This is a genomic window from Clostridium sp. LBM24168, from assembly GCF_052953915.1.
The window spans coordinates 461,371-692,056 of sequence record NZ_CP196861.1 but is presented as its reverse complement, the minus strand read 5'-3'; the positions used below and the strand labels follow the sequence as shown (position 1 = coordinate 692,056).

Here is a 230,686-nt window from a genome sequence, read left to right as displayed (position 1 = left end):
CTACTCGTAGTTGCTCCCACAAATTTTAATTTTTCTTCATCACTTACATCGATTTTAAGTTTTTCAAACATTTTATTATTTATTCTTAAATGAGCTGGTTCACTGTCAATTATAACCCCATCCATATCAAAAATAACTGCTTTTACATACACCATATTCTCACTCCCAAAACTTATCATAAATACTAAGTGCAAAAAATCAGGGTTAAAAACACCCCGATTTAAAATAATTTAATCTTCATATAAATAATTTCTTGTAATAGGAATCTCATTATTCAATCCTTTAGTAAATACAAACTGGTGTATATCCACTACTCCATAGTGAAAAGAAGCTGCGCAGGCATTTAAATACAAATCCCACATTCTTATAAATCTATCATCTTTAATTTTTCTAATTTCATCCAGATTGTTTTCAAAATTCTCTGACCAACATTTGAGTGTCATATAATAATGAAGTCTCAAACTTTCAACGTCTATAAGATGCAAATTATTATCTCCCATTAAACTTACAAGTTCTCTTATAGACGGTATGTATCCGCCAGGGAAAATATATTTTTTTATCCACTGATTTGCTTCCGACTCCGTCTGAGCCGTGATACAATGCAAAAGCGAAACTCCACCTTCTACGAGCATAGACTTCACTGCCTCCATATAGGAAGGCAAAATTTTTCTGCCAACATGCTCAATCATACCTACGCTGACTATCCTGTCAAATTTATCTGTTTTTCCTACAAGTTCTCTATAATCAGCAAGCTTAACATCTACTATTCCTTCAAGATTGTTTTCTTTTATCCTTTCCTTTACTTTTACATACTGTCCTTCACTTAAAGTTATCCCGAGAGCTTTAACACCATATTGTTTTGCAGCAGCCAATATGAGCTCTCCCCATCCACATCCTATATCTAAAAGTCTTTGACCTTTTTCCAAATTCAATTTTTTCAGTATATGCTGAACTTTGTTAAGTTGTGCCTGATATAAAGAATCATTTTTATCTTTAAAATAAGCACAAGAATACGTCATTGTTTTATCAAGCCATAGGCTATAAAAATCATTTCCTACATCATAATGGTATTGTACATCTTCTTTACTCCTCTTAAGAGTATTTGGAATTACCTTATATAATTTTGAAAATGCTCCTGCATTATTTAGAAAGCTGTCTTTACTTTTATAGATTGATTCAAGTATTTCTCTAATACTACCCTTAAAATCAATTTTCTTGTCCATATATGCTTCCCCAAAAGTCATAAAAGGATCACTTAAGATATCCTTTTTAGGAATCTTTTCATTAAATATTATTTCAAATTTTTCCTGTCCTTCACCAAAATTGTCTTCAGTTCCATCCCAATATTTCACCTTGATTGGATCTGAAAACAAGCCTTTCAGAAATTTTGAAAAAAACATTTTATCTAAATCCATAAATTCACCTTTCCCTTTCATTATGATTTTCACATCAAGAATTCAATAATGTCTTTTATAATAAATAAAGAATTAGACTTAGATCTAATCCTAAACGAATAAAAAATAAATGTCGAATATAACTAATGGTGCAGGTGAAGGGAGTCGAACCCCCACGCCATAGGCGCTAGATCCTAAGTCTAGTGCGTCTGCCAATTCCGCCACACCTGCATATCATAATAAAGCAACAAATACTTGGTGGCTCACCGGGGAATCGAACCCCGGACAACATGATTAAAAGTCATGTGCTCTACCAACTGAGCTAGTGAACCAACTGGCTGGGATGACAGGATTTGAACCTACGAATGATGGAGTCAAAGTCCATTGCCTTACCACTTGGCTACATCCCAAAAAAATTTTTTCATATGTTACACATTTATAGATTTTACTCCAGAGAATTGATAAAGTCAATACTTTTCTTGGTAGTGAACAGCTTAATCAAACTGTTCACCAAATTCCACATGGTAATAAATATTAACGAATAAAATTCATGAATATCTTATCTTCCCTTTTTGGTTCTTCGATTTTTCCTTTTCCATTTTCAACCAATTTCATAAGCCATGCCATGTTCTTGCCAAGAACTCTCATAATCTGTCTTCCCTCTTTATCTTTCAATGCTTCTCCTGGTGCAGTTCCACTAATAACATTCCAGTAATTTGATGATGGCATAAGCATTTCAGCATAATTAATATAATTGTTCAACTGATTGAATGCTGGAATACCTCCTGCACGCCTTACAGCAACAACAGAAGCCCCAACTTTGTGTCTCAGTAATCCACCATTTGCATCTGCTACATAAAAAAATCTATCTAAAAATGATTTCATAGAACCTGCGATTGCAGAATAATATACTGGAGAGCCTAATATTATTCCATCTACATTTTTTACTTTTTGAATACATTCATTTACTATACTATCATGTATTATACATTTTTCATTTCTGTTTTCCACACACTTGTTACAGGCAATACATCCCCTTATTTCTTTGTTGCCTACATGAATAATTTCTGTTTCTATTTCCTCCTTTTTGAGTTCCTCAGCTACTATCTTTATTGCTTCATAAGTATTTCCTTCTTTATTTGGACTTCCATTAAAAGCTATGACCTTCATACATTTTCCTCCTTAATTTTTATCTAAATTATACACTAATTTACCGTAAGGTCTCAAGAAAATGTCCAAAATCTATTTAATATATAATTAAGCAGCCCTGTAATAATAGTAGATATAAGCTGAGCCACTGTTTTATTTAAATAGAGGTTACTGACTAAAATAAATAACAATATACTACTAAATATAAGCGATAAAATATTTACACTTATAAATTTTATAAACAAAGTACCTATTTTCCCATTAGATTTAAATACCCACCTTCTATTTAATACAAATCCATTTATAACTCCTAGAAAATATCCAACAATATTTGCAACTATATAATAAGTTCCAAAATTAATAAGTATGTTGTATACTAATAATGTTACAATTGTATTTATAATTCCGGAAATAACATACTTTATAAATTGCATTCTTTTAAGAAATATATCTACAAACATTTTTATCACCCTAACATTATTTATATTATTAACTCTAATAATTCTTTCTTAATAAAGCCTTAAAATTTTTGGTAGATTTTTTTCCAGATATGCTGTTATTTAAATATTCCTAGTATTATAAGGAGGAATTCAAATGATTCGCTACAACATTATAACAAAAAAGAATAAAAGAGAAATTGTACTTTTGAAATCATCTCCCTGCATATGGGGCCGATGTTCTTTTTGTGATTACATAGACGACAATAGTCCAGATCTTGCAAATGATATATTGATAAATAGAAACGTCTTAAAAATGGTTACCGGAAAATATGGCATCCTTGAAGTAATAAATTCCGGAAGCTGTTTTGAATTGCCAAAAGACACCTTAAATGATATAAAATCAGTAGTAGTTTCTAAAAAAATAAAGAAACTATTCTTTGAAAGCCACTGGCTTTATAGGTATAAGCTCCATGAGATGGAAGACTTCTTTAATATTCCAATTATATTTAAATGTGGAATTGAAACATTTGACGATTACTTTAGAAATAAAGTTTTGAACAAAGGAGTTATATTTTCTGGCCCCGATGAAGTTTCTAATTATTTTAAATCAGTATGTCTTCTAATAGGAATAAAAGGTCAAACCAAATCCATGATAAAAAAAGATATAGAATACCTATTAAATTTTTTTGAATATGGATGTGTAAATATATTTGTTGAAAATTCTACAAATATAAAAAGAGATACTGAACTTATAAGTTGGTTCCACAAAGAATTTTCATTTCTTGAAGGCGAAAAAAATATAGAGGTACTTTGGAGTAATTCAGATTTTGGAGTAGGAGGTTCCAATTAAATTCTTTAAAATAAAAACTATTCGCCTAAGTTTCAAAACCATATATATTTATAAAACCTAGGCTTTTATACGTCATCTTAGATGACTTTTTTCCTTCAACATATGATCTATATCTTCTTCGGGCATTGGTTTCCCAAAATAATAGCCTTGAATTTTATTGCATTTTTTCATTTTCAGGTATGTAAACTGTTCTTTAAACTCTACTCCTTCGGCCACAACATCCAATTTCATTTTATGGGCAAGGTTTATTATCTGTTCTGTTATTATATTTTCATATGAACATTTACATATTCCATCTATAAAAGTTTTATCAATTTTAATAGTATTTATAGGTATGCTTTTTAAATAATTTAAAGAAGAATACCCACTTCCGAAATCATCCAGTGCAACTCTAATATTCATGCTTTTTAGCCTGTTAATTACTTTAATATTTTTTTCCATGGACTCCATTGCCACACTCTCCGTTATTTCAACTTCAATTGATTTAGGATCTGCTCCAGTTTCTTTCAAGGTTTTCTTTACCATATCAATGAAATCACCATTTTTAAGCTGAACCGCTGAAACATTTATGGATATAAAATCAAAATCATATCCTTTTTCTTTCCACAGTACAGCCTGAATACAGGCTTCTCTAAAAACCCACTCTCCTATAGGTACTATAAGTCCAGTTTCTTCTGCCAATCCTATAAATTCATCAGGTCTTATCCATCCTAATTTAGGACTGTTCCATCTAATCAATGCTTCAAAACTAGCAACTCTATTATTTTTTATATCCACCTGTGGTTGATAATATAATATAAACTCACTAGTTTTTATTGCCTTTCTAATTTCTTTTTCTAATTCGCTTTTCTTTAAAATTTCATCATACATAGATTTTTTAAATATTTTATAAGAATTTTTTCCACTCGACTTAGCCTTGTTCAGTGCTATATCTGCACTCCTTATTAATCCAATTACACAATTGCTGTCATATGGATATATACTTATTCCGATACTAACCGATGTCAGTACTTCAGTTCCATCCAGATTCCAAACACCACTCAAGGTATCCAGTAATTCCTGAACTTCCCTGTCAAGATTCTCTAAATTGACTTCTGGTCTAAAAACTAGGAACTCATTGCCGCATCTCCTGGCAACTACTGCATCTTGATTATATATTTTTTTTATAATATCGCCTGTTTTTCTTAATAATCTATCACCATATTTGTATCCAAATATATCATTTATATTCTTAAAATTATTTAAATCTATATAGAATAACGCAAATTTATTGTCAGGATTTAAAGCTATATACTTTTCAATCCTCTCTTTTAAGTAATTCCAATTCGGCAAATTAGTAAGTTCATCATAATATGCTTTTTTCATCACACTATTATATTGTTCCAGTAATTTTTCTTTATTTTCATGCGGTACATCATAAAATTTAGTCAACTGAAGATTATTGCCATAGTCATTTGTATTTGAATAGTATACTCCCTGTACAATATTTACTACATTACAAAGGAACTTCACAATTTCATCAATCTTCTCACCTGAAAAAATAGGTATGCATTGTATGCAGCTCAGGGCCTCCTTCTTTTCTAATTTAGAAACAACTATTTCATAATTAAGATATTTCATATCAGGCCTTTTATAAAACACCGGTGTAGTAAATACAAAACATTTGAATCCACCTTTAATGTATACTGGTATACCTATATACATAAGACCACTTTTACTCTTAAATATTCCATACTTATTGTTTCTCTTAATTTGATCAATTATATTTTTATCATAATCATTAAATCTGAAATTGATAAGTGAATTTTTCTTCGAAAATACGCTAAAATTTCTTCCATTATATTTTATCAAACACATTATTCCTGTTAACTTATAAAAACTTTTGATAAGAGATTTAAGCTCAGACAAACCTACAACTTTTGAAAATCCTAATTTCATATTTTACACCAACTATCATCTATATAATTTATTCCTCTAAATCTTTCCTCTTCATAGAATTTTATTCAAATTCCTTGTAGGATTTATATCCCATCACCGAATCTGTACTCTTTATAGCTTTCAGCACAGCATTTTCAACAACTTCCGCTGCAAGAAAACCAACTACATTTATATCTGCCTCTACATTTCCCGTAGACATTGTAAAAATAGTATCTCCATCAAACATAGAATGAGCAGGCCTCATAGTTCTAGCATATCCATCATGAGCCATGGATGCAATTTTATTCATTTCTGATTTTGTAAATTTCCCATTGGTGACAACAACACCTATAGTTGTATTCCCACTGAATAAATTTTTCTTTTCAGAATATCTTTCAAGCATAATTTTCTCACTATTTGCAAAAGATTTACCATCTTTTTTCAATGCTCCTGCTATTATACTTCCCGTATGTGGATCTACTATATCACCAAGACAATTAACCGCAATGGCTGCACCAATTTTTAAATTTCCTACTTGAACAGCAAATACTCCCAATCCTCCTTTCATGGAATATTCTGTCCCCAATATTTTGCCTACAGTGGCACCAGTTCCAGCTCCTATATTTCCACTTTGACACATCTTTAATTCAGAATTTTTACAAGCTTCATATCCCATATTTTTATCGGGCCTTATCTTATAATCTCCTATATTTAAATCAAATAATACTGCACCACACACTATAGGTACCTTTGTAACTTTCACATCAAATCCTACATTTTTCTCTTCAAGATACTGCATTACACCACTTGCTGCATCAAGTCCAAAAGCACTTCCCCCTGAAAGAATTACTGCATGAATTTTATCAACAAAATTGACAGGATTTAAGAGATCAGTCTCACGTGTGCCAGGCGATCCCCCTCTCACATCTACACCTGCCGTCGCACCATTTTCGCAAATTATGACAGTACAACCAGTTTGGCCCCTCAAATTTTGGGCATTTCCTATCTTAATTTCATCTATACTATTAAAAGAAATTTCTTTCATTACTACACACCTCTTGACTAATTCGAATTCAAAAGCCCCAAGCATATACTCAGGGCTCAAATTTACATTATTTATGTCTCATTTTATTAACAGCACCTACAACAGCTACTGTAATAACAACAGATAAAGCAGCTTCTGGAATTCCATTTATTAATCCCACTGTAAGTATCCCTTTTTTCGCAGCCGATATACTTAAATTCAGTGCCTTGGCATAAGGAACCAAATATATGATAGAAATAGTCCCCAAAACTCCAACAGTGTTAACAAGAGATCCTGTTAAAGCTGCAATTGCTGTTGGAACAAATTTATTATTGACCTTTATAGCAGAGTATACATAATAAGATATTATTCCTATTAATATTCTTGGTAATACTGATACCACAGGATTAATAAATGCAAATGAAACTACTGTTGGAGTTGTAATAGACTGTATAATGCTGAAAATACCAAATATAAGTCCTACAAATCCTCCAACCAACGGTCCCTCTAAAATTGCTCCTATTATAACAGGTATATGCATTATAGTAGCATTTACAGGTGGAATAGGTATAAATCCAAGTCTGGTTACACCAAGTACAATTGAAATTGCCGATAACATTCCTATTATAGCCAACTGCCTCACACTGATCTTTGACCAAGTTTTTATTTGTCTTTCCATGTTTTTTCTCCGCTGTTATTCTCATAAGGATATAAATGCGGAATCCTCCTTTTAAAAATTTAGTTCAGTTTTACTATTAAATACTGACAACTTTATTTTATCATATAATATTATATTTTCAATATAATACTGTTTTGAAATTAGCAACATATTACCTTTTTATAGGGAATCCTTCTTTGAAATATTTTTTTGGATATAATAAATCTATTATATTATCCCTGCTACAATTACCATTTTCCATAAACACATCAGGTATGCCTTTTAAAGATACCCTTATATTTTCAATGTCAAATATATCACATATACTCTTTATACATCTTGCAGTAGAAGTACTGCCTTTTTTATTTATATAATCTATTAATTTATCTCCTTCCAGCCAATTGTTATTTCCATTATATTCCGAATCATAATTTATCACCGTACATTTTAATTTTTTCTTGTCATTCCCTGATATAGAGGACATAAAAAATGTTTTTACCATTATATCATCTAAAGGAAGACTGTACCCTGCAAATATTATATGTTTTGCGTTTTTCATAAGCAAACCCATTTCCGTCTTGATTTCACACAGTGATGCCACACTATTTTCACCAGCTAATGTTTGCATTATAATTGGCATATCATAAGGATAAGTTATCTGACCACAATAAGGACATTCTATTGCCCCTCTTTTATATATTCTTTCTTTTTCTGTCCTATAATTCCAATCTATCTGAAGGTCGCCCACAAGTGAAGGTCCAAAAACTTCCGTTGATAATCTATTGATATTATCCGAAAAGTTTACTATTGATTTACCACATTCCGGACAAATCCTTGAGCCAAACATTCCATGTGGAAACAATATCTTTCCTATGCGAAGTACTCTTGAAGGATATTTATAGTCATTAACTATTCTACACTTGGATTCATCTGTAGTATAGCATATTTCAGAATCATTATGATTTTTCCCCGCAGAAGCTATTTGTATACCGAAATCACTTGACAACTTCAAAATTAGATTATCATGTAACTTTATTTTTTTTCTGTTCTTTTCTCTTTGTGCATTATATAAATTCCAAAGCAGTGTAGGATCCCAATTAAAAGATATTATACCATAGGAATACATATAAAATCTTCTTGTATCCCTTTTATATCCTCTTCTGTCAAATTCTTTTCCTTCTTCTATCATAAGTTCGGACAGTACTTTTGAAAATTCATAATATGGATCAATCTTATTCTTATCAAAATATCCAGGTTCATTCTGTACACTAATTCTCTCAAGTTCCTCAATAAGTAATATAAGACATCTTTTTGCAGACTTTATTCTTTCAACCCTCAAAAACTCTGTTCTATTATTAACAAATGCATTGAATCCTCTATTATTTTCTATGAGTTGATCAATCATTGTAAAAAGTTCATTCATATTAAATCCAGGATTTGTATTCAATATAATTGATAGCGCTTTCAAATCGTATATATGTGAAAGTTTTTTATTTTCTACAAGCTCCTCGGTTATTAATTTTTTAAAAGCCCCAGACAATCTTTTATCTATACCATTTAAAAAAGAAAAATCATTTCTTATAATCTTAAATATTATTTCTATTAATCCCTTAGTAGTATGAAGTCCCAAGTATTTCGTAGCTCCTGCACCCCATAATATTATGGTTTCCGGCCAATATTTTTCTGGCATTTGTTATTTTTCACTTCCAATCCAGCTTTATTCAAAGAAAAACTGGATGACATTACAGCCATCCAGTTTTTAAATTCAGCATTACTTTAAAGTATTTTCATATGATTCTATCATCTTTTTAACCATCTGTCCGCCTATAGATCCGGCCTCTCGAGATGTTATATCCCCATTATATCCATCTTTTAAAGTAACACCAACTTCTCTTGCTGCCTCAGTTTTAAATCTGTCCAGACCTGCTTTTGCTTCTGGAACTAACACTCTGTTTCCTGTTCTTGCCATAATTAATTCCTCCTTTAATTTGACAGATTTTAAATTAAGTTTTATTAATTGTGTATATAAAGTTTGTGCACTTTTTAAATTTATAAACTATAAAATTATATGAATTTAAGTAAATTATTAGATTTATAATCATATTTTAATAATTATACCTGCTTTATGGCACCTCTTTTAACGGCCACATTTATAATATTAAACAAACATACTGCCACTATAGTATTTACAAGTGCAGCTGGTAAAACTACTGATAGGAAAAACATAGCAAAACTTCCATTAAGTCCTATCGTAAATAAAATAACTGTCAAAAACACGGAACCACTTACTATTGTTCCTATAGCTGTAATAAACACAACCTTTATCTGATCATTTATCCTGTCTCTAAGCGGCTTTAAGATAGCAAACATTATATTTACCGTTATAAATTTATCTATTATATTGGCAAATTGTCCACCTGGGAATGTAGTAGTTGCAGCAGCCAAGAGTCCTGCAACAATACCTGCTGCCAGACATGTTTTATATTCTCTGTTAAATATAATTATTATAAAAAGCATTGCAAGGGAAATATCAGGTTTCATTCCAAATAAAATTGGTGGTACAACCTGATGCAATATGGCACCTATAGCAAGTAATATAGAATTTATAATCATTTTTTTCAAATTCATAACGACACCCTCCCTAAATTATAATTTTCACTAAATTAAAAATATACTAATTATTATGAATATTCATATTTCTGTACTTTCATAACATAATGAACATCACCCACACTTATAATCATCATTCATAAATTTTTGCAATTAAAAAACCGTCCTAAAAATAGGACGGATTATCCGCGGTACCACCTAAGTTATGCTTTCTTTAAAAGCATCTCTCAATTCAGACACTAACATGTCTTCGCCATTATAACGTACGGTTTACGGTAACTACTACTCTCTCAAAGATTTCGTTTTACTCCTCTAGGGTCCATTCACTATATACTATCGTATTTAGATTCCACCATTCTAAACTCTCTTGAACTAAGTTATATACCTACTCTTCCCTGTCAAAGGATTTTTTAAATTATTTACATGATATCACTTAAATTATATATTGTCAATATATAATTACCTGTTTGTAGCTAGAATTTTTTCATTGATATTAAACATCTCTTTATAACAATAGTTTATTATATCACTTCTCTTTATAATTCCTATAAATATCTCATTATCATCTAATACAGGAACAAAATTTTGATTTACCGCAAGCGATATCAGATCCTTCATGTCTGAATTTATGTGAACCGGTCTGTTATTCATATTCCTTGCTATATCTTTTAATAACACTTTATCAGTATTTTTAAATGTAAGATCTGGCGTATTTTTCAATTTCCAAAGAAGATCACCTTCTGTAATCGTTCCCCTGTATTTGCCTAATTTATCAACCAAGGGGATAGCTGTATATCTATGAGTCTCCATCTTCTCCAATATATGCATCATTGTAGAATCCGGGCTTTCATAAATCGTATCTTTCTTAGGTGTAAGAAAAAATGCTATATTCATCGTATCATTCTCCTCATTTTATATTTTAACTGTCATTGGCACTTGTAGGAACTACAAGAATAAAAAGTAAATTTGAATACAGCCTCTAAATTAGGGAAGTACGTACTTCCCTAATTTAGAGTTCTAGACCTAATATTATAACATAAAATTTTTATTATCTAGAACATTCAGCCTCAACTTGCAATAACTTCTTTAATACATCCTCTATATTGCTTTCCAGTTTATCATCTATTTCCGTATCACCCTGTGATACAGAATTAACTGCAATTTTCAATCCCTTCGTAATATTGCTTATCTCTTCCAATGTCAGTAACATGAGTATGTTCTCTTTCATAATTAACAGCCCCCTTTACCTAACCTAATAAATTTTTAATAAAAGATATTAATTTGCAATAAATGACAAGTGTTTAGTCTGCCTCACTTGTCATTTATATCACTTACCATAAATTAATATTATATTTTCAAAATGTCATTAAAGCTTTGCTATAAAATCATAGTATTCTTCAAGCATATATTTTGTATACTTTTTTCTTCCCATAAGTCTAAATATTACGTCTGAACTCTTATAACCCTCTTTATATAATTTATATTCTTTTAGAAGTTTTTTTAGCATACCTTTATTTATCCCAAGCAATTTTACCAATTCATCTAGAGTATAAAACCCCTTACATAATATTATCTCAAGTTTATCTTGCAGTTCAAGCTTGTACTCTAAATCAACTCTTCTATTTTTGTGAGGGCCATTCTTTCCCCTATGATGTTCTGAACAAAGGTACTTGAAATTTAATGGAAAATCAACTCCACCTTGACTTCTATAAACTATATGATGTTTATCAGCTAGTTTACCACAAATCTCGCATTTCAGCAATAGGTCGCCTCCTAATTTTTTAAATTATATAGAGATACTTTATTCTAAAATACAATTATTGATTTATTACATTATAACACAGGTTCAGCTTAATTTCACTTATAATTATTACATTTTTAGTCTACAATATATATGTTTTACAAAATATTAATTGTTGCTCAGATATATATTGGATTTTTATACAATATCTTTAATTTTATTTTATTATATCCATTCTAAGTTTATGAAAAAATGGTATAATAAATACTCTACAATATAAACTAAATTTTAAATGGTAGGTGATCTACGTGAAATATGCTATATCGGCAATTATCTTAATAAACATGCTAGTATCAATTATAATAATAATACTTGAAAGAAAAAATCCAGAGAAAACTATCGCCTGGTTAGCAGTTCTCATAGTTCTACCTCCTATTGGTTTAATAGCATACATATTTTTGGGAAGAAACTGGAAAAGGCACAAACTACATGACGAGACTAATATAAATATAGAAGAACTTATAGATGAAGCAATTAAGCATGTAAAAGACTTAACTTACAAACCTCTAATCGAATTACTTTCACGGAATAGCGAATCCCCCTTGTTTGTAAATAACAATATAAAGATATTAAAGAATGGAATTGAAAAATTTGAATATTTAGAGGAGGAACTTCTAAAGGCCAAACACCATATACACATGGAATATTATATTATTAAAGATGACACTATAGGCAACGATATAAAAAACATTTTAATAAAAAAGAGTTCTGAAGGTGTAAATATACGACTGATACTTGATAGGGTAGGATGTATAAAATTAGGTAAGAAGTATATAAACGATCTAAAACATGCAGGAGTGGATATAGTTCAATATTCCTATTTTTTAGCCCCTATTCTAAAGAGTATAAATACTCAGATAAATTATAGAAATCACAGAAAAATTGTAGTCATTGATGGATATATAGGTTTCGTTGGAGGTATCAACATAGGTGATGAATATCTTGGGAAAAGTAAATTTGGATACTGGAGAGATACTCATATCATGGTAAAAGGAGATTTTGCCTATGGTCTTCAAGCAGTGTTTATAGACGATTTTGCAACCATAAAAGCAGCAAATAAGGAATATTTTTTTTATGATGGTAATTTTGAAGAATTTTTTCCACCTATAAAAAATCAGAATGGTAAACTTATGCAGCTTGTAAAAAGCGGCCCCGATTCTGAATTTCCCGCTATTGAACAAGCAGTACTCAAAATGATAAGTATGGCTGAAAATCACATCTATATAACAACACCATATTTCGTACCTACAGAAAGTATAATAAACGCTATAAAAGTTGCTTCATTAAGCGGTATAGATGTACGCATAGTGTTTCCAGGAAGATATGACCATATATTTGTTTATTACGCTTCTAGAACATATCTTGAAGATTTAATTAAAAATGGAGTAAAAATCTATTTCTATAATAGCAATTCCTTTATTCATGCTAAAACCACCTGTATAGACGGAAAGCTATGTACTGTAGGTACTGCAAATATGGATATACGGAGTTATGAACTAAATTACGAGATAAATGCTGTAATTTATGATGAAGAATCTACAGAAGAATTAGAAAATCTTTTTTTTCAGGATATCACGAATAGTAAAAGAGTGACAGAAGAATATTTCGATACCCTGCCACCTCTTTTAAAAGGATTCGAAGCCCTGTGCAAAATTTTTTCATCTTTACTTTAATACAATACCAATTTATTTTTTGCGTTCTTCAATATATCCTTTTCTATATGCAATTAACAAACTTTCCAAGTCCAAAACCTGTTTTTTGAGCTCTGCACCTATATCTGTATCTGCAACCCTTTTTCTATTCACAACATGTTCAAGTATTATAGTCGATGATATTATATCCTTGTCATTTTCCACTGCATCCTTAATTGACGTAAATGGTTCATGTGAGGTCAAAAGAAATCCATATGAATTATAGATCAGAGTATAACCTGCTATTCCCGTTTCAGGCTGATATGCCTTGCAAAACCCTCCATCAATTACAAGAAGTTTTCCATTTGCCTTAATTGGACTTTCACCATCCTTCATCTTCACAGGTATATGTCCATTTATAATATGAGAATCTTCAGGGTAAAGTTCAAATTCTTTAAGAATATTTTTACAAACATTCTCATTGTTTCTATACTTATAATAGAAAATTTTTTCCTCATGATGAGTAGCTTTATCATCTATGAAGTACCTTTCAAAAGTAGTCATCTTATCCTTTCCAAAAAGTGGCGAATCTTCTCCACACCACATATACCACAGCATATCCATACTATATCTTTTCTTTTTTAAATTACTTTCTTCAAAGTATGCATTTCTTATAATTTTATCACACTTGTCCAAAAAGTTTTTCCCACTATAGATAAATTCGCCTATTTTAACCTTTTTAAAGCTTCCATCCCTATTTAAAGGTATACATCCATGATATAATACATTTGAGTTATACACTAGATACATACTTCCCTTTTTATATAAAAATTTTATATGTCTTTGCAATTTTTCACTATTTATAAATGACCTGGTAAGCTTTTTTATTAGACATACCTCTCTATAGGTTAATTTATAAGGATCTTGCCAATCTACTGTAGGAAAATTAGTATCATTTATATTATATATTTTACCATCTATTTTTATCTGTTCATTTTTTAAGTCTATTTTGTCGAGTAGTAGTCTATTTTCCATTCTAAACTCTGGATGATTTTTTATTATATTACCCTCTAATTTGAATTGTATAATTGCTATTGCCTTGTGCATTTTAGCAAACAAACTCAAGTCCTTACTGTTTATACTCTTATCAAGTGTCTTAGGTATGAAATCCTTACATAAATCATCATTATAAAACTCCATAGCAAATGTAGCAAGCGGCAACATATTTATTCCATACCCTTCTTCAACCGTATTCAGATTCGCATATCTTAGTGATATTCTAAGTACATTGGCCACACAAGCTTCACATCCACAAGCAGCTCCCATCCAAAGTATATCGTGATTTCCCCATTGAATGTCCACAGAATGATGCTCCATAAGTGCATCCATTATTATCTCTGCTCCAGGTCCCCTGTCATATATATCACCTATGATATGAAGTCTATCAACTACCAAATCCTGTATTACTTTTGAAATGGCTACAATAAATTGATCTGCCCTTCCTATATTTACGATTGTTCTTATTATTTCCCTATAATAGGCCTTTTTATCTATCTTATCCCCTTGCTCATGCAGAAGTTCCTCTATTATATATGCAAAATCTACCGGAAGTGCTTTTCTAACCTTTGAACGTGTATACTTGGAACATACATTTTTGCACACCTGTATAAGTTTATATAATATTTCAGAATACCATTCATCCGATTTTTCACCTTTGTTTTCAATAATGCGCAGTTTTTCCTCTGGGTAATATATAATAGTTGCCAGCTCGGACTTTTGTGCAGCTGTAAGAGTGTCTAAAAACACATCATCTATTTTCCTCTTTATTACTCCTGAAGCATTTCTGAGTACATGCGTAAAAGATTCATATTCACCATGTATGTCACTTATAAAGTGTTCTGTAGCTTTTGGTAAATTCAATATCGCCTGAAGATTTATAATTTCAGTACTTGCACTGGATATTGTAGGATATTCTTTAGAAAGGAGTTTCAAATATCTCAAATCCTTTTCAACTAAACCACTATTCAAACTATTAATCATCATGCTATTTCTCCCAACATAATTGATTTAATATTAACTTATTTAATAATAATGTTATACTAAATTAATTATAATATATTATCATACTATTGTATACTATATTTTTATATTTAGTATATCACAATATTCCTATTAATATAATGTAAATGGTAATATGCAAAAAAATATACCTATTGAATAATAAAATCAACAGGCATAGTCATATATTTAATTATAAGATTGTGGGCTATTAAATTCTCTAAACCTATTATACATTATTTTTATACCTGTATCAATATATTTTTTGTTTGCTTTTAGCGGTTTTATATTACAAATGATACAGGATTAAATACTGTATTATTTTATTGAATTGTTTTCAAAGTAATATAAACCTTAAACAAATCAGCTTCTTTTTCAACTTTTATATTTCCTCCATAAAGTTCCACTATGGCTCTTGCCATTATTAATCCCATAGATGAACCTTCACTATTACATTTTTCAAATATCTCCCGAATACTAAAATCCATTTCAATCAGTGAAACATTTTTAATAGAAATTTGTACAATATTTTCACTCTTCCTTATTATATCAATATAAACTCTTGTATTTTCAAGAGAATATTTAATTGAATTTAATACTAATATTGTCATTAATTTTGAAATTTTTTCACCATCTGCACTCAAATACACTTCTTCTTTAAATGTATTTACTATAAACTTAATATTTTTTTCAGTATGATAAGAACACAATTCTCCTATTACCTGATAAATCAAATCTACAATATTTATTTTTTTATCAGTTAGTTCTATTTTACCACTGCTTATTTTTGAAAACTCAAATATGTCTTCTATCATATACTTCATCTTTTCAGTTTTAGTATTTATTATATCAATATAATATTTCTTTTTCTCTTCAGAAATACCCTGCTGTTTGTATAGCTTTATATATTTCTCCAACGAATATAATGGGAATCTCAAATTACCGGAAAAATTTTTTATGATTTCAACTTTCAATTTTTCATCCTTTATATGTTCTTCAAATACACTTTCATATTTTTTATTTATTAAGTTTATATTATGGGCAAGCTCCAGCAGATCCTTGTCTCCTTTTTCCTCTAATTTTATATAAAAGTTGCCTTTTGATATTGCTTCTGTATTTTTTACAATATAGTCAAAATATCTGACTTTTATCAATACATATAAAAGTAGAAGCAATATGTATATAAAGAAAATACATGATATAAAATTCAAATTATAAAGAACAATTACAATTACAAATTTCAATACATATTCTAATTTTCTTCTACTTGTCAATTTTATATCCAATTCCCCACACCACCTTTATATATTTAGGTTCCTTGGGATTTATTTCTATTTTCTCACGTATTCTTCTTATATGAACTGCTACTGTATTCTGACTATTATAAAAGGGCTCTCCCCATACATTTTCATATATCTGTTTTATAGAAAAAACTTTTCCGCAGTTTTTTGCAAGGAGCAGTAATATCTTGAACTCAATAGGTGTTAAGTTAATATTTTCTCCATCTACAGTCAATGTTTTTTCATCACTGTTTATAACAAGTTCCTTTATACGTATTTCATTCTTTTTTATTTCTCCCTCTCCAAGTACAAGATATCTTCTAAGCTGAGATTTGACTCTCGCAACGAGTTCAAGTGGATTAAAGGGTTTTGTAATATAATCGTCAGCTCCTACGTTAAGTCCTATTATCTTGTCCGTATCTTCACTTTTTGCAGAAAGCATTATTATTGGTATATTTTTACTTTCACGTATTTTAAGACATGTCCTGATTCCATCTATTTTCGGCATCATCACATCAAGTATTATTAATTGTATATCTTCATTTTTCAATATCTTAAGAGCCTCAATTCCGTCCTCAGCCTTAAAAATTTCCACATTCAACTCTTTAAGATATATATCTATTGCATCTCTTATATCCTTTTCATCATCTACGATTAAAATTTTTTGTCTCATCAATCTATCTGTCCTTCCCCTTGAAAACTTTCATCAGCAGGTAAAATAAGATATATTTTAAACAAGTCCCCCTCCCTATCTATATACATGCTGCCACTATGAAGCTCTGCTATACTCTTTGCTATAGCAAGTCCAAGTCCTGAGCCTTCAATCTGTGAATTTCTGGATACATCTCCTCTCTTAAATCTTTGAAATATTTCTTCAGAATTAAATTTCATTTCATATTGAGAAATGTTCTTGAAAGATATTACTACTTTATCCTGCCTGTTTTCTAGCTCGATATAAACCTTTGTATTTGGGAGAGAATATTTCAATGCATTTGATACTAGATTTCCAATAAGCCTAGATATTTTTTTACTGTCAATATTCAGAGTTATTTGCTCCTTGAAGCTTTTGACCTCAAACTTTATATTTTTTTCTTCATAATATCCCGACCATTCTCCTATAACCTGATAAATCAATTCCACAATATTGACTTTTTCTCTATTGAGACTGACCTTGCCATTAAATAGCATTGAAACTTCAAGCAGACTATCTACAAAAGCTTTCAAGCCATCTACTTTCCTATCTATAATATTTATATATTCTTCCCTTTCATTCTCCTTAAGTCCATCCCTCTTCAGCAAATCAGCATATGTTACCATGGATGTAAGAGGAGTCTTCAAATCATGTGATACATTTGTTATAAGTTCAATTCTCAATTTTTCATTTTCGATTTTTTCCGTCAAAGCTTTATCATAGCTATTTTTTATGAGATTTATGTATTCTGCCAATTTGCTTAAATAATAATAGTTTCCAAGAATCAATTGGACTTCTATATTATCTTGTGCTATTTTAGATGTATAATTTAATATATATTTAAAATATGTAAGTTTTTTCATACTAAAATAAAAAATTATGCATATAATTATTAAAAAAACTGCAGCTAGAGGATATTCAAAATACAGTATTTTTTTGATAAAATAAATAAAATCTCTGCCACCATTCACGCTAACATAATAATCAATTAAATAAACTACTATGGACAACACTAATATGATTTTCGACTTTTTATATATCCCGTGAATGGAAAATACATTTGTTAGTGAACGCATCCCTGATTTTATTATTTCTATATCACATTTAATATCTTCAACAACTTTTTTTAATCCATTATTCTTTATATATACAGTTTTTGAAATCAAAAATTCCCCTAGAATTACAAGCCATGATACTATAAGTATAAACTGTGTTCGTGCTGTATTTACTTTATTATATACATCTTCTGCAAAACCCATGGAAATATTATCTCTTTTATCGATCCATGCATATAATGTAACATCTTCAACAACAACACTATTTTCAGTATAATTGCCAGGCTTTTGAATTTCAAATCCTGAATTTGGAATTTTCTGATATACAGCTGAATTCTTTCTTACATATTCTTCAACATTTTTTACTCTATAGCTATCTCCATCATATATTTTTATATTCTGCAATGTCCAATAATTCCAATAAGTTTTTTTATTTCTATTATCCACTAATACAAACTGAACTAATGGAGTATTTTCATCAGTTTTAAAATCATGGTTCTCAAAGTCTTTTTTATTTATTTTGTTTTCAGAAATGCTATGATAATAATTTGTATATTTCACCAGTTTGTTTTCCAGACTACCCACTATAGGATAAAATTCTTTTTGCAGCATGGTATTTTTCCTGTGTAAATATTTTAAATTGTTATTTACGTAAAAATTATAGGCTGTATTAATTCCTATAACAGATAAAATTATAACAAGTAAAATCTGAAATAACCCCAATAAGCATTTCAATCTATTTTCCAATACTTTTCACCCTCATTTTCTGCCAGACTGTCATTGGAAATTTATAGTTTAATATTTTAAATCCAGAAATTTTGATACCTGTAATATAGCATGAATATGGTATATAATTTATAATTTTAACAAATAGCACCGAAATTACACACACTATAATCCAGGTTGAAATTCCTAGCAAAAGGTAATCTTTTATATTAAAATAAATTCTGATATATTGAACTACGTTTCCAATAAGTATAACATGAATCATATATGCACAAAAAGAATACCGGCCAAAGAAATTCATAAACTTATAAAATTTCAACTTGTTTGATAATAATATTGACACTATATAAAATACCAAAATAGAAGAGACATAATACGCTATAGATATTCCCCTTACAAAGTGAAATTTTTCAGGATATATTTCGTTCATATATTCATATACAAACATACAAATATATATTAAAAATACAGCAATTTTATATTTTAACAACTTTTCCTTGATGTATTTATAATTCAGCCCAACATAAATACCAATTACAAAATATAAATACCAGAAAATAATAGATACATTTACAATCCTTCTCTGGAGAATACTGGCATTGCCAAATATAAGCTGAATTATAAATTCACTTATTATGTTGTTATATTTATTTACATCATAATACACAATTATAGAAATTATAAAAATAAATATCCTTGACATCAAATTTGTTCCATGTATCTTTTTAGCAGCTAAAAATATTAATGGGAATACAATGTACAGCCTCAAAATCATACCCATATACCATAAGTGGTACCCTCCGTTACCTGCAATAATCTCCATAAAAAAATCATTTAAACGTTGTCTATTATTGAGAAAATACATATTTAAAGCCGACCAGAATGCATAAGGTATAAATATATATTTAAATTTCTTTATGTAAAACTGTTTTACTTTAATTTTATCTGATTTTTTATAAAAAAGTAATACCGCACTAATAAATAAAAATAAAGGTACAGCTGTTTTCGCTATTGTATATAAAAACTTTAAAATTGCATAATCAAAAAATCCTATTCCCGGTTCATTAGAAAAGCCTCCTATGGTATGTTGTGCAACAACAGACATAAAAGCAAAACCTCTTATAATATCAATTTCCTTAATTCTATTATCTTTGCATTCCAAGACGCCCACACCCTAATAACCATAATTTTCTATAATTAAATTCTAACAATAAAAAATTACAACTTTGTCTATAAGATTATTAAGATTTTCTTAAGGAAATTCCATATCCTGTTCAGCACAAAAAATTCAGGCATCCCAACAGCATAAGGGAATACCCGAAAACATCCTCAACTATTAAACTACAACTTTCATGGCCCTCATAGAGTTCATCACTGCTATAAGTGCAACTCCTACATCACCAAAAACCGCCATCCACATATTTGCTATGCCCAGAGCTCCTAAAACTAAAATTACGGCTTTTACACCAAGTGCAAATACAATATTCTGTGATACTATATTTTTAGTTCTTCTTGCTATTTTAATAGCCGTAGTTATTTTTGACGGCTCATCTGTCATGATAACTACATCTGCAGCCTCAATTGCAGCATCTGAGCCTATGCCTCCCATTGCAATTCCCACATCTGACCTTGCAAGTACCGGTGCATCATTTATTCCATCTCCAACATAGGCAAGTTTTTTGTTGCTTTCTTTTTGATGATCTATATACTCCAATTTTTCAACCTTTTGATCAGGCAATAATTCAGTGTAAACTTCATCAATTCCCAACTTATTTGCTATTTTCTCTCCTATTATTTTATTATCACCAGTAAGCATTATTGTCTTTTTTATTCCGATGTTCTTCAAAGATCTGACTGCCGATTTTGAGTCCTCCTTTATCTCATCGGATATTAATATAAAACCTATATAAACTTTGTCAACAGCTATATGAACAGCAGTCCCAACATTTTCTGCCTCATTGTATCGTATTTTTTCATCATCCATAAGTCCTGAATTGCCGGCAAGTATTTCTTTTCCATCTATGATTGACCTGATTCCTTTTCCTGATATTTCAGTATAACTTTCAATTATATTCTTATCTACAGTCTTGTTATATTCCTTCAATATTGATACGGCTATAGGATGATTTGAATAGACTTCCGCAAAAGCTGCATATTTTAGAACATCTTGATTTTCATATCCGTTAAATGATTTGATATCCGTAACTTTAAATATTCCCTTAGTAAGAGTGCCTGTCTTATCAAATACTACTGTGTCCACATTGCTCAAGGCCTCCAGATAGTTTCCACCCTTTACAAGAATTCCATTTTTTGAAGCTCCTCCTATCCCTCCAAAAAATCCAAGTGGTACTGATATAACAAGTGCACAAGGACAAGATACTACCAGAAATACAAGTGCCCTATAAAGCCATTTCGAAAAACTTTCATCCTGCATAAACATAGGTGGAATCACTGCTAGGGCTACTGCAAAAGCAACTACTATAGGAGTATAATATCTTGCAAACTTTGTAATGAAATTTTCTGTTGGAGACTTCTTGCTGCTGGCATTTTGTACCAGATCAAGTATTTTAGCAACCGTAGATTGTCCAAAATTCTTGTTTACTCTTAGAGTTAAAACTCCATTTTTATTTATATATCCTCCAAGTACTATATCTCCACAAGTTACTTCTCTTGGAACTGATTCACCTGTCAGTGCCGAAGTATCAATCATGGAATTTCCCTCTACTATCTCACCATCCAGCGGGATTTTTTCTCCAGGCTTTACTATAATAAAATCTCCTATATTTACAGAATCAGGATCAACTTTTTTTATACCCTGGTCAGTTTTTAAATTTGCAAAATCGGGTTTTATGTCCATAAGATCAGCTATGGATTCCCTGGATTTATCTACTGCCCTGTCCTGAAAATATTCCCCTATTCTATAAAAAAGCATAACTGCTACAGCTTCCGGAAACTGTCCAATTGCAAAAGCTCCAATACTAGCAATACACATTAAAAAATTCTCATCAAATACTTGTCCATTTAAAATATTTTTACCAGCCTTTATCAATACTTCCTTTCCTATTATAATATAGCTTGCAAGATAAAAACTAAACTCAATCCAGTATTGCAACTTAAATATTGTACAAACAATATAAATTAAAATTCCTATTGAAAAAATTATATTTTCAAAATTTACATTTTTCATTTCCTGAATTTTAGGCTCTTTTAATTTAGCTTCTGTTTCATATATAATTTTTACATTCGGTTCTATTTTATTGACTATTGATTTTATATTCTCTATAATTCTATCAATTTTGCTTTCGTCATAAATTTCAAATTTAAGTTTTTTTGATATAAAATCTAAAGAGACTTCTTTTATCTCAGGCATATTATGGATCTTACCCTCTATCTTTGCTGCACAATGTGCACATTCAAGTCCCTCTAATATAAACTCTCGTATGTTAAGCTTTTCTCCAGGATTTTGAGCATTTTTCAAACTAACTTTAACTGCATCATTCACATCGATCCCTCCATGTCAATTTTTTATACTTATAATATAAACATATGAATACATGAATATATGAACATATATTTATATTATAAGTATAATTCATCATATTCCTCCTGTCAATAATCAGTCAAAATAATAATGGAGCTGTTTTAAAACAACTCCATCACTCTGTACTGCCTATTCTATGCTTGACACTTCATATCCGGCATTCTTAACAGCTTCTTTTACAACATTGTCATCTATTTCACTTGAAGATTTTACAACAGCAGTCTTGCTATTCAAATCAACCTTTGCACTTGAAACTCCATCTATGGACTCCAATGCTTCCTTAACATGCTGCACACAATGTTGACAAGTCATACCTTCTACATGTACTGTCCTCTTTACCTTATTTTTAAAAAACATACTATTACTCCTCCTATTTTTTATATATAATTTATATGCATATACAATTTATTGCCCCATTAATATTTCAGGTTTGTATCTTTTTAACCTGAGTGCATTTAAGAGTACTGAAACTGAGCTGAAACTCATAGCCAGAGCTGCTATCATTGGATTAAGCAGAGGTCCTCCGAATAAGAACAGTATTCCCATAGCAACTGGTATTCCCAAGGTATTGTATCCAAATGCCCAGAAAAGATTCTCTTTTATATTCTTTATAGTTTTCTTGCTCAAATCTATCGCGGTAACTACATCCATAAGGTCACTCTTAATGAGTACAATATCCGCCGATTCAATGGCAACATCAGTACCTGATCCTATTGCCATACCTATATCTGCCTGTGCAAGTGCAGGAGCATCATTTATTCCATCTCCAACCATTGCTACTTTTCTGTTCCCACTTTGAAGCTTTTTTACTTCATTTGCCTTATCATGTGGAAGTACTTCTGCGAGTGTCCTATCTACACCAATCTGTCTTGCTATTGCTTCTGCTGTATTTTTATTGTCACCTGTTATCATTGCAACTTCAATTCCCATAGAGTGAAGTTTTTCTATAGCCCTTTTGCTGTTTTTCTTAACTGTATCTGCAACTGCTATTATTCCTAAAAGCTCATCGTCTGAAGCAACATACATTGGAGTTTTGCCTTGTGATGCTAATGTATGTGATTCATTTTCCATATCTCCCAAAGATACATTATTTTCAGACATAAATTTTTTATTTCCTAAAATAATATTTTTACCATCAATAACAGATGTAATTCCATGTCCTGGTACAGCATTAAAGGAATCCACTTCTGAAAGTTCAATCTTCCTGAGCTTGGCTTCTTTCACAATGGCCTCACCCAATGGATGCTCTGATGCCTTTTCACAGGAAGCTGCAATTTTAAGAAGATAATCCTCATCAACATTTTCAGTTGTACTTATGTCAGTAACTTTTGGCTTTCCATCAGTTATCGTACCTGTTTTATCTAAAACTACCGTCTGAATCTTATGAGCAGATTCTAATGCAACTCCACTTTTTATAAGTACACCATACTCTGCTCCCTTACCTGTACCTACCATAATAGCTGTAGGAGTAGCCAACCCAAGTGCACAAGGGCATGCAATAACAAGTACCGATATGAATATAGTTACTGCAAATACAAATGATTCACCATATAGGAGCCATAACGCAGAAGATACAACTGCAAGCACTATAACTGTAGGTACAAAATAACCGGCTATTACATCTGCCATCTTTTCTATAGGTGCTTTAGATTCCTGAGCTTCCTCAACAAGTTTTATTATTTGTGCCAGCACAGTATCCTTCCCTATCTTAGTCGCTTCATATTTTATGAAACCATTTTTATTCATACTGGCCCCAATTACTTTATTCCCGGCTACTTTCTCAACGGGAATACTCTCTCCTGTAATCATCGATTCATCAATAGAAGTTGTCCCTTCAACTACTCTTCCATCTACAGGAACCTTTTCTCCAGGTCTAACTGTCACTATATCTCCAACTTTTACTTCACTAATTGCTATCTCGACTTCTCTACCATATCTAACTACCTTGGCAGTCTTTGGGGCAAGCTCCATGAGTTTCTTTATTGCTTCGGAGGTTTTTCCCTTTGCTACAGATTCAAAATATTTTCCCAAAGTTATCAATGTGAGTATGACTCCAGCAGACTCGAAATACATATGATACTGAATTCCAGATACAAGTGTCTTTACTACTGAAACAGTACTATACAAAAATGCTGCCGAAGTTCCTATTGCTATTAGAGAATCCATATTCGGCGTTCGTCTTAACAGTGATTTAAAGCCTATCGAAAAATATCTGTGTCCAATTACCATCACAGGTATAACAAGTGCAAACTGTATAATTCCATAAATTCTTGCGTGATTCATAGGGTCTACTGAAGGAGGAAGCATACCTCCCATTCTTTCAATTATCATAGGTACCATAGCTATAACAAGAAGTGGTATTGCAAATACTGCAGATATTATAAATCTGTTTTTAAGCTCATTTATTTCCTTTTCTTTTCTTTCCCTGTCATTATTCATTTTTTCAGATTCCTCAAGTGCTCTGTAACCTGATTTCTGGATGGATTTTTTTACATCCGAAATTTTTGCCTTCTCAGGATCAAATTTTAATTTTAATTTTTCGGTGGCAATATTTACATTTGCCTCGTTCACTCCTTCAACCTTCAATGCCGCTTTTTCTACTGCCTTTGCACATGCCGCACAAGTCATGCCCTCTATTGCTAAAGTTTTATCCTCCAATTTTTATACCTCCTTTTTATAAAATTATTCAGTCCAAAAGTTTTTTCAGCAAATTCATTATTTCATCTACTTTTTCTTCTCCCTTGTTGTTTAAAAAGGCATCTTTTACACAATTATCAAGATGCTGTCTCAATATCATCAAGTTTGCTCTTTTTAAAAGAGCTTGGGCCGCTATTATCTGATTTGATATGTCTATACAGTATCTCCCTTCTTCTATCATTTTAATTATTCCATCAATCTGGCCCTTCGATGTTTTTAATGCTTGAAGCGCTCTTTTTTTGTCTTCATTCATACAACAATCCATATAACCTCCCCACCCCTGCGGGGTGATTTTTATTTAAAATATAAAATTCAAACATATCAACATGTTGTTTGAATTAACAATTACAATCATTACTATACTACTTGTGTATAGTATACTACTTATTTTAAATTTTTCATAGCATTTCATACAATTATTTTATTTATATATATATACCGCGGTATTCAATTTTACATATTCCTTTACTATTTCAATATCTTTGTCAGACATTGCAATACATCCATAAGTCCAGTCCGACTGAGTACCTCCTCCGTGAATTCCTATTTCTCCTCCAAGAGGTGTATGCCATGGCGGCGTTTTACCTTCATCAATCGCCCTTTTAATTTTATTATAAGTAATTTCATCTATAATATTCTTATTCATTCCATTTTGGGCATCTTTTATATTTGGATAGCTTATTCCAAAAAAGTATCTGTATTTACTGTTTGCATTTATATAGCATACATAGTAGCTTCCCTCAGGCGTCCTATTATCCCCTTCTCGTTCTTTAGCTCCACTATTCTGCCTTCCAATACTTATTTTAAATCTTCCAATTAATTTGTTGTCTCCATACAGTTCTAAAATTCTTTTTTTCTTGAATATTTTTACAGAAGTATTTTTAGGATCATTGCCGGGTCTAGTAAAAAATATTTTATTATCACTTTTATTATTTGAATTTACAGAGGCTTTATTCCTATTTTTGCTGTTTTTAACATAGCTTCCTATTGACAGTCCTGAAATCAGTGTAATCAATGCTATTCCAAATATCAAAAATAAAAATGGAGAAAATACATGCCTCTTTTTCACTTTATCACCCGTTTTCTATTTAATAAAATATTTAATCCAGTTTATGATACCCTTACTACTTTCATATCTATTATGGTTCTCATAATATTCATTGACTTTTTTATTGTAGATTTGTAATTTCTCATTGCGCTGCTTCAATTTATTGTTATATTCAATAACTTTATCATTCCATTTATCTCTGTCACTTGAAGAGTTCCTAATATCTTTTTTCAAAGTAGAGATCTGTTTGTTCATTTCTATTATGTTATTTCCAAGTTCATATATTTGTTTTCTATTTTGAATTATTACGGATTCCATGTCTTGTATATTTTTCAGGCGCTGCGATGAATCCTTTATCTGAACATCCACCAAATCAGCAACAGTAACAATAGAAAATATGACAATCATAACTGCCAATTCAATTATAATACTTTTTATTCTTTTCATAAACAACCTTCCATAAAATATACAAGGGCTTTGTTGTTATTTTAGCATTTTAACCAGTAATTGTCTAATATCAACTCCATTACACCTAGTTTTCTAAATTATTATGCAACAATTGAATTATTTTGCGGATATCCTCTATATAGATCTGCCCCGGTGCAGAAACCTCTCTTACAGCTGCAAATGTAACATCAGATCCAAAAATTTCGCCTGACAGTCTGGTTATAACACCTTTTCCACCCATTGACATAGTAATAACAGGACACCTGGCATATTTTTCTTTTATTATGCGTGAAGCATCCAATAAAGTAATTATATCTTCAGTACAATTTGGCATTACTGCAATCTTAAGAATATCCCCACCCAGATTTTGTTCCCTACATAGGCGTGATATTATATCTTCTCTCGATGGAGTCCCTTTAAAATCATGGTTAGAAATAATAACAAATGTAGAATTTATATGAGCTATATCGATCAGTTTTCTTATATTGTTCTCATTATTAAACAATTCAATATCAATAATGTCTACAAGCCCTGTTTGAAGAATCCTTTCATTTAATTCCATATAAAATTCTTTACTTACTTCTGTTTGTCCGCCTTCCTCCACACTTCTAAACGTAAAAATCATGGGTATATCAGTTAATATACTTCTGATTTTCTGAAGTACTTTCTCCACTTTACTTATTTTTTTTACATGTTCAAAAAAATCTACACGCCACTCTACAATATCAAAATCAATATTTCTTAACAAATTCGCTTCATCCATCAGCTCATTCAGACTTTTTCCTACCATTGGTACACATATTTTAGGTATTCCTTCTCCTATTATTGTATTCCTGATATTAATAACTTTATTCATTAATATCACCTACCTTTTTAAAAATCATAGCCATTTCTTCAACTACTTTATCAATACTTCCTGTATTGTCAACTTTAAAATTACAGCAACTTTTATAAATATCATATCTTTCTCTGTAAATTTTTTTTACTGTCTCAACTCCATCTTTTAAAAGAGGTCTACTTTCTATACTCACATCACTTATTATATTTTCAATAGGCCTGTCTATAAAAACTATTACTCCATTTTTTTTTAAATTAGTTATATTGTCATACCTTTTTATAATGCCTCCACCTGTAGATATTATACTGTTATTTTCACTGCTGAGCTCTTCCACCGCCCTAGATTCCAATAATCTAAAATAGGCCTCTCCTTTTTCAAAAATTTTAGTGATTTTACACCCTGTCTTGTTTTCAATATACTCATCCAAATCTATAAACTTTTTATTAAACTTACGTGATATTTTTCTACCAATTGTAGTTTTTCCGCTTCCCGGCATACCTATGAGTATTATATTTTTATTAGTTTTGCCCATAAGACATCCTCCTATATATCCAATTTTACAAATTCATCATATACTTGCTCTACAACCTCCAGGGATATATCCATACCATGCCATATTCTCTGGGATGCCACATTTTGTGCTATAAGCATATATAGACCATTAACAGTCTTTAATCCCATTTCCTTTCCTCTTTTTAAAAGCAAGGTATTTTTAGGATTATATATCAAATCAACAGCTGCACTAAATTTATGCAATATTTCTCTGTCCACAGGACAATTATCTATATTAGGATACATTCCACATGGCGTACAATTTATTATAATATCACTATTTTCTATATTCTTAAGTTCATCATAGGATATAACTTCAAATCCAGGTTTTAAAGTCTTTTTTGGATTCCTGCTTACATACAGTATCTTCCCTACACCATTGTCTAAAATATATCTTTCTACAGCCATGGAGGCTCCACCAGTTCCAAGTATAACCACACTCTTACCCATTATATCTATCCCATGCTTTTTCAAAGTCATTCCAAATCCATAATAATCAGTGTTATGTCCCTTTAGTACATCACCACTGAATTTTATAGTATTTATTGCACCTATGCTTCTCGCTTCTTCTGATATTTCATCCAAATACTTCATAACTTCAACTTTATAAGGTATAGTCACGTTAGTTCCCTTACATCCTAAAACCTTCAGTGCCTCTACAGCTTTTCCTAAATTACCATTTTCAACTTCAAACAAATTGTAATTTCCTGTCAATCCTATTTTCTTCAATACCATACTATTTATCATAGGTGAAAAACTATGTACTAACTTTTTTCCTATTAACCCATAAAAATCATCCATAATTAAAACTCCTCTTTTGAATTTAGTATTTATTTATATGTTACTCCAAAACCTTCTAAGTATATATTTAAGCTGTTTTCTGGAATTTACAATACTATTCCTATTCCATTCTCCCGGGAATAAACTCCTATATTCCCTTGTTAAAAACCTATTATCTAATAAAAATATAACACCCTTATCCTCTTCAGTTCTTATTACTCTTCCCGCCGCCTGAAGCACTTTATTCATGCCTGGATACATATAAGCATACTCATATCCCAGTCCATTTTTGGTGTTAAAATACTCCATAATTATATTTCTTTCAAAACATATTTTAGGAATTCCAACTCCTACAATTATAACTCCAATAAGTCTATCTTTTTTTAGATCTATTCCCTCTGAAAATATTCCACCAAGTACCGCAAAAGCAATAAATGAATTCTCGACCTTTTCTTTAAAATTCAATAAAAATTCTTCCTTTTCACACTCCTTCATATTAGATTTCTGAATTTTAGTGCGAACATCCGGATATTTTTTTGTAAATAGCTCATATACCTCTTCCATATAACGATAGGAAGGAAAAAACACCATGTAGTTACCCTTTTTCTGCAGCATAGTATCATATATATATTCTACAATTGGCAGATAACTTTTTTCCCTACGCCTATAAATTGTACTAATATTATTTGCTATTAAAATTATTCTATTTTTAGTAGCAAAGGGTGAAGAAATAGTCATATTATAATCATCGTCTCTTCCACCAAGTATCTCTTTAAAATATCTAATGGGGGACAGCGTGGCTGAAAAAAGTACAGCAGAGTGAATTGTTTCCATTTTCTCATTTAAAGCTGCAGATGGGTCAAGGCAATATACCTTTATTTTGATATCATCATTTGAATTCTCCATATATGTAACAAAATTAGAATTATAAATTTCTCCTATTCTTATAAAAGAATTTACATTAAAATAAAGTTTCAAAACTTGTTCATATCCTTCATTACCAGAATTTTCAACTATCCATTTTTCAATTTGAAACGAGAAAATCCTCAATATAGAATAGAGTTCAACAATTTTACTTTTTTGGATATGTATATTTTTAAAACTCTTTTTAAATTTAAGCATTTCGGAATTTACTTTATTTAATGTCTTTAAAGCCTTAGAATCATTTTTAACAACCTTTTTTATATTTAGAAAAGGTTGTTTATAGATTTCTGCAGAGAACATCTCCCTCGATCTATCCACCAAATTATGTGCCTCATCAATTAAAAACAAACATTCTCCTGCCTTGTCATCAAAAAATCTTCTAAGATAGACTTCGGGATCAAAAGCATAATTATAATCACATATTATGCAGTCACAAAGTAAAGTTAGATCTAAAGAAAATTCAAATGGGCAAACGCTAAAATTTTCGGAATATTCCAGTATTTTATCCCTTGTTATCAAATCTTCCCTGCTTATAATATCAAATATAGCTTCATTTACTCTATCATAATGTCCTTTAGCAAATTCACATTTTTCTGGATTACAATCCACTTTCTCTTTAAAACACAGCTTTTCCTTTGCAGTCAGTGTTAGAGTTTTCAATTTCAATCCATTCTCAATTAATATTTTTACAGTATCTTCTACTGCAGTTCTCGTAATAGTTTTGGCAGTTAAATAGAATATTTTGGATATAATTCCCTTCTCCAGAGCTTTTATGGACGGAAAAATTACAGAAATCGTCTTTCCTATACCGGTAGGTGCTTGGACAAACAGTTTCTTGCCATCTCTTATAGTTCCATAAACTGCAACAGCCATCTCTCTCTGTCCTTTTCTGTATTTCTTAAATGGAAACTTCAATTTCCCAATTGAAATATTCCTTATATTCTCCCACTCATCCTTAAATTTTGCCCATTTATAATATCTATCCAGAGCTTCAAGAAAAAATTTTTTTAATTCATCTATACAAAACTTTTTTTTCACAAATTTAATTCTGTTATCATTTATATTGTAATAAGTCAATTGAATATATACATCTCTTAAACTATTTTGAACCGAATATATGTATCCATAACATTTAGCCTGTGCAAAATGCACTGGATTGTAATTCTCATCTATAATGTCAAGAGGTTTGGCAACTGTTTTTATTTCATCTATTATAGTACAATTGTCCTGTACAATTATTCCATCTGCACGACCTTCTACTAAAAATCTGAACTCTTTGTATTCTATTTCACATTTCAATGATACTTCAGAATTGTACTGCTGTATACCATCTTTCTCTTTAATTCTACTTTTATATTGTTTTTGCAGTTTTTGATGTATTTTTGTGCCTTCAACAGCTCTCGCATTGCTTGTAAATCTATTATCTAAATCCCCGTATCTGAATACAAATTCTACTAGATTCCTTACAGATATCTTTATATCTTTTTTACTACAATCCATAAAACCAACTCTTTCAAAGTACATTTATCTATTATTTTACTATATACTTTAGGAAATATCCAAACAAGAAAAAAATATAAAAAATTTTTCAGAAGCTATTGACTTTTTTTTGATACTATATAATAATTAATACATAGAGATAATGATTATTATTTTCATTTAAATAGAATAAACAAAATATTAATTTCAAATTTTAGGAGGTAGTTAGTATGTCATTAATTGGAACTGAAGTAAAGCCTTTCAAGGCAACTGCTTATCAAAATGGAAAATTTACAGATATTACCGAGGCAAATTTCAAAGGGAAATGGAGTGTAGTTCTTTTCTATCCAGCTGATTTCAGCTTTGTATGTCCAACGGAACTTGAAGATTTGCAAAATAATTATGAAACATTGAAAGAACTTGGTGCTGAAGTATATTCTGTTTCAACAGATACTCATTATACACACAAGGCATGGCACGACAGCTCAGAAACTATAAATAAAATCACTTACACCATGATCGGTGATCCTTCCCAGATACTGTCAAGAAACTTTGATGTACTCATTGAAGATCAAGGGCTTGCCAATCGTGGTACTTTTATCATTGATCCGGACGGTATAATTCAGGCTATAGAAATTAATGCCAGCAATATAGGAAGAGACTCCAACACTATTGTCAATAAATTAAAAGCAGCACAATATGTTAGAAACAATCCAGGTGAGGTTTGCCCTGCTAAGTGGAAAGAAGGATCTTCAGCCCTTAAGCCAAGTCTTGATCTTGTAGGGAAAATTTAAGGGGTGCTATAAATGATTTTGGATGAAGATATAAAATCACAATTATCACAATATCTTAAATTGATGGAGGGTGATGTTCTTCTTAAAGTTAGTGCTGGATCAGATAGTGTATCTAAGGACATGCTGGCTCTCATAAATGAACTCACTAATATGTCACTTAGGATCAAGGTAAAAAAAAACAAGCTTCAGAGAACTCCAAGTTTTAGTGTTGACCGTCCTAATGAAGATACTGGAATAGTTTTTGCAGGTGTACCTTTAGGTCATGAATTTACTTCACTAGTACTGTCACTCCTACAAGTTAGCGGAAGAGCTCCAAAAATTGATAATGAAACAATTGAGCAAATTAAAGATATAAAGGGCACTTATAATTTTGAAACCTACGTCAGCTTAAGTTGCAACAATTGTCCAGAGGTTGTACAGTCACTTAATCTTATGAGTATCCTGAATCCCAATATTAAGCATACTATGATTGATGGTGCAGTTTTCAAAAAAGAAATAGAGAGCAAAAACATTATGGCTGTACCATCCATTTATCTAAATGGTACTCACTTTGGCACAGGACGTATGACGCTTACGGATATTCTTTCAAAAATTGGCAGTACCAAAACATCAAAGATTATCAATAAAAACCCCTATGATGTTCTCATTGTGGGAGGTGGGCCAGCTGGTGCAAGTGCAGCAATATATGCAGCAAGAAAAGGCATCCGCACTGGAATTATCGCCGAACGTTTTGGTGGCCAGGTTATGGATACTGTTGGCATTGAAAATCTTATAGGTACAAAATACATTGAAGGTTCAAAACTGTCTGCAAACCTTGAAGAACATGTTAAAGAATACAATGTAGATATAATTACATCTCAGCGTGCCGTAAGTTTAAAAAAGAATGAACTAATAGAAGTCCAGCTTGAAAATGGACCCGTACTAAAAAGTAAAACTGCAATTATTTCAACAGGTGCCCGATGGCGTGATATTGGTGTACCTGGTGAAAAAGAACTAAAAAATAAGGGTGTAACCTATTGTCCCCATTGTGATGGTCCTTTATTTAAGGGGAAAAATGTAGCTGTTATCGGTGGTGGCAATTCCGGAGTCGAGGCAGCCATTGATCTGGCTGGAATTGTAAATCATGTAACTATTATTGAATATATGCCTGAACTGAAATCTGATGTTGTACTAAAAAACCGTCTTGGCAGTTTGCCTAACGTAACTGTCATAAATAATGCTGAGACAAAAGAAATTACTGGTAGTGACAAGGTAGATGGCATTACCTATATTGATCGCTCTACAGGAGGAAAACATCATATTGAAATACAGGGTGTATTTGTTCAAATTGGCCTTGTTCCAAATACTAGTTGGATTGATAAAATCATAACACGTAATCCACATGGTGAAATTGTTACAGATAACCATGCCGCAACAAACCTACCCGGGGTATTTGCCGCAGGAGACTGTACAAATAGTCCATACAAACAAATAATAATCTCTATGGGATCAGGTGCAACTGCAGCTTTAAGCGCATTTGATTACCTAATCCGAAACTAATTTAAAAAGCTGCCATATCACATTATGTGATATGGCAACTTTCTTCTTGTCCTAATATGATTTTATTACTTATTTATTTTTCAAAGAAAAGTTCTATGTCATCCTCTACAGAGCCTATACCTGAAATTCCAAAATTCTCAACCAGTACCTTTACTACATTTGCAGAAAGAAATGCAGGCAGTGTAGGCCCAAGGTGAATATTTTTTACGCCAAGATAAAGCAATGCCAATAAAACTATAACAGCCTTTTGCTCATACCATGCAATATTGTATACAATAGGAAGTTTGTTGATATCATCAAGTCCAAAAACTTCTTTCAATTTCAATGCAATTACTGCAAGAGAATAGGAGTCATTACACTGACCTGCATCAAGCACGCGCGGTATTCCTCCAATATCACCAAGGTCAAGCTTGTTGTACTTATATTTTGCACATCCTGCAGTAAGGATTACCGTATCCTTTGGAAGAGCTTTTGCAAAATCGGTATAGTAATTTCTCGATTTGGCTCTTCCATCACATCCTGCCATGACCACAAATTTCTTTATGGCACCTGATTTAACTGCCTCCACAACTTTATCTGCCAGTGCAAGAACCTGATTATGTGCAAACCCACCTACAATTTTCCCTTTTTCTATTTCAGTAGGAGGAGCACATTTTTTAGCATATTCGATAATTTCTGAGAAGTCCTTTTCTTCACCTATTTCACCTGGAATATGTTTGCATCCCGGAAATCCCGCAGCACCAGTAGTATATAGCCTGTCCTTATAGCTGTCTTTGGGAGGGACTATACAATTTGTCGTCATGAGAATAGGTCCGTTGAAACTTTCAAACTCTTCTTTTTGTTTCCACCATGCATTCCCATAGTTTCCTGCAAAATGAGAATACTTCTTGAATGCTGGATAATAATGAGCTGGAAGCATTTCAGAATGAGTATATACATCCACACCTGTCCCTTCTGTCTGTTTTAAAAGCATCTCCATATCCCTAAGATCATGACCTGAAATAAGTATACCTGGATTATTTCTAACTCCTATATTCACTTTTGTGATTTCAGGATTTCCATAAGCAGATGTATTTGCCTTGTCTAAAAGTGCCATGCCGTTTACACCGTATTTACCTGTTTCCAGTGTCAGTGCTACAAGATCATTTACAGTCAAAGTATCATCCAGTGTTTTCGCCAATGCTTTTTGTATGAATGCATCAACTTCTTCATCATCTTGAAGCAGAACATTTGCATGCTTGGTATATGCAGAAAGTCCTTTTACTCCATAAGTAATCAATTCACGCAAACTTCTTATATCTTCATCTTTAGTAGAAAGAACTCCAACTTCATCTCCAGCTGATTTTTTTGCAAATCCATTCCTATCCAGGCTATCCCAAGTTGCAGCCTCTGGAAGGTCATCCTTATTATCCAGCTGTTCCAGCAATTCTCTCTTCTTCTCTAAAGTTTCAACAATTCTCGAAGCTATTGCATCTTCATCAAAATTTGCATTTGTTATTGTTGTAAAAAGATTAAATGTTATCAAATGATTTACTTTCCTGTCTACTTTCTTTCCCTCATCACGGAGTGCTGTAGTAACTGCAGATATTCCTTTTGTTACATATACAAGCAAATCCTGCATAGCTGCTACTTCAGGTTTTTTACCACATACTCCTACTTTAGTACAACCTGTGCATCCTGCTGTTTCCTGACATTGATAGCAAAACATCTTATTTTCCATAATTATGCTCCTCCCTATTTCTTTTTATGAGTCTATATTAACAGGGTTTTAAATAATTTTCCGTAACATATGTTACAAGAATTATTTATTTTTATAAATATATAAATAAGATATCTTTCAATATAGATATTTTACGGCTATTATCTTGGGAATCTAAAATGTCCTGTTATTTTTGGCATCCATTGCATAATTTCATTACCCTCTCTGGCATAAGGCGATGTACTATGAATTATATATGGAATACCATCTTCTGTCCTTTTATCGGAAACTATAGCTATATGTTCGCTGTGATCAAAGGTTAAAATATCTCCCGGCTGCCATTGTTTTAAATTATCTATATTATTAGGTTTAAGCTCGGTAGTAATACTAGATGCATATTTTTTTAAATAAACATAGAGGTTTGGCACTCTTCTAAAATCTATATTTGGGTCCGATTTACCCTGAATTTTTTTATAGTCTCCAGGATTATTCCTTATATCCTCATCTAACCATACCCTTTAAATCATATCCTGCATTTCTAAAAGCTCTCCACACCAGATCAGTGCATACCCCTTCGTTTTCCGGAGGATATCCTCCTATATAATAACCACTTTTATATTTTACTTTTTTATGTGCTTCTTTTCTCGCCCCAAGTAGTATATCCTCTTGATCCTTTATTCCATCTTTGTCTTTATCCGAATTCTTCAGTACTATTACTTTTTTCAACTTTTCATCAATTGTTTCATTGTTTTTATTGTCAGTCATATTCTTATTTTTTATCCTTGCTGCATTTTTACTATAAAACATATTTTTATGTGTAAAAAACTCAAGTCCTACAATAGCTAAACAAATAAATACTAAAAATACTATAAAAAACTTTTTTCTCATCTACTGACCTCTTGCTTCTTAATTTTTTCCTTATAAATGCCAATTTTTTGCTTCAAATGTAATATGTTATCCTCTATGTTGTTTTTCTGAATATGCAGCCTATCCATTTGTTTTTCCAATAGTTTTAAACGTTCTTTCAAAGTGCTATCTCCCATATATCTAAGCTTAGAATAATATTGGATTTGTTTAATGGGCATATTTGTAGCTTTTAATCTAGATATAAAATTAAGCCAGGATATATCTTTTTCACAATATATCCGTCTATTGATATCATCTCTTTCAGGATGGATCAAATCAATTCTTTCATAATAGCGCAATGTATCAATACTCAATCCAACTTTTTTAGAAAATTCTCCAATATGATAATTCAAATACCTTCACCTACCTCTTGACATGGAGTTAACTCCAGCATGTAACATAATATTATCAAACACAGGGAGGTAATTCAATCATGAAAAGTCGTTATGAATTGGGAGTAAATAAATTAAAAGAAGTTGATGGAACAGGAGGTACAGAGGTAGTAGAATCACTTAAAGATATTGCCCCGGATCTAGGAAAATATATTATTGAATTTGCTTTTGGCGATATCTATACCAGGCCATCATTGGACTTAAAACAGAGAGAGCTGGTTACCTTATCTACGCTTGCAGCACTGGGCGGATGTGAAAAACAATTAAATGTCCATATTAATGGAGCATTAAATGTGGGAATATCAAAGGAAAAAATAATTGAAGTTTTTATACAGTGCATACCATATTTAGGCTTTCCAAAAGTATTAAATGCCGTTTCAGTTGCAAAGGATGTTTTCCTAAGTAGAAGTCTATAAAATGATCACTGAGCACCGTACTATTAATACTCAAATTTTACAGTGCTCTTTTTTTAGGTAATTCAGTATACCAAATTCTTATTTATTTCCTCATATATCTATTCAAATCCTGCAATAGTTAGGCAAATCAATCCCAGAAACACTATAAAAAACTTTTTTCTCATCTATTGACCTCTTGCTTCTTAATTTTTACTTATTTACAGTATGAACTCTGATTAGATAAACAACAGCAGGCTTACAGCCATAACTATCATGCCAAATATCAATCCATATATAGACAAATGGTGTTCACCATATTTTTCAGCAGCTGGCAATAATTCATCTATGGATATGAATACCATTATGCCGGCTACTGCTGCAAAGAGTATGCCAAATGTGGAATCACTCATGAAAGGCAATAATACTAAATATCCAATAAATGCACCTAAAGGTTCCGATAGCCCAGATAAAAATGAATATATAAATGCCTTTTTTCTGTTCCCTGTGGCAAAATATAAAGGAACCGATACTGCTATTCTTTCAGGAAAATTATGAATAGCTATAGCCAATACGGTAAATGTTCCCATCCTCATTAAGTTGTCATCAACACCACTTTTAACTTCATCCATATCTTCTATTTCATGAAATTCATGTGGATTCTCATAACTTGGAATAATTTTATCGATTAACGCAATTAAAAACATCCCACCAAAAATGCAATTACAGTAATCCATGACCCCATCTTTATTCCGAATTCAGATACAAGGGAACCTTTAGCTTTAAAAAATATTTCAATCATTGAAACATAAATCATTACACCTGCAGAAAATCCAAGACTTACTGCTAAAAACTTGGTATTGGTCTTTTTAGTAAAAAAAGCCAAAGTACTTCCAATTCCCGTAGACAAACCGGCAAAAATGGTTAATGCAAATGCTACAAACAAGTTATTCATGTTAAACCTCCGCTATATCAATAATAAAGTAATTATAGCATATACAATTTCTCATTTTATCGGTTTTTATCCTATACTAAGTCTGTTTCAGCATCTTCCTGATTTTTCTTCTTAGGTTTAATTGTTTTATAAATGGCTCCAAGAAATATAAACCAAACCGGTGTCACAAATAGGGCTACACGCGTTTCCTTATTGAGTGCTAATACAACTATTACAAAAGCAATAAACGCTAAAATTGCATAGTTGGCAATTGGGTAAAATGGCATTTTGAACTTACTCCTAGCGGCAAGTTCAGGATTAGCTCTTCGATACTTTAAGTGACAGACAACTATAATTGCCCAAATGAAGATAAAACAAAATGTTGATATACTTGTAATGAGTACAAACACACCTTCAGGCATAATATAGCTTAGAATAACCGATATCAAAATAACAGCAGCAGAGAAAAGTAGAGCATTAGAAGGTACCCTGTGAGAAGTTAATTTCTCCATTGACCTAGGTGCATTATTTTCTTTAGCGAGAGAGTAAACCATACGGCTTGTGCTAAAAATACCGCTGTTGCAAGCAGACGCAGCTGATGTCAGCACAACAAAATTTATAACGCTAGCTGCTGCTGCTACCCCCACTGCAGCAAATACCTGTACAAATGGACTTTTAGCTGGATCGATTGAATTCCAAGGGTATATGCTCATAATAACAGTAAGTGCTCCAATATAGAAAATAATAATCCTGATTGGAATATTGTTAATAGCTTTTGGAATAACATATTCAGGATTTTCAGTTTCACCAGCTGTTAAACCAACTAATTCAATCCCCGTAAAGGCAAATACAACCATCTGAAAAGAAAGTATAAAACCATTTATTCCATTTGGAAACCAGCCACCATATTTCCAGAGATTTGCAAAGCTGGATATACCAGCATTTGTACAAAATCCTTTAATAATCATAAATGTACCAACTACAATTAGCGCTAAAATAGCAACAATTTTAATCAAAGCAAACCAAAATTCCATTTCACCAAACAACCTTACTGTAGTAAGATTCATAATTAACAGAATTATAAGAGCTATAAGACTTGGAACCCATTGAGCCACATTCGGGAACCAGTATTGTATATAAAGTCCGGAAGCCGTTAAATCTGCCATGGCAAGTGAAATCCAGCAAAACCAGTAAGTCCACCCAGTAATGAATGCTGCTCCATCTCCCAGGTAATCATGTACAAATTCTACAAAAGAATGATAATTTAAGTTAGAAAGCAGTAATTCACCAAGTGCACGCATAATAAGAAAACAAATTACCCCTGTTATAGTATATGCAAATAAAATGGATGGGCCGGCTAAGTGAATGGACCTTCCTGAACCAAGAAATAACCCGGTACCAATTGCGCCTCCAATTGCAAGTAATTGAACGTGACGATTTTTCAATCCTCTAGATAAATTTTGATTTTCCGACATATATATTCCGCCTTTCCAGTATTACTATAATTAAGTTTACACTTTCTTGTTTTGTCATTTAAGTAATAATAGACATGCGGTAAAACAAACTCCAGCTTCAATTGATAATGATGAAAATGTCCTTCTGAATAATATAAAATCCATTTTATCCCTCCGTTTTAGTAAAAAGGTACATGATAAAAATACCTTTCCATATATAAATATTCTGTGATTAGAGATATAAATGGGAATAGATAAGATATAAATTAAGATATGTTACCTTTCCCCTGTCCTTTTACCTGAGAGTTTTACCCTGCGGCTTTCTCCTTCGGTGCTCATTTAGAGTCTCTCCAAGGATTCATCCAATAGCGGTCATCTCTAATTAAATAGGTACCTGAAAGATTTACTTCTTCGGTGAATGGCTATAGCCATAACTCTCCCACTATCTTCATTTGAATTATTGTTTTTACTGTTATATACTAATACATATTCGATAAAATTACAATAATTTCTTCATTTTAAATGAAAATTGGACATCATCATTTCATAATTGTTATAATCATGAAATAATAAAATGAATATAATATATTAAAAAACAGCAAATAAAAAGAAAAATATTCTTTTAAAAATACTTTTTTATGTACCTCAATTTTATTTTAACATTTTTTAACTATGTCATATTTCCCACGTAAATGATAGCCATTATCAACTAATTATTAAAAATGTATTCATATTATAACTTTGATTCAGATTTAATCAGCTCCAAAGCTTCTTATATTTTCCATTACCCCTAAATTTTATTAATCCTAAATCTCTCAATTCCTGAAGATTTCTCCTGATACTTGCTCTTATAGTATTATTATTTGGATAAGCATTCGAAAATACATATTTATAATTACATATATCATCAAGTGAAAACTCACATTTTTCAACTAAATTAATAACATCAAGTACAAGTTTCTGCCAATTATTCAGATTTGCTTTTAATATATCTACATCTATATCTAGAAGGCTATCAATTTCAGTATCCTTGTGATTTTCTAAATCAATATCTTTATATTCTGGAAAACTTCTCAGCATATTTTCAATATCCATTATTTTCTTTGAATTAATTTTACCTGTATTCTCATCATTACAGATATTTCTAAAATCCTTAACCGTTCTATTGACCAAATTAGTATCACTTATAAAAACTCCATATTCAAGATTCTTTTTAAATCCTGATAGAGTCAAATTCGATGAAGTTATAATTGAACATTCCTCATCAAAAATATAAATTTTTGCGTGAAGTGTTTGACAATTATATATTTTGTCCTGATGTTCTATTGCAATTTTAAACGCTTCTATATCAGAAGATCTCTTATAAAAGTTGGGCATACTAAAATTTGAAATAAATTCTATTTTAACATTATTTCCCTTAATATTATCATATATATTATTCACTATATTTTTTTTAACATAAGGTGCGCATAATTTTATTGTTGATTTGCTGTTCGAAACCAAATTATAAAATCTATCGTTTATTGGCTTATTTATAATTTCAATCAAAATCACATTTCTCCTTTTCAGATACCTGGATCTTTAACTCATATAAAATAAATTTTTCATTTTACATCCAGTTCATCAATATCAATCTTATTCAGCAAATCTCTTAACTTTAATATTTCCTCTCTATCCAAAGTTATTCCCTTTCCCATTTTCTCATGTTTTCCATCCCAGTCTCTAATATCTACCTTAGCCTTTCTGCCATTCCAGCGCATAACATTTACCTCTTTTTCCCACCCTCTTAAACCTTGGGAAATACTATACAAAAAACGATCCTTTCTATTATGAATATTATATCGTATATTCATTCCAATTTCTTTATACGACAACCAAAGTATCAATCCGTGCTAAATTATAATGTAGTGTTTTACAATATACTCCATTTTTTAATGGCTACCAAAATTCGGGGCTTCTTTTTTAATTAGTTGTTTAAATATATTAGATCACTTTTAAAACTGCTGGTATTCGTCATCATTTTGTCACCAATGTTAAAAAGCTCCAGCTAAAATCAAGCTGGAGTTTGTCACTTTAATATTTATTTTAATTGAAATTGAGCTTTAGTATCTACTACGCCATTGCTAAATGTAACATTCATATTAGATCCATCCACATTGAACCATAAATATACTTCCGATTTAGTACCTAATAAACTCGTTTGTGAAGTAAGTTGCCTTCTCCAATAACCTTTTTAACCTGGTCATAAGTAGCAACCATTTCATTTTTTAAAAATTTGTCATAGTTATATTTTTTATCTTCTGCCTTTTGTTTAGATGTATCTGTAGTTTTAGCAGAATTACTACTTGCCGGAGTTATAGTAGTATCATTACCGCCAGAACTTGCTGTGTTTTAAAGCTCCTTCCCAGTTAAATTTCTTTACCTGCTGTTCCTAGATTAATCTTTTCTTAGAATCAATAAATCTTTTAACATAGCACATAACTATACCAACTATTGTTATAGCCCTCCTTATATATCCATAACAGGTTATACCCTATCATGGTAGAATCTTAAAGGAAGACAGTGAGCAGATATTATATTTTAGATGAGCATTAATCTTGCCAAATTATAAATTAGGTTATAATTATTTAACCATAAAGAACACTCAATTCAAACAGATGCCGAATGCTTTTATTAAATTACTGCTATTTTTTTATTTTTGTATAAATTAAGATTGCATCTCTTAAAAACTTTGCTGTTCCAGGTTGACTTCTATCATAATATGCATTAAACCTGCTATCATCCACATACATTTGTGCGAGGGATGCATGAGCTTCTTTATTATAATTTCCCCAATAAAAGCTTATCCACTTAGCATGCAAGTCAGCCGCCTTTTGAGCCAATTCTCCTGAAACATCACCCGTTTTATAAGCTCTATTCAAAGTCTCAAAGATTTGATTTTCAAGATTGCTAACTTGTTTATATTCCTCCTGGGTCATATTTTTTAACCTGTTATTCGACCTATCCACTATATTATTTCCGTATTGCTTTCTGATTTCTCTCCCATACTTTTTTTCATTATCATAAATGAATTTTTCTTTAAAGCCTTCAAATTTCTCACTGTCATACATTTTAATTTTCCCCTCCATAAATTCAATTGTTTTCTCCACATTTGAAATCAATAAATCCAGATGCCTTTTCTTTTCAAGAAGTTTATTATGATGCTTTTTAAGTGCCTTTGCCCTATCAAAATAGGGAGAATCTATAATGCTTTTAATATCATCCAATTTTATTCCAAATTCTCTATAGAAAAGTATTTGCTGGAGCCTATCTACTTCTTTTTCCCCGTATATACGATAGCCTGATGAATTGATCCTAGCAGGCTTTAAAATTCCAATTTCATCATAATACCTAAGCGTCCGTGCACTTACACCTGACATAAAAGCCAATTTCTGCACCGTATATTCCATAAATACACCTCCCGATAATCAACTATAAACTTATACGCAACGTTAATGTCAATAGATATCATTATATATATTAACCCTTATCATCTTTACCAAAAATAATTAAAGCACATATTATAAGAGGTATTACTATTGACAATATGCTTAATAGACTTTTTATTATGCCCGAATCTTCTAGACTAACCAATTCTAATAAACCACCTTTACATGTAATCTATAATTCTTTATTTTGCATCTTGTAATTAATTTTATGTGTAATCATGTTTGTTAATTATATACTTCATTTTTTCATAAAAATATTCACAAATTATGCACATATTATCAACAACATATTGTGTATAACTTTATATAAACAAAGAGGAGGCTTACACCTACTCTTTTTGTCACCTGTTTATTTAATTTTTAATTTTTTCTAATGTAATCACTTCTGGATTTAATAACTATCTTTCCCATTAATTAAATCACACAGGCAAAGAAACATTCTAAAAAATATTAATTTTACACATAAAACAAACTTCCTACATAGTGGATACTCATTTCACATTATAATTTTGAAGGGAGATCCATTAAAAACTGTATTAAGATCTAAAATGGCTGGTTTATTTTTGATTACCTTTCCTAGTGTTTTCTAAATTTGCACTGTTTTCACCAAACCCAGCGTTCATGGTATCTTGTAACTTAAACTTATAATACAGCAATGTAAATTAAAACAACAACAAATTATGAAATAATTCAACACAGACATTGTCATAAGAAGAATCATCTTAATTAAAAAAATAGATTACCTAATGAGTATGTATCTAGAAGATATTTTTCAAGACCACAATTTGTATATTAAATTCCAAGGTCACTAAGTTTTTCTAAAACTTATACTTACATTAATTTGTTTTAGTTTATGGTATACTTTTATTTCCCTATACATCTCATGTTAAGGTTCAACAAACCAAGACATGCGGCTTTAGAATTAAATATAACATTTAAATACATCTCATGTTAAGGTTCAACCCTATGCTTAATCTAGGACTATAATATCGCCTACTAATTTAAATACATCTCATGTTAAGGTTCAACACGGAAGGAGAGTGTATCCCAAATCCAGTCTTAAATATTTAAATACATCTCATGTTAAGGTTCAACATTATAGGGGTAGCTGGAAAGGAGATTTTAAGAAATTTAAATACATCTCATGTTAAGGTTCAACGGCAGATGGAAGCATGAAGGATATTACAATAAAGAATTTAAATACATCTCATGTTAAGGTTCAACCGATTCTTGTCCACACTTGTCGCATTTAATTATTTCATTTAAATACATCTCATGTTAAGGTTCAACATGGATTGAGGAGTTACATTATTCCTTAGTAAGAGTATTTAAATACATCTCATGTTAAGGTTCAACTAATCTCTCCGTTTTGGTTTCAATTTCTCCAGTATTATTTAAATACATCTCATGTTAAGGTTCAACAGCCTGTTTTCTCATGTCGCTTGCATATCCTTGCACATTTAAATACATCTCATGTTAAGGTTCAACTAATAATCCTCTTGGCTTGTCATACTTTGGCATTAAATTTAAATACATCTCATGTTAAGGTTCAACAATTGATAGTTTAGCTAATCCAGTAAATGGTTTATAATTTAAATACATCTCATGTTAAGGTTCAACTACTAGGGTAGAAACTAAGATAGATTATATAGGGGGATTTAAATACATCTCATGTTAAGGTTCAACGAATTAGAAAATAAATTAAATGGAGGAATGTAAAAAATTTAAATACATCTCATGTTAAGGTTCAACGGTATAGCTGTAGTATATTTATATGTTTTAGAAAAAATTTAAATACATCTCATGTTAAGGTTCAACTACTTAATATAGATTTATACTATGTATGTCAAAAAATTTAAATACATCTCATGTTAAGGTTCAACTGTATAGTAGAAAGCTTGCCCTGTAGAGTAGATACCATTTAAATACATCTCATGTTAAGGTTCAACAGTGCTTATGAACTGCTTATTAAAATCTTGCCAAAGATTTAAATACATCTCATGTTAAGGTTCAACCACCTATTCTCTTTACCACTCTCGTCTTTATATCTATTTAAATACATCTCATGTTAAGGTTCAACGTATATTTTTATATCTATCACTTATTTCATATAATTATTTAAATACATCTCATGTTAAGGTTCAACTATACAGCAGAGGGAAAAGACAGATAGAGGAAATACATTTAAATACATCTCATGTTAAGGTTCAACACAACATTTTCACTACCTCTAGCCACATCATGTAATTTAAATACATCTCATGTTAAGGTTCAACACATCTTCATCAACACTGCCCTCAACAATCAGGTGAATTTAAATACATCTCATGTTAAGGTTCAACTTTATAATAAGTTCATCAATCCCGTTATCATCCACCATTTAAATACATCTCATGTTAAGGTTCAACTTTATAATAAGTTCATCAATCCCGTTATCATCCACCATTTAAATACATCTCATGTTAAGGTTCAACTTTATAATAAGTTCATCAATCCCGTTATCATCCACCATTTAAATACATCTCATGTTAAGGTTCAACGCGTTATTGCAGCAGCTACAGGAATGCGTGATGGATTTAAATACATCTCATGTTAAGGTTCAACTTTCATCTGCAAAAGGTTCTTCATTGCTAGGCTTCATTTAAATACATCTCATGTTAAGGTTCAACTTAAAAAAGCAAAAAAACAACCATTAGGAGTAGAATTTAAATACATCTCATGTTAAGGTTCAACGCTGTTTTAAATAAATAAAAAAGAAGGAGTATTTAATTTAAATACATCTCATGTTAAGGTTCAACCGGAATTAAAGTAAAAGGAGTTACAAGCTATAACCTATTTAAATACATCTCATGTTAAGGTTCAACTTCCATATGCACTACATTAACATTTGATAGTGTACTATTTAAATACATCTCATGTTAAGGTTCAACGCATTTATTAAATCGAATTGACCTATTTTAAGTTTATTTAAATACATCTCATGTTAAGGTTCAACATCATTCTTATACCTGCAGGGTCTATTACATAAATATTTAAATACATCTCATGTTAAGGTTCAACCAAACAGTAATTCAGAGTACATTAAAAAAAGGACAATTTAAATACATCTCATGTTAAGGTTCAACTCCATTAGACCCAACCAAGATGGAAATATGGGTTGAATTTAAATACATCTCATGTTAAGGTTCAACCAAGTTAGAAAAAGGACATACCTTTATAACCGAAACATTTAAATACATCTCATGTTAAGGTTCAACTTGTTCTTTTATATATTTATTCAATTATATGTTCTTTATTTAAATACATCTCATGTTAAGGTTCAACAAATACAGACGCTATATTTACGGGTGATCAATTGTATTTAAATACATCTCATGTTAAGGTTCAACTGTAGGGGGATTTACAGTCAGGGAAGTCGGTATCTTATTTAAATACATCTCATGTTAAGGTTCAACCCGGCAGAGCAGAGGAAACCAACAGCAGTAAAAGCATTTAAATACATCTCATGTTAAGGTTCAACCAAGAGTTGTGGAAGCCTTATAGATTTGGTTTGGAAATTTAAATACATCTCATGTTAAGGTTCAACTATTGTAATTTCGACGAATCTTTTATTGAAATCAATTTAAATACATCTCATGTTAAGGTTCAACGGATATAGCTAACAGAGAAATAGCAAAAATATTGGGATTTAAATACATCTCATGTTAAGGTTCAACAGATGAGTTTATGATAGCATCTACTTCTACATTTGTATTTAAATACATCTCATGTTAAGGTTCAACAAGATGTAGTTGAGCTGAAAGGAGATGTTAAAGAATTTAAATACATCTCATGTTAAGGTTCAACAAAGCTAGGCACTGGGAAGATATGTACAATCACCTATTTAAATACATCTCATGTTAAGGTTCAACGCTTAGAACAGAAAAAATGCCCGTAACACTTATCAAATTTAAATACATCTCATGTTAAGGTTCAACGATTGTAATTGGAAGGAAGACTTAATTGTAATAGAATTTAAATACATCTCATGTTAAGGTTCAACGAAGGTAAATGGTATATAAAGGAAGATGAAGAATAAATTTAAATACATCTCATGTTAAGGTTCAACTAAGTGGAGGTAGAAAATGGCTAAAAGAAACGTAGAATTTAAATACATCTCATGTTAAGGTTCAACATACAGTAGAAAAAGCAGATACAGGGCTTTCATTTAATTTAAATACATCTCATGTTAAGGTTCAACGGGTAATATAGTTAAAGTTGTTAAAGACACAGAGAAATTTAAATACATCTCATGTTAAGGTTCAACGAATTAACAGGCTCAAAAAAAGCCGATCCGAAATAATTTAAATACATCTCATGTTAAGGTTCAACATGTATCCTTCAAATGTGCCCGAAGCCATATATAAATTTAAATACATCTCATGTTAAGGTTCAACGTATCTCCAGACGTGGAGGAAAAACAACAATGGAAAATTTAAATACATCTCATGTTAAGGTTCAACCAGTTGCAACAGCACAATATCAATTGAATAGAGTTAATTTAAATACATCTCATGTTAAGGTTCAACTATTATTTCCCTACAACTGAATATGACAGCAGAGTATTTAAATACATCTCATGTTAAGGTTCAACTAAAAGTATAATTAAATCTTGGCTTAGGCTAGACTGATTTAAATACATCTCATGTTAAGGTTCAACCATAAACTCATCCATTCTTTTTTGAAGTCCTTCAATATTTAAATACATCTCATGTTAAGGTTCAACAACGAGATTCCCACGATGGTTTTGGCAAGACATATCATTTAAATACATCTCATGTTAAGGTTCAACTGAATTCATTCGTAGCAGATGAAAATAATTTATATCATTTAAATACATCTCATGTTAAGGTTCAACATCTCTAATTTTCTCTGCCCATTCAATTTGCTTTTTATTTAAATACATCTCATGTTAAGGTTCAACGTATGAAGCAAGGCAGAAGGAAAGATACAAAGAATAATTTAAATACATCTCATGTTAAGGTTCAACGGATTTTCCAAGTCCTTAAGAAATCTCTGGCAACCTATTTAAATACATCTCATGTTAAGGTTCAACCTTAGTTCTGCCTCTTTGTCTGCGTCGTCTTCATCCATTTAAATACATCTCATGTTAAGGTTCAACGTCCTTCCATTCAAGGCCACCCAATTCTCCACGTCATTTAAATACATCTCATGTTAAGGTTCAACGTAAACTCATTGAAGGGAGAAATAAAATCTATTGAATTTAAATACATCTCATGTTAAGGTTCAACCCAAATAATCTTTTGCCTTCATAGATACACAAATATCATTTAAATACATCTCATGTTAAGGTTCAACCATTAGGATTAATTTTTATACTACCCCAGAGTCCAATTTAAATACATCTCATGTTAAGGTTCAACTTATATCACTTTTAGTGTCTTATTTAAACACTTTAGGATTTAAATACATCTCATGTTAAGGTTCAACTTAGCCTTGTTTCTACCTAGAACTAAAGTTGTATCAATTTAAATACATCTCATGTTAAGGTTCAACAATAAATCCACCAACTTTATATCCTTCTAACTCTATCATTTAAATACATCTCATGTTAAGGTTCAACCTCAGCTTGCTTATCAAGTTTTTCTTGCTCTTTTACATTTAAATACATCTCATGTTAAGGTTCAACTATATTGTTCAGGAACCGCATCCTCATTCAATACATATTTAAATACATCTCATGTTAAGGTTCAACCTATCTTTAAAAAGCTTATCTAGAATAAGTGGAATATTTAAATACATCTCATGTTAAGGTTCAACCCTACCACTCTATTCTCATATATCCGTCTCCACCTTTATTTAAATACATCTCATGTTAAGGTTCAACTTCTGCTTTTAACCTTATTTCCTTCATGCCTTTTAAATTTAAATACATCTCATGTTAAGGTTCAACAAAGCACCGAGCCGTAAGCCCAGTGTTTTCAATGGATTTAAATACATCTCATGTTAAGGTTCAACAAACAATATGTCATTGGCGGTGCTGGTGGAAAATATTTAAATACATCTCATGTTAAGGTTCAACATCTTTTTCTAGTAATTCTGCTATTGTAGATTTACCATTTAAATACATCTCATGTTAAGGTTCAACGCAATATCATTTGTAAATCAATTTAAGAGTTATAATTTAAATACATCTCATGTTAAGGTTCAACCCCTCTATTAAGCTCCTGTTTCAGCTGCACCTTTTTATTTAAATACATCTCATGTTAAGGTTCAACTATCATTTTGCCATTCGTCAAAGCAAATAGTGTTTAATTTAAATACATCTCATGTTAAGGTTCAACGAAAGCTAATAGATGCAGGACAAAGATATTGTAAATTTAAATACATCTCATGTTAAGGTTCAACTGGGGAACTTAATTCGATAGGGCTTAATTTAGCATATTTAAATACATCTCATGTTAAGGTTCAACTTTGAATTAAAATAACTTGATTTGGCATTTTCCAAAATTTAAATACATCTCATGTTAAGGTTCAACGTCCCCTTAGTAAAGGTTGCATGTAGGTTTAATCCAATTTAAATACATCTCATGTTAAGGTTCAACTTAATTTCACGTAGCTCATAATAACTTAGTTGCTCTATTTAAATACATCTCATGTTAAGGTTCAACATGGATAAAATGTGTGAGGATCTAGCAAATTTGTAATTTAAATACATCTCATGTTAAGGTTCAACTTAACTACTTTGAAGAAATTATCATCCATATAGTATTTAAATACATCTCATGTTAAGGTTCAACCTTATTTTCCATATTGAAAGGCTTGCAGGATGGATTATTTAAATACATCTCATGTTAAGGTTCAACTTCCAATATGGTATCCAAGGGAAAACAGGCTGCCAGATTTAAATACATCTCATGTTAAGGTTCAACAGGGTTAAAGCCAATAACTGAAAGATTGGATAAAATATTTAAATACATCTCATGTTAAGGTTCAACGTAAGCGTCAAGTAAGAAAGTGGATGGAAAATGTTCAAAGAATGTGAGATAATCTTCTAAAATAAGTTTTAAAGTTTTTCAAGTTAGCTTTAAAAACTTTAAAAAGGAAGGTTTTATATGGATGTACAAGAAGCAACTCAAAAATATAGAATGAATGAGTGGATTAAAATTATACGTGAATGCCGCAGCAGTGGCCAGACTGTGAAATCATGGTGTACGGAAAATGGCATCAGGACCAACAGGTATTATTATTGGTTGAGAAAAATACGTGCTGCTGCCTGTGAAGCTCTCCCTTCCAAAAATCCAAAGGAACAGATAGTTCCCATAAATACTTCCAAATTATCAGGTGTCATTTCCACAGATGCAGCCTATGTTTCTCCAGAAACATATCAGGCTGATATTATTATCCGTTTTGGTCGTGCAGTTCTTGAAATTCACAACGGTGCCTCGGCCAGTTTAATTGAAAATGTTATGAAGGTGCTGCAAAATGCTGGGTGATATTTCAAAGGCAGAGAAAATATATATTGCAACCGGACATACAGATATGAGGAAATCAATTGACGGGCTGGCTGCCATCGTACAGAAGAATTTTGAACTGAATCCATTTCAGAACAGTCTGTTTCTCTTCTGCGGACGGAAGAGAGACAGATTGAAAGCACTATATTGGGAAGGTGATGGATTTGTGCTTCTATACAAGAGGTTGGAAAATGGATGTTTTAAGTGGCCTAAAGATGCAGAAGCAGTAAAATGTATAACACCCCGGGAATTCAGGTGGCTTATGGAAGGCCTGTCCCTGAATCAGCCAAAGGCTGTAAAGAAAGTAGATATACAAACTGCCCTCTAGTGTCAGAGAAATCTGAAATCATGCGGTTTTATAGAAATTTATGGTATAATAACAGATATAAAAAACGAGTGAAGGAACTGTCTCAATTATGTATACCAAAAATGAAGTTATAGAACTTAAAAATCGCATAGCACAGCTGGAGAAGGAGAATAAAACTCTCCATGAGACAGTTGAATTTCTGACACATAAATTATTTGGCAGGAGCAGTGAGAAGACTTCTGTAATTGCAGGACAGATAAATCTTTTCAATGAGGCAGAAGTTTATAGAAACCCTTCGGCACCGGAACCGAATTTACAGGAGGTATCAAACTACAGGCGTAAAAAATTTGATGGTCAAAGAGCAGAACTGCTTAAAGATATTCCACATCATACAGTAATCTGTGGCCTTGAAGAGGATGAACGTTTCTGTGAAAAATGCGGGACACCTTTGAAAAGCATAGGGAAAGAATTTATCCGTACAGAAATAGAATTCATTCCGGCAAAGGTACGTGTTATAGACTACTACCGTGAAACTTATGAATGCAGGAAATGCCGCAAAGAAGGACTTTCTTACATAGAAAAATCCCCGATGCCATATCCGGTAATTCAGCATTCCATGGCTTCGCCATCTACAATTGCCCATATCATGTATGAGAAGTATGTCAATGCATTTCCATTATACCGTCAGGAAAGGGAATGGAAGTCACTGGGGGTAAAGCTCAGCCGTGCGACTATGAGCAACTGGATTATAGCTGCGTCCAGAAATTGGCTGATGCCACTTACAAATCTGATGCACAAGAAACTCACGGCCGAGAAATATTTACATGCAGATGAGACGCCTGTACAGGTACTTAAAGAACCCGGCAGGAAAAATACATCAGAATCCTATATGTGGCTGTACAGTACATATGCAGGCAGTAAGACACCAATAAGGTTGTTTGATTACAAACCTTCAAGAAGTGGGAACTGCCCGCAGAAATTTCTAAAAGGCTTTAGAGGATATCTCCATACGGACTGTTATAAAGGTTATAACAAAGTTCCGGGAATAACAAGATGTCTGTGCTGGACACATCTCAGGAGATATTTTGTTGAAGCACTTCCAAAGGACATAAAAAGCCCTGAAGCTACACTTCCGGCAGCAGGAATTGATTTCTGCAACAAACTCTTTGCAGAGGAAAGATCAATGAAAGATCTTATGCCGGATGAACGAAAGAAAAAGCGTCTTGAAACGGAAAAACCGATTCTTGAGGCCTTTTGGGGGTGGCTTGATTCCGTAAAAAACAGCTGCCTTCCCAAATCAAAGCTTGGAAAAGCTTTAGCTTATGCTGTAAATAATAAAGAAGGATTTATGAATTATCTTCTAGATGGCAACTGTGCTATTTCAAACAATCTGTCTGAAAACAGTATAAGGCCTTTCACTTTAGGGAGAAAAAACTGGCTCTTTAGTGGAAGCCCCAGAGGAGCTGAAGCCAGTGCAGCAGTCTACAGTATAATTGAAACAGCCAAAGCCAATGGATTGGAACCTTATAATTATCTTGAATTTCTATTTAAAAATCTACCTGGTGTACAATTCGAATCACACCCTGAATTTTTGGAAGAATACCTGCCCTGGGATCCATGGGTTCAGTCTTCCTGTAAAAAGAACAAATAGCAAAAATAAGACCACTCTAAATGAATGGTCTTTGTTTTTGTAAACACACACCGGATAATTTACCGCTTACGGTTCAACTAATAAAGGTGGAGGAATAGTTTCTGGTGGGCCTTAATTTAAATACATCTCATGTTAAGGTTCAACGAGCCAATTAATAAAAGCAATTCTATAAGATGCCAGGATTTAAATACATCTCATGTTAAGGTTCAACTTTGTAATAAAATTTACAAAGAATTTTATAAGATATATTTAAATACATCTCATGTTAAGGTTCAACTATTAATACTTGATTGAGTACTATCTTGTGTAATGGATTTAAATACATCTCATGTTAAGGTTCAACTTGATACATTTTAATATATGCAAGATTTAAATTTATTTAAATACATCTCATGTTAAGGTTCAACTTGGTCTTCATAGATAACACTTTCAACTACAGAATCGATTTAAATACATCTCATGTTAAGGTTCAACTAGAATTTACATTACCATCACCCATCAACGCTCTTATTTAAATACATCTCATGTTAAGGTTCAACGTCTTACTTTCGATATATCTTTATTTTCTAGATATATTTAAATACATCTCATGTTAAGGTTCAACCTAGTGGTTTAACTTTGGATAATTTTAAAACTAAGGTATTTAAATACATCTCATGTTAAGGTTCAACCAGAGAGATCTAATAATAAAGTGGCCTGTAATTTTAATTTAAATACATCTCATGTTAAGGTTCAACCCATAAAATCCTTTTATAGATATCGAGGTTGGACTATTTAAATACATCTCATGTTAAGGTTCAACTAGAATAGATAGAATAGTATTGCAATATATTACAGCATTTAAATACATCTCATGTTAAGGTTCAACGAGAAAAATGATTGCTAGTTATTTGAAAGTAGATGGATTTAAATACATCTCATGTTAAGGTTCAACTCTGCTCTTTTGTTTCCACTTTCCATTTACTTTATAATTTAAATACATCTCATGTTAAGGTTCAACCATAAATGGAGGGGATTATATTGGAGAATAAGAACTATTTAAATACATCTCATGTTAAGGTTCAACAGTTAGATACCAACTTTCTAAAAAGTACAGAGGATATTTAAATACATCTCATGTTAAGGTTCAACTATAGCAAATTCTTTTTGTATATCGTATGTGGATGCATTTAAATACATCTCATGTTAAGGTTCAACAATCCAAAAGATATAAAAATTATATGTCGCATTTACATTTAAATACATCTCATGTTAAGGTTCAACTCAATCAATTCTTTTTCATGTCCATTTAACAGTTCATTTAAATACATCTCATGTTAAGGTTCAACCTTGCCTTAAATACTTGGACAGGAGGCTAGAGATGAAATTTAAATACATCTCATGTTAAGGTTCAACTATGATAAGGATGGAAATCTAATGATGAGACATATGATTTAAATACATCTCATGTTAAGGTTCAACTTTCCGTACCCTTGTGGCCTATTTTTATATAGCCAAATTTAAATACATCTCATGTTAAGGTTCAACAATATCTCAAGTGCTTGAGGAATATCCGGAAAACTAATTTAAATACATCTCATGTTAAGGTTCAACGGCATTACAATGATTTAAAAATCTCGCTTGAAACTTATTTAAATACATCTCATGTTAAGGTTCAACTAATGAAAAATAGCCATTTCTTATTTCTATTATAGGACTTAAATCCGCATAAATAAAGGATTTTTCTGAAAATTTTCCAGACGCTTTTACTTTTTTTAAATCGGAATAAAAAAAGTACCTCAATCCATTTCAATTTAAGGAATTGAAACATTTTTGAAATTCAATTTGGTTGGAAAAATAAAAGTATCAGATCTTCGTGTTATTTGTATTTACTTCCAACACTTCTTCATAAAAACAACTATCATTTATAAATTTCATTATCGTTATAAAACCCTCTTCTTCCACAATCTTGTTCAATCCACTTTTCAATTGCTACACTTGAGTTCGGGTATATTTATAGAGTTGGGTGGAATATCAATACTGCTTCACTTATTGCTAATGTTACTTTAACCCGCGTCTTATTGATTGTTAGTGTATTGTATATAAAGAAAATATTTCATTTCATCAAATTTTAGTAATGGTTTTGTGTACAATTGATCTATTGCTAGCTACAAAATAACCCGAACCAGCAAATGCCTATCCATTCAATAAATTCTTACATATTTATTAATACGTTTTTCCTAATGGGAATTATAATAAGTCTAACATCATCTTTTTTTACCCCCAAATGCTTTTTGCCAGCTTTTGACGACAACATTACTACAATACCATCAACTCTCTGAATCTTAAAACGCAAATTGCTTCTTTTCTATGCTTGAGGTAACATGTTTTAATTTCATATGCTTTAATCACTTTTATCTATAATATTTAATTTTCAATGGTGAAGAATGCGTTTCCTTATTTCTGGTCTCAATACAATATGATTATAACTTCTTTTTTAATTTTAAATATAAAAATAGGCTTTTATTTCTGAACGTCTAAATATAAGGAAAGTAATAATTTTCTTAATATCCATTACATATAAATTTTATTTTTCTCTTTAATTTCAGTTTTTATAACTATCTTATGTCATATTCTTATTCTCCCAAGAATTTATTAATACTATTATTTATTGTTACTTCCGAAAATGCTATAATAGTTTCTGTCATTGTATATGAAGATATATCATTTATAAATTCTTCTATATCATTTAAAGATTTAACTGATAATTTAACTAAAAAACATCCATTACCAGCAATTCTATAACACCATTCACTTTGTTTATACTCCTTAATGAATATCTTGAATTTTTCATATTGTCCATTTTTCATAGTTACCTTAATTATACAATCAATAGACAATCCAAGTTTCTTTTTATTTATTTTGATTGTATACCCTTCAATAACCCCATCATCTTCAAGTCTTCTTACTCTTTCAGTAACAGATGGCGGCGAAAGATTTATACGTTTAGATAATTCTCTTATAGATAACCTACTATCTTTTTGTAACTCTTGCAGAATTAATAAATCTATTTCATCTAATTTCATTTGTAACTTCTCCTCTTAAATTATTATTGTAATTGATATACTTATTATTATATTATATGTCAATTACAATACAATATTAATATTATAATTTGTATAATATTAATTGTTAACAAAATATATTCATAGAGGAGAGATACTATGGCAAGAATAACTTTTTCACAAGAGGGACTTACACCATTTCAACAATTATTAGGTCACAATAAATATATAATGGAAAAATGGACTTCTTTAGAGGAATGCTTTTTTAATAGTAATACATTTACACCTGAACTAAAAGAAGAGGTAAGACGTACCCTTGCTTTTAACAATGGATGCCAATATTGTATGTCTAAAGGTAAGCCATCTAATAAAATAACTGATTCAAAAATTTTAATTGCCACCAAAACTGCAGATATTATTTCTAAAAATCAACCTATTGATAATGAATATTTTAATAGATTAAAAAATGAGTTTAATGATAATGAAATTTCTGAACTTTTAGCCTTGATATGCTTTATAACAGCTTGCCAAAAATTCGGAGCATTGCTTGATTTACAGCCAAGTTGCTCAATTTAACTTGGCAACACAATATATACTATTTTCTTCAAGCATAATTTATACACTTAAAAACCATATAATATAAAGAAATCAAGGCTTTACATTAGATAAAGCTATGTTTAATATGTATGCATGGCTATATGAAATGGAACTCCGAAAATCTTTTACAGATTCTCGGAGTCATTCATTTATTCTCCAGCAATAGCCTCACATAGCGCGAGAGGATAGTATTGATACTTGAGAACTATAAGTATATCAATAATATATCAACTGATTTTTCTTTAATCCCTCAATTGCTCCTTATGTCGGTTAATGTTGATAATTCACGGCTTTGTTTCTTACTCTTTATCTCCATCAGCTTTATCCTCACTTATATATGGCATGGCATCCGCAACCTGAATTCCAACGATAGGCATTGGAAGTAAAATTGCGCTTTTAATTTCATCTCTTGTTGCCCCATGCTGCTTCGCCTGCTCTATATGGAACGGCAATCCCCTATACATCCTAGCAGTCACTAATGCAGAAATATATGCAAGTTCATGAATCTTTTTATCTAAAGAACTTACTTCTGCCATCTTCATAATGGTACTCATAAAAGCAGGGCCAACACCATCTGTTTCATTAATAAACTTCTCAAATCCTTTGGTAACATTTTTCATTTCTTCATCCTTCTTTCTTTATAATATGTTTCTTTATAATAAGACGTATGAAGGAATTAAAAGTCACGCATCCTCTAAATTTTTTTCTAAAATATTAAGTACTTTTATGTACCATTCATCAGAAGGTTTTTTATCTGGCATGTTTCTGTATAAATAATAAACTTTTTCCCTGACTGCTACGTTAAAAATATATTGTTCCTTTGAAAAATCCAATTTTCCAATCAGTTTCTTTGTACTTTTTTGCAAATTGCTTCTTTGACTGCTAAACCTTATCCATGCCATACAACTGCATGGGTTCTTCTCATTAATCAAATCACAATGATTTGCAAAAAAAGAATCGATATTCATTCTAGCTCTATACAATAGTCCCTTCGCCGCCGACGGAGATATCATCAAAATATTTGATACGTCCTCTATTTTCATACCATACATATCAACGAGTGAAAAGGTTATTCTTTGATTCAGTGTCAACTTTCTAACCATTGCAAAAAAACATCCATTTTGTAAATCCCTAATTTCTTCTGAAACAATTACTTCATCTTCCGGTTTAACTTCGACTGATTTTAATAATCTACCATCTTTCTCTAATTGTTCCCAATCATCAATTTCAACCAGATATTTATTTCTTCTTGTCTGATCAATAAACTGATGAAAGCATATAGTTCGCAGCCACCCTGTAATGTCACTTTTAAGCGAATCCAGTTTCGTTAATGCAATCAGAAAAGTCTCTTGTGTTATGTCATATGCATCTTCCGGATGACAGCTTAGATGTAATGCATAATTATATATGTATTGATAATAACCTTTATATATTTCAAGAATATCCATTTCATTCCTCTTTTATTTTCCTATGAACAACAGTGCGGCCTTTAATGCATGAATCCTAGTTGTACCAAAAAAGGCAGATCAGTATCCTGCTGCTGAATCAAAAGTATCAAAATTAATTTGGCAGTAATCCAAGCCGATATGGAAACTCCAAAGAGAGATATTATCCTGCAAGAAATAGTACCTCTTCTTTTTCTCTACTATAAGTTTCGTCCTCTACTATCAGTGTAAATATTTCTTACGCCAAGCACCACCAGTCCTATCATCAGCAGGATACCAATTAGCGCAGCGCCAGGAGCATCATCGGTTTCTCCAATATAAATACCGGCAATGCCAATCAATACACCGATGGCAAAAAGGCAGACAGCTATACACCAAGCCTTACGCCTAACTTTCTTCAAAAAATCCACCTCTCTCTATCCATTGTTGTCGGCAGCAGTATATTAACAAAGGATTTCATCTTTTCATAGTTCAAGCGGCAGTCATTACATTCCTTCAAATGCTGTTTTACCTCTGCTGTCGTTTCTTCGCCGAGAAATCCGTCAACACAACTCGGTAATAAGTCTTTGACTATATTATAGCATTTCAGCATAACAGCGCCTCCATTATTTTTTGTTTTGCCCTATAAAAAGTTGTTCGCAACCAATTTTCGCTTTTGCCAAAGGCTTCCTCAATTTCCGAAAAGGAGAATTCAGCAGAAAGCTTCGTAGGAAAAATTTATTTTGAACAAAAGCGGAGAGAATATCTCTTCCTCCCAAAACTTAGCTCTTTATAAAATTTTAATTTGCCAGTTAATATGTTGTCTCAAACATAAACAAATGTTCACAAGCGTCGCAACTTTCCTTTTATCAGAAATACTTCAAGCCTCAGAAACCCTTTAATTCAAACCTATTCAGCCTTCCTTACCTCTCCACACTCGTAATCCAATATCAAATACTGCCGTCTCAGCAGTAAACTGCTTACGTCGTACTTTCAATCCTAGTAAGCAACACTATAGTCTCCACATGCTAGTAGACAAATCTTTTATACAATACTCAAAAATATTTGCTTTTGAGATGTACCCCATTTTATTAAAGAACTTTTCTAAGATATACACTTCTGTAATAATATATAGTAAGCAGCAATTATCTTTTTAGTTATTACGATGTCAATAATTTTTACCTTTAATACTTTAATATTTCCATAATTTTAGAACTTTTTAGGTTTAGTAACTTTAATTCCTAGCCACTTAAAAATAACTTCAGAAATATTTTCCAATTCTTTGACTACTTGCTTTTTGAGTTCATAATAAGTCATACCATCAAAACAACTTTCTACAAGACCAAATAAAGGAATATTAGCATCTTCATATTCCGGCAAAATTAAGCAAACATTTTCCTTATTAAGCATATCATAGTGCATCATACAACTTCTAAAATCAAAATTAAAAATATCATTATCTTCTAAATTAAGAACATTATAAAATCTATTAATTCGATCATTCATTAATTGTAGTTGATTTAAATGGTTTTTTATATCTTTTAATCGCTTAACTGTATAGTAATATGTAATATAGTACATTCTTAACCACCATCCATAATCATCTTCTTCAAAAGCACTAAACAATTTGAGAGTAGAATTAACAAATGACAAAATATGCAATAAATATAAAGTTAATGCCTTGCCATCTTCATCTTGATAAAAAGCACTGAAATGCTTGTTAGTATTATAGTCCTGATAAAACAAATCATATTTTATATTTTTACATCGTATTAATTTAACAGGATAAGTTTTAGAAAATTGAGACAACAACATACCTACAATTTGTCCACAATAATATCCATAATCATAGCATTCTTTTGGAATAACTTCATAATTTATTATTTTTTTACTTTTTGCTTCAGATATACATTTTTTCAATAATCGATTGTCTTGATAAATATAATAACCGTATTGAGAATTCCCAACTATATTATCTTCTCTATCAGTAAAAATACCTAAATTATAATGGACATTCCAATCTTGCATAAATCTAAAACGTAGTTTATGTTTAAAAATATAGTCTTGTAAATAATCACAATTTAAAATCATTTTTTTAGCTTTAGAATATTTATCTTCAAATAATTTCGTCTTAAGACGAATATCTTCTACTGAAAAACTTTTATTTTTAGGAATATTTAGTGAAATTTTATATTTTTTTAAATATTTTAAAGCCTCAGAACAGAATAATGATAAAAAAGGAATAAATTCTGCAGCAATAATTGGACTTTTTTGTAATCCAATTGCTAAACTAAATAATGTCTGACAATCATAATTAATTTGTAATAATGAATACTTTTTCTTCTTCATAATAATTTTTAACCTTCTTTAATAATTTATTATATTTTAGGATAAATATAATTATTATCTTCCATTCCACCCTCGCCCTTTTAATTGCCACATACGTATAACTATTACTTGCTGAATATAATCCACAATGTTCCATTTAGGATACCTATTTAACGCGTGTATTCTCCTAATTGCACTAGGATGTGCTTCATTTTCTATATATCTTTTATAAAATTGATAAACATAATTTGTATTATTAATTCTTTCAAACTCATTTTTTTCTTTCTTAATTTTTCCTGATTTTTTCCAAAATATTTTAAATGTTTCTATTGAGCTATTACTAACAGCTATCCCTTTCCTATCAGCTCTTAATTCATTCATTTGCATCCAATATCTTTTATCTGTAATAATTCTTCCAAAGAATACTTCTATGAAAAATAATATAACTGCCGGGATTATCATCCATCTACTTATATTACATAGATAAATTATTATGAACATCACAATATATATACTTATATAAATTAAATTTCCTAAGAGAACTTGATTGTTAACATTTATAGGATCTTTGTAATATATGTGAATTAACTCATGTCCAATTGTGAACTTAAATATTTCATCAAATAAAATATTTTCATTATAATACTTACCTAAATATAAGAGAAAGCCCGTTAGTATTGTTATCTTAGGTCTTTTATTTTTCTCTACATATGCATATGCATTTATTTCTTCTGATTCTTCTACATAAAAACTTATATCTTTAATCCCTAATGTACTGCACATATTTCTAAGTTCATTATCCCATCTCATAAGATATAAATTCCGATCATATATTTCAATTTTCTGTTCTGAATTTTCATATCTTCTTTTTTTATAAATTCTGCCTTTTAAATTCATAAATAAAAATATTATAAAAAATATTAATGAAATTACACTAATAAAAGAATTATTTTTACCTGTCCATTTAATTAATTGTACTATAAAATATCCTAATAGTAATGCCATAGCTAGAATAATTACAAAAACAAAACTTTTTCCCTTATTCCAACTAAAACTTTTTTCTTTAATAATATGCTTATCATATTCATCCAAGCTTTCTTCAAAAAAATTAATAATTTGTTCACTTTCATTTATAGTTTTTATTGCTTCTTTGGTATAAATCAATAATTTTTTAACAAAAATATAAATAAGTGCTATACCAACTACACATTTTATCATATAATTCTCTTTATCATTAATCATTACTACTATAATAAGTGGTAATATTAAAAAATTTCCAAATAATATTATTACTTGAAATACTAGTTTATCAAAAGTTTTTTTAATTCTGCTTTTAATTTTTTTTATTTCATTACTATCATCATAAATAATTAAATTAAATTTACTTTTAATAATTAATTTTATATTGTCACTGCAAACCTTCAATCCTCTCAACAATATATTTTTACTTTTTATCTCCTGTTTTAAAATACCATGATACCATAATAAAATAATAAATATTTCAATTAAAATACCATATAGCCAAAACAACATAAACTACACCCCATATTATTTTTTAACCATATTTTATAGAATCATTAAAATTTTAGTATAAATTCTTAGTAAATTCTGTGATATCTGTAAAAAATATGTTCTTATTAAATAATTCTTCTACATAATCACAGTATTGTTTTATAGGTTCTTTAATAGCATCTGGCTGTTTATCTGCATAAATTCTCATATATTCTACATATGCTTTAATATTACTTACAGTTGCCTCCATAGATTCTCACCTCCTCTTTATTTAAAATAAATTCCTTCACTTATTAGCCAACGAGGAGGTGTGTTTGGTAACCAAATTTATAAAAAATATTTTTTAAGCTTGCTTAACACTTTTTTATGTCTTTTAATAATTGTTACATAGGAAACGTTTTCTTTCTGTGCTGCTTGTCTCACTGTAAGCCTATTATAATACATATCTTCTATTAGTTTCTGTTCTTCATTATTTAATTCTGACATTGCTTTCCGTAAGATAAAAAGCATTGCTCTATCACAAACAATATCTTCTACAGCTTGGTCATCTGCAAAATCTGATCCCTGATCCATTAATCCTTCAATAGAATCTTCCTTGCTGGGTTGATACTTAACCTCTCCTGTTGTTGGATCAATTTTACTGACGCCCACTTTTACATCTCTTTCAAGATATCTAGCATGGATGTAAAATTTGCCTGCCATTCCATCCAGTCATTATCTGTTTCAAGTGTCCTTTTTGATGAATATTTTTTAAAATTTCTTTTTAAGCATTTTATTGATTTTGCTTCTTTATTATTTATCATATCAAAAATATTAAGTTGATTTTCATCTGACTTAAACATATCTCTATGAAGTATCCAATGTCCACATTCATGACCGCAAGTGAACCTGAATCTTCCCTCTTGATCTCCTGAAACAAGTGTATTGTCTATAATTACAGTTCCTCTTGCAACCAGTATATCTCTATATCTGTTATTTTCTAAATCGTATATAGTAAGATTTCCACTATCAAAAGTCGTTAATCCAAGAACACTTCCATCTGGTGTTATATCTGCATAATCCGGATCAAGGTTCAGATAATTTTCCAAAAATTCTTCTATTGGCATTGGTACAGGTTCCTCTAATATTTTTGAATTGAAATCCTCTAAGTACAGTTTTGCAATTTGTTCAATATCATTTTTACAAAGCAACGGCAGACCATTATCTTTTTTTCGTGGAATATCAATATACACTAATCTTTGTCCCCCTTGTTATCTAACTTTTTAACAAATTCTTCCCAATCCTCCTCTGTCGCAACTTCTCTAGCTTTTCTTAGTGCCACTCTTACTTTTTTAGATGACATTATATAATCTGGAAGATCAGGTGCTATTGTATTTTTACCTTCTCCCGCCAAATCAAACATTGTATGTTTCTCATCCTCAGTTAATTTTAAGATTTCAACCATTTGTTTAAGTTTATCCATATCCGGTGGATATCTTCTGCCCTTCTCAATGTCACTGAGATATGCGGGAGCAATTCCTAGTTCAGAAGCCATTCCTCTTAATGTCATTCCAAGTGATTTTCTTTTATCCGTTATAAATTTTCCAAAACCCAACATATCATTCATTTTAATCCCCTTCTACACAAAATAGCGTGTTCGCATATTTGTTAATATTATTGTATAGGAAACAGTTTCCATTGTCAAGAGAACCTATTAAAATTTCTTAGTGGAAAATATAATTTTTGAACTTTCCTTCTTTTATCTGTTTTAACGCTTTCCTATATAAATTTTGCATTTTGTCCATTCTAACGCTAAAAATATAGGTATCTTCAATTAAAAATGGATCTTTAAAATCTATATAATTTTTTATAATATGTTTCATTAATTTTATATCTATTTTAGAAATAAGCTCCTCATCTTTAAAGCTTGAAACAGCTAATTCATAAATAAGATTCTCTCTATTGTCTTTAATTGAATCATAATATTCTTTATCCATAGTTATATCTACATCCTCAATAATCAAAGCTAAAGCCTGATAATTAGGCTCCACCCTCAACTCTATATCGTCACTCATCTATAAAAGATCTTTTCTCTGTAACTCCTTTACCAATCTAATAGTATCTCTTAAATTTTTATTCATCAACAACACCTCCACATAGTATATATGCAGATATTTCTTAAAGTGGCAAAATAATATAAGATTTAAAATAAAGCAATTTCCCAAATTTATTACAAAATAAAAACTCAAGATATTAAAATTAAAAAATTAGAATTGCTTATTTACTTTTTATGGTTAATCTAGGATATGAATTTTCATAAATAATATCTCGTAATCTTGACATACTTATATTACTATTTTTATAATTAAATTTTATAATGACCATTCGTTCTTTTTCTAAAATTATAAGTTCATCATTAGTTAAAGTCAACATTTGGATTTTCAAAGGCTTATCTAGGCTTCTTTTATCAAAACACAACATCTGTTGCTTCAATTTAAAATAATTTTCCTTTATGTAAAATTCTATTCTACTTAAATAATCATCCTCTCTAACTGCTTCAACAGAATTTCCATCACTTGCATAACTTCCACCTATCAGGCCAAATACTTTATTTTTCTCAATTTCAATAAAAATGCTTATCTCTGCTTTTCATCACATTCATTTAAAATTATATAACTCTACCAACAATTTTTATTCAGCTATGCTGTCCTCTTAAATTCATCTAACATTCTTTTTAAGACTTGGACATTCCAATATTGCTTTTTAAACACTTCCATCCTATATCCTTCTATTTGAGGAAAATGTGGAAGCCATATGTTTTCTGAAAATCGTTCCTTGTTTGCCCAATTTTTTAAAACATATTTCTTAAAGGCTTCCTTTTCATTTTCTGATTCAAAAACCAGTATACATTCCTCAAACTTATTATGAGAAATGGTTTCATCATCTCCATCTGATTCATAATAAAATTGGTGAACCACATAATGTAATGTATCTTTAATAAAATATTTGAACGCTATGTCCCAGTTGTGAAACTTTCCTAGAGAAATTCCATCTGTTAATGGTGTAGGTGTAAAATATCTACCACCATCTAAACAAATACCTTCTAGAGTTTCCAGTAACGTTTGGTGATAAAATATCCTTATTTTTCTCCAATGTGGCCTTATATCTGTTTGGTTAAACAAATAATATTGGTATGCATCCCCATCATCTTCTAAGGTATATTCCATTGTAAACTCTGGCAAATACTTGTAATATTTTCTTGACGTTTCCCAATCCGTAGGAGAATCCAACCACTCATGTGGTTTTTCTAAATAATATTTTATCCGCTCCAGTGGTGTAGATATTAATCTAAATCTTTTCTTCCATAAATATTCCACATGATGGATGTCTGCTGATTTCTCTTTTGGTGTATTGGTATCCATTACTCTAGTATATATATTATTAGCAAAAACACCTTGATACTTTTCAGTTAAATAAAAAGGGGTATTGTAATTATTTTTAATTACTATTATATCAACTTCTCCCTCAGCAAGCACAAATGTTTGTACAAAAACAGTTGGTCGTATTCCTCCTGCAAACTTTTTATTTTTCAAGAAGTCAACAAGCATCTGAGTATTTTTTCTATTAGCATCATCAGTAACACTTTTTACTTCATAATTACTTTCTTCATCTACTCCTATGATAATATAAGCATCTTTGTTTTCTAAATTATTAGCCATGCATATAATATCATGTAATAAATCTGCTTTCTTCTCTTGAGAGTACCATTCTCGCTTAAAATCCCAATATGCCCCTTCTTGTTTCAAATCAATTAAATCTTGCATTTGCTGTATTTGCATTTTAAATCCACCTCACAATACATCAATCCATTAAATTTCTTCTACCATAAGAAGATACCACATTTCTTAGCTAATTCACATTCATAAATATACAACTAATTATTAATATTTGTATTACAAGCCCTTCACTATTTCTATGAATCTATCATAGGAATAAGCACCTGGGTAATTTGGTTGTTTTGATTGGAACACCATAAAATATCGGAACTGTCTATCTGTTATAGAATCCCATTTTGCACCGATATTTGCTTTTTCTTTGGACTCATCGTTATCCAAGTGGTCACCTTTAGTCTCTATTAAAAGGAGTCTTCCACTTTTAGTCATCACTATAATATCAGGATATGCGTGTATATAGCCATTGATTTGGAAACCACGTCTTGAGATATTACGATGCCACCATTTAATATTTTCTAGAGAAGATAGTTCCCAAATTACCTTTCTCTCATAATCATTCATATTCTCTTCAGCTGTATAAAGAGATTTAGGAATTGTTGTAATAAACGAAACTGGCGATACAATTGAAGGTAGCTTATAGCTTGGCTTACAAGTGATAACATCCTGCTCCAACCACTTATCAAACACCCGTGCTGAATGTTTTGCAAGCAATGATTTTACCTTTTCTTGTATTTTTAAAATATAAGGATATGGAGATTGTTCCATGTCAGATAATTGGTCTTCTGTCAAGGTATCAATAATTCTATCAACATATTCTCTTAATTCTTTATCATTTACAAAATTAAAAGAAGATAACTTCCCACAAATCAATTGTTTGCAATATGAAAATCTCTTTTCGGATGGTTGTGAATTAAACCACTCTTTAAAATAGAGGCTATCAGCTCCAGTAATTTTCCATGCTCTTGGCTTTGCATCTTTTGAATCATCAACATCAACTCTCGCTAATTCTGCAGGTGCTGTAGAAAAGTCAATTTGAACATCTTTATCCTTTAGAGTAAAATCTTTTGACAGATTATCTATTTCTAACAAGCTATATTCTTTATTAGAAAATAAACTTGCTCCCGTTACAAGCATAAATTGAGGAAATAGTAATACAGAGGCTTCTTTTTCAAATTTTTCATTCATTCGAAAACAATTCATTTTATCTCTCACTTCCTGTGACACTTCTGTAAATGGAGTTTCTTCTAAACTTTCTATTTCAGCAGTGTATTCCTTACTTTGTGAAACTGCCCCGCTTAGCAAATCATCAGAATTGATACTTTCCATTGGAGTTGTAATTTCTATCTCCTGCATTGTTGTTTGAATTTTTCCTTTCAATAACTCAATATCTACTTCTGGAATATTATCTTCTTCTGTTGATAACTCAGGAATTTCGATTTGCTTCATAGTATCAGTATATTGTTTTGGTTCTTCTAAATCCATATCTTTTACACGATAATCTTTGCTGCTAAATCCAGCGTTGTTTAATCCTACCACAATTTTATCTAGTGTTCCATAAAAATCAGAAGAGGAGGTTATCACGTAAGAAAGGTTTAGAACTTCACTATCATTTGTCTTCGTATATGGTAGCCGTAATACACGTCCCAGAATTTGCTCAACGTCCACCGCTGAAGAGCGGTTAGCCACCGTTGCAAGCACATAAGCGAAAGGACAATCCCACCCCTCTTTTAGGGCATTTACAGTAATTATACATCGAATTGAACAATCTGGTGATATAAGTTCCACATTTTTCAATTCGTCTTTATCTCCTGTCTTAATGGCAATTTGATTTTCTGGTACTCCAATATCTACAAGGGTTTTCTTAATTTTTTCATAGGTTGTACTGTCAGAATTATTCTTCGGCTGTGCTTGAAATAAAACAATAGGACGAATATACCTCCCACTTTTAGCTTGCTCCTGCTTAGCTTGAGCCTCTAACTTTGCACGGATGCTAATTGCATCTGAATATACATCACTTTGGCCTTTACGATTATAAACTATGACCGGTAACTTCACCATTTGCTCTTTCTTTAACTGTTTTGCATCTACAAAAGATATAATATTACTTCCTTTTTTAGGTGTAGCCGTTAAGTCAAGGACAAAAGATGGATTGAAATCATTTAGCATTTTTACACTTAGGTCTGAGGTCGCATGATGACTCTCGTCCACAATAATAACAGGATTAAGTGAGCGAACCACCTGTATTAACGCCGTTTCGTCTGTATCATCAAGCAAAATATCGGCATTATTCATTGTTTTTGCAAAACACGCAAGATTCCCATTTTCTTGATAAGCCTTACGTCCCTCTTTTTTACTTGTACGAAAAGAGTCATAGCTAAGGACAAAAACAGAAAGTTGCTCTATCACAGCAGTTGGATTAAAGTTCTGCCCATTTAAAAGTTGTGCTTTTGAATATACCTCCACACGATTACCAAAATCCACATCAATTTTTTGACGATATGGGTGTGCTGAATTTGTAAGTGCCTTATATGTCTGCGTTAATATAGTATCAGATGGTACAAGCCATACCACCGCTTTTGCTCTCATATTAGGAAGTGAGTCAAATATCGGCTTGATTGCATTTGCTGCTATAAAAGTCTTTCCTCCACCTGTTGGTACTTTTAAACACACATGAGGAACACCCGGAATAACTGAGTTGTATGGTGGCATAACATCCCTTCTCACCATTACATTCTTTTCTTCCCAAAGAGTACGATATGCCATGGGAATATTTTGATTCTCTGTTAGAAGAGCGAGAAATCTTCGAAGATCTCCTATAATATTTTTTTGATAAGTTTTCATTTCCATTTATTTCACGCTCCTTTACAATCTCGCTATATCTCGAGGAATTTTTTTGAAGGTAATGTTGTATTGTTTCAATTTGCTCTCAGAAAGCGTACAAAGATCGGCATAGATAATATACCCATCTGCCTTTTCTCCCACTGTAGAAAGAAATACATGGTCAAGCGTTGTAGCTTCATCTTTCTCATAATAAAAATAGTAGACAGTATCTTTATTTCTTCCAAGATAGTATTTATTGTCAATATTTTCGCAAATCTGTAGAGATTCTTTAGTTTCCATGTAATATACATATTCACGAATTTTATGTACCTCAACATTTTCATTTAAATTGCCATCCGGTAACAATAACTGCTCTCCAAGTTCATAGTAACTAAAATCTCCACCAAGCCCCTTAAACTTCTTTGTTCCAGAAATAACTCGTTTAACTCTTTCTGCAGTAATATTTTCTGCATAATCCATCATTTCCACTAGAATAAATTTACGCTTTTCATTAGTTTCATTATTCTTTTGTAATACTGCTTGTGCGGTTGTTCCACTCCCCGAAAAACTGTCTAAAATAATATCTCCTGGCTTTGAAGCAATTTGTATTATTCTCTTAATAGTCCCCACAGGCTTGGGGTTCGGAAAATCTTGTTTATTAAATCCTAAGAATTTAATAAACATTTCTGTCCCTCTCTCACTATTAACATCTTTAAAATTCCAATTTGTAGTTGGGGTGACAGGTTCCCTATTATCTAAATAATCCATTTCAAAGATGCCCCACTGTTTTTTTTGTGGCATGTAGCGAACACTCAATGCACTTATGTTATTCTTTGATGTATCCCATCCCCAACGCCATCTACCTTTAACTGTTTTCGACTTCATAGGTAATATTCTAATAAACCCTTCTGGTGTATTTTCTTCATTTTTTCCAACCTTGATTTCACCAGTTTCTTCGTTAAAAAAAAATGGATAATACATATCTGGACGATCTTGTCTAAGATCTTCATCACCAGTTTTCCTTAGATCTATTTCCCTATATTTCCTTCCAGTTAAATCTATTTTATTATATCTTTTAGTTATTTTTTCTTCAGGTTCAAAACCCCCTATTTCAAATTTACACGATTTTCTATACACTACAATACTTTCATGTGCTGTAGCAAAATATTTATCGTCAGAACGACCTTTGGGATTATTTATACAAGCAATTTCAGTTATATAATTAGATACTCCAAATATCTCATTACAAATCATTTTAAGATTTGCCTGTTCTCTATAATCTATACTAATAAATATAGCTCCATCTTTAGAAAGAAGTTTATACAATAATTTTAAGCGTGGATACATCATGCATAACCATTTATCATGGCGACTTAAATCCTCACCTTCTTTTCCCACAACTTCTCCTAACCATTTCTTAATTTTTGGATCATTGACATTGTCATTATAGCACCAACCCTCATTACCCGTATTATATGGTGGATCAATATATATACATTTAATCTTACTCTCATACTGAGGCAGAAGAGCTTTTAATGCTTCTAAATTATCTCCATGAATAATCTTATTTTCACTATCGTTATCCTCATCATGTATACCATTTTGGTCATAACTATATTTCCGTTCTAATACACGAAATGGCACTTGTTGATGATAATTAATCACTTTATCTTTTCCAATCCATTCAAGTGTAGGCATTATACTACCTCCTATCATTTGTGCTATCTAGCACAAATTCTAATATATCATCTACACCGCAGCTGAGAACACCACAAATTTTTTCGATGCTGTCAAGTGAAACATATTTGTCCCTCTTAAGACGTGTGATAATATTTGCACTAAAACCTGCCTTTTCAGCGAGTTCTGCATTTGTCATTTTTTTATCTATCAATAATTTAAAAAGTTTGTTATAGCAAACAGCCATTACATAACCTCCCAAAGCGGCTATTTTGTTTAATATTGTATCACGAATGTGTGAATAATTCAATATTTTAATGAGGACTCTTTAATCTATAATAAAAAAATCGACTCTTCCAGACACCAATACATAGTGTAGAAATAGCCGCATTGTATAGTATTTCTCAGTATCATAAAATTTCTATAAACACCAAATGTTTTCAATAAGCATATAAAGCCCCTGATTTTTCGGAACCTTTTCTCTATGCTTTTATACAATTTCTAAATAATTATGCAAAACCTCGTAGTTATGCGTATTTATATACCCCCAGGGGTCGTTAACCTGCTTATCATCCCAGTCTGTGGGAACATAAAACACACGAGAAAAAAAAGGCATAATGCCCAAAGCCTTTGATATCAGGCTATTCTCGTACTATCTTCACCACACACTCCACATGCCAGTAGACAAGCTGTAGATAAAATTATTCAAAAATATTAGCTTTTGCGTAAAGATGTACCCCTGTATATACGAAAGACATGGAATTTTCAGACTTACTTTTTTAATGTTTTCACCATTTTCTCAATATGACTAACAAAGCTTGGATTAGTGTTTATCTTAAAAGCTCTTTGTCAAGTATATCAAACATTTCTTCTTTATGTTTATCTGAAATCTCCTTATTCCACACACCGCCATTTATGCTGATCATTTCTTTCATGATTTTCAATTTAAGACTCTGCTCAATAATGCTTGGATATGATTTTACTTTTCCTTCTGGCGGTAAGTTAGAGAATTTAGAATTTCCAGATACAGTTATCAAAGCTAAATTTCCAAAACCATTCAAGTCATCAGAGTGCCATTTAATAGATGGTTCTATATCTACCGGATGCTGTGGGTAAAAATGCTCTATTGAATTTCTAAATTGAAACTGCCAATCATCTTTTAAAGGCAAGATTATTTGTTTCCCTCGGTATGAATAACCATCTCTATATAGAATATAGTCAAGATAAGTAAAAACAATACGCTCTAAATCAAATCCTCTGGCAATTTTGTAATTAGATTCGTTTACTTTATCCTTGCAATACCCTTCTAAAACCTCTAAAATGTTGCTATTCTCATCATTCATCAGATTCTTTAATACCAGTGAAATCCAATGCATTGTCTTAGGTGATGTATAAGTAATACGCAAGCAAGATTGAAGTGTCCTTAACTGCTTGTTCTTATTATCATCGTCTCCACCAAAAGTTCCTAAATATTTCGGTTTCAAGTATCCTCTTTTCTCATCTTTGTAAGATTCTAAACACTGCAGCGACCATTTCCCCGTTTCCTTATAATCTCTTGCGAATTCTCTTTTCAAAATGTATTTATCAAACAAAACTCTACATTTTAATAGATTATATAGAAAGGCCTTGGATGTTTCCTCGTTTCTCCAATTTATCTCTATATTTTTTAAGAAATTCTTATCATCGAGCATTGACTCCTTTTCATCAGATTCTGATATTGCCTCATTCACTTGTAAGATAAAATTAGGGAAAGAAATAATCGATTCAAATCTTTCATTCTCTTCAATGATATTTGAATTATCAGTTTTGATAGGCTTTGTGTCTTTTAAAATTTCAAACAACGTTTTGGTATCATTAGTTAAATTATCAACGTTTTTTCTAATAATTTTTTCTTTAACTTTATCAAAATCATTCACTTCTGTATTTAGTCCAGACCAATTCTTAGAAAAAAGTTCATCTCTGGTTTCTAAATCAAAATTCATTTGTATATACGTGCCCATGTTAGAACAAGCTTCCCAAATAAGAGAACCTGCCTTTTTGTCCTCATTTGTTGACAGTTTGCTTAACAGTTTAGCTTTTGCGATTTCGTGGAATTCTAGTTGCTCACCACGTGTATTCATAATCTCAAAATAGTGGTTTAAATCTATGTTTTGTGGCACTTGGATACGAATTAATTGCACATTGTTTAATTTTTCTATAAAACTCGTACAATTAAGTCTTTCGCTTTGGAAATATCCTTTAATAATCTTATAACCACGGTTAAGTTCTTCAGATTGCAGTTCATCTAAAAGGTTATTTGTTTCTTCTGTTCCGATAATCGAAAGTGTGCGATTTGATTTCTCTCTAGCCTCAAAATATAATGAGCCTCTAAGAACATCCATCTTTAAATATTTTTCTAGCAGATACAAGGTAGTAAGACGTTGTTGCCCATCAATTACTTCATAAACATCAGCTTCTTTTTGATTAACAATTAAATTTCCTAAAAAATATGTGCCATTCGAAGTATAAATATCGTCAATTAATTGTTGGATTTGCTTTTCTTCCCAAGCATAATTTCTTTGATATATGGGTATTTTATACTTTACATTAGTAAATAATCTTGATACTTGTAATATTTCAGGTCTTTTATTCATTTTTTACCACCTGTTTTCCTTACACAAAAATTTCCACACCTTTGGATATTTATTTAAATTGTTTTTTGTTTGTGTTTCATCTATTTTCTCAAAAACAATAAGATTCAATTCTTCAGGTTCATTCATCTCATTAATCTTAGTGAAAAGGTCCAATCCTTCATTAATTCTCTCATGCTTTCCACTGGCATATTTATTAATAGTCTGTGGATACACTGCTGTCATCATCAATCTAAGAGAATAACTCCAAGTATATAATTGTTTCATCACTGAATCAGTAATTGAATCAAAACCAAATCTATCTGCAAAAAATAACAATATACTTTCATAAAGTTGCTTTATATAGATATCTCCAGATCGCTTACTAGGTATTTCATCAACATCCTTGTGGAAATCATTAATCTTCTTTTGAATCTTCTCAAGCAAATCAGCATAATGAATCGTATATGCAAAAAATCTCTTTCCAGCAATTACTGGCTGAGTTAATTGAAATTGATTCAAAGTTTTAGCAGTTAATATTTCCACACTGCCATTATTATTCAGTTGTTCTACAAAAAGATTTGCAGCCTTTTGATAAATGGCATAATTATAAATATTATTGATTTTAATCCCTTTAAACGTTCCAATTTTTTCACTTGAGTAACCTAACCCATTTTTCCCTTTGTACCACTGAGTCAATGGAAATAGGTAAATCTTAAACAATGCTTCTAGTTCCTGCTGGTTCTTATTTTCCCACTTGTTAATGATCTTGGTTTTAATATTTTCTTCTTCATTATTCATCTCTCTTAAATGATAAGATTTTAACAGATCATGTGGAACTAATTCCTTGCCTCGTGAATTTTGGGAGTCAAAAAATTGAAATGCTTCTTGTTCTTCATCAGTTACTATTTTTACGACAGTACAATTCTCTAATAAGTATGACCTATAAAGTTCTGCCTTTTTGAGTTCAGATACTTTCTTTTTTAATATTTCACGATTATTTATTATGGCATTTACCGAAAGAGAGCTATACTGTTCATTTAGTAAACCTTTATCTCTATCTCCAAGGCAATAAAGTAAAATGGACAATGTAGTGATACGCTGCTGTCCATCTACAATATTATAATTTTGATCTTTCTTATGCAGAATAATAGAACCAAGCCTATATTCACTAAGCCCTTGCTTATATGCATCATAAGTATCCATAAACAAGGTATTTGTTGAGGCAATATTCCAACTATATGGCCTCTGATATTCCGGGATGGCTAAATTCAATTCAAATAGCTCTTTAACTGCAACAATTGATAATTCGCTTTCAATTAGTCCCATCTTATCACCCTTTCGCTAAGTGCTTTTCATTCATAATTTTAGCATATAAAAAGCTTCTTTATAACCTTCTTCAACTGCTGCATTGTATTATTTCATAACAAAGTCTCCAAATAAGGCCGTTATCTTTTCTCAGTTCTAAGAATGAGTCCTCGCATATACAGATAGTTTCAATAGAATTCTCTCTATTCAGACATGTCCAAATTAAATATAATTACTCTTTACCTATGACCCCTTTTTGCTCTTTTTGAACTGAATTTAAATTTTCAAGAATCTCACTCTTCTTTATTGGAGAGTAATAACTTTTTCAACCATTTTGGTACATGCTCAACTTTTTTATTCTCTGAAATATTTTTTAAGATTTCAGCAGCATCTTCTTTTCTCCAGAACCTGTCCCTTATATAGCAGTCATGACTGCAATATTTACGATTTTTATTTGTAAAAGATTTATATTCTTTCTCGCAATACTCACAATGAAGATTATAGGTTTTATGATGAGTCTTTTCCCATTTTCTTTTACATTCTATACTGCAGTATTTTTTTCTACGTCCTCTATTGTTCTGTTCTAATTTTTTACCACAATAAAGGCAGAATTTATAAGTAAATTCATCTGTCACTTTTGCATCACTCCTTGAAAAATATTCATCACTCTAAAAGTTATACTTGTCAAGGCGTAATTTATAAATCTATAATTTTAATATATTTTATCAGTTTGCAATATATATTTTTTAATAAAACCTATTTTTTGTCTTGGATCTTTTTATTTTCAAATGTTTGTAATAGGAAGGTAGCAAGGGTACCTGCAGCATTTACAGTTAACATTGCATGTCTTTCGTAAGGACTTATTCTATCTATACCCTGTCCATGTGCATCACTTATTTTGTTTCTTAATGCTCCTATACCTTGCACAATACTAAAACATCCTCCTAATATCTGTTTTATAATATCATCAGTATGTTGAGCGGGTGATAAATTTAATTGTTTTGAAGTAATATTATACAATACTGGTAGATCTACACTATCTTTATATTTTATTTTTTGTTCATCAAGTATATATTTACAAGTTGTTTCCAATAAAGTTCTTGCTATAGTTATTGCTCCCTTAGGATCTGTATTTCTTCGTAGTAATGCCTTATTCCATTCCTCTGTAATATAACCTTGTCCTAAATTTTCTATTGTTATTGACATAACATTATCTGCTGGAGAGACCTCACTAGTCTCTAAAAAATTTATTAATGGTCTAAATTGTTCATAAATAAAAACTCTCCTTTGTTGATAATGAGCAAATTTAGCTTTTATAAAAGGCCAAAACTCTCCTCTGCTTCTATATTTTTTTAATATTTTAGGTATAAGCTTAGTCAGTGCTACCTCATTAATAATATCAATTCTATATTTTTCATACTTTTCATTCTCATAGTCATCATTTGTAGCAAATGATATCATTGCATTCTGGAGATATTCAACTTTTTCTAATATTGCATCATAATCCATGTCCTCACCTTTATTTTCAAAACTTATTCTTATTTATTATAAAATCAATATTGCCATATTCACTATTTAATCATGTTTTAGATATGGTAAAGTTTTATTTAAATATTCTTCCCAATAACCATCATCATCTCCTTCCAGGCTATGGAGCCAATAATACATCATCAAAATTTCAAATTCCTGCTTTCTTCCTTTAGTATATGCTTTTTTAGGCATTTTTCTATATAGAGAATCAAGATTAAAAAGGTTACTTTTTTGCTTTACATCATAATCATAGTTTCTAAAATTATAAATACTCTTTTTCCTATATGTAATAGGCCATAAATCCTCATTATCACAGAAATATTCCGTCCACTGATATACAAATGCCCATATATTAACTTGATATCTTTCCCATGTATGCTCAATCCATTCTTGTATTTCATCTGAAATATATTGCTCTTTAAACTCATCACCCGGCTGACTCATTACTCTATGATAATCTTTAATAAACAAAAACAGCATCTCAGTCTGATCTTTTATAAAGGGAAGTTTTTTTATTAATTTGGAATAACAATCATATGATAAATTTCTAAATTCTTTATCAGAATTATAGAGGAAAAAGAATTTATCACCCTTTAAAATATTCCCAATATTTCTATTTATCTTCTTTCCATATTCTGAACAGATTCCCACAAGCCATTCTCTTACTTCTTGATCATAGTCTCTTAATTGTTTACGATATTTATCCAATTTTTCATCTTTCAAAGCAGTTTTCTCTTCAGCCTCAGTAATGTTTAAATAATTATTGAAATACTCAAAAATATAATTAACACAACATTTTATATTCTCATTTCTTTCATCAACATTAAACTCATCAAGTTTATCTTCTTTTTTTCTTCTTGCAATATATTCTTCAATAGTAAGCATTTTGACACCCCATACTTATATTCTGACAGCTGTTTACATTATAATCCAATTATAGCACAATTATTATTAATTTATATATTCAAAAAATAAAAAAAGCCAATTAAAATGATACTTCATCTTAACTGGCTCTTAAAATCTTTTATTCAATTACTACTTCTATCTCCGTCCCATCAAGCAAACTTACAATAATCTTCTCTCCATCAAACAATGTCATCTTTTCTACTATTCTAAAAAATAAATCCTCATCGAACTCTTTTATCAACTTTGCATTTTTTAAAATACCAATGAATTGTTTTGCCTTATACCTCACTAAAGCATTCCCGCTTTTCAAATGCTCTTTCCACTTCTGTATGAAGTAATCCCTGTTTTCAATCATGGCATTAAAGGTGTTTATAAAAGCCTGATACAAAACCTTTTCATATATATGTTTGTTGTCACACCCCTTTTTACCTTTTATTCTATATCTACTGCTGCATATCCAGACCTTTACTCTAGGTGTTTCCTTAGTGGAACGCCAGGTCTTTCTTCCAAAGTAACTACCACATTTTCCACATATAATCTTGGCTGCAAAGGGATTATCCGTTGTCGCATAATTAGATTTTTTCAGATTATATTTTTCAGCAAATGCTCTCCTTCTCTCTATTTCAAGCTGTACTGCCTCCCACATCTCCTTGTCTATTATTGCAGGATGGTTTTCTTCCACATAGTACTTTGGAACCTGCCCTTTATTCTCTGCTCTTTTCTTTGTGAGAAAATCAACTGTGTAAGTTTTCTGAAGAAGTGCATCTCCTTTATACTTTTCATTGCCTAACATTTTTCTTATGGTGCTTTCATACCATTTGAAAGTTCCGTTCCATTTAGGAACCTTATCCTTCTCAAGATCCCTAGCTATACTGTTTATCCCTTTTCCGTCAAGAAATTCTCTGTATATTCTTCTTACAGTTTCAGCCTGTTTTTCATTTATTATAAGATTTCCATTTTTATCTTTGTCATAGCCTAAAAACTTTTTATGATTTATATGAAGTTTCCCCTGCTCAAACCTTCGTCTTATTCCCCAGGTGCTGTTTTCTGAAATATTTCTTGACTCATCCTGGGCAAGTGAACTTAATATGGTAAGCAGCACTTCTCCTTTTGAATCCAGAGTGTTTATATTTTCCTTTTCAAATATGACTCCTATTCCAAGGTCTTTAAGCTGTCTTACATAATTCAGTGTATCCAGAGTATTTCGTGCAAATCTTGATATGGATTTTGTAATTATCATATCTATTTTACCGGTTCTGCAGTCCTCAATCATTTTATTAAACTGTTCTCTCTTTTTAGTATTAGTTCCCGTAATTCCCTCATCAGCATAAATACCGGCAAGTTCATAGTCAGGATGGCCGTTTATAAACACAGTATAATAATTAACCTGTGCTTCATAGCTTGATAACTGTTCTAATTGGTCTGTAGACACTCTGCAGTAAGCTGCCATTTTCTTTTTCTGGGACTTTGTATTCTGCGAGGGATTGCTTCTGCTTGTTCTTGCAGGAATAACTGTAATGTTTCTTGCCATCTATAAATTCCTCCCTAACAATGATTTCTTCTTTTATATTAAGCCTGCCTGCTGTTTCATCATCAATTACAGTGCCCTGGCAGGCACTCTTTCCATTTTCAATATAATTACTGCACTGCCATACTATTTTTCTGTAGCTAAATTTGCTGTTCCAGGTTCTTCTCCTTAAAACAGCCCCGCATTTACTGCAGTACAGCTTTCCTGTCAGAGGATATCTTCTTTTATATTTGTCTCCTTTAAAATTACCCTTGGCTTCAGCTCTTATTCTTATTTCCTTCTGAACTCTCTCCCACACATCTCTTGAAATTATGGGAGAATGGTTATCTTCAATGTAGTAACTGTCAACTTCTCCGTTATTTCTTATTTTTTTCTTTTTCAGATGGTCCAGGATGCAGTATTTCTGCAATATGGCATCTCCCTTATATTTTTCATTTTTCAATATTTCACGTACGGTGCTGCTGTGCCATTTTTTATTTCCTATGGTACATATTTCATCTCGATTTAGTTCTTTTGCTATAGTAAAACTTCCCTTACCGCTTAAGTACTCACTGAAAATCCTCTTTACTATTTCTGCCTCTCCCAAATTTATAACTAACTCTCCATACTCATTTTTATCGTATCCCATGAACCTTGCTGTATTTATAATAAGTTCTCCCTGCTGAAACTTTTTCCTGACTCTCCATTTTAAATTGTCACTTATATTTTTGCTCTCCTCCTGGGCAAAAGAAGAGAGGATGGCAAGCTTCAGCTCTCCATCCCCTGATAAAGTATTTATATTTTCTTTTTCAAACCTAATTTCAACATCCATGTTTTTTAACTCTCTCGCTACCTGCAGTGTTATCACCGTATTTCGTGCAAATCTCGAAATGGATTTTGTTATGATCAAATCAATTTTTCCTTCCCTGCAGAGTTCCATCATTTTCTGAAACTCCGGTCTTTTATCAACAGTTCCCGTAATGCCCCTGTCAGCAAATATACCTGCATACTCATAATTCGGATTATCTGATATAAGTTTTTTATAGTAAGTTATCTGGTTTTCCAAGGATTCACCTTGTTTTTCACTTCCTGTTGACACCCTTGCATAGGCACAAACCCGTTTCTTTTTATCTGCTTCCTTCACAGGCTGTATAATCCTGACTCTCACAGGCTTCCACTCCTTTCTGTCAAATTTGTATTACTATACATCACTCTGAACCTGATAGAAGTCAAGTCATATAGATAAAGTCTCAAAAAAGATAGCATAATAAAAGACACTCCAAAAATGAAGTATCTTTCAACTTTATTTTATTGATGCTAACAATTCTTTCAAGACACAAACTATGTCCTCAAATGAAATATCTTTTGCATAGTTGTAATTTTTCTTATATTTATCCCATAGATTCTTCAAATCTTTACTATTTTCTATAATTGATACTCTTTTTTTAATATTCTCAAAGATGTGTGTTGTTCCTCTATGCTTTGATGTTTTCAAAATTGCTTTATTAAACAAATTTTTATTAAAAGCTTGTGTTTTTGTTAAAATATATATATCATAAAAATCCCTTGGTCTTGTGTTGAACTCTCCACGCCTTAATATGGTTTCATATTTTTCTGCTAGAACTGTTTCTATATTATATGCCCAGATATTAATAGTATTATCATCAAAAATCATTTTAAAGCTATATAGTATTTCTCCCGGAGTTATTGCATCTCCTGTTGTAATATCAATTTGCATCGGAGTTATGATAGTGTCATAAACAGATTGTATACTTGCTCTGTAGCCACCATAGTCATCATCTTTTCTAATGGATTCAACCTTAATAAAAGAAAACATTACGCCATCATCTATATCAACAGAACAAATATCACTTATAGCTTTCAATAATGAATTTTCATTTAATGGGTAATCTTTTAAAGTTGCATCCATATCCATTGTTGCACGATTATCTATGCCAACAATGGCAGCTATCAACATACCGCCCTTTAATATAAATTTATTCTTATATTCAGATTTAGATAAACGTTCTAAAAATCTCTCAAACATATAATTTTGCAAAACAACTTGTGCAGACATATCTTTAGCTTTAGCAAGTTTTTTAATTTTTGCCTTTAAACTCATAGCTTTACCGCTCATAGAAGAACCTCCATATATTTTTTCATTATTTTATCAATATGAATTTTTTTTGCATATTCTCCCAGCAAGGTAAAATCTGCAGATTTCAATTTAATATATCGCTTTAAAGCTTCATTTAAGATTTGAATATCTACCCTATTCCTGCTCCTCACAATATCGCAGATTGTCCTTTCCACATTATACAATCTAATATTATTTCTAAAAGAAGTTTTTGCTGTAGTAACACCTAAAGAGTGCAATTCATTTTTTATATAATAAATCTTATTGTTCTCAGAAATACTCTTTACAACCTTGTAACTGCTTGGTACAGTTACCGAATATTCAAAAGGTGTTCTATCAGATAAGCCATGTATAAATAGAGCTGTTTCATGTGAATAAATTAACTTTGGATATTTAATCTGCATATAATACATTTCATCTTCAATTTCACCAGACAAAATATATACACCTCTGCTGACCCGTTCTAATTTCCCCATACTCACAAGCTTAGATAAATAAGTTCGTGGAATATTGAGATGTACTAAATCTGATGTAAATACTGTACCATTACGTTGTTTAATTAAATTTTCTAATTTTTTCAAGTAATTCATTTACATCGCCTCTTTACAAATATACTGATATTATACTTTTAATCAGTATATTTGTAAACATTTTTGTAAAATAAATTTAAAAAAATAAAAATTAAGCACCATCATTTCCTGCCTAAACTTTTATATATTCATGATATTTGTATTATGAATTAATACTTGAATACCATAATCACAGCATCAAAACCGGCGGTCTTTAACTTTTTCAGTTGAACTTCAGCATTTTGTCTTGATGAAAAAGAACCTGCCATAACTCTGTAAACAGCTTTTTCAGTGGATATCTGCTTTGGCGGTATTGGAGTCTTTGCGGTTATTTTTTCTGTATAACTGATCCCTAACTGGGATAATACAGCTTTGGCTATCGCCCTTATTATTTCATTTCTCTTTGCATCAAACAGATTATTATCCGCACTGTTGTCAATAAAGCCCATCTCAATTAAAACAGCAGGTGCTTTGGTTTCCCTGAGAACATGAAAGTTCGCAGTTTTAACTCCCCTGTTTATAAAACCTAAAGCTACAAGGGAGGTCTGTATGCTTTGTGCCAGTGCTTTAGCCTTTGTTCCTGTGTTTAGATAGGTATAAGTTTCCACTCCTCTGGCTTTTTCAGGCTGGTATGCATTCCTGTGAAAAGATATGAAATAATCATAAGTGCCTCTGTTTTCAAAACTGCTCCTCGCTCCAAGACTTACCGTGACATCTGAAGTTCTTGTTTCATCGACAGTTACTCCATATTTTCTGACTTCTGCCGCTGTAGCTTTTCCTATACTCAATACATCAGCACTTTCTTTTCTGCCTTTATAGCAGGCACCGCTGTCTAATCCACCGTGTCCATAATCAAAGCATAATCTTGCCATTATTTATCTCTCCTCTCATTTATCTGTTCTAAAATATTCTTCAGTTTTTCAGGTACAGGAACTCCAACCTTAGCTGAGTTTTCCATTATACTGATACCTTCATTAGAGATATAAAAAAATACAACAGCAGTGCGTACTGCACTGCCGTTTTTAAGCAAATGGACATCTATTATGTTTCCTATTCCCACAAGCACGAATATCAGCACTTTTTTAAATATTCCCCTGAAGCCAATTTCACTTGAAAGCTTTTTCTCAAGAACTGCTGCCATAAGTCCTGTAATGTAATCAACTGCCACAAAAGTAACCAGTGCATACAAAAAGCCATCGAAGCCTCCCAAAAACCACCCGGTATATGCTCCATCTGTTCTAAAATATTCTTCAGTTTTTCAGGTACAGGAACTCCAACCTTAGCTGAGTTTTCCATTATACTGATACCTTCATTAGAGATATAAAAAAATACAACAGCAGTGCGTACTGCACTGCCGTTTTTAAGCAAATGGACATCTATTATGTTTCCTATTCCCACAAGCACGAATATCAGCACTTTTTTAAATATTCCCCTGAAGCCAATTTCACTTGAAAGCTTTTTCTCAAGAACTGCTGCCATAAGTCCTGTAATGTAATCAACTGCCACAAAAGTAACCAGTGCATACAAAAAGCCATCGAAGCCTCCCAAAAACCACCCGGTATATGCTCCAATGGCCGTAAATATTAATTGAAAACTGTTAATTAAATTTTTCATTTTATCTCCTCCATATCTTATATTAATGCTGCGGCATATCCAGCGGATATACATAGTCACAGGTGAAATCATATTGTATTTTCATAGTATTTGTGGGGGTTTTAGTTACTGCCTCCGGAAGTAGTGTATGTGCTGAAGCTGGGACAATATACTGCTGTTTTAACTCTCCATAATTATTATCGCCGGCTGTAAACAAGGTTGATGTATCTTCATCCCAGATAATACTGTGATAATCAGTAGAACTAAAATCTGATATTCCGTAAATACTCATATCATTATTAAGCTGCAAACAGGTACCATAATTTATCATTACCCACAATTTATTATTGGGCATTTTAGTTAAAATAATATTACCTAAACTTCCTGTGTATATTTCAGCTTTGCTTGAAAAAGTACCGTCTTTATTATATTTTGCTATGCAGCTTTTATATTTGGAACTTGAACCTGAGGAATCCGTGCAGCCATTGTACGTTATATACACATTGGCAGCATTTACTGCTATATCATAATAATGCACACCTGATACAAGTTCACCTGGAATTGCAGCACTTTTAGGATATGATTCTACTACAATAAAATTTTTATCCAGCTTTTTAAAAGAACCGTCACTTATAAGTATCCAGAAATTTGTACCGTCATACGCTATAGCTTTAGCGGCTGCAGGAAGAGTTATATCACTTTTCTTGTCACCTGTAATCTTGTCGTATACATGCAGTGTTTCTGAATTAATTTCCAGGGCATAAAGATTTGTTTCATCTGTACATAAGTTATAATCAGGCAGATAATTTCCACTGCTGCCTGCTTCTAAAGTTTTCCTGGTATACAGCGGATTTATCTTGGGAACTTGAGCACTGCTTCCGACTCCTGCACCGCCTGTCCAGTATATGCTTTTAAAAGTTCCATTGGCTGCATTTGTCGGAAAATCCATAACATAATGTTTTGTATCTCCATTTCTTGTCGTTTCAGAACTATTTACATTGCCCTTCAAACTGTCACTGCTGCTGTACTTATATAGGCTGTCAGCATAACCTACAATACTTCCCCAGGTAAAATAGTCATAAGGATCTTCTGGAATATCTCCTGTGGTAAGAACCATCATCCTGAACGGATAAGTTGTATATATTCGAGTGAGCAGATTATCCTGATCATTATCCAGCATAGGATAGTAGAAACCGTCAAGATAAGCTATGTTGCCAAATACAGCAGATATCCTGTTTTCACTTTCAGCTTCATATGTCTGTTTTCCTGTAAGTGAATCATATAGCTTTACTGTAGCTGTGCCTGTGAAAGGCATTATCAGTTTTTTCTTCAATACTTCTATTTTAGTTCCTTTTATTAGATCTTTGCTATAGGATAAACTTTGTTTGTAAGGCATTGCTTTCCTCCCCCCTGATATTTTAAATATAAAAAAGCCTATACCATTAGATATAGACTTTAGTCGTTTAAATAGAGTATTGTTCAATTAGACAAATTTGGAATTTGTCAGCTTCGTGTTATGCTCATAACACGTTATTTAGGCAAAAGATCAAATAGCATTTATTTTCTTAATATTTTCTGCATTGTTTTACCTTTAGCTAACTCATCAATTAATTTGTCTAAATATCGGATTTGCCGCATTAATTCATCTTCTATTTCTTCCACCCGATATCCACAAATTACTCCTTTAATGAGTGAAGCATTAGGATTAATATGAGGTGCTTGTTTAAAGAACGTTTCCATATCCACTTCATTAATTATTTGTCGCTGTAATGAATGTTCAGCATAACCGGTAAGCCAAAAAATGATTTCATTTACTTCTTTTTTTGTTTTTCCTTTTTTCTCTGCTTTTTGTATATAGAGCGGATAGATACTTGAAAAAGGCATTCTAAAAACTCGTGTTTTCTCCATTTTGAAATTCTCCTTTGCTTTTTATAAAAAACAATTGCCACATTTTATGAATAATCAACAGTTCGAAAATATAGCACAAATTTACTATTTATGTTACAATCATGCCTTATTTTCTTGAGTGCAAAGGCAAAAATGGTGTCCTGCAGGATCTATCATAGTGACCCATTCACTTCCGCCGAATTGCAATATCGCCTTCTTGGCACCGAGGGATTTAGCATATTCAACTGCTGCTGCAACATTTGGAACTTGAAAATCAAAGTGCATTTGTTTCTGCTGCTTGTCTTCTTCTTCTGGCCATATAGGCGGAATATAATCTTCTTCCTCGATAAACAAAAATACAATTCCATTTTTATTGCTCAATGCGGGACGACCAAACATTTTGCTTTTTTCACATCCGAGTAGTTTGTGGTAGAACTCACACAGCTTTTGTTCATCATCGCAGTCCACCATTATATTTCCCAAACTTATTCCATTAACCATTGAAGCTACCTCTTTCGATAAATTACTATTTACAATACTTAATCTAAATTTGGAATTTGACCTAAGACACTTTCAAGAAGTCCAAATTTTTTCAGACAGGAAATATACTCTGCAACACAAAAATAATTCCGAATGTCATTTTCGTCCAAGCCTCGAAATACATATAGTTCATCCCAAAGTAGACTACTACCTTCAACGCAGAAAAATCCTGATTCTAGCTCAACTCCAACAAAGATATTGTTTCCCTTAAAAACCTCGTCTTGATTTTCATAAAGAAATTTTCCATTACCTTGATTTTCTACTATAAATGTAATTGCAGACAATTCTGCTCCCATAGGTAATTTATCAGCATATGGTTTGTTATAAAGTACATTATTAATTACTACCTGTTTTGCATTATCATGTAGTTCCTCTAGAACATACTTATTTTTTAAATATTTCACAACTTCTTTGCCAGACTTCCGACTTGGGAGTAATTTATCTTTATATTCGTTCCAGACTTCTTTCCACCTCTCAACCATTTCTGGGGTAGCTTTTTGCATCAACATATTTATCACCTCTACAATTTACTATTTACCTGAAAATCTATAAACAATCTTCACTTCACATTTAATTACAATTCCGTCATAACTAATTCTAGCATATCATGAAATTTAATGGCATTAAATTATTTAAACATTTTTCAACATAAATCACATAATTATTACTTTTCTATATTACATTATAATTAATCCTCAATTCTTTTAATTTCAAAACATCTGTACTTGCTGCAACTTCCATATACCACCCAAATCTCATCTTTTTATTTGAAAGACCAAGGGACGTCCATTGTGCTTCAGTAATTCCTTGAAGTACTGAAACACTCATTCCTTTAGTTTTCACATCCTCCATATTTGTTATATCCACCAGTATCCATGAACTGCCATTCCAGGCTTTCCACGAAACTCCGCTGTCTGTGCTTACTATAAAAGTTATGATTCCACTGCCTGTGCTGTCCATGGTCAATACAACATTTGTGATATTCTGTATATAGATTTCACTAAATGAAACATCCTCCAGCATTCTTACTATTATAGGTTTAGAAACAATTATCTGGGTTATTTTTGGTGCAGGCAGTTCTTCTGAAGGTGACCATATTTTTAAAATTGGAGATGAAGATACAAGTCCTGTTCTTTCTTTATGGCAGATATCATCACCATAGGTTTGAAATTTTTCTGCTGTCAGCGGCGGTTCTGAAATTTTGACATAGCTTTCGCTTACAGTATCCCAGTGTTTGATATCACTTCCGTCAACTATAAGATATTTTATATCGGTCTGAATATAGGAACCTTCCTTGACAGTATAAGCTTTTCCCTGTTCCTGCCCGGGGATAAAAGCATAGGATTTACTGTTTTCAAGAGTTAGGGCAGTAGTTCCAAGCACAGGATTTGTAAAGGAGTTCGTACCTGTATTAGGTATTTTATCAATTACAAGCACCATCACACTGTCATTAAACAGTATAAGTTCCCATACCAGATCAAGAATACCCCAGTTGCTATAGCTTTGATGTCCTTCCCATCTGATTCTGAATGTTGGTCTGCCACTTACTGTCTCTCTGGCATAATAGATACTATCTGCTCCTGTATCTCTCCTGTTTATCTTAAGCTGTTCAGCTGCACCGGTGAAACCAACCCAGGAATTTCCGCTTACGCTGATTACAGTTCTGCAGTTTGTTCCATTATAGAAAAAATCAAAACCAATATCTGGGAAATTAATTGTGCTGTCATCATTATGGGAACTTAACAAAGTCATGCCGCTGTTTCCCTTTGGAGAAATCACAGCTTCAGTGTATATACCCAATTATTCCACCTCCAGTTTTTCAATGCCTGCAAATTTACTGCTGTCCAGAAGTTCAAAGCTGTACATTTTACCTGAATCTATTGTTTCATCAGCTGGCACTCCTTCATAAACTGTTCTGAAATAAAGTCCATCACTGTCCAGTATTAATACATTTTCATCTATTGAATATCTGTACTTGTACTGTGGAGTAAAATACAGAATATCCCCATACTTTTTAATTGAAATGTCATGATTTGTACTCATCTGCTTTCCACTTATAATTGCTGATATATCTGCTGTTTCATGAATTCCGAGTGTCTGGGTAAGAGGATTCTGAAATTCCGTTCCTATATAGTTACTTTTTACTTTGCTTAAATACAAGCTGTTTATATTCACAAGTTTCTGACTCTCAAGACATTCTGCATGTGGGTGCTGGGCACTTAATCCACCCTGTAGATTTCTTCCGTCAATCATACACTGAAGATTAAACATCGGTATATTTATCGTACCTGTATCCACCTTTAAAAACACAGCTATATAATGTGCTCCCTGCTGAACCTGAGGTATTCCAAGAGGCATACCTATAACATTATCCCCCTGCTGCAATTTCTGCCTGGGTGTAAATACAATATCCACATTATCCAGCTGAATCTGAATTGTTATTGTACATGAGTTTTCTGCTGTGCAGTACATACTGAAATTCATCGACAGGTTTGTATCTGCCACTGCCGTTATTCCGAGATAAACCGGCTCAACAGGTGATGTACCTACAGTCAGCGGCACAGGATTGGCATAATAAAGCATTGAGCTGAAAGATTCAGCTACCTTATTTCCCAGTTCATCCAGGGTTGTTTTAATATTTGCCGTATCAAGCTTATTCAATATGCTGTCCTTTGGCTGTCCGAGTTCAACTTTAGCATTTACACCTGTTAGAATATCCTTCTTTATTTTAATTACAGGTACTTTTACATCAATGCCAAAGTCTTTATGTCTTACTATAACCAAATCTCCTACATTTACTGTCTGAAGATGTCTATAGTTTTCATACTCCTTTGTCCTGCTGAGTTCAACAAAATCCACATCAATGTTTATCCTGCTTAAGCCTGTTACCTCTGCTGCCTCCTGGGCCAGCAGTCTTAATGCGACTTCATCTTCTGCATCCTTGAATTCCACCTTTTTTATTATGGGAAAAGGCGGATAAGCGTCACTGTTCCAGTTTGGTACATTTATATATTTTTCAGTAAGCTTTACACCATTTTTACCTACGGGATAGAGTTTTGTCACAACACTTGTAGTGTCTGTATTGAACTTCAAGCCTGTTATATTCTTACCCCGGGCAATGAGAACTCCTGCATCATTACCCACAGCTTTTAATATCTTGATATCAAAGTTGTCTCTTTTAAGTTCCCCGCAGCCCCATATATCAATTATTGAAAATATGGCTTCCACAGGATTTTTCTCTGCAACGCTTATGGAGTTTGAAGTTATAATATCGCTGTCTGCAGAATATATGGTTATCAAATCTCCTACAAGGGACTTCTGTAGAGCTGTCTTAACACTGCAGTTTTCAGCCTGAATATTTTCTATAAAGTAATACAGAAGATCATAAAATATGTGTTTTGCCCATACCTTGATGATATTTTTAACCTCACTACTTTTTTCCACTTTATATATCCTGAAAAGCTGTCCTTCTGCTTTAATGATATTCCACTCTGTAAGGTATTTTGCCTTTTTAGAATTTGCAGGATACTCAAGTTCCAGAGAATAATCACCGTTTAATTCTTCAGTTATATAACAGCTCACAGCGTTACTTAATACTCCAAGGCCGCTGTTATCAAAGTTCCCTTTTGCAGTCTTTTTATCATAAACACACATCATTACAGCCACCGCCAGTTTGGCAGAATCTCAGCTTTAACAACATCTCCGCTCCATTCAATTATATTTTCCCCGGGTTTCAGTTTCGGAAACTCCCCTGTCATCTTTCCGTTTAGATTATTTCCTGCATCATCATAGCAGTCCTGTGTAACTGAATTTACTATAATTTTTTCAGTTACATCTTTAAGACTTATCTGCTGTCCGTTTATTTTAAGTACTATATCACCCAAGCCGTAGATGTTCATTACAGGTTCGCTTTCCAAAGTTCCGAGGTTTATTACAGCTGTGCCTGAACTGATTATATTCATCATGTGATTTTCCACTGCATATTTAAAGGGTCTGCAGTTAAATATTACAGGAAACTCACTGAAGTATTTATACACCTGCTTAAAGTCAATGGCATTTACTACCTGGGCAATATATTTTTTATCAGACTGAAAACTGAATATCAAATCACTCTCACCTGTTGTAAAAAGCCAGGACTTTATTTCATCAATTTTATCTGCCAGATTCTGCGTATCCCTTACTGAGCACTCAACAGTCAGTGTTATATCATCATAGGTGTTTTCATCAAATCTTAAGTTTGAATCCCTGCCGGGAATATTTATTGTATTTACCCTACGTTTTGGAGAAGGAAGATCTGGCCTTCTGGCTATTAGAATTTCAAAGTCATCACAGCTGTTCTTACCGCCAAAATCAAAACTCAGCACATTAAACTCCTCCTTTTCCCAGGGCAGTTTTCTGCCTGTAAAATTCAAGTTCATAGGCAAGCTGCTCTATATCTTTTTCAGTGTAATTATTAAAGTTTTCTATATATAGGGTAAGTCCGTTTTTGCTGCTCATATTTCCTTTTTTTTCTGAACTATTGCTATAATTATGGGATATCGGTATTTCTGACACTTGGGGACTTACTTTCATGTCAAGTGACAGTCTGTTTACAGCATCAGAAACAAGGTACCTGCTCCTATTTATTCCCTCTGCCAGTCCTTTCATAAAGTCCGGCATCCAGCTTTCGTAATCGGTAAGAGGACCTTCATCCGGAACTGAAAAGTGAAGATAGCTTCTTATTTTAGCAGCCAGCGCGCTTACCGCATCTTCAACCCTGCCTATGGCAGATCTTATGCCGTTAACGATACCATTTACAAAATCCACTCCATAGCTCCAGGCTCTGCCCGGTAAACCTGCCAGATAACTTAATGCACTGTTTATCCCCCCTTCTATGGAACTTCTGACACTTCCTATGGTGCTTTTAACTCCATCTCTCATTCTGGTAAACATACTTGAGCCATAATTATAAAGCTTCCCGGGCAGTCCTGAAAACCAGGACAGTACAGAATTCCATATGTTAAGCACAGTTTCTTTTATACTGCTGCACAAGCCTGTCACAGATTCTTTAAGTCTGGTCCAGGCATTTGCTGCAGTATTTTTTATAGTTTCCCATATATTTGTTAAAGCTGTTTTTATATTTGTCCATATATGCTCTGTATCAGATTTTAACTTTGTAAAGTTTCCGGTAACTATATCAATGATTATAAGAACTGCCCCTAAAACAACATTTTTTATAATATCCCAGGTATTCTGAAATATTGTCCTGTAAAAATTTAAGGCAGGTTCTAAAAAGCTTTTTATACTGTTAAGGCCGCTGCTTACTGTATTTTTTAAAGTTTCCCAGGCAGTAAGTGTAGCAGTTTTTACATTTTCCCAGACACCGGATACAGACATTTTGATATTTTCAAAAACAGCGGTAAGATTATTCCAAAGCTGAGTAGCTCCCTGTGAAATAACATCCCAGTGCTTGTATATTTCGTATCCTGCAAATATGGCAAGGCCTATGCCAATAACCCAGGGATTAAACACCATTCCTAAGATCTTAGACATACCGCCTAATTTTCCTGCTGCAGTTGACACCTTTCCTATTGCTGTAGATATATCTCCCATAGCTCTTACCACACTTCCGATTCCAACCAGAGCCGGACCTATTGCAGCAATCACTGCCCCTATGACAAGTATTATTCTCTGATAACCCTGATCCAATTTTCCAAATGCCTGTACCCATTCATTTAACCTGGCAATTATAGGAGTTATTATAGGGAGTATATTCTGTCCCATTGTAGCACCCAGTTCTTTTAAACTCTCCTGAAATACTCTCATCTGGTTGGCAGTACCTGCACTGGTACGTTCAAAATCTCCATGTGAATTTTTTGTCTTATCCATGACATAGTTATACCTGAGCTGTACCTTTTCTGCTTCGGTCATATCCTGTGTTTTCTTCTGTATTCCTTTTGAATAAGCATACTGCTGCAGATTCGTATCTGTCATAACTATACCCAGCATTTTCAGGCTCTCTGTTTCTCCCGTAAATATTCCGTTTAAAGCTTCTTCAGCCTGCTTTATATCTATATTTTTGAAACTGGACAGGTCACCTGCAAGTCCAACAAGAGACATGGACATTTTTGCGGCTTCCCTCTGATTTAGTCCCATACTTGTTGCCATATCCCCATAGAGAGCGGACATATCAAGTGCAGTACCCTTTGCTATGCCGTAGCTTTTTAAAGTGGTATCCGACCAGTTTTTTACTCTTTGACTGACGCTTCCAAATGCAACTTCAACTTTATTCATGCTCTCGGCTGTGTCTGAGGCAAGCCTTATACTTGCAGCTCCTGCGGCAGCAATGGGGGCGGTTACTGCAAGGGAAAGTTTAGATCCTGCACCTGTCAGTCCGTCACCTATGGATTTCATTTTATTTCCCACTCCGTCAAGACTTTTACCCAAGGCTGTCCACCTGCTGCTCTGAACCTCTATTTCTTTATTTGTTCTTGAGAGTTCTCCTTCCATTTGTGAGAGAGACTGTTTAGCCCTGTTGAGTTTTATTTCAAGTTCCTGGGTTGCCCTGCTGTCTCTGCCTTTAGTCTGTGCACTTTTAGTATAGGCCTGATCAAGAACAGTTACTCTCTGTTTCTGAAGCTCCAATTGTTTTGAAATGCTTTGTAATTTTAGCCTGAGTCCTTCAAGTCCCTTTGAATTTTCTCCAAGTGCTGCAGTATTTGCTTTAAATTCACTGTCAAGCACTCTGAGATTTCTGTTGATACTGCTTATACCATTTTGAAATCCACTCGAATCCAGTCCTATTTTTACAGCCAGACTTCCGAGTTCTTCAGCCATACTCTCTCACCACCTGTCTACAATATATTCAAAACATCATTTAGATTCTTTTTATATTCTTTGTCCGCCCTGTAAATCAAGATATCAAAATAGAAGAATATGTCCGTTTCATCAATATCATTTAGCATCCATCCCTGCTCCAGAAGTTTCGAATATATCTCCTTTATAAAATCAAGCGGAGAAAGCTTTTCTTCTGCTCCTCCGCCTACTTGTTTGGGAACTCATTTAATTTCTTTCCCAGATTCCCCACTATTCCGTTTATACTGCTGTTAAGAGTCTCTATAAGTTTATCAGCATCCAGACCATCATAAAAATCATCTCTCCCGAATTTATTCCCGTAAAGTTCAACTACAAAATCAACCAGACCGTCCAGATCCTTTGTTTTCAGATTATTAAAGTCTGTATTTTCATTTATTTCTATGGCTCTTCTGAGCATTCTTGTTTTCACCCTGGGCATTACATAAATCTTGTCATTTAATGATATTTCCACAATTTGTCCCTCCTTTTATATTAAGCTGACGGCTTATAAACATTGGTAAACCAGGTATCTCCTCCTGTAAATCCGCTGTCCTCATCGGCAGTATACTTCCACCTGCCGTCCGCCCTTGTGAGAAAAACGCCTTTAAGTTTTGGCGTCTGAAAATTGGTCTTGTCCTCCTGAGTCGAATGTTCTTCCTCCGGTTCGCTGAATTTACCCTTGAGAAGCCAGACATACCTGTACCTGCCGTTCGCCTTTTTTATCTTGAATCCAATAGCTGCATAAGGTGCCATGTCATCAGCTGAGTAACTCATCACCTTTGTCGTTTCATCCAAACTATGACCTAAAAGTACTGCCTGTACCTCCAAAGGCAGATCCTGAGTTTCAATTTCAACTTCCACTTCTCCCATGCTGGATACTGTCTCAACTGCCCTGTCATCTGCATATAGGGTGTCCGAATTACTCTTCGGGCTTATCTTCACATTTATTGCCGGTGAAATTAAATCCGGTATTCCGTAAGTTACCGCTGTTTCATCTGTCAAAACTGCATATACTAAATTTTCCACTCCCACAGGAGCACTGTTTACCACCTGAGGCATATATTATTTCCTCCCTTTGATCAATCTAAATAGAAAAATCTTAATGCTTTATGATATATTTTTGTATCCTTCTCAAATAAATCAGCCGCAGAAGTTCTTATAAACCCTGCGGCTTTCATATGACTTTTTACCCTTTCTGCAAGTTCTGTATAATCATTTTTACTCCAGACATCTATCTGAATATAATAACCTGCGGCTTTTTCTTCATTGTCAGCATACTGCTCACCCTGCTCCAGATAGCTGAAAAAGGTTATATAGGTATTTTCCCTGCCGTTATATTTCTGAAATGAAACAGGAACATTCAAGGATTTCAAAGCCTGAAGTATCAGACTGTTTATCACTTCAAACCCTCCTTCAAGGTTTCAGCTATAGTTTTCTGTATTTCCTCCTTATTTTTTTCATAGGCCGGCTGCAGAAACGGTCTTGCAGATATTTTTGAAGTTCCGAATTCTAAAAATTTACCGTAGAATATCTTCGAATTATCACTTTTATCCACACCTACAAGGATATATTTAACTCCTTCTTTCTTTTTCACACCACTTATTTTAAGTCCTTTTCTCAGCCTGCCGCTCCTGTCATTAAATGCATTTGTGACCTTTGCATCTTCAAGTACAGGCTCTGCGGCATTTTTCAGTGCCTTGTTTTCAAGCCTTGTGATATTTGTACCCATCTGGTTGAGCTTATTTAGTATTTCATCCACTCCTTTGAGTTCTATATCAGCCACTTTTCTCCACCTCCAGAGCCTTTATTTCTATAAATCTATTTTTGTATTTGATATTATCAATAGAAGTTATATTGTACTGTTTACCTTCAAATAGTATCCTCATATCACTGGATATACCGTATAAATACCTTATAGTAAATTTAACAGTTTTCTCTACCTGGACTGCCGCTGCCTGGTAGTATTCTTTTCCTGATAAACTTGAAACCGATGCCCATACTGTTTTATAATTCTGCCAGACTTCAGTCTCAAATCCATTTTCATTAACTTCGGTAATAAATTTTTGAAGTGTTATTCTATGCCTTAAATCACCTATAACCACAGTTTCACCAGCTTTCCTTCCTATAGGAAAACAGAAGTCTTGTCATGATATCAAGAATCTCTTTTACCTCAAAGCTCTCCCGCTTTTCATACATATTAGCTGCAGCAACTAAAACAGCCTGCTTCACTGTATCCGGTACTGTATCAAGTTCTGACAGCGGATACCTTAATATTCCCTCGCAGATTTCTTCTGAAGCAGTTATAAAATCGGTGATGAGTGTATCTTCCTCATCACCCTCAACTCTCAGATAAAGTTTTGCCTCTTCAAGTGAAATTACCATACACCCACCTCCGATTTAATCTTCTGCTTAGTTTTATGACATAAGTCCGGCATTTTTCAATTTTGTAAGAAGTGCGTTAAAATCATCTTTAAGTCCAGCTATATCTGCGGCAGTACTATCAGATTGTGAATCTGCTCTGGTAAGTTGTGTTCCATCAATCTTAATCTCACCGCCATCTTTGATCTCAAGAACGCCGCCTACAATCCATTTGTCTCCACCCTGCTCTGCATAATTTTTTACATTACTCATTTAATCTCACCTACGCTTTCATCTGCAAAATCTTAACGGCTTCAGGAAGTATCAGCTTTCCGTCAACTCTTTGTGCCGCCTTAAATCCAATCTGTCCTGTTGCTGCATAGAGTTCATTTAATCTCTGGAAGGATCTTCCCTGCCTGTCTGCCACCCAGTAGTAACTGAGATCACCAAAAGCTATAATTTTTGCACCCGATCCTATTGCAGGCACATAGGCAGATGTCTTTACAGGTCTGTTGAGTATGGTATCGGGCTGCTGTGCTGTAACAGAAGGCTGCCAGATGTACTGGCCGTTTCCGTCTTTAAGTTTTCTTATAGATTTAACAGTTGAGTCATTCATTAAAAATACAGCATTTTTTCTATAGGGAGATTTAAGTGAGTAGAATAAATCCATAATCTCATCCAGAGTTATAGCTGCCGCACTTGATGCTGTGACCCCGAGTTCTCCTCCGCCTGTCCCGTTAAATATTCCTGTAGGCTTTCCCGTGCCATCACCTGTGAAGAAGCTTTCTTCTTCTTTAGCACCGATTCTCCTCGCAAACTCTTTTGCTATATAATTCTCTAAATTAAAAACACTGTCATTAAGAAGTTCCTCGGAAACCTTAATCATAGTGGCCAGTTTATATGCTCCTATTGATACCTGTGAAAATGCATCATCTGATTCCGGAATAGCTCCTTCTTCATCCACCCAGGATGCGGTTCCCTTAGATGCGACCACAGGGATTTTCTTATCCCCCGATGATGTGGTGATTATATTTGCAAGCTGCCTGAATATGTTCTGTTCTTCCAAGCTTTCAATAAGTGTTTTTTCAAACTCGTCCGGTGCAAGGAAACCTCCTTCACTGTCAGTTCCAACCTGCAGGGCATTCTGAATATCAAAGCTGCTCTTATTTCTCATGGTTTTCCAGAAAGCACTTTTATACTCATCTGATGCCCTTCCTGTCTTTTCTCCGGAAATGTTTCCACCGGGATTGTTCCTGATTGCACTTGAAGTTGCTTTTGAAAGTTCCAGATCCAGTGCTGCCTGTCTTTCCAGCCTGTCTATTTCCTTTCCCAGGTTTACAACATCAGTCTCCATCTTTTCGTATGCGGCAGTATCTTCTGCTGATAATAATCCGCTTTCATTTCTCCTGCTGTCCAGAAAAGCCTTTGTACTGTCCCACAATTTAGCTCTCTTTTCTCTGAGTTCCAATATTTTATTCATATATATTCCTCCTGATCTAATATTTTAGAAGTTCAAGTCTTTTAAGAAGCTGCCCATGCTGCGTACCTGTTTCTGCCGCAGACTGCATTTGTTTTACCTTCGGTATTTTCCTCATCAATGTGTTGGTGACAGTGACCTTGTCAAATATAAAACCGTTAGTTACATCTTTCTCAGCATCACCGTACAGAACTTCATCTGCAAAACCAAGCTCCACTGCTTTCTTAGAACTGAACCAGGTTTCAGCATCCATCATCTTTGATATTTTTGCCCTCGGAAGGCCTGTCTTTTGTTCATAGGCATTTATTATGCTCTCCTTTACCTCTGACAGCATATCCATTCCATTTTGAAGATCTGATGATTCTCCAAAAATAACTGTAGAAGGGTAGGGTAGGAAAATGTCGCCTTGCCATATCACTATAGTAGGTTTACACAGACCCCCCTCCAAACTGTACGTACACCTCTCAATGTATACAGCTTTCCATTTATACTATTGACGGATTTTCCACAGAAATTTTTTTGTTGTGTATTTGATAATGACATTGTTTGCAAACGACTAATGTTTTTCTTTGTCGTGAAATCATTATCCTTTCCCACAATTCCTTACCTTTAAGATTTTTTAGCTTGTTTACGTGATGTAGTTCAAATTTACCTTGTTCTGTTCCACATATTTCGCATTTATTTGCTTTTAACCTCTTTTCAAAGGAGTTAAAGCCAAAGATTACAGTTTTAACTACATCAATATCTTCATATTTTTTATTAGCACACTGTAAATTAGTAAACTTTACAATTGACATAAAACTTTCACCTTTCTTGGTTTCATATTTTATGCCCCATGTTTTACCATTTTTATGAATTCTAATAATTTTTGACATTGACATCTGATGCTTTCTTGCAAGTGTTTTTGCACAACTGTATTCCATTAAATATGTGAAATATTTAAGGCTATCAAAATTACTTGCTAAATTATAATAATTGCAAATACCTCTTGTTTCTGAATTGTATGTACTTACAATCTCAAGGTCAGTATTTCCTAAAATATTATTTCTGTGTTTCGGTTCTAATTCACCACTTTTACTTATTCTTACTATGTTTTTATCAAACATAAATTTTTCAACTTTTTCTTTAAGTGGAATTAATAATTCAACTGTATTATTTAAAGTTCTTTGTATAATGCCATCGCTTCTGCGTTTACATTGTGCGTTGCGTCTAATATTTATGTCATAACCTAAAAATCTAGCATTATCAGAACTATGTGTTATTTTTGTTTTTTCTTCACTTAATTCCAGGTTAAGTTTGTCTGATAAAAATTCTTTAAGCTGTTGCTTAATTTGCAAACAATCTTCTTTTGTTCCATTTACTCCAATAATAAAGTAAGTAAACCAAGGGAACTTCCCCCTTAGTTTCTTTCAGAACCGTACGTGAACCTCTCAGCTCATACGGCTCCCATTATTCAGTCGTTGGTAATATCCCTAATTTCCACTGTGCAAACAATTTTCTATCTCTTAGTGCAATACTTCCTAACCAATACTCTGCTTTCCTTCTATGTTTTCGTTTCTTGTATTTCCTACGAACCCATTTAACTAAGCATCCATTGATATATCTAAGTACTCCATACATTTCAGATTTATAGAAATGTGTGTAATAGTTAATCCATCCCTGTATCTGTCTATTAAACATATTCGATATATCCCACAAATCCTTGTCTACCTTAAGTTGCAGTTTCCATTCCCTTACTTCCTTGCGAATTGCTTTCTTTGCCTTTTCTGCTATCGCAGGTAAAAAGCTTGTAAAATATCTACCATATTTGTTCTTGGCACCTCTCGGTTTAAATGTGTACCCAAGAAAATTAAATGATATATTAGGATAATCTCCTTTTCTATCATCATCTTTACAGTATACAATTCTTGTTTTCTCAAGATTTAACTGTAATCCATATTGTTCAAACCTTGCCTGCACTCTTCTCTGTAGATATTTTGCTTGCTTCAAGGATACACAGTGTGCTACTGCATCATCAGCATATCTGGCCCAAGGAATCGTTTTGAATTCTTTCACCATAAAATCATCAAATACATAATGTAGGAAAAGATTTGCAAGTACTGGGCTAATGACACCACCTTGCGGTGTACCAGAATTTCTCGGAACTATTGCTCCATCTTTCATTCGAAATGGTGCAGTCAACCACCTCTAAATGTATAAAATAACCCATTCTTTTTGAGTGTGCTTCTTTACCATTTTTATTAAAATATCATGCCTAATGTTATCAAATAGGCCTTTAATGTCAAATTCAAGAACCCAGTTTTTCCTCCAACACCTCATTCTAGTGACCTGTAATGCTTGTATTGCTGATTTATTTGGTCTGTATCCGTAAGAATCCTTGTAAAATATAGCCTCTACTTGTGGTTCAAAGTATAATTTTGCTACCATCTGTGCAATTCTATCTTCAACAGTAGGAATACCCAATATTCTGGTTCCACCATTCTTCTTTGGAATTGCTACAGCTTTAACAGATTTAGGAAAATAACTTCCTGATGACATCCTATTCCATATTTTATAGAGATTATTCTTTAAGTTCTTTTCAAAATCTTCTATGGATTGTTCATCAACTCCATATGTTCCTTTGTTTGCTTTCACTTTCTTGTAGGCTGTAAATACAGCTCTTTTAGAGATATTAAACGGCTTTGTTTCTTGCATAAGTTCCTCCTCCTTTCAAAGTTGACTTATTCTCGAAACTGAATAACTTGAAGTCCTTCGCTCCACCTCCATTACAGAAGCTTCATTACTACTATGACTCAATCTGTCCCCATACTCGCATTGATACTCTTTTCTTACGGTTCTTCCGCTTGAAATACTCTCTTAACATCGAGCCGTGGGTTCCCACGTTCCATACAAACGCCTATGCTAAAGTCATGCCACCTTTATGCCGTCCACCGCCTAATCGGTAAACAGGTTTCCTCTAGACTTATCCTAGGTTAACGACTACCCCCTAGTTTTGATGGAATCTATACGCTTTCGACACTTTCATAAGTGGTTCATATGGTCATTCATCTCTTTAGCACCCACTTGACAGTTATGTACTGCCTTTTCCCTAGCGCTTAATACCATAGCTTTTGACTACAGCATCTTAGGGTAGTTTGAAATCTCCACCTGTATGGCGATTTCGGTGGGCCTACCACCATCATTTGTATAGCATAGCTATCTTCAGGTAACCCTTTGGGTTTCCTGGAAGCGCCTTCGTGGCGCACAGTCATCGGCATAACGAACATATTTTATAACCTTATCCGATTGGTCTTTGCAAGGCGTTTTTCTTAGTTCAGTTTTAAACGCCCTTAATTTTTTGACTAATTGACTGCGACAAAGCTCTGTTGGCTCTTTTTTTAATGCCTTTTGAATTTTTTGTATTTGCCATCTTATTTTGTTATATTCATTAGTCATTGTTCGCTTTGCAGGTTTATCAAAACTCTCTTTTATTTCTGCTACTTTTTTATCTAATTCATTCAAATAAATATTAGCAAGTATGGGAGATAAAATACCACCTTGCGGTGTGCCACTATAAGTATTGTGATATGTCCAATTTTCTAAATAACCTGCTTTTAAGAATTTTCGGATTAAGTTAAGGAATCTGCTGTCTTTTATTTTTTCAGATAAAATATCTAAAAGAATTTTATGGTCAATATTATCAAAGCAACCTTTAATGTCGCCTTCAATAAACCATTTAATGCCATTAAATCCTTTAGTTATTTGTTTTAGTGCTGTATGACAACTCCTATTAGGTCTAAAACCATGGGATAAATTATTAAATAATGGTTCATAAATAGCTTCTAATACTTGTCTTATCACATCTTGCACTAATTTATCTCTAAAAGACGGTATTCCTAACGGTCGTTTGCTATTTTTGTTTTTCTTTTCAATGTAAGTTCTACGTACTGATTTCGGTTTATAAGTTAATTTTTTGAGTTCATCAATAATTTTATTGATATACTCAACACTGAAGCCATCAGCAGTATCATTATCTATACCTTTTGTTAAAGCTCCATTATTAGAGTAAAGATTTTTGTAAGCAGTAAAGTAAACATCTTCTCTTAGTAAGTAACGATATACTCTAGTAAATACACCGTCTTTGTGGTTATTAGAACTTTTATTAATCCGTTCCAAAATTTCAAATGTTGGTTTCATTGAGGTTTCTCCTCTCTTTCATTTGTTAATTGTTGGATTGTACAAACTGTTCCCCTTCGCCATATAACGATTTATGTTATTTGTAGTAGGCACTACCTACCTCAGACTACTATGGGAACTCCGTAACCTTGTTGAATATTCAGGCACTGTTGCCATAGTTTAAATAAACATTTCAATTTAGGTTATCTCCAGTTAACGTTACTAATTGGTAATGAGAATTGTCGGTTTTGCTTTAGGCTTTTTAACACAAGTTCTCTTGCTCGTGATGAGAAATATTAATTGCTTTAACAACCACAACCCTATTGTTAAATTTTCTCATATAAGGTAACAGACTAATTTCCTTATTCCTATGATAACGGACACTCAAACCTCACATTCACCAAATTACAGGTTAAACCTCATATTCTCTTGTCATTGCAGTTCAGTCGTACTCTTTAGCCTTTGAGTAACTCACCGCTTTTCTATCATGCTATGTTCCCGTTTCAGCTTTCGCCTTTCGGTTAGATAGGTTGACACTCTCGCAATTTTGAGAGATAGACACCATTAGTCTATTGTTAGTAACGTCCTATCTGGACGCACATTATGAATCATCATCATTGCTACCGGTGACATTAATATTTCACTTCCTGCCATAGCAATAACTGATGCCGCGCTGGCTGCTATTCCATCAATTTTCACTGTTATCTTACCCTTGTATTCCTTTAGCATTGTGTAAATCTGATTTGCGGCAAAAACATCTCCTCCCGGAGAATTAAGCCATACTGTTATGTCTCCATCAGAAGCTGTAAGTTCATCCTTAAACTGCCTTGGAGTAATGTCATCATCAAACCAGCTGTCCTGTGCAATATATCCATCAAAATAAAGCGTTCTGCTTTCTTCATTTTTTACCCAGTTCCAAAATTTACGTTTCATTTTCTTTCCTCCATTTTTTCCCTTTTATATATGCCCCGACATCTTCAAGTTTAAGCATATTGCCATTCATGGCATATATATCTCCATTTTCAATAGTATTCATATTCTCCAAAGTCCTGACGTCATTTGGACTTAAAAACCCGTTTTGAATTCCTATTGCATAGCCCTGCATCCTGGAAGCATAATCACCCCTCAGCAGTCCTTCCACTACAAAACTTACAAAATACTCCCTTTTTTCACTTTCAGTAAACAGGGCTTTATTAATTGACTGCTCTATTCTCACCAGCCAGGGTCTTATAGTATGGACAACAAAACTAATTGACTGATGCTCTATGTTGCTGAAAGTTGCTTTATCTAAATTGGCCACCAGATGCGGAGGGACTCTGAAAATTCTGCAGATTTCCTCTGTCTGAAATTTCCTGGTTTCTAAAAACTGTGCCTGCTCCGGTGGGATACCTATGCTCTGAAATTTCATACCTTCTTCAAGAACTGCAACTCTGTGTGAGTTACTGCTTCCCTGATATACACTGTTCCAGCTTTCTCTCACTCTTGCGGGATCTTTTACTATACCAGGATGCTCAAGTACACCTCCTGGGTTTGCACCGTTTGAAAAGAACTTAGCACCATATTCCTCCGTCGCTATAGCCATACCAATCGCATTTTTAGCCATGGCTATTGGAGAATATCCGATTAATCCGTCAAATCCAAGTCCGGGAATATGCAAAACTTCATCAGATCTCAGTGAATAAAGCTTCCCTTCTTTATTATAAATATAGTAAATTTCTCCCTTATCATTTCTGTCCACTGTCATTTTATCCGGCAGCAGAGGATAAAGAGCAATTACTTTTCCTCTGCCATCGCGAATAATCTGTGCATAAGCATTTCCCCATAATAAAAGATGACCCGTAAGTGTTTCTCTAAACACAAACGATGTCATCTCAGGGTTTGGTTCATCTGCAAGAAGATGATATATGGAATGTTCTGTTGCTTTTTCCTTACCATTTTCAGTATGTCTGTAGGTATGAAGCGGCAGTGAAGCTATGGTTTCAGAAAGTATTCTGACACAGGCATAAACTGCTGTAGTCTGCATTGCAGTTCTTTCGTTTACTGTTTTGCCGCTTGTGGTACTACCAAAGAAAAAGCTGCAGGTACTCCGCCAAAAGCTGTTTTGGGGACCTGCTCTGGATTCCCACAGCCTGGATAGTATCGGTATTTTCATTAATATTTACCTCCTAAAAATGGGTATGAAAAAAGCACCTGTTTAACAGATGCTAATAATACTAGTATTTTACTAATTTATTTTTATCTTTTGGCGAAATCTGCATATACCCATTTTTTAAATTCTCTATAGTACAATTTTCTTTATAATCTATTGCTTTTGAACGTATTAATCGCTCTTTCAATGTTTTATTCGGGAATGGGTTTGTTAAGACTTCTCTGCTTAATCTATTCTGTCTTTTTATTATTTTTTTCATAAGCAAACCACTCCCTTCTTTAAATTAATTATTTTTTTTAATAATTGTTGCTATTTCTTTTTGTACTGATTTATCTGTATTATAACCTTCACTACAGTAATTATTCATTTTAGTAATTTTTCCTGATGTCAAGTTAGTCTTGGTACACACTATATCAACTTTATCATTTACGTTTTTCGTACTTATAGATATATTATTATTGCCTTTATGTAAACAGTACAATTTATTAGGCTTATTCGTAAATTGCCAGTCAAGATTTTCATCTATTTCACTTAAATCATTCATCATCTCTATAACATTATTATATCTCTTATTTGTATCTATATCCAATGCTTTTTTAATGATTTTTCTTAATTTAACAGGAATATGTGGTAAAAAATAACTTCTATCTGGATACTTTTCACTTAATATTACTTCTTTTAATTTATCATTAGAAACAACATTTAATTGTGATAATTGCTGTTTTAAAATACTATTGCCATTACATAGCCTATAAAGTGTCAACCCTATTTGATAAATATCTGATAATACAGTTCTTCCTGAATTTAAAAACCACTCTGGATCTATATGTGGTATATAATTACATGGTTGATCTGCTATGCCATTTTTATCTAAATATCTTGATAATCCAAAATCAGTTAAAATTGCCCTATTTGATTGATCTAACAATATATTAGTTGGTTTTATATCTAAGTGAATCAATCCTTTTGAATGAATATATGCAACACCACTTAATAGATCTAATGAATATTTTATTATCTCACGTACAGATAAATATCTTTTATCAATTAAAGAATTTAAAGATCCTTTTTTAAGAAATGGCATGGACAAATAAATAAAGTTGTCATCTTTTGAAGCCCATTGAATTTCCATAATATTTGGGTGCTTATTATCATATAACATTTTTGCTTCCAAAAAATATTCATCAATATTTTTAAATGCTGAAATTTTTATTTTCTTCACTACAAGTTCTGCATCAAGCTGTACATCTTTTGCTAAAAAAACTTCTGAATTTTTACCTTCATTATTACCAATAGGTTTTATGAATTCAAAATCAAGATTAGTTTTAGTATATTTCATGTTTATCACCTCTGATTTAATGCTGCTATGGCAACAACTAAGGATTCTATATTTTGCTCATTTAATTTCTTACCATTATCTGTTTTATAAGAATCATCTATACCTAAATCTTCTGACATTTCCTTAACCGGTTTTGCTTTTATCTTTAAGATAGAAGCAATACTAGAAGCAAGTCCCAATAAATATTTTTGTATAGTGCTATTAGCAAACAATTCTAAAATTACGCCCTCCAAATTTATCCTAAAAAGAATACTTGAATTAACTGAAGCTCTGGCATTCCCTTCAATTAACTTTATCCCTGCATTAGTAATTTTATATTGTTTAATGATTGTAGCAATCGTATTTCTTATATAACTTAATTTACAAGGAGCATCTAATGCCCTTGGAATTTTAATGTTTGAAATACTGATGATTTCATATTCATCATCATTTTCATCAACAATAGAATAAAATATTTCATTTGGTGTAACCCTTATCCCAATAGATGCCATAATTACCTCCATACTAATTTGTTATGTGTTAATATATGATATAATAATTCATATTATATCATATATTAACAATTAGTTACAAAATTAAAATTCCTCTATCATCATAAACACTGCCACAACTACCTTGGTTTCTTATTGCTCTGTCCAATGCCATAACAAGTGCCACTACACCATCAATTTTTTCTGTGCTTTTTTCTTTATCAGGCTTTATATTTCCTGCCGGGTCAGTTTTAACATATATGTTATCCATCATCCACCTAAGCACCGGATTTCCTCCATGTGCTATTTTCTTCTCTAGTGTTAACTTCATTAATTCCTTGGAAGATGGAGACATATCCTTATATCCTTGTCCGAAAGGAATTACTGTAAATCCCATACCATCAAGGTTCTGTACCATCTGCACAGCTCCCCACCTGTCAAAAGCTATTTCTTTAATGTTATACTTTTTACCGAGTTGTTCAATAAAGGTTTCTATGAATCCATAATGGACCACATTGCCTTCGGTAGTCTTTATATGACCTTGCTTTTCCCACACATCATAAGGTACATGATCCCTTCTTACTCTTAACTTTAAATTGTCATCTGGTATCCAAAAGAATGGTAAAACTATATATTTTTCATCTGTTGTTCTTGGCGGGAATACCAAAACAAAAGCAGTAATATCAGTAGTACTTGAAAGATCAAGTCCTCCGTAACATTCTCTGCCTCTCAGCAAATCCATATCCACATCAAAATCACATTCGTCCCATTTATCCATCTGCATCCAGCGGGTTGACTGCTTCACCCACTGATTCAGTCTTAGCTGACGAAATATGTTTTCCTCAGCAGGGTTTTCTTTTGCACTGTTATAGGCATTTCTGACTTTTTCTATATCAATGGTGTGATCAAGAGAAGGATTGGCTTTATACCAGTTCTTCTCATCACCCCAGTCATCACTATCACCTATGCCATAAATAACCGGATAAAAAGTTGCGTCTATTTTCCTGCCCTCTATTATATCCAGTGCCTTTTGGTGCTGTTCAAAACATATGGAATTTCTGTCCGTACCTGCAGTAGTTATGAGAAAAAACAACGGCTGAAGCCTTGCATCTCCCGAGCCTTTTGTCATAACGTCAAATAGATCCCTGTTAGGCTGAGCATGGAGTTCATCAAAAACAACTGCATGGACATTGAGACCGTGTTTTGTATAGGCTTCAGCTGACAGTACCTGGTAGAAGCTATTTGTAGGTTTGTATATCAGTCTTTTTACTGACATTATCGGTTTTATTCTTTTCTTAAGAGCTGGACACTGATCAATCATATCTACTGCCACATCAAATACGATTGATGCCTGCTGCCTGTCAGACGCACACCCATAAACCTCAGCTCCCCATTCATTATCTCCGCAGGTCATATAAAGTGCCACTGCTGCTGCAAGCTCACTTTTTCCATTTTTCTTTGGGATCTCTATATAAGCAGTATTATACTGACGATACCCATTTTCTTTGACATTACCAAATACATCTCTGATTATTTTATCCTGCCAGGGAAGCAGATCAAAAGGCACCCCTCTCCACTGTCCTTTTGTGTGTCTGAGACATTTTATGAAATTTACCGTTCGCAGTGCTTTTACTTCATCATACATCTATTTCACCACTTCTCTCAGCATAATTTCCATAGGATCATTAACCTCATCATTTCCTTTATCTGCAACAATCCTGCTCCTTGAGGAAGGCGTAAGTCCAAACTGTTCACAGAACTTAATCATAATTTTAAGATAGGTCTGGGCAATAGATACCTGCGGCACCTGCTGCCAATATCCGCTTGGTGTTTTTATAATAGTTCCGTGTCTTGATATGAATTCCTCTGCCTCTCTCCAGCGTGCATAAGCCTCGCAGTATCCTGCAAAAGCCGCCATATCAACTTCTGTCAGCACTCCAAGTTTCTCAAGCTGTTTTGCCGTCCTTCTCCACTCTTTTTTAGCTTCTTTATCCAGCCAGGTTGGGCATTTCGGTGCTCTTTTTTCAGGCTTTGGCTCAAATTCATTAAGCGGTCTTTTCCCCGGATTGCCTTCAAGCTGTTTTATAAGAGTTGGCTTTGGTTTTCTTCCCCTCTGTGCCATAGGTTTCACCCCCAATCTTTAAAATTCATCATAAGAAAAGAGCATACTTTCTTTGTAAGCTCCTATAAAACCAATCTTATTTCTGCCCGTTTAATATGAAATTTGAATACTCCTGCTCATGCTCTTCTAAGAAATATGCCAGTTCATAAAATTTCCTGTTATAAGCTTCCTTATGAATATTAACGATATCAAACATATTGTACTTTCCATCGTCTCTTATTGATAAAATCTGCCCTGCAATCTTTTCACTCATCATTTTCAATTAACCTCTTATACCTTTGTAGTTATAATTACCTTTTTTGATTTCTTCATGGTCAGCTTTTACTGCCTTATCATAATCCTTATCCTTCTTTTCCTTTTCAGAGCAGGCCAAGCAGATGCACTCTGTATTGAGCATTGACATTATTCTACCTTTATCTAAGAAACCTCCGCACCTGTCGCAGGTTTCCTGTGTAAAAAATTTATCCATAGCTGCCTCCTCTTAGTTCAGATAAACATTCTGAATACGCAATCTCAAGAGTTTTCAAATCAATTTTGTTGTCAGAGTATCCTCTGGCAATTACTCCAAAATAGTATTCTGTAGGAGCCGCCGGCACATCTGCATATTCATCTGCCATAACATAAAACATGGCTCCTTTTGATTTATGTCCCAACTTCACTTTAATCTGTTTTTTGATATAAAGGTTTGGGAAACCCTCATACAGATCAAGTGCTCTTTCACAATCTCCGGTTATTTCCCATAAAACCACAGGCACTGATTTATCACCGCAGGGTTCAATGTTTGCGACTCCCTTATATTTTCCTCTGAAGGTCAGTTTATACCCTTCGAGTGTTCCATTTCCTACAACCTTAGCTTTTGGACACCTGCAGTTCATCTGTTTCAGATTCATATTTGAACCGTAGGCACCATAAAGTTTAGTTTTTTCCGGCATTTTCTCATTTCTCCTTTGCAACAATTTAGTTTCAGGCAGCTTTTGGATTTCTCCAGGCTGAATTCCCGTCAAGTGATTTCATAAGATGTCGTCTGCAGTTTTTAAATTCATCACCTATAAGCCCGAGTCTTAAAAGCCAGCACCTGAAGGTGTACTTTTCATTGTCCGTATGTGTGCGTTTCGCCATCGCCCTCTTCTGGACTAATGCTTGATGGCTTACTGCCAGGCAGAAAACAATGTAACTTCTGATTTTTCCTGCGTGCATAGTTCCGTTAAAAAGTCTGAATTCAATGGTACCTCTGGTAAAAGTACTGTGAAGGTTAAGGCCGTGATACCTGCTAGTATGGTAATGGCGTTCCCTGCTTTCAACGCCATAGCCGCTGTACCAGATATCGGCAAGTTCTTTTAAAGTCTTGGAATTTTTTATATTTATGGTTTCAATCAAATCCTCATTGATCTTCTTGCAGTATCTGACTCTTTCCGGATCAATTTCAAGGCTTTTGTAAATTAAATCTTCCTTTGAAGCCATGAGGTTAACCAAATTCTTTAATGTACCGGGAGTATGCTTCTCTGCTCCTATGTGAATGTGAATACCGCATTTAAGCCTGCTTTCGCTGACTGCACCTATATGTCGTAGTTTTCTTATAAGTTCCTGCAGAGTTTCTATATCCTTATCATACTTTAGAATAGGTGTTACAAGTTCCACGCTGTAGCTTCTGTCTGCCGGAACAAGCGTTCCTTTTTCATTTTTCATTGTCCGGATACTAGCATCACTCATTATTTTCCAAACTCTGCTGTTTTGTGCTGTTACCTTGTAAGTATCGTAGCTGTCATATATTCTTCTGATTTTTCCTTTAAGAAATTCTGAAACAACTTCAGCGGCTTTTTCCCTGGTTATTCCTGTCATTTCAATTTCCACGCCGATTGTTTGATTCTTCAAGCTTAACCCTCCAATCTCACAATGTATCCAAAGCTGTTTGAATAAATCTTATAACCCTGGCAACCACTTTTTTGTGCTGTTTTCATAAGCTTCAATGCCTTTTCTTTGTTTTCTGCTTTAGTTCCATTGTAAAATTTGAATTCTCCATCTTTGGTAAGCCTTCTTAATTCTTCTTGCATTTTGTTTTCCCCTTTCAAAGTGTGTTTTTTGTTATACTATATATCACTCTAAAACACATATATATCAAGGGTTTTATTCACTTTTTCTGAATATCTTTATAAGTAATTTTTTCTCCATTTCTTAATAAAGATACACCCTCATCAGTAGCTGCTTGCTCAATATATCTTTTGACAATAACATCCACATACTTTTCATCAACTTCAATGATATAACAAATTCTATCTGTCTGTTCGCAGGCAATGAGAGTGGATCCACTGCCCCCAAAAGGATCAAGAACTATAGAATTAGTCAGACTTGAATTGGTTATTGGATAAGCCACTAAAGCTATAGGCTTCATTGTTGGATGGTACTTTGATTTTTTAGGTCTGTCAAAATTCCAGGTAGTTCTCTGTTTTCTGTCTCCGTAAAATTTATGCCCCGCAGTAGGCTTCCAGCCTACAAGTACCGGTTCGTGATTATATTGATAATCACATCTTCCAAGAACCGGAGAATTTTTTACCCATATACAGGTCTGATGGCAGAAAAATCCTGCATTTTTAAATGCTGTTCTAAAATTCACAGTTTCCCGGTCAGCATGAAATACATAAATTGAACCACCGTCTGCAAGGTTCTCGTACATACCCCTGTAGGCATGAAGCAGAAAATTATAGAACTTTTTATCTTCCATATTGTCATTTTGGATTTTACCAGCAATTCCTTCATAGGCAACATTATATGGGGGATCTGTTACAACCAGATTTGCTTTCTTCCCTTCCATAAGTTTTTCATAGGTTTCAAGTTCTGTACTGTCACCACAGATTAAACGGTGTCTGCCAAGCAGCCATATGTCTCCCTGTTTTGTAATAGGTGTTTCCGGAGGCGGTTCGTCAAATCCATCTTTTTCCACACCTTCAGGATAAATTTCATTAAAGAGTTCATCAATCTCAGGAGGATCAAAGCCAGTAAAAGATGTATCATAGTCCAGACTCTGCAAATCCTTTATAAGGTCAGCAAGTAATTCCTTATTCCATTCCCCGCTGATTTTATTAAGAGCAATATTCAGCGCCTTTTCTTTAGTCTTATCAATATCAACAATCACACAGTCAATCTCGGTGAATCCAAGTGTCTTTAACACCGATATCCTCTGATGACCGCCGATTACAGTCAGATCACTGTTAACAATAACAGGATCGACATATCCGAACTCACTGATACTGTTCTTTATTTTTTCAAATTCACTGTCTCCTGGTTTAAGTTTCTTCCTTGGGTTATATTCAGCAGGTATAAGCGAATCTATGTTCAACTTTTTAAATTCCAATTTCATCACCCCAGAATCTATCTTTTATATAACAGTTATGGCTGCAGTATTTTCGTTTCTTATTGCCATAAACTCTGAATTCCTTTCCACAATACGCACAGATGTATTTGTAAACAGAGGAAGGATTTTTATTTCTTTCACTCTGGTGCTCCTTCCACCATTTTCTTCTGCATGCTTCAGAACAGAATCTCCTTGTTCTTCCCTGACTTTTCTGCTTAATAGGTTTTCCGCAGCAGGCACAGAGCAGATTCCTTTTTAATTTTTCTTCTACATTAAGTGCAACCACGCATGAGTTTCCTCCTAATCCGTTGCGCCTGCAGAATCCTCTGACACTGTCTCTTGACAGTCCTAAAAGTACTGCAATCTTTTTATATCCCATGCCCTTCTGCCTTAACTCTCTTATTTTTTTCCTGTCATCATCTGTCATAGCAGATGCTCCTTTCAATAAACTTTTACGCAGTAAAAAAGCAGCTGCAAGATACTACAGTTGCTTAATCAGGCCTTTATATTCTGGAATTTTTCATTACCCCCCTTGTTTAATTCTGCGAAAATTCACACGAGAGGGGGCGGCGGTCATCTGCCTGTCCCATTTAGAGATATTGACCCCCCTGGGATTCTGATAAAATTTCTTCGGATCAAAATTTATATTCCTGATATCTATCTTCAGTCATAGTCTTCTTATCATGGCACCTCTTACAAAGCGGCTGCCAGTTGCTTTCATCCCAGAACAAAGTCCTGTCACCTCTGTGAGGAACAATGTGATCAACAACAGTTGCTTTAGTTAGCTTTCCCCATTTTCTGCATCTTACGCACAAAGGATTAGCTTTGAGGTATCTGTTTCTTGCTGCTCTCCATCTACTGCCATAACCTCTGCCTGCTGTGCTGTCTCTTTCTTTAACATAAAGTTTTTTATGTTCTTCACAGTATCTTCCTTCTGTAAGTTTGGGACAGCCTGGATGCTTACAAGGTTTTAGAGGTCTTTTCGGACTCATTTTTCTTTACTCCTGTTCTCATTTTCATAATGCATCTCGGAAAGATACAGTATAAAAGATCTCTGCTTATTTTATTACTCCAAATACATTTTCTGCACCTGTGAACAAACATATTTATTCCTCCAAATAAAAAAGCTCCCAAGGTAATCTCCTCAGAAGCTTTCATTTATTATTTTTTTGGGTTATAAAAAACTCCCAGACTTTTCTGAGAGCTTTTTATATTTCTATGCTATTATTCTAACATATATAATCGGGACAAAAGGGACAACTTTCAATTTTTCTTTAAATATCTATAGGCAAGTTTTTTAATACTGTCTTCTGTATTCCCGCCGCCAATGCTAAATGCAATCTGTCTCCAGCTAAGCCCGTTTACATATCTCAATGTCATAATCATCCTCATCTGACTGTCATCAATACTTTCTATATACCTGTTAAGTCTGTTGAGTTCATAGAAACACTTCTTCAAATTTAAATTCAGCAGTTCCTTAAGGTCTGCAATTTCAGCAACGTATCTGCCTACTTTATCTGATATTCCTGTGACGTGCGGCATACCTGTTATTCTTGATGTATCTGAAACGGCAATGCATTCCAGTTCTTCTATTCTGCTTTTTAACTGCTCAATCTCCCGGTTAAGATAATAAAGCTGTGAAAGTTCTTTTTTATTCATAATCCCCACCGCCCGTTCCTGCTTTAACTGCATCAATCAGAGCTGCCTGGCTTGTATCTTTATTTTCAAGTGCCTTCATAACACGTTCGTCTATTGTATCCTTAGCTAGGATATGGTGGATAACCACAGTATGATTTTGTCCCTGCCTCCAGAGTCTTGCATTTGCCTGCTGGTAAAGTTCAAGGCTCCAGGTAAGACCAAACCAGATAATAGTACAGCCTCCGTATTGAAGGTTAAGACCGTGTCCTGTAGAAGCCGGATGACAGAGAGCTGTCTGAGTTTTTCCCTCATTCCACTTTTCAATATCCTCTGAAGTGTTAATTTCTCCTGCATTAAAGCGTGCTTTAATCCTATCTCTGTCATGTTTGAAGGCATAATATACAAGTACTGGTTTGCCGTTAGCTGATTCTATTAAATCTTCTAAGGCATCTAACTTTCTGTCATGTATATATTTCACATCATTAAATTCATCATAAACAGCACCATTTGCCATTTGGAGAAGTTTGTTTGCGAGAACTGCCGCATTTGCCGCATCTACATCACTGTCCTCAAAAGGAAGGAGTAAATCCCTCTCCAGCTTTCTATACAGTTTCATCTCTTTTTCTGAAAGTTCCACTTCTACTTTGTTTAAAATACACTCAGGCATTTTTAAATAATCAAGAGCCTTCATGCTGATGCATATATCTGAAATCTTTGTATAGATTTTTTCTTCTCCACCTTCATTAACAGCATAGTCAGCGGGTATTCCGCCGTTGATATATTTTTGTGGATGAAAATATCTGCCTCGGTAGCCGGTAAAAGTTCTTCCAAGTCTTTCTCCTCTATCTAAAAGATAAATCTGACTCCAGATATCCAAGAGCCCGTTAGGAGCAGGCGTTCCGGTAAGTCCTATAATCCTTTTAATCTTATGTCTGACTTTCTTTAGAGCCCTGAACCTTTTAGCTGACGGTGATTTAAAACTTGAAAGCTCATCAATAACCACCATATCAAAAGGCCAATCATTTTTATAAAAATCCACAAGCCATGGAACATTCTCTCTGTTGATGGTATATACATCTGCTTTTCTATAAAGTGCCATTATCCTATTTTTCTTGCTTCCCAGTACCTTTGAAATGTTTAAACATTTTAGATGCTCCCATTTTTCTATTTCATCCTGCCATGTAGTATCAGCTACTCTAAGAGGTGCGATTACTAAAACTTTTGAAATATCAAACATATTATACATAAGTTCTACAATTGCAGTTAAAGTGATTACACTTTTGCCAAGGCCACATTCCAAGAAAAGTCCTGCTGATTTATGTTCTAATATAAACTCTGTTGAAAAAGCTTGATATCCATGCGGTTTATAATTTACTTTTTTCAATTTCATCTATAACACCTTCTATATCTTCTTTTCTATCTATGCAATAAACTAAAAATCCTAATGATTCTAATTGTGTTTTTCTTTTTATTTGAAGAGGTCTCATTTTCTTTCCTGGTGCTTTTAATTCTACAAATGCTATTTTGCCTTTAGGGAGGAGCACCAGACGATCTGGCACTCCATTCACATTAGGAGAAATAAACTTTAATGCTAATCCATCTCTTTTTTTCACTTTTCTAATTAGTATCTGCTCTATATCTTTTTCTCTCATTTTACTGCCCTCCATGCTTTTTTTATAGCTGAGATTATGATTTTTACCTTCCATCTTTAGTTCTTAAGGCTGTTTCTTAGGGTTTTAAACTCTTACGCGTGCGTATATCTACGTGTGTACCTTATATACTCTATATATAATATATATACATACTCTATAATATAGATAAGAACATAAGAACTAATATAGTATAAAGCCTTGTTTTATATACATTTGACACAAGTTTTTAAAATGTACCTGTTTTAATCTTAAGTATCTTAAAAACATTTATTTAGTTCTTGTAAACTTGCATTAGTTTTCATCTCTTATATATGTTAATTGCGGACCGTAAATAGGAATCCTCATCTTACCAAATTTATTACCCCTATAACGCTTCCATCCTCCTATTTTTACTAAAATACCTTGTATTTCAAAAGAATCACTTCTTCTTATATCTTCTTTCTTTTTACCAAAACATTCACACCAAATCTCTTGAATGCATACTTTTTCTCTTTTTACAGTACCTACTAAAGTTTCAGTGCCAAATTCACTGTCACCTACTAAAAAATTACGTCTTTGAAATAAGTCCATCTCATCCCAATTATCTGGCAAAAGTGTATTTAAATAATCTCTAACAAGACCTTCACGATCATCTTCTTCCATGGCTTCCTGTTGATGCTGATAAGCCATTACTGCTGATTCTCCTTTTAATGTTAATTCTTCTCCCGCTTTATACTTTACAATTGTCTCCGCCCAAATTTGGTCAACCTCTTTCTGGCTGAGTTCATCCCAGACACTCTTTTTACCTAGTTTTACCTGGACAGGCCAGAATCTCCTGTTGCCTGTCACATCTCTCAAAAAACCTTTTTCTGCGTTGGTGGTCCCGACTATGATGCACTGTCTCGGGTGGTTTTCAACAGTTACTCCATAACTCTGGCGGAATTTATCATCCGTCCTTGTGATAAAGGATTTAACTGTTTCAACATCCATCTTTCTGAGGCCTGCAAGCTCCCCGAGTTCTAAAATCCAGTAACCCTGGAGCTTTTCCGCCGCAGCCTTATCCCTCATATCTGATATTGTCAGGCTGTCAGAAAACCATCTTCCTGCAAGCTTTGAAAAGAAAGTGGATTTTCCAATTCCCTGATCACCGTTTAAAATTAATACATAATCAAACTTTATCCCCGGTTCATATATCCTGGCCACCGCTGCAGCTAAAGTTTTCCTCATTACATCCCTGGTATAAATATTATCCTCAGCATCAAAGTAGTTAATAAGAAGAGTATCCACCCTCTCTATTCCGTCCCAGGCAGGCAGCGAATTAAAATAATCTTTAATCGGGTGGAATGATCTCTCCGAAGCTCCCGCAAGCAGCGCATCTTTAAACTTCCCCGGTGACCAGATACCGTACTTTTTATCCAGATACACCTTGGCGCAGGAGAGATCCGAATCGCTCCAGCCCTGCTTTACCTGTTTCCACGGAAGCTGTCCGTTAACATCTATGGTATGCGACAGCTCATTGTACGAAATGGCTCTGAACATGCTGTCATGGCGGAGTATTTCTGTTATGTTGCTGAGTGTGTCTTTGACCGTCCCATTTTTATTAATTTCCAGGTTAAGCTCCCAGTCATTATCAAACTCTTCTCTGATATCTTCCTCACGTTCTTTTGAAAGCTGTCTTTTCACCTTCTCATCTTCCCTGCAGAACTCCACCATTGCCTTATAAGACAGCAGCTGTTTATTTTCATCTGCTTCATCATCCATATCTCCGTAACGGTGAATTCTTACCAGGTCAAAGGAATTTAAAAGTTTCCCACAGGCGGGATCCGTGGCATGATGTGAATACGCGTATCTATTTTCATATATAATCACGCCAGCTGAAGAATCAGCAGGTATATAGTCATATCTGTCCTGAATTACACTGGGTGCATAAATATCCGATAAAAAAGTCTCTATAGTTTCCACAATGGTATAACTTCTGCAGAATGCGCCCACCATACCTTTCTTCTCCAGTGGATCTTCCTGCTTCTTAACAGCTTTTTGTATAACAGCTGTCTGCCTTAAGGATACAGGCCAGGAAGACGTATCCTTCCAATCTTTATACAGTGAAAGAATACTGTCAGGATTTAAAAATTCCCCGTCAATCACTTTAAAGAAATATTCACCGTCAGCTGAGGTGCTTGGCCAGTACATCAGTCTGTTGGGTTCATATGTTGTATCATCAAACAGTTCAATTCCAATTTGCTTTGCTATCATACGTGACACAGCCTGATATTCATCTGCTGTCACATGTCTTAACAGTGGAATAATAATTCTGAGTCTAGGCCTTTCGGGAGTATGCTTATGAGTGGAATATATACAGCAGGTATAGTCATATAGCATTTCAATATTTGAAATTATATTTTCAACATTATCTGCATAATCCATATCCAGGGTTATCACTGAACGTGAAATTACATTTTCCTTCCTGCGTCTCCCATCTTTAAGTTCTCCTGCTACAAACCCTCCTACATCTTTTACATTATCCTGCTGAAATTTCTTCATTTTTCTGTAATCTACCTGGGTTTCACTTGTAACAGTGGTATGGGAGAGTCTTTCTGTAAACTCATCCCAGGTCACTGATTGTTTTTTCCAAAATTTATCCTTACGGCTGTTGCCGGTTGAAATAACAAAATTCATGGTAACCTCCTAGTCTTTCATATAAAAATTGCATTCATAGCCATCTGCCTTTAAAGGTAATCCTTTTACCCATTTAGGCGATTCTGCCATAATTGCACACATTTCTTCTACAGAACCTTCTCCTATAGGTACTTCACATATAACCTCATCGTGTACATGGGCAACTATCTTATACCCGGCTTCATCTAATCGTAGCATGGCTTCTGCCAGCAGATCTCTTGAAACAGCCTGCACAATATTTTCTACAATTTTAGGCCCATAAGTTTCTATTCTCTCCCACTTCCTGGCTGTTCCGATTCCCTCATAAGTGAGTCCTTCTCTGCCAAATTTATTTAATCCAATCCTTGGTTTTACGTAAACAAGATTTCTTCTAGATGGCAAGTTGACAAATAACATTCCACTTTTATAAGTAAAGTTAATACCATGGGTAGATATTTTACCTCTTTCTTTCACTGCTTTAACAGCTGCCCTGTCCACATCCCACCAGAACTTCACAATATGAGGATTAGCTGATCTCCAGTTATCTATGAGACCTTGAAGTTCATGTTCTTTAACTCCCATTTCCAGAGCCCCCATGGATTTTAATGCACCAACACCGCCGCCATATCCACAGGAAAGTTCTGAAATTTTCCCTTTCTGTCTTAGCGGACTGCCTTTAGTAATACTTTCAACAGGTACATGAAACATCATAGATGCAGCAGCTTCATAAATTTTTCCGTGAGATGCGAAAACCTCGAGTCTCCATTTTTCACCGGCAAGCCATGAAATTACCCTCGCCTCTATTGCCGAGAAGTCAGCTACTATAAAATGGTACTTCTCTTCAGGGATAAAATTAGTCCTGATAAGTTCAGACAACACACCGGGTACATTTCCAAACAACAATTCCACATCTTCAAATCTTCCCTCTTTTATTAAACCCCTTGCAAGTTCTAGATCCTTCAGATGATTTTGAGGCAAATTTTGAAACTGGACTAAACGCCCTGAATTCCCAGTTATCCATACCTTTCCATTACGTCTAACTACAAAGAAACCAGTATTTGTTTCTGCACAATATACCTTCCCCCTATAGAATTTTTTAGCAGGCTTATTTTTTATTTCATTTTTGCCCCCTGGATTAAGCCAAATATTTACTATATAGGCATCATTCCAATTCTTATTTGCTCTTACCTTTTTAACAATTGTTGCAGATCTTCCTGAAAGATTAGCTAGTGCTTGGATAATATCAGCATTTTGTTTATTTGTTGTTGAATATTGAATTGAATTAGGTCCACATCTGTAAGCATCCCAATATTCCAGTTCATCAAAAATGACATCCGCTGATTCGTCCAATAACCACATTTGAAAAGTTTTATTTCTAAACGTTCTAAGCCAGAGTGGAAGCATTCTGGATTTTATAGATATTACACTTGAATCATTTCTTTCATGAATAGTAAATACAATTGCTGCCCCCCTTAATAGTCTTTTACAGCGCTCAATTTTTCTAACTTTACTAAAATGAAATCTAAGATCACCATCTTTTGTATAATATCCATCTGCCTGAGTCATAATTAAGATTCTTAATTCTATATGCTCTAAACTACAATTTGTTATACGTCTTCCCGTATAAGGTATACTGAATCGTTTTTTAGATAGATTTAATATAGTATCTATACTCCAAAAGCCATTTTTATTCCAATACGGCATTTTATGGTCTGGCGTACTTAACTGAGAACACCTCTGCGATTCCAATAAATACATTTCTCCCTCATAATCAAATTCAAGAGTTCTCGATTTTTGAAATGAAATAAATTCAGTATCAGGTGACCAGCAAGCTATATTTCCACCTTTCCATTCATCAAGCCTCATCCATCCCTCCGAAGTAAGAACTTCATGGTCTCCAGTTAAACACCATCTTCCTGTTCGATTGGCTCCATAGAACTGAAACAATCCGTGAACTCTGCCGTCCAAGCAGACTGCTCTCTCAACAGCTTCATATTTTTTCACACTGGTTTTAGCCATTAAAAGTCTCAGCTTTAAGGCTTCTTCCACTTCACCTTCTGTTTCATCTATTAGTTCAGTTACTGCCTTTTTTGAAAGACTTTCTACCTTAACACCATGTTCTTTCAGCCAGCCTTTCAGCTGTGCTACAGAATTAGGATTTTCAAGTCCTGTTAACTCATAAGCTTTTTCTGTAGCTGCAACTGTGAACTGTTTATCGCAGGAAATAGCTTCTTCTACCAATTTCATATCCACCATTAATCCACGATCATTTATTTCCTGGTCCAGTATATAAAATTTCTGCTCTTTTTCTGATATAGGATAATTTTTTATCTTTTCACGAATGGAAAGTTCCACCTGAACATCTCGTATATTATATTTTTTGAATATTTCCCACTTTTCAGGTGCATCTTCCGGCATATTTCTCGTTCTTCCACCATTAGCAGCAGTGGCTCTGCAGGGTGTACAAAAATATCTAATCAATGCCTTGCCTTCATCCATTTTCTGCTCATTAAGTTTAAGTAATTTACCTACTCCCTCCAGATTAAGCGGCAGACCTAACATTGAAGCCTGTACTTCTGTACAGATCCAGGAAGAAGGCTTAAGATATATATTCCTATGAAGTACTCTTGAGAGATACTTCATTAAGCAGACCCTTTCAAACTGAGCATTAAACGCTGTTTTGGTAACATCATCATCAATTAATGCATCTATAATAAATTGAGGTAATTCCTCACCACTGCAAATATCTATTAATTCTACAGAACCGCCATCTATACTGTATCCAAATAGTATAATGTCAAAGTTCGGGCTGTCAGCATATCTGTACACTCCACACCTGCCAAGGTTCACATCAGAAAAAGTTTCTATATCTATAGATAATATTTTCATATATTTACTCCTCCTGTGATGGCGCAAGGAACTAAACAGCTGCTCCTGCTTCCTATGACATAAAGTCATCATCATCTTCAATTTCAAAATCATCTTCTGCTCTTGATCTTCCTCCTAAAGACTCACCATCCCGAAGCTTTTGAACATTTCCAAGTCCTGCGGCAATTCCGCGATTCCCGTTTACGTTGAAAGCATAAAAATTGATGCTTACCTTCCCATAGCAGCCGCTGTAAACTTCACTTCTGTCAAGAATCGGCTGTATTCTTGCATCCACAATCTGCGGTGCATCTTTTGAATTTGTATTTATAAAATAGCTGTTTTCATATGCCGGATCATCCGTTCTGTCAATATCCCCATCTCTAAGCGGTGTCTTTAAGCTTTTAGGAATCTTTCCCCCGAATTTTCCTATACCCTCTTTTTTAGCTTCCTCGACAGCCTTCTGAACGATATTTAAAGTTTTCTTATCACTCTTGGGTATAATTACAGAAACACTGTACTTAGGCTCACTCCCGTTTATGCTTTTTGGTTCAAATAAATTTGTATAACTCAATCTTCCTGGTATTACTACTTTTGTATTTTTACTCATTATAAATTCCTCCTGATATTTTGATTTCAGCTTTTCTAAGCTGTATATTATTCTTCAACTTTAAACTCTGCAGTTATTGGTTCTACTGCTTTTCTTTTATCTGACTCTGATACCAGGGTCAATTTACCCCTTGGCTTTTCCACCAAAAAGCCTAATATATCCTTAAATTTTTTCTTTCCCATCAATTTCTCCATTTCAGTTACAGGAATTAAATTCTTCTTGTAAATATCACTGTATCCAGCACTCTTTGCAGCTTCAGCTACAGCTTCTTCATTGGTATACTTCCTTCGAGTTCTTCCTTCCACAAGCTTATATCCATCCCACTGCTTGCCTTCATTGACAGCAAGTGCTGAAGCATAGGTATAAATATCGCCTGCCCACTTGGAAAGTTCTTCTGAAACTCCTATAATTTCAGCTATTTCCTCATCACTTAAAAGTGCCGGATCTGCAAATTCATATTTTAAAAGTTCCAGATTTTTAGCTGCTCTGACCCTGCACTTATTTTTAGCTCTGCAAAATCTGCAGTGTTTCCCCGCACAAAATTCTCCTTCTCCTTTTAACGCAAGAAGTGCTTTTGGTTTCAACTCTTCCTCCGCCCATTTAAGGAGGTCATCTACACTCATCTCATATGTGGAGAAATTATCTGCCCTTGGCTGAACTATGGTCATAATGACTTTTTTAATGTCATAGAGCATATCAAAGAGAGACAATGCACCTAATGCATAAAGCATCATCTGAGGATTTTTTTCTGCAGATACTATGACACCTCTTCCATATTTAAAATCAATAACATGAAGTTTACCTGTTCCAACTATTACAAAGTCTCCTGTTCCAAATCCGCCTTCAACATAATCACTGAAATCCAGTTTCTGCTCAATTAAAATTTGAAGGTCTTTACAGTTTTCCTTTACCTTCTCAATAATCTCTAAACAGTACTCTACATAAGTATCTGTATACTCATCCATTTCATCTGAGTCATACTTACTGACAGGTTTCTTTGAACGTATTTTCAATACTTTCTTTAATTTATGCTCTGCAAGATCATGTGCTGCTGTACCTTCTTCTGCATAAGAAGTTGCTTCTTTTGGGAATTGCTGTTCTAAAAGCAGAGAAGGCGTACAAGCTAAAATACGGTGTGCTGAAGAGGGTGAAAATTTAGAATGCTCGTTATATGAGCCACTCATTTTATTTCACCAACTTTCTTTAACACCTCAACATAATGCTCAGGGTCAAGGGCAGTCAGTTTATTGGCACCATATTTAACAAGTATTGCTTTAACTTCTTCCCGGTGTCCTTCCCGGTTTTTCTCAGCCATAGCTGCTCTAACTTCTTCAAGTGTTGGCTGTTTCTGTTCTATTTCTTTTGTATTTTTCTTTTGTTCTGAATCTGCTGATTCATTCAATGTTTTCACTAAAGTTTCCAAGCTACTAGTAATACCTTTTAAATTAACTATAATATCTTGAATTATTTTATTTTTGTCCATCATTTGACCTTCCTTCCTCTTTCTGATTTTGTTCTTTCAATCTTGCGGCCAGTCTTCTAGATACAATGCTTATAGCTGTTAAAACCCCAACCATTTCCTCTTGGATCTCCTTACTTACATTTGCCTCCATAAGTTCACACCTCCTCTTTATTTAAAATAAATCCCTTCACTTATTAGCCAACGAGGAGGTGTGTTTGGTAACCAAATTTATAAAAAATATTTTTTAAGTTTAGTTAACACTTTTTTATGTCTTTTAATAATAGTTACATGGGAAACGTTTTCTTTTTGTGCTGCTTGTCTCACCGTAAGATTGTTATAATATAGGTCTTGTATTAGTTTCTGTTCTTCATTATTTAATTCTGACATTGCCTTCTGTAAAATAAAAAGCATTGCTCTATAACAGACAATATCTTCTACAGCTTGGTCATCTGCAAAATCTGAGCCTTGATCCATTAACCTTTCAATAGAATCTTCCTTGCTGGGTTGATATTTAACAGCTCCTGTTGTTGGATCAATTTTACTGCTTCCCACTTTTACGTCTTTTTCAAGATATCTAGCATGTCGGTCCATTTTATAATACTCCTTATAAATTTCCTCACTTACCGGAACCAGTTCTTCACCAATTTTAATGAATTTGTTCATTATTTTTCCTCCTTATTTTTTGGAATAAAAAAAGCCAAAGACTTAAGTCTCTGGCTTATAAACACAATTTGTTATAGATTTTTAAGCCTCAATTGTTTATAGCTTTAGATAGCAAACAATATAGCTGAGTCTTTTTTGGGCACAAAAAAAGACCATGTTGTCATCTTAATGATGAATACATAGTCTTCTTAAATTTGGATTGTACAATATGAAATGCTTTTATTTAATAATGCTTCATAACTAATATTATTCAGTGCTAAAGCTTCTGAAAAATTATTTATTATATATGTCTCTAAAATTCTTTTTAAACTCTTTAACAGCTTTATAAAACATAGAATTAACATCAGCCTCACTGATGCCTGCCATCTCAGAGATCTGTCTTGCTGTCATTCCATTAGATCGTAACTGTATTACTTGTTTATGATCCTGCGATAGCATTTGTTGTGCTTTTGCAATGGACTCTCTTAACTCCTTGTCTATAATAATCTTAAGAGGATTAAAAAATATATTAGTAGCATTATACTTTTCTTCTACTTTTTCAAATATATCCAGGTTTTCCATCTCACAAATATTTGAAAAACTACTGAAGTCACTTCTTACTTTTTTTAAGGTTGTATTATTACTGCCTTCATTTGAATTAGATTCTATTTTTGACAGGGAATTAACTGAATCCAATAAAACCTTCATAATATCTTGGGAATCTATTTTTAATCTAATATTAATATCCATTTACAACACCTCTTTTAAATATTTTGTATACTAGCTGTCCTTTTATGCTTATACGCTTTTATGCTAACATAAGATTAAAAAAATATATACTAACAGCACATTAGTAATATCCTAATTATGCTGTTTCTTCTCTTATGAGTTTTAACTGTTTAAGTCTTATTGAAGCTGCCTGTATTGATACATTAAATATTTTAGAAAGTCTCCTTGACATATCATCTGCAAATTCATAAGTATAGGCATCTTGTCCTAAAACTATATAATCAGTATAAATACCAACTTTTCTAAATATATTGAGTGATGCCATTATAAAAGTGTCTTTAGGCATTACAAAACACGATGATGTAAAATTTGCCTGCCATTCCATCCAGTCATTATCTGTTTCAAGTGTCCTTTTTGATGAATATTTTTCAAAATTTCTTTTTAAGCATTTTATTGATTTTGCTTCTTTATTATTTAACATATCAAAAATATTAAGTTGATTTTCATCTGACTTAAACATATCTCTATGAAGTATCCAATGTCCACATTCATGACCGCAAGTAAACCTGAATCTTCCCTCTTGATCTCCTGAAACAAGTGTATTGTCTATAATTACAGTTCCTCTTTCAACAGATATATCTCTATATCTGTTATTTTCTAAATCGTATACAGTAAGATTTCCACTATCAAAAGTTGTTAGCCCAAGAACGCTTCCGTCAGGTGTTATATCTGCATAATCCGGGTCAAGTCCCAGATAATTTTCCAGAAATTCTTCTATTGGAGTTGGTATGGGTTCCTCTAATATTTTTGAATTGAAATCCTCTAAGTACAGTTTTGAAATTTGTTCAATATCATTTTTATAAAGCAACGGCAGACCATTATCTTTTCTTCGTGAAATATCAATATACACTAATCTTTGTCCCCCTTGTTATCTAACTTTTTAACAAATTCTTCCCAATCCTCCTCTGTCGCAACTTCTCTAGCTTTTCTTAGTGCTACTCTTACTTTTTTAGATGACATTATATAATCCGGAAGATCAGGTGCTATTGTATTTTTACCTTCTCCCGCCAAATCAAACATTGTATGTTTCTCATCCTCAGTTAATTTTAAGATTTCAGCCATTTGTTTAAGTTTATCCATATCCGGTGGATATCTTCTGCCTTTCTCAATGTCACTGAGATATGCGGGAGCAATTCCTAGTTCAGAAGCCATTCCTCTTAATGTCATTCCAAGTGATTTCCTTTTACCTGTTATAAATTTTCCAAAGCCCAACATATCATTCATTTTAATCCCTTTCTACACAAAATAGCGTGTTCGCATATTTGTTAATATTATTGTATAGGAAACTCTTTCCATTGTCAATAGACAGTTGCTAAATTTTTCAATTATTATGAGTTTATAATTAAAAATTCCTATATTATAAATAATTTAAAAAATGTTGTTTATAATTTCTTCTAACATTCCATTCTTAGACATATTGAAATTCAATAGATAATTTAAATGTCTAAAACCTTTTAATAATTGTGGCTTATGGTCATTTCCCCAGCATTTTTTGCCATCAGTTATAAGTGCAAATTCTATATTATTATTTCTTAAATCCTCTTGTCTATTTATGTATGAATCTATTATTTCCTCTGGTTTTGAACCAGAACCACCATAGAAGTTAGCTTCTATATTCATAATTTTATTATCTTTTAGTAATATAAAATCAGCCTTTCTATTAGCTATATCTTCTGAAATTTCAAATCCCTTTTGTCTTAACGTTTTAAATTGTTTTTGAGTTATTACTTCTACATTATATTTTTCTGCAATATATACTATTATAGGTTCTAAAGCTAATTCAAAAGCTAATCCGCCTCTATTCTTTCTTCCGTTACTATCTAAACCTACTTCACAACCAATTAAATAATCAACTAAATGTTTTTCTAATAAATCTGTAAATAAGTATTTTAATCCTATTTTTTTAGTAAAATCTAAATATTTATCTATCTCATATTCACTTAAGGTTTCTTCATCATCTATATTGAATCTATACTCCATCATATCATCTTCTAAAGCATCTATGTTTACAACTTTAAATAACTCCTTACCATTTTTTAAACTATCTCTTTCATTTTTTGATAAGGCAAATAAAGCTGGGAAAACATTTATTACAGTTGGAATTTTTCTAACTATTTTTTTGAAATCTTCATCATAATTTTTATTTTTCACAAGTGCATTTAAAGTATTAAGTTCTATATTATATTCACTTACAATTTTACTAGGTCTTTCCCAATTAACATAAAAATTAAATCCTCTATTTGTTTCTAATAAAGATTTAGTGAATATTTTTACTAAATCACTAGATTCAGTCTTTAAGTAGCCTTTTACATCTTCATCTACTGTAGTCGGTATTGATTCCCTATCAGCTTGCTCTTTATAGCTTGTTATTAATAGTTCTGTGATTTTCCCTCTCTTATCACCTGCTGAATTTATGGCTCTCTTAGCATAAACTCTTTTTATATTAAATTTTGAATATAAATCATCAAAGAAATTATCTTTTTCATCTAAATTCTTGGGATCGGAATTGCTTAACATTATCTTTGCGCCTTTTTTATGTACCGTTTCACAGAAATCTCTTAATAGAATCTGTTCTTCATCATTAAAATTACTTTTATTATATGATGTAAATCCTCCCGCTGTTACTGGTCTATATGGCGGATCACAATAAACAAACGTATTAATATCTACATATTCTTCAAGTTCATCAAAAGATTTATTTAGTATCTTAACTTTGAATTTTCCATTTTCATTTCTTAAGTTTAATAATCTTGATATTTCTCTCAATTGTAATTCATCAAAAAAACTTGGATTTTTATATTTACCAAATGGAACATTGAATTCACCTTTTGAATTTTCTCTGTATAATCCATTAAAACAAGTTTTATTTAAAAAAATAAAATATGCAGATGACTGTATAATGTTACATTCTGCATTATTAAAATTAGTTCTTACTTTATAAAACAGTTGTTCTCTTCCTTCTGAATCTGCTTCTAAGTATTTAGTTTTTAATCTTTGAACTTCTTCAATTAAATCCTCTGGTTTATCTCTAATAACCTCATATAAATTTATTAATTTAGAATTTATATCATTTATAATATATTCTTCAAAATAATTATTCTTTAAAAAATATATAAATACAGCACCAGCACCAACAAAGGGTTCCACATATCTTCTTATCTGTTTAATATTCATTGGTAATTCTTGAATTATTTCATATAAAAGCTGTGATTTTCCTCCCGCCCATTTTAGAAATGGTTTTACATTAAAATTCATCGTTATCACTCCTGATTTTATCTCTTTACTTCTTCAATAGTTTCTTTAGTTACTTGTTTTAATCTTTTGTTTGTAATTTCTAAATATTCCTTATCAATATCAATTCCAATAAATTTTCTATTGTTTTCTCTAGCCACAACTCCCGTTGTTCCAGATCCACAAAACGGATCTAATACTAAATCATCTTGATTAGTACTAGATATTATGCACCTATATAATAGTTTTTTAGGTTTTTGAGTAGGGTGGTAACCATTCATTTTTTCCCGTTTTGGGGTTGTTGGTATTTCCCATACACTTCTCATTTGTTTACCGCCATTCAGTTCTTTCATAAGCTGATAATTAAAAGTATGCTTTGCTTTTTTTGTCTTCTTTAGCCAAAGTATTGTTTCTTGACTTGCAGTAAAACATCTACATCCCATATTAGGTGCAGCATTAGGTTTTACCCATGTAATTTCATTTATTATGTAGTAATCCATTTTTTGAAGTGCAAAAGCTATTGAATGTATAATATGGTATGTCCCTGATATCCATATAGTTCCATCATCTTTTAAAACTTTATCACAAGCTTTTAACCATTTCATATTAAATTTATAATCAAGGTCAAGTCCTAAAGATTTATCCCAACTTCCTTTATTTACACTTGCCATTTTTCCTGACTTACATGTTATTCCATCATTACTAAGTTTATACGGTGGATCTGCAAATATCATATCTACTGACTTACTTTCCATTTTCCTTAGTTCTTTAATACAATCACCAAGCAGCAACTTATAATTATTATCTCTCATATACTGCATTCCATCACCACCTTTATAACTATTATCATCCAAGCTATATTATAAAGGTATTTAAGAATAAATCCAATTATTATTTGAAAAAAACAAATAGATATTCATGGGCTAATAGGTAGAAATTCTTTTTTAAACTTATTTTTTCCCAGTATTTTGTAGAACTACAATTATGCTGTTCTTTTATAACTATTTCTTTTAATTTAAATCCTTGATTTAAAAATAAATTCATAACATTAAATGCTAACGGAATTACACAACCATTTTTTCTTATATCGCCCATCATGATTACACAGTATTTTGCTCTTTTTAATATTCTAAAACATTCTCTTGATACTTCTTTTATTGCTGTATAAAACTCATTAAGATTTAATAATGACAAATCTCCTTTAATATTTTTACTATATTTTATGATATTTGAATATGGTGGATGAGTACATATCAAATCTATAGAATTATCTTTAATACAATCCAAATTTGTAGCATTACATTCCATTAATCGTATAGGAGTATTTGTTTTAACTCTTAGAATTCTATTTTTAGCTATCTCTAATGCTCTAGAATTAACATCACATCCTATTCCTCTTCTATTTAATAATTTTGCTTCTATAAGTGTAGTTCCACTTCCTAAAAATTGATCTAATACTACATCATTTTGCTTTGAATATCTTAGAATAATATTTTTAGGAACAAATGGGCTCCAATTACCTGGATAATCTCCTTTGTGAGTAGCCCATTCTCCTCTTTCTTTAAAGCTCCACAATGATTTTGTTTCTAATTTAAAAGTTTCATCCATTTTATTCACCTCTATACATATAATCTTAGGCAATATATATCCTTTATATACAAATTATGCTATTAATTATATAATTAATGATGTACTTATATAAAAATACATTATTACAAGGAGCGATACTATGAAATTAGCTGAAGCTAAAAAACTAATAGATAAATTATCCGGCAAAAAATTTGGACATGTTTTAAAAGAAGAACAAATGAAAGATATTATAAAAAATAAAGGAAAAAGTGGACAGCTTTTAGAAATAACAATAGGTCTTAATTTATCTAATACCAATTTAGATTTTGAAGATGGTGAACTTAAGACAAATAAATGTGACACTACAGGAAAGCCATTAGAAACAATGTTTATAACTCAAATTTCAACAATGATAGATGAACTGTTAAATGGCAAGAATTTTTATCAAAGTAAACTTTATAAAAAAATGAATAATCTACTTTATGTTCCAATAAGTAAGGTTGGTGACCCATGTGATTGGATGTTCTTGCCTTGTGTTCATGTAAATTTAGATGATACTAAGTTCCATGATTTAAAATTACAATTAGAAAAAGATTACTATTCTATTTGTAATCAACTTAATGAACATATTAAAACTAGTAATGATGGCTTTATTCATACTTCAAATGGCAAATATATTCAAATTCGTAGTAAAGATTCAAAACCTTACCACCCTATTCGTTCTGATATATATAATAAAAAAATTTCAAATAAAAATCACGCCTTCTATTTTAAAAAGGAATTTATGAAATATATTGTTAATATAAAGTAATGTAGCAAAATAAGCCTTGTATTTAAATACAGAGCTTATTTTGCCCTCGTTTTACATAAAAACTATAAGTTTAAATACCTACCTCTACAATCGGTACATTGACTTTGATCTCTCTTTCTATTAGTAGTTCTCCCGCTATATCCAAAATCAGTTACATGCTTATCATAATTGCAATGAGGGCATCTCTTTATAAGCTCTATTCCATCATATCCAACCAAATTTGTAACACGATTATCATTTGCATCATACCCATTAATTTTAGGAAATGTGCAACTTACTAAACCTTTACTTGCTGGAAAAGTTGAAGAAGTTTCTACACTTCCATCATGGTAATTTATTTGAACTTCGTAATCAAATCTTATTGGAATCCTCATTATCATATCCTATCATCCCCTATAAAAAATTTTATATTAACTATTTTAAAATATATTAATAGCATTATATGTTTTCTCAAATTATTGTATAGTTTTAAAAATAACTGATTAAACTCTTTTCTTTAGCCAATGTCTATTAAAGTATTCATTCCCCTCGATTTTAGTAAAAAACATTCCTGTTTTATTTATAAAAAAATTCAAAAAATCAGATAGCTATAACTACATTTCATCTATCTGACTTTTTATTAGTATGGAACAATTGCAGGAATTAGGAACATTCTATCTAACTCATCAATTATATACATTTCAATTAGCAATCTTAAAGAAAATTCACCATAATAATCCTCTAATTCACTTTTGAATACAACATTAGTTCCTTTTACTGATATATCATAGTCTTTTAACCATTCTTTCAAATATTTTATCATCCCTTGCACATCAATATCCGGTCTAATTTTTTTAGCGGCTTTATAAGCAAAATCTTCTGGACTAAGTTTCTCTATATTTATGTATCCAATTGTTTTTCTAATTCCTGGTATTTCAGTATCATCTAACTTAGCTGGTAAAATATATTCTTCTTTTGATTCAAGTGCTCTTGCCTGAGCGCTTTCTCTTTCATGGTTTGTCCATAATTTTTCTTTATAATGCTTCGAAATAAACATAATACAGTACTTTGATTTTTTCTGATAAATATCATCCAAATGCGTGTATAAATTCTTTCCCCATAAATCCACTTCTTCGTATTTATCATAAAAAACTTGTATACCAATGGCTTTTAATATCTCAGCAACTTTTTCAACATACTCTCTATCTTCGCCTGCAAATGATAATGCAACCTCGTAATCAAATTTCATTATATCTCCCGTCTCTTGTTATTTACAGCCTTATTTGAAACTATTCTATTTCAATTGATTTTGAATACCTTTTTAAAAATCTCCTAACATTTTAAGTATATTTATTGTATATTACTATTTTTCTAATTATATAATTATATAATTAATAGCCAATAAATTTCTCACAAAATTATAACTTTCAATAAAAATAATTGCACCAACTAAAATCAATACAATTATATTATAATCCTAATCATTTGAAATTTCTATAAAATTATATAAAATTAATGTTTCTCAACTTTGCATTTAAAGAAATTCCTATAGCTAATTCAATTATCCCACATCTTGTATTATTAATTCATCTCATATGCATTATCAATATATTCCTTAACCTTCTCAAAATCCTTAGCATTTTTTATTGTGACTTCCAAATCTCCAGTTCCCCAATGCCCAACTTTACTTACATCTCTTGTAAAACCATTTTCAAGCACAATATCTTCTGGATTTAGCCTTAGATATAGCATTATACTTTTCATTCTTACTTCTACACATACAATATTTTTTATCTTCTTAAATGCACTATACAATTTTAATTTATTTTCCGTAACATCGTCACCTAGTGCCAAAATATAGTCTCTAATGGAATAATATAATTCTTTTAATTTTGGACTCGTTGTTTCCAATTGTTCATCAAAAGTTTTATCTGTACTCTGTTTAACTACTTTTTCTGTATTTGTGTCCTTAAATGCTGTAGCTACATTAAAATTTATCAGGTCAAACATCAAAAGTTTCTCTCCAAATTTTTTATACCGTATTAAATCTATATTTCTATTTATTTGTTTTACAGCATATTCATCATATTTAGTAAAATCTCCTGCTATGCAAATAAGGCGTGGCATACTCCAATCAAGCTTATCTGAGAATTTCTTTCTTAATGTATTCATAACTAAAAGTTCAAAATCAGCTTTATGGTCCAAAAGCCAATCCAGGTAAAACAGTCCTTGATTTATTACATTTTCATTGCTAGCTCTTTTATATTCAAAAATTACAGGACAATTATTTTCATCTATACCTAAACTATCTATGCGTCCTCCATTTGATGTTGTGTATTCACTTTTAAGAAAGTTGACACCAAAAAATACAGACATATTTTTTTCAATTAGTGTTTGCAATTTTCTTTCCAATGTTGCCCATTTAGCTGGCAGTTCTTCTACTTTATCATCTATTTTAAATAATTTTATATCAGACATTTTAATCGCTCCTAACCACTGTTTTACATAAATATTATAGCACAGGAAATTTCAATCCATAATCTTATATCAGTTAACACATATTTTCTATATATAAAAACCCTCAAATGCATCATCAAACACTCAAGAGTCCTACTTTATTTTCTTTTCCTTGCTATTTCCTATCCCCGTATCACTAATCATATACAATTTTTACCATCTAATAGTCCTAGCTATATCAATACTTCTAACTGTCTTTCCTTTTAAGCTTAACTACTGTCTCCACATAAAATAGTTAAAACAACAAATATACTGGAATCAAACGCTATCATTGTGATAGAACTCAATTTAAATTTTCTAATAAATTAGAGAGGTTTAAATACTCTATACAATTTTGCAAAAACGCCCTTATAATTTTTCATCAGAACATATTTTGCGTATTCATATACCCCCAGGGGTCGTTAACCTGCTTATCATCCCAGTCTGTGGGAACATAAAACACACGAGAAAAAAAAGGCATAATGCCCAAAGCCTTTGATATCAGGCTATTCTCGTACTATCTTCACCACACACTCCACATGCATGAAGACAAGCTATGAGCTTGAAAGGAAACTAATACAATAACTTTATTATACAATTAGTAGTACATACTCCTTAATTTTAACCACATCCTCTAGGACGGTGAACATACTAAGGATTATTATTCTCTGTACTGTGATAATTTTTCAAATGCTTTATCAATTTATGATTTCTATGATTATAGCAGTGAGTCCTAACTCAAAAGTCCCCTCAATTTCTACACGTACAGTGAAGTGATACTTTGAAAAACTAGAAACAGTTTTCTTTTCGTCTATTAATACATTTCCACTTTCTCCACAATTCCAGCACATTCAATATAATTTTAGATGATATATATTTTTATATTTAACAAAAATTTCCTCTATAAAATATCACGGCAGCACTTTTAGATAAATACTCTGATACTAATTCATTATAATCATTAATCTTTATATTATAATTATCACATTATTCAATTATTAATAACAGTTTTCCAATAAAATAGTGGATAAGAAACCAAAATAGTAATTTCTAACCCACTATATCTAAACATAAACTACTCAACTATACTAAATGCAGAACATTCCATTGTAGATCTTTTTCCTTTTTCTATCTTTCCCAAAACTTTAACATATTTCCCTTGTTGATGTGCTTCAATTGCTTTATCATAATCTAATTTCTCTAATCGAGTAGTTACCGAATGTGCTTTATTATCATCACCAATATACGAAATTGTTACACTTCCACTCTTTCTCTTATCAACAGCTGGTAACGCTTCTAGCTTTTTAATCCTTCCATATATCTCCTTTGAAGTATTAGTCTGTTCCTTCAACTTCCCAATAACTGCTGATATCGGTTGATAATAATCATTTGTTAATTTAATATCTGAGTGTTCAAACTTATTACTCTTTACAGTAGGAGACCAATCCGCTTTAAATTCAACAACCAGACTATTAGAATCGGAATTTAAACCATTTAAGGCTTCATAAAAATTAGCACTAATTTGTTCTTCTTTTGATTCTTCTACTAAGCTATCGCCTTCACCATCATCAATTTTCTTTTTGATTGTATATATATTTTTCATTAGTTTATTGGTAACTTTTCTAGTCAGTGAATTAGCACAAGTTTCTTCATCTGTAAATATACTTAATTGCTTATAGCCTCCTTCAGCTGATATCTCAGCAAATGGACAAACTACTGATACTACATAGCTACCAATTTCAGTCTGACCAAATCTACACCCTGATAAAAACTTCTGAACTGGTTCATCTGGTCTACCAAAATGATATTTTTTAGGGTTAATAATATCCAAAGCTGTAGCTGCTAATAATTTTTTAGCATTATCATAAACTTTAATTGCATCATCAAACAATATATTACCAGATTCCACCCCTGCTTTATCAAGTCGTATCTTTATTATATCTGTATTAGGATTAAGTAAATATAACATTACTTGTTCAACAGATTTTTTTTCAATACCCGCTACAGTAACAATAGCGTTATACATTGCCTCACTATAATCTCTTAAAGATTTATCCATTGGAATTGTGACTTGCTCAAATATATCACCCTTTATATATTGGAATATTCTTACAGAAGTCTTTTTTGTAACATACAGATTCCAACCTGTTTCTTTTAAATACTTTGCAAACGCCAGAGAATTAATTTTTGCTGCCATATCCATAAAATTAACTGAATATATCATAAATCCTCCTCCTCTGCTATTTTATTAAATATCTGTAACAATGTCTCACTATTAATTACATTATGTTTATCAATCTTTACAGTAACATTTGCTTTATTGGCAGTCTCATCCTTACCAGCTAAACTTAACCAATACATACATCCTTTAATCATAAGTTCCTCTTTACTCCACTTAGTCCATTCTTTTTCATTCTCTGGTATTATTAACAATCCTAATATAATTGGAATTGTTCCTGGTGCACAAAGATCATTATAATTTTTTGCTTTTAATTGATATGATATTGTATCGCCATCATCTGAATACTGACTATGTGAAGATGTGCATTTTAATTGTACTCTAAGCGAAGCACAAAATATTCCTCCATTAGAAGGGAACATTTGCTTTTTCAATAATCCATCTGTACTATCTTCATCATGTCTTATAATATCATAATCTATGCCAGCTATAGCAGCTACTGTAGCTATATAATTTATGCTTAGTTCTTCTTTTATCTGAGATATTTCCATGCAAATCCCCCCTAAATGTATAAAAATATTATATCACAATTTAAAATAACGTAATTGACTACTTAAAAAGATTTATGTGTTTTAAAATTAATTTACATATAAAATCAAATATGTTTTACACCCAGTCACTCTTTTGTTAAACTTGGCAATGTCTTCTCCAAATATTCTTGCCAATATTCCTCATCATCTCCCTCTAAACTATGAAGCCAATGATACATAATTAAAATTTCAAATTCTTGCTTTCTTCCTTTAGTAAATGACTTTTTAGGCATTTTCCTATAAAGTGAATCAAGATTAAATAAGTTACTTTTTTGCTTTATATCATAATCATATTTTCTAAAATTATATTGACTTTTTCTTCTATGAGTTGACGGCCACAAATCTTCATTTTCATAAAAATAATAAGCCCAATTATAAGCAAATGCTAAGACATTAACCTGATATTTTAACCAAGTTTTCTTAATCCAGTCGTCTATTCCCTCTGAAATAAATAAATTTTCAAATTCTTCATCTGGTTCACTAATTACCCTATGATACTCCTTTATAAATAAAAATAGCATTTCTGTTTGATCTTTAAGAAAAGGAAACCTTTTTATTAATTTTGAATAACAATCATATGATAAACTTCTAAATTCTTTATCTGAATTATATAGAAAAAAGAATGTATCCTGCTTCAGCATATTACCAATGTTTCTATTCATAATCTTTCCATATTCAGCATATATACCTACTAACCATTCTCTCACCTCTTGATCATAATCTTTTAATTGCCGGCGATACTTATCTAATTTTTCATCCTTCAAAGCTGTTTTTTCCTCTGCCTCTGAGATATTTAAATAATTGTTAAAGTATTCAAAAACATAATTAACACAGGTCCTTATATTTTCAATACGTACATTAATATCAAATTCATTAATTTTATCCTCTTTTTTTCTTCTTGCAATATATTCTTCAATAGTAATCATACTAACACCTCGTAAACAGCTAATACATGTAAATTTTTTATTCTTATACCTTTAATTATAACTATCTAACCTTTTAGTAACCACAGCAAAAATATATAAAATTAATTAAAGCAATTATAATTTACGTCAATTTTCCTACAATATTTCTTTTACAACAACATCACTTTTGTAAATAAATTCAACTTCCACCAAACTTATTACTTTTACCTTCTCGACAATCTGCGTGAAAAGCTCTCTATCAAAATCCTTAATAATATCTTGTCTGTCTCTTAAAATTCTTTCAATTTCTTTTACCTTCTGAATACCCTTTTTCTTTATCAACTCCGTATTATCAAACCCTGCCTTCTTTTCTTTCAACTGTTTTATTTCTTCTTCAAGCCTCTCATATTCCTCATCATAAATCTGATTATCCAAGCTACTTCTTACATTTAGTCTTACCAGATTCATCATCTGCTCCTTCAATTCTTCCAGCCTTTCATTTATTATTTTAAGTTCACTTCTATCTTCTTTACTTTCTGATACCTTATTTATATTTTCCATCATAGTTTTAATAAAAGCTTCCTTATTTTCAATGATTTTATTTATAGATCTTACAAATGCAGCTTTTAGTTTTTCTTCCGATACCGCCTTCATACTACAGGCTTTTAAACCATTATCAATATGATTGGCACAAAGCCACACATATTTTTTATATTTTTCACCTGGTCCCCACATTTTTCTTCTGAATTTACTGCCGCAGTTGCCGCATATTATCTTTCCCGAAAAGGCATATTTATTGGTATATCTACTTTTAGTTTTCTCTGAATATCCAACAAGTGATGCCCTTCTCTTTATTTCTTCCTGAACCATTTGAAACATTTCTTTTGGTATTATTGCGGGATGGCTATCTTCAACGTAATACTGCTGAACTTCACCTTTATTTTTCACCCTTTTATGTGTTAGAAAATCTGTAGTTATAGTTTTTTGAAGCAGTGCATCCCCAGAATACTTCTCATTTCTTAATATCTTCTGAATCGTTGAATCATGCCACTTCCTTCCTCCTGCGCCTGTCAAAATATTATCTTTTTCAAGGTTCTTTCCTATAGCCCTTATACCTTTTCCTCCAAGATATTCTTTATATATACGCCTAACTACTTTAGCCTGTTCCTCATTTATAATAAGCTCGCCATTTTCATCTTTATCATAGCCTAAAAATCTTTTATGGTTAACTCTTACTTTTCCCTGCTGAAATCTTCTAACTATACCCCATCTGCTGTTTTCCGAAATGTTCCTTGATTCGTCCTGTGCAAGGGAAGATAAAATGGTAAGCAAAACTTCTCCTTTTGAATCCAGCGTATCAATATTTTCTTTTTCAAAATACACCCCTATTCCTTTATCCCTTAAAAGCCTTACATATTTAAGACAATCTAGTGTATTACGGGCAAATCTTGAAATTGATTTTGTAATGATCATATCAAACTTACCTGCAAGTGCTCCATCAATCATTCTTTTAAATTCTGTCCTATGTTTTGTATTTGTACCAGTTATACCTTCATCAGCAAAAATTCCTGCAAACTCATATTCCGGCTTGCTTCTAATATAGCTTTCATAGTAAGTTACCTGAGCTTCATAACTTGTGAGCTGCTCATCAGTATCCGTACTTACCCTGCAGTAAGCACATACTCTTTTCTTCTTTTTATCTTCAATACCATTTATCACTTGTACCTGTTTTGCAGGTATCACCGAAACCTTTGGCATAAAATTCCCCCCTTTACTGCAATCCTTTAATACCTCTCTTTTTTATAAATTCTTCTTCAACCACCATTCCATTCTTAAAGTGAAATTCTAGATGAGTGGGTGTTATAACTACAATATTTTCTATTAGGTTTTCAAATATATCATCATCAAATTCTGTAATAGTACCTTCTCTACCTTCTATAAACTTTTTAATTCTTTTATTTCTTTCTAAAAGCTTTTTATACTCTTCATCATCATAACTTAATGAATTTTTTCTATTTTTAAATTTCTGAAGTATGCCTTTTAAGCCTCTATACTTTCTGTCAAAGGTACTTTCTTCTAATTCACCTTTTATCTGCTTTCTTACAAGCTCTTTAATTTTTCCACTAATGTTCTCAATCTCTCTATCTACTCTTAATACATCTTCACATTTTTCATTTTGCTTTAAAACTTTTCCTATATTATCATCAAACCTTTTAAAGAAATCTTCTTTAGCTTCATAAATTCTATTAAATACTCTAACAAATACAGCTTTTAAAGTAATATCATCAACTGCTTTCATACTGCAAGAACTTTTCCCTTCATTAATATATGCCCTGCACTGCCATACTATCTGCTTTACCTTTGTTTTACTATTCCAGGTTCTTCTATTAAAAAATGCTCCACAATTTCCGCATATTATTTTTCCGCTAAAGGCGTATCTATTCTGATACTTATCTCTGTCTTCAGGTAAATTCCCATATTTTAAGGCTTTCCTTTTTCTTATATTCTGAGCCTTTAAGAAATCTTCTTTTGATATTATTGGTTCATGATGTGCCTTAACTTTATATTTTGGAGCTTCACCTTTATTTTTCTTTCTCTTTCCAGTTAAATAATCAACAGTTATAGTCTTTTGAAGTACTGCATCCCCACAGTATTTTTCATTTTGTAGAATATATTCTATTGTGCTTTTATTCCACACTCTATTTCCTGTTACCGTTTTGATATTATCTTTTTCAAGTCCGGATTTTATTTCTTTTAAACTTCTGCCATTTAAATATTCACTGTAAATTCTTTTTACTATTTGGGATTCATTACTATTTACAGTAAGCTGCTTTTCATTATTTAAGTCATACCCCAGAAATCTTTTAGTTGCAATGTAAACCTTCCCCTCTCTAAATCTTTTCTGAACACCCCATTTTACATTTTCCGAAATATTTCTTGATTCATCTTGTGCAATAGAACTCAAAATACTTAAAACAAGTTCACTATCTGCACCTAATGTATTTATATTTTCTCTTTCAAAATACACACCTACTCCAATATTTTTAAGGTGTCTTACTACATCAAGACAATCTGCTGAATTTCTTGCAAACCTTGATATACTCTTTGTCATTATCAAATCAATCTTTCCTAATTCACAAGCTCTAATCATTTTATTAAATTCTGTCCTTTTAAGCATTCCTGTACCTGAAATTCCTTCGTCTGCAAAAACTCCAGCATACTCCCATTCTGCTTTATTCTTTATGTACCTTCCATAATAGGAAACTTGTGTTTTTAGCGACTCCGATTGCTTTAAACTTCCGGTACTTACCCTGCAGTATGCACATACTCTTGTTTTTCTCAAAAATTGTCCATTATCAGGAAATGATACATTCCTAGCTGCAATTGAAATTATCTTTTTCAATATAAAGCCTTCTTTCATCAGTGCTATATGTTAGCTCTACTCCCGCCTCAAAGCAAGTAATTTAAACTGTGCAAACATATAATAAAAGTCAAAAATTAAGAGCTTGAACTGTTATAGTCCAAGCTCTGTTTTTATTTGTTAAATGATTTTTTATTTTCTATATCTATATTTATAAACTCATCTTCTGTTATAAGTTTCTCTTTTAAAAGTTCCTTTAGTATTGATTTACTGACTAGATATTCTACTGAATTATTTTCAACAGTAAACATTCACACCACCTCTTAAAGACTTTCTTTATTGGTAGGATCATTAAAAATTCCAAAGGCAGTAAGTACTGCAAATATAAGTGTCGTCAACTCCTTATAACTTTCTTCTGTAAGTCCTATAGGTGCTAGCAGTCCATATGTCTTCAAAATAAAAAGCAGTAGGGCTGCTACAGCTACCCATGCTGCTTTACTTTTGAATCTATTTTGTTTTTGGCTGCTGTCATTTACAGTTTTATTATCATTCTGTGTTTGATTGTTATTTTCCACTCTAATCCTTCCCCTCTATTTAATATAATCTGCACATACAAAACCACCATGGTCGCCAAAATATATGCTCCATCAATTGCCTAGTTCTACATAATCTTTTACCTCCCTATTTTAAAATTTTTGATATTATAAATATTGCTATCTGGGTAACTACAACTAACATTATTGTTTTTGTGGTATCATCCCATTTCTTAGCTGGCTTATCTTCTACTACTTTTATTCTCGCAGACAGCTCCTTCATATCAATTTTCAAAGCTTCTATAAGTGCATTGCCCGGCGGATGCCTTTCAAAACTATCTATTTTATCTGCTATTACTTTTACGCTGTCTTTTATTTCATTTAAAATATTAAATATCATAGATACCCTTTCTTCATTTTTGTCACCCTGCCTTTCTAAGGCTCCCACCCTATCCTGAAGTTTTAAAGTAATATCATAAACCTTTTTCTCCGATTCCTTTAAATCTTTTTCTAAATCTCCCATCTTATTTTTTAAATTTTCAATCTGCACACAATCTTTGCAGTTCTTATCCTCCAATTTTTCACCCTCTTTCCTCCAAAAAATAAAAAAGACATCCTATATTAAAGATATCTAATAATCTTAGTGAACTGGCATATCAAGTGGATATACATAATCACAGGTAAAATCATATTGAATTTTCATTGTATTTGTAGGTGTTTTGGTTATTGCCTCAGGTAGAAGAGTATGTGCTGAAGCCGGAACAATATACTGCTGTTTTAATTCTCCATAACTTCTATCACTGTATGTGAACATAGTAGAAGTATCTTCATCCCAAACAATACTGTCATAATCTGTAGAGCTAAAATTTGATGTACCATAAACTCCTGCATCCTTATTTAATTGGAGACAAGTTCCATAATTTATTATCGCCCACAATTTATTACCTGGTATTTTAGTCAAAGTAATACCACCGGAACTCCCTGAATATATCTGACTTTTATCAGCAAAAGTACCATCTTTATTATATTTTACAATACAACTCTTATACTTGGAATTTGAACCGGATGAATCAGTACACCCATTATAAGTTATATAAACATAAGTTTCATTTGCTACTATATCATAATAATCCACATCATAAACAAGATCTCCCGGAATAGCAGTACTCTTTGAATAAGATTCTACTATAGCAAAATTTTTATCCAGCTTTTTAAAAGAACCATCGCTTATAAGTATCCAGAAGTTTGTGCCATCATAGGCTACAGCTCTTGCTGATGCTGGCAGTGTCACATTACTCTTTTTAGCATAAGTAACCTTATCATATACATATAAGGTTGTTGAATTAATTTTTAATACATAAAGATTAGTTCCATCCGTACATAAATTATAATTAGGCAAATAGTTTCCGCTACTTCCTATTTCTAATGTTTTTTTAGTATACATTGAATTTATTCTAGGACTTTGTGGATCGCTATCAGTTTCATTACCACCTGTCCAATATATACTTTTAAAAGTTCCATTGGCGGCATTGGTTGGAAAGTCCATTACATAATGCCTTGTGCTAGTAGATCTTGTTGTTTCAGAACTATTTACGCTGCCCCTTAAATTATCACTGCCACTATAAGGGTACAAGCTGTCTGCATATCCTACAATACTTCCCCAGGTCCAGTAATCATAAGGATCTTCTGCTATATCTCCTGTAGTTAAAGCCATTATTCTAAATGGATAAGTTATATACACATCATTTAGTATTTTCTCCTGCATATTGTCCAACATAGGGTAATAAAAGCCATCAAGATAAGCCATATTCCCAAATACAGCGGATATTCTGTTTTCACTTTTAGCTTCATAAGTCTGTTTTCCTGTAAGTGAATCATAGAGCTTAATTGTTGCAGTACCTGCGAATGGCATTATACGTTTTTTCTTTAATACCTCTATTTTAGTTCCTTTTATTAGGTTTTTGCTGTAAGCTAAACTTTGTTTATAGGGCATAGGATTCCTCCTCTCTATTTATTTGTAAATGAAGAAAGCCCATACCATTATGGGTACAGACTTTGATTATATGATAAAAAAGATACAACAGAACTAAATCTAAAATTATTCTACATCAACTTCATAAATTGGAATTTAACTTCCTAATAACTCGGGATTTGTTGATTATTATTAAGAAATAATAACACTTCGCAATTTTCTTAATATTTTTTTCCATTCCTCAGGATCGTCTTCCCTTTTTTGTGGGAATCCTAATTTCTCCACAAGGAATTCCGGGTTTTCCGCTTCAAGTATTTTCCAATGAACTATTTTGTTATCTTTATCTCTTTCACATACTTTTGCACAACACATTTCTTCTTCCAAAGTGAAATATTCTCTATCAATTTTACCTCCATCTTTTGTATAAAATTCCCAGCTCACTAAATCAGTTAGGATAACATTGGGTACATGATTCAAATAATCATTTACTTCACATATTGCATGTTCTCTATCGTCAGCATTTGGCTTTTTGACCTCAATAAGCATACAATATTCTATTTTGTTATTATCTCTATTATGAATATCCCAATTCTTGGCAATCAAAACATCAGGAGTATAATTTCCGGCATATTTTGATCTATCGTGCCATGTTCTATTATCCCAGTTTTTATATAGTGTTGATACATCTACAATTTTAATTGAAGCATCATTCGCAAAAATTTTTTTAAGCATAGGAATAATCACACGATTTTGATAATTTAATTCACGATTATCTTTAGAAAGAATGTCGTCTGTTAATTCTTTATACATCGAATAAGAAAAATCACCCGACTCTATAATATCTATCAAGTTATAATTCATACTTTCTCCTCCACAAATTACTATTTATTGAATTATTTCACGTATTTTATATGTCACATTAAATTACAGCTCATCATAACTAATTTTAGTATATCATGAAGTTTAAGTGAATTAAATCATTGGAGTTTATCACCTAATTTGTATTATAATTAACCCTTATCTCTTTTAACTTTAAAATATCTGTACTTGAATTAACTTCCATATACCAAGCAAACCTTATCTTTTTATTTGAAAGTCCAAGAGATGTCCATTGCGCTTCAGTAATTCCTTGAAGAACTGACACAGACATACCTTTACTTTTTACATCTTCAATATTTGTTATATCTACCATAATCCATGAACTCCCATTCCATGATTTCCATGAAATTCCGCTATCTGTACTTACTATAAAAGCTATAATTCCGCTGCCTGTGTTATCTAGTGTCACTACTGCATTCATAATATCTTTTATATATACCTCGCTAAATAAAATATCATCATTCATATTAACTATTACAGGTTTAGGTTTAATTACCTGAGTTATTCTTGGTATAGGCAATTCAGCTGAAGGTGACCATATTTTTAAGATTGGAGAAGCAGCTACTATGCCTGTTCTTTCTTTGTGATATATATCATCACCATAAGTCTTAAACTTATCTGCTGTTAGCGGTACCTCTGAAACTTTAACATAACTTGAAGATGTGGTATCCCAGTGCTTAATATCATTTCCATCTACTATAAGATATTTTATATCAGTCTGAATATAGGAACCTTCTTTGATGTCATATGCTTTCCCCTGATCCTGCTGTGGAATAAAAGCATAGGATTTACTACTTTCAAGAGTTAAAGCAGTAGTTCCTAGTGTAGGATTTTCAAAAGAATTTGTGCCTGTATTAGGTATCTTTTCAATAACAAGTATCATGGCATTATCATTAAATAATATAAGCTCCCATACCAAATTAAGAGTCCCCCAGGTGCTGTAACTTTGATGACCTTCCCACCTTATTCTAAACGTAGGTTTATCATTTACTGTTTCTTTAGCATAATAAATATTATCTGCTCCTGCATCCCTTCTATTTATTTTAAGCTGCTCACTTGAACCTGTAAATCCAACCCACGAATTACCGTTACTATTAATGGTAGTCCTGCAATTTATCCCATTATAGAAAAAATCAAAACCTATGTCCGGGAACTTAACTGTAGTATCATCATTATGGGAGCTTACTGAAGTCATGCTGCTACTTCCTTTTGGGAAAATTATATTTGTACTATATACTCCCATATCATTTCACCTCCAGTTCTTCAATACTTGCAAACTTACTGCTGTCAAGCAGCTGAAAACTATACATCTTTCCTGCATCTATACTTTCATTAACTGCTGTACCATCATAAATTGTTTTAAAGTAAAGTCCATCATCATCTAAAATTAAAACATTATCATCTATTGAATATTTGTATTTATACTTTGGAATAAAATATAGGATTTCACCTAACTTTTTAATTGAAATTTCATGATTTGTATTCATCTGCTTACCACTGCTAATTGCTACCGTATCTGCTATTTTGTGAACACTTAAGACTGAAGTCAAAGGACTTTGCAATTCCGTTTTTACATAATCACTCTTTACCTTACTCAAATATAAACCATTTATATTTACAAGCTTTTGTTTTTCAAAACATTCTGCGTGTGGATGTTCTGCACTCAAACCGCCCTGAAGATTTCTTCCATCAATCATGCATTGAAGATTAAACATAGGTATATTTACTGTACCTGTATCTACTTTTAGAAACACTGCTATATAATGTGCTCCTTGCTGAACTTGTGGAATTCCAAGAGGTATACCTATAACGTTATCCCCCTGCTGTAATTTTTGCTTCGGCATAAATGGAATATCTTTGTTATCTAGCTGAATTTCTATTGTTATTGTACATGAATTGGTGGCTGTGCAGTACATAGTAAAATTCATAGATAAATTTGTATCTGCAACTACTGTTATCCCTAAATATACAGGTTCAATTGATGCTGTACCTATAGTTAAAGCTGTTGGATTTGCATAATAAAGCATTGAACTAAAGGATTCAGCTACTTTATTTCCAAGTTCATCTAATGTAGTCTTAATATTTGCTGTATCTAGTTGCTTTAATATGCTATCTTTTGGCTGTCCAAGTTCAACTTTAATATTTACACAATTTAAAATGTCTTTCTTTACCTTAATTACAGGTACTTTTACATCAATATTAAAATCTTTATGCCTTACTATAACTGAATCTCCTATATTAACTGTTTGGAGATTCTTATATTTTTCATATTCCTTTGTTTTACTAAGTTCAATAAAATCCACATCGATATTTACCCTGCTTAAACCTATTACACCTGCAGCTTCTTTTGCAAGTGCTCTTAAAGTAACTTCATCTCCAGCATCTTTAAATTCAACCTTCTTTATAATAGGAAATGGTGGATACGTATCACTATTCCAGTTGGGAACACTAATATATTTTTCAGTAAGTTTTATACCATTTTTTCCTACAGGATAAAGCTTGGTTACAACACTAGTAGTATCTATATTAAATTTCAAGCCTGCTATATTTTTACCTTGTGCAATCAATACTCCTGCATCTTTTCCTATGGCTTTTAATATTTTAATATCAAAGTTATCTCTTTTTAGTTCACCGCAGCCCCATATATTAATTATTGAAAATATGGCTTCTACAGGATTCTTTTCTTCAACATCAATTGTATTTGCAGTTATAATATCACTGTCTGCTGTATATATGGTTATCAAATCTCCTACTAAAGATTTCTCTATGGCTGTTTTTACACTGCAGTTTTCAGCCTTCATATTTTCTATAAAATAATAGGAAAGGTCATAGAAGATATGCTTTGCCCATACCTTAATAACATTTTTGCCATCACTGCTTTTCTCCACTTTATATATTCTAAAAAGCTGGTCTTCTGCCTTAATAATATTCCATTCAACCAGATACTTCGACTTTTTAGAATTAGCAGGATACTCTAGTTCTAAGGAATAATCGCCATTTAGTTCTTCAGTAATATAACAGCTTATGGCTTCACTTAAGATTCCAAGGCCATTGTTATCAAAGTCTCCTTTAGTAGTTTTCTTATCGTAGATGAATATCATTACAACCACCGCCAGTTTGGTAAAAGCTCAACTTTAGTAGCATTTCCACTCCATTCTATAATATTTTTACCGGGCTTCATTTTTAAGAATTCACCTGACATATTTCCATTTAAATTGTTTCCGGCATCATCATAGCAATCCTGTATAACTGAATCCACTACAATTTTTTCAGACACACCTTTAAGACTTATCTGCTGTCCATTTATTTTTAAAACTATATCATCAGAACCATAAATACTTATTACAGGCTCACTTTCAATAGTCCCAGGATTAGTTACTTTTGCACCTGAAGTATTTATAGTCTCTATATCATTCTCTACTGCATACTTAAATGGTCTGCAGTTAAATATTATTGGAAACTCACTAAAATATTTGTAAACTTGTTTAAAATCAATAGAATTTATTACCTGTGCAATATACTTTTTATCTGGCTGGAAGCTAAATATCAAATCACCTTCACCTGCTTCAAAAAGCCAGACTTTTATATCATCAATTTTATCTGCAATATTTTCTTTATTCTTTATCGAACACTCAACGGTTAGTGTTATATCATCATAGGTCTTTTCATCAAATCTTAAATTAGAATTTCTTCCAGGAATATTTATTGTATTTACTCTACGTTTAGGAGAGGGAAGATTAGGTCTTTGAGATATTAAAATACCATAATCATCATAACTATTCTTGCCAGCAAAGTTAAAACTAAGCATATTAAACTCCTCCCTTTCCCATAGAAATTTTCTGTCTGTAAAATTCCAATTCATATGCAAGCTGTTCTATATCTTTTTCAGTATAATTATTAAAATTCTCTATATGCAAAATAATCCCACTTCTACTTTTTAAATTTTCATTTTCTTTTAGGTTATTGCTATAGGGTACTGCTATTTCTCCTATACTAGAGTTTACTTTCATATCTAATGACAATCCATTTACAGCTTCAGCAACAATGTGTTTACTCTTATTTATTCCTTCAGCTAAACCAGCCATAAAATCCGGCATCCATTTTTCATAATCAGTAAGTGGTCCTTCATCTGGGACTGAAAAGTGAAGATAACTTCTTATTTTAGCTGCTAATGCACTTAATGCATCTTCAACTCTGCCCACAGCAGATCTTATACCATTTACAATTCCCTGTACAAAGTCTACTCCATAGCTCCATGCCCTGCCCGGCAAACTTGCCAGGTAATCTAATGCATTATTTATACCACTTTCTATGGAGCTCCTTACACTTCCTATAGTACTATTTACTCCATCCTTCATTCTTGTGAACATACTTGAGCCATAACTATAAAGCTTGCCTGGAAGTTCTGAAAACCAAGTTAAAATAGAATTCCATACGTTAAGTACTATTTCTTTTATGTTATTACAAAGGTTTATTACAGTTTCCTTCAATTTAGTCCAGGCACTTACAGCTGTGTTTTTTATAGTTTCCCATATATTCGTTAGTGCTGTTTTTATATTATTCCATATGTGTTCTATATCTGATTTTAATTTTGTAAAATTTCCTGTAACTATATCAAGAATTATAAGTACAGCACCTAAAACAATATTTTTTATAATATCCCAGGTATTTTTAAATATGGTCTTATAAAAATTTAAGGCTGGCTCTAAAAAGCTCTTTATACTATTAAGGCCATTACTTATAGTGCTTTTTAAGTTTTCCCAGGCAGTTAATGTTGAAGTTTTTACATTCTCCCAGGCAGTACTTATAGATGTTTTGATTCCTTGAAAAACAGTTGTAAGTTTAAGCCATAAATCATTTGCCCCCTGTTTAATAGTGTCCCAGTGCTTATAAATTTCATATCCAGCAAGTACGGCTATTCCTATACCAATTACCCATGGATTAAAAATTGTGCCTAAAATTTTCGACATTCCTCCGAGATTAGCAATAGCAGTTGATACTGTGCCAAATGCTTTTGATATGTTACCTATTGCAGCTATTAAATTACCTATGCTAACTAATGCCGGTCCAATTACTATTGCTATTCCAGCCATAACTAAAGCAAATTGCTGCCCTGCTGGACTTAACTGTGAAAACTTATTAGCCAGCCCTGTTATACCGTCAGCTATTACCTTAATATGTGGCGCCAAACTCTGCTCTATCTTTATTCCGGCAGTTTCAAGTGATCCTTTCATCTGCTCAATAGAACCTTTAAGATTGTTCTGCATGGTACCTGCCATTTTCTTTGCGGCACCATCACTTGCTTTAAAACTATTGGTAAGATCATCTAATTGTTTAGGACCGGCCTGTATCAGAGTAAGCATACCTGACATGGTTTCCTGTCCAAATATAGTTGCTATGGCATTTTGTTTTTCTTCATCTGAAAGTCCTTTCATGCTATTTTGTAAATTAGCTACTATTTGTGACAATGAAAACATTTTGCCCTGATCATCAAAAGCATGAAATCCAAGTTGCTCCATTAATGTAGCTGCTTCTTTTGATGGACTTGCAAGTCTGGTTAATGCTCCTCTTAAAGTAGTTCCTGCTGTTTCACCTTTAATACCTGCATTACTCATTATACCTATAGCCGCACTTACTTCTTCTATGTTTAACCCAAGTGCATGAGCTGGAGGTGCTGCATACTTTAAGGCCGAACCCATATCCGATATTCCAGCATTTGTAGCACTAGCTGCCTGTGCTAGTACATCTGATACATGCCCCGCCTGACTTGCTTCAAGTCCAAAACCTCTAAGGGCAGAAGCTGCAACATCAGAAGCTTCTGATATTTCTACACCTCCTGCTGCAGCTAAATCAAGCATCCCTGGCATAGCTTCCATAATTTCATTTGTATTAAAACCCGCTGAAGCCAAATTTTCCATACCTTCTGCTGCCTGACCTGCTGAAAATGCAGTGTCCGCACCAAGCTTCAATGCAAGATCGTTTAATTTTTTAAAGTCACTTCCGGTAGCACCGCTTATGGCACTAACCCTACTCATCTGTGCTTCAAAATCCATTCCTGTTTTTACAGCGGCAGTACCTATTCCAATCAAAGGTGTGGTTATTCCTAGTGTCAACTTTTGACCTACACCAGATATTGATTGACCTATTGGTTTTATCTTATTTCCAAGGGTATCAAAACTTTTCCCAAGAGTACCCCACTTGCTGCTTTGCAGTTCTATCTCTTTGTTTGCCTTAGAAAGTTCATTTTCCATCTGTGAGAGAGCCTGTTTCGCTTTATTCAATTTTATCTCAAGGTCTTGTGTTGCTTTACTGTCTTTTCCTTTTGTCTCAGCACTTTTAGTATAAGCTTGTTCTAGCGTACTTACTTTTTGCTTTTGAAGTTCCATTTGTTTAGAAAGACTTTCTGACTTTAATTTAAGCCCCTCAAGTCCTTTTGCATTTTCTCCAAGGGCTGCTGTGTTAGCTTTAAACTCGCTGTCAAGAACTCTAAGATTTCTATTAATACTGCTTATACCATTTTGAAAACCACTTGAATCTAAACCTATTTTTACAGCTAAACTTCCAAGTTCTTCTGCCACTCTCTCACCTTCTTTACAATATATTTAAGACAGCATCTAAATTTTGCTTATATTTCTTATTTGCCCTATAAATCAAGATATCAAAGTAATAAAATATATCCATTTCATCAACATCATTTAGTGTCCATCCCTGTTCTAAAAGCTTAGAATAAATCTCCTTTATAAAATCAAGCGGAGATAGCTTTTCATCACTACCTCCGCTTACTTGTTTGGGAATTCCTTTAACTTATTTCCTAAGTTTCCTACTATTCCATTTATACTGTTATTAAGGGTTCCTATAAGCTTATCTGCATCTAAACCATCATAAAAATTATTTCTGGTAAACTTATTACCATATAAATCTACTATAAAATCCACGAGTCCATCTAAATCTTTTGTCTTCATGTTACTAAAATCTATATTTTCATTAATTTCAATAGCCTTTCTAAGCATCCTTGTTTTAACTTTAGGCATTACATAAGTTTTATTATTCAATACTATCTCCATAAATTTTACCCTCCATAAATTAACCTGCAGTATATGCTGAAGTTGAACTTAATACTAATCCTGCTGATCTGTTAGCTTCTATATCTGCCTTTACTCTTACCTGTACTTTTCCTATAGCATAGCTACTATTTCCAACACTTTGTGGATTTGCTGTTACTGCTGACCATGTTGCCCCACCATCTGTGCTGTATTCATAATCTGATGCTTTATCATATCCACTAACATTAGTCCATCCAAAAGTATTAGCTGTATCATCCTGTATTGGATTAGTTGGTGCCGCTGGTATACTTATTGGTTTATACACACTGCCAAACCATACAGCTCCACCTGTAAAGCCACTATCTTCGTCAGCTGTATATTTCCACTTACCATCTGTTCTTGTAACAAATGTACCTTTAATTTTAGGTGTCTGGAATTTTGTTTTATCTTCCTGTGATGAATGCTCTTCTTCCGGTTCACTAAATTTACCTTTAAGAAGCCATACATATCTATACTTCCCATTAGCTTTTTTAATTTTAAAACCTACAGCAACATATGGTGCTGAATCTTGAACATCTGAACACATTACCTTAGTTGTCGAATCGATCTTGTGTCCTAAAAGTTCTGCTTGTACTTCAAGTGGTAGATCCTGCGTCTCAATTTCTACATCTATCTCACCTAAAGATGTTGCTGTTTCTACGGCTCTATTATCAGCATATAACGTATCTGAATTACTCTTTGGATTTATCTTTACATTTATTGCTGGTGAAATTAAAGCCGGTTTATCATAAACCGCAGCTACTTCATCTGTTAAAATTGCATAAACTAAATTTTCTACTCCTATAGGAGCACTATTTACTATTCCTGACATAACTTACTGTCCCCCCTCCATCTGAATAAAAAATCTTATTGCTTTGTGATATATTTTAGTATCACTTTCAAATAAATCAGCCGCAGAAGTTCTCATAAACCCTGCGGCTTTCATAGCATTTTTTACTTTTTCTACAAGCTCTGTATAATCATTTTTACTCCATACATCCACCTGAATATAAAAACCTGTAGCTTTTTCTTCATTATCAGCATACTGCTCTCCTTGTTCTAGATAATTAAAAAAGGTTATATAGGTATTTTCTTTCCCCTTATATTTCTGAAATGAAACAGGTACTTTAAGAGGTTTTAAAGCTTCTACTACTAATTTGTTTATCACTTTAATCCTTGCTTTAGAGTTTCAGCTATAATTTCTTTTATCCTACTTTTATTCTTTTCATACGCAGGCTGTAAGAAAGGATGAGCTGCTCTCTTACTAGTTCCAAATTCCACAAATTTTCCATAGAAAGCTTCTGAATTATCTCCTTTATCTACACCTACAAGAATATATTTTATTCCCTCTTTCTTTTTTACATTGGTTATCTTAAGACCTTTTTTAAGTTTTCCAGTCCTCACAGGAACATTTGCTTTTGTATCTTCAAGTACGGGTTCTGCAGCATTTTTCAGTGCTTTATTTTCAAGCTTTCCTACATTTGAACCTATTTGTTGAAGTCTATTTAATATTTCATCAACACCTGTAAGCTCTATATTAGCCACTATTCTCCAACCTCCACATAAAGCTTTTTCGCAGAAAAAAAGTGCATATTACTGCACTTAAAGCTTATTTATTAAACTATTTAAGAAAATATCTTATTACTAGCGATGCTCCTTTTCCTAAAGGCGGTTTTTCTAATACTTTATCTTTTGATCTCATCATACTTTTCATTACACCACAACAAGTAGGCATTCTATGATTTGATCCTGGATAACCGCCAACTTGTCTATGCAAATCACCTGAATTAACATCTACATATTCTTTACCTTGTTCTTTGGTATTTTCAAATATTTTTGTAAGCTCTTTTTTAAAAGCCTCAGCATTAACTTTCATAGTAACAAATTCTCCTTTTTTTTCATCATACTCCTTAATAAAAAGTTCCACAAGTAATTAAAGTAGTATGATTTATCTACTGTGATTCAGTATTGTGAGTTATAATGAGACTTAAAAATTAGCCACTATTCTCAACCTCCAAAGCCTTTATTTCTATATATTTGTTTCTATATTTGATATTATCTATGAAAGTTATACTGTACTGTTTATCTTCAAATAATATCCTCATATCATCTGTTATACCTTGTAGATACCTTATAGTGAACTTAACAGTTTTCTCTGCTTGCACAGCTGCAGCTGCAAAATATTCTCTTCCAATCAGATTTGATACCGCTGTCCAAACAGTTGAGTAATCCTCCCATACTTCAACTTCAAATCCATTATCATTTGTAGTTGTTGTAAGTTTCTGAAAGGTTATTTTGTGTTTCAATTCTTCCGTTCTCATACTGGTATCACTCTATTCATACTCAATAATGAATTCCTTGCTTCTTCAACTTTTGTTCTTTCATCAGGCTTATAATCGTCATAAAGAAGTCTCATGTGAAGGATCATTGCCCATTTAACCGTTTCAGCTACATTTTCTGGTTTGTCTCCAAAGCCAGCTGTAAATCTAATCCTTACAGCATTAACAGTTTGTAATGCTATTGTTGGCCATAATTTGCAGTATCCAAGAACTATTCTGTTAACAAAGCTATCTGTATCAACAATATAGTTAGCAACATCAAATACAAACTCCTTTCCATTTACATCATAGTATTTTACACTTTCTACACTTTGAACTGGTGAACAATTATCAAATGAAATATAATTATCATTTGGGAAAGAATCTAATACCATTTCTAAAGTTTGTGTAATATATTTCTTATTCTGAAAGTCCTCACAAAACTCTCTAGCCTGCTTGATCATACTGAGCAAAATAATATCATCATCACTTCCGGTTACTCTTAAATGCTGTTTTGCTTCCTCCAAAGTTATAGGTTCAGCTGCAGGTGGTATTATAATTTTTAATGCCATAAGATCACCCCAAAAACAAAAGAGCCTTAAGTGGCTCTCAAATTTAATCAACTAATATCTAATTTTTTTCATCCTCCGCATATTTGTTCTCCAATATAAATTCACCACTTGCAAAGTTTGTAGCCTGTGAACTAGCTCCAATCCTCACATTTAAACAAGTGAATCCATTATTTATATCAAGTTTAGCTGGATCAATATGAAATATCACCTGTTTATTCTTTGCAGTATTTGCTACAGTATAACTTACTCCATCTGCTTGCCTTACTAATGTATCACTTGCCCCAACATCTTCATTTGCAAGTACAGGAACATCATTTGATAAAGGCTTTGCACCTGTCCCTTCTATATCCTGTGCCTGATATAAAGAAATTTGTGTTGCATGACCAGCTGATTGGGCTAAATTTACAACAACTGTTGCTGTAACAGCATTCTTTAAAGTTACATAATTACTTGTTATTGCGGCATTTGTTGTCCTTGGTTCAAATGCTTGTATTAATTTATATTTTTCGATTAATGCCATAATTCATTTTCCTCCTTCAAATAGCTAAGGCAGCACTAAGGCCGCCTTACAAAATTTATTATCATTTAAAGATATATTGTTCTATAGACATAAAACAAATTTGCTAGTAGTCTATTCTTATTATATATGTTAAGAATCTTTCTTAATTACTCCATACATAACTTTTAACTTCCACTCTATTATGTTCAAAATTCCAAATTTTCTAACTTCATATACTGAATGAAATGTACACTCTTTTTTCATCTTACCAGTAATTATTAGCCTAACTCCTGCCTTTGTAGGCCATATAGTCATTATATTCTTATATCCATAACGCTTTATACCATTGTCATTAAAATTTACATTAACCTCATTATACTTTCTTTTCTTTAATAGTATATCATTGCCTATTGAATCAATATTATATTCTTTCATTAGCTCATTATTTATTCTATTAGTATTTTCTAGTAAATAATTTAATATATCAAGTGAGGTACCTTCAAAGTTTTTAATGTGATTATTGTTCAATTGTTCAAAATCCAAATAAGTCAAACTATTTGATACACCTTCAAGGTAATGTTTTGTTACTTTATCATCTAATTTTTCATCTTTAAACTTTAACTTATTATTATTTGTTTTTAACACATCATTTTTGCCCATATCGCTGTTGGTATCTTCTCTATAATAGCCAGAGCCATAGTTTACAAAAATCTGATCTAGCTCTAACATTTTATACCCTGTGATTTTTGAGATTTCTTCCATGTATTTAATTATATGTGCCTTATTGCTAACATTTAATAAAAATTGTTTTTTCAAAACTTGACCTACTCTTAAATCAGGTTTTATTGTATCAATACCAAAATTCATTCTTAGATGTTGAATCGTAGCTATACCCACTCCATAAATTCTTCCAAAAATATCTTTATGAATATTTTCTATTTCTACAGTTTTTCCCCATGTGTTTAATAGTTCATAGTCTGTACTAATATTCTTATACTTTTCTCTTAACTTATCTATAGAAATCAACATTTCTTTAAGGATATTATACTTTTCTTCATAATGATAATTCCAATATTTTAAAAAACTTTCTTTACTCAAAGTGCCTACTATTCTCTTTAAATCATTAAACGTATTTAAATCAGCATCCTTCTCAAGTTTCCTAATATGTGGTTCCACAAACCCTGTATAATTGGTTCTTCTTGATAATATAACTTCTAATATTGCGATAGCCGGTCTATTTTTGGGGTCTCTCCCATATTCTTTGTTTCTTACTTCTTTAATTGCAGCTTCACCAATACTTATGTTTTGAAATTGTTTATATCGCTCATAAAGATGACAACCTTTTATAAGAAGAGCATTTCTTAGATATTCAACCTTTTGACAAACCTCTGAATCTTTCATAATAATCTTAAAACTTTTTTTGCTCATTATACTAATCTCCATCACCATTACAGTAAAATTTCAATTTTTTATAGTATCCTAATATTACTTATAAACATTATATCAGATCTCAGTATATAACTACAATTTCTATCTATCTCCTAAAGTAACAAATGGACTCAAAGAACTAGCACCTTTATAAGGTGTAATAGGCTTACTTCTATACGGAGCACCATTGAATTTATAAATAAATCTAAACACCTGCTCATCATACAAAAATCTTACATGTATTGATACATCAGCTGTTGGTGCTTTCTTATCTATTCCAATATACTGCGTAGGATCTACAAGGATAATATCTCCCTTTTTACCTAATGGAGAACACTGCTCTATAGGAATTATTGGTCTGTTTAAAAGAGTGCTGTACTGTGAACTTGAAGCTCCTCCAGAAGGTAGAAATACAGGTGCTCCTCCTGTTCCTATATTAAGTGCCATAGTATAAAGTTGTGGTTCTATTTCTTGATTAATGTACCACACAGCATTTGCTCTAAGCCTTGCAGGTACTGAACTCCACATTTTAAGTATATTTTCATACTTTATAGTTCCTGCAGCTTGATCTTTTTCTTTTGCTACAGTTACAAGTGCATCTGAATTTAATACTCCAAGTGGCATTCCAACACCACTACCATTTATAATTGCATCATCAATCTTAAAACTCATTTCATCTGCATATGCTTGCTTTACTATGGCTTCAAGTGCCGTTGCATCTTGAAGTAAATCATCTGTAACATAACAAAGTGCCAGTAATTTCTGAAGTGCCATATCAATTTCTCTAAACTTAGGCTTTGACTTTGTAACAGTTTCTGCTTCAGCTATCCAATAAGCTTGAACGCCGCCCCATCTGCTTCCATTTGCTCTGCTAGTTTCATCAATACCAAGAGTTCTTAGTCTATTTGTATTTGCACCAATTGGAATCATCCTTATTCTGTTTGCAACCTGGCTTTCGGACATCATAACATCAAACATTTCCTGTATAAAATCATTTTCCAGCATAAAGCCGCCTTCAGAACTTACACTTTCATTCAAACCCGATGCTGAATTTTGATATATGAGTCTGTTATCCATTATTCCACCGGGTGAAGATGCCTTTGCTACAGCTTGAAGAAATTCTCCCATGCCGCCTTTCCATTTCTTTTCATTAGGATCTTTAGGTTTAGCATATATAGGTTCATTGACTGGTGTCTTATTAAGCTTTTCTCTTTCTTTCAGCTTGTCTTCTGCTTCTATTGTTTTTTCAAGATTTTTAATTTCTACCTCTAAATCATCATATAACTTTTGCTCCTCTTCATTCATTGCTCTTGCTGCATCAATTGCACCTTGTACTATAGCTGCTTGTGAATCAAGTTTTTGTTTTAATATTTCTTTTAAACTCATATATTAAATCTCCTCTCATGAATTTCATTTAACTTTTTATATAAATCTATAGGAACCTGCTTTTCATCCTTAGCTATTGGATTTTTATTATTGTCTGTAACTTTTTCTTTAATTTCTTCTATGTTAACAGGCTGTTCTTTAAGCTTATTAATTTTACTTTCACTTGGAATTGACTCTTTAAACTGAATTTTGCCTACTTGAAGATTTTTATATCTAGTAATATCAACCTTTAATCCATTAATAGCAAATATTCTATTATTCAACGAAGCTGCTACTTGTTTTTCTTCTTCAATTTCATCTGCAAAACCAAATTCTACTGCTTCCTCCGCTGTCATCCATGTTTCTGCATCCATCAGTTCAACTATCTTTTCTTTTTCCATCCCTGTTTTATCTTCATATACTGAAATCATGCTTTCTCTTACTTTATCCAGATCATCAGCTAGTTTTCTAAAATCATTTGCATTACCCATACCAAAAGACCAAGGATTATGAACCATAAGCATTGCATTTTTAGGCATTTTAACATTGTCCCCTGCCATAGCAATTATTGAGGCTATACTCGCTGCAAGTCCATCCACATAAACATTAACTGTTGCACTATGCCTTTTTAGCATTGAATATATCGCCTGTCCTGCAAACACATCACCGCCGCCGCTGTTTATATAAACATTTAAGGTTTTAATATCTCCAAGTGAATCTAATTCTTCCTTAAAATTTTTAGGTGTAATTTCGTCTCCCCACCAAGTTGAGTCACTTATATCCCCATATAAAAGGAGCTCTCCTTCATCACTATTTTCTTTTGCATTAAACTTCCAGAACTTTTTACCTTTGCTCATGCTTTTCACCACCCTTTGAAATCATTTCATATATTTTTTCTGATAGCTCTTTGCTCTCATTTTCTGTATCAGCAGAACCTGCTTCACTCATATTTAAAGGCTGTAAATATATATCTCCATTTTCAATTGGGTCCATATTTTCAAGTCTTCTTATATCATTTACACTAAGCCAACCCCATTGTCTTCCCTGTGCATAAGCTGAAGCTCTCGTCTGGGCATCTCCTCTTAAAAGTGCATCCACCTTAAACTCGAAATATCTATTTTTCCTTTTTGATTCATTTGAAAGCAGCTGCAAATTCAAGTTTTCTTCCCATCTTTTAAACCAAGGGAGCATAGTATAAACAATGAATTCAAGACTTTGGTGTTCTATGTTATTGTTGGTTGATCTTGTTAAATCTTGTACCAAATGAAGTGGTATTCTAAATATTCTACATACATCTTCTATCCTAAATCTCTTGGATTCTAAAAATTGTGCATCAGTAAGTTTCATAGTAACTTCTTTAAATTGACCTCCACCTTCAAGAATCATTGGTACTCCTGCATTGGAAAGCCCTGTATAATTTTTCTTTATGTCCTTTTTTAATCTCTTAAAAGCTTCGTCCCCTAGTTCATTAGGATACTGAAATATTCCACTTGTCGATGCCCTATTAAGATAAAAATTTCTTTCAAATTTGTCTTGAGATAATCCAATATCAATAGTTAACGCCGCATAAGTTAGAGGTGTTACTCCTATATAGCCATCCAAAGTTAACCCCGGTATATGCAGTATTTCATCTCTTGTCTTCGGCTCAGTTTTACCATCAATAAAGTAAAGAAGCCTACCTGTGTCTTTATCTATATCAATCCTTACTCTGTTCCATAAAATAGGTCTAAGTTCTAATAAATCACCATGAAGATTAAATACCTTTTGAGCTATAAAGTTTCCACCTAAGTTCATATTACTCATTCCTGTTTCCTTAAACTGCCCCGGTGTCATTTCTGGATTTGGTGTATAATGCATCAGCTGATATTCTGGAGCATCTGTAACTTGAACTCTATTGCCTTTACTGTCTTTTTCATATAAAAATATAGGACAACTAGCAAGGGTTTCTGAAAGTACCCTGTTACAAGCAAAAACTGCTGTAAAACTCATAGCTGTATTAGCATCTATGGTTGAATTATCTGCTGTAGGAACATCTTCACCAGCTAAAAAATCCTGAGAATATTTCTGCAGGACTTCAAATAATGCATTCTGTGGAGTTAAAAAAAGCTTACATCTATCTATAAATTTCAAAACATCACTTCCTAATCAAGTAAACTTCTCATTCCTCTTTTTTCATAAACTGATTCTTTAGATTCATGTCTTATTGCTCTATCAAGAGCCATTATTAAAGCTACAGCTCCATCTATTTTTTCAGTAGACTTTTCTTTATCCGGCTTTATATTTCCAGCTGGATCTGTTCTCACAAATATGTTATCCATCATCCAACTTAAAACTGGATGCCCTCCATGAGCTATTTTCTGTTCTAGAGTTATTTTCATAAGCTCTTTTGTTGGTGGACTCATATCTTTATATCCTTGTCCAAAAGGAACTACAGTAAAACCTAAGCCGTCTAAGTTTTGAACCATCTGCACAGCTCCCCAGCGGTCAAAGGCTATTTCTTTTATATTAAATTGTGTTCCAAGTTCATCTATGAAGTTTTCAATAAAGCCATAGTGAATAACATTTCCTTCTGTAGTTTCAAGAAAACCTTGCTTTTTCCATACATCATAGGGAACATGATCTCTTTTTACTCTTAATTTTAAGTTATCTTCTGGTATCCAGAAGAAAGGTAAAACATAATATTTATCATCCTCAGTTATTGGTGGAAACACTAAAACAAAGGCAGTAATATCATTAGTACTTGAAAGATCCAAGCCGCCATAACATTCTCTACCTTTAAGTTTTTCAATATTAACTTCAAAAGAGCACTTGTTCCAAACATCCATAGGCATCCATCTTACAGATTGTTTAACCCATTGATTAAGTCTAAGCTGCCTGAATATATTTTCTTCAGCTGGATTTTCCTTTGCACTATTAAAAGCATCCCTAACCTTTTCAATAGGTATTGTATATCCAAGAGAAGGATTCGCTTTATACCAATTAGCTTCATCTCCCCAATCTTCGTTGTCTGCAGTACCATAAATTACTGGATAAAAGGTTTTATCAATTTTCTTACCTCTTAAAATATCCTCTGCCTTTTGATGTACCTCATAGCATATAGAATTTCTATCTGTTCCAGCCGTTGTAATTAAAAAGAACAGCGGCTGCATTCTTGCATCGCCACTGCCCTTTGTCATAACATCATATAATTCTCTATTAGGTTGTGCATGTAACTCATCAAAAATTACTCCATGAACATTAAGTCCATGTTTTGAAAAAGCCTCCGAGGACAAGACTTGATAAAAGCTTCCAAGCGGCATATACACTAATCTCTTTTGAGATATTATAGGCTTTATTCTTTTCTTAAGTGCCGGACATTGATCCACCATATCTACTGCCACATCAAAAACTATAGATGCCTGTTGCCTATCTGCGGCACAGCCATAGACTTCTGCACCCCATTCATTATCTGCACAGGTAAGATAAAGAGCTATAGCTGCGGCAATTTCACTTTTCCCATTTTTCTTTGGAATTTCTACATAAGCTGTATTGTATTTTCTATAGCCATTATCCTTAACTGTTCCAAATATATCTTTAATAATTTTATCCTGCCAGGGTAATAAATCAAAGGGAACTCCATGCCACACACCCTTTGTGTGCTTAAGATTATTTATGAACTTTACTACCTTTTCTGCTTTCTTTTCGTCAAACATCTTCACACCATCCTTAGAATGTCTTCCATAGGATCATCCGTTTTACCTGTTTCTGTACCTACTCTAATCCTAGTACGGGATGATGGTGTTAATCCAAATTCAGAGCAAAAATCTTTCATAATTTTAAGATAGGTTTGAGCAATAGAAACCTGCGGCACCTGTTGAATATATCCTGATGGCGTTTTAAAAATAGTACCATGTTTTGTTAAAAATTCTTCTGCTTCCTTCCACCTTGCATAAGCTTGGCAGTATCCAGCAAAAGCAGCCGCATCTACTTTTGTAAGTACACCTATTTTCTCTAATGTCTTTGTCATCCTTCTCCATTCTTTTTTAGCTTCTGGTTCAAGCCATGACGGACATTTTGGAGCTTTCTTTTCGGGTTTTGGTTCATTTATATTTAATGGTCTTTTTCCTGGATTCCCTTCAAGAACCTTTAGAGCTGTTGGTTTTGGTTTTCTTCCTCTTGTCGCCATGGTTTCACCTCCTCCATTAAAAAAAAGAGCCTACACTTGTAGACCCCTTATCATATTTTAGCCTTTTATACCTTTGTAATTGTAATTTCCTTTCTTAATCTCCTCATGTTCAGTTTCTACAGCTTCTTTGTAATCACTACGTCTTCTTTCTTTATCTTTGCAGCTTAAGCATATGCAATCCTGATTATACATGGACATTGTTCTACCATTTTTAAGACTTCCACCACAACGGCTACAGGTTTTTTGAGTAAAAAACTTATCCATTTATTATTTTCCCCTCTTCCTTAACAACTTTTCTAAAAGCACTGTTACCATCTAGCTTACTAAGTAATTGATTTCTTGCCTCTTTATACCTATCTCCTATAAATCCAAGCCTTAAAAGCCAAGTTCTAAAGGTATATTTTTCATTATCCGTTTGCCTTTCCTTTGGAGAAGAGTGTTTAAACTTCTTTGAACTTTCATTAAGTGCCTCAACAAATTGGTCAGCAATTTCAGCATTCTCAATTCCTTTTATAAATTTAAATTCTAAAGTTTCTTTTTCAAAATCAAAACTAATACCGGGACACTTTTCTGCTCCAATTTCTAAAACTGCTGTTTTAAAATCTTCAATGCTCGCAATCCTTATGCTATTTATACCTTCCACAAATTCTTTTGTGACAATTTCTGTTTCAATGCCTAGTGCCTTTTTTATAAGAGTCTGCTTGCTACTTACCATATTTATTAAATTTCTTAAACTAATTCCTGTATGTTCAGCTATTGAGAATATAATTTCTGAATGCTCAGTCTCTGCTTTTATACTTTCTTCTTGAAAATCATTTAACAATTCTTCAAGTTCTACTTCAACACCTTTTGAGTTTTTAATTTTACCATCTTTATCGATAGTTATAATTCCTCCTGATGTTTGTATTTGGTAAGCAAAGCTTGGTGCTCCCATATATTCTGGTTTCACCCCAAAATGCTCACCTAATATTTTTACAGTTTCTTTTCTATCCAAATCAATTACCTCCTGTGCTTTTTTGTTATTACATATATCACTCTAAAGCACGGATATATCAAGTTATTTATGAAGGTTTATTTTCTTTAAATAAAGGCTAATATGAGTACCAAGGCGGTGATATCAATGAAAAAATCAAGCTTTATAAGAATAGATACTCTTGTAACTATTTCAGCAATTATAATTTTTACATTAGCAGCAGTTAAATTTGTACACTAAAAAAAGCCTCTTCAGGCTTTTTATTTTTCTATGGCTGTATATCTTGGGTATGTATATCCTTCTGAATCTACCAGAATGCTTTTATTTGTTTTTGTATTTTTTACTCTTATGCATCTCAACTCATCTTTTTCGTTGAAACCACCATCTTCTTCTGATATCCATGTTCGATCCTTCCAAAGTTCCTTCACAAATTGCTTAAATTCAACATCACTCAATTCTATTTCTTTTACAACTTCATAAGCTGTTCCTTTCATTCCATCCTTTTTAGCTTCTTTTGTAAATTCCTCAAGTTCCTTTAAATTTAAAACCTTTCTTCCAAACAATGCTTTCATTTTGTTTTCCTCCATGTGCTTTTTTGTTATACTATATATCACTCTAAAGCACAGTAATAGCAAGGGTTTTATTCACTTTTAATTGCATTTTTATAATCTATCTTTTTGCCATCTCTAATTAGAAAAACTCCTTCATCTCCAGCAGTTTCTATATATCTTTTTACAATAACATCACAATATTTTTCATCAAGTTCTACAGCATAACATATCCTATCTGTTTGTTCACAGGCAATTAAAGTAGATCCACTTCCTGCAAAAGGTTCAAATACTATACAGTTTGCCATGCTGCTATTCTTAATTGGATATGCTATTAATGGTATCGGCTTCATTGTTGGATGATCTGGACTTTTGCTCGGTCTATCAAAGTTCCATACAGTTGTCTGTTTTCTGTCTGAATACCATCTATGCTTCCCTGTTGGTTTCCATCCATAAAGTACAGGCTCATGCTGGAATTGATAATCACTTCTTCCTAAAACCAATGACTGCTTTACCCAAACACATACGCTTGAAAGATGAAATCCAGATTCTCTAAAAGCCTTTCTAAAGTTCAATCCTTCTGTATCCGCATGGAAAATATACGCTCCTGCACCATCATCCAATACTGAATAGATATTTTTAAAAGCAGCCAATAAAAATTCATGAAAACTCTTATCATCCATACTGTCATTTTTTATAACTCTCTCATTTTCTTTTCCTGCTGAATAATTAACGTTGTACGGTGGATCTGTAACACATAGATTAGCTTTCTTTCCATTCATAAGCTTTTCAACATCAGAAGTTTCCGTGCTGTCACCACATATTAACCTGTGTTTTCCTAAAATCCACAGATCACCTGCTTTTGTTATAGGTTCTTCTATTTCTTCAAGAGCTTTATCTGCATCAAAGTTATCGTCACTGACATCTTTATCATGGACTTTAGAAAATAAATCTTCTATCTCTGCTGCGTCAAATCCTGTAAGAGAGATATCAAACATAGATTTATCAAGTTCATCTAAAATATCAGCTAACTTTGGCATATCCCATTCTCCACTTACTTTATTAAGAGCTACATTTAGAGCTTTCTCTTCATCCGGACTTATATCAACAACAACGCATTCAATTTCCTTCGCACCTTCCTGTTTTAAAACTTTAAATCTTTGATGTCCCCCTACAATATTACCTGTTTTTTTATTCCAAATTACAGGTTCTACATATCCAAAGGTTTCAATCGATCTTTTAAGTTTTTCATATTCAGGATCTCCCGGCTTTAAATCTTTTCTTGGATTATATTTAGCTGGATTAAGCTTTTTAACAGATACCTTTTGGATCTCCAAATTATCACCTTCCTTAAAAGCAAATAGAAAACACCTTAAAAAGTATATTTTTCATTTAACTTCTTAAGGTGCAAAACTTTCTGTAATTCCTTTAAAATTCAGCATTTTTTATATTTGATTTTTAGCCTATACCCCCCTATGGAATTTTGCGATTTTTCACACGAAGGGGGCCACCCGGCCTTTCCGGCACAGCTCCAGAGGAAATTATACCCCCTACCTCTTCAGAAATTATCAACAGGTTGTCCACAGGTTGTAAACAAGTTTCTGTTGATAACTTAATAAGAATAAACTTTATTCTTGTTTCCAAACCTACCATCTTCCTTTGCAGTCTTAACATCATGATGATGCTTACATAAAGATTGCCAGTTGCTCTCATCCCAGAAAAGTTTCTCATTACCTTTGTGAGGTATAACATGATCTACTACTTCTGCGACAGTAACTATTCCTTCTCTTTTACATTCTTCACAAAGAGGATGCTCTTTCAAAAATTGTTTTCTAAGCTTTCTCCATCTACTGTTGTAAAGTTTCTTAAAAGGTCTGCTTGTCTTACTGTAGTTTTTATCTATTTTCTTTCGGTGTTTACTGCAGTATCTTTCACTTGTAAGTTCAGGGCATTCTGGATAACTACAAGGTCTTTGATGTTTAAATGGCACGACTTTCACCTCTACTCATTTAAGTACAGCCTGTGTTATTTTAATTAACTGTTTCTTATTTAAAGCTTCTAAATATCTTTGCCTTTCTTTATAAGAACATTCTTCAAGGCTTTTTTGATTTCTGCCTTGCTTTATAAAAATCCCTGTTAACCTTAAATCATCTCTACTTGATTCTAGGTAATGTCTCCTCCAAATATTGTAATACCTAATAGCATTATTTTTATTAATACCTCTCGCAATAAGTTTTTTAATAGCAATAGATCTATTACACATTTCAAAGTTATTACAAAGATTATATATTTTTTCTAGGTCTATCATTTTTATTAACCCTCTTACTTTTTCTTATACATCCTGGGAACATACAAAATATAAGATTACTGCTTATTTTGTCACTCCATACACATCTTCTGCATTTATTCATAATTCCTCCAACAATAGCAAAGACCTCAGGACATAAGTCTGAAGCCTTAATTTTTGTATAATAAAAGCCCTAAGAGTTTTATCTCTCAAGGCTATTCTTGTCTTTTTATATCTTTCTACAGTTTATATTATAACATAGAAATACTATCAGTTTACTCTCAACTTAGAGCCAACTTAATATCATATTGCAATCAACTTATATTAAATCCATTGACAAATTTTAAATTTAAGCTTAATTAATTTTTATTTATTCTATTGAAGTCTTTTTGCTCCAACAGCTTTATTCAATGCTCCTTTAATTGAAGATCTCATATTGCAGCTATTATTATACGTTAGCCAAATATCTACACTATTGATTGTAATACTCCAATTATTCACAACACTAATAGTTGTAGTACTATTAGTTGCTCTCTTTTGCATCCTCTGAACTAAATTGTTAAGTTTATTAATCTCTGCTGCAGTAAATGCTATTGCTGTTGAGTAAGAAAATGTTGCACTCATATTTATACCTCCATTCATTATTTTAATATCTATTCAATGCTAACTCCTTGTTGTTCCAACTCTTGAATCTGTAGCTCCACATATCTCTTTTGGGCATATAAATAACGTAACTTTTCTTTCTTCATATCCAGTATTGCTCCAGTTTTTAAAGATTGTGTAGCTTCTGTTTCACCTCTTACTTCTGATATACTAATATCAGACGATAAATCCACTTCCCTTGAAGAAACAATAGTTAAAAGTCGGTTTGGAGTATTTGAGTACTGCTCCCATCCAAACTTATTGTGCAAACGCCTTGAGAATAAACCTACCTTTCTGTAAAGCTCTATTTCTTCTCCATCTTCAACCTCTATTTCTAACTCCACGTTTATCATAGCTTTACTTATATTTATAATTTCAAGCTTTTGCTTACCCTTATGATATATGTTAAAATTGTCTCGTGCATTTAAAATATCATTTGTTAAATCTTCAGTCGTAAAATCAATAGTAATATCCGGTTTTGGGTCCATCATTGCAAGAGTTATTTGAAATCTTTTTTTCATAAATTCTACCTCCTCATTTATTAGCTATATTACTCCTAAGTCATCTCTAAGTCAATTCTATCTTAACCTATTTAACGGTAAATATTCTGATAAACTATTAATAGCTTAATTTTTCTATTGTTATCTCTATTTTTCATTAATCTAACTTATCCTAACTTACCCTGTTCTGACCTAAATTATTATACATTTACGAATTACTTAACAAAAGGCTAACCACTTCTAAATGGCTAACCTATAAGTTTTAAATATCTCTACTATTTCATCTATTCCTTTTTTCCTATATCTATTTAAAGTATTGGCACTAATAAATAATGTCTTACAGATATCAGCTCTTTTATTTTTATCAATGTATATTTTTTTAATAACTTCTTGTAGTGTTTTATCTAAACATTCTATTGAATTTTCTAATTTCATAAGTTCAAACTGATTAGTTTTTATAATTTTTTCAATATCTTTTCTTCCTGCTGTTCTTTGCTTTGCATTAACTTCTTTATAAACCAAAGCAATTTTTGATGTTTTATCAGAAATGGCACTTGTATTTACTCTTTCTCCCTGTGGAGCTGTGAATGTTAACCCTTCTATAGTTTCCTCTTCTGAATCATACATGGGTGATTCTAATAAAAGTATCAATTGCTCTATTTCCTTTTTTATTTGATGATAATTTTTCAAAAGATATTCCACATATTCTCTGGTTTCCATAACAACCCTCCTAAACTAGCTCTATATTCTTTTACAATCAAAGCTAAATCTTATTATAGGCATTTCAAGTTTTTCAGCTATTTTAATTTCACTTTTCATCCCATCAGATATCATATTTCCAAAGACCCATAATTCATCACAATGCTTTAAAAGTTCAAGTCCGAGATTCATTCCTTTTTTGCGTTCTTCTTCAATATCATCATCAAGGAACTGTGTAAATATTGTATGTGGTGCAAGTGGCAGTACCCCTTCTTTTACAGCAAAGTGACAATAGTTATTTGCACGTTCTTTATTCTTTTCAACATATCCCCTAAGTGGAGAGCATATATAAACAAGTTTCATGTGTATTCCTCCTCGTCACTTTATATTATTAAGTCTTGCTTTTACCACCTGAAGTAGTGCTTCCTGTCCTACTTCTTTATTTTGAAGTGCTTTCATTACATCTTCATCCATAGTTCCTTTTGCTACTAAATGATGCACTATTACATTTTGTTTTTGTCCTTGCCTATATAATCTGGCATTAGCTTGCTGATAAAGTTCTAGGCTCCAGGTAAGTCCAAACCAAACTATTATATTTCCTCCTGCCTGAAGATTAAGTCCATGTCCTGCTGATGCTGGATGCACTAACATTATAGGAATTTCTCCTCTATTCCAAGCTTTAATATCCTCTGATGTTTTTAATTCTTTTGCTTTAAAATATTTCTGAAGCCTATCTCTATCATGTTTATAGGAATAAAATATAAGTACTGACTTTCCATTAGCAGCTTCAATAACATCCTCTAAAGCTTTAAGTTTTTCATCATGAATTTCTAAAACATCACCATTCTCATCATATACAGCACCATTTGCCATTTGAAGTAACTTATTTGTAAGTACAGCAGCATTATTTGCAACTACATCTGAATCTTTAAATGGAAGAAGTAAATCTCTTTCTAGCTGCTTGTACTTATTCATTGCTGCTTTTGATAAATTAATTTTTATTATATTATTTATCCTATCTGGAAGTTTTAAATAATCTTCTGCTTTCATGCTTACACATATATCTTTTAATTTTTCATAAATATGTTCTTTTACCCCTTCTTTAGGCTTATAACTAAAAATAACACTTTGATTTCTTTTATCCGGTAAAAAATATCTTTCTCTATATCCTGTTATTGTTCTTCCAAGTCTTTCTCCTCCATCTAAAAGATAAATCTCTGACCATAAATCCATAAGTCCGTTTGGTGCTGGTGTTCCTGTAAGTCCTACTATTCTTTTAGGTTTTACTTTTCTTAATGCCTTAAATCTTTGAGATTTTGAAGACTTAAAACTTGAAAGTTCATCTATAACAACCATATCAAAAGGCCAATATCTCCCATAATATTTCACAAGCCACACCACATTTTCTCTGTTTATAACATAAATATCTGCTTTATGATTTAATGCTGCCGTACGTTCTTTCTCTGTTCCTAGTACCTTTGATATTTTTAGATGTTTTAAATGATCCCACTTTTCACTTTCGCTGGTCCAGGTATCTTCCGCTACTCTGAGTGGAGCTATAACCAAAACTTTTATAACATCAAAATAGTCATACATAAGTTCATCTATGGCTGTAAGTGTTACTACGGTCTTCCCAAGTCCCATGTCCATTAAAAGTCCTGCTTTTTCTTTATCTAAAATCCACTGTGCAGCATACTTCTGATAATTATGAGGTTTATAAATCACAGCATCATCTCCTGAATAAAATCATTAACTGCTTTAAAACTATCTATTAGGTAAACTTTAAAGCCTAAAGTTTCAAGCTGTTTTTTTCTTTTAAGCTGCAGAGCTCTCATTTTTTTGCCCGGTGCTTTAAGTTCTACAAATGCAACTTTTCCTTTTGGCATTAAAACAATTCTATCTGCTACACCTGCTAAACCCGGTGATACAAACTTTAGTGCCATACCACCACATTTTTCAACTTCAACTTTTAACCTATTTTCTACTTTACTTTCTAACATTTCATACCTTCTTTCAAAGATATCCACAGTATCTTTAATAGGCTGTTTTCCTTACGCGGGCGCGTATATAGGATATGTGTATATAGGTATTTCTATATTTTATATACCTATATATAGTAATAAGGATATATAAGATACTAATAGTCTTAAAGCCTTATATTTCTAAATTTAAATGGTATCCTTAACCGTATCTATACCATGTTTTTATGGATATTTAAGATACTTTAATTTTTATAAATATTATGCTTATAGGAACTTTATATTTTTAAGGATACAATAGATACGCTACTAAAAAATCTATTAATAGATACTTAAGGATATCCTATTTTTTCTTAAGGATACGTTCTTATAAATGCTCTTTGAAGTCCATAGTTTTTACCAAATTTAAGTTTTCCACTTCCCTTAGAATAGGGCTGCCACCCTTCAATCTTTCTTAAAATGTCATTAATCTCTCTTGACTGGGCGGGTGTCATTTGCTTTGGATCTGCTTGAAAAAGCTCCACCCATATTTCCATTGCGCACACTCTATCCCTTTTGACAGTTCCTTCTTTTGCCTTTCCAAAATCAGTATCATGGATAAACATTCTTCGTGCTCCAATATCAAGGTCGCCCCAATTTTCAGGTAGCAACCTATCAAGGTACTCTCTAATTAAACCTTCTTTAGAACTTTCCTCTGTATGCTGTTCTTGAACCTTAACAGCTTCTTTTTCTAAGTCAGGTGTAAGAAATAATTTTTCTCCATTTCTCCACAGCTTCAAAGCTTCGGCCCATATTTGGTCTATTTCATTTTGAGTCATATCTGTCCACAAATTTTTATTACTTTTGTTTATTCCTACAACTACAGGCCAATAGCGCCTATTTCCTGTCTTATCTCTTAAAAAATCATTATCATTAGTAGTCCCAAAGAATACGCATTGCCTTGGAAATTTAGTAACCCTTTTACCATAGGCAACTCTATAAATGTCCTCTCGTTTTGATATAAAATGTTTTACTGCTTCAGCTTCTGCTTTCTTTGTTGCAGATAATTCAGCCATTTCAATAAGCCATGCATCTTGAAGCTGTTCGTAAGCTTCCTTTCCCTGCACTGTATTTAAAGAATCTGAATACCAACTTTGGCCTAACAAGCTTATAATATGACTTTTTCCTATACCCTGCTTTCCAACTAAAACCAGCATATAATCAAACTTTATTCCCGGTACAAATACACGAGCTACTGCCGCAACCATAGCTTTTCTAGTTACTATTCTTGTGTAAACATTGTTCTCCGCGCCAAGATAATCAATAAATAATGTTTCAATTCTCCTTGTGCCATCCCAAGCAATTTCTTCAAGGTAGTCTCTTATTGGATGATATTTATTTTTTTCTTCTACAATAAGCAGTGCATCATTTATCTTTGTAGGTGACGTTATATCATATACTTTTTCAATATAATATCTTAAGGCTGCATCATCACTGTCCTTCCACGTTTCCCCTTCTTCTATGTTCTTTAGCTTATGCCATGGAAGATCTCCTTTTATAACAGTTCTATGTGAAAACTCATTTAAAGCTATCTTCTCTTTTAAATAAGGATCATTTTCAAGTATTAAAACTATATTTCCTATTGTAGATTTATAAAAACCTCTTTTATCAACTTCAAGTAATTTTAACCATTCTGTATCTACATCTCTTAAATCATTTATTAAAGTAAAGTCCTCCTTTACTGCATTCAACCTTTCTTCTCCTAGAGTAACCTTTACCTTTTCATCTTTTCTTACAAAATCCATCATAGCCTGATATGACGGAAGTTTTACAACTGGCGTTCCTTCTTTAACATCTTCATCTAGACTGCCAAACTTATGGAATCTCACTAAATCAAAGGCATTGCAAAGTTTCCCTGACACTGGATCTGTTCCATGGTGAGAATAAGCAAAGTCACCATTTTCATAAATAACAAGTCCCCCTGAAGTTGAACCTTTAGTATAAGTGTATCTATTGTTATCAGCACATGGCACATAGATGTCGCTTAAAAACTTTTCTACAGCATCCATTACTGTATAACTTCTGCAGAAAGCTCCTATTATGCCGCCTTTTTCTCTTGGATTTCCCTGCTTATCTGCCAACTTTTCTCTCTTTTTTATACTTCTCGAAGATTCAGGCCAAAATGAAGTATCATGCCAATCTTCATATTTATTTAAAACTTCATCTGGATTTAACCACTTTTCATCTATATATTCAAAAACAAATTCTCCATCTTGTGATGTAGAAGGCCAGTACATAAGCCTTGAAGGTTCATATGTTGTATCATCAAAATAATCTATACCTATATCCTTTGCAACCATTCTGGACACAGCTCCGTACTCCTCTGGGTTTACTGTTCTGCTTAGAGGAATGATCAACCTGAACCTCGGCTTATTTTTGCTGTGCTTATGGGTTGTATATATACAGCATCCAAAATCAAATAACATTTCAATGGTATCCCATAATCCCTCTTTTCCATAATCAACATCTAAAGTAAGAAGGCATCTATTTAATAGTGAATTACTTTTTCTTCTTCCATTTTTTAAAGTACCACCAACAAAGCCGCCAACATCTTTAACGTTATCCTGCTCACCCTTTAAAAGTTTTTTATATTCTTCGTAGGTTTCTGCTGTCCTTGTAGTTTGACTCACTCTATCTAAAAATTCTGACCATTTCATTTGTTTATTCTTCCATTTTAATTCTTTGCGATTTCTACCTACAGCAATATTAATAACTCCATCATTCTTCAATTTTATTTTAGAATTAACCTCAGTGTTCATACTTTTCACCACCTTGCTTAATCTTTTTTATAATAACTTGTTTCAAACCCGTCTGCCTTTAGTGGAAGTCCGGGAGCCCATTCTATAGATTCCCCCATGATTTTATTTACTTCATTTAATGATCCAAAGCCATTTGGTACATCTAATATCACTTCATCATGAACATGGAAAACTATCTTGTATCCCGCTTTATCGAGTCTTAGCATAGCTTCTGCCAGACAGTCCCTTGCAATTGCCTGAACTATATTTTCAGTAAGCTTTCCTCCATAAGTACTGAGTCTTCCCCACTGTTTAGTTCCCTGTTCTATTCCCTCATAAGTAAGCTTAGGCTTATTAAATCTAACATCTGTTTCAATTCTAGGTCTTACATAAGCAAGACTCCTGCCTGATGGAAGTTTAATAAATAAAACTCCACCCCTACATGAAAATTCAAGTCCATACTGCATTTTCACTACTTTCTTTTCATCTACTGACTTTATTGCTGCTGTCTCAATTTTCTTCCAAAGTCTTACTATATTAGAGTTTGATTTTCTCCAGGCTGCAACAATTTCTGGAAGCTCTTCTTCCTTCAATCCCATCTTTACAGCTCCCATAGCTATAAGTGCACCACTGCTTCCTTGATATCCACAGGCAAGCGTTGCTACTTTACCTTTCTGCCTTAATGCATATTCAGGATTTCCCTTTACTATCTTTTCAATTGGCACTCCAAACATCTTACTTGCTGTCATTTCATAAATCTTTCCACTACTTTTAAATGTATCTATAACCCACTTTTCTCCTGCAAGCCAGGCTATAACTCTAGCTTCAATGGCACTAAAATCTGATACGACAAATCTTGAGTTTTGTGATGGAATAAAAGCTGTCCTTATAAGTTGTGATAAAACATCCGGTATACTATCAAATAAAATTTCTAACATCTCAAAATTTCCTGTTTTAAGGAGCATACGTGCATCTTCTAAATTATCCATATTATTTCTTGGTAAATTTTGAGTTTGAACTAATTTAGAACTCCACCGTCCAGTTCTATTTGCTCCATAAAATTTCATAAGTCCCATCACTCTTTCATCATGGCACATAGCCCTTTCCATAGCTTCATATTTTTTAACAGAAGTTTTAGATAATTCTTGTCTGAGCTCAAGCACTCTTTTAACCTTATCATCTTCTACTTCTCCTAGTAATTCTTTTACCTTTTCTTTGGATAAGCTTTTAACCTTTATACCTTTAGTTTCAAGCCACACTTTTAATTGAGACGGACTATTTGGATTTTTAAGATTTGTTAAAGCTGCAGCTTCTTTTGTTTTTTCATTTTGATAGGCTTCGTCACACTTTATAGCATTGTAAACTAACGATTTATCTATCTTAACCCCACCATCATTTATTTTTTGGTCTAGTGCCCACAGCTTCCATTCATTTTCTGCAGCTGGATACCTATCTAACTTTTTTCTTATAGTTCTTTCAACTTCTACATCCTGTTTGCAGTATCTTTTAAATATCTCCCATTTTTCTCTATTATGTTCTGGCAGATTGCGGGTTCTTCCATTATTAGATTTGGTAGGCTTACAGGGCATAGAAAAGTATCTAAGGAGAGCTTTTCCTTCGCTCATTTTTTGCTGTTCAAGACTCATACATTTAGCTACTTTATCAAGACTTGTTGGAAGTCCTAATTCAAGTGAATGAACAGCACTGCATCTCCACTGCTCCGGTGGCATAGGTTTACTTAGATATTTTGCTAGACAAGTTCTTTCAAAGTTAGCGTTAAAAGCAGTTTTAATAATCTTAGGATTAATCACATCTCCTATTACAGCTTGTGGTAATTTCTCACCACAAACTAAATCTATAATTTCAACATGGTTATCATCATAAGCATATGCAAATAATAAAATTTCAAAGTCTGAAGCTTCTACATAAGCATAGACTCCGCATTTTATAAGATCTATGCTGGAATATGTTTCAACATCAATAGCTAACAATTAACCATCTCCTAAATAGGTCAGGGAGATTTCTCTCCCTATTAGTCTAAAAAATTATCTTCAACTTCTACTGGTTCAAAATCCTCCTCAGCTTTACTTCTTCCTCCTAGTGGTTCTCCGTCTTTTAACTTTTGTAGATTCTGAAGTCCACAGGCTATACCCTTATTTCCATTTGCATTATAGGCATAAAATACAACACTGGCTCTGCCATAACATCCACTATAAAATTCACTCTGATCTAATATAGGCTGTACATTTTTATCCACAATTCCAGGCTTTATGTTGCTGTTAGCATTTATAAAATAGCTGTCTGCATAGGCTTCATCATCAGGTTTGTCTATATCTCCATCTCTAAGAGGAATCTTCAGATTAGACGGTATCTTACCACCAAGTTTCGATGTACCTTCCTGTTTTGCCTCTTCAATAGCAGCTTTAATCTTTTTAATTGTAGCCTTATCTGATTTTGGAATAATGAAGCTCACAGAATACTTTGCATCTCCACCATTAATACTCTTTGCTTCCCATACATTTGCATAACTAAATCTTCCTACACCGGTTATTACCTTTGTTAAATTTGACATCATAACTATCACTTCTCCTTTATTTAAAATCTAACTCTGCAGTATTTTTTATTTCTGGTCTCTTATCACTCTCAACCACCAATGTTAATTTACCTTGGGGTTTGTAAACTAAATTATTAAGTAATTCCTTAAACTTCTTTTTACCCATAGCTTTTTCCATGGCTGTAATACCTAATAAGTTTTTAGAATATATATCTTCTTCTTTATATCCTGCATCTATTAAAGTTTTAGAAACAGCTTCTTCATCACTATATTTTCTGCTGCTTCTTCCCTCTACTAACTTAAAACCATCCCATTTCTTATTTTCATTTACAGCTTTATCAAGTGCATAGGCTTGGATATCATTTGCCCATTTTTGTAGTTCATCTATGCCTGATAATATTTCTGCAATTTCATCATCATTTAAAAGCGGACCTTTTCTAAAATCATATTGTGCCATTTTCATGTTTTCTTCTGTTCTTGCTCTACAATTAAATTTAGCCCTACAAAACCTGCAGTGCTCTCCAGCACAAAATTCTCCTTCACCTTTTATGGCAAGATCTGCTTTTGGCTTTACTACATCTTCTGCCCATTTAATCAAGTCATCTACAGTAATTTCAAAAGTTGATATGTTATCAAGTCTCGGCTGGCAAATAGTCATTCTAACTTTTTCAATGTCATAAAGGCTGTCAAATAAGTTCAGAGCACCTATGGCATACAGCATCATTTGGGGATTATGAGCACCTGAAACTTCTACACCTTTTCCATATTTCAAATCAACAATATCTAGAATCTTATCTGAAACAATAACAAGATCTCCTGTACCAAAACCTTTAGGTACGCAATTTGAAAAATCAAGTTTCTGTTCCACAAGTATAATTGGATCTTTTGATCTAGCTTTAGCTTCTGCTATAAGCTCACAGCCATAATTAAAATAAATGTCTGTATAATATTCCAGTTCCTTTTCATCAAATTCACTTTTAAGCTTTTTGATCTTTATTCCAAGGTATTTCTTTAATTTATATTCCGCTAATGCATGAGCAGCAGTTCCCTCTTTTGCAAAGACACTACTCTTGTTTTCAAAGTTTTCTTCAAGCCTTGCAGAAGGTGGACATGCTATCCACCTATGAGAGCTTGAAGCCGATAAAAGTGCATGTTCGCCCATTAAATCAACTCCGCTTCTTTTAATAACTCAGAGTATTTATCCTTTGGTATATCAGTTAATTTTTTACCACCAAATTTTTTAATAAGTTCTTTCACCTCTTTCTGCTTGCCATTTTGTGCAAGTTGTGCAAGTACTGCCCTCACCTCTTCTAAAGTTGTAGTTTTAACTTCTTCCTTTTCTTTTGATGCTTGTACTTCTTTAGGTTCTTCATTTATTTGAACCCCTGTTTTCATTTGTGGTAATGCTTCAGCTAAAGCTAGTAAAGCATTCATAATATCTGGAGAATCAACTCTCACCCTAATATTAATATCCATCTATAACACCCCTTTCTTTTTAAATAAAGTATCTGCTGACTCTTCTGGAAATACTCTTAAAAGTCCACTTGCAACCTTACGGCCTACTCCCCTTTTTCCACTAAGAACCCTACTTATAGTTCCTTTTGATACATTAGCCTTGGCAGCTAACTTATTTTGAGATAAACCATTTACCTCCATTAGTTCTTTCAATTTTGAAGAATTTAAATCCATAATCATCCCCCTCTTGTGTTACCTTTTATGCTTGTTAGCTAATTTGCTAACATAAAGTTAAAAAAAGTATGTACTTAACAGCACATTAGCAATATGCTAATTGTGCTGTTTCTTCTCTTACAAGTTTTAATTGCTTTAGCCTAATTGAAGCTGCCTGTATTGATACATTAAATATTCCAGCAAGTTCTCTAGACATATCATTTGCAAATTCATAAGTATCAAAATCTCTATCTAAAGTTATATAACCATCACCAATACCGACTTCTTTAAATATGTTTTGTGCCGCTATTATAAATGTCTTTTTAGGCATTATCAAACATGATGATGTATAATTTGCCTGCCATTCCATCCAGTCAGTGTCTGTTTTAAATGTCCTTTTCTCTGAATAATCTTCAAAACTTCTTTTCAGACACTTTATTGATTTAACTTCTTCATTATCTAACATATCAAAAATATTAATCTGCTCTTCATGTGTCTCAAACATTTCTCTATGCAGCATCCAGTGGCCACATTCATGTGCATTGGTAAACCTGCATCTTCCTTCTTGATCTTCTGTAAGTAAACCATTGTTTATAACTACAGTACCTTTTTTTACATATATATCCTTGTACTTACCTTTTTCTAAATCGTATACAGTAAGAATTCCGTTGTTAAAAGTTGTTAATCCAAGAACACTTCCATCTGGTGTTATATCTGCATAATCAACTTCAAGATGTAAATAATTTTCTAAAAATTCTTCTATTGGTGTTGGCATAGGTTCTTCTAATATTTTTGAATCAAAATCCCCTAAGTATGCTTCTGCAATTTCTTCAATATCATCTTTAGAAAGAATTGGCAGACCGTTACTTTTTCTTTTAACTTCAATGTGCACTAGACTTTGCCTCCTTTTTCAGTTAGCTTTTTAACAAACTCATCCCAATCCTCCTCTGTCGCAACTTCTCTAGCTTTTCTTAATGCCACCCTGACTTTTTTAGACGACATAATGTATTCCGGAAGATCAGGTGCTATAGTGTTCTTACCTTCTCCTGCTAAATCAAACATTGTATGTTTTTCATCCTCAGTTAATTTTAAAATTTCAGCTATTTGTATAAGCCTATCCATATCCGGCGGATATCTTCTGCCTTTTTCAATGTCACTGAGATATGCGGGAGCAATTCCTAGTTCAGCGGCCATTCCTCTCAATGTTATTCCAAGTTTTTTTCTTTTATCTGCTATAAATTTTCCAAAACTAAATATATCATCCATCTTATTACCTCTCTACGCATTATAGCGTGTTCGCATATCTGATAACATTATTGTAAAGGAAACAGTTTCCATTGTCAAGAGGAAACTGCTAAATTTTTCAATTAAAAAAGATAGTTTTTAAACTTCCCTTCTTTTATTTGTTTTAAAGCTTTCTCATATAAACTTTGCAACTTATCCATTTTAACATTAAAAATATAAGTATCTTCAAACAAAAATGGAGCTTTAACATCTATATTATGTCAATAGATCGTAAAATTGGGCAAAGAAAAACACCAGATACTGTTGTACCTAGTGTTTTATTCTTGACTATCTTATTTAAACATTTTATATTTCTAATTGATAAATATTTAGTTTCTTATTGCAGATGCAAGTTTTATTGCTTCTTCTTTAGAAAAAGTAATCTTCAAAATTCCATTAGATTTGGTAACAGGATTTTTTTCTTTTTTCATTAGTTCATTCTCAGGTACATTAACTTCTATAATATCTAACTTAAGCAACTGACCTTGTCTTTTCTATAATCCAATGGCAATATGAATTTCATTTGAATTCATTGTATTAAAACTCCCTTTAGGACTTTCATGATTAATAAAAACATAATAAGAATTCCCCAAAACTTTTTCTCTAGAAATTTCAAACTTTGCAGTTTTATACAAATCCTTACTAGCTTTTTGAATTTTAGGAATATCTCTAAATCCTTTATTATAGTTATTTGGATCAGTATAGTTATTATTAGCTACTTCTTCAGATCCACATATTTCAGTTATTTTATCAGCCAATTGATTAGCAGAAGAAACTGGAATATATATATATCTACTCTATTTTTGGGATTACTTTGAAAATTTTCTTTTACTTTAAACAAATCTTTACACAATAAAGTTATATTACTATTATCATCCAATATTGATATTTGTGGATTATTATTTAAATCCTTATAGTGCGACAAAAATACATTCTTCCCAGATTCTACATAAGCTAAAAAATTCCTTTAAAAATATGTAATATAATTTAGCCCCACAAGTAAAACTTTACATAAATATAGCGGTAATTGCTATCTTATTTAAATTAACCTTGCCCATCAAATTTACACCAAATTATAATATAATTTCACAATCGCATTAAATTATTTCTCCACAATAATCCACTTTATGATATAATTTCAATATGTACACTTTAAGCTTTTTAATGAATTAAATGTTATAATATATAATTTTTTAACGAAGGGGGACAATTTATTTTGAATATTCTTAATCAGCCTTATGAAGGTGCTTTAGGTGACTTACTTAATAATTATTTAACTGCAAATTATGGATATTCATCCTTTACTATGGTTTCTGCTTATGCAAAACTTAGTGGAGTTTTACGTTTAAAAACATCATTGTTAGCATTTAAATCAAATGGTGGAATTATAAAAGCCTTTATAGGAATCGATCAAAGAAACACTTCATATGAAGCTTTAGAAGAACTTTACAATATTTGCGATGAACTTTATATAGTACATTCAGAAAATCTTTCTCATACATTTCATCATAAAATTTATGCATTTTACTCACAATATAACGCTTTTGTTGCAATAGGCTCAAATAACTTAACTAGTGGAGGACTTTGGACAAACTATGAAACTACCATGCTTTTCAATTATAATCTTTCAGATCCACTCCATAATATGGAATTCTCTAAAATTCTTACTTTATTAAACACATATTCAAACAATGATTATCCATGCTCTATAAAAATTAGTGATGCTGATATCATTAATGTTTTACTTAATGAGCAATATATATTAAAAGAAGAAACTATAAATTCAGGTATATCCCAAACTATCAGCACTGCTACAAATAAAAGCCATACAAAACTTTTTGGATCAGAATCCTTTAAAGCCCCTCCATTACCAAATAACTATACAAAAGATAATATTATTTCCGAAAATTCACCAACTTATGAATCAATTAATACTATGCAAACCAATGCATTAACACCACAACATACTCCTATACTCACTGAATTTGAATCGTACGAAACTTTCTGGTTCGAAATGAGAGCTTCCACTGGTGGTTCAAGAAACATTCTTGATTTATCAATGGTTGGGACAATCATGGGTGGGACTGCTACTGGAACTCGTTATGAAATGCCTCAACAAAATCAGATGTATGGCGGTGTTTTATTTTTTGATATAAATCCTACCCCACATTCTGAAGAAAAGAATTTAACTATTAATTTTGAAGACGTTGATTATTATCCTAGTACTATATTATTTGCAGATAATAATGGTTCTTGGAGATTACAGCTTAAAGGATCTAATGCTAAAAATACACAGTCTCTATCACAGTTTGGTAAAACACGATTTGTAAATAACATATTAGTGTTTAAAAAAGTTTCAACTAATTACTACATTCTTTCTGTAGTAGATGGAAAACAAATAGATAATTTAAGAGCAAATAGCCAAGTATATGCTTGCAATGGAAATAGTACAAACTCAAAACAATATGGCATGTTAATAAACAACTTGTAAATATATAGCAGTATGTCTTTATACATACTGCTATAATTTTCAAAAAATATAAAACTGTCTAAAATCAAGGGTTATTTTGATAGAGAATAAAGTTTAACATTTTTAAATATTTTGCCCAATGCTAAAAAATTTTTTAATTTGTTCTTCACTATAAAAGTTAGGAAAGTGTTTAGCAATACTGTTTAATGTCTGTAGTTTTATCTTATATGATTTTGAAACTAAAATATCTATTTCACTCATAACTTTTTTCTTATCTATAAACCTATCGTATACAATTATTGGCTTGTATGATATATCCGAAAATAACCCTTCTAATCTTTCATCATCATGTAATAATGTATATACTCTATCAAATATGTGATATTTAATACTCTTAGTAACATTTTTAAAAAGAATTATTTTTTCAAAATCTATAACCTCTGGCACAGGAATTTGTTTTATAACACTTTGAGTTAAATCAATACCAGAAAGCTTTAACCTTACAAAGTAGTCAAACACAATTGAGTTAAATAAAGCTAACATTAATATAAGATTTTCTGTATTCTCAGTCTGTAAAAGTTGAATAGATTGGCTTGTAGGCATATGCGGTAATATCGTTGCTATAGTAGTTCGCGTATTAGTACTAGAAGTTAAACTTCTCCACATTAATGAATACTTTTTATTATATTTTTTAGATAATGACTTCCAAAAGTCTTTTTTAATATAGTATCTTGATACAGGTAATTCTTTTTTGGGGACATCCTTTTCTAAACTAATTCTACGAGAAGATGCCTTATTACGATATTTTTCTTCATTTGTCATATCTTTAAATGTTGAAAACCTACCATCATACTGCTCTATAAATTTTCCTTCATATATAGGTAAATTCTTATCTGTCGCTTCTTTTAAAATAGCTTCAGCATGAGCTGTTAAATGTACAATCCTACCAAATTTACAATCTGGAAAAACTTCTTCAAATCGCGGATATTTATTGTATGCTTTTATCAAAAACTCAATATCAGATTTATCAGTTATATTAGGCAACATACCTGTTTCTGGATTTAATATTAACAGAGTTTTTGCATCCATCTTAACCATTTCAGTTGATAATATTTCTCTCATATCAGTGAGTCCCATAGCCAATTCAAATAGTTTGTTTCCACATTTTTCAAAAATAATTACACAAAATTTTTCTCTTGAATCTATATTAAAAATTTTATTTTTATTATCAAAACAGTATATTGAATTAATTAAATTTGAAGAAATAAAATAATTGAATAACTTGCTATTATTCGAAGATGTAACTATTGCTCCTTTTAGCACAAGAGCTGAAACTCCATTTCTATTTAATATTGTTGTAGATAGCTCTGCAAACAATGAATAGGTATTAAGTTCCCCATTAAGTGAAAATTTCAATAAACTATTACTCGTAATAATTTTTTTTATATTTGAGTAATCAGAAGCAATATTTGAATAATGCTTATACACATAAGGCATTTTATCTTTCAAATTGTTTATTGCTACAAGTCTATGATTTTTTTGTGCAATTTCCGAAATTGGAGGATAAATATTTTTAAAAAACTTTTTTTCTTCAAGCCTAATCTTTTCCCATGGCGGATTTCCAAGTATAATGTCAAATTTTTGGTTATTTAACATGTATTTAAGATTAATACCCATATTCTCATTATATATTCTAGATAATGCAGCAAGTTCTATTTTTTCATCTATATTATAATGTTTATTATTAAAAATTAAAGGATTTCCGATAATAAAATGTGAATTTATTCGTTGAATATTATTTATACTTCCTGAAAATTTAATCAAATTAGATATAGTTAATTGAATTGCAATCGGATCAACATCAATTCCCCACATATTATTAATTACCCTTACACAATATTCATGTGACTTTGATATATATCTTGAAATATAATCTAATACAGCAAAGAAAAAGTCTCCACCTCCACATGACAAATCAATAATTTTTGCATTTTCTATTAACTTTTCAACATTATTTTGCTTATCAAAATCTAAATTAGTATAAGAATAATTTTTAATACCAATATTTTTTTCTATAAACCTATCCATTGCCTTTCTTGTTATATTTATTGCAAATTCTTTTGGAGTATAATAAGAACCTTTTACATTCCTAGAGTTCTTATCAGTATGCATTTCAATTACATTTCCATTAATTTTTAAATCATATGTTAGCATATCTTGATACAAATTTACTAGGTCAATATCTTCACTATTTGTATTCTTAAATATAAAATATAGTTCATCATTAAGTTCACTTTGAAAATGTTCATAATATTCTAACATGCCATCACTTATCAGTCCTAATGAATGCATTTCACGTATAGCCAACTCTATTGTATTATTACATAAATTAGCCTTCTTCTTTAACTTTTTATAATTTATTATAGAAAAAGTCAAATAGGTAACTTTAAATTGAGTACTTTTTACTAATTCAATATTTTCATAGTTTTGTTTTAATATATTTGATATCAGAGTAGATATTGTTTTAATTAAAGTTTCTATTATCTTCAAAATTTAACCTCTTCCTATTTAATAAATTTTAATGTTTTTATATCCTCTTCATATCTTAGAAACGGATTTTTACAAAAAGCAGTTTTATGATAATTATTAAAGTCAGTTTTGATCCATGTTAAAAGCTTGCCCAATTCACTTTTGCAGATTCCACAATTTCGTACTATATAATCATCATTAATAGACTTATGTTCTACTCCATTTTCTGGATTATACATTACTAAGTTAAGCACTATTCTATGCATTACAAAATACTTATATTTATTTATTACTTGCGAAAATTTATCAACATTTTTTTCTAAAAAATTACATAAGCTAATTGGACTATATGAATGTTTATCAACCAAAAATTCTATAATTCCATCACATCCTAAAGATGTTTTAGAACTTCTAGTCCGCTTCAACTCGCAATTAATATTTAAAAGATCATTTATTTCTTTATCTAGATTCCCTATTGAATCAATAACAATATTATTTGAACTATCAAAAGCACATACCCCTACTTCTTCTTTAATCTTATTAAGTTCTATTTTTGAAAAGCTATAAGCATTCATCACTTCACAATCTATTTCGTACTCCAATTTCAAACGTTCTAATTCAATTTTAATATCATCCAAAAATTCATTTACAGCTAATTGTTTTATAGGCTGCATATTTTTAACAATATTTAATGATTTGTATTCAAAATTAGTAGGCCTTTTACATAAAAAACTATTTTTCAACTCACAACAACGCTTTGCTGCAATAGCTAAAGAAGATGAATTTATTAATTGCTTTACTGTAGGTATTTTAGCAATATATCCTGCTGCAATTGTTAATTTGGGAGATATAATTTTAAGATAATATGAATATATCCTGGAATTTAATAAAGCAATATGGGCATATTTGTTACCTTCATTAATTCGTATTCCAGGACCAGAAGCAACAAACAATTGTCTCCTTTTAAGTAATCTAACGTTTAACCCAGAAGTACCAGTATCACTAAATACCAACTCAGTGCAATCAAAATATTTCACATTTCGCATTGCGGATCCTTTTGTTGATTTAATATATTCTCCATCTTTACCCCACTTTAATTTATAATGATTTAAACCATTCCATCTACTATATCCTCCACCTTTACTAACTAATGCCCATTCTTCATCTGAAAAATGATTCCAGAAATAGTCTATAAGTTCTGCAGAATTACCAGTTGATGTACCTTGCATCGGTGTTGCAAATTCACCATACATTGGAAGTATACTAAATGCTTCTTTAATTTTCCCAGTGCTTAAAAAATCTAATCTATAATTTTTATTATTTAAGAAATCCTTTTGTGCAAATTTGCTCTTATAATTCATTATTTCATTATTACATGATAACACTGATTCTTTAAAACCTAAACTTTCATTTTTAATTCCAATAAACTCTAATTGATTGTTTATTTTTAAATTCTTTTCAAATATTATAAGTGCAACACTAGCTTTCTCTCCATTGAGATCATAAAAAGAATTAGAACCTAGTTCAACAACAGATTTAATAGTATAGTTTTTAATAAGTTTTTTTCTAAAATCAGTAAATGTATCTAAAAACATCCAGCTGTTTTGAGTTACTACTCCACACTTTCCATTTACTTTCAAATTCCGAAGTATTTGTTCTAAAAAAGCATTGCACACATCGCATTTTGCCAACGGATAATTTATCTTTAAATATTCTTTTAAATCTTCATTCATTCCCTTAACAGTTTGAAAAGGTGGGTTTGTTATAATATATTTTGATTCTCTTAAAATATCACTTAATAATGCTTCTTCTTTATTACAAGTATTCTGTATTTTATGTATATCTACTTCTACATCTAAAAAGCCTAAGATATTATCAAAAACAGAAAAATATATATTAGTATTAAGATTACTCCATATTTTAATATTAACATTTATACCTTTATTTAACATTATAGATAAAGCTTTAAGCTTTAAATTAATTGATGCTACTATAGCAATTTCTTTATCTAAATCATATCCTATTAGTCTATTTAAAGCATCTTGTATAATTTTTAAAATATCTTTTTGCCCTATCTTTGATTGAATTTTATTGTCACAAATTACATCAAGTGCATATAACAAAAAGTTACCTCCACCACATGCTGGATCTAATATTCTTTCGTTGTCTTTTATAATTTCGAGCTTATCAATTAAATAAGTAAGCATATATTTTTCAGTAAAAAACTGAGTATTTGCAAATTTATCATTTCCCAATAGTTTGTTTAAATATTGATATGCCCAAGAAAGCATATCATCTAAGCAATATTTATGTCTTTTAATAATTGGATAAAATTTATTTGCTATGTATGCTATTGCCCATAATTTACTTTCATCATTGAAACATTTCGAGTTAAAATAATACTCCTTAATTAAGGATTGTGCTTCTTTGCCATTAAAGCCAACTTCGACTTTTTCATTTTCATTACTTATATAATAGTTAAGTAATGTAGTTGCTAATGACACAATTATATATTTTCTAATTTCTTCCTTATGAAAATTATTTTTCTTCAAAACCTTAACTACATCATTTAACAATTTTTTTATATCATTCCTAGCCATTCGAATAGGATTAGTAATATTGGGGGTAATATTACTTTTATCATCTTTTTCTTTGCGTCTAGCATCATTAGGCTTTTTAGAATTTATTGGGACTACCCACATATTGCCTATCCTCTTGGCGTCAATAATTCTTCCTTGTGAACATAGTATCTGAACACGTCTTTTAGAAAGATTCCACTCATTTGCTATTTCTGATACAGAAATGTATTCCATATATATATTCCTCCACTTCTATGACGATTAACAATGCATATTATATTCCTTTTAGCGAATAATATCAACATGTTTTCTCATCATATTTAAATATATTCAGTTTTATTAATATTTTTAACATATTATTAGTAAAAATATATTTAATATCAGTATTACTTTCTTATTTCATATATGCATAATCATACTAATTTGACCTTTCTAATCAGATATAAGTGTTCTTATATTTATGTACACTCCCAAAAATCAAATTTTCATCCAAAACTCATGGCCTAAGAGAAATACAAAACACACTATATAATTTTCTAAAAATCTTTCAAGCTTTCTCGATCAGTATATTTTCTCATTGGCTCTTATCTTTATGCACGTGTTCTACATTAAGCAACATAAATACTTCTACATAAACGGTAATAATACTACCCTATTAAATTTCTACTTACTATTTATTAAAAATAAAACTTACTTAGTTCATTTCATAAGCCTTATCAATATATTCCTTAGCCTTCTCAAAATCCTTAGCATTTTTTATTGTGAGTTCCAAATCTCCAGTTGCCCAATGTCCAATTTTACTTACATCTCTTGTAAATCCATCTTCAAGAACAATCTCTTCAGGGTCTAACCTTAAATATAGTACTATACTTTTCATTTTAACTTCTACACATACAATATTTTTTATTTTCTTAAATGCACTATATAATTTTAATTTATTTTCCGTAACATCATCACCCAGTGCCAAAATATAGTCTCTAATAGAATAATACAATTCTCTTAATTTTGAACTCGTCGTTTCCAATTGTTCATCAAAAGTTTTATCTGTACTCTGTTTAACTACTTTTTCTGTATTTGTGTCCTTAAATGCTGTAGCTACATTAGAATTTATCAGGTCAAACATCAAAAGTTTCTCTCCAAATTTCTTATATCGTATTAAATCTATATTTCTATTTATTTGTTTTACAGCATATTCATCATATTTAGTAAAGTCTCCTGCTATGCAAATAAGGCGTGGCATACTCCAATCAAGCTTATCCGAGAATTCCTTTCCTAATGTATTCATAACTAAAAGTTCAAAATCAGCTTTATGATCCAAAAACCAATCCAGATAAAACAATCCTTGATTTATTACATTTTCATTGCTAGCTCTTTTATATTCAAAAATTACAGAACAATTATTTTCATCTATACCTAAGCTATCTATACGTCCTCCATTTGATGTTGTGTATTCACTTTTAAGAAAGTTGACACCAAAAAATACAGACATATTTTTTTCAATTAGTGTTTGCAATTCTCTCTCCAATGTTGCCCATTTAGCTGGCAGTTCTTCTACTTTATCATCTATTTTAAATAATTTTATATCGGACATTTTAATCGCTCCTAACCACAGTTTTACATAAATATTATAGCACAGCAAATTTCAATCAATAATCTTATATCAGCTAACTCATATTTTGTCTATATAAAAAAGCCTTAAGTGCATCACCTACAACACCCAAAGGCTTTCTAGCTTAATAGCTTTTATTATATTTTCTTTTCTTGCTGTTTCCTACCCCTGTATCACCAAACATACACAGTTTTCGCCATTTACTAACTCCAGCTATACCAATACCTCTAACTGTCTTTCCTTTTGAGCTTGACTATGCTCTCAACGTGCGCCGTCTGCGGGAACATATCCATAAGCTTCACCTTATCAACCATATATCCAGAATGTATAAAACAATTTAGGTCCTGTACAAGTGTTTTGGGATTGCAGGAAACATAAACTATGGACTCCGCACCAAAGCCCGTTATCTGTTTCAATGCTTTCGGATGAACGCCAGGTCTCGGTGGATCAAGTATTATCATATCAGGCTTAAAGTTTAGTTCATTTACAACCCTTCCTACATCTCCCACAATAAACTCACAATTTTTAATATTATTAAGCCGTACATTCTCATTTGCAGCCTTTACGGCCTCCTCCACCAGTTCAACACCTATGACCTTCTTTGCATCTTCTGCAACTATCTGTCCTATTGTTCCAGTTCCACAGTAAAGATCAAGTACAGTTTTTGAAGATGCATCGCCTAAAAATTCTTTCACTATTTCATAGAGCTTTTCAGCTCCTCTCGAATTTGTCTGAAAAAATGCCCCGGGAAATATTTTAAATTTCAATTTTGAAATTTCTTCTATTATGTAATCATTTCCATAGAGTATATTTAATCTTTCTATTTTGACTATATCTGAAAAGTTATCATTTACACTATGTAATATTCCTTTTATATTTCCGCACAGATTCAGTTTTAAAATCAACTGAACCATTTCATTAAAATTAAAATTTATTTGTGAAGTTGTGACTATGTTTATTAAAATCTCGCCTGTATTCTTTCCCTTTCTTATAACTAGATTTCTAAGGTATCCCTTTCTGCTCTTTACCCTATAGTATGGTAGATTTTTTTCACGCAGGTAATCTATAATCGCACTTAGTATTTTTCTAAAATCACCATCTACAATTTTACACCGGTCTGTATTTATAATTCCAAAGCTTTTTCCCTTCATATGCATTCCAACATTTAAAATTCCATTTTTTTCTGCATCTCCAAAAGTAAACTCCATCTTGTTCCTGTACTCAAATCTTTCAGGACTTTCTTCTATTCCTAAAAACTCAAAATTTTCTATTCCTGCCCTATGAAAGAGATCTAGAACCTGCTTGGTCTTTAATTCAAGCTGAATATCGCCTGGTATAAACTGTGAATTACAACCACCACATAAATTGAAATGAGGGCACGCAGCATCTACAGCACAATCCAAGTTTTTAGATACCTCTAAAAATTTTGCCTCAAAATGATCTCTTTTTCTTTTAGTTAATCTCCCCATTACCGTCTGTCCTGGAAAAGTATTTTTTATAAAAATTTCTTTTCCTTCCATATCGGCTATTCCTATAGATGGAAAAGAGCTCCTATTTATGTAGAATTCATAAACATCTCCAATTTTCAATTTTTAATCTTTCCTTTCTCAAATAAATATATTACTTCTATTCACCGAATTTTTGTCCTAAAGTTGCCTTGTATTTCGTTTTGCTCATTACAAATGGGTAAAGTACAAGTACTATAATAAATATTATTATAAACATACCCTTCATATCTACAATACGGTATCCAAATATAAGACGCAGTATCAAGTCAAACAGATACAATGCTATTATAGATATTACAGACGTTGTTATGGTGTCTATAATGGAGGCTTTCAATTTTTCATTAAAGAATTTGAATACATTCTTATTTTCCGCTTTTTCCGCCTTTTTTGAAAAATCATCTTTAGTAGACTCATTGTTACTGATTTCTTCAGCTTCCACGCCTTCTTGATTTTCATTCTGCTTTAATTCTTCCAGTTTTTTTCTTTCTTCCTGATTCTTGCTTTTTAACTCTTCAAAGAACTGCTTTTTAGCTTCCTTTTCATTCTTTTCATTCTTTTCATTTTTATTATCATCCATTTTATCATACTCTCCTATTTTATTATTTAAAACTATTTATATACTACACTATAATAAGTGATAATTTCATTATATATACCAAATTATATTATGCTACAGTAAACCATTTATGTAAATACGTATACATAAATACTTTCATTTTGTTAACAATTGATTTACAATAATACATTTAAGTCTTATAATTTTATTTAGTATACAATAATATATTCAGGAGGAAATATAATGAATAAATTCAATTTTATTGATTTTATAGATATCATAATATTTTTGGTTCTAGTCCCATATAAAATATTGAATTTTGGGAAACAGATAAACACGGCAAATTTTTCAAATATGCCTCTCTTATTACCATCATCTGCTTCAGTAATTGTTTTGCTGTCCATAAGTTTACTGTTCTGCAGAAAAAATCGTTCAAGGTTTCTATATATATGCAACCTTGTAATAAGCTTGCTCATAATAAGTGACCTGAATTACTTTAGATATTTCAAGGATATAATATCAATTCCTGTATTAATAAATGGACTTCAGTTAGGTGCTGTTGGCTCAAGTGTAAAAAATATCATGCGTCCCGGTGACTTTTTATATACAGTAGATTTATTCATAATTCCATTTATGAACAACTATATAAACAAACACAAAAATAATTCCTTACCACCATTCAAATTAAGGCTGTCATTTTTTCTATGTTTACTGGTATTAGCTATATCCACAGATTACATCTTTTTTTATAAATTATCCAAGGAACAGCCCAGACTTTTAAGCACCATGTACAACAAGGTATATATAACAAAACATCTTGGAATGGTAAATTATCATTATTTGGATATATACAATACTATATATAGTAAAATAGATAAAGTAAAACCTATCCCCGAAAAGAAATTGACGGAAATACAAAATTTTATGGATAAAAATGAATCTTCGAAAAAAAATCTTCACGCTGCATACGAAGGGAAAAATTTAATAGTAATACAAGTAGAAGCACTTCAGCAATTTGTAATAAATAGCTCTATTGCTGGAAAAGAAATAACCCCAAATTTAAACAAAATGGCGGGTAGATCAGAGTATTTCGATAATTTTCATTATCAGGTTGCTGCTGGCGGTACTTCTGATGCCGAATTCATGGCCAATAATTCCCTATATCCAGCAGAGTCTGGTGCAGCATACTTTTTATATTCTGGCAACAAATTTCAATCTATGCCAGAGTCTTTCATAAATAAGGGTTACGATACATCCGCCTTTCATGGATTCAGAGAAAGTTTTTGGAACAGAAATGTAATGTACAAAAATTTCAAATTTAATCATTTTTACGGTGAAAAAAGCTTTAAAAAGAATGAAACCATAGGTTTAGGTCTTAGCGATAAATCCTTTTTAAACCAATCTGTAGATAAACTGAAAGATTTAAAAAGTCCTTATTATGCTTTTTTAATTACATTAAGCAGTCATTTTCCTTATGATGACGTAAAAAATTACGGAAATTTCAGTGTTGGAAAATTGGAAGGCACTTTTATAGGAAACTACATCAAATCAATACACTACACCGATGCCCAGCTGGGTATGTTCTTTGACAGACTGCGCAGGAAAGGAATATTAAAAAATTCCGTAATTGTACTTTATGGAGATCATTACGCAATTCCCAGAAATAAGCAGGAGCAATTTTTAAAATTCTATAACAAAAGTTCCATATCCAACGTGGATTGGATAAATCTACAGAAAGTTCCCTTCATGATTCATTTTCCAGATGAGCGTGTAAAAGGAATAAATCACATAAATTCCGGTGAGATGGACATATATCCTACAATAAGTAATCTCTTTAATCTATCCGGCAATTACATGATGGGAAATGACCTTTTTAATGAAAAAAAGGGTGTGACAATATACAGAGATGGTTCTTTTATATATGGGAAGTGCTACTATATGTCCGAGAACAATACTTACTATGATATAGCCACAGGCTTGAAACTTCCTGAAACAGAAGAACTCATGCAGGAAAAACAATCTGTTCTCAATCAACTTGAATATTCAGATGATATACTAAAACATAATCTATTAGAAACATGGTTAAATAAATGACATGCCTGCTAGTTTTTTACCTGCAGACATGTCCACTATAAAGGCTGCATCATTGTTAATTGTCAACTAAGCAAGCTGTTTAATAAGATTGGCCATTTCTATAGCTGCCATGGCCCCATCATATCCTTTATTTCCAGACTTGGTACCAGCCCTTTCTATTGCCTGCTCTATATTATCTGTAGTAAGTACACTAAATATAACAGGCATATTTGCCTCAAGAGAAACATTGGCTACACCCTTCGAAACCTCATTTGATACATAATCGAAATGAGGAGTAGCTCCCCTTATGACGGCTCCAAGGCATATAACTGCATCATACTTTCCTGACATAGCCATTTTCTTTGAAATAAGAGGTATTTCAAATGCTCCCGGAACCCAGCTTATACTTATATTGTCTTCATCAGCTCCATGACGCTTCAGGCAGTCCAGTGCACCTTCCAGCAATTTTCCACTTATAAATTCATTGAACCTTCCAACTACTATACCAAATTTTAAATTTTCTGCTGTCAGCTTTCCTTCATATGTTTTCATGTATAAAAACCTCCATAAAATTAAACTATATTCTACAATTTCAATAAATGTCCCATTTTTTCTTTTTTAGTATGCATATATTTTACATTTTCTTTTGAATAACTTACTTCAATAGGTACTCTTTCCGTTATTTCCAGCCCATAATCTGAAAGTCCTTCTATTTTTTTCGGATTATTAGTCAAAAGTCTCATCTTTCTTATCCCGATATCCTGCAATATTTGAGCCCCTATTGAATAATCCCTCATATCTGCCGGAAAACCAAGAGCTAGATTTGCCTCTACAGTATCCATTCCATCATCCTGGAGTTTATAGGCCTTAATTTTATTTAAGAGTCCTATACCTCTACCTTCCTGACTCATATAAAGAAGAACTCCTTTTCCCTCTTTTCCTATCTGCTTCAGTGCAGCTTGAAGCTGATCCCCACAGTCACATCTCAGAGAATGAAATACATCACCTGTAAGACATTCTGAATGTACTCTGACGAGAGTATTCTCATCTTGGAAATTATCTCCTTTCACAAGGCATACATGCTGATCCCCATTTAATATATTTTCATATCCTACAATTTCAAATTCCCCGAATTTAGTCGGCAGATGTGCAGAAGCAACTCTTCTGACTAACTTTTCAGTTTTCTTCCTGTAAGCTATCAGATCCAATATAGTTACAATCTTAATTTCATGTTCTTCCGCAAATTTCATCAAATCATCTCTTCTTGCCATGGTTCCATCATCTTTTATTATCTCACATATTGCTGCTGCTCCCTTAAAACCTGCAATTTTAGACAGATCAACTGAGGCTTCCGTATGTCCTGTCCTATCAAACACTCCATTCTTCTTAGCAACAAGTGGGAACACATGTCCTGGCCTTCTAAAATCACTGCCGCAGTTTAAAGCTGCAATCATATTTATTGTATGTGCTCTTTCAAATGCAGATATACCTGTTGTTGTATCCTTAAAATCTACACTTACTGTAAATGCTGTTTCATGATTATCAGTATTATTTTGAACCATAGGGTTGAATCCAAGTTTTAACGCTATTTCTTCCTCCACAGGTGCACAAAGAAGTCCTCTTGCATATTTGATCATGAAATTGATATTTTCTCCAGTAGCCTTTTCGGCAGGTATGACCAGATCTCCTTCATTTTCCCTTCCTTCATCATCTACAATTATAATCATCTTCCCATTTTTAAGATCCGCTGCTGCATCTTCTATAGAACTAAATTTATAACTCATACTTTTCCTCCTTAAAATCTATTTGTTTTTATTTTTATACAAATCCATATTTTTTTAACATTTCAGAGTTTATACTTGATCTATTTTCAATTTTTCTATTTGAAGTGTCCATTAATCTTTCAACATATTTGCCTACCAAATCGCATTCAATATTTACTAAATCACCTGTTTTTCTGTAATATAACATAGTTTCCCCCTTGGTATGCGGGATCAGCGATACACTAAAACTATTTTTGTTCAATCTTGCTATTGTAAGGCTTACACCATCTAAGGATATAGATCCCTTAAGCACTACATATTTCATGAGATCCAATGGTATTTCAATTTCAAGCCAGGTTGATATATCTTCATCATGAACATCAACTACCTTTCCAACACCATCTATATGGCCGCTTACTATATGTCCTCCAAGCCTGTCCCCAACTTTAAGAGCTCTTTCAAGATTTACCCTGCTTCCTACCCTTAAACTTCCTAAGCTGCCCATTCTAAGTGTTTCAGCCATAACATCAACCGTAAATGAATTGCTATTTAAATCTACTACAGTAACACAGGTACCATTTACAGCAATGCTATCTCCCAATTTTGTTTTATCTATAACCTTTTCAGCTCCTATAGTCAATTTTGAAGAGTCCATGCCTTTCGATATCTTAACGATTTCGCCAATTTCTTCTACCAAGCCTGTAAACAAATCCATTACCTCCCAACTTATCGCTTTTTATCTACATAAGCTTCCAGCATAACATCTTTTCCAACCTTCTTTACAGAAATATCCTTCAACTTTATTTCATCGGATATATTTTTGATTCCACTGCCTTCTACCGAAGTCTTTGCATCCTTTCCCCCAAATATCTTAGGTGCAATAAAATAAATAACTTTATCTACAATTCCATATCTTAGTGCGGAGAAGTTTACATTTCCCCCTCCTTCCAGAAGTATACTGTCTATCCCTCTCTCTCCAAGTTTTCTAACTAGGAAATTCAAATCAACTTTATTTTCACTGTTCTTTGGACAAATAATTAAGTATACTCCTTTTTCAGTCAGGCTACTATAATTTTCTCTGTTAAAATCATTTGTACATGCTATTATTATCTCTCTGTCATTTATAGTACTGAATATTCTTGATTTAAGTGGTATGCTAAGTCTTGAATCGAGAATTACAACTTTGGCATCCTTGCTTTTATCTTTAAGTCTCGTAGTTAGGAGTGGATCATCTTCAATAATGGTGCCTATTCCAACCATAATAGCCATAACTCTATTCCTTATTTGATGAACTTTTTCTCTCGACTCCTCGCCTGTTATCCATTTAGATTGTCCACTGACTGTAGCTATTTTTCCATCAAGCGTAACTGCTGATTTCATTATTACAAATGGAATTTTTCTCGTAATATAGTTTATAAATATTTCATTCATTTTAACAACTTCATCTTCCATTACTCCTGTAATTACCTCTATATTTGAATCTCTGAGCATCTCTATCCCTTTCCCGGATACGAGTGGATTCGGATCCAGGCTTCCTATTATTACCTTCTTTATCCCAGATTTTATTATGGCTTCCGCACAGGGTGGTGTTTTTCCATAATGGGAACAAGGTTCTAAGGTTACATATAAATCAGCTCCTCTTGCCTGTTCTCCAGCCTCTTTTAAAGCATATATCTCTGCATGTGGGCCTCCAAACAATTTATGATATCCTTTTCCCAGAATTTTTTCATTTTTTACAATTACAGCTCCCACCAGAGGATTGGGATTTACAAAACCCTTACCTTTCAAGGCCAGCTTTAAGGCTATCATCATGTATTTTTCATAATATTCTTTATTTTTCATAATCTATCACTTCCATGTGTAAAAGATAATTTATTACTATTTAAATTAAAAAAATTTAAAATCCCCTGAAGACAACCTTCAGGGGATAATATAATCAGAAAATACAAATATGGAAATAATAAAAAACCATATGTACTCTACTTTCTTCCATCCAGACTTTACTGTCGGTACTGGAGTTAAACCAGTTCATGCTTCTAAAAGCTTGCGGACTATACCGCCGATCGGGAATTTCACCCTGCCCTGAAAGTTAATATTTAATTTTATCTATAATATATACCTATTTTTTAATGTTGTCAACACGAAAAACTACAAATTGTATTTATATATAATTGTGATGGTGTATAATATTTATTAAATATTATACCGTACAATTTTACAGTGAGGAGGGATTCTAACATGAAGGTTGTTACAGATTTTATATTTAAATTGAACAAGTCACAGACTATAAATTCATTACTGGCTTATGACCAACTTGTAGATAAAAATGAACTGCCTGGATTATATGATTCACTTTTACCCACACTGTATGATGTTGTACATCCATATGGTATTTTCAATATTGAAAAAATCACTGTTTTCCCGGCTGCAGATAAATATGAATATATAATTCCATGTATAATTACCATAGGTGAGACTATAGACGAAAAAATAAATAAGTACTTTTATCTTAAAAAACTTTCTGAAGGTATTATGCTCAACTCAATGGCAAATTCCTATTTATTTGAAATAAGTTATCAATTATTTGAAAAAATTTATATGGAAACTTCACGACTTCATATAGGATTAAGCTCAAGATTGACCCCTGGAGTTCATAAACTTCCAATGGAATATCAAAAATTTATATTGGAAAGCCTGAATAATAGTAAAAATCCAAATATAGCTATAACTGAAAATTATATGTTAAAGCCTCTACATTCAATGGCATACCTATATGGGGCAGATAAAAAAATACCTCTAAATAAAAATGACCATGATTGCAGCAAATGTCCATCCAGAAAATCTTGTATTATGAGAAAGGATTTGATTTAAATGAATTTAAATAAGATAAACGGAAACACATATTATGTAGATGCAGCTACCAATTCGGGTATATTTAGATTTAAAAACAGAAATTGCCTTATTGTAGATACAGGTCTAAACAACAGTGCAGCAAAAAAATTGGACGATATACTTGTAGAAAACAAATTACATCCAAAATACATAATAAATACACACAGTCATCTGGATCACTGTGGTGGAAATATATATTTTCAAAAAAATTATCCCGGCATAATAGTATACACTTCTAAAAATGAAAAACTGTTTATGGAAAACGAATATCTTCACCCTTCAATTCTAAGCTCCGCCTATCCCATTAAATCACTGAATAAGAGCAATAAACCAATTGATGTAGATTACATACTAGATTACGGGATAAACAAAATCGGAGATGACAAATTCAATATAGTACCATTGCCAGGACATTCAATAGAACATATAGGAATAGTAACTTGTGATAGAGTCTGCTTTTTAGGTGACTCAATATTCAGCCCTGAAATACTGGACAAATACTCTTTTCCATACCTGTATAATATATCAGATAGTTTGGACTCATTGAAACGTATAAATGAAATTGATGCAGATTATTTTTTAATAAGTCATTCAGAAAAAATAATTGCAAAAGAAGATATAACATCCTTGATAGACAAAAACATAAAAAACATAGAAAATTACAGCAATGAAATATTGGAACTTCTGGATCAGCCATTGACGAGAGAAGATATTCTTGAGAATATAACAATACTCAACAACCTGAAACTGGACTTCAATGAGTACTATCTCAACTTCGCAGGAGTATCTGCATTTGTATCCTATCTATACAATAACAGACTAATAGACTGCTCTATAGAAGACGGAAAATTATATTATTTCAAGGCAAAAAAATAGATAAATCCACAATTCAATCCATATTGTGGATTTATCTCTATTCAAATAAACTTCCTATAATTTTGTTTTCATTCCTGCTTATTACTCCATAATTATATACCCCAATTAGATATCCATCATAATGTACTGATTTTCCAGTGGTGACCTCTGTTACAATATTTTTATCGGGATTGTTTATGTATATTCGTCCATCTCTTACAACATATATATTTTTCTTGTCAAGGGATGATGGCAATTGGTATGTCTTCCAGCTGTTCCTTGATTGAGTTAAATCAGCCACAAATATCTTGTTTATTCTGTTATTTTCCCCATTTCCTATGTATATACGGTCATTATTATCAGTCCCAAGCAAATAATGCAGAGCATTTTCACCAGTAGCTATTACCTGCTGGTTTCTTCCCATCCTTATCCTATTGGTACTTCTATCTTCATAGACAATTTGATCTCCATCCTGATTATTTATAGCAGCTATATTTCCAAGCTGAATACCACCGAATCTCACAAGATTCATCTGAGTCATACGATCTATTCTATATATCCTGCTTGTCTGTCCTTCTGCGCCAGATGTTACATAAGTTACATTGCTCGCCCCCGAAAAGGTTATATTCTTTACTTCATAATCGCTATTTGGCAAAAGTATTTCTAATACTTGATTTGAATCATTTTTACGTTCCGTGGTAGAATCCCTCTTTGCATCATAGGCTACAAACTTTAAATAACTTGAACCTGCCCTGGAAAATTTTTCTGCCATAAGTATCACATCACTGTCAAGATCCCATCTGTAATAGGACAATTCTGAACCATCCTCCACAGTTACTTCTTTTTTATCATCTTTATCTGTATCAATTACGTATATACTTTCACCTTCACAATAGGATATATAATTTCCATTATGGGATACTCTTATATTTTCTGCATCTTCTGGAATCTTTACTTTTATTTTCGTATGTGCCTTCTTAGATGATATGTCAACTTTTTTTATGTTGAAATTCATCTCGTCTCCCATATAAAATCTGTCTATGAAAAACAAACCTGCCAGTTCAAAGATTACAGGCATCAGTGTCCAGACAATTATCCTCTTAAGTATTTTCATCGAGACTACACTCCTCTAAGGTTTTACATATATTGCGGTAGCTACAGTTCTCTCACCATTCCAGTCACAAGGATTGTTTATCACCTCGCCATCAAAATACATGGTAGCAGACGATCCTCCGTCAAGACTCGTTGCATTTACTACTCCCCTCTGAAGGAGTATGGTTTGAACTTCCTTTAGTGTGGCACCAAGCTTTATACCTCTTCTTCCATCAATTACAACCATTACGATGGTACCATCAGCCTTTTGACCTATGGCAGTTCGAGGATTTCGTCCCACTGAATCCACAGAAACAGTTTTACCGTTTATAATAAGTGCATCCTGAAAAGAGAGGGCTTCCGTCACACCCTGGGACAGTAGATCATTCAAGCTGTGCCTTCCCACTATCAACTTTCCATCCGGAGTAAATGCCGCAACACTTGCCATCTTCTCGGAAGAATTAACAGGGTTTATACTCTTGCCCTCGGAGATTACAATTCCCTCGGGTATTCCTCCCGTACCTACCCATTGTTTGCCATTTGAGGCCCTGTCTGTAAATCCGCCGCCATTTATTGCTGCAACTGCATTATGATCCTGGGCTATTTCACTGGTTTTTTCCCCCACCTGTCCAAGTCTTTTGGTGTATCCTATCCTCATCCTTGTGGGATCTTTCACTTCAAGTATGTATCCATCGAATCTACTTCCTGCCCTACTTGGTATGTCATATCTCTCTATTCCCTTGTCATTTCGGTGTTCTATGCTGACACCGCTTTGATCTTCAGTTTCATCCCCAGATATTTCACCGCTTTTATTTTTTGCCATTATTTCATCTATTTTGTCTTTTGACAAAAATGTAGTTGCTATGTATTGATGAGTAAATGTCAACATTGCTGTGTTTACTACCATATCCCTTACACCTGTAAATGGGCCATAGAACACAAGTAGTGGTGACGTTACTACAACAATTATAAGTTCATATATGATAAAAAATAAAAACATCCTAAAAGTTTTTTTCTTTTTTCTTTTAGTCCTTTTTCGATTAGCCATATGATTTACCTCCATAAGACAGGTATAATTTGTTATAAAAACACTACAAATCATATTTTACTATTATTCACAAATTATTTCTACTAAAAGAATTATTTTTAATATAATTGTAACCTTTTATAGGTAAACAATCGAGTAGGAGCTGAATAATTATTTTATTCAGCGACCTCTCACACCACTGTGCGTACCGTTCGGTACACAGCGGTTCAATAAGAATTACCTAATTATAGATACCTTTCGGTTAATGTTATAAAGCCTTGCTTTTTAAGATGTTTATTAGATAGTGTCTTTGATAGAATAGGGCTGCAGGATATCCTCCAGTAGCCTTTTCTTGTATTTGCATATTCCCAAGCTTTATATTCATCAATACCAAGCCTTTTAAGATTATCGTGTTTTGTTTTGAGTTTCTTCCATTGTTTCCAATAACACATCCTAATCCTTCTTCTAAGCCACTCATCTAACGTCTTAAGTGTACTTTTCATATCTGCCAGTTTGAAGTAGTTAATCCATCCGATTATAATCTGTTTTAGCTTAATCGCACGGAGTTCCATACTCATAGCATTACTTCTTCCTGTTACTTCCTTAAGTTTAACTTTAAGTTTCCTAACAGAATTTTGATGTACTCTTATTCCCATTTCACCTTTCTTTGGATAAAATGTAAATCCTAAATATTTCAACTTCCACGGTCTATCGACCTTACTTTTATCTTTGTTGACTTTGAGTTTTAATTTCTCTTCTATAAACCTTGTTATACTTGCCATTACTCGATATGCTGCCTTTTTTGTTTTCAAGTATATATTACAGTAAGTAAACCAAGGGAACTTCCCCCTTAGTTTCTTTCAGAACCGTACGTGAACCTCTCAGCTCATACGGCTCCCATTATTCAGTCGTTGGTAATATCCCTAATTTCCACTGTGCAAACAATTTTCTATCTCTTAGTGCAATACTTCCTAACCAATACTCTGCTTTCCTTCTATGTTTTCGTTTCTTGTATTTCCTACGAACCCATTTAACTAAGCATCCATTGATATATCTAAGTACTCCATACATTTCAGATTTATAGAAATGTGTGTAATAGTTAATCCATCCCTGTATCTGTCTATTAAACATATTCGATATATCCCACAAATCCTTGTCTACCTTAAGTTGCAGTTTCCATTCCCTTACTTCCTTGCGAATTGCTTTCTTTGCCTTTTCTGCTATCGCAGGTAAAAAGCTTGTAAAATATCTACCATATTTGTTCTTGACACCTCTCGGTTTAAATGTGTACCCAAGAAAATTAAATGATATATTAGGATAATCTCCTTTTCTATCATCATCTTTACAGTATACAATTCTTGTTTTCTCAAGATTTAACTGTAATCCATATTGTTCAAACCTTGCCTGCACTCTTCTCTGTAGATATTTTGCTTGCTTCAAGGATACACAGTGTGCTACTGCATCATCAGCATATCTGGCCCAAGGAATCGTTTTGAATTCTTTCACCATAAAATCATCAAATACATAATGTAGGAAAAGATTTGCAAGTACTGGGCTAATGACACCACCTTGCGGTGTACCAGAATTTCTCGGAACTATTGCTCCATCTTTCATTCGAAATGGTGCAGTCAACCACCTCTGAATGTATAAAATAACCCATTCTTTTTGAGTGTGCTTCTTTACCATTTTTATTAAAATATCATGCCTAATGTTATCAAATAGGCCTTTAATGTCAAATTCAAGAACCCAGTTTTTCCTCCAACACCTCATTCTAGTGACCTGTAATGCTTGTATTGCTGATTTATTTGGTCTGTATCCGTAAGAATCCTTGTAAAATATAGCCTCTACTTGTGGTTCAAAGTATAATTTTGCTACCATCTGTGCAATTCTATCTTCAACAGTAGGAATACCCAATATTCTGGTTCCACCATTCTTCTTTGGAATTGCTACAGCTTTAACAGATTTAGGAAAATAACTTCCTGATGACATCCTATTCCATATTTTATAGAGATTATTCTTTAAGTTCTTTTCAAAATCTTCTATGGATTGTTCATCAACTCCATATGTTCCTTTGTTTGCTTTCACTTTCTTGTAGGCTGTAAATACAGCTCTTTTAGAGATATTAAACGGCTTTGTTTCTTGCATAAGTTCCTCCTCCTTTCAAAGTTGACTTATTCTCGAAACTGAATAACTTGAAGTCCTTCGCTCCACCTCCATTACAGAAGCTTCATTACTACTATGACTCAATCTGTCCCCATACTCGCATTGATACTCTTTTCTTACGGTTCTTCCGCTTGAAATACTCTCTTAACATCGAGCCGTGGGTTCCCACGTTCCATACAAACGCCTATGCTAAAGTCATGCCACCTTTATGCCGTCCACCGCCTAATCGGTAAACAGGTTTCCTCTAGACTTATCCTAGGTTAACGACTACCCCCTAGTTTTGATGGAATCTATACGCTTTCGACACTTTCATAAGTGGTTCATATGGTCATTCATCTCTTTAGCACCCACTTGACAGTTATGTACTGCCTTTTCCCTAGCGCTTAATACCATAGCTTTTGACTACAGCATCTTAGGGTAGTTTGAAATCTCCACCTGTATGGCGATTTCGGTGGGCCTACCACCATCATTTGTATAGCATAGCTATCTTCAGGTAACCCTTTGGGTTTCCTGGAAGCGCCTTCGTGGCGCACAGTCGTCAGCGTACCTACAGAAATGTAGTCCTCGCTTTTCTAATTCTTTATCCAGTTCATTTAACATGACATTGCTTAGCAATGGTGAGAGATTTCCACCTTGTGGAACGCCTCTTTTTGTAATGCTAAAAATACCTTTTTCCATTACACCTGCTTGTAGATATTTTCTTATTAAAGATATTACCCTAATATCTTTTATTTCTTCATAAATCAATCCAATTAATTTATCATGATTTACAGTATCAAAGTATTTCTCTAAATCAATATCTACTGCCCATCTATAGCCATTGTCCATGTATTCTTTACATTTTAGAATTGCTTGATGAGCACTTCTATTTGGTCTAAATCCATAACTTTTATCTGAAAATTTCTTTTCAAATATTGGACTTAATATTTGAGCAATAGCTTGTTGTATTACTCGGTCTACAGCCGTTGGTATACCTAGTGGTCGTTTCTTTCCATCAGACTTTGGAATTTCCACTCGTCTTACTGGATTAGGCTTATAACTACCTTCTAATAATGATTGCCGAAGGCTGGCACCCGTTTCCTTTAGGTATTGTAGAAGTTCATCTACATTCATACCATCAATTCCATGGCTGCCTTTATTGGCTCTAACTCTCTTAAATGCTTGATTTAAGTTATTTCTGTCAACAATTCTCTCAAGCAATTCATTATTGTATCTACTTTTGGCGTTCTGTTGCTTTTTTAACGTCAATGAAATGCTCGGCGCTCCTACATATTCTTTGAGTTCCACTCTATCCTTTTGTAGGTAACCTTCATTATGAAGTTGTCTGCTGTTATCACATTTCTCTGTGTTTTTCAAAGTTTCAAAACCTCCTATTGTTCAGTCCTTCCCACGCTAACGCGTTTTACGTGGTACTATGACATCTGCTGACTTCTGACAGTTCAGCCACACATTACTGTATGGGTTGTTATTTCTAAATTCATATCTGTAACTTATCTGTCAGATCTCCCCAGGTAAGAACGCAATCTTTCACTCTATCTATCTGCTACATTTACACCGCCTGTTTTTGGATAGTTTAGGGCTTCATTTTGTTATGCAAACTTACCCACAGACATATGCCTTATATGTAGTTTCTGTCCGTCAGACCAGAGTTTTGCTACCGACTTCCTTCAGATTCCACGTCACCATGGACACCCTTGTCTTAAGCTATGCACTTGGCACTATCAACCCGTGCTTGGGACTTTCACCCATTAGATTGCGCCCATGCTGGGCGCACATAAAAAACACTTTAGAAATATATTTCCAAAGTGTTTTACCTAAAATAACTATTCTCCTATATCGCTTCTAAAATATTTCCCTTTAAATTCTATATTTTTCAGACTATCATAGGCTGTCTTAACTGCAGACTCAAGACTTTTACCAAGTCCATAGGTACATAGAACTCTTCCACCATTTGTCTTGAATATTCCTTCATCTTTCTTAACTCCAGAAGCAAATATATTTTTCACCGATTCCATACCTTTTATCTCAAAACCGACCTGATATTTTAAAGGATATCCGTTTGATACAGCAACTACACAGCAGCAACTCCCACTATTCCATTCTAAATTAAAATCAGATAAATTACCTTCTAATGAAGACTGTATAAGTTCTACAAGGTCGCTTTTCATAAGTGGAAGAACTGCTTGGGTTTCAGGGTCTCCCATTCTAACATTGTATTCTAGAAGATATGTTCCATTTTTAGTTATCATAATTCCAAAAAATATTATTCCCTTGTAATCCAGATTTTCGCTTTTTATACCTTTTAAAGTTGGATCCATTATATTCTTCTTGAAATCTTTAAGTATTTCCTCACTACAGTAAGGATTCGGAGCAATTGCACCCATTCCCCCGGTATTTGGTCCCTTCCCACTGTCATATATCTGTTTATGATCCTTAGCAGATATAAAGGGAGTTATACAATTTCCATCAGTTATAGAAAGTATAGATGCCTCTACACCTTCAAGAAATTCTTCTATAATAATCTTTTTGCCAGAACCTTTAAATATGTCATTTACCATGAAATCCTCTATACTTTTATAAGCTTCATCATAATTCTCACATATGGCAACACCTTTACCTGCAGCCAGTCCGTCAGCTTTTACAACTACAGGATATCTGCATCTTTTTATATATTCAACGGCACTATCAGCATTTTCAAAACTTTCATACTCTGCAGTTTTTACTCCGTATTTTTTCATAAAATTCTTGGCATAGGTCTTGCTTCCCTCAAGCTTTGCAGCTTCTGCATCAGGTCCAAATATTGCAAGTCCATTACTTCTAAATTTATTTACTATTCCGGCAACTAGTGGGACTTCAGGGCCAACAATAGTCAAATCTATATTTTTTTCTATAGCAAAATTACACAACCCGTTTATATCGTCATCTTTAATGTTCAAATTCACACATTTATCCTCTAGATCTGTACCTCCGTTTCCCGGAGCACAAAATATAGTATCCACACTCTCATTTTGTGCTGACTTCCATGCTATGGCATGTTCTCTTCCGCCTGATCCAATTACAAGTATTTTCACAGAGCTTCCCTCCTATATACTCTAATGTTTGAAGTGTCTTACACCAGTAAATATCATAGATATACCATTTTTATTACATTCTTCTATGGAATCCTTATCTCTTATAGAACCCCCAGGTTGTATTATAGATTTTATTCCATGTTTTGCAGCTTCTTTTACTACATCTCCAAATGGGAAAAACGCATCAGATGCCAGAACAACACCGTCACCAGCCCTATCTAAAGCCTGACAGGTAGGCCATATTCTATTAACCTGTCCTCCACCAATTCCTTTTGCCATAAAATCTTTTGCTACTACAATGGCATTTGATTTTACATATTTACAAATTTTCATGGCAAAGATCAGATTGTCTATCTCATTTTCACTAGGTCTTTTCTCTGTAACTACTTCCATTTTATCAGTAAGTTTATTATCTGAAGACTGAAGAAGTACTCCTCCATCAACTTTTGCAATTTCAAGCCCATTGGTAGGTTTGGCATTACATTTTATTATTCTCAAATTTTTCTTGTTTTTAAGTATCTCAACTGCTTCATCCTCAAAATCCGGAGCAATGACTATTTCAAGAAATATCTTGCTTATCTCCTTTGCCGTTTCTATATCCATTTTCCTGTTTACAGCCACGATTCCTCCAAATATTGAAGTAGAATCACAACTATAAGTTTTAGTATAAGCTTCACACAGTGACCTTCCTATAGCCGCACCACAGGGGCTGTTGTGTTTTACAGCTACACAACATGTTTGCTCAAATTCATTTACTGCTTTCCATGCAATATCCATATCTTTTATATTATTATACGATAGTTCTTTTCCATTTAACTGTTGGAAATTTTTCATGGGAGCTTTCCCGGAAGTTGATACATAATAAGCTGCACTCTGGTGAGGATTTTCACCATATCTTAGAATTGATGACTTTTTATAGGAAAGAGACAGATATTCAGGATATTCTTCATCCAAAAGAAAATTTGAAATAGAAGCATCATAGGCTGACATAAGATTAAATACTTTTCCTGCCAATTTCCTTCTATCATTAAAATCTATATCATTCTTTTCTTTTAAATCCTTTATGACTTTAGAGTAGTCTTCCACATCTGTAAGCACAACTACATCCTTAAAATTCTTTGCTGCTGCCCTTATCATAGTTGGACCACCTATATCTATAAATTCAATTTTCTCTTCAAAACTTATGTTACTGTCAACCTTATCAAAAAAAGGATATAAATTGACTACAACCATATCTATTGGAGTTATATTTTTCTCCTTCAATGTATCCATATGTTTCCTGCTATCACGTCTTGCAAGTATTCCTGCATGGATTACAGGGTGCAGTGTTTTTACCCTGCCGTCAAGTATTTCATCAAATCCTGTAATTTTAGATATTTCTGTAGCAGGAATGTCATTGTCTTTCATGTATTTATAAGTACCACCTGTAGATATTATTTCCACATCTTTACTTATTAAAAACTGTGCCAATTCTAAAAGCCCACTTTTATTATATACACTTATCAATGCACGTTTTATCATAATATACATAACCTCCACAATTCATTTTGAACTTAATGAATTTAGTCCAAAATTTTAACTTTTCTTCCTGAAATTTTAACTTTTCCAAGAGAAATAAGCTTTACAACCTCAGGAAGCACCCTGTGTTCTTCTTCCAGTATTCTTGACTGAAGAGTTTCTGCCGTATCATCAAAATGCACCGGAACTACAACCTGGGTTATTATAGGTCCACTGTCCGTACCAGTATCTACAAAATGCACAGTACATCCAGAAACCTTTACACCGTATTTAACTACCTTTTCATGAACCTTGATTCCATACATACCATGCCCACAAAAAGACGGTATAAGTGATGGGTGAATATTTATAATCCTGTTTTCAAACTTTGAAATCAATTCACCCTTAAGTATGGAAAGCCATCCCGCACATACTATCAAATCAACCTTTCCATCCAGCACCTTCAATATACATGATGAAACATCATTTCTGTATACTTTTTTGTCAAAGATATACGTTTTTATATTGTTCTTCTTAGCTCTAGAGATGGCATAAATACCATCTCTATCACTTATTACAGCCTCTATAGAACAATCTGAAATATAGCCGCTGTTCACTGCATCTATTATGGACTGAAGATCTGTTCCACCACCTGATACCAAAACAGCTATTTTAAACATACTTTTTTATCTCCTCTTTCTACATTTCCAATTATATAAGCTTTCTCTCCCATTTCTGAAAGTTTGTCAATTATTCTGTTTGTATCCTGGGGAGCAATACATAATACAAAACCAATACCCATGTTATATGTATTATACATTTCCTCTTCAGGTACTCCAAGCCTCATTATATATTTAAATATCTCCGGGACCTCAAAGCTCTTTCTGTCTACAACCGCAGTAAAATTATCCTTGAACATTCTTGGTATATTTTCAAAAAAGCCCCCTCCTGTTATATGAGCCATCGCCTTGATGTGAAAATTTTTTAGAAGCTCAAATACAGGTTTTACATATATCCTTGTAGGAACAAGTAATTCATCCGCAAAAGTTCTATCCAGGAAATTAGCGTCCAAATCCGTTATAAGTTTTCTAACCAGTGAGTAGCCGTTACTATGAACTCCACTAGAAGCTATTCCTATGAGTACATCCCCATCCTTCACAGAACTTCCGTCTATTATATCCTCTTTTTCCACAACACCAACAGAAAATCCTGCTATATCATATTCCCCTTCAGAATAGAAGCCCGGCATTTCTGCCGTTTCACCACCGATCAATGCACATCCTGCCTGAATACATCCATCTGAAACACCTTTTACTAGATCAGCAGAAATTTCCGAATTCAATTTTCCACAGGCTATATAGTCAAGAAAAAATATCGGTTTTGCACCATGACATAATATATCATTTACACACATTGCCACACAATCTATTCCAACTGTATCATATTTTTTCTTGTGAAATGCTATTTTTAATTTTGTTCCAACTCCATCCGTTCCAGAAACAAGCACAGGATTTTCATATTTTCCGAGCTCAAACATTCCTGCGAAACTTCCCAATCCATTTAAAACCCCAGGGATAAAAGTAGCAGCCGAGTATTTTTTTATCAATTTTACAGATTTATATCCCTCTTTAATATTAACACCGGAATCCTTATAGGTTATCACTATTGTACCACCCCTTGAAATATTTTGATTTTATCTTAATTATACCAGAGTTTTATATTCTTTATCCGGAGTAGGCATTGGATATTCTCCATTAAAACATCCAAGACAATAATCCTTTTTCTTATTCTTGCCAAATGATTCTATCATTCCCGAAATACTTATATAAGCCAGACTATCCGATCCTATCTTTTTATTTATTTCCTCTACAGAAAAATTGGCTCCAATAAGTTCTTTTCTGTAAGGAGTATCAATCCCAAAATAGCATGGATACTGGACTACAGGCGAAGATACCCTGAAATGGACCTCTCTTGCGCCCGCCCTTCTAAGTATCTCAACAAGTCTTTTGCTTGTGGTTCCTCTTACAATTGAGTCATCAACAATAACTACTCTTTTACCCTCTACGTTCATTTTAAGAGGATTTAATTTAACTGAAACTGCTCTTTCCCTAAGCTCTTTCGAAGGAGCTATAAAAGTTCTTGCTATATACTTGTTTTTTATAAAACCTATTCCATATGGTATTCCAGATGCCTCTGCAAATCCAACTGCAGCAGGTATGCCGGAATCGGGGACTCCAATTACAACATCTGCATCTACAGGACTTTCACTGTAAAGTATCTTTCCAGCTTTTACTCTTGAAGAATATACATTTATACCATCTATCGTGCTGTCCGGTCTCGCAAAATATACATATTCAAAAGCGCAGGTCTTGCATTCTATCCTGTTCGTAAATCTACCAGATTCTATACCTTTCCTATCTATGATTACAATTTCACCGGGGAGCACATCTCTTACAAATTCTGCTCCCACAGCATCTAATGCACAACTCTCAGAGCATAATATATAATTGCCACCCATTTTACCAATACAAAGTGGTCTTATACCATTTGGATCTCTTATACCAATCAGCTTATCTTCAGTTAAAATGACAAGTGCATAAGAACCTTTAACATTTTTCAATGATTTGGAAATGGCATCTTTAATATTTGACTCTTTACTATCTACAATGAGATTTAATATAACTTCCGTATCAGCTTCACTTTCAAAACAGCACCCATATTTTGAGAGCTCATCCTTCATCAACTTTGCATTCACCAAATTTCCATTGTGAGCTATGGCTATACTACCTGAATTATACTTTTTAACCAACGGCTGTGCATTTTCCAGATTACTGGACCCTGCAGTAGAATATCTCACATGACCAATAGCACTTTTTCCCTTCAGTTTTCCCAATATATTCTTATTAAATACATCTGCAACCAGTCCCATTCCCTTATAACAATTCAACTTATATCCATCGGATACAGCTATACCTGCACTCTCTTGGCCCCTGTGCTGCAGTGCATACAATCCATAATAGGTTATAGAAGCTACATCAACATCATCTTCTGTACAGAATATGCCAAATACTCCACATTCTTCTTTAAACTTATCATCTGAAATGTGCATTAGATTCTTTCCTTTCCATAATAATTATTTTCCACTTATTCTGCTGAGTATTTCCTCATAGGCTTCTTTTACATTACCCATATCTCTTCTAAATCTGTCCTTATCTAATTTCTCATTGGTTTTTGCATCCCAAAATCTGCAGGTATCAGGAGATATCTCATCTGCTAATACTATCTTTCCATTAAACTTTCCAAATTCCAATTTGAAATCTATTAATTTTATTCCCTGTTTTATAAAGAATTCTTTCAATACATCATTAATTTTAGCTGTCATCTTATATATTGCGTTTAACTCATCTTCTGTTGCAAATCCAAGTGCAATTGCATGATAGTCATTGATGAGGGGATCTCCCAATTCGTCATTCTTGTAGCTAAGTTCAAATACAGTGGTTTTGAGAGCAGTACCTTCCTCTACTCCCAATCTCTTTGCCATGCTTCCTGCAGCTACATTTCTTACTATTACTTCAAGCGGAATTATACTAACTCTTTTGCACAGTTGTTCCCTGTCGCTTAATTTTTTTTCAAAATGGGTTTCAATTCCATGTTTTTCAAGCAGTTCAAACAGCATTGAGGTAATCGTATTGTTTAATACACCTTTATCAGATATCTGTCCTTTCTTTTCTCCGTTAAAGGCTGTAGCATCATCCTTATAATAGATTATAACTCTATCTTTATCATCTGTTTCATATACTTTCTTTGCTTTTCCTTCATATATCATGCTTTTCTTCTCCATATTATTATAATTCCACTCCTTCTCCATTTTCTTTGATAAATTTTTCTTTCATGTTTTTCCTGTATTCAATCAACTTCTTTTTAATTTCGGGATATTTAAGTGCCAAAATTTCTACTGCAAGCATTCCCGCATTATAACTGTTATTTATTCCAACTGTAGCTACCGGTATGGATTTTGGCATCTGAACTATCGAAAAAAGAGAATCGAGTCCGGAGATAGCTGCATTAAGTGGAACTCCTATAACAGGGACAGTCGTACTGGCTGCAATAACACCTGGAAGATGTGCCGCAAGTCCAGCACCTGAAATAATACATTCACAACCTTCGTTTTCAAGCTTTTTAACTGTTTCTAGAAGTTTTTCAGGAACCCTATGTGCAGACAACACATAAGCTTCATATTGAATATCAAATTCCTTTAAAGCCCTGGCAGCCCCTCTCATCTTTTCCGTATCTGAACTGCTGCCAAATATAATCACTACTTTCATGTTCGTCCTCCTTAAATTTTATAAATGAAATTTATTTTAAAAGTATAAAAAGGCCCAAATAAATCCATATTATGAATCTATAGAAAGCCTTCAAGTTGACAAACAAATTTAAAGTTTGATTTTGTGCAAACTTTAAATGAATTTATCCATAGACGGGAAATTTACGGCTTCCTGTAGAAACTCCTAAACCACATTATTAGGATTATATGGATACTTAAATATTTATGATATAATTATATTAACATAGGAAATTACATTATTCAATATATTAATGCAAATATATTGAATAATGTTCGACATGATACGAATATTTAAAAGGAGGAAGCTTACATAATGAAACTAGTATGCATAGGTGATAGTTTAACTACTGGATACGGAGTTTTTAAAGAGAATTCATGGGTATCCAAGCTTGGAAATTATTTTAAAATAGAAATAATAAATAGAGGTGTAAATGGGGATACCACTGCCGGCATGCTATCCAGATCCTTTAAAGACGTAATAAGCTTACATCCAGACTTTACTTTCATAATGGGCGGCTGCAATGATATAATGTGTCTTCATCCTTTGAAAATGATAGAAGACAATTTTTCTGAATTAGTAGAAGAAACTATTAAATATAACATAATACCACTTGTAGGTATAGAACCTCCTGTGATAGGATCAATGGCAAGTATTCATTGGAGCGATGACTCAGATTATACTCAAATAGGCAATCTTCAGATAAAATATAAAAATTGGTTGATAGAATACTGTCAAGAAAATAAAATTAAATATATAGATTTTTTCGCATTGTTTTCCAGAGAACTAAAGCGTACACCTCCCGAAAAATTATTTATAGATGGAATTCACCCTTCTTCACTGGGTCATAAGATAATGGCTGATCTTGCAATTTCACAAATGCTTAAAATATTCGCCTGAATGAGGTAATATTTCCAAAGGGCAGGTATTTCCCTTATATAACCTTTAATCTCATGGCCTTTGTATTTTGATACAAAAACTCCAGAATAGCTACAATGAATATTCTGTTTTTTTGCCATCAGGGAAGCTCTTTTCAGATGAAATTTATTGGATACTATAACTGCCGTTTTAAATCCTTCTCTTCTCATTATTTTACTGGAATTTATTAAATTAGACATAGTTGATGCAGACTCATCCTCCATTATTATTCTCGAAGAATTGACCCCCTTGAAGATTAAATAATTTTTCATGGCCTGTGCTTCTGATATATTTTCTCCAATTCCTTTGCCTCCAGAAACTATAATATAATTTCCATAACCACTATTATACAATCTCAAGCCTTCATCAATTCTTGCCGCTAAAAATGGACTTGGAGTACTACCATAAACCTTGCATCCAAGGACAATTATGCAATCCGACTTTTCCGGCTTAGAGTTTTCTCCAAAAAATACAATTTCAAATCCGGTAATCAAGACGGCTACAAATGCTATAGTAGAAAAACACAATACACCCTTTAAAGACCTTTTCATATAAAAACCACCTAACTTTTAAACTACTGCTAATATAATAACACATTCAAAAATAAAATGACCAGTTAAAAATCAGTTATTTTAACCGGTCATTGATATTATGAAAGCATTGCAAATCTAAATATGAAAAGTGCTGCAAGTACATATACTATAGGATGTACTTCTTTATATTTCCCTGTAGCTACTTTTACTATTGGATAAAATATTATAGCCGCTGCAATACCATTTGCTATGCTGTAACTAAATGGCATAAATGCTATGGCAAAGAAAGCAGGAAGTGCTTCTGTAAAATCATCAAAATTTATTTTAGTAACTGCACTCATCATTAGTACTCCAACAATTATAAGTGCAGGTGCCGTAGCTTCAGTTGGAACAATTCCAACTAATCCACTAAAAAATAATGAAAGTATAAACAGTATTCCTACAGTAACCGAAGTGAGACCTGTTCTTCCACCTGCTGTCACACCTGATGTTGATTCAACATATGTATTAACAGTACTTGTACCGAGTATTGAGCCTATCGTAGTTGCAAGTGCATCCGACAAAAGAGCCTTGTGCATATTTTTAACTCTTCCATTTTTGTCAACCATACCTGCTCTTTCAGCTGTTCCAACCAATGTCCCTATGGTATCAAATAAATCCACAAGTGTAAATGTTATAATTACCATAATCAAACTTGTAATTGCACCAACTGCCCCTGCTTTTCCTATATCTAAAAGTCCCCGAAAATCAAAAGACATAAATGTAGGTGCAAGTGAAGGTGGCCTGCTTATAATTTGTATGCCTGATAGATGCGTTACTCCAAAAGGTATTCCAATTATAGTAGTTAATATTATTCCAATGAGTATTGATCCCTTGACTCTTCTAGACATGAGTATTGCTGTAATTAAAATGCCTATAATTGCAACAAGTACATGAGGTGTAGTCAATTTTCCAAACGCAACAAGTGTAGCTGGATCCGATATTACTATACCTGCATTTTTAAGGCCTATAAGTGCTATAAAAAGCCCAATACCACCTGATATGGCCAGTTTTAGATTGTGTGGAAGTGCATCTACAATCTTTTCCCTTATGGAAGTAACAGTAATTATTATAAATATGATTCCTGAAACAAGAACTGCTGCCAAAGCCTGCTGCCATTTGTATCCCATTCCCAAACAAACACTATAAGTAAAAAATGCATTCAATCCCATTCCTGGTGCCTGGGCAAAAGGAAGATTCGCATAAAGTGCCATAACAAAAGTTCCAACAGCTGCCGCTATACAAGTTGCGGCAAATACTGAAGCAACTATGGGATCATTGATTGCAGAAAGTCCTGCCTTAACAGCAGCATCCCCCATAAGGCCCTTTGCATTCATTCCTGCCTGCATTAGTATACTAGGATTTACAAAGATTATATAGGCCATAGTTATAAAAGTAGTTATTCCCGCTAGAATCTCTGTTCTAGCTGTAGTATTGTTTTCCGAAAGCTTAAAAAATGATTCTAAAAAAGATTTCTGTTGTTCATTTGAACCCTTAGGTCGTTCCATATTTCCTACCTCCAACACAAAAAATTAAAAATTTTAAAGCTTAAGTTGTTGTAACAACCAAGCTTATGTTAAAAATACCTAACGGATTCACCTATAGTCAGAGATTTTTGGCTCCCTGGTAGAAACTCTTGAACCATATTATCAAGATTATACAGATGATATCATAAATATAAATTTTACATTTATGATATCATCCTATTATGCACAAGTCAATATGTTTTTACTAAAATCAGCCTTATTATTCTAATCTATACACACTATATTAAATACTATAATGTTATAATTCGCTACATGTCGAATATTATATGTGTAAATCTATTTTTTCAACAATTTCAATATTAAATCTCTATCATCTTGACCTAATCCATACAATTCAAATATGTTAAAGTCCACTTTCTCCTGCAATAAATTTCTTCTCACATCGTCAGTACAGTTAATCATACTGAAAACCAGTTTTTCAATATTGTATTTTATATTATTGCTGCATATTTTTATTGGAATTCTATCCAGACTGTATTTTTTTATCTGAGGCATTGATTTATAATTTGTAACCAGAAAATTTCTATAATACCATTGCATTAACTTCGAATTTAATATACCTAAAATATACTCAACTGAAAATTGTTTATTCTTCGATATAATACCATATAGTGATTGCTCTATGACATATCCTCTATTATCTATAGCAGCTATTATATCCTTACCAGTTTTCCTCAATACTATTTTATTTTTATATTTGAGTTTTTCAATATTTTTAGTTCCACCTTTTATATTTTTATCTATAAAATTATAATAGTAATTACCTGATATACTGTAGCTACTTATATTCCTGCCTTTTAATATTTCTATCTGGGCCTTGCTGCGTCTAATTCCTGTAATTATATTTTTATTCCCGATAAAACCTGTAAAAGTAGTACATATATCTCTTAATTTACAGCTTTCTGCCTCAACAATATCCTTTATACGTCTGTACCTATTATCCAGGCTATAGCAGAATTCAGTATTTGGATCTTCTTTATAGTCAATTTGATTTACAGTATACCTTATTTTATCTTTCCCATCTACTATAATTTTATTGTTCATGTCATAATTATTTTCAGCTATAAAAATCATAACATCCGTATTTATTCCAGGAAATTCTATCTCAAATGCAAGATGAATAACATTATATCTTTCAAGTATATATTTTCTAAAATTCTTATACTGTATATTACTTGCAAATCTATCCGGAATTACAACCCCGACTTTCCCATTTTTATCTAGTAATTCAAAAGACCTTTTTATAAAATACTCATAAAGATTTGGAAGATATCTGTTTCCATCATACTTGTCAAGATAATATTTTTCCAGTTTATTATCTATTGTATTTTTGAATTTTCTACTAAGTGATACCCAAGGCGGATTTCCTACAACATAATCATATTTTTTACTCCAAAAGTCAACTATAACATTCAAATCCCGTCTTTCAGCACAAAAATCATAGTCTTCATTCCATTTTATAAGACTATTACAGCACACTACATTCAAATCCAGATTAAATTTATTTCGTGAAAAGGAATATAAATTATTTTTTGTCATTTCAACAGCAACTGGATCAATATCTGATCCAAATATACAATTTTTAAGTAAATGGTAACTTAAATTATTTTCGCTCCAATACTCATAACCAGATAGACTCATCTTTTCTTCAAATCCATCAATTTCATATATTTCTTTTCCAAATTTTTTTCTCAATGCTTCAAGATTTTTTTTAAACTTTACAAAAAGTAATTTATAGGCTCCTATAAGAAAAAAACCACATCCACAGGCGGGATCAAGCACTTTTACAAATGGATTTTCAAGTACATCAATATCTTTCATTGTATTTTTAAGCAAAAAATCTACAATATTATATGGAGTATAAAATGCCCCATTCTTTTTACGCCAGCTGGCATTCATTGAATTTTCATAATTCTGTCCCACTTTGTATCTATCCATAATTGTTCTTTCTCCATAGATCATTCTATTGAAATTTAATTACAGCCTGAACAATTTCCGATTTGCTTCCAAGCCTTATTGGAGGCCCCCATGTCCCAAATCCTGAAGACACTATACAATTAAATTTGCCTTCTTTCAAGTACCCATTATCCAATTTAAATACCTTTTTCGTTATTAAATTGTTCGGATATATCTGGCCCTTGTGTGTATGACCTGAAAATTGAACATCTACATTATTTTTTTTCACACTGTCCAGATCTATAGGCTGGTGATCAACAAATATTATCAATTTTTCAAAATTCACACCCTCAAGAAATTCCTCTACTCTTTTTCTTTTTCTTTGATTGAATATTTCACTATACCGGTCATCTCTTCCAGCTATATAAAATTTATCATCTACAAGCACTATATCATCTACAAGCAAATTTACACCTAACCTTTTATAAATTTCTCTAAGTTGTTTTGTATTCGATCCTATATATTCATGATTCCCATAAACAGCATATATACCATACTTACTTTCCACATCCTTAAGGGGTTGTAAAATATCATAAGCTTTATCTATATCAATATCATCATCTATTATATCCCCTCCAAGTATTAGGATATCCGGTTTCAGTTTGTTGACTTTATCTACCATCTTAATAAGCCTGCTTTTTACAATAAGCCTTCCCATATGAATATCAGATACCATGATTATATTTAATTTTTTCATACCACCTGCAGTTTTGTCAACATCCATATCGTATCTTACCAGCTTGGTGTGTCTTGCATTATAAGTTCCATAAATCAGTATTAACACTATTGCTAAGGCTATATAAAGATCAATGTATGCAATATGTCTATTTAAAGTCGCATAGTATGGAGTAAAAAATAGAAAAATCCTTAAAATTCCCATTATAACTGATGAAATAATTGCATATACAAGTGCCCCCAACCAATAGGCTCCAATAACATAAACTACTTTATCTAAAAAAGTTGGTAATAAATATTTGTTATATCTTCCTATAAAAAAGGAAGATATAACAAATATAAATACAATCCAGTAAAAATACAATCTAAACTGTGGCAAAAAATATTGAATTACATATGAAAATCTAAAGCCTATATACAAGTTTACCAAAATATATCCTATAAAAAATACACTTTTTCTTAAAAACATTTATTATCACCTTAATTATAATTGCATTCCAACATTTCCAGATGCCTCATTTTTTGGAGAATTAAACTTTTTAACCTCAAGCATTAGGAATACTGCTGTAAGTATAGAGGATCCGGTATCAGATACCGGCGCTGCCATCCAAACACCATTGAGTCCAAATATTCTAGGTAATATAAGCAACATAGGTATCAGTAATATAATCTGCCTGGAAAGTGCCAGAAACATAGATATTTTCGCTTTTCCTATTGCCTGGAAAAAATTTGAGCTTACTATTTGGAATCCTACTAACGGGAACATAAGCATGAATATTTTTATCCCATTTACAGATATGTTGGTCAAGCTTACATCTGATTTATTAAAAAGATTTACAAGTGCATGAGGGAAAATATGTGCAGACAAAGTTCCTGCTATTGCTATGGCACTAGCTGCTATAACCGCAAGTTTCAATGTCTCTTTTACACGCATATACTGTTTTGCTCCATAGTTGAATCCAATTATAGGCTGTGACCCCTGGTTTATACCAAATATCGGCATAAGGACAACAGTAACTATACCATTTATTATTCCCATAGCCCCTATGGCCAAATCTCCGCCATATATACCAAGGCTCCTATTAAATATGATGTTTACCACGCTAGCTGCCAGCTGCATGGCAAATGGTGCCATGCCTATAGTAAATATACTCATTATTACATCTTTTTTCAATACTAAATTCTTTTTTCTTATTCTGAGCATACTGTCTCCCTTGAAAAAATAATACAAAACCCATATCATATTAATCATCTGGGAAATTATTGTGGCAACAGCTGCCCCTTTTATTCCAAACTTGAATACATATATAAATATGAAATCAAGTATTATATTGCATATTGCTCCTATAAGCATTGTGCTCATAGCTTTCTTGGGATCTCCCTCTGAGCGTATTATATTATTAAGCCCAAACCCTATGATTTGAAATACTGACCCTGCAAGCAATATGACAATAAATTGTCTTGCATAATCTATAGTATCTACACTTGCTCCAAAGGATTTCAACATTGAATCCACAAATACAAGACCAAACAAGGTAACAATCGCAGATACTATAACAAGCAGTATCAGGGCATTTCCCAATATGAGCTCTGCCTCATCTTTTCTATTCTCACCTAGCTTTATGGAAATTCTAGCTGCCGCACCAATTCCAACAAGCATCGCAAAAGCCATTATGAGTATTACTATAGGGAAAGTCAAACTCACTCCAGATATTGCCATGGCACCTACTACTCTTCCTATAAATATCCTGTCTATTACAATATACATGGAATTTACAAGCATACCAATTATAGCCGGTATAGAAAATTCCAGCAGCAGTTTACTTATCTTTTTATCTTTCAATTTCTCTGAACGTTCCAAGCAATCCACCTCCTATATTTCAATACAAACAATTCTGTCACATACTTTTAAAAAACATTTAGCCTTCTAAACATATCAAATGGAGGTATATAAATCATTCCATATTTTTATATATTCTTTCCAGCCATACCAACAGAAGCTGTTTTTCCTCCTTTAAAAGCCCTCTGCTTAAAATTTTTTCTACTTCATCATTTACACTTGCAGATTTAAATCTCAGGTTACTTCCCTTATCAGTTAAATATATCCTATTTATTCTGGCGTCTTCCACATCCCCTTTTCTTATTGCCCATCCCTTTGAAACTAGTGTATTTATAAGTGATGTAAGTGATGCCGGCCTTATTTGCAACTCCATAGCTATTTCCTTTTGCGTAAGTCCATCCATCATCCAAAGCCTGGAGAGTACGCAAACCTGAGAAGTTGTCAATGATAATTTATTTAATTTACTATTATGCATATTAGTCATATTCCTGTAGATCATTCTTATCCAATGAGTTATTAAAGCTTCTGGTACATATGGATGACCTATTTTTTCATTACACGTCATATTAGTTAGCCTCCTAAACAATCGTACAATCTATCCTATAATAATAACAAATTATTGTCAACATGTTTTTATTATATAAATCCATTATAAATTGACATAAAATTGTAATACCTAATTAACATTTTTGACATAGAGCTGTCACAAATTAAAAGTATTATATAAATATAAATTTGACAAGGAGGTAGCTATATCATGGAGAATTTTAAAAAAGATGGAGAAGGATCTTTTAAACATAGATTTAAATTCAGGGGAGGTAAAATATTATCTTATATAGCCGTAGCACTAATAGCAAGTTTAATTGGCGGAACCATATCAGTAGCAGCGTTTTTGTATATAATACCAAATACAACCTTTTTCAAGAATACCCCGCTGTATGAAAGTGTTGCAAATTCAGTTAAAATTCCACAAACTCAGGTTTCCACTGTATCCACCAATTCAAATTCAAATAAAAGTGGTGGTCTCAGTGTAGCTGAAATAGCTAAAAGAGTGAGTCCAGCTGTAGTTGGAGTATCTGTAAAAACAATCTCCCAGGGCGGTTATTTCGGCTTTTCAGATAATGGAGGCTTACAGGAAGAAGATGGAATGGGCTCTGGTATAATTATAAATTCAGATGGATATATACTTACCAATTACCACGTAGTGCAGGGAGCTCAAACTGTCAGTGTAATATTAAGCAATAAAAAGGAAGTACCTGCCAAAGTAGTAAACTATAATGCAAATCAGGATCTTGCCGTTATAAAAGTAACCACCAAAGTTGCAATGCCGGCTGTTGCTGAACTTGGCGATTCCTCAAAAATGCAGGTAGGTGACCCGGTAGTTGCCATTGGAAATCCTCTTGGCAAGGAACTTCTGGGATCTGTAACAAGCGGAATCATAAGCGCTACAAACAGAGAAATAAGTGTTGGTGATACTTCTCAGAGTTTTTTACAGACAGATGCAGCTATAAATCCCGGAAACAGTGGTGGAGCCCTCGTAAATTCACTTGGACAGGTAGTAGGTGTGAACTCCGCCAAAATAGGTGGTGACGTGGAGGGAATAGGATTTTCTATTCCAATAAATACCGTAAAATCCAAATTGAGTGGTCTTTTAAAACCATCATTAAAAATTGGGATTGCATGTATAGATTCCGATCAGGGTGTTTATATAGCAGAAGTTGAAAGATCAAGTCCTGCCGAAAAGGCCGGTTTGCAGGTAGATGACATAATACAGAAATTTGACGGGAAAAAAGTTACATCGGTAAATGAAATAAATGAGATAAAAGCAAAACACAAATCCGGTGACACTGTTTCTATTGTAGTATCACGTGACGGCAAGACAAAAACTTTAAATCTTACATTAGCAGAATCCAAATAATAAAAGAGAATATAGATAGAGAGGGATTCATCAGTCGGAAAAACAGTTCTTATTTTTGTGAACTTTCTAAGCTGTCTGTTGAATCCCTCTAATGCATTTGTAGTATAGATAATTCTTCTGATTTCAGGAGAATATTTAAAATATGTTGATAATTTATCTCAGTTATTATACCATGAGTCAACAACTATACCATATCTAACGGACAATGCAATTTTGCATACTGATTTACAGAAATTTAGTGCCTTCGGCATTTCTATCTCTTTGTATGTCTACCTTTACGTCACCAACGCTACCTTTTAGTTATAAATTGGAATAAAACATTAAGGTATTATCTCCTTTATCCCTTTTTCGACATACTTTGATATATAACCTATGTTATAATAATTAAAAATAATTAACAAAATTTCTCAAGCATATTAATTTAATAAATATCATGTACTTAATTAAATTCTACAATATCAGTATTAAAATACAAAAAAAGGAGGGTAGTATAAAAATATTATAGAAGAGAGAGTATAGTTTTGAAAAAATTAAAATTTTTCTTAATAAGTTTCTTTAAAATTTTATTTTTAACTAATGTCAACTCTACACCCGTTTCAGCCGCATCTATGTATGACAATTGGGCTAATAATTCTTACATTGTATGGAATTATACAACTCAAGGAGGCATAGTTTATGCTGCTCAAAGAATACTTAATTCTGCTGGCATGGCCTTAGAAGTGCCTGGATTCAATATAAGTGATGGATATTATGGTACTAATACCTATAATGCTATATACAGATATCAAAGTGATTATGGATTGGGGTCTGACGGCATAATTGGTCCCAATACTATGGATAAGCTTTCAAAACCATACATATTATACTGGTAAAACAGGTTCTATACAAAATTACAGAACTCAGTATAATATAAATGCTTACGCATATTTTCAAAAAGATTACTATAATGGTTGGTGTATATATAATGAATCAACTGGAGATTATTATATATCAGTTATTATATAACTGATGGAAATCATTATACAATAAGAACTTATATACCATTATAGGATAGGAGTGAGATTTTATGAACAAATTAAAATATAAAAAAATAATTCTTGTAGTCACATTAATATCCGTTATTTTAATAGGAACATCTGTATTTGCATTTAATAATATAAAAGAATCAAAAAATAATAATGATTCAACCTCTCCAAACAAAACTATGTCATCAAAGAATTTTAACAGCCGATTAACAGATTTTAAAACTAAAGATGAAATTAATAAAAACATAAAGGTTAAAATTAAGGAACCTAAATATAAGCATGCAAATATGAAACAAATAAATGTACAAGGTCAGAGACAAAGTAGTAGCTTAGGGTCATTTGATTTAACTGTGATGACATATAAAGGAGATGACAATAAATATATCAGGATACAAGAAGCTCAAGATACAGGAAAACCAAAAGGTTTATTAGCTAACTCTAAGAAAATATCTATTAATGACACTGACGCATGGGTTTATGGTGATGAAAAAGGCGACAATTATAAGCAAATTATGTTTTGGAAAGATGGAATATACTATAATGTTGCATCAGATATAGAACTAAATGAATTAATAAGAGTAGCAGAATCAATAGAATAACAAAAAATAATATATACCTATTTCATGCAAGAAAATATTATTGAGCTGTCGCGCTAAAAAAATTAGTGCGATAGCCCCTCCCGTTTTTTTGATCTGACTACTATAAAAAATATAATACTACATATTATACCTGCAATGCTAACAAGCTGGGCTATTCTAATAGGTCCAATCATAAGACTATCTGTTCTAAGTCCTTCAATAAAAAATCTTCCCAGAGAGTAAAGTCCTATATAACCGAATATTACACTGCCCTTTACATGTTTTCTTCTGAATATATACACAAGTATAAGACAGAGCAATAAATCCCATATGGATTCATAAAGAAAAGTAGGATGATAATAAAACCCATCTATATGCATTCCTCTTTGTATAAATTCGGGGAATTTGCTTATGAACTCGTAACTCACCTGCCCGCCATGGGCTTCTCCATTAAAAAAATTTCCCCACCTTCCTATAGCTTGAGCAAGTACTATGGAAGGAGCAAGTAGGTCAGCTATTTTTAGAAAATCCTTGTTCTTATACCTGGTGTATATATATACAACAATCAGTCCAACTATAATTCCTCCATGTATTGCAAGTCCTCCCTGCCTTATATTGAATATATCTACCATATTTTTCTTATAATCCTGAAATTGGAATATAACATAATATGCCCTTGCACCTATTACTGCAAGTGGAAATGCAATTAAAAACATATCTATAATAGCATCAAAATCATAATTCTTTTTTCTACAATTTACACCAGCCAATATAAAAGCGGCCATGATCCCAATGGCTATTATTACACCATACCATCTTATTTGAAAGCCATTTATTGAAAAAGCTATTGGATCCATATAAAGTCACTTCCTCTACTAAATATAGACCTATTGTAGCAATATTTACATTTAAAAACAACCCATCAGAAGATTAAACATTAGAAGTATAATCATAGTTATAAGTATAATAGCAACTATATGTGCTCTTATATTTACATATAATCCATTTACGTATTTACCCATCAACTCTTTTTTGTTCGTGAGCATCAAAAGAAAAATAAGTATAGGTGCCATAAGAAATCCTCCCATAACCTGCGTCAAAACAGCCATATAATTCAAGGGAAGATTTGGTATTAGAACTATAATCGCTGCCAGAACTACACTGCCAATATACACTGCATAAAACTTTGGTTCTTCAGATATCTTCAAATTCAAACTATGATCCCAATTAAAAGCTTCTGATACACACCATGCTGTAGATAAAGATATTGTAATTGAAGCTAAAAGTCCTGCATTGAAAAGTCCTAATCCAAATAGAATACCTGATAGATTACCTATATTGCTGCTGAATGCAGTTATAACTGCAGCAGGTCCCATATTATCTAAATTATTCACTTTACCGAACAGTGCCGCCCCAGAAATAATAATACAGACAGCAATTACTACTTGAACTATACATCCTACAGCAATATCTATATGCCCAAATCTGATATTGTCCTTCACAATACCTTTATCTATGCATGCATTACCCTGAAAAAAAATCATCCATGGAGCTACTGAATTCCCTACTATAGCAATTATATACAAAAATACATTCTCATTTGCTCCGGTATAACTCAAATTTGTAAATCCATTAATTATATCTTTTACATTCGGATGTGTCATAAAAGCAATAATAACAAAGATAATATTAAGGAATCCAATGAATAGTGACAATCTCTCTTTTGTACAATACCCTGCAAAAATTATTACAGATAATACTATGGCAAGACCCACTGCAACTCCCATCCACATGGGTATGCCAAGTACAATCAATCCGGCAGACATTCCTATAAATTCCGTAATAAGCATAAAAATATTTTCTATAAAAATAGTTGTCACATTATATTTTGTCCAAAAATTACCATAATATTTTCTAATAAGACTTGTAAATCCTTTCTGTGTTACTACACTAAGCCTCATAGACATCTCTTGAATCGTATAGGTAACCAAAACCAGACAAATCGAAAGTGGTATAAAAAAGCTCATTCCAAAATTCACTCCTGTTATGCAATATGAGATAAGCCCACCAGCATCATTATCCCCCATAGCTGCCAAAAATCCCGGCCCTATAACAGTACAAATAAGTAAGAATCTATTTTTATTATATTTTGTATCATGAACCATATCTAGGTTTTCCTGAAGTTCGCTCATCTTTTCTGTCACCTCTTAAGCTTAATATTTGATCCTAATACATAATATACGAAAATCTCAAAATTGTTTCTTATTCGTCAACTGAGTGTTGAAATTAAATAAATTATTTAAATATTAGATAATGTACTGCATATAATGTATTAATAATATTTTTATGAGGTGATAAATATGGATTCAAAATGTAAAAAATCTGAATTGGGAAAAATGTTGAAAATATTTTTAAAAGATAAATCGATTTCAATGAGAAAATTTAGTAAATTAACAGGTATAGATACTGCAACTATTTCCAGGATTATAAACGGGAAACAATCTGCAAATATAAATCATATAGAAAAATTTTCGAAATGTCTCGATATACCTATGGAAATCTTATTAAAGTATGCTGGATACAATATAGGAAAGGGCAGTGAAAATTCATCCAAAATATTAAATGTGATGAATTCATTAAACTACAAATGCGACATAAATAAAATAAAAGAAGAGTTGAGCAAATATGAACAGTATGCCTTGACACCAGAAGGTAAGAATATAATATATAAAAATTTTCATAAAAAACTTGAAAGTATAAATGGAAGTGGATTCTTTGTAGAAAAATTACAGAACATGTATGATAAATTTTCTACAGATGATATTTCCAGGGAAAAACAAGCCATAATCGGTAGTGGGCTGCTTTATTTTATACTCTCAACAGACATTATACCCGACTATGTTTTTCCCATTGGATATATTGATGATATTACAGCTTTAGAATTGATTGAAAAGAGAATGAAATCATAATTACAACATCCTAAATTCTTCGGGTTTGTATCCATGCTGCCCTTTTAAAACTTCATCAATCACATCAATTAATTTTTGTTTGTCCTTCGATAATGTTCCCCTCAATGGTACATAATTTGAAGCATGGTTACTTCTGAAAATGCAGTTATCAACATCAATATTCTTTACAAGCTCCCTAGTTTCAAGCATAACTTCTTCAGGGCTCAGAAGTTTGAACTTTCCGCAAGATATATCTCTATACATTTGTGTTCCTTTTTCAATCATAAGGGTAAGCAGTCCTACATAATCAGGTTGAATAGCATTTATAACTTTTGCAGATTCTCTGGCATTTTCTTCCCATCTATCCTTTCCACCTATGCCCGAGATAAATGTAGTAGACAGCTTTATTCCACTATTCTTAACCTTTATCCCCGCTTCTATTATTTCAGAAGAAGTAACACCCTTTTGTATCTTATTCAATATTTCATCACTTCCACTTTCAATTCCCATGTATAACATGCCAATTCCCAAATCTTTAAGCTCTTTGAGTTCATCCGGATATTTTCTTAAAATATCTCCTGGAGTTGCATAAGCTGAAATCCTCTTACATTCTGGGAAAAGTGTATTTATTCTAACCAGTATTTCTCTTAATTTTTTCATTGAAAGTACCAATGCATCGCCATCTGCAAGGAATATTTTATCTACATGTCCATATATAATTCTAGCTTCATTTAAATCCTTATATATATCTTCTGTATTTCTTATTCTAAATTTTTTCTTTTTATACATATTGCAGAAACTGCATTTATTATGAGCACACCCTATTGTAATCTGGATTATAAAACTTCCTGCCTCACTTGGAGGTCTATATACAATTCCCTCATATTCCATGAAAATCTCCTCCTTTAACTTTAATCAATTATATCAGAAGTATGGCAAAATAAAAACATGTATCTGTCCATTAATGTTTCTATCACAAGGATTACAAGGATATTCATTCCCTTGTATATCCTTAAATACATATTTTTTATATTTTATAAACTAAATATAAATTAATATAAATTATACCAATATTTTTATCATCTCAAGATCTTGATTTTTTTGAAATAATGAGTATAATATAATCATACAAATCATACTTTTCATATAAAATTAATAACGAAAGAAGGGAAAACATGAAACATCCAAATGGCAAGTATGCATGGACAGTTAAAATCGGCGAAAAAGGGCAATTTGTTATTCCAAAAGAGGCTAGAGATATTTTTGATATCAATCCTGGTGATACTATTATAGTTCTTGCTGACAAGAAAAGAGGTATTGCTATTCCCCCAAAATCACTATTTACAAAACTGACCAAAACAATTTTTGAAGGAGGAAAGGATGATGAAGAATGAGTGTACTTGAAGTAAAAAATTTGTGTAAGAAATATCCTTCTTTTGAGCTAAAGGACCTATCCTTTTCCCTTGAAAAAGGAAAAATCACAGGATTTATAGGCAGAAATGGAGCAGGCAAATCCACAACATTAAAATCACTGTTCAATTTTGTGCATCCCGACAATGGTAAGATTTTATTTTTTAACAATAATTTTCTTGACAATGAATATAAAATCAAACAACGTGTTGGCTTCGTTTCAGGTGGAATTAATTATTATTCAAATAAAGAAATCAAAACAATTACCAATATTACTAAATTATTTTATGATAAATGGGATGATGTGGCTTATTTCAAATATATGGATATGTTCAAGCTGGATGAAAATAAAACGCCTGCACAATTGTCAGCAGGTATGAAGGTCAAATATGCTATAAGCCTTGCATTGTCACATAACGCAGAGTTGCTTATTCTTGATGAACCTACAAGTGGACTTGATCCTGTTTCAAGGGATGATTTGTTGGATGTGTTTATGGAACTTTGTGACAACGGAATTACAATATTGTTTTCAACTCACATCACCTCCGACCTTGATAAATGTGCTGATAACATTATCTATATCAAAAATGGTATACTTCTTGCCAATTCCGATATTAAATCATTTATTGATAGCTACAGGGTTTTGCAGCTTACAAAAAATCAATTAACCAAAAATCTACGTTCAAAGCTAATCGGCTGTAAAAAGAGTAAAAACGGTTTTTCATCACTTATCAAAACAGACGATACTCCACATATAGGTATTGATTGTATAAATGCAGATTTGGAGTCAATTATGATTCATCTTGAAAGGGAGGGAGACTAATGAAAAACCTTTTAAGAAAAGAAATATTTCTTTCTATGCATCCGACAGCACCTATTTTTCTTATCCTTTCAATGATGCTAATTATACCCAATTATCCTTATTACATTGTGTTCTCTTATACAGGATTGGCTGTATTTTTCACTTGCTTAAACGGCAGGGAGAATAATGATGTTTTTTATACTCTAACACTTCCTATTGCCAAAAAAGATATTGTAAAGTCACGGTTTACTTTTGTAATTCTTCTACAATTAGCACAGATAATTATAGCAATACCCTTTGCGATTATCCGTCAAAACTTGCCATTGCCAGGCAATCAAGTTGGTATGGATGCAAATATTGCTTTGTTCGGACTTTCACTTGTAATGTTTGGCTTATTTAATTATATTTTCTTTAAAATTTATTATAAGAACGTTGATAAGGTAGGAACTGCTTTCATATGGTCAAGTGTTGCTGTGTTTGTTTACATAGTAATTGCGGAGGCTTGCACACATACTATACCTTTTGTAGAAAATTATCTGGATACAAAAGATCCTCAATATCTTATTTATAAGTTAACGATATTAGCGATTGGTACAATAGTTTATGCTTTTCTTACATATGTAGTTTATAGAAAGGCAGTTAAATCTTTTGAAGCTTTGGATCTATGATGTTAAATGTTAGAATATTTAAACACAACATAGAAATTGCAGCAATAAGTCCTCTTACAAACCAAAGGTGTAATGTAATGGTGTCTTAATGTGACTCTTAACCCCTTAGTTCCTAATTACCCGTAAACAAATCCCTATAATTTTTAAATAACCCTGCAGGTATTTTCTTTCCAAATAATATATATCTCAAATAATCATCTACATATATACAAAGTGGCATTAGCATAAACCAGATCAATGCATATGGCAGACATATTTGTCCATATAAATTAAAAGGTTCGTCACTATAATTCCACACATCAAGACCTAACCATATGTTCAATATAACTCCCGAAGTAAATTCCAATAAAAGAACTATAAAAGTTCCAATAATACACTCCTGCCACATTTCTCTGTCATAGAATCTAGGATGTTCATTGAGCCTTCCTATAAGAAAAGCGCTTATTCCTCCTACCACTAACATACTTATATGTGTCCATCCACGCCATAGACCTTCAAGTACCATATATAATGAACCCATTATAAATATTAAAAGTAAATCCTTATATATTTTATTTCTCAATTTTATGGAATTTCTGTATTCCATGTTACTTTTTAACCTCCTTCTACCTATATACATAATAGCCTGCACAGTTTTCATATTCCAATTATATTAATTAAACTTTATTTTTATTCTTCTAAGATGAAGTATATACTGGCTAAATATTTATGGGTGAAAGTATGGCAAAATAAAAAACACCAAGTTTGCAACCTAGTGTTTTCAGTGTTTGAGTAAATCTATAAGCCGAGTTCTGTGTTAGACAATCATCTATCTACATCTATTGTTACCAATAGATTCCAGCGATACTACCCGAAAGCAAAGCGGGCCACTTTTTGAATGCTTTCCTATTCGATCTTGCTCCAGATGGGGTTTACATAGCCGCAAAGTCGCCATTGCGCTGGTGAGCTCTTACCTCGCCTTTCCACCTTTACCGAAAATTTCGGAAGTATATCTCTGTTGCACTATCCTTCAAGTCACCTTGACTGGGAGTTACCCAGCATCCTGCCCTATGGAGCTCGGACTTTCCTCTCCTGCACAAAATGCAGCAGCGATTGTCTGATTTACTCGCAAATAAAATAATATCATATTATTTTTATTTTTTCAAGACATTTTTATTCTAGTAGTTACAATGAATTATCCTTCCACAGTTGTCACAGTAAACTATTCCCTTATTTTTATTTATATCATCTAACGTTATAGCAGATACTTTCATTCTGCATCCCTGGCAAATTCCTTTATCCAGCTGCGCTGCTCCTGTTCCCCTTGCTTTTAATATTTCGTAGAATTTATCAAGTAGTTCTTTAGGAACCATTTTTTCTAAATTAGTTATATTTTGTTCAGCTTCCCTTACTTTTTTCCTTTTTTTCAATATTTCATTATTATAAGTTTCTTTACACTTATAAAAATCATCCCTCATTTCTATTAATTTATTTTTACTTTTGTCTTTTTGTTTCGAAAGTTCGTCTTCTTCATATAGCAATTCCAAACTCTTGTCTTCTACATTCTTTATCTCCATCTTTTTCATTTCAATAGATTTACCCAGGCTATTCATCAGCTTTAAATCATATTTTAAATTACTATAAAGTTTGTTTTCTTCTTCTCTAATTTCTATTTTTATATCTTCAATCCTGGCATCTATGATTTTAATATCCTTTTTTATATTATCCAATTTTTCTTTTAACACTACATGATTTTTCTTTTCTTTTTCAAATTCTTTCTTAATTTTTTTCATATGATTAAAAGCCTCACCGTTTTTTTGCCTCTCATCTGAATTTTTTAATATTTCTATATTTTCCTGAATTTGAATTAATATATCCAGCATATAAATTCCTCCTTATTTCAATTTAGTTGTTTTAAAATAAAATTAAATAAAAAAAGTAGAAATGAATACATATATTCACTTCCACTCATCACTTATACCTATATGGATCCATATTAACCTTAGACAAAATAACATTATTCTCGAATCCCATAGACTCTATTCTATTCTTTAAATAATCTGCCACCTTTAAAATAGCTGGCCATTCAGTTCCAAAATGACCTGCATCTATAACAGCTATACCTTCTTCATTAAAATCACTTACATAATGGTAAGTAGTATCCCCTGTTATAATACAATCTGCACCTAACATTTTTGCCTGATAAAAATAATCCTTTCCGCTTCCATTTATAACAGCAACTTTTTTTATAATTTTATTATCATCTCCCGAATACCTCAAATGCTGAATTTGCAATCTTTCTTTTACTTGCATACAGAGTTTCTCGAGAGTAATATACTTTTCAAGTTTCGAAATTCTTCCTATCCCTGAATGTACAGTAAAATAGTCCTCATTATTCAAGGAAGGTTCAATAATATTGGAATCTTTAAAATTAAGTATCTGCATTATTATATCATTTATTCCACCAAATGTAGAATCCAAATTTGTATGGCTAGAATATACATTTATATCATTTTTTATGAGTTCTATTATCTTACGCCCAATAAGTGTATCTGAAGTTATGGATTTAGGTCTTGAAAACAACAAAGGATGATGTGTAAAAATAAGATTACAATTATTATTTTCTGCCTCTTCAATTACATGCATAGTACAATCCAATGAAACTAGGATAGATTTTACTTCACTTTTCATGTCACCCACCATAAGGCCGACATTATCATAGTCCTCCTTTAACTTTGAAGGCGCATATTGTTCCATTATAGTATCTATATCTTTTACTTTCAGAGGCATTTAATCAACTCCCGTAATCTGATTACCTTGTTTTCTATATCTGACTTTCTCTTTTTTGATGACTTGCTATCTTCTCTTATATAACCAAGTATTTTTTCATATTTGGTTATCTTGCTATTTATAAATTTCACAAGAAGTGGATGTTTCTTTTTTAACAATTTTTCTCCAATTTCATAAAATATACTGTCAGGCTTTATTATAGTATCACTATACCTTACTTTTATTATCTCATAAAATATATTTTCGTCAATACATAAATCCTCATCAATTATTCTAAACCCCATGTCATATATGTATTTTCTAAGTACTTCAGGATTTTGCACTGGTTGAAGTATAAAATATCTTGCACCTTTGAATACAGCCATATTTTCATCCATTATGTCTCTTATGAGGTTTCCTCCCATTCCAGCAATTACAACTTCCTGGGCCTCCCCTGGTGCTATGGTATCAAGACCACCTCCAAGCCTGCATTCTATCTTATTCTGCATACCTTCCAGCCCTATATTCATATAAGCTTTATTAATTGGACCTCTATTTATATCAGATGCTATTGCCCTTCTGCATATATTGTTCTTCACAAGATATACTGGAATATATGCATGATCTGTACCTATATCTGCTATACAATCACACTTGTCTACCATTTCACATATGCTTTTCAATCTTAAACTGAGATTCATATTTTTTCTCCATTCATATTAATTCAAGGCTATCTAAAAGTTGCAATTATTCTAAGCTGCATTATCAAAAACACACCTGCTATTACCATGGATATGAAAATAAATCTATAAGAAGATTTCTTATCATATTTCTCATATAAAAAGCCTGCATAATACATACAAAATAGAATAGCCATATTAAGTAATCCATAACTCATCTGTTTAAATGCAAATTGTCTTCCTGTTCCAAATTTTTCAGGTGTAAAATTTGTATTGAAAGTTAAAGGCATTCTTGCTGGAATCTTATTCAAAAAATACATGGCTATAGGATTTAGAGTAAGTACAATTACAAGTATTGCTGCTATCGAAAACAGTAATAAGAATTTTTTATTCCTATTGAAACCCGTAGTTTTAATAGTATTACCTTTCCATACAGATTCTTTAACACCATTAAGTGCAATCTGTTTCTCAAAATCTTCAAAATTATCAGGCGAAATTCCATAGTTGACATTATCTGTATTTAAATATATTATATTTTTAGTAGAAGTAACAAACATATAGGTAGTCCCAATTTTATCTATAAATGACTTACCAATAGCAAAATTATTTTTCCCGTGACCTAACAATTTAACACCTTTTATATGTCCTCTTGATTTTTGGTAGGCATTAATTAAACTGAATGGTATTCTTTCCTTTTTTAATCCAAATATGCTGTTTATGTAAATGGCTGACTCATCTATAGAATAATTGAGAGTTTTACATATAAGAATATAATAGGCTTCATATATGTTAAATACAATTAGAGTTAACTTTAATAAATTGGATAATTCATAGGAATCTACAAAATAGTAGATCAATATAAATATGATATCATATAAAACAGTTACACCTAATATTGAATATACTCCTATCCCTTTTACGGACCCATAATTTTTCAAACCATCACCTTCCTAGATATAATTATAACATATACATAGCTATATTATAATTAAAAGCACCTTTGTGAGGTGCCCTTAATCTAAATAATCTTTTAATTTTTTGCTCCTGCTCGGATGTCTCAATTTTCTAAGTGCTTTTGCCTCTATCTGTCTTATTCTTTCTCTTGTAACATTGAACTCCTTGCCAACTTCCTCCAAAGTTCTAGCTCTTCCGTCATCAAGCCCGAATCTCAGTCTCAACACTTTTTCCTCTCTAGGAGTTAAAGTATCCAATACATTTATAAGCTGTTCCTTAAGCATAGTAAAGGCCGCAGCCTCTGCAGGAGCTGGTGCCTCGTCATCTGGTATAAAATCTCCAAGATGGCTGTCTTCTTCTTCACCAATGGGTGTCTCTAATGATACCGGTTCCTGTGCTATTTTCATTATTTCTCTTACTTTATCCACTGGCATTTCCATTATTTTTGCTACTTCTTCCGGTTGAGGTTCTCTTCCAAGTTCTTGAAGAAGCTGTCTTGAAACCCTTATAAGTTTATTTATGGTTTCCACCATATGAACAGGTATCCTTATAGTCCTTGCCTGATCTGCAATAGCCCTTGTTATAGCCTGCCTTATCCACCATGTAGCATAAGTACTAAACTTGAATCCTTTTCTATAATTAAATTTTTCTACTGCCTTTATAAGCCCAAGATTCCCTTCTTGAATAAGATCTAAAAAAAGCATTCCTCTTCCAACATATCTTTTAGCTATGCTGACAACCAGCCTTAAATTTGCCTCTGCCAGTTTTTTCTTTGCAATTTGATCTCCATTTTCAATTCTCTGTGCCAGATCAACTTCCTCCTCTGGAAGAAGAAGTGGCACTTTCCCTATTTCTTTTAAATACATTCTAACAGGATCATCTATTGCTACTCCCTCTGGTACAGACAAATCCAAATTTTTTTCATCTTCCGTTTCTTCATGCATATCACCTATTACTTCAATGCCCATAGATTCCAGCACTTCATATATTTTCTCTATCTGTTCCGGACTCAAATCCACTTCTTCAAGTTCATTCATTATTTCTTTGTAAGTTAGGCTGTTAGTCTTCTTACCTTTTTCTATAAGTTTTTTGACTATCTGCATCTTCGAACTTTTATCCTTCATTTTTTTGCCTCCCTTAACCATTACTGTACTTCACCAATCCTTTTTTGAATTTTTATAAGCTCCTGAGCCAATTTAAGTGATTCTTCAAGTTTTCCTTGAGCTTCATACTGTTTTATCTGATACATAATTTCCAACTTATATTGTTTCAATCTATGTTCTTTTATCTTATTTGCAAAACTATCTATCATATATTTATAATCATAATCTCCATACACAATTTCCGTATCCAATATATTTACCCATTCCTTAGATGTATCCACATCATTGCATTTAGCTTCTATATGCATGCTTCTCTGCGATTTATCACAATCTGAACTTTCAAGAATATATCTATATATCTTTTTATGGCTTTCAAGCAATATCTCATCTTCACTTATAATATTCTGTGCATATTTCAATGCATTATCATCCTGCAATATTAATTTAAGGAGTAACCTCTCAGCCTTTAAATAAGCAGGTTCTAAATATAATTTTTGTCCAAAATACTTATCTATATTCATACTTGAATCTTTTTTTGTATTTTTTTGAATATTTCCATTTAACATATCATAAAGTACTTGAAGTCTAATTTCAGTTTCCTCAGATAGCTTTTTTATATAAATTTCACTCTCTATAGGGTCAACCTCTTTTAATACATCTAAAACCTGTTCTATGTATTTTATTTTGCTCTCATAATTCCCTGGATTTAAATTTTTTCTAATACTCTGAATTCTATAATCTATAAGTGGAAGAGATTTTTCAATCAATCTTAAAAATTTTTCTTTCCCATTTTTTCTGATAAATTCATCCGGATCTTTTCCCATAGGTATTAAAAGTACCCTTACATCAAGCCCAACGTTTTTTAATATATTCAGTCCCCTTAAAGTTGCCATTTGTCCAGCAGTATCTGAATCATAAGCTATTATGACTTTATCAACATACCTTTTCATAAGCTTTGCCTGACCTGTAGTAAGTGCAGTACCTAAAGATGCTACAGTATTTGTAATCCCGTATTGGTGAAGCGATATACAATCCATATAACCTTCTACAATAATTAAGGTTTTAGATATATTATTTTTTATTGCAAAATTTAATCCATATAGATTAGTTCCTTTTTTGAATAGAGAAGTTTCTGGAGAGTTTAGGTATTTAGGCTTTGAATCATCCATAACTCTACCTCCAAAGCCTATAATCCTTCCTCTATAATCGAACACCGGAAAGATTATCCTGTTTCTAAACCTGTCATAATAATTGCCCTGTCGGTTCCTTATTATAAGCCCAACTGATAGCATATCCAGTTCAGTAAAACCTCTCTTTCTCAAATATTTAAGCATAGCATTCCAGCTGTCAACAGAATATCCAAGCCCAAATCTTCTCATAGTATTTGTCGTTATTTCTCTATTCAAAAGATAGTTTCTTGCTTTTTCATTCCTTTTTAGACAAGAAAAAAAATATCTGGCAGCTTCAACATTTAACCTATATAATTTTTTAAAACTATTCCTTCTGCTCCTATTTTTATCCTCATCATAATCTATATCTATATTTGCCCTGTCTGCCAATAGCTCAACTGCCTCCGGAAAACTTAGGTTCTTTGTTTTCATGATAAAAGTTATAACATTTCCAGCTTCTCCACACCCAAAGCATTTATATATCTGTTTATCTCCAGACACACTAAAGGAAGGAGTCTTTTCATGATGAAATGGACATAAACCTATATAATTCCTACCGGTTCTTTTTAGTTTTACACTTTCAGATATTACATCAACTATATCATTTTCATCTTTTACTTTTTGAATGACATCTTCCGATATCACAAAGCAACTACCACCTATCTGAAATTATTGTACCAAGTTTTAATATATTCGACAGAAAATATTATATTCCTGCTTAATATTATACTTTTTATATTTTAATTACTAATCTAATATATATATTCTTTACAAATATTAAATATCCTTCAATAAATAAATATTTAATATCAACATTTCTATTTTACCCATATACTATTAAAAAATATTCCTAATATACCATATTTTTAGGTATATATATATCATTAAATAACATTAAACAATAATCATCACTCATTCCCGATATATAATCAGTTACTCCTCTTAAAAGGCCTTCCCTTTTCACTATTTTTCTGTAAAACCCGGGCATTTTATCGGGATATTTATAAAAATAATTAAATACCTGCCTTAATACGAACTTTGCCTTCCATCTTTCTTCCTTTAGTGAATCACCATGATATATCTCTTTAAACATGAAATTTCTAAGCTCATCTAAAGCTTTAAATATCTCATTACTCATAGAAACTTTTATTATTCCGTTTTTAATATTTTTTATAGTTGTATATATGCAATCCATAACTAAAATATTAATTCTCTCACTATTCGTTCTTCCAAGAATACAAGTGGAATTTTTAGGAAGGTCATCTGGTTCCAAAATACCTGCCCTTATGGAATCATCTATATCATGATTTATATAGGCTATCTTATCACTGTACTTAACTACCTGACCTTCAAGAGTAAACGCGGTTATATCTGGATTTGAAAATCCACTGTGATTTAAAACGCCATCCAGTACTTCCTTCGTTAAATTGAGTCCTTCACCATTCTTTTCTATTTTGGTCAATACCCTGATACTATTTTCATTATGTCGAAAACCTCCGGGAATTAATTCATTTAGTACCTCCTCACCGCTGTGTGCGAAAGGTACATGTCCTATATCATGGGCCATAGCTATAGCCTCTATTAAATCTTCATTCAACCCAATTCCTTTGCCTATAGTCTTTCCAATCTGGTTTACCTCAAGTGTATGAGTAAGCCTTGTTCTATAATGGTCACCGGACGTTCTTATATATACTTGAGTTTTATGTTTGAGCCGTCTGAATGATTTACTATGTATAATTCTATCTCTATCAACCATAAACGCAGTTCTTATAGTATCTCCTTCTTCAGCTATCTTCCTTCCCTTCGTCTTAAAAGAAAATGCAGCTTGAGGTATCAATATTAATTTTTCTTTTTGCTCTATCTGCTCTCTTATCAGCATACAAATCACCCTAGATATTAATTCTATTTTTACTTTAAAAATTCCTTTTTAATGATAATGTATAATGTAAAAAAATATTTAATATTATTATAGAGAAGTATTTTTTAAGGGGTCTGATAGATGGATATAAATTTATTATCTGAAGAAAATGTAAAAAAATACGTACTTCCCTATTATAATCTTCAGAATGCAGATATAAATAGAATAAAATTTAAAAATACAGATAAACAAAGAGCCGTATATAAGGTAGATTATTTGGGTAAAGGTTATTGTTTAAAAAAAGTATATTTTGATGAAGCTGAACTTCTATTTGTATACTCTGCAGTAGAATGGCTTTACAGAAATAATATAAATGTTCCCAGGATTTTGCCTACAAATGATAATGGAAGATTTATAAAATATGAAAATATGCTGTTTATACTTACACCGTGGATATTAGGTGAAAAGTGCAATTATGACAATACAAATGACGTAATTGCTGCAATTTCAAATTTGTCAGATATGCATAGTGTAAGCAA

The 230,686-nt window shown here is 32.4% G+C and carries 228 protein-coding genes, 3 tRNA genes, 1 other RNA gene, 5 pseudogenes, 2 CRISPR repeat arrays, 4 riboswitches and 1 other annotated feature (2 of these 244 running past the window's edge); of the genes and pseudogenes, 23 read left to right on the top strand and 214 right to left on the bottom strand.

Features of this window, described 5'->3' with window-relative positions; all coding sequences use genetic code 11:
• The 7 genes from ACSVC9_RS03400 to ACSVC9_RS03370 form a co-directional block, all read right to left on the bottom strand.
• Window positions 1–155, bottom strand: the beginning of a protein-coding gene (locus tag ACSVC9_RS03400; RefSeq protein WP_446898953.1) for an HAD family hydrolase. The gene continues 502 nt to the left of window position 1, outside the view; only the first 155 of its 657 coding nucleotides appear in the window; it begins with the start codon at window positions 153–155; the stop codon falls past the left edge of the window.
• Window positions 156–230: 75 nt separating this feature from the next.
• Entirely contained in the window at window positions 231–1,415 is a 1,185-nt protein-coding gene (locus ACSVC9_RS03395) for a class I SAM-dependent methyltransferase (protein ID WP_446898952.1), read from the bottom strand.
• Window positions 1,416–1,541: 126 nt separating this feature from the next.
• Window positions 1,542–1,625: transfer RNA gene (locus ACSVC9_RS03390), tRNA-Leu, on the bottom strand.
• Between the two features lie 25 nt (window positions 1,626–1,650).
• Window positions 1,651–1,726, bottom strand: a tRNA-Lys gene (locus tag ACSVC9_RS03385).
• Window positions 1,727–1,729: 3 nt separating this feature from the next.
• Window positions 1,730–1,804 (bottom strand) — tRNA-Gln (locus ACSVC9_RS03380).
• Window positions 1,805–1,928: 124 nt separating this feature from the next.
• Complete coding sequence (locus ACSVC9_RS03375) at window positions 1,929–2,564, bottom strand: flavodoxin family protein (RefSeq protein WP_446898951.1); 636 nt, start codon at window positions 2,562–2,564, stop codon at window positions 1,929–1,931.
• Between the two features lie 53 nt (window positions 2,565–2,617).
• Entirely contained in the window at window positions 2,618–3,004 is a 387-nt protein-coding gene (locus ACSVC9_RS03370; protein ID WP_446898950.1) for a GtrA family protein, read from the bottom strand.
• Between the two features lie 133 nt (window positions 3,005–3,137).
• On the opposite strand from ACSVC9_RS03370, the gene ACSVC9_RS03365 reads away from it, so the two are divergent.
• The gene (locus ACSVC9_RS03365) at window positions 3,138–3,833 is read left to right on the top strand and encodes a radical SAM protein (RefSeq protein ID WP_446898949.1); all 696 of its coding nucleotides are present in this window, start codon (window positions 3,138–3,140) and stop codon (window positions 3,831–3,833) included.
• Window positions 3,834–3,905: 72 nt separating this feature from the next.
• Here the strand turns inward: ACSVC9_RS03365 and ACSVC9_RS03360 are convergent, their stop codons facing one another.
• The 9 genes from ACSVC9_RS03360 to ACSVC9_RS03320 all read right to left on the bottom strand — a co-directional run bounded on the left by ACSVC9_RS03360 (window position 3,906) and on the right by ACSVC9_RS03320 (window position 11,804).
• Entirely contained in the window at window positions 3,906–5,771 is a 1,866-nt protein-coding gene (locus tag ACSVC9_RS03360) for an EAL domain-containing protein (RefSeq protein WP_446898948.1), read from the bottom strand.
• Between the two features lie 61 nt (window positions 5,772–5,832).
• Window positions 5,833–6,795: a P1 family peptidase gene (locus ACSVC9_RS03355; protein ID WP_446898947.1), complete on the bottom strand. Its 963-nt coding sequence runs from the start codon at window positions 6,793–6,795 to the stop codon at window positions 5,833–5,835.
• 67 nt (window positions 6,796–6,862) lie between these two features.
• Entirely contained in the window at window positions 6,863–7,453 is a 591-nt protein-coding gene (locus ACSVC9_RS03350) for an ECF transporter S component (protein WP_446898946.1), read from the bottom strand.
• 151 nt (window positions 7,454–7,604) lie between these two features.
• Window positions 7,605–9,122 (bottom strand): hypothetical protein, encoded by a 1,518-nt coding sequence (locus tag ACSVC9_RS03345; RefSeq protein ID WP_446898945.1) that lies wholly within the window; start codon window positions 9,120–9,122, stop codon window positions 7,605–7,607.
• Between the two features lie 81 nt (window positions 9,123–9,203).
• Window positions 9,204–9,401: an alpha/beta-type small acid-soluble spore protein gene (locus tag ACSVC9_RS03340; protein WP_446898944.1), complete on the bottom strand. Its 198-nt coding sequence runs from the start codon at window positions 9,399–9,401 to the stop codon at window positions 9,204–9,206.
• 143 nt (window positions 9,402–9,544) lie between these two features.
• Window positions 9,545–10,060 carry a tryptophan transporter gene (locus ACSVC9_RS03335; RefSeq protein WP_446898943.1) on the bottom strand — a complete coding sequence of 172 codons (516 nt, stop codon included), beginning with the start codon at window positions 10,058–10,060 and terminating at the stop codon, window positions 9,545–9,547.
• A 152-nt stretch (window positions 10,061–10,212) separates the two neighbouring features.
• Window positions 10,213–10,453, bottom strand: a binding site (T-box leader).
• Window positions 10,454–10,501: 48 nt separating this feature from the next.
• Complete coding sequence (locus ACSVC9_RS03330) at window positions 10,502–10,936, bottom strand: CBS domain-containing protein (protein ID WP_446898942.1); 435 nt, start codon at window positions 10,934–10,936, stop codon at window positions 10,502–10,504.
• Window positions 10,937–11,090: 154 nt separating this feature from the next.
• Entirely contained in the window at window positions 11,091–11,270 is a 180-nt protein-coding gene (locus tag ACSVC9_RS03325) for a hypothetical protein (protein WP_446898941.1), read from the bottom strand.
• Window positions 11,271–11,408: 138 nt separating this feature from the next.
• Window positions 11,409–11,804: an HNH endonuclease gene (locus tag ACSVC9_RS03320; RefSeq protein WP_446898940.1), complete on the bottom strand. Its 396-nt coding sequence runs from the start codon at window positions 11,802–11,804 to the stop codon at window positions 11,409–11,411.
• Between the two features lie 281 nt (window positions 11,805–12,085).
• Between ACSVC9_RS03320 and cls the strand changes: the two genes are divergently transcribed.
• Window positions 12,086–13,516, top strand: a complete 1,431-nt coding sequence (cls, locus tag ACSVC9_RS03315) for a cardiolipin synthase (protein ID WP_446899792.1) — start codon at window positions 12,086–12,088, stop codon at window positions 13,514–13,516.
• A 12-nt stretch (window positions 13,517–13,528) separates the two neighbouring features.
• Here the strand turns inward: cls and ACSVC9_RS03310 are convergent, their stop codons facing one another.
• The 15 genes from ACSVC9_RS03310 to ACSVC9_RS03240 form a co-directional block, all read right to left on the bottom strand.
• Window positions 13,529–15,517: a fructose-1,6-bisphosphatase gene (locus tag ACSVC9_RS03310; protein ID WP_446898939.1), complete on the bottom strand. Its 1,989-nt coding sequence runs from the start codon at window positions 15,515–15,517 to the stop codon at window positions 13,529–13,531.
• 338 nt (window positions 15,518–15,855) lie between these two features.
• Window positions 15,856–16,818, bottom strand: a complete 963-nt coding sequence (locus ACSVC9_RS03305) for a sensor histidine kinase (RefSeq protein WP_446898938.1) — start codon at window positions 16,816–16,818, stop codon at window positions 15,856–15,858.
• Entirely contained in the window at window positions 16,796–17,485 is a 690-nt protein-coding gene (locus ACSVC9_RS03300) for a response regulator transcription factor (RefSeq protein WP_446898937.1), read from the bottom strand. Before ACSVC9_RS03300 ends, ACSVC9_RS03305 begins: the two co-directional genes overlap by 23 nt.
• A complete protein-coding gene (locus ACSVC9_RS03295) occupies window positions 17,485–19,305 on the bottom strand; it encodes a sensor histidine kinase (RefSeq protein ID WP_446898936.1) in 1,821 nt (606 codons plus the stop codon). The genes ACSVC9_RS03300 and ACSVC9_RS03295 overlap by 1 nt, the downstream gene beginning before the upstream one ends.
• Window positions 19,295–20,446: an acyltransferase gene (locus ACSVC9_RS03290; RefSeq protein WP_446898935.1), complete on the bottom strand. Its 1,152-nt coding sequence runs from the start codon at window positions 20,444–20,446 to the stop codon at window positions 19,295–19,297. The genes ACSVC9_RS03295 and ACSVC9_RS03290 overlap by 11 nt, the downstream gene beginning before the upstream one ends.
• Window positions 20,447–20,620: 174 nt before the next feature.
• Complete coding sequence (locus ACSVC9_RS03285; protein WP_446899791.1) at window positions 20,621–22,762, bottom strand: heavy metal translocating P-type ATPase; 2,142 nt, start codon at window positions 22,760–22,762, stop codon at window positions 20,621–20,623.
• A 192-nt stretch (window positions 22,763–22,954) separates the two neighbouring features.
• Window positions 22,955–23,182, bottom strand: a complete 228-nt coding sequence (locus ACSVC9_RS03280; protein WP_446898934.1) for a heavy-metal-associated domain-containing protein — start codon at window positions 23,180–23,182, stop codon at window positions 22,955–22,957.
• A 48-nt stretch (window positions 23,183–23,230) separates the two neighbouring features.
• Window positions 23,231–25,453, bottom strand: a complete 2,223-nt coding sequence (locus ACSVC9_RS03275) for a heavy metal translocating P-type ATPase (RefSeq protein ID WP_446899790.1) — start codon at window positions 25,451–25,453, stop codon at window positions 23,231–23,233.
• A gap of 58 nt (window positions 25,454–25,511) precedes the next feature.
• Entirely contained in the window at window positions 25,512–25,775 is a 264-nt protein-coding gene (locus ACSVC9_RS03270) for a metal-sensing transcriptional repressor (protein ID WP_446899789.1), read from the bottom strand.
• Window positions 25,776–25,943: 168 nt separating this feature from the next.
• On the bottom strand, window positions 25,944–26,591 hold the full coding sequence (locus tag ACSVC9_RS03265) for a L,D-transpeptidase family protein (RefSeq protein ID WP_446898933.1): 648 nt from the start codon (window positions 26,589–26,591) through the stop codon (window positions 25,944–25,946).
• 15 nt (window positions 26,592–26,606) lie between these two features.
• Window positions 26,607–27,017, bottom strand: coding sequence for a hypothetical protein (locus ACSVC9_RS03260; RefSeq protein WP_446898932.1), 411 nt, complete (start codon window positions 27,015–27,017; stop codon window positions 26,607–26,609).
• 85 nt (window positions 27,018–27,102) lie between these two features.
• Window positions 27,103–27,873 (bottom strand): type I 3-dehydroquinate dehydratase, encoded by a 771-nt coding sequence (aroD, locus tag ACSVC9_RS03255; protein WP_446898931.1) that lies wholly within the window; start codon window positions 27,871–27,873, stop codon window positions 27,103–27,105.
• On the bottom strand, window positions 27,866–28,387 hold the full coding sequence (locus ACSVC9_RS03250) for a shikimate kinase (RefSeq protein ID WP_446898930.1): 522 nt from the start codon (window positions 28,385–28,387) through the stop codon (window positions 27,866–27,868). The genes aroD and ACSVC9_RS03250 overlap by 8 nt, the downstream gene beginning before the upstream one ends.
• 11 nt (window positions 28,388–28,398) lie before the next feature.
• The gene (aroE, locus tag ACSVC9_RS03245; protein ID WP_446898929.1) at window positions 28,399–29,208 is read right to left on the bottom strand and encodes a shikimate dehydrogenase; all 810 of its coding nucleotides are present in this window, start codon (window positions 29,206–29,208) and stop codon (window positions 28,399–28,401) included.
• A gap of 33 nt (window positions 29,209–29,241) precedes the next feature.
• The gene (locus tag ACSVC9_RS03240; RefSeq protein WP_446898928.1) at window positions 29,242–31,611 is read right to left on the bottom strand and encodes an ATP-dependent DNA helicase; all 2,370 of its coding nucleotides are present in this window, start codon (window positions 31,609–31,611) and stop codon (window positions 29,242–29,244) included.
• 209 nt (window positions 31,612–31,820) lie between these two features.
• Here ACSVC9_RS03240 and ahpC point away from each other — a divergent pair, with 209 nt between their 5' ends.
• On the top strand, window positions 31,821–32,384 hold the full coding sequence (gene ahpC / locus ACSVC9_RS03235; protein WP_446898927.1) for an alkyl hydroperoxide reductase subunit C: 564 nt from the start codon (window positions 31,821–31,823) through the stop codon (window positions 32,382–32,384).
• Between the two features lie 12 nt (window positions 32,385–32,396).
• Window positions 32,397–33,923, top strand: a complete 1,527-nt coding sequence (ahpF, locus tag ACSVC9_RS03230) for an alkyl hydroperoxide reductase subunit F (protein WP_446898926.1) — start codon at window positions 32,397–32,399, stop codon at window positions 33,921–33,923.
• A gap of 73 nt (window positions 33,924–33,996) precedes the next feature.
• Here ahpF and hcp read toward each other — a convergent pair whose 3' ends face one another.
• From hcp to ACSVC9_RS03210, 4 genes are all read right to left on the bottom strand, one after another.
• Window positions 33,997–35,643 (bottom strand): hydroxylamine reductase, encoded by a 1,647-nt coding sequence (gene hcp / locus ACSVC9_RS03225; RefSeq protein WP_446898925.1) that lies wholly within the window; start codon window positions 35,641–35,643, stop codon window positions 33,997–33,999.
• A 140-nt stretch (window positions 35,644–35,783) separates the two neighbouring features.
• Complete coding sequence (locus tag ACSVC9_RS03220) at window positions 35,784–36,089, bottom strand: DUF1287 domain-containing protein (RefSeq protein ID WP_446899788.1); 306 nt, start codon at window positions 36,087–36,089, stop codon at window positions 35,784–35,786.
• Between the two features lie 34 nt (window positions 36,090–36,123).
• Window positions 36,124–36,510, bottom strand: a complete 387-nt coding sequence (locus tag ACSVC9_RS03215; protein ID WP_446898924.1) for a DUF1287 domain-containing protein — start codon at window positions 36,508–36,510, stop codon at window positions 36,124–36,126.
• Window positions 36,507–36,881 carry a MerR family transcriptional regulator gene (locus ACSVC9_RS03210; protein ID WP_446898923.1) on the bottom strand — a complete coding sequence of 125 codons (375 nt, stop codon included), beginning with the start codon at window positions 36,879–36,881 and terminating at the stop codon, window positions 36,507–36,509. The genes ACSVC9_RS03215 and ACSVC9_RS03210 overlap by 4 nt, the downstream gene beginning before the upstream one ends.
• A gap of 80 nt (window positions 36,882–36,961) precedes the next feature.
• On the opposite strand from ACSVC9_RS03210, the gene ACSVC9_RS03205 reads away from it, so the two are divergent.
• On the top strand, window positions 36,962–37,336 hold the full coding sequence (locus ACSVC9_RS03205) for a carboxymuconolactone decarboxylase family protein (protein ID WP_446898922.1): 375 nt from the start codon (window positions 36,962–36,964) through the stop codon (window positions 37,334–37,336).
• Window positions 37,337–37,551: 215 nt separating this feature from the next.
• On the opposite strand, the pseudogene ACSVC9_RS03200 reads toward ACSVC9_RS03205, so the two are convergent.
• The 5 genes and pseudogenes from ACSVC9_RS03200 to ACSVC9_RS03180 form a co-directional block, all read right to left on the bottom strand.
• A pseudogene (locus ACSVC9_RS03200) lies at window positions 37,552–38,267 on the bottom strand (zinc transporter ZupT).
• Between the two features lie 71 nt (window positions 38,268–38,338).
• Entirely contained in the window at window positions 38,339–39,721 is a 1,383-nt protein-coding gene (locus tag ACSVC9_RS03195) for an amino acid permease (RefSeq protein WP_446898921.1), read from the bottom strand.
• A gap of 256 nt (window positions 39,722–39,977) precedes the next feature.
• A riboswitch (glycine riboswitch) is annotated at window positions 39,978–40,064 on the bottom strand.
• Window positions 40,065–40,456: 392 nt separating this feature from the next.
• The gene (locus ACSVC9_RS03190) at window positions 40,457–41,248 is read right to left on the bottom strand and encodes a phospholipase D-like domain-containing protein (RefSeq protein ID WP_446898920.1); all 792 of its coding nucleotides are present in this window, start codon (window positions 41,246–41,248) and stop codon (window positions 40,457–40,459) included.
• Window positions 41,249–41,304: 56 nt separating this feature from the next.
• On the bottom strand, window positions 41,305–41,553 hold the full coding sequence (locus tag ACSVC9_RS03185; RefSeq protein ID WP_446898919.1) for a YdbC family protein: 249 nt from the start codon (window positions 41,551–41,553) through the stop codon (window positions 41,305–41,307).
• An 831-nt stretch (window positions 41,554–42,384) separates the two neighbouring features.
• Window positions 42,385–43,149 carry a MerR family transcriptional regulator gene (locus ACSVC9_RS03180; protein ID WP_446898918.1) on the bottom strand — a complete coding sequence of 255 codons (765 nt, stop codon included), beginning with the start codon at window positions 43,147–43,149 and terminating at the stop codon, window positions 42,385–42,387.
• A 907-nt stretch (window positions 43,150–44,056) separates the two neighbouring features.
• Window positions 44,057–50,186: a CRISPR direct-repeat array (repeat unit 30 nt; unit sequence ATTTAAATACATCTCATGTTAAGGTTCAAC).
• 117 nt (window positions 50,187–50,303) lie between these two features.
• Here ACSVC9_RS03180 and tnpA point away from each other — a divergent pair.
• From tnpA to tnpC, 3 genes are all read left to right on the top strand, one after another.
• Complete coding sequence (tnpA, locus tag ACSVC9_RS03175) at window positions 50,304–50,684, top strand: IS66 family insertion sequence element accessory protein TnpA (protein ID WP_446897860.1); 381 nt, start codon at window positions 50,304–50,306, stop codon at window positions 50,682–50,684.
• A complete protein-coding gene (gene tnpB / locus ACSVC9_RS03170; RefSeq protein WP_229980557.1) occupies window positions 50,674–51,030 on the top strand; it encodes an IS66 family insertion sequence element accessory protein TnpB in 357 nt (118 codons plus the stop codon). The genes tnpA and tnpB overlap by 11 nt, the downstream gene beginning before the upstream one ends.
• An 88-nt stretch (window positions 51,031–51,118) precedes the next feature.
• Window positions 51,119–52,660: an IS66 family transposase gene (tnpC, locus tag ACSVC9_RS03165; protein WP_446897859.1), complete on the top strand. Its 1,542-nt coding sequence runs from the start codon at window positions 51,119–51,121 to the stop codon at window positions 52,658–52,660.
• Window positions 52,661–52,774: 114 nt separating this feature from the next.
• Window positions 52,775–54,319: direct repeats of the CRISPR family, unit length 30 nt; unit sequence ATTTAAATACATCTCATGTTAAGGTTCAAC.
• A gap of 956 nt (window positions 54,320–55,275) precedes the next feature.
• Here tnpC and ACSVC9_RS03160 read toward each other — a convergent pair.
• A complete protein-coding gene (locus tag ACSVC9_RS03160) occupies window positions 55,276–55,725 on the bottom strand; it encodes an Lrp/AsnC family transcriptional regulator (protein ID WP_446898917.1) in 450 nt (149 codons plus the stop codon).
• Between the two features lie 138 nt (window positions 55,726–55,863).
• Here ACSVC9_RS03160 and ACSVC9_RS03155 point away from each other — a divergent pair, with 138 nt between their 5' ends.
• Window positions 55,864–56,280 carry a carboxymuconolactone decarboxylase family protein gene (locus ACSVC9_RS03155; RefSeq protein ID WP_446898916.1) on the top strand — a complete coding sequence of 139 codons (417 nt, stop codon included), beginning with the start codon at window positions 55,864–55,866 and terminating at the stop codon, window positions 56,278–56,280.
• A 320-nt stretch (window positions 56,281–56,600) separates the two neighbouring features.
• Here the strand turns inward: ACSVC9_RS03155 and ACSVC9_RS03150 are convergent, their stop codons facing one another.
• The 79 genes and pseudogenes from ACSVC9_RS03150 to ACSVC9_RS02760 form a co-directional block, all read right to left on the bottom strand.
• Window positions 56,601–56,921 carry a carboxymuconolactone decarboxylase family protein gene (locus tag ACSVC9_RS03150; RefSeq protein WP_446898915.1) on the bottom strand — a complete coding sequence of 107 codons (321 nt, stop codon included), beginning with the start codon at window positions 56,919–56,921 and terminating at the stop codon, window positions 56,601–56,603.
• Window positions 56,922–56,984: 63 nt separating this feature from the next.
• Window positions 56,985–57,749: an RNA polymerase sigma factor gene (locus ACSVC9_RS03145; protein WP_446898914.1), complete on the bottom strand. Its 765-nt coding sequence runs from the start codon at window positions 57,747–57,749 to the stop codon at window positions 56,985–56,987.
• A gap of 197 nt (window positions 57,750–57,946) precedes the next feature.
• Complete coding sequence (locus ACSVC9_RS03140) at window positions 57,947–58,147, bottom strand: hypothetical protein (protein WP_294185087.1); 201 nt, start codon at window positions 58,145–58,147, stop codon at window positions 57,947–57,949.
• Window positions 58,144–58,338 (bottom strand): zf-HC2 domain-containing protein, encoded by a 195-nt coding sequence (locus ACSVC9_RS03135; protein WP_446898913.1) that lies wholly within the window; start codon window positions 58,336–58,338, stop codon window positions 58,144–58,146. Before ACSVC9_RS03135 ends, ACSVC9_RS03140 begins: the two co-directional genes overlap by 4 nt.
• Window positions 58,339–58,934: 596 nt before the next feature.
• Complete coding sequence (locus tag ACSVC9_RS03130; protein WP_446898912.1) at window positions 58,935–60,074, bottom strand: hypothetical protein; 1,140 nt, start codon at window positions 60,072–60,074, stop codon at window positions 58,935–58,937.
• A gap of 54 nt (window positions 60,075–60,128) precedes the next feature.
• Window positions 60,129–61,586: a M48 family metalloprotease gene (locus tag ACSVC9_RS03125; RefSeq protein ID WP_446898911.1), complete on the bottom strand. Its 1,458-nt coding sequence runs from the start codon at window positions 61,584–61,586 to the stop codon at window positions 60,129–60,131.
• 52 nt (window positions 61,587–61,638) lie between these two features.
• A complete protein-coding gene (locus ACSVC9_RS03120; RefSeq protein ID WP_446898910.1) occupies window positions 61,639–61,815 on the bottom strand; it encodes a hypothetical protein in 177 nt (58 codons plus the stop codon).
• A gap of 77 nt (window positions 61,816–61,892) precedes the next feature.
• Window positions 61,893–62,216 (bottom strand): sigma factor-like helix-turn-helix DNA-binding protein, encoded by a 324-nt coding sequence (locus ACSVC9_RS03115; RefSeq protein WP_446898909.1) that lies wholly within the window; start codon window positions 62,214–62,216, stop codon window positions 61,893–61,895.
• A 2-nt stretch (window positions 62,217–62,218) separates the two neighbouring features.
• The gene (locus tag ACSVC9_RS03110) at window positions 62,219–62,797 is read right to left on the bottom strand and encodes an ImmA/IrrE family metallo-endopeptidase (protein WP_446898908.1); all 579 of its coding nucleotides are present in this window, start codon (window positions 62,795–62,797) and stop codon (window positions 62,219–62,221) included.
• The gene (locus tag ACSVC9_RS03105; protein ID WP_446898907.1) at window positions 62,797–63,171 is read right to left on the bottom strand and encodes a helix-turn-helix domain-containing protein; all 375 of its coding nucleotides are present in this window, start codon (window positions 63,169–63,171) and stop codon (window positions 62,797–62,799) included. The genes ACSVC9_RS03110 and ACSVC9_RS03105 overlap by 1 nt, the downstream gene beginning before the upstream one ends.
• A gap of 97 nt (window positions 63,172–63,268) precedes the next feature.
• The gene (locus ACSVC9_RS03100) at window positions 63,269–63,619 is read right to left on the bottom strand and encodes a hypothetical protein (protein ID WP_446898906.1); all 351 of its coding nucleotides are present in this window, start codon (window positions 63,617–63,619) and stop codon (window positions 63,269–63,271) included.
• Window positions 63,620–64,243: 624 nt separating this feature from the next.
• The gene (locus ACSVC9_RS03095) at window positions 64,244–65,383 is read right to left on the bottom strand and encodes an AlbA family DNA-binding domain-containing protein (RefSeq protein WP_446898905.1); all 1,140 of its coding nucleotides are present in this window, start codon (window positions 65,381–65,383) and stop codon (window positions 64,244–64,246) included.
• 114 nt (window positions 65,384–65,497) lie between these two features.
• Window positions 65,498–68,125, bottom strand: a complete 2,628-nt coding sequence (locus ACSVC9_RS03090; protein ID WP_446898904.1) for a DEAD/DEAH box helicase — start codon at window positions 68,123–68,125, stop codon at window positions 65,498–65,500.
• Window positions 68,126–68,140: 15 nt separating this feature from the next.
• On the bottom strand, window positions 68,141–69,796 hold the full coding sequence (locus tag ACSVC9_RS03085; protein ID WP_446898903.1) for a site-specific DNA-methyltransferase: 1,656 nt from the start codon (window positions 69,794–69,796) through the stop codon (window positions 68,141–68,143).
• 4 nt (window positions 69,797–69,800) lie between these two features.
• On the bottom strand, window positions 69,801–70,022 hold the full coding sequence (locus tag ACSVC9_RS03080) for a helix-turn-helix domain-containing protein (RefSeq protein ID WP_446898902.1): 222 nt from the start codon (window positions 70,020–70,022) through the stop codon (window positions 69,801–69,803).
• 583 nt (window positions 70,023–70,605) lie between these two features.
• Window positions 70,606–72,408: a DUF262 domain-containing protein gene (locus ACSVC9_RS03075; protein WP_446898901.1), complete on the bottom strand. Its 1,803-nt coding sequence runs from the start codon at window positions 72,406–72,408 to the stop codon at window positions 70,606–70,608.
• Between the two features lie 3 nt (window positions 72,409–72,411).
• The gene (locus tag ACSVC9_RS03070; RefSeq protein WP_179977999.1) at window positions 72,412–73,713 is read right to left on the bottom strand and encodes a DUF262 domain-containing protein; all 1,302 of its coding nucleotides are present in this window, start codon (window positions 73,711–73,713) and stop codon (window positions 72,412–72,414) included.
• Between the two features lie 272 nt (window positions 73,714–73,985).
• Complete coding sequence (locus tag ACSVC9_RS03065) at window positions 73,986–74,327, bottom strand: hypothetical protein (RefSeq protein ID WP_179978000.1); 342 nt, start codon at window positions 74,325–74,327, stop codon at window positions 73,986–73,988.
• A gap of 121 nt (window positions 74,328–74,448) precedes the next feature.
• A complete protein-coding gene (locus tag ACSVC9_RS03060) occupies window positions 74,449–75,201 on the bottom strand; it encodes an abortive infection family protein (protein ID WP_179978001.1) in 753 nt (250 codons plus the stop codon).
• Window positions 75,202–75,267: 66 nt separating this feature from the next.
• The gene (locus tag ACSVC9_RS03055; protein WP_179978002.1) at window positions 75,268–76,107 is read right to left on the bottom strand and encodes a hypothetical protein; all 840 of its coding nucleotides are present in this window, start codon (window positions 76,105–76,107) and stop codon (window positions 75,268–75,270) included.
• A gap of 139 nt (window positions 76,108–76,246) precedes the next feature.
• On the bottom strand, window positions 76,247–77,578 hold the full coding sequence (locus ACSVC9_RS03050) for a recombinase family protein (RefSeq protein WP_446899787.1): 1,332 nt from the start codon (window positions 77,576–77,578) through the stop codon (window positions 76,247–76,249).
• Window positions 77,523–78,803, bottom strand: a complete 1,281-nt coding sequence (locus ACSVC9_RS03045) for a recombinase family protein (RefSeq protein WP_446898900.1) — start codon at window positions 78,801–78,803, stop codon at window positions 77,523–77,525. Before ACSVC9_RS03045 ends, ACSVC9_RS03050 begins: the two co-directional genes overlap by 56 nt.
• A gap of 135 nt (window positions 78,804–78,938) precedes the next feature.
• Window positions 78,939–79,772 carry a nucleotidyl transferase AbiEii/AbiGii toxin family protein gene (locus ACSVC9_RS03040; protein WP_446898899.1) on the bottom strand — a complete coding sequence of 278 codons (834 nt, stop codon included), beginning with the start codon at window positions 79,770–79,772 and terminating at the stop codon, window positions 78,939–78,941.
• Complete coding sequence (locus ACSVC9_RS03035) at window positions 79,769–80,362, bottom strand: type IV toxin-antitoxin system AbiEi family antitoxin domain-containing protein (protein ID WP_136710926.1); 594 nt, start codon at window positions 80,360–80,362, stop codon at window positions 79,769–79,771. The genes ACSVC9_RS03040 and ACSVC9_RS03035 overlap by 4 nt, the downstream gene beginning before the upstream one ends.
• Before the next feature lie 149 nt (window positions 80,363–80,511).
• Entirely contained in the window at window positions 80,512–81,213 is a 702-nt protein-coding gene (locus ACSVC9_RS03030) for an N-acetylmuramoyl-L-alanine amidase (RefSeq protein WP_446898898.1), read from the bottom strand.
• Window positions 81,213–81,551, bottom strand: coding sequence for a phage holin family protein (locus ACSVC9_RS03025; protein WP_446898897.1), 339 nt, complete (start codon window positions 81,549–81,551; stop codon window positions 81,213–81,215). The genes ACSVC9_RS03030 and ACSVC9_RS03025 overlap by 1 nt, the downstream gene beginning before the upstream one ends.
• Window positions 81,552–81,571: 20 nt before the next feature.
• Window positions 81,572–81,955: pseudogene (locus tag ACSVC9_RS03020) on the bottom strand (phage holin family protein); the annotation flags it as partial.
• A gap of 22 nt (window positions 81,956–81,977) precedes the next feature.
• Window positions 81,978–83,330 (bottom strand): hypothetical protein, encoded by a 1,353-nt coding sequence (locus ACSVC9_RS03015; RefSeq protein ID WP_446898896.1) that lies wholly within the window; start codon window positions 83,328–83,330, stop codon window positions 81,978–81,980.
• Window positions 83,331–83,491: 161 nt separating this feature from the next.
• A complete protein-coding gene (locus ACSVC9_RS03010; protein WP_446898895.1) occupies window positions 83,492–83,842 on the bottom strand; it encodes a DUF2200 domain-containing protein in 351 nt (116 codons plus the stop codon).
• 99 nt (window positions 83,843–83,941) lie between these two features.
• Window positions 83,942–84,322 (bottom strand): VOC family protein, encoded by a 381-nt coding sequence (locus tag ACSVC9_RS03005; protein WP_446898894.1) that lies wholly within the window; start codon window positions 84,320–84,322, stop codon window positions 83,942–83,944.
• 38 nt (window positions 84,323–84,360) lie between these two features.
• Complete coding sequence (locus ACSVC9_RS03000; protein WP_446898893.1) at window positions 84,361–84,864, bottom strand: hypothetical protein; 504 nt, start codon at window positions 84,862–84,864, stop codon at window positions 84,361–84,363.
• A gap of 169 nt (window positions 84,865–85,033) precedes the next feature.
• The gene (locus tag ACSVC9_RS02995; RefSeq protein ID WP_446898892.1) at window positions 85,034–86,161 is read right to left on the bottom strand and encodes a hypothetical protein; all 1,128 of its coding nucleotides are present in this window, start codon (window positions 86,159–86,161) and stop codon (window positions 85,034–85,036) included.
• Window positions 86,162–88,018, bottom strand: coding sequence for a phage tail spike protein (locus tag ACSVC9_RS02990; RefSeq protein WP_446898891.1), 1,857 nt, complete (start codon window positions 88,016–88,018; stop codon window positions 86,162–86,164).
• The gene (locus ACSVC9_RS02985) at window positions 88,018–88,725 is read right to left on the bottom strand and encodes a distal tail protein Dit (protein ID WP_446898890.1); all 708 of its coding nucleotides are present in this window, start codon (window positions 88,723–88,725) and stop codon (window positions 88,018–88,020) included. The genes ACSVC9_RS02990 and ACSVC9_RS02985 overlap by 1 nt, the downstream gene beginning before the upstream one ends.
• Before the next feature lies 1 nt (window position 88,726).
• A complete protein-coding gene (locus ACSVC9_RS02980; protein WP_446898889.1) occupies window positions 88,727–91,177 on the bottom strand; it encodes a phage tail tape measure protein in 2,451 nt (816 codons plus the stop codon).
• A 205-nt stretch (window positions 91,178–91,382) separates the two neighbouring features.
• Window positions 91,383–91,667: a phage tail assembly chaperone G gene (gene gpG / locus ACSVC9_RS02975; RefSeq protein ID WP_179978013.1), complete on the bottom strand. Its 285-nt coding sequence runs from the start codon at window positions 91,665–91,667 to the stop codon at window positions 91,383–91,385.
• A 20-nt stretch (window positions 91,668–91,687) separates the two neighbouring features.
• Window positions 91,688–92,254, bottom strand: coding sequence for a major tail protein (locus ACSVC9_RS02970; RefSeq protein WP_179978014.1), 567 nt, complete (start codon window positions 92,252–92,254; stop codon window positions 91,688–91,690).
• Between the two features lie 20 nt (window positions 92,255–92,274).
• Window positions 92,275–92,595, bottom strand: a complete 321-nt coding sequence (locus ACSVC9_RS02965; RefSeq protein WP_179978015.1) for a hypothetical protein — start codon at window positions 92,593–92,595, stop codon at window positions 92,275–92,277.
• On the bottom strand, window positions 92,592–92,978 hold the full coding sequence (locus ACSVC9_RS02960; protein ID WP_446898888.1) for an HK97-gp10 family putative phage morphogenesis protein: 387 nt from the start codon (window positions 92,976–92,978) through the stop codon (window positions 92,592–92,594). Before ACSVC9_RS02960 ends, ACSVC9_RS02965 begins: the two co-directional genes overlap by 4 nt.
• Window positions 92,971–93,297, bottom strand: a complete 327-nt coding sequence (locus tag ACSVC9_RS02955; protein WP_446898887.1) for a phage head closure protein — start codon at window positions 93,295–93,297, stop codon at window positions 92,971–92,973. Before ACSVC9_RS02955 ends, ACSVC9_RS02960 begins: the two co-directional genes overlap by 8 nt.
• 4 nt (window positions 93,298–93,301) lie before the next feature.
• Window positions 93,302–93,577 (bottom strand): head-tail connector protein, encoded by a 276-nt coding sequence (locus tag ACSVC9_RS02950; protein ID WP_039652118.1) that lies wholly within the window; start codon window positions 93,575–93,577, stop codon window positions 93,302–93,304.
• A gap of 33 nt (window positions 93,578–93,610) precedes the next feature.
• On the bottom strand, window positions 93,611–93,826 hold the full coding sequence (locus tag ACSVC9_RS02945; protein ID WP_039652117.1) for a head fiber protein: 216 nt from the start codon (window positions 93,824–93,826) through the stop codon (window positions 93,611–93,613).
• Between the two features lie 10 nt (window positions 93,827–93,836).
• The gene (locus ACSVC9_RS02940; protein WP_039652116.1) at window positions 93,837–95,033 is read right to left on the bottom strand and encodes a phage major capsid protein; all 1,197 of its coding nucleotides are present in this window, start codon (window positions 95,031–95,033) and stop codon (window positions 93,837–93,839) included.
• Between the two features lie 16 nt (window positions 95,034–95,049).
• Window positions 95,050–95,478: an ATP-dependent Clp protease proteolytic subunit gene (locus ACSVC9_RS02935; RefSeq protein ID WP_446898886.1), complete on the bottom strand. Its 429-nt coding sequence runs from the start codon at window positions 95,476–95,478 to the stop codon at window positions 95,050–95,052.
• Between the two features lie 37 nt (window positions 95,479–95,515).
• Window positions 95,516–96,367: an HNH endonuclease gene (locus ACSVC9_RS02930; RefSeq protein WP_446898885.1), complete on the bottom strand. Its 852-nt coding sequence runs from the start codon at window positions 96,365–96,367 to the stop codon at window positions 95,516–95,518.
• A 112-nt stretch (window positions 96,368–96,479) separates the two neighbouring features.
• Window positions 96,480–96,728: a group II intron maturase-specific domain-containing protein gene (locus ACSVC9_RS02925; protein ID WP_446899786.1), complete on the bottom strand. Its 249-nt coding sequence runs from the start codon at window positions 96,726–96,728 to the stop codon at window positions 96,480–96,482.
• Between the two features lie 192 nt (window positions 96,729–96,920).
• A pseudogene (locus ACSVC9_RS02920) lies at window positions 96,921–97,568 on the bottom strand (reverse transcriptase domain-containing protein); the annotation flags it as partial.
• Between the two features lie 663 nt (window positions 97,569–98,231).
• Complete coding sequence (locus tag ACSVC9_RS02915) at window positions 98,232–99,206, bottom strand: reverse transcriptase domain-containing protein (RefSeq protein ID WP_446898884.1); 975 nt, start codon at window positions 99,204–99,206, stop codon at window positions 98,232–98,234.
• A gap of 579 nt (window positions 99,207–99,785) precedes the next feature.
• Window positions 99,786–100,118 (bottom strand): annotated as a pseudogene (locus ACSVC9_RS02910) (ATP-dependent Clp protease proteolytic subunit); the annotation flags it as partial.
• Window positions 100,108–101,337, bottom strand: a complete 1,230-nt coding sequence (locus ACSVC9_RS02905; RefSeq protein ID WP_446898883.1) for a phage portal protein — start codon at window positions 101,335–101,337, stop codon at window positions 100,108–100,110. The gene ACSVC9_RS02905 and the pseudogene ACSVC9_RS02910, both read right to left, overlap by 11 nt.
• Window positions 101,338–101,398: 61 nt before the next feature.
• Window positions 101,399–101,599, bottom strand: a complete 201-nt coding sequence (locus ACSVC9_RS02900) for a hypothetical protein (RefSeq protein WP_446898882.1) — start codon at window positions 101,597–101,599, stop codon at window positions 101,399–101,401.
• Window positions 101,600–101,617: 18 nt separating this feature from the next.
• Window positions 101,618–102,673, bottom strand: a complete 1,056-nt coding sequence (locus ACSVC9_RS02895; RefSeq protein ID WP_195603665.1) for a serine/threonine-protein kinase — start codon at window positions 102,671–102,673, stop codon at window positions 101,618–101,620.
• A gap of 5 nt (window positions 102,674–102,678) precedes the next feature.
• Window positions 102,679–103,164: a hypothetical protein gene (locus ACSVC9_RS02890; RefSeq protein WP_195603666.1), complete on the bottom strand. Its 486-nt coding sequence runs from the start codon at window positions 103,162–103,164 to the stop codon at window positions 102,679–102,681.
• Between the two features lie 76 nt (window positions 103,165–103,240).
• Window positions 103,241–104,788 carry a terminase large subunit gene (locus ACSVC9_RS02885; RefSeq protein ID WP_446898881.1) on the bottom strand — a complete coding sequence of 516 codons (1,548 nt, stop codon included), beginning with the start codon at window positions 104,786–104,788 and terminating at the stop codon, window positions 103,241–103,243.
• Window positions 104,789–105,265: a phage terminase small subunit P27 family gene (locus ACSVC9_RS02880; RefSeq protein ID WP_446898880.1), complete on the bottom strand. Its 477-nt coding sequence runs from the start codon at window positions 105,263–105,265 to the stop codon at window positions 104,789–104,791.
• A gap of 76 nt (window positions 105,266–105,341) precedes the next feature.
• Window positions 105,342–105,521, bottom strand: a complete 180-nt coding sequence (locus ACSVC9_RS02875) for a DUF5049 domain-containing protein (RefSeq protein ID WP_446898879.1) — start codon at window positions 105,519–105,521, stop codon at window positions 105,342–105,344.
• Between the two features lie 6 nt (window positions 105,522–105,527).
• Window positions 105,528–105,734, bottom strand: coding sequence for a gamma-glutamylcyclotransferase (locus tag ACSVC9_RS02870; protein WP_195603669.1), 207 nt, complete (start codon window positions 105,732–105,734; stop codon window positions 105,528–105,530).
• The gene (locus ACSVC9_RS02865) at window positions 105,727–106,197 is read right to left on the bottom strand and encodes a gamma-glutamylcyclotransferase family protein (protein WP_446898878.1); all 471 of its coding nucleotides are present in this window, start codon (window positions 106,195–106,197) and stop codon (window positions 105,727–105,729) included. Before ACSVC9_RS02865 ends, ACSVC9_RS02870 begins: the two co-directional genes overlap by 8 nt.
• 31 nt (window positions 106,198–106,228) lie before the next feature.
• Window positions 106,229–107,137 carry an amidoligase family protein gene (locus tag ACSVC9_RS02860; RefSeq protein WP_446898877.1) on the bottom strand — a complete coding sequence of 303 codons (909 nt, stop codon included), beginning with the start codon at window positions 107,135–107,137 and terminating at the stop codon, window positions 106,229–106,231.
• 2 nt (window positions 107,138–107,139) lie between these two features.
• Complete coding sequence (locus ACSVC9_RS02855; RefSeq protein ID WP_446898876.1) at window positions 107,140–107,316, bottom strand: hypothetical protein; 177 nt, start codon at window positions 107,314–107,316, stop codon at window positions 107,140–107,142.
• 77 nt (window positions 107,317–107,393) lie between these two features.
• The gene (locus ACSVC9_RS02850) at window positions 107,394–108,614 is read right to left on the bottom strand and encodes a site-specific DNA-methyltransferase (protein WP_446898875.1); all 1,221 of its coding nucleotides are present in this window, start codon (window positions 108,612–108,614) and stop codon (window positions 107,394–107,396) included.
• Window positions 108,604–109,041, bottom strand: a complete 438-nt coding sequence (locus ACSVC9_RS02845) for a helix-turn-helix domain-containing protein (protein ID WP_446898874.1) — start codon at window positions 109,039–109,041, stop codon at window positions 108,604–108,606. Before ACSVC9_RS02845 ends, ACSVC9_RS02850 begins: the two co-directional genes overlap by 11 nt.
• Before the next feature lie 208 nt (window positions 109,042–109,249).
• Complete coding sequence (locus ACSVC9_RS02840; protein WP_136710952.1) at window positions 109,250–109,606, bottom strand: HNH endonuclease; 357 nt, start codon at window positions 109,604–109,606, stop codon at window positions 109,250–109,252.
• A 271-nt stretch (window positions 109,607–109,877) separates the two neighbouring features.
• The gene (locus ACSVC9_RS02835) at window positions 109,878–110,273 is read right to left on the bottom strand and encodes an RNA polymerase subunit sigma-24 (RefSeq protein WP_338433255.1); all 396 of its coding nucleotides are present in this window, start codon (window positions 110,271–110,273) and stop codon (window positions 109,878–109,880) included.
• Complete coding sequence (locus ACSVC9_RS02830; protein WP_446898873.1) at window positions 110,266–111,642, bottom strand: SNF2-related protein; 1,377 nt, start codon at window positions 111,640–111,642, stop codon at window positions 110,266–110,268. Before ACSVC9_RS02830 ends, ACSVC9_RS02835 begins: the two co-directional genes overlap by 8 nt.
• Window positions 111,617–111,904 (bottom strand): VRR-NUC domain-containing protein, encoded by a 288-nt coding sequence (locus ACSVC9_RS02825; RefSeq protein WP_039652104.1) that lies wholly within the window; start codon window positions 111,902–111,904, stop codon window positions 111,617–111,619. Before ACSVC9_RS02825 ends, ACSVC9_RS02830 begins: the two co-directional genes overlap by 26 nt.
• A 291-nt stretch (window positions 111,905–112,195) precedes the next feature.
• Complete coding sequence (locus ACSVC9_RS02820) at window positions 112,196–114,559, bottom strand: VapE domain-containing protein (RefSeq protein ID WP_446898872.1); 2,364 nt, start codon at window positions 114,557–114,559, stop codon at window positions 112,196–112,198.
• 9 nt (window positions 114,560–114,568) lie between these two features.
• On the bottom strand, window positions 114,569–117,427 hold the full coding sequence (locus ACSVC9_RS02815) for a DNA polymerase (RefSeq protein WP_446898871.1): 2,859 nt from the start codon (window positions 117,425–117,427) through the stop codon (window positions 114,569–114,571).
• A 52-nt stretch (window positions 117,428–117,479) separates the two neighbouring features.
• The gene (locus ACSVC9_RS02810; protein ID WP_446898870.1) at window positions 117,480–118,013 is read right to left on the bottom strand and encodes a DUF2815 family protein; all 534 of its coding nucleotides are present in this window, start codon (window positions 118,011–118,013) and stop codon (window positions 117,480–117,482) included.
• A gap of 47 nt (window positions 118,014–118,060) precedes the next feature.
• Window positions 118,061–119,197 carry a DUF2800 domain-containing protein gene (locus ACSVC9_RS02805; RefSeq protein ID WP_446898869.1) on the bottom strand — a complete coding sequence of 379 codons (1,137 nt, stop codon included), beginning with the start codon at window positions 119,195–119,197 and terminating at the stop codon, window positions 118,061–118,063.
• The gene (locus ACSVC9_RS02800; RefSeq protein WP_446898868.1) at window positions 119,194–119,499 is read right to left on the bottom strand and encodes a hypothetical protein; all 306 of its coding nucleotides are present in this window, start codon (window positions 119,497–119,499) and stop codon (window positions 119,194–119,196) included. Before ACSVC9_RS02800 ends, ACSVC9_RS02805 begins: the two co-directional genes overlap by 4 nt.
• Window positions 119,483–119,626: a hypothetical protein gene (locus ACSVC9_RS02795; protein ID WP_195962553.1), complete on the bottom strand. Its 144-nt coding sequence runs from the start codon at window positions 119,624–119,626 to the stop codon at window positions 119,483–119,485. The genes ACSVC9_RS02800 and ACSVC9_RS02795 overlap by 17 nt, the downstream gene beginning before the upstream one ends.
• 77 nt (window positions 119,627–119,703) lie before the next feature.
• The gene (locus ACSVC9_RS02790) at window positions 119,704–120,138 is read right to left on the bottom strand and encodes a sigma factor-like helix-turn-helix DNA-binding protein (RefSeq protein WP_446898867.1); all 435 of its coding nucleotides are present in this window, start codon (window positions 120,136–120,138) and stop codon (window positions 119,704–119,706) included.
• 273 nt (window positions 120,139–120,411) lie between these two features.
• Complete coding sequence (locus ACSVC9_RS02785) at window positions 120,412–120,867, bottom strand: RNA polymerase sigma factor (protein ID WP_446898866.1); 456 nt, start codon at window positions 120,865–120,867, stop codon at window positions 120,412–120,414.
• Window positions 120,868–120,982: 115 nt separating this feature from the next.
• Entirely contained in the window at window positions 120,983–121,756 is a 774-nt protein-coding gene (locus ACSVC9_RS02780; protein ID WP_446898865.1) for an ImmA/IrrE family metallo-endopeptidase, read from the bottom strand.
• Window positions 121,756–122,130, bottom strand: a complete 375-nt coding sequence (locus tag ACSVC9_RS02775; RefSeq protein ID WP_195603701.1) for a helix-turn-helix domain-containing protein — start codon at window positions 122,128–122,130, stop codon at window positions 121,756–121,758. Before ACSVC9_RS02775 ends, ACSVC9_RS02780 begins: the two co-directional genes overlap by 1 nt.
• Window positions 122,131–122,274: 144 nt before the next feature.
• Window positions 122,275–124,161, bottom strand: a complete 1,887-nt coding sequence (locus ACSVC9_RS02770; RefSeq protein WP_446898864.1) for a DpnII family type II restriction endonuclease — start codon at window positions 124,159–124,161, stop codon at window positions 122,275–122,277.
• A gap of 17 nt (window positions 124,162–124,178) precedes the next feature.
• A complete protein-coding gene (locus tag ACSVC9_RS02765) occupies window positions 124,179–124,991 on the bottom strand; it encodes a DNA-methyltransferase (RefSeq protein ID WP_446898863.1) in 813 nt (270 codons plus the stop codon).
• 37 nt (window positions 124,992–125,028) lie between these two features.
• The gene (locus ACSVC9_RS02760; RefSeq protein ID WP_446898862.1) at window positions 125,029–125,745 is read right to left on the bottom strand and encodes a TRM11 family SAM-dependent methyltransferase; all 717 of its coding nucleotides are present in this window, start codon (window positions 125,743–125,745) and stop codon (window positions 125,029–125,031) included.
• 121 nt (window positions 125,746–125,866) lie between these two features.
• Between ACSVC9_RS02760 and ACSVC9_RS02755 the strand changes: the two genes are divergently transcribed.
• On the top strand, window positions 125,867–126,517 hold the full coding sequence (locus ACSVC9_RS02755) for a MutH/Sau3AI family endonuclease (RefSeq protein ID WP_446898861.1): 651 nt from the start codon (window positions 125,867–125,869) through the stop codon (window positions 126,515–126,517).
• A gap of 62 nt (window positions 126,518–126,579) precedes the next feature.
• Here the strand turns inward: ACSVC9_RS02755 and ACSVC9_RS02750 are convergent, their stop codons facing one another.
• The 54 genes from ACSVC9_RS02750 to ACSVC9_RS02485 all read right to left on the bottom strand — a co-directional run bounded on the left by ACSVC9_RS02750 (window position 126,580) and on the right by ACSVC9_RS02485 (window position 173,509).
• The gene (locus tag ACSVC9_RS02750) at window positions 126,580–126,897 is read right to left on the bottom strand and encodes a hypothetical protein (protein WP_446898860.1); all 318 of its coding nucleotides are present in this window, start codon (window positions 126,895–126,897) and stop codon (window positions 126,580–126,582) included.
• 239 nt (window positions 126,898–127,136) lie between these two features.
• Window positions 127,137–127,745: a toll/interleukin-1 receptor domain-containing protein gene (locus tag ACSVC9_RS02745; RefSeq protein ID WP_446898859.1), complete on the bottom strand. Its 609-nt coding sequence runs from the start codon at window positions 127,743–127,745 to the stop codon at window positions 127,137–127,139.
• A gap of 332 nt (window positions 127,746–128,077) precedes the next feature.
• The gene (locus tag ACSVC9_RS02740; RefSeq protein WP_446898858.1) at window positions 128,078–128,974 is read right to left on the bottom strand and encodes a DUF5655 domain-containing protein; all 897 of its coding nucleotides are present in this window, start codon (window positions 128,972–128,974) and stop codon (window positions 128,078–128,080) included.
• A 716-nt stretch (window positions 128,975–129,690) separates the two neighbouring features.
• Window positions 129,691–129,843, bottom strand: coding sequence for a hypothetical protein (locus ACSVC9_RS02735; RefSeq protein WP_446898857.1), 153 nt, complete (start codon window positions 129,841–129,843; stop codon window positions 129,691–129,693).
• Window positions 129,844–130,067: 224 nt separating this feature from the next.
• Complete coding sequence (locus tag ACSVC9_RS02730; protein ID WP_446898856.1) at window positions 130,068–131,216, bottom strand: hypothetical protein; 1,149 nt, start codon at window positions 131,214–131,216, stop codon at window positions 130,068–130,070.
• The gene (locus ACSVC9_RS02725) at window positions 131,213–131,722 is read right to left on the bottom strand and encodes a DUF4365 domain-containing protein (protein ID WP_446898855.1); all 510 of its coding nucleotides are present in this window, start codon (window positions 131,720–131,722) and stop codon (window positions 131,213–131,215) included. The genes ACSVC9_RS02730 and ACSVC9_RS02725 overlap by 4 nt, the downstream gene beginning before the upstream one ends.
• A 125-nt stretch (window positions 131,723–131,847) precedes the next feature.
• Window positions 131,848–132,687 (bottom strand): hypothetical protein, encoded by an 840-nt coding sequence (locus tag ACSVC9_RS02720; protein ID WP_446898854.1) that lies wholly within the window; start codon window positions 132,685–132,687, stop codon window positions 131,848–131,850.
• Window positions 132,688–132,822: 135 nt separating this feature from the next.
• Window positions 132,823–134,424 (bottom strand): recombinase family protein, encoded by a 1,602-nt coding sequence (locus ACSVC9_RS02715; RefSeq protein WP_446898853.1) that lies wholly within the window; start codon window positions 134,422–134,424, stop codon window positions 132,823–132,825.
• Between the two features lie 13 nt (window positions 134,425–134,437).
• Window positions 134,438–136,069 carry a recombinase family protein gene (locus ACSVC9_RS02710; protein WP_446898852.1) on the bottom strand — a complete coding sequence of 544 codons (1,632 nt, stop codon included), beginning with the start codon at window positions 136,067–136,069 and terminating at the stop codon, window positions 134,438–134,440.
• A 131-nt stretch (window positions 136,070–136,200) separates the two neighbouring features.
• Window positions 136,201–136,338: an SHOCT domain-containing protein gene (locus ACSVC9_RS02705; RefSeq protein WP_167317020.1), complete on the bottom strand. Its 138-nt coding sequence runs from the start codon at window positions 136,336–136,338 to the stop codon at window positions 136,201–136,203.
• A gap of 12 nt (window positions 136,339–136,350) precedes the next feature.
• Window positions 136,351–136,602, bottom strand: coding sequence for a phage holin (locus tag ACSVC9_RS02700; RefSeq protein ID WP_369868398.1), 252 nt, complete (start codon window positions 136,600–136,602; stop codon window positions 136,351–136,353).
• A 106-nt stretch (window positions 136,603–136,708) separates the two neighbouring features.
• A complete protein-coding gene (locus tag ACSVC9_RS02695; protein ID WP_446898851.1) occupies window positions 136,709–137,137 on the bottom strand; it encodes a hypothetical protein in 429 nt (142 codons plus the stop codon).
• Window positions 137,138–137,200: 63 nt separating this feature from the next.
• Window positions 137,201–138,553 (bottom strand): hypothetical protein, encoded by a 1,353-nt coding sequence (locus tag ACSVC9_RS02690; RefSeq protein ID WP_446898850.1) that lies wholly within the window; start codon window positions 138,551–138,553, stop codon window positions 137,201–137,203.
• A 171-nt stretch (window positions 138,554–138,724) separates the two neighbouring features.
• Window positions 138,725–139,393: a hypothetical protein gene (locus ACSVC9_RS02685; RefSeq protein WP_147566521.1), complete on the bottom strand. Its 669-nt coding sequence runs from the start codon at window positions 139,391–139,393 to the stop codon at window positions 138,725–138,727.
• 133 nt (window positions 139,394–139,526) lie between these two features.
• Complete coding sequence (locus ACSVC9_RS02680) at window positions 139,527–140,654, bottom strand: hypothetical protein (protein ID WP_446898849.1); 1,128 nt, start codon at window positions 140,652–140,654, stop codon at window positions 139,527–139,529.
• Window position 140,655: 1 nt separating this feature from the next.
• A complete protein-coding gene (locus ACSVC9_RS02675; RefSeq protein WP_446898848.1) occupies window positions 140,656–142,512 on the bottom strand; it encodes a phage tail spike protein in 1,857 nt (618 codons plus the stop codon).
• Complete coding sequence (locus ACSVC9_RS02670; RefSeq protein ID WP_446898847.1) at window positions 142,512–143,219, bottom strand: distal tail protein Dit; 708 nt, start codon at window positions 143,217–143,219, stop codon at window positions 142,512–142,514. The genes ACSVC9_RS02675 and ACSVC9_RS02670 overlap by 1 nt, the downstream gene beginning before the upstream one ends.
• A 1-nt stretch (window position 143,220) precedes the next feature.
• Window positions 143,221–145,989 carry a phage tail tape measure protein gene (locus ACSVC9_RS02665; protein WP_446898846.1) on the bottom strand — a complete coding sequence of 923 codons (2,769 nt, stop codon included), beginning with the start codon at window positions 145,987–145,989 and terminating at the stop codon, window positions 143,221–143,223.
• Window positions 145,990–146,190: 201 nt separating this feature from the next.
• A complete protein-coding gene (gene gpG, locus ACSVC9_RS02660) occupies window positions 146,191–146,475 on the bottom strand; it encodes a phage tail assembly chaperone G (RefSeq protein WP_446898845.1) in 285 nt (94 codons plus the stop codon).
• A gap of 19 nt (window positions 146,476–146,494) precedes the next feature.
• The gene (locus tag ACSVC9_RS02655; protein ID WP_446898844.1) at window positions 146,495–147,325 is read right to left on the bottom strand and encodes a major tail protein; all 831 of its coding nucleotides are present in this window, start codon (window positions 147,323–147,325) and stop codon (window positions 146,495–146,497) included.
• A gap of 3 nt (window positions 147,326–147,328) precedes the next feature.
• Window positions 147,329–147,661 (bottom strand): hypothetical protein, encoded by a 333-nt coding sequence (locus ACSVC9_RS02650; RefSeq protein ID WP_446898843.1) that lies wholly within the window; start codon window positions 147,659–147,661, stop codon window positions 147,329–147,331.
• Window positions 147,658–148,038 carry an HK97-gp10 family putative phage morphogenesis protein gene (locus ACSVC9_RS02645; protein WP_446898842.1) on the bottom strand — a complete coding sequence of 127 codons (381 nt, stop codon included), beginning with the start codon at window positions 148,036–148,038 and terminating at the stop codon, window positions 147,658–147,660. Before ACSVC9_RS02645 ends, ACSVC9_RS02650 begins: the two co-directional genes overlap by 4 nt.
• A 76-nt stretch (window positions 148,039–148,114) precedes the next feature.
• On the bottom strand, window positions 148,115–148,369 hold the full coding sequence (locus ACSVC9_RS02640; RefSeq protein ID WP_446898841.1) for a hypothetical protein: 255 nt from the start codon (window positions 148,367–148,369) through the stop codon (window positions 148,115–148,117).
• A gap of 118 nt (window positions 148,370–148,487) precedes the next feature.
• Complete coding sequence (locus ACSVC9_RS02635) at window positions 148,488–148,814, bottom strand: phage head closure protein (protein ID WP_446898840.1); 327 nt, start codon at window positions 148,812–148,814, stop codon at window positions 148,488–148,490.
• The gene (locus ACSVC9_RS02630; protein ID WP_446898839.1) at window positions 148,811–149,383 is read right to left on the bottom strand and encodes a head-tail connector protein; all 573 of its coding nucleotides are present in this window, start codon (window positions 149,381–149,383) and stop codon (window positions 148,811–148,813) included. Before ACSVC9_RS02630 ends, ACSVC9_RS02635 begins: the two co-directional genes overlap by 4 nt.
• 58 nt (window positions 149,384–149,441) lie before the next feature.
• Window positions 149,442–149,903 carry a hypothetical protein gene (locus ACSVC9_RS02625; protein ID WP_446898838.1) on the bottom strand — a complete coding sequence of 154 codons (462 nt, stop codon included), beginning with the start codon at window positions 149,901–149,903 and terminating at the stop codon, window positions 149,442–149,444.
• 129 nt (window positions 149,904–150,032) lie between these two features.
• Window positions 150,033–151,310, bottom strand: coding sequence for a hypothetical protein (locus ACSVC9_RS02620; protein ID WP_446898837.1), 1,278 nt, complete (start codon window positions 151,308–151,310; stop codon window positions 150,033–150,035).
• A gap of 102 nt (window positions 151,311–151,412) precedes the next feature.
• On the bottom strand, window positions 151,413–152,696 hold the full coding sequence (locus ACSVC9_RS02615) for a phage major capsid protein (protein WP_446898836.1): 1,284 nt from the start codon (window positions 152,694–152,696) through the stop codon (window positions 151,413–151,415).
• Window positions 152,693–153,532, bottom strand: a complete 840-nt coding sequence (locus ACSVC9_RS02610) for a head maturation protease, ClpP-related (RefSeq protein ID WP_446898835.1) — start codon at window positions 153,530–153,532, stop codon at window positions 152,693–152,695. Before ACSVC9_RS02610 ends, ACSVC9_RS02615 begins: the two co-directional genes overlap by 4 nt.
• Window positions 153,519–154,805 carry a phage portal protein gene (locus tag ACSVC9_RS02605; protein WP_446898834.1) on the bottom strand — a complete coding sequence of 429 codons (1,287 nt, stop codon included), beginning with the start codon at window positions 154,803–154,805 and terminating at the stop codon, window positions 153,519–153,521. Before ACSVC9_RS02605 ends, ACSVC9_RS02610 begins: the two co-directional genes overlap by 14 nt.
• Before the next feature lie 11 nt (window positions 154,806–154,816).
• The gene (locus ACSVC9_RS02600) at window positions 154,817–156,367 is read right to left on the bottom strand and encodes a terminase large subunit (protein WP_446898833.1); all 1,551 of its coding nucleotides are present in this window, start codon (window positions 156,365–156,367) and stop codon (window positions 154,817–154,819) included.
• Window positions 156,368–156,369: 2 nt separating this feature from the next.
• A complete protein-coding gene (locus ACSVC9_RS02595; RefSeq protein ID WP_122057954.1) occupies window positions 156,370–156,840 on the bottom strand; it encodes a phage terminase small subunit P27 family in 471 nt (156 codons plus the stop codon).
• Window positions 156,841–156,897: 57 nt separating this feature from the next.
• Window positions 156,898–157,104: a gamma-glutamylcyclotransferase gene (locus ACSVC9_RS02590; protein WP_446898832.1), complete on the bottom strand. Its 207-nt coding sequence runs from the start codon at window positions 157,102–157,104 to the stop codon at window positions 156,898–156,900.
• On the bottom strand, window positions 157,097–157,834 hold the full coding sequence (locus tag ACSVC9_RS02585) for a virulence-related protein (RefSeq protein ID WP_446898831.1): 738 nt from the start codon (window positions 157,832–157,834) through the stop codon (window positions 157,097–157,099). The genes ACSVC9_RS02590 and ACSVC9_RS02585 overlap by 8 nt, the downstream gene beginning before the upstream one ends.
• A 239-nt stretch (window positions 157,835–158,073) precedes the next feature.
• Window positions 158,074–158,385, bottom strand: coding sequence for a hypothetical protein (locus tag ACSVC9_RS02580; protein WP_446898830.1), 312 nt, complete (start codon window positions 158,383–158,385; stop codon window positions 158,074–158,076).
• A 68-nt stretch (window positions 158,386–158,453) separates the two neighbouring features.
• Window positions 158,454–159,698 carry a site-specific DNA-methyltransferase gene (locus tag ACSVC9_RS02575; RefSeq protein ID WP_446898829.1) on the bottom strand — a complete coding sequence of 415 codons (1,245 nt, stop codon included), beginning with the start codon at window positions 159,696–159,698 and terminating at the stop codon, window positions 158,454–158,456.
• A gap of 275 nt (window positions 159,699–159,973) precedes the next feature.
• On the bottom strand, window positions 159,974–160,351 hold the full coding sequence (locus ACSVC9_RS02570; protein WP_446898828.1) for an HNH endonuclease: 378 nt from the start codon (window positions 160,349–160,351) through the stop codon (window positions 159,974–159,976).
• Between the two features lie 15 nt (window positions 160,352–160,366).
• The gene (locus ACSVC9_RS02565; RefSeq protein ID WP_446898827.1) at window positions 160,367–160,669 is read right to left on the bottom strand and encodes a hypothetical protein; all 303 of its coding nucleotides are present in this window, start codon (window positions 160,667–160,669) and stop codon (window positions 160,367–160,369) included.
• Window positions 160,644–160,772, bottom strand: a complete 129-nt coding sequence (locus ACSVC9_RS02560) for a hypothetical protein (protein ID WP_446898826.1) — start codon at window positions 160,770–160,772, stop codon at window positions 160,644–160,646. The genes ACSVC9_RS02565 and ACSVC9_RS02560 overlap by 26 nt, the downstream gene beginning before the upstream one ends.
• Before the next feature lie 251 nt (window positions 160,773–161,023).
• Window positions 161,024–161,272, bottom strand: coding sequence for a hypothetical protein (locus ACSVC9_RS02555; RefSeq protein WP_446898825.1), 249 nt, complete (start codon window positions 161,270–161,272; stop codon window positions 161,024–161,026).
• 29 nt (window positions 161,273–161,301) lie between these two features.
• Complete coding sequence (locus ACSVC9_RS02550; protein WP_446898824.1) at window positions 161,302–161,811, bottom strand: hypothetical protein; 510 nt, start codon at window positions 161,809–161,811, stop codon at window positions 161,302–161,304.
• A gap of 219 nt (window positions 161,812–162,030) precedes the next feature.
• The gene (locus ACSVC9_RS02545; RefSeq protein ID WP_446898823.1) at window positions 162,031–162,510 is read right to left on the bottom strand and encodes a DUF1492 domain-containing protein; all 480 of its coding nucleotides are present in this window, start codon (window positions 162,508–162,510) and stop codon (window positions 162,031–162,033) included.
• Window positions 162,511–162,531: 21 nt separating this feature from the next.
• Window positions 162,532–162,852, bottom strand: a complete 321-nt coding sequence (locus ACSVC9_RS02540) for a DUF7768 domain-containing protein (RefSeq protein WP_446898822.1) — start codon at window positions 162,850–162,852, stop codon at window positions 162,532–162,534.
• A 15-nt stretch (window positions 162,853–162,867) separates the two neighbouring features.
• Window positions 162,868–164,214 (bottom strand): SNF2-related protein, encoded by a 1,347-nt coding sequence (locus ACSVC9_RS02535; RefSeq protein ID WP_446898821.1) that lies wholly within the window; start codon window positions 164,212–164,214, stop codon window positions 162,868–162,870.
• The gene (locus tag ACSVC9_RS02530) at window positions 164,211–164,489 is read right to left on the bottom strand and encodes a VRR-NUC domain-containing protein (protein ID WP_446898820.1); all 279 of its coding nucleotides are present in this window, start codon (window positions 164,487–164,489) and stop codon (window positions 164,211–164,213) included. The genes ACSVC9_RS02535 and ACSVC9_RS02530 overlap by 4 nt, the downstream gene beginning before the upstream one ends.
• 332 nt (window positions 164,490–164,821) lie before the next feature.
• Window positions 164,822–167,266, bottom strand: a complete 2,445-nt coding sequence (locus ACSVC9_RS02525) for a VapE domain-containing protein (protein WP_446898819.1) — start codon at window positions 167,264–167,266, stop codon at window positions 164,822–164,824.
• Window positions 167,267–167,283: 17 nt separating this feature from the next.
• On the bottom strand, window positions 167,284–169,236 hold the full coding sequence (locus ACSVC9_RS02520) for a DNA polymerase (protein ID WP_446898818.1): 1,953 nt from the start codon (window positions 169,234–169,236) through the stop codon (window positions 167,284–167,286).
• A 41-nt stretch (window positions 169,237–169,277) separates the two neighbouring features.
• The gene (locus tag ACSVC9_RS02515) at window positions 169,278–169,820 is read right to left on the bottom strand and encodes a DUF2815 family protein (protein WP_446898817.1); all 543 of its coding nucleotides are present in this window, start codon (window positions 169,818–169,820) and stop codon (window positions 169,278–169,280) included.
• A 16-nt stretch (window positions 169,821–169,836) separates the two neighbouring features.
• A complete protein-coding gene (locus ACSVC9_RS02510; protein ID WP_446898816.1) occupies window positions 169,837–170,961 on the bottom strand; it encodes a DUF2800 domain-containing protein in 1,125 nt (374 codons plus the stop codon).
• Window positions 170,961–171,275, bottom strand: coding sequence for an rRNA biogenesis protein rrp5 (locus ACSVC9_RS02505; RefSeq protein ID WP_446898815.1), 315 nt, complete (start codon window positions 171,273–171,275; stop codon window positions 170,961–170,963). Before ACSVC9_RS02505 ends, ACSVC9_RS02510 begins: the two co-directional genes overlap by 1 nt.
• Window positions 171,276–171,488, bottom strand: a complete 213-nt coding sequence (locus ACSVC9_RS02500; RefSeq protein ID WP_446898814.1) for a helix-turn-helix domain-containing protein — start codon at window positions 171,486–171,488, stop codon at window positions 171,276–171,278. It abuts the gene before it with no gap.
• Window positions 171,489–171,573: 85 nt separating this feature from the next.
• A complete protein-coding gene (locus ACSVC9_RS02495) occupies window positions 171,574–172,359 on the bottom strand; it encodes an ImmA/IrrE family metallo-endopeptidase (RefSeq protein WP_446898813.1) in 786 nt (261 codons plus the stop codon).
• Window positions 172,359–172,733 (bottom strand): helix-turn-helix domain-containing protein, encoded by a 375-nt coding sequence (locus ACSVC9_RS02490; RefSeq protein ID WP_446898812.1) that lies wholly within the window; start codon window positions 172,731–172,733, stop codon window positions 172,359–172,361. The genes ACSVC9_RS02495 and ACSVC9_RS02490 overlap by 1 nt, the downstream gene beginning before the upstream one ends.
• A gap of 512 nt (window positions 172,734–173,245) precedes the next feature.
• A complete protein-coding gene (locus ACSVC9_RS02485; protein WP_446898811.1) occupies window positions 173,246–173,509 on the bottom strand; it encodes a hypothetical protein in 264 nt (87 codons plus the stop codon).
• 458 nt (window positions 173,510–173,967) lie between these two features.
• On the opposite strand from ACSVC9_RS02485, the gene ACSVC9_RS02480 reads away from it, so the two are divergent.
• The gene (locus tag ACSVC9_RS02480; protein ID WP_446898810.1) at window positions 173,968–175,242 is read left to right on the top strand and encodes a hypothetical protein; all 1,275 of its coding nucleotides are present in this window, start codon (window positions 173,968–173,970) and stop codon (window positions 175,240–175,242) included.
• Between the two features lie 102 nt (window positions 175,243–175,344).
• Here ACSVC9_RS02480 and ACSVC9_RS02475 read toward each other — a convergent pair whose 3' ends face one another.
• The 5 genes from ACSVC9_RS02475 to ACSVC9_RS02455 form a co-directional block, all read right to left on the bottom strand.
• On the bottom strand, window positions 175,345–177,771 hold the full coding sequence (locus tag ACSVC9_RS02475) for an Eco57I restriction-modification methylase domain-containing protein (RefSeq protein ID WP_446898809.1): 2,427 nt from the start codon (window positions 177,769–177,771) through the stop codon (window positions 175,345–175,347).
• Between the two features lie 14 nt (window positions 177,772–177,785).
• Window positions 177,786–180,563, bottom strand: a complete 2,778-nt coding sequence (locus ACSVC9_RS02470; RefSeq protein WP_446898808.1) for an HsdM family class I SAM-dependent methyltransferase — start codon at window positions 180,561–180,563, stop codon at window positions 177,786–177,788.
• Between the two features lie 460 nt (window positions 180,564–181,023).
• Window positions 181,024–181,920 carry a DUF5655 domain-containing protein gene (locus tag ACSVC9_RS02465; RefSeq protein ID WP_446898807.1) on the bottom strand — a complete coding sequence of 299 codons (897 nt, stop codon included), beginning with the start codon at window positions 181,918–181,920 and terminating at the stop codon, window positions 181,024–181,026.
• A 245-nt stretch (window positions 181,921–182,165) separates the two neighbouring features.
• On the bottom strand, window positions 182,166–183,527 hold the full coding sequence (rlmD, locus tag ACSVC9_RS02460; RefSeq protein ID WP_446898806.1) for a 23S rRNA (uracil(1939)-C(5))-methyltransferase RlmD: 1,362 nt from the start codon (window positions 183,525–183,527) through the stop codon (window positions 182,166–182,168).
• A gap of 37 nt (window positions 183,528–183,564) precedes the next feature.
• Window positions 183,565–184,023: a hypothetical protein gene (locus tag ACSVC9_RS02455; RefSeq protein WP_446898805.1), complete on the bottom strand. Its 459-nt coding sequence runs from the start codon at window positions 184,021–184,023 to the stop codon at window positions 183,565–183,567.
• A 222-nt stretch (window positions 184,024–184,245) separates the two neighbouring features.
• Here ACSVC9_RS02455 and ACSVC9_RS02450 point away from each other — a divergent pair, with 222 nt between their 5' ends.
• Window positions 184,246–186,096: an LTA synthase family protein gene (locus tag ACSVC9_RS02450; RefSeq protein WP_446898804.1), complete on the top strand. Its 1,851-nt coding sequence runs from the start codon at window positions 184,246–184,248 to the stop codon at window positions 186,094–186,096.
• Between the two features lie 66 nt (window positions 186,097–186,162).
• Here the strand turns inward: ACSVC9_RS02450 and ribH are convergent, their stop codons facing one another.
• From ribH to ribD, 4 genes are read right to left on the bottom strand one after another with little or no spacing between them, the layout of a single operon-like run.
• On the bottom strand, window positions 186,163–186,627 hold the full coding sequence (ribH, locus tag ACSVC9_RS02445; RefSeq protein ID WP_446898803.1) for a 6,7-dimethyl-8-ribityllumazine synthase: 465 nt from the start codon (window positions 186,625–186,627) through the stop codon (window positions 186,163–186,165).
• Window positions 186,628–186,659: 32 nt separating this feature from the next.
• Window positions 186,660–187,859, bottom strand: coding sequence for a bifunctional 3,4-dihydroxy-2-butanone-4-phosphate synthase/GTP cyclohydrolase II (locus tag ACSVC9_RS02440; RefSeq protein ID WP_446898802.1), 1,200 nt, complete (start codon window positions 187,857–187,859; stop codon window positions 186,660–186,662).
• 34 nt (window positions 187,860–187,893) lie between these two features.
• The gene (locus ACSVC9_RS02435) at window positions 187,894–188,547 is read right to left on the bottom strand and encodes a riboflavin synthase (RefSeq protein ID WP_446898801.1); all 654 of its coding nucleotides are present in this window, start codon (window positions 188,545–188,547) and stop codon (window positions 187,894–187,896) included.
• A gap of 17 nt (window positions 188,548–188,564) precedes the next feature.
• Window positions 188,565–189,680, bottom strand: a complete 1,116-nt coding sequence (gene ribD, locus ACSVC9_RS02430) for a bifunctional diaminohydroxyphosphoribosylaminopyrimidine deaminase/5-amino-6-(5-phosphoribosylamino)uracil reductase RibD (protein WP_446898800.1) — start codon at window positions 189,678–189,680, stop codon at window positions 188,565–188,567.
• 135 nt (window positions 189,681–189,815) lie between these two features.
• A riboswitch (FMN riboswitch) is annotated at window positions 189,816–189,932 on the bottom strand.
• A gap of 144 nt (window positions 189,933–190,076) precedes the next feature.
• Here ribD and ACSVC9_RS02425 point away from each other — a divergent pair.
• Both ACSVC9_RS02425 and ACSVC9_RS02420 read left to right on the top strand, forming a co-directional pair.
• Window positions 190,077–190,709, top strand: coding sequence for a 5-methyltetrahydrofolate--homocysteine methyltransferase (locus ACSVC9_RS02425; RefSeq protein ID WP_446898799.1), 633 nt, complete (start codon window positions 190,077–190,079; stop codon window positions 190,707–190,709).
• A complete protein-coding gene (locus ACSVC9_RS02420) occupies window positions 190,710–191,606 on the top strand; it encodes an MBL fold metallo-hydrolase (RefSeq protein WP_446898798.1) in 897 nt (298 codons plus the stop codon).
• A gap of 37 nt (window positions 191,607–191,643) precedes the next feature.
• Here ACSVC9_RS02420 and ACSVC9_RS02415 read toward each other — a convergent pair whose 3' ends face one another.
• The 12 genes from ACSVC9_RS02415 to purE form a co-directional block, all read right to left on the bottom strand.
• Window positions 191,644–192,699, bottom strand: a complete 1,056-nt coding sequence (locus ACSVC9_RS02415) for a hypothetical protein (RefSeq protein WP_446898797.1) — start codon at window positions 192,697–192,699, stop codon at window positions 191,644–191,646.
• A 15-nt stretch (window positions 192,700–192,714) separates the two neighbouring features.
• Window positions 192,715–193,725 (bottom strand): phosphodiester glycosidase family protein, encoded by a 1,011-nt coding sequence (locus ACSVC9_RS02410; protein ID WP_446898796.1) that lies wholly within the window; start codon window positions 193,723–193,725, stop codon window positions 192,715–192,717.
• A 224-nt stretch (window positions 193,726–193,949) separates the two neighbouring features.
• Entirely contained in the window at window positions 193,950–194,516 is a 567-nt protein-coding gene (locus tag ACSVC9_RS02405; RefSeq protein WP_446898795.1) for a group II intron maturase-specific domain-containing protein, read from the bottom strand.
• Between the two features lie 88 nt (window positions 194,517–194,604).
• Window positions 194,605–195,849, bottom strand: coding sequence for a group II intron reverse transcriptase/maturase (gene ltrA / locus ACSVC9_RS02400; RefSeq protein WP_446898794.1), 1,245 nt, complete (start codon window positions 195,847–195,849; stop codon window positions 194,605–194,607).
• Between the two features lie 507 nt (window positions 195,850–196,356).
• The gene (gene ltrA, locus ACSVC9_RS02395; RefSeq protein WP_446898793.1) at window positions 196,357–197,223 is read right to left on the bottom strand and encodes a group II intron reverse transcriptase/maturase; all 867 of its coding nucleotides are present in this window, start codon (window positions 197,221–197,223) and stop codon (window positions 196,357–196,359) included.
• A 467-nt stretch (window positions 197,224–197,690) separates the two neighbouring features.
• Complete coding sequence (purD, locus tag ACSVC9_RS02390; RefSeq protein ID WP_446898792.1) at window positions 197,691–198,938, bottom strand: phosphoribosylamine--glycine ligase; 1,248 nt, start codon at window positions 198,936–198,938, stop codon at window positions 197,691–197,693.
• A 21-nt stretch (window positions 198,939–198,959) separates the two neighbouring features.
• The gene (gene purH, locus ACSVC9_RS02385; protein ID WP_446898791.1) at window positions 198,960–200,459 is read right to left on the bottom strand and encodes a bifunctional phosphoribosylaminoimidazolecarboxamide formyltransferase/IMP cyclohydrolase; all 1,500 of its coding nucleotides are present in this window, start codon (window positions 200,457–200,459) and stop codon (window positions 198,960–198,962) included.
• Window positions 200,460–200,500: 41 nt separating this feature from the next.
• Complete coding sequence (purN, locus tag ACSVC9_RS02380; protein WP_446898790.1) at window positions 200,501–201,115, bottom strand: phosphoribosylglycinamide formyltransferase; 615 nt, start codon at window positions 201,113–201,115, stop codon at window positions 200,501–200,503.
• A complete protein-coding gene (gene purM, locus ACSVC9_RS02375) occupies window positions 201,103–202,098 on the bottom strand; it encodes a phosphoribosylformylglycinamidine cyclo-ligase (protein ID WP_446898789.1) in 996 nt (331 codons plus the stop codon). The genes purN and purM overlap by 13 nt, the downstream gene beginning before the upstream one ends.
• A gap of 39 nt (window positions 202,099–202,137) precedes the next feature.
• Window positions 202,138–203,544 (bottom strand): amidophosphoribosyltransferase, encoded by a 1,407-nt coding sequence (gene purF / locus ACSVC9_RS02370; protein WP_446898788.1) that lies wholly within the window; start codon window positions 203,542–203,544, stop codon window positions 202,138–202,140.
• Window positions 203,545–203,568: 24 nt separating this feature from the next.
• Entirely contained in the window at window positions 203,569–204,276 is a 708-nt protein-coding gene (purC, locus tag ACSVC9_RS02365; protein WP_446898787.1) for a phosphoribosylaminoimidazolesuccinocarboxamide synthase, read from the bottom strand.
• Between the two features lie 4 nt (window positions 204,277–204,280).
• Complete coding sequence (gene purE / locus ACSVC9_RS02360) at window positions 204,281–204,760, bottom strand: 5-(carboxyamino)imidazole ribonucleotide mutase (RefSeq protein WP_446898786.1); 480 nt, start codon at window positions 204,758–204,760, stop codon at window positions 204,281–204,283.
• Window positions 204,761–204,889: 129 nt separating this feature from the next.
• Window positions 204,890–204,990, bottom strand: a riboswitch (purine riboswitch).
• 103 nt (window positions 204,991–205,093) lie between these two features.
• Between purE and ACSVC9_RS02355 the strand changes: the two genes are divergently transcribed.
• Window positions 205,094–205,678, top strand: a complete 585-nt coding sequence (locus ACSVC9_RS02355) for a GDSL-type esterase/lipase family protein (RefSeq protein WP_446898785.1) — start codon at window positions 205,094–205,096, stop codon at window positions 205,676–205,678.
• Here the strand turns inward: ACSVC9_RS02355 and ACSVC9_RS02350 are convergent.
• From ACSVC9_RS02350 to ACSVC9_RS02325, 6 genes are all read right to left on the bottom strand, one after another.
• The gene (locus tag ACSVC9_RS02350) at window positions 205,624–206,247 is read right to left on the bottom strand and encodes a YdcF family protein (RefSeq protein ID WP_446898784.1); all 624 of its coding nucleotides are present in this window, start codon (window positions 206,245–206,247) and stop codon (window positions 205,624–205,626) included. The genes ACSVC9_RS02355 and ACSVC9_RS02350 overlap by 55 nt on opposite strands.
• 98 nt (window positions 206,248–206,345) lie before the next feature.
• Window positions 206,346–207,776, bottom strand: a complete 1,431-nt coding sequence (locus ACSVC9_RS02345; RefSeq protein WP_446898783.1) for an NCS2 family permease — start codon at window positions 207,774–207,776, stop codon at window positions 206,346–206,348.
• A gap of 74 nt (window positions 207,777–207,850) precedes the next feature.
• Window positions 207,851–207,951, bottom strand: a riboswitch (purine riboswitch).
• 140 nt (window positions 207,952–208,091) lie between these two features.
• On the bottom strand, window positions 208,092–209,753 hold the full coding sequence (locus ACSVC9_RS02340) for a TaqI-like C-terminal specificity domain-containing protein (protein WP_446898782.1): 1,662 nt from the start codon (window positions 209,751–209,753) through the stop codon (window positions 208,092–208,094).
• A 25-nt stretch (window positions 209,754–209,778) separates the two neighbouring features.
• Window positions 209,779–210,915, bottom strand: a complete 1,137-nt coding sequence (locus ACSVC9_RS02335; RefSeq protein ID WP_446898781.1) for a metallophosphoesterase — start codon at window positions 210,913–210,915, stop codon at window positions 209,779–209,781.
• A 15-nt stretch (window positions 210,916–210,930) separates the two neighbouring features.
• Entirely contained in the window at window positions 210,931–212,307 is a 1,377-nt protein-coding gene (locus ACSVC9_RS02330) for an MATE family efflux transporter (protein ID WP_446898780.1), read from the bottom strand.
• Between the two features lie 94 nt (window positions 212,308–212,401).
• Window positions 212,402–212,851 carry a MarR family winged helix-turn-helix transcriptional regulator gene (locus ACSVC9_RS02325; RefSeq protein WP_446898779.1) on the bottom strand — a complete coding sequence of 150 codons (450 nt, stop codon included), beginning with the start codon at window positions 212,849–212,851 and terminating at the stop codon, window positions 212,402–212,404.
• 192 nt (window positions 212,852–213,043) lie between these two features.
• On the opposite strand from ACSVC9_RS02325, the gene ACSVC9_RS02320 reads away from it, so the two are divergent.
• Complete coding sequence (locus tag ACSVC9_RS02320; RefSeq protein WP_446898778.1) at window positions 213,044–214,204, top strand: S1C family serine protease; 1,161 nt, start codon at window positions 213,044–213,046, stop codon at window positions 214,202–214,204.
• A gap of 8 nt (window positions 214,205–214,212) precedes the next feature.
• Here the strand turns inward: ACSVC9_RS02320 and ACSVC9_RS02315 are convergent.
• Window positions 214,213–214,401, bottom strand: a pseudogene (locus ACSVC9_RS02315) (transposase); the annotation flags it as partial.
• A 324-nt stretch (window positions 214,402–214,725) separates the two neighbouring features.
• On the opposite strand from ACSVC9_RS02315, the gene ACSVC9_RS02310 reads away from it, so the two are divergent.
• Complete coding sequence (locus tag ACSVC9_RS02310; protein ID WP_446898777.1) at window positions 214,726–215,076, top strand: peptidoglycan-binding domain-containing protein; 351 nt, start codon at window positions 214,726–214,728, stop codon at window positions 215,074–215,076.
• Window positions 215,077–215,270: 194 nt separating this feature from the next.
• Complete coding sequence (locus ACSVC9_RS02305; protein ID WP_446898776.1) at window positions 215,271–215,828, top strand: DUF4367 domain-containing protein; 558 nt, start codon at window positions 215,271–215,273, stop codon at window positions 215,826–215,828.
• 62 nt (window positions 215,829–215,890) lie between these two features.
• Here ACSVC9_RS02305 and lgt read toward each other — a convergent pair whose 3' ends face one another.
• Window positions 215,891–216,664, bottom strand: coding sequence for a prolipoprotein diacylglyceryl transferase (lgt, locus tag ACSVC9_RS02300; protein ID WP_446898775.1), 774 nt, complete (start codon window positions 216,662–216,664; stop codon window positions 215,891–215,893).
• Between the two features lie 51 nt (window positions 216,665–216,715).
• Window positions 216,716–217,999 (bottom strand): NRAMP family divalent metal transporter, encoded by a 1,284-nt coding sequence (locus ACSVC9_RS02295; RefSeq protein WP_446898774.1) that lies wholly within the window; start codon window positions 217,997–217,999, stop codon window positions 216,716–216,718.
• A 168-nt stretch (window positions 218,000–218,167) separates the two neighbouring features.
• Here ACSVC9_RS02295 and ACSVC9_RS02290 point away from each other — a divergent pair, with 168 nt between their 5' ends.
• Window positions 218,168–218,776 (top strand): DUF1232 domain-containing protein, encoded by a 609-nt coding sequence (locus tag ACSVC9_RS02290; protein ID WP_446898773.1) that lies wholly within the window; start codon window positions 218,168–218,170, stop codon window positions 218,774–218,776.
• On the opposite strand, the gene ACSVC9_RS02285 is transcribed toward ACSVC9_RS02290, so the two are convergent.
• Window positions 218,777–219,646, bottom strand: coding sequence for a radical SAM protein (locus tag ACSVC9_RS02285; protein WP_446898772.1), 870 nt, complete (start codon window positions 219,644–219,646; stop codon window positions 218,777–218,779).
• Window positions 219,647–219,930: 284 nt separating this feature from the next.
• On the opposite strand from ACSVC9_RS02285, the gene ACSVC9_RS02280 reads away from it, so the two are divergent.
• The 3 genes from ACSVC9_RS02280 to ACSVC9_RS02270 are packed head-to-tail and all read left to right on the top strand — an operon-like array spanning window position 219,931 to window position 221,635.
• Entirely contained in the window at window positions 219,931–220,149 is a 219-nt protein-coding gene (locus tag ACSVC9_RS02280) for an AbrB/MazE/SpoVT family DNA-binding domain-containing protein (RefSeq protein WP_446898771.1), read from the top strand.
• On the top strand, window positions 220,146–220,988 hold the full coding sequence (locus ACSVC9_RS02275) for an ABC transporter ATP-binding protein (protein WP_446898770.1): 843 nt from the start codon (window positions 220,146–220,148) through the stop codon (window positions 220,986–220,988). The genes ACSVC9_RS02280 and ACSVC9_RS02275 overlap by 4 nt, the downstream gene beginning before the upstream one ends.
• Entirely contained in the window at window positions 220,988–221,635 is a 648-nt protein-coding gene (locus tag ACSVC9_RS02270) for an ABC-2 transporter permease (RefSeq protein WP_446898769.1), read from the top strand. Before ACSVC9_RS02275 ends, ACSVC9_RS02270 begins: the two co-directional genes overlap by 1 nt.
• A gap of 112 nt (window positions 221,636–221,747) precedes the next feature.
• Here ACSVC9_RS02270 and ACSVC9_RS02265 read toward each other — a convergent pair whose 3' ends face one another.
• The 9 genes from ACSVC9_RS02265 to ACSVC9_RS02225 all read right to left on the bottom strand — a co-directional run bounded on the left by ACSVC9_RS02265 (window position 221,748) and on the right by ACSVC9_RS02225 (window position 230,168).
• Complete coding sequence (locus ACSVC9_RS02265) at window positions 221,748–222,221, bottom strand: putative ABC transporter permease (RefSeq protein ID WP_446898768.1); 474 nt, start codon at window positions 222,219–222,221, stop codon at window positions 221,748–221,750.
• A gap of 178 nt (window positions 222,222–222,399) precedes the next feature.
• An RNA gene (rnpB, locus tag ACSVC9_RS02260) (RNase P RNA component class A) lies at window positions 222,400–222,743 on the bottom strand.
• A 49-nt stretch (window positions 222,744–222,792) separates the two neighbouring features.
• Window positions 222,793–223,497, bottom strand: a complete 705-nt coding sequence (locus tag ACSVC9_RS02255) for a zinc ribbon domain-containing protein (RefSeq protein ID WP_446898767.1) — start codon at window positions 223,495–223,497, stop codon at window positions 222,793–222,795.
• Between the two features lie 88 nt (window positions 223,498–223,585).
• A complete protein-coding gene (locus ACSVC9_RS02250) occupies window positions 223,586–224,404 on the bottom strand; it encodes a Nif3-like dinuclear metal center hexameric protein (RefSeq protein ID WP_446898766.1) in 819 nt (272 codons plus the stop codon).
• Entirely contained in the window at window positions 224,395–225,084 is a 690-nt protein-coding gene (locus ACSVC9_RS02245) for a tRNA (adenine(22)-N(1))-methyltransferase (RefSeq protein ID WP_446898765.1), read from the bottom strand. The genes ACSVC9_RS02250 and ACSVC9_RS02245 overlap by 10 nt, the downstream gene beginning before the upstream one ends.
• Before the next feature lie 29 nt (window positions 225,085–225,113).
• Complete coding sequence (locus ACSVC9_RS02240; protein WP_446898764.1) at window positions 225,114–226,001, bottom strand: PH domain-containing protein; 888 nt, start codon at window positions 225,999–226,001, stop codon at window positions 225,114–225,116.
• Window positions 226,002–226,076: 75 nt separating this feature from the next.
• Window positions 226,077–227,141: an RNA polymerase sigma factor RpoD gene (rpoD, locus tag ACSVC9_RS02235; RefSeq protein WP_446898763.1), complete on the bottom strand. Its 1,065-nt coding sequence runs from the start codon at window positions 227,139–227,141 to the stop codon at window positions 226,077–226,079.
• Window positions 227,142–227,161: 20 nt separating this feature from the next.
• The gene (gene dnaG, locus ACSVC9_RS02230) at window positions 227,162–228,934 is read right to left on the bottom strand and encodes a DNA primase (protein WP_446898762.1); all 1,773 of its coding nucleotides are present in this window, start codon (window positions 228,932–228,934) and stop codon (window positions 227,162–227,164) included.
• Between the two features lie 205 nt (window positions 228,935–229,139).
• Window positions 229,140–230,168, bottom strand: a complete 1,029-nt coding sequence (locus ACSVC9_RS02225; protein ID WP_446898761.1) for a deoxyguanosinetriphosphate triphosphohydrolase — start codon at window positions 230,166–230,168, stop codon at window positions 229,140–229,142.
• A gap of 120 nt (window positions 230,169–230,288) precedes the next feature.
• On the opposite strand from ACSVC9_RS02225, the gene ACSVC9_RS02220 reads away from it, so the two are divergent.
• A protein-coding gene (locus ACSVC9_RS02220; protein ID WP_446898760.1) for a CotS family spore coat protein crosses the window boundary here: on the top strand, window positions 230,289–230,686 show its 5' end (the start). It continues 649 nt past the right edge of the window; only the first 398 of its 1,047 coding nucleotides appear in the window; the start codon lies at window positions 230,289–230,291; the stop codon falls past the right edge of the window.

Excerpts from the sequence above, each read along its gene's own strand:
- ACSVC9_RS02990 (WP_446898891.1), bottom strand. The coding sequence starts at position 88,018 with ATGATGTGTGTTTATGATAAAAAGACTGCAAAAGGGAACTTTGATAAC.
- ACSVC9_RS02760 (WP_446898862.1), bottom strand. The coding sequence starts at position 125,745 with ATGGATGAAACTTTTAAATTAGAAACAAAATCATTGTGGAGCTTTAAA.
- ACSVC9_RS03080 (WP_446898902.1), bottom strand. The coding sequence starts at position 70,022 with ATGGCTGTTTGCTATAACAAACTTTTTAAATTATTGATAGATAAAAAA.
- ACSVC9_RS02600 (WP_446898833.1), bottom strand. The coding sequence starts at position 156,367 with ATGTTTGACGAAAAGAAAGCAGAAAAGGTAGTAAAGTTCATAAATAAT.
- ACSVC9_RS02770 (WP_446898864.1), bottom strand. The coding sequence starts at position 124,161 with ATGAATTTTAATGTAAAACCATTTCTAAAATGGGCGGGAGGAAAATCA.
- ACSVC9_RS03365 (WP_446898949.1), top strand. The coding sequence starts at position 3,138 with ATGATTCGCTACAACATTATAACAAAAAAGAATAAAAGAGAAATTGTA.
- ACSVC9_RS02560 (WP_446898826.1), bottom strand. The coding sequence starts at position 160,772 with ATGAATAAATGCAGAAGATGTGTATGGAGTGACAAAATAAGCAGTAAT.
- ACSVC9_RS02890 (WP_195603666.1), bottom strand. The coding sequence starts at position 103,164 with ATGGCATCTATTGGGATAAGGGTTACACCAAATGAAATATTTTATTCT.
- ACSVC9_RS02735 (WP_446898857.1), bottom strand. The coding sequence starts at position 129,843 with ATGTGCTGGAATTGTGGAGAAAGTGGAAATGTATTAATAGACGAAAAG.
- ACSVC9_RS02510 (WP_446898816.1), bottom strand. The coding sequence starts at position 170,961 with ATGGGCGAACATGCACTTTTATCGGCTTCAAGCTCTCATAGGTGGATA.
- ACSVC9_RS02350 (WP_446898784.1), bottom strand. The coding sequence starts at position 206,247 with ATGAAAAGGTCTTTAAAGGGTGTATTGTGTTTTTCTACTATAGCATTT.
- ACSVC9_RS02865 (WP_446898878.1), bottom strand. The coding sequence starts at position 106,197 with ATGCCGGAAAAAACTAAACTTTATGGTGCCTACGGTTCAAATATGAAT.
- ACSVC9_RS02880 (WP_446898880.1), bottom strand. The coding sequence starts at position 105,265 with ATGGCACAGAGGGGAAGAAAACCAAAGCCAACTCTTATAAAACAGCTT.
- ACSVC9_RS02490 (WP_446898812.1), bottom strand. The coding sequence starts at position 172,733 with ATGGATGATATATTTAGTTTTGGAAAATTTATAGCAGATAAAAGAAAA.
- ACSVC9_RS02225 (WP_446898761.1), bottom strand. The coding sequence starts at position 230,168 with ATGCTGATAAGAGAGCAGATAGAGCAAAAAGAAAAATTAATATTGATA.
- ACSVC9_RS02615 (WP_446898836.1), bottom strand. The coding sequence starts at position 152,696 with ATGAGTTTAAAAGAAATATTAAAACAAAAACTTGATTCACAAGCAGCT.
- ACSVC9_RS02280 (WP_446898771.1), top strand. The coding sequence starts at position 219,931 with ATGAAACATCCAAATGGCAAGTATGCATGGACAGTTAAAATCGGCGAA.
- ACSVC9_RS03000 (WP_446898893.1), bottom strand. The coding sequence starts at position 84,864 with ATGCAAAAAGCTACCCCAGAAATGGTTGAGAGGTGGAAAGAAGTCTGG.
- ACSVC9_RS02720 (WP_446898854.1), bottom strand. The coding sequence starts at position 132,687 with ATGATTACTATTGAAGAATATATTGCAAGAAGAAAAAAAGAGGATAAA.
- ACSVC9_RS03100 (WP_446898906.1), bottom strand. The coding sequence starts at position 63,619 with ATGAGTGACGATATAGAGTTGAGGGTGGAGCCTAATTATCAGGCTTTA.
- ACSVC9_RS03300 (WP_446898937.1), bottom strand. The coding sequence starts at position 17,485 with ATGAGACAAAAAATTTTAATCGTAGATGATGAAAAGGATATAAGAGAT.
- ACSVC9_RS03155 (WP_446898916.1), top strand. The coding sequence starts at position 55,864 with ATGGCAAGAATAACTTTTTCACAAGAGGGACTTACACCATTTCAACAA.
- ACSVC9_RS02630 (WP_446898839.1), bottom strand. The coding sequence starts at position 149,383 with ATGGCATTAAAAATTATAATACCACCTGCAGCTGAACCTATAACTTTG.
- ACSVC9_RS03340 (WP_446898944.1), bottom strand. The coding sequence starts at position 9,401 with ATGGCAAGAACAGGAAACAGAGTGTTAGTTCCAGAAGCAAAAGCAGGT.
- ACSVC9_RS03075 (WP_446898901.1), bottom strand. The coding sequence starts at position 72,408 with ATGAATAAAAGACCTGAAATATTACAAGTATCAAGATTATTTACTAAT.
- ACSVC9_RS03035 (WP_136710926.1), bottom strand. The coding sequence starts at position 80,362 with ATGAATTACTTGAAAAAATTAGAAAATTTAATTAAACAACGTAATGGT.
- ACSVC9_RS03310 (WP_446898939.1), bottom strand. The coding sequence starts at position 15,517 with ATGATGATTAATAGTTTGAATAGTGGTTTAGTTGAAAAGGATTTGAGA.
- ACSVC9_RS02270 (WP_446898769.1), top strand. The coding sequence starts at position 220,988 with ATGAAAAACCTTTTAAGAAAAGAAATATTTCTTTCTATGCATCCGACA.
- ACSVC9_RS02840 (WP_136710952.1), bottom strand. The coding sequence starts at position 109,606 with ATGAGTCCGAAAAGACCTCTAAAACCTTGTAAGCATCCAGGCTGTCCC.
- ACSVC9_RS02670 (WP_446898847.1), bottom strand. The coding sequence starts at position 143,219 with ATGCTTAGTTTTAACTTTGCTGGCAAGAATAGTTATGATGATTATGGT.
- ACSVC9_RS03260 (WP_446898932.1), bottom strand. The coding sequence starts at position 27,017 with ATGAAAAGAATAAAAAGTATTATAATTGAATTGGCAGTTATGATTGTC.
- ACSVC9_RS02610 (WP_446898835.1), bottom strand. The coding sequence starts at position 153,532 with ATGAGCAAAGGTAAAAAGTTCTGGAAGTTTAATGCAAAAGAAAATAGT.
- ACSVC9_RS03005 (WP_446898894.1), bottom strand. The coding sequence starts at position 84,322 with ATGGTTAATGGAATAAGTTTGGGAAATATAATGGTGGACTGCGATGAT.
- ACSVC9_RS03015 (WP_446898896.1), bottom strand. The coding sequence starts at position 83,330 with ATGCCTTACAAACAAAGTTTATCCTATAGCAAAGATCTAATAAAAGGA.
- ACSVC9_RS03185 (WP_446898919.1), bottom strand. The coding sequence starts at position 41,553 with ATGAATATACGATATAATATTCATAATAGAAAGGATCGTTTTTTGTAT.
- ACSVC9_RS03330 (WP_446898942.1), bottom strand. The coding sequence starts at position 10,936 with ATGAATATAGCATTTTTTCTTACACCTAAGAAAGATACGATTTATGAA.
- ACSVC9_RS02555 (WP_446898825.1), bottom strand. The coding sequence starts at position 161,272 with ATGAGTGCAACATTTTCTTACTCAACAGCAATAGCATTTACTGCAGCA.
- ACSVC9_RS02685 (WP_147566521.1), bottom strand. The coding sequence starts at position 139,393 with ATGAATTATAACTTGATAGATATTATAGAGTCGGGTGATTTTTCTTAT.
- ACSVC9_RS03130 (WP_446898912.1), bottom strand. The coding sequence starts at position 60,074 with ATGAAGAAGAAAAAGTATTCATTATTACAAATTAATTATGATTGTCAG.
- ACSVC9_RS02565 (WP_446898827.1), bottom strand. The coding sequence starts at position 160,669 with ATGATAGACCTAGAAAAAATATATAATCTTTGTAATAACTTTGAAATG.
- ACSVC9_RS02425 (WP_446898799.1), top strand. The coding sequence starts at position 190,077 with ATGAAGGTTGTTACAGATTTTATATTTAAATTGAACAAGTCACAGACT.
- ACSVC9_RS02590 (WP_446898832.1), bottom strand. The coding sequence starts at position 157,104 with ATGGATAAGTTTTTTACTCAAAAAACCTGTAGCCGTTGTGGTGGAAGT.
- ACSVC9_RS02540 (WP_446898822.1), bottom strand. The coding sequence starts at position 162,852 with ATGAAACTTGTTTATATATGCTCTCCACTTAGGGGATATGTTGAAAAG.
- ACSVC9_RS02915 (WP_446898884.1), bottom strand. The coding sequence starts at position 99,206 with ATGAAACCAACATTTGAAATTTTGGAACGGATTAATAAAAGTTCTAAT.
- ACSVC9_RS02515 (WP_446898817.1), bottom strand. The coding sequence starts at position 169,820 with ATGATGTCAAATTTAACAAAGGTAATAACCGGTGTAGGAAGATTTAGT.
- ACSVC9_RS02715 (WP_446898853.1), bottom strand. The coding sequence starts at position 134,424 with ATGCCAAAGGTTTCGGTGATACCTGCAAAACAGGTACAAGTGATAAAT.
- ACSVC9_RS02265 (WP_446898768.1), bottom strand. The coding sequence starts at position 222,221 with ATGGAATACAGAAATTCCATAAAATTGAGAAATAAAATATATAAGGAT.
- lgt (WP_446898775.1), bottom strand. The coding sequence starts at position 216,664 with ATGGATCCAATAGCTTTTTCAATAAATGGCTTTCAAATAAGATGGTAT.
- ACSVC9_RS03375 (WP_446898951.1), bottom strand. The coding sequence starts at position 2,564 with ATGAAGGTCATAGCTTTTAATGGAAGTCCAAATAAAGAAGGAAATACT.
- ACSVC9_RS03090 (WP_446898904.1), bottom strand. The coding sequence starts at position 68,125 with ATGGAAATGAAAACTTATCAAAAAAATATTATAGGAGATCTTCGAAGA.
- ACSVC9_RS03120 (WP_446898910.1), bottom strand. The coding sequence starts at position 61,815 with ATGGAGGCAACTGTAAGTAATATTAAAGCATATGTAGAATATATGAGA.
- ltrA (WP_446898794.1), bottom strand. The coding sequence starts at position 195,849 with ATGCAAGAAACAAAGCCGTTTAATATCTCTAAAAGAGCTGTATTTACA.
- purN (WP_446898790.1), bottom strand. The coding sequence starts at position 201,115 with ATGTTTAAAATAGCTGTTTTGGTATCAGGTGGTGGAACAGATCTTCAG.
- ACSVC9_RS02285 (WP_446898772.1), bottom strand. The coding sequence starts at position 219,646 with ATGGAATATGAGGGAATTGTATATAGACCTCCAAGTGAGGCAGGAAGT.
- ACSVC9_RS03040 (WP_446898899.1), bottom strand. The coding sequence starts at position 79,772 with ATGAGCGGTAAAGCTATGAGTTTAAAGGCAAAAATTAAAAAACTTGCT.
- rpoD (WP_446898763.1), bottom strand. The coding sequence starts at position 227,141 with ATGAAGGATAAAAGTTCGAAGATGCAGATAGTCAAAAAACTTATAGAA.
- purC (WP_446898787.1), bottom strand. The coding sequence starts at position 204,276 with ATGGAGAAGAAAAGCATGATATATGAAGGAAAAGCAAAGAAAGTATAT.
- ACSVC9_RS02550 (WP_446898824.1), bottom strand. The coding sequence starts at position 161,811 with ATGAAAAAAAGATTTCAAATAACTCTTGCAATGATGGACCCAAAACCG.
- ACSVC9_RS03370 (WP_446898950.1), bottom strand. The coding sequence starts at position 3,004 with ATGTTTGTAGATATATTTCTTAAAAGAATGCAATTTATAAAGTATGTT.
- ACSVC9_RS03270 (WP_446899789.1), bottom strand. The coding sequence starts at position 25,775 with ATGAATGAAGACAAAAAAAGAGCGCTTCAAGCATTAAAAACATCGAAG.
- ACSVC9_RS03085 (WP_446898903.1), bottom strand. The coding sequence starts at position 69,796 with ATGCCTACACTTGAATGGATTGGAAAAGATAAAGTGATTAATTATCAT.
- aroE (WP_446898929.1), bottom strand. The coding sequence starts at position 29,208 with ATGGATGATTTTTATGGGTTAATAGGAAAAAAGTTAGTACATAGTTTT.
- ACSVC9_RS02455 (WP_446898805.1), bottom strand. The coding sequence starts at position 184,023 with ATGGATGATAATAAAAATGAAAAGAATGAAAAGAATGAAAAGGAAGCT.
- ACSVC9_RS02595 (WP_122057954.1), bottom strand. The coding sequence starts at position 156,840 with ATGGCGACAAGAGGAAGAAAACCAAAACCAACAGCTCTAAAGGTTCTT.
- ACSVC9_RS02415 (WP_446898797.1), bottom strand. The coding sequence starts at position 192,699 with ATGAAAATACTTAAGAGGATAATTGTCTGGACACTGATGCCTGTAATC.
- ahpC (WP_446898927.1), top strand. The coding sequence starts at position 31,821 with ATGTCATTAATTGGAACTGAAGTAAAGCCTTTCAAGGCAACTGCTTAT.
- ACSVC9_RS03180 (WP_446898918.1), bottom strand. The coding sequence starts at position 43,149 with ATGGAATATACGGTGCAGAAATTGGCTTTTATGTCAGGTGTAAGTGCA.
- ACSVC9_RS03335 (WP_446898943.1), bottom strand. The coding sequence starts at position 10,060 with ATGAATTTGAAAAAAATGATTATAAATTCTATATTACTTGCTATAGGT.
- ACSVC9_RS02895 (WP_195603665.1), bottom strand. The coding sequence starts at position 102,673 with ATGAAATATACTAAAACTAATCTTGATTTTGAATTCATAAAACCTATT.
- hcp (WP_446898925.1), bottom strand. The coding sequence starts at position 35,643 with ATGGAAAATAAGATGTTTTGCTATCAATGTCAGGAAACAGCAGGATGC.
- ACSVC9_RS03325 (WP_446898941.1), bottom strand. The coding sequence starts at position 11,270 with ATGAAAGAGAACATACTCATGTTACTGACATTGGAAGAGATAAGCAAT.
- ACSVC9_RS02320 (WP_446898778.1), top strand. The coding sequence starts at position 213,044 with ATGGAGAATTTTAAAAAAGATGGAGAAGGATCTTTTAAACATAGATTT.
- ACSVC9_RS02825 (WP_039652104.1), bottom strand. The coding sequence starts at position 111,904 with ATGAGAGAAAAAGATATAGAGCAGATACTAATTAGAAAAGTGAAAAAA.
- ACSVC9_RS02745 (WP_446898859.1), bottom strand. The coding sequence starts at position 127,745 with ATGAAATTTGATTACGAGGTTGCATTATCATTTGCAGGCGAAGATAGA.
- ACSVC9_RS02740 (WP_446898858.1), bottom strand. The coding sequence starts at position 128,974 with ATGTCTGATATAAAATTATTTAAAATAGATGATAAAGTAGAAGAACTG.
- ACSVC9_RS03395 (WP_446898952.1), bottom strand. The coding sequence starts at position 1,415 with ATGGATTTAGATAAAATGTTTTTTTCAAAATTTCTGAAAGGCTTGTTT.
- ACSVC9_RS03280 (WP_446898934.1), bottom strand. The coding sequence starts at position 23,182 with ATGTTTTTTAAAAATAAGGTAAAGAGGACAGTACATGTAGAAGGTATG.
- ACSVC9_RS02275 (WP_446898770.1), top strand. The coding sequence starts at position 220,146 with ATGAGTGTACTTGAAGTAAAAAATTTGTGTAAGAAATATCCTTCTTTT.
- ACSVC9_RS02655 (WP_446898844.1), bottom strand. The coding sequence starts at position 147,325 with ATGTCAGGAATAGTAAATAGTGCTCCTATAGGAGTAGAAAATTTAGTT.
- ACSVC9_RS02830 (WP_446898873.1), bottom strand. The coding sequence starts at position 111,642 with ATGAAATTGAAAAAAGTAAATTATAAACCGCATGGATATCAAGCTTTT.
- ACSVC9_RS03240 (WP_446898928.1), bottom strand. The coding sequence starts at position 31,611 with ATGGATTGTAGTAAAAAAGATATAAAGATATCTGTAAGGAATCTAGTA.
- ACSVC9_RS02355 (WP_446898785.1), top strand. The coding sequence starts at position 205,094 with ATGAAACTAGTATGCATAGGTGATAGTTTAACTACTGGATACGGAGTT.
- ribH (WP_446898803.1), bottom strand. The coding sequence starts at position 186,627 with ATGAAAACATATGAAGGAAAGCTGACAGCAGAAAATTTAAAATTTGGT.
- ACSVC9_RS03070 (WP_179977999.1), bottom strand. The coding sequence starts at position 73,713 with ATGGGACTAATTGAAAGCGAATTATCAATTGTTGCAGTTAAAGAGCTA.
- ACSVC9_RS02255 (WP_446898767.1), bottom strand. The coding sequence starts at position 223,497 with ATGCTGGATATATTAATTCAAATTCAGGAAAATATAGAAATATTAAAA.
- tnpB (WP_229980557.1), top strand. The coding sequence starts at position 50,674 with ATGCTGGGTGATATTTCAAAGGCAGAGAAAATATATATTGCAACCGGA.
- ACSVC9_RS03360 (WP_446898948.1), bottom strand. The coding sequence starts at position 5,771 with ATGAAATTAGGATTTTCAAAAGTTGTAGGTTTGTCTGAGCTTAAATCT.
- ACSVC9_RS02875 (WP_446898879.1), bottom strand. The coding sequence starts at position 105,521 with ATGATGAGTGAAAAGATTGCAGGGCAGATTTTATCAATAAGAGACGAT.
- ACSVC9_RS02530 (WP_446898820.1), bottom strand. The coding sequence starts at position 164,489 with ATGTTAGAAAGTAAAGTAGAAAATAGGTTAAAAGTTGAAGTTGAAAAA.
- ACSVC9_RS02245 (WP_446898765.1), bottom strand. The coding sequence starts at position 225,084 with ATGAATCTCAGTTTAAGATTGAAAAGCATATGTGAAATGGTAGACAAG.
- ACSVC9_RS03010 (WP_446898895.1), bottom strand. The coding sequence starts at position 83,842 with ATGGAGAAAACACGAGTTTTTAGAATGCCTTTTTCAAGTATCTATCCG.
- ACSVC9_RS02675 (WP_446898848.1), bottom strand. The coding sequence starts at position 142,512 with ATGATATTCATCTACGATAAGAAAACTACTAAAGGAGACTTTGATAAC.
- ACSVC9_RS02340 (WP_446898782.1), bottom strand. The coding sequence starts at position 209,753 with ATGGATAGATACAAAGTGGGACAGAATTATGAAAATTCAATGAATGCC.
- ACSVC9_RS02970 (WP_179978014.1), bottom strand. The coding sequence starts at position 92,254 with ATGCCTCAGGTGGTAAACAGTGCTCCTGTGGGAGTGGAAAATTTAGTA.
- ACSVC9_RS02505 (WP_446898815.1), bottom strand. The coding sequence starts at position 171,275 with ATGGATATTAATATTAGGGTGAGAGTTGATTCTCCAGATATTATGAAT.
- ACSVC9_RS02945 (WP_039652117.1), bottom strand. The coding sequence starts at position 93,826 with ATGAGTAATGTAAAAAATTATGCAGAGCAGGGTGGAGACAAATGGATT.
- ACSVC9_RS02905 (WP_446898883.1), bottom strand. The coding sequence starts at position 101,337 with ATGAAAATACCGATACTATCCAGGCTGTGGGAATCCAGAGCAGGTCCC.
- ACSVC9_RS02305 (WP_446898776.1), top strand. The coding sequence starts at position 215,271 with ATGAACAAATTAAAATATAAAAAAATAATTCTTGTAGTCACATTAATA.
- ACSVC9_RS03275 (WP_446899790.1), bottom strand. The coding sequence starts at position 25,453 with ATGACTTGTGCGGCATGTGCAAAGGCAGTAGAAAAAGCGGCATTGAAG.
- tnpC (WP_446897859.1), top strand. The coding sequence starts at position 51,119 with ATGTATACCAAAAATGAAGTTATAGAACTTAAAAATCGCATAGCACAG.
- ACSVC9_RS02290 (WP_446898773.1), top strand. The coding sequence starts at position 218,168 with ATGGATTCAAAATGTAAAAAATCTGAATTGGGAAAAATGTTGAAAATA.
- ACSVC9_RS02335 (WP_446898781.1), bottom strand. The coding sequence starts at position 210,915 with ATGTTTTTAAGAAAAAGTGTATTTTTTATAGGATATATTTTGGTAAAC.
- ACSVC9_RS02940 (WP_039652116.1), bottom strand. The coding sequence starts at position 95,033 with ATGAATAAAATATTGGAACTCAGAGAAAAGAGAGCTAAATTGTGGGAC.
- ACSVC9_RS02525 (WP_446898819.1), bottom strand. The coding sequence starts at position 167,266 with ATGAACACTGAGGTTAATTCTAAAATAAAATTGAAGAATGATGGAGTT.
- ACSVC9_RS02950 (WP_039652118.1), bottom strand. The coding sequence starts at position 93,577 with ATGGTAATTTCACTTGAAGAGGCAAAACTTTATCTGAGAGTTGAGGGT.
- ACSVC9_RS03345 (WP_446898945.1), bottom strand. The coding sequence starts at position 9,122 with ATGCCAGAAAAATATTGGCCGGAAACCATAATATTATGGGGTGCAGGA.
- ACSVC9_RS03150 (WP_446898915.1), bottom strand. The coding sequence starts at position 56,921 with ATGAAAAATGTTACCAAAGGATTTGAGAAGTTTATTAATGAAACAGAT.
- ACSVC9_RS02800 (WP_446898868.1), bottom strand. The coding sequence starts at position 119,499 with ATGATGGACAAAAATAAAATAATTCAAGATATTATAGTTAATTTAAAA.
- ACSVC9_RS03055 (WP_179978002.1), bottom strand. The coding sequence starts at position 76,107 with ATGCTTACTATTGAAGAATATATTGCAAGAAGAAAAAAAGAAGATAAA.
- ACSVC9_RS02465 (WP_446898807.1), bottom strand. The coding sequence starts at position 181,920 with ATGTCCGATATAAAATTATTTAAAATAGATGATAAAGTAGAAGAACTG.
- ACSVC9_RS02680 (WP_446898849.1), bottom strand. The coding sequence starts at position 140,654 with ATGGGAGTATATAGTACAAATATAATTTTCCCAAAAGGAAGTAGCAGC.
- ACSVC9_RS02410 (WP_446898796.1), bottom strand. The coding sequence starts at position 193,725 with ATGGCTAATCGAAAAAGGACTAAAAGAAAAAAGAAAAAAACTTTTAGG.
- ACSVC9_RS03125 (WP_446898911.1), bottom strand. The coding sequence starts at position 61,586 with ATGTTGTTTTGGCTATATGGTATTTTAATTGAAATATTTATTATTTTA.
- ACSVC9_RS02870 (WP_195603669.1), bottom strand. The coding sequence starts at position 105,734 with ATGGATAAATTTTTTACACAGGAAACCTGCGACAGGTGCGGAGGTTTC.
- ribD (WP_446898800.1), bottom strand. The coding sequence starts at position 189,680 with ATGAAAAATAAAGAATATTATGAAAAATACATGATGATAGCCTTAAAG.
- ACSVC9_RS02625 (WP_446898838.1), bottom strand. The coding sequence starts at position 149,903 with ATGGCATTAATCGAAAAATATAAATTAATACAAGCATTTGAACCAAGG.
- ACSVC9_RS03350 (WP_446898946.1), bottom strand. The coding sequence starts at position 7,453 with ATGGAAAGACAAATAAAAACTTGGTCAAAGATCAGTGTGAGGCAGTTG.
- ACSVC9_RS02820 (WP_446898872.1), bottom strand. The coding sequence starts at position 114,559 with ATGAATTTTGTTATTTCAACCGGCAACAGCCGTAAGGATAAATTTTGG.
- ACSVC9_RS03355 (WP_446898947.1), bottom strand. The coding sequence starts at position 6,795 with ATGAAAGAAATTTCTTTTAATAGTATAGATGAAATTAAGATAGGAAAT.
- ACSVC9_RS02805 (WP_446898869.1), bottom strand. The coding sequence starts at position 119,197 with ATGAGTGGCTCATATAACGAGCATTCTAAATTTTCACCCTCTTCAGCA.
- ACSVC9_RS02815 (WP_446898871.1), bottom strand. The coding sequence starts at position 117,427 with ATGAAAATATTATCTATAGATATAGAAACTTTTTCTGATGTGAACCTT.
- ACSVC9_RS02440 (WP_446898802.1), bottom strand. The coding sequence starts at position 187,859 with ATGAGTTATAAATTTAGTTCTATAGAAGATGCAGCAGCGGATCTTAAA.
- ACSVC9_RS02620 (WP_446898837.1), bottom strand. The coding sequence starts at position 151,310 with ATGAGCAAAAAAAGTTTTAAGATTATTATGAAAGATTCAGAGGTTTGT.
- ACSVC9_RS02885 (WP_446898881.1), bottom strand. The coding sequence starts at position 104,788 with ATGTATGATGAAGTAAAAGCACTGCGAACGGTAAATTTCATAAAATGT.
- ACSVC9_RS02730 (WP_446898856.1), bottom strand. The coding sequence starts at position 131,216 with ATGATATATTCAGTTAATTTTATGGATATGGCAGCAAAAATTAATTCT.
- ACSVC9_RS03095 (WP_446898905.1), bottom strand. The coding sequence starts at position 65,383 with ATGCAAATACAGCAAATGCAAGATTTAATTGATTTGAAACAAGAAGGG.
- ACSVC9_RS02775 (WP_195603701.1), bottom strand. The coding sequence starts at position 122,130 with ATGAATGATATGTTGGGCTTTGGAAAATTTATAACAGGTAAAAGGAAA.
- purH (WP_446898791.1), bottom strand. The coding sequence starts at position 200,459 with ATGATAAAACGTGCATTGATAAGTGTATATAATAAAAGTGGGCTTTTA.
- aroD (WP_446898931.1), bottom strand. The coding sequence starts at position 27,873 with ATGAATAAAGTTATTAATATCAGGAATACAATAATAGGAGAAGGAATA.
- ACSVC9_RS02545 (WP_446898823.1), bottom strand. The coding sequence starts at position 162,510 with ATGGAAACCAGAGAATATGTGGAATATCTTTTGAAAAATTATCATCAA.
- ACSVC9_RS02450 (WP_446898804.1), top strand. The coding sequence starts at position 184,246 with ATGAATAAATTCAATTTTATTGATTTTATAGATATCATAATATTTTTG.
- ACSVC9_RS02755 (WP_446898861.1), top strand. The coding sequence starts at position 125,867 with ATGAAATTAGCTGAAGCTAAAAAACTAATAGATAAATTATCCGGCAAA.
- ACSVC9_RS02750 (WP_446898860.1), bottom strand. The coding sequence starts at position 126,897 with ATGATAATGAGGATTCCAATAAGATTTGATTACGAAGTTCAAATAAAT.
- ACSVC9_RS03060 (WP_179978001.1), bottom strand. The coding sequence starts at position 75,201 with ATGGATTATGATGCAATATTAGAAAAAGTTGAATATCTCCAGAATGCA.
- ACSVC9_RS02785 (WP_446898866.1), bottom strand. The coding sequence starts at position 120,867 with ATGGATATTAATATTAGATTAAAAATAGATTCCCAAGATATTATGAAG.
- ACSVC9_RS02855 (WP_446898876.1), bottom strand. The coding sequence starts at position 107,316 with ATGCAAGAAGAATTAAGAAGGCTTACCAAAGATGGAGAATTCAAATTT.
- ACSVC9_RS02810 (WP_446898870.1), bottom strand. The coding sequence starts at position 118,013 with ATGAGTAAAAATACAAAAGTAGTAATACCAGGAAGATTGAGTTATACA.
- ACSVC9_RS03250 (WP_446898930.1), bottom strand. The coding sequence starts at position 28,387 with ATGGGCAAAACTAATAAAAATATAATACTCATAGGTATGCCGGGAAGC.
- ACSVC9_RS02725 (WP_446898855.1), bottom strand. The coding sequence starts at position 131,722 with ATGGAAATATCTCAGATAAAAGAAGAACTAAGCATAAATTATATAGCT.
- purE (WP_446898786.1), bottom strand. The coding sequence starts at position 204,760 with ATGAAAGTAGTGATTATATTTGGCAGCAGTTCAGATACGGAAAAGATG.
- ACSVC9_RS03145 (WP_446898914.1), bottom strand. The coding sequence starts at position 57,749 with ATGGATATTCTTGAAATATATAAAGGTTATTATCAATACATATATAAT.
- ACSVC9_RS03205 (WP_446898922.1), top strand. The coding sequence starts at position 36,962 with ATGAAAAGTCGTTATGAATTGGGAGTAAATAAATTAAAAGAAGTTGAT.
- ACSVC9_RS02345 (WP_446898783.1), bottom strand. The coding sequence starts at position 207,776 with ATGGAACGACCTAAGGGTTCAAATGAACAACAGAAATCTTTTTTAGAA.
- ACSVC9_RS02845 (WP_446898874.1), bottom strand. The coding sequence starts at position 109,041 with ATGACAGATGATGACAGGAAAAAAATAAGAGAGTTAAGGCAGAAGGGC.
- ACSVC9_RS02295 (WP_446898774.1), bottom strand. The coding sequence starts at position 217,999 with ATGAGCGAACTTCAGGAAAACCTAGATATGGTTCATGATACAAAATAT.
- ACSVC9_RS02690 (WP_446898850.1), bottom strand. The coding sequence starts at position 138,553 with ATGCCCTATAAACAAAGTTTAGCTTACAGCAAAAACCTAATAAAAGGA.
- ACSVC9_RS02635 (WP_446898840.1), bottom strand. The coding sequence starts at position 148,814 with ATGAGAACGGAAGAATTGAAACACAAAATAACCTTTCAGAAACTTACA.
- ACSVC9_RS03135 (WP_446898913.1), bottom strand. The coding sequence starts at position 58,338 with ATGCTGAAATGCTATAATATAGTCAAAGACTTATTACCGAGTTGTGTT.
- gpG (WP_446898845.1), bottom strand. The coding sequence starts at position 146,475 with ATGGAGATAGTATTGAATAATAAAACTTATGTAATGCCTAAAGTTAAA.
- ahpF (WP_446898926.1), top strand. The coding sequence starts at position 32,397 with ATGATTTTGGATGAAGATATAAAATCACAATTATCACAATATCTTAAA.
- ACSVC9_RS02500 (WP_446898814.1), bottom strand. The coding sequence starts at position 171,488 with ATGGATTTAAATTCTTCAAAATTGAAAGAACTAATGGAGGTAAATGGT.
- ACSVC9_RS02640 (WP_446898841.1), bottom strand. The coding sequence starts at position 148,369 with ATGAAAGTTAATGCTGAGGCTTTTAAAAAAGAGCTTACAAAAATATTT.
- ACSVC9_RS02420 (WP_446898798.1), top strand. The coding sequence starts at position 190,710 with ATGAATTTAAATAAGATAAACGGAAACACATATTATGTAGATGCAGCT.
- ACSVC9_RS03215 (WP_446898924.1), bottom strand. The coding sequence starts at position 36,510 with ATGAGAAAAAAGTTTTTTATAGTATTTTTAGTATTTATTTGTTTAGCT.
- tnpA (WP_446897860.1), top strand. The coding sequence starts at position 50,304 with ATGGATGTACAAGAAGCAACTCAAAAATATAGAATGAATGAGTGGATT.
- ACSVC9_RS02705 (WP_167317020.1), bottom strand. The coding sequence starts at position 136,338 with ATGTTTACTGTTGAAAATAATTCAGTAGAATATCTAGTCAGTAAATCA.
- purF (WP_446898788.1), bottom strand. The coding sequence starts at position 203,544 with ATGCACATTTCAGATGATAAGTTTAAAGAAGAATGTGGAGTATTTGGC.
- ACSVC9_RS02980 (WP_446898889.1), bottom strand. The coding sequence starts at position 91,177 with ATGGCTGAAGAACTCGGAAGTCTGGCTGTAAAAATAGGACTGGATTCG.
- ACSVC9_RS03030 (WP_446898898.1), bottom strand. The coding sequence starts at position 81,213 with ATGGCAAGATTATGCTTTGATTATGGACACGGTGGATTAGACAGCGGT.
- ACSVC9_RS03050 (WP_446899787.1), bottom strand. The coding sequence starts at position 77,578 with ATGGCAGCTTACTGCAGAGTGTCTACAGACCAATTAGAACAGTTATCA.
- ACSVC9_RS02250 (WP_446898766.1), bottom strand. The coding sequence starts at position 224,404 with ATGCCTCTGAAAGTAAAAGATATAGATACTATAATGGAACAATATGCG.
- ACSVC9_RS02835 (WP_338433255.1), bottom strand. The coding sequence starts at position 110,273 with ATGAATAAAAAAGAACTTTCACAGCTTTATTATCTTAACCGGGAGATT.
- ACSVC9_RS03195 (WP_446898921.1), bottom strand. The coding sequence starts at position 39,721 with ATGTCGGAAAATCAAAATTTATCTAGAGGATTGAAAAATCGTCACGTT.
- ACSVC9_RS02325 (WP_446898779.1), bottom strand. The coding sequence starts at position 212,851 with ATGACGTGTAATGAAAAAATAGGTCATCCATATGTACCAGAAGCTTTA.
- ACSVC9_RS02790 (WP_446898867.1), bottom strand. The coding sequence starts at position 120,138 with ATGAACAAATTCATTAAAATTGGTGAAGAACTGGTTCCGGTAAGTGAG.
- ACSVC9_RS02795 (WP_195962553.1), bottom strand. The coding sequence starts at position 119,626 with ATGGAGGCAAATGTAAGTAAGGAGATCCAAGAGGAAATGGTTGGGGTT.
- ACSVC9_RS03105 (WP_446898907.1), bottom strand. The coding sequence starts at position 63,171 with ATGAATGATATGTTGGGTTTTGGAAAATTTATAACGGATAAAAGAAAA.
- ACSVC9_RS02580 (WP_446898830.1), bottom strand. The coding sequence starts at position 158,385 with ATGAAAGCATTGTTTGGAAGAAAGGTTTTAAATTTAAAGGAACTTGAG.
- ACSVC9_RS03160 (WP_446898917.1), bottom strand. The coding sequence starts at position 55,725 with ATGAAATTAGATGAAATAGATTTATTAATTCTGCAAGAGTTACAAAAA.
- ACSVC9_RS02470 (WP_446898808.1), bottom strand. The coding sequence starts at position 180,563 with ATGGAATACATTTCTGTATCAGAAATAGCAAATGAGTGGAATCTTTCT.